Origin of the sequence: Streptomyces sp. NBC_01571 (genome assembly GCF_026339875.1) — a bacterium.
Taxonomy (GTDB): Bacteria; Actinomycetota; Actinomycetes; order Streptomycetales; family Streptomycetaceae; genus Streptomyces.
The window spans coordinates 1368468-1599153 of record NZ_JAPEPZ010000001.1; the positions used below are offsets into that span (position 1 = coordinate 1368468).

Sequence of the window (230686 nt, forward strand, 5' to 3'; positions counted from 1 at the left end):
ACCCGGTGGTCCGCCGGGGCCTGCAGGAGGAGTTGCTGCGCATTCAGGGCGAACTGGGCAAGGCCATCGTGTTCGTCACCCACGACATGGACGAGGCCATCACCGTCGGCGACCGGGTGGCCGTACTGCGCACCGGGGGCAAACTCGCCCAGTTCGCCGCCCCCGACGAGCTGTTGTCGGCGCCCGCCGACGCGTTCGTGGAGGAGTTCCTCGGCGGCGACCGGGGCATCCGCGGTCTGTCGTTCCTGTCCACACGCGACCTCGCCCTCGACCGTTCCCGGGTCTTCCCGGTCGGCACCGACTGGCAGCAGCTCGCCGGGCAACAGACCGCTCGGACACCGGTCCTGGTCACCGACGCCGACGGAAGGCCTCTGGGCTGGGCCGACTTGACGGAATGGGCGGGTGAGGTGCAGGACCTGGAGCCGTACGGGCAGGGCTTCGAGGTGGGGCGGGACTCGCTGCGGGTCGCGCTGGACCGCGCGGTGCTGTCGCCCACGGGTCAGGCGGTCGGCGTGGACGCGTCCGGACGGGTGCTGGGTCTCGCCGGCCAGGAGACGGTCGCCGCGGCGATCCGCGCGGCCCGGCAGCGGCGCGCAGCGGACGCCCCCCAGGAGACCGCCCCCGCGAAGGTCGTTCGATGAACGGCTTCTTCGACATCCCGAGCGACCTCCAGAGCAGCTACGCCGGCCTGATCGGCGGGCACATGCTGGAGGCGCTGGTCCCCGTGCTCGTCGGTCTCCTGCTGGCGTTGCCGATCGGACTGCTCTGCGTCCGCTTCGGCTGGATCTATCCGCCGGTGCTGTGGACCACCACGGTGCTGTACGCGATCCCGTCGATCGCCTTCTTCGTGGTGCTCATCGACTACACGGGACTGAGCCGGACCACCGTCATGATCCCGCTGTGTCTGTACAGCCTCGTGGTGATCGTCCCGGCGGTCGTCGACGGCGTCCGCTCGGTCCCCGAGGAGACGAACGCGGCCGCGGCCGCGATGGGCATCGGCACCGTGCGCCGCTACCTCCAGGTCCAACTGCCCATCGCCGTACCGGCGATCATGGCCGGACTGCGGGTGGCGACCGCCTCCAGCATCAGTCTGGTCAGCGTCGGGTCGCTGATCGGCAACCAGGGGGCGCTCGGCAACCTGCTGACCACCGCGATGCTCTACCACCGCCCGCTGCTCGCCGTGAACTCGGTGGTCACCACCGCCGTCCTCGCGGTGCTGGTCGACGCCCTGCTCGTGCTGCTCCAGCGGGTCCTCACCCCCTGGCAGCCGCCCTCGTCCCGCAGGGCCGGGCGCGGTACGTCCACCACGATCCCGGGCCCCACCCGCACACCGGAGAGCGTCTCGTGAACGTACTGAACTTCATGCAGTCCTTCTTCACCGACGGGTCCCACTGGCACGGCTACGACGGCATCCCGCAGCGCGTGTGGGAGCACGTCCAGTACACGGCCGGGGCGCTCGCCATCGCCGCGGCCGTCGGTCTGCCGATCGGCCTGGCCACCGGGCACACCGGCCGCGGCGGCAACGCGCTCGCCTTCGTGTCGGCGGGCGCACGCGCGCTGCCCACCTTCGGACTGCTGGTGCTGATGTTCGTCTGGCTGGGCCTCGGCATCGTGCCCGTGATGATCCCGCTCGTGGTGCTGGCGATCCCGCCGATCCTCATCACCACCTACGAGGCGATCCGCACCGTGGACCCGTCCCCCGTCGACGCGGCCCGGGGCATGGGCATGGCGGAGCGGAAGATCCTGTTCCAGGTCGAGGTCCCCGCGGCGCTTCCGCTGATCCTCAGCGGTCTGCGCTCGGCGGCGATCCAGATCGTGTCGACGGCGACGATCGCGGCCTATGTGAGTCTGGGCGGGGTCGGCCGCTACATCCTGGACGGCCTCTACCAGCGCAACTACGAGAAGGTGGCGGGCGGTGCGGCGCTCACCGCGGTACTGGCGCTGCTCGTGCTCGTGCTGTTCTGGGCCATCACCCGGGTGGCGGTTTCCCCCGGGGTGCGCAGGCGCCGTACGGCCTGACGCGAAGCGGCGAGAACAGGAGGAAGGGGGGACGGGCCCGGCCCGTCCCCCCTTCTCGTGCTGTCACTCCCGGACCGTCACTTCTCCGCGGTGGCCAGGGCGTGTTCGAGGACGACGAGGAGCGCGTCCCGCACCGATCCGCGCTCGCGGGCGTCGAACACGGTGAGCGGCACGTGCTCGCCGACGTCGAGCGCCCACCGTACGTCGTTCAGGTCGTGTTCGACCTTGCCGTCGAAGGCGTTGACCGCCACCGCGAAGGGGATCTCGCGGTGCTCGAAGTAGTCGACGGCCGCGTAGCAGTCGTCGAGCCGGCGGGTGTCGACGATGACGAGGCCGCCGAGGGCGCCCTCGACCAGGTCGTCCCACATGAACCCGAAGCGTTCCTGGCCGGGCGTGCCGAACAGGTAGAGCTTCAGGGTCGGATCCAGCGTGACGCACCCGAAGTCCATGGCGACGGTGGTCGTCATCTTCTCCGGGGTGTGGGAGAGGTCGTCGATGCCCGCGGCGACCGAGGTGATGGACGCCTCGGTGGTGAGCGGCTCTATTTCGGAGATGGCGCCCACCGTGGTGGTCTTGCCGACGCCGAAGCCGCCCGCGATGACCATCTTGACCGGCATCGGGGGCCGGGACGCCTCGGTGTCAGCGCTCACGGATCGCGCCCCTGGAGTCGGGGATAGCTCGGAGACCATCGATAACCCTTCGCAATACGGTGGCGTCGCGGGCGGATTCGGCCTGCGGTGCGTACAAGGCCAGTTGACCGTCGGCGCGCAGATCGTCGGCGAGCACCCTGATCACATTCAAATGCATCCGCAGCTTCGCCGCGATCTCCGCCAGTGACTGCGGCTGGCGGCAGACCGTGATGATGTCGCGGTGCTGGTCGAAGACGAAGGCCTCCAGCGTGGCCAGACCTAGTTCGGTCGCGACGACCTGCGTCTCGATCGGGATCGGCGGCACCAGGCTGTCACCTCCGGCGATCCGTCCCGCGGTCAGCAGGAATGGCCGGACGACCGACGCGGGGGGTTCCACACCCCACGCGCCGTCGTCGGCGGCTGTTGGCTCGCCGGCCGTCATCACGTCCTCACCCTTCACCTCGCGGGTCGTCGCGGCCTTCGCGACGCCCCCGCCGACCGTCAACGGGTCGGCGCGATCCCCACGGTGTTCTTGAGCTCCATGACCAGCTGCGGACTCAGGGCGGCGCCGGCGCGGTTGGCGAAGAGGGTCATCTCGTACGCGATGTTCCCGAGCTTCGCCTCCTTCGACGCGACCACGCCGAGCACCGCGCCCGCGCCCAGCGCGGACACCAGGACGTGGCCTTCCTCCAGGTCGATGATGACCTTGTTGAGCCCGCCGAGGCCGTAGTTGCCCGACGCGCCCATGGCAAGGCTGGTGATCCCGGAGACGATGGCCGCGAGCCGCTCCGAGTCCGCCTTGCCGCGCAGTTGGGACACCGCGATCAGCAGACCGTCGGAGGACACGCCGATCACGTCGACGACCCCGGCCGTCTCGGTGGCGAATCGATTGAGCAGCCAATTGAAGTCGGCAGCGGCGGTCTTCACGTCCGTCGCCGGTTCCACGGCCGCGGACTCCGGTCCACCTGTCCACATGGTCACTTGCTCATGCCTTCCGGGAATGAGGGTCTGTTGTTCTCTGGTCTGTGTTCCGTCGAGGTGTCGGGCCGTCCCCCTGAACGGGCCGGCCCGCCGCCGCCTCGGTACCCGGCCGCGCTCTCACGCTCGGCCCGCAGGACGGCTTCCTCGAACTCGTCGATCTCGGAGCGCGCCGCTTCCGCTTCGGCGGTCTGCCAGGCGGGCGGGCGCGGATTGGGGTTGGTGACGGCCTGCCTGGGCAGCCGGGTCGAGGCGGTGGTGGCCTGCAGGGTCGCACCGCGCACGCGGCGCCGCAGCGGACTGGCGCCGCCCTCGGCCGGCCGCGCGGGGGCACTGCCGGACGCCGCCGGGGCCGGGCCCGAGCCGCGTCCCCGGTTCCCGCCACGGAGCGGCTGTCCGAGGTCACCGTCCGTGGCGCGGGGCGACTGGCCGAGGCCGTCGCCCGCGGTACGGGGTGGCAGTCCGAGGCCGCCGACGGCACCGGTGCCACGATGCCGTACCGGACCTGCGGCAGCGCTGCCCGGTGTGCCGTGTCCCGCTGCCTCGCGGGCTGCGGGTCCCGGCCGGGTCGGTGCCTCGGGGGCCGTGGCGGCGCCCGGCCGGGGCCGGGCCGTGCCGGGGCCGCCGTAGCCCATGCCGCCCTCGGACGACGGTTCCTGGCGGCCCGCGTGGCCGGGGGACTCCGCGGCGCGGCTGCGGGCGGGAATCCTGCGGGGCAGGTCCGCGGGGCCCGGCTCGGGATCGACGGCGGCGGGGCGCGGTTCGGCGAGGCCCGAACGGCGGGGCGGTGGCAGGATGTGCGGGGCCCTGGTCGCGGCTCCGGTGGGGTCGGCGAGCAGCAGGTGGGACGCGGGCACCGCGACGGTGGCCGTGACGCCGCCGCCCGGGGTGCGGGTGAGGACGACCTCGATGCCCCAGCGCCGGGAGAGTCCGCCGACCACGAAGAGGCCGAGGACCTCGGTCGGGGCCAGGTCCAGCCGTTCACGGCGGATCAGGCGCGCGTTCTCCTCCTCCAGCCGTTCGGCGCTCATCCCGAGCCCGTGGTCGATGATCTCGATCAGGGCGCCGCCGCCGGAGCCGTGCCGCGGTCTCAGGACCACCTCGACACTGCTGGACGCCGGGGAGAACGTCACGGCGTTCTCCAGGAGTTCGGCGAGCATCAGCGTCAGGTCGCCGACGATGTCGGGAGCGACGGTGACATCGCCCTCGGCGTGCGGGGTGACGCGCTGATAGCCCTCGATCTGGCCGAGCGCGGCGCGCACGATGTTGCTGAGCCGCATGGGACCGGAGTTGAGGCCCGTCTCACGGATGCCGGCGAGCAGCATCAGGCTGTCGGCGTTGCGCTGGAGACGTACGGCGATGTGGTCGATGCGGTAGAGCCGGTCCAGTACCTCGGGATCGGTCTCACCGCGCTCCACGGAGTCGATCAGCGCGAGTTGCCGTGCCGTCAGGTTGCTGACGCGGTGGCCGACGTTGCCGAACATCTCGGCGATGTTGCGGCGGCTGACCACCTGGCGCTCCAGCAGGGCACTCGCGGTGACCTGCACCTGGTTGAAGGCTTCGGCGAGTTCGCCGATCTCGTCGCGGACCGGCACGGGAACGGCCTCGAGTCGCGGCGGCCCCGCGTCGTCGGCGTCGTCGTCGGCGACCCGGGCGAGTTCGGTCTCGGCGGCGGCGGCCACGTGCTGGGCCGCCTGGGTGAGACTGCGCACGGTCCGCACCACGGAGCGGCGCACCAGCACCGAGAACAGGATCCAGGCCGCGAAGGCGGCCAGGTTCGCGGCCACCAGCCAGAACACCTGCCACCAGGCGTCGTTGGACGCCGACTGGGTCTCGGCGGCGATCTCGTTGATGAGCGACTCGGTGATCTTCAGCCGGTTCTGGGCCTGGCGCTCATAGGTCGGGTCGGCGGTCAGCGCGGCCTGGAGCGCGGCGCGCAACTGCGCCGGACTCCCGGCGACCAGACCGCTGGGGTCGACCTGGAGCGCCGCGTAGTGCTGGGCGATGACGCTCTGGTAGGCGCTGTGCTCGATCGAGGCGAGTTCGGCGCCCTGTTCCTGGCTCGCGAACCGGGTGAAGCGCTCGGCCTGGTAGGTGTACTGCTCGTAGTCCCCGACGGCTCCCGTGTACTCGATGAGCGCGTTGGCGTCGCGGGTGCGGGCCGCGAAGACGCTGGTCTCGAAGGACGCGTGGGCGGTGTCGGCACGCAGCAGCGCGTCGAGCAGATTGCCGGCGGACTCCGAGGACTCACCGCCCGACTGGCCCAGCCCGAGGCCGTTGATGAGGCCTTCGATCACCGATCCGTAGGCCGGGTCGATGTTGTCGGCGGGGATCGGGCCCTGCTCGATGGTCTTACGGAGGCTGTCGAGGCCCTCCAGCTCCTTGAGCGCCTGGGCCTCGGCCTCGGGCAGCCGTTCGCCGTAGGTGGCCCGCACGGTCTCGGCCTGGGCGGTGACCTTCTGCTGCGCCTGGAGGAAGGCGGAGGTGTCGGCCGCTTTGTCGCCGGGGCGGGCGGCCTCGTGGCGCAGGGACACCAGGAGTGCCTGCCGGTGCTCGGTCTGCACGCCGTCGATGAGTTTGGTGACCTGCGCGCTGTCCCGTACGAGACGGGCCGTCGCGGCCGCGGAACGGGCCGAGTCGATCTCGGAGTAGACGATGTACGCGATCATCGCGGAAACGACGGCCAACGGGACAATGACCAGGACGTTGAGTTTCCGCCGGAAAGGCCAACGGTCCAGGAGGGAGGGTGTCCGGCCTATTCGGGGAGCCGTGGTCTGCGGCCCCCGGGCGGCTTTCCTGTGCGCGGGCACCAAACCTCCTTGACTTCATTCCCAATTGGAAGCCCGCAGCCCGGGCTGCGTGGACGGGTCGTGTCAGCGCGCTCGGGCCGAGCAAGTGGAACCATGTCCCCCGACTCGGCCAACATTAGCGGTTGCCGCAAGAGTACGGCCATGATCAACCAAAAAGTGACACGGCGATACGTCCGATTCGCCGACCTTTCGAGCGAGTTGCGCACACGCGGTGAAGCCGCCTGGTCTCCATCGGTGATCTATTCGTGTCTTGACGGTGCGTTACTGCGCTCGATTGGATCGACTACACGCCACGCCTTCCGACCGTCGACCCCCATGCACAAGTCTGGATGACCAACGTGACCCACGCCAGAAGCACCCGAACGACCGCAACGTATGCTGTGTCCCTGCTGGTTGTGGCCGCGGCCGCCCTCACGGGCTGCGGTTCCTCCGACGACAACTCCGACGGCAAGGACCCGCTGAAGGGTGACACCGCCAAGGGCGGCACGGTCGTGGTCGGTTCCAACAACTTCCCCGAGAGCATCCTGATCGCCGACATCTACGGCGAGGCCCTGAAGGCCAAGGGCATCAAGGTCAGTTACAAGCTCAACATCGGAAGCCGTGAGACGACCTACGGTCTGATCAAGAACGGCACGATCACCGTTCTGCCCGAGTACAACGGCGCCCTGCTGGCCTACCTGAACGCCAAGGCGGCCCCGACGACGGTCGAGGACACCTCGAAGGCCATCACCGCCGGTCTCGACGCGAAGCTGACCCTGCTGGAGCCCTCCGAGGCCCAGGACAAGGACGCGGTCGCGGTGAACGAGGCCACGGCCAAGAAGTACAGCCTCACCGAGAAGTCGACCATCGCCGACCTCGCCGACGCGGCGAAGGACATGGTCATCGGCGGTTCCCCGGAGTTCCAGACCCGCAAGCAGGGACTGGTCGGCCTGAAGTCCGAATACGGCCTCAATTTCAAGTCGTTCAAGGCCCTGGACGCGGGTGGCCCGCTGACCGTCGCGGCTCTGAAGGGCAACAACATCCAGGCCGCGGATATTTTCTCGACCGACCCCGGAATCAGCAAGAACAAGTTCGTCGTTCTCCAGGACCCGAAGAATCTCTTCGGTTTTGAGAACGTCACTCCGCTCGCCTACAAGAGCGGTCTCACCTCCGAGGGAGTTTCCGCCCTCAACGCCGTGTCCGCGAAGCTCGACACGGACGCCCTGGTCGACCTCAACGCCCAGGTGCAGAACGACAACAAGGACCCGCTGGACGTGGCCAAGACGTGGCTGTCGTCCGCCGGACTGTCCTGACGGACGCGCGCCGGCCGGAGCGGAGGTCCGCTCCGGCCCGCTGTCCGTCGCCTCGGGGGTGGGGGCGCCCGGGGCCGTGTGGTTGAGGAGAACGTCCGTCATGCTCGAGCACACCGCCGAAACGTCCCCCGGTGGCCCGCGCACCGCTCGTCCACGCGTGGCCGCCCCGCCCGCCGTGCCCGGCGAGGTGGCGCTGATGGGCCATGGTCTCGACGCGCGCGCGGTCGCCCGGATCGCCGGCGGAGCCTCGCCCGCCACCCTGCGTCCGGCGGCACTGGAGGGGATGGAGCGTTCGCACCTGGCCGGCCAGGCACTCGCGGCGGAGGGCACCCGGGCCTACGGACGCACCACCGGTGTCGGAGCGCACCGCGGCGTCACCGTCGAGGAACACGACGGCGACGGCCATGACCTGCGACTGCTGCTCAGCCACGCGGGTGGCATCGGGGAGCGGCTGCCGGTCCGACAGGTGCGCGCGATGATGGCGGTCCGGGCCAACCAACTGCTCGCCGGAGGCTCGGGGTTGCGCCCCGCGATCGCCATGGCCGTGCTGGACGCCCTGCGGGCGGGTGTGCATCCACCGGTCAGCGAGTACGGGGCGGTGGGCACCGGGGATCTGACGGCGCTGGCCGAACTCGGACTGGCGCTGTTCGGACACGGCCCGTGGGAACACGACCGGGCGGACGGCGGGGAGCCGCTCCCCGAGCCGCTGCGGATCGAACGCGGCGACGTCCTCGCCTTGTTGAGCAGCAACGCCCTCACCCTCGGGCAGTCGGCGCTCGCCTGCCACGACCTCGACGCGCTGTTGCGCGCGGCCCACGTGGTGGCGGCCCTGTCCCTGTGCGCGATCAACGCGTCGCTTGAGGCGTACGCGCCCGAGGTCCACCTGGCGCACCCGCATCCGCCCACGCAGCGCGCCGCCGCGCGCGTACGACGGCTGCTCGGCGCGTCGCAGGCGCCGTGGCCGCCGTCCCCGCGCGTTCAGGATCCCTTCGGATTCCGCTGCTTCCCGCAGGCGCACGGCCCGGCGACGGAGGCGTGGAGCACCCTGGACGAGGTGCTCACCGTCGACCTCAACTCCGCCGTGGAGAACCCACTGGTCGGCTGGGACGGGGCCGGTGTCAGTCCGGTCGCGCGCCACCACGGCGGTTTCTTCGCCACCCCGCTCACACTGGCGCTCGACGGGGTGTGCCTCGCCGTCCTGGGCACGGCCAGGCTCTCCGCCGCCCGGCTCTCCGGGCTGGGCCGACCCGAACTGACCGGGCTGCGTTCCTACTTGGCCGACGGGGCGTCGGCGGGGTCGGGGATGATGATCCTCGAGTACAGCGCGGCGGCAGCGGTCGCCGAGGTCCAGGCGTGTGCCGCACCGGCCGCTCTCGGCCATGTGGTGCTGTCACAGGGGACGGAGGAGGCGGCGAGCTTCGCCACTCAGGCGGCCCGCAAGACACTCCGGCTCACCGACGCGTACCGGCTGGTCCTGGGCTGCGAACTGGTGGCCGCGGTACGGGCCTTGCGCCAGCGCGGTACGGTCCCCGACCCACTGACCCCCGCGGGGCGCGCCTACGCACGGGCCGCCGCGGTGCTGAACCCGGCGATGGAGGACCGCTCCCTGACGAGCGACGTGGCGAGCGCCGCGGCGCTGCTCACGGAGTTCGCGGCGGCGGTGGGGCACACCGCCGACACGCCGTCTTCTACGTTGCTGTAGAGGTTTCCGGGGCAGCGTGATCGCCCGTCCTGCCCGTCACCTCTCCCCGGCGGCCGGGGAACGGGGAACAGGGAGCGCCTCGGTACGTTCGCGCTCTGCCGATACCGGCCGGTGCCGAACCCATGGCGGGGGCGACGGCCCCGACTGCCCTTCCGGACGGCGTGGACGTCGTACCGTCGACCGGTCGCCCCACCGCAGTCACCGCAGTCACCGCAGTCACCGCAGTCACCGAGGAGAACGTTCCATGAACGCGTTGCCCGCCGTCGTCGGCCGGGACGAATTCGATGCGCTGATCGTCAGGACGGACTATCACGACGACGTGTCCTGGCGGGCCGTGACGGCCGCCCTGGCGGAGCCCCGGGGCGGCGGGGGTGACGGGCAGTACGCGGCGGGACTCCATATCGTGGACGACCCGGCCTGGGCGGAGGCCGGCGTCGACGACGTGGTCGCCGCGGTCCGCGCGGACGAGAACCTGTCGGTCGTCTTCCTCGCCGACGGGACCACCATGCGTGCCGCGCACCACGCGCTGCTGGCGGTCACCACGCTGACGCGGGAGGAGTGCGAGGACGACGAGGACCACCGGCGGCTCACCGAGTTCGGGCGCTCCTTCCGTACCGTCCCCGCGGGGATTCACGACATCCACGCGAACCTGAGCATCGGCAATCTCGGTTTCGAGGAGTACGCCGCGATGGCGCATGACGAACCCGAGGGGATCTACCGGGCCTCCTGAACGACCACCGGTCCACGGAGTCCAGCAGGTGTCCACCAGGGATCCGTCGGCTACGGCCGGTCGGTCACGAACCCGTCGAGCGCGGCGGTGAGTTCCGTCGGCTTCTCCACGGGCAGCTCGTGGCCGGCGTCCAGGATCCGCACGACGGCGTCCGGGTAGGCCTTCGCCATCCGGAGCATCTGTCCGACGGGCAGTTGGATGTCGTAGTAGCCGTGGACCAGGAGGGTCGGGGTGCGGATCTCGCCGAGCCGGTCGAGGACGTCGAAGGACCGCATGGCGCCGTACAGCGTCATGACCACCTCGCGCGGGGTGCACGCCGAGGTCCGCACGTACTCCCGGATCTCCTCGCGCGGATAGCCCGGGGCGAAGGCGCGCTGGATGTTGGTGGCGACGAACAGCTTGAACGGCACCAGCGTCGACGCGGCCATGAGCAGGCCCCGCCCCCGGCTGTAGGTCATCCTGCTGATCGAGCTGACCAGGACCATGCGTTCGACCCGCTCGGGGTGGGCGAGGGCGATGGTCTGGGAGATCATCCCGCCCATGGAGTGACCGACCAGGACGCAGCGCTCGATCTTCAGGTGGTCGAGGACGGCGAGGACGTCCGTCGCCAGCTCCGCGATCGTACGCACCCCCGCCCCGCCGCTCTCGCCGTGCCCGCGCAGGTCCAGCCGGACCACCCGCCGCTTCTCGGCGAAATGCGCCACCTGGTGGTCCCAGCGGTGCCGGTTGGCCGTCCAGCCGTGCAGGAACACCAGGGGGACGCCGCCACCGTCGCGGGGGCCCTCGTCGTCGTACGTCAGCGCGGCGCCGTCGACATCGAGCTGCGGCATGGGGCCTCCTGGGTGCGATCCGGTTACTGACGGGTACGGTATCCGGCCGCACGGGCCGCCGTCACCGTCGTTCGCCGAGGAATTCGAGGATGTGCCCGAACACGTCGAGGGCGGCGCCCCGGCCCAGGAACGTGTCGAGGTGACCGTAGCCGGGGATCTCGGTGTACGAGACGTCCAGCTGCGGCTGCCGGTGTGTCAGTACCTCGTGGCAGAGCCGCTGCGAGTCGAGCCACAGTCCGTTCTCGCTGCCCGCGAGCAGCAGTACCGGAGTGTCGATGCGGGCCGCCGCGTCCAGCGCGTTGGGCGGCAGCGTCCGGTAGCGGTGATCGGTGTCGTGCCAGCGGACGACGGTGCGGGCCAGTTCGATGCGGCGCAGGTGGGGCAGGATCCACAGGGGCGCGGGCCCGAGGAGTTCGGCGAGCCGGTCGTGGGTGGCGTCGGACAGGTTCTCGTGCACGAAGAGCGAGGCACCCGAGCCCCAGGCCGAGTTGTGGAGGATCTGGCAGGTCGGGTCCGGGCAGGCCGACCCGCGTGACGCGAGGGCGAACAGGGGCGTGTACTTCGACCGCAGGCCCACCTTGCGGAAGTCGACCGGGATGTGGTCGATCCGGTTGCGCAGCAGTTCACCCGCCACCGTCATGCGCAGCGAGGTGCGTCCCGCGAGCTTCGGCGTCAGGAACACACCCTGGGAGACCACGCCCGCGAGCCCGGGCACCAGTCCCGCCGTCATGCTCAGCGACAGGGTGAGGGAGCCGACGCAGTGGGCGACCACGAACAGGGGCCGGTCGCCGACGCGTTCACGGACGCGGGAGACGGCCTCGGGGATGTCGTACAGGGCGACGTCGTCGTACGTGTACCGCCGGCCGGTCTCGTTGTAGGGGAAGCGGCGGCTGCCCCGCCAGTCGAGCAGCCAGGGCTCGTAGCCGTCGTCGAGCAGGGCGTCGACGAGGTTGCGGGTCTCGGGGAGCAGGAACATGTCGGCGGACGCGGTGTGCCCGTGCAGGAGCAGCACGGCGGGCCGGTCCTGCTCGCCGCTGTCGACGCGGGTGAGCGCGAGGCGTACGCCGTCCCGGGTCGTGAAGGGGATCTCCTCGACCCGCGTCGGGTCGAGGCGGTGGCGGAGGGGGTGCGGGGCCGTGGCAGTCCGGACCTTTCGGAGCGGCTGCCGGGTGCGGGAGGCGGCGGTTCTGAGGATCATCGGCGGTGCTCCGAGGGGGTCGGGGTGCGGCGCAGGTCGAGGAGGTCCGCGGCGGCCCGGGCGAAGGGGCCGAGCAGTCCGCGGCCCATCTCCAGGCCGAACCATGCGAGCCAGGTCAGCTTGGCGGCCCGCTGTTCCCGGGCGGTCAGGCGCGGATCGACCTTGATGCCGTCGATCTGGTCGCGTACGTAGCTGTCCGCGGGCACGACCAACTCCCCTGTGAGGGCGGCCGGTTCTCCCTCGCGGCCGATCTCGACGCGCAGCGCGCGGGTCTGGCGCCACACGTCACGGCGGGCGCGGGCGTGCTTGTGGCCCTCCAGCCACCAGCGGCCGCCGTCGGCGTCCCGCAACAGCAGTCGGTAGCGCAGGAGTCGATGGTGCTGTCCGTGCTGCCGCGGAATGCCCTCCTCGGGGCGGATCCAGAGGTCCCCGTGTGCCACGACCAGCGGTTCGGGATGCACGGCGGGGCACACGAGCTCGCCACCGGCGTCCACCCTCCGCTCCCGCGCCAGTTGGTACATGCTCGCGATGGAGAGGGTCAGCGCCATCGAGCAGGGGGTTTCGGCGGCGGTGCCGACGGGCCCCACGAAGCCCTCGGTCGTCTCGGAGAACCACAGATAGGGCTGGTCGTCCTTGTGCGGGAGCCTGGCCAGGCCGTCCTGGGCGAGACGCTCGAAGGTCCTCAGCTGCGCCTGGGAGTCGTAGCGGGCCGGGGGCCGAAGCCCGAGCGCCTCGACGAGCGCGGCGGTGCGTTCACCGGTGGCCGCCGGCCCCTTCAGCGTGGCCTCGCACAGCCTGAGGGCGGTGGGACTGCGCAACACGCGGGTCAGGAAGTCCAGTTCGGGCACGGGGTCGGCCTCAAGGCGGCCCAGGACGTCGGCGCGCCACTCGTCCCAGTCCTGTACGCGTACGTGCATGCCGCCGAACGCCATGTCCCGTACGACATCGTCGAGGGTGTTGGGCAGGCCGGTCAGGTTGTAGTCGTGGCCCCAGGCGTCCGGTTCGCAGACGACGGCGGCCGCGACCCGGCTCACCCAGTCCACCGGGGCCGAGTTCAGGTACCTGAAGGCGGGTACGGTGCGGAAGCGGGCGAAGGCCGAGACGAGCCCGCTGCTGAGGTCCTGCGGGTTGTAGGCACCGGTCTTCGTGTGACCGCCGATGCCTCCGGGGCGCAACGCGGTGACGACCAGACCGTGGTCGCGTGCCCTGCGCAGCGCGACCTCGGCGGCCCACTTCGTCTGGTCGTAGCCCGCCACGAGACGGTCGACATGGGCGAGTCGGTCGTCCTCTCCCATGGAGGCGATGCCGACCTCGTTGAAGACCGCGATCGAGGAGATGTGGTGCAGCGGCTTCGGCGCCCCGGTCGCCGCGAGTTCGGCCAGGGTCAGCGCGCCGAGGACGTTGCTCTGCCGCAGCGACCGGTAGCCGCGCAGGAAGTCCACGGCCGCCGCCACCCCGACCACGCTGTCCAGTTCGTGGGCGAGCGTGTTCCAGACGTCGTCCGACAGGCCCAGGCGCGGGCGCCGGATGTCGCCGGGGAGCACCGTCACCCGGCGGCGGATCTCCGACGACCAGGGCAGCCGGTGGGTCTTCAGCGCGGCGCCGAGGCGGGCCGAGGCCGCCTCGTCGTCGGCGGCGCGGACGAGGCAGTACACGTGGGCGTCGCTGTGCCTGAGCAGGTCTAGGAGCAGATGGCCGCCGAGGAAGCCGGTGGCGCCGGTGAGCAGGATCCGGCGAGGCGGCACCGGCTCGGGCGAGCCCGTCCAGGGCAGACGGTCGGCGAGCGAGAGGTCGGCCAGGATCTGGTCCAGGTCTTCGGGTCGGGCCGAGGAGTACGGGGACGACGGGGAGGAGGGTGAGGACGGGGTGTCGCCGGCGGCCGTCCAGGAGTCGGTCCTCGTCCCCGGCGGTGGGGTGCGGGGTGCCGTCCCGGGAGGTGCGGTGCGGGGTGCCGTCCCGGGCGAGGGAGTACGGGGTGGCGTCCCGGGCGGAGACGTGCGCGGTATCGGTTCCGGCGGGGCCGAACTCCCCGCGGGCGTGGGGGTTTCCGAGGTGTCCGGCACGGCGGGGGCCGCCGCGGCGCCGACCGTGGCCAGCCAGCGCCGGGCGAGGCTGCGCGGCCGGGCGTCGGCGAACACCTCGTCGAGGTCCATCTCCACGCCCAGTGCGTCCTCCAGCGCCGCGACGAGTTCCACGGCACCGACGGAGGTGCCGCCGGCGTCGAAGAAGTCGGTGTCGGGCGACAGCCGTCCTTCGGGTACGAAGGGGCCGGCCGCCTCGGCGATCGCGGAGGCCAGGCCGTCCACGTCGGGTGCCGCGGGGGTGGGCACGGCGTCGCCCGGGCTGTCGGCACCACATCCGGTGCCGTCACCGTCACCCGCACCCGCACCCGCACCCGCACCCACACCCACACTCGTACTCGTACTCGTACTCGCACCGGCGTCGAACGGCGGCACTCCCGCGCCGGTATCCGCGTCCACGTCCGCACGACGCGAAACGGCACGCGCACCTGATGCCCCACCCGGTTGCGGACCGGTCGTGGTCGCTTCGGACGCCGACGTCAGCCCGGCCCTGGACAGCAGGGCCTCCACGCTCAGCCCCCCGTCACCGCGCTCGATCGCCTCACCCGCCGCCCGCCGACCGGCGTACGACGACGTGTCCTCGTTCACTTCACGCATGAGAGCCCTTCACCCTGTGCACTGTCCTTTCCCGCACCGCTGTCACCGACCGGGCCACGCGCCGTGGCCGTCCCGCTCACCGTCGCCGCCAGGAGCGGAAGGCCCGCAGCTGCTCGGGCGTGACCACGCTCTCCAGGCGCGCGTCGTCCGGGTCGCCGCCGCCGAGCGCGGCCAGCAGACGCCGGGCCGGCAGGTTGCGCGCGGTGCGCTCCGCCGTCAGGCGGACCTTCGCGCAGCCCAGCTGGTCGGCACGGTCGGCCAGCCACCGCAGCATCCGTTCCTCGACGCCGCGGCCGAGCGCACGGCAGCTCATCGCCCAGGCGAGGACGTCGAGTCGGCCGCCTTCCGCGCGCAGGGCGAACAGTCCGATCTGCCCGTAGTCGCCGAACCGGTCGCGTGCCGCGGCCGTCCACACCTCGCCGTGTTCCCGCCACCGCGCCAGATCGCCGCCGTCGGCCGACCGGGGGTGCAGCACGAACTGATTGGTCCGGCGCACGAGTTGTCCGGCCCGCTCTTCGTCGCCCTCGGAGAGGGCCCGGATGTCGACCTGAAGTTCCAGCCGGGCGAGGAACTCCTCGAATCCGGCCTGTTCGCGGGCCGCGTCCCGTTCCCTTTCCTGCGCGTAGAACCGTGCCCGCAGACCGTCCTCGACCGTCGCCGCCACCGGGACCGCCGGCCACAACCGGCCGAGGAAGTGGCCGAGTTCGGCCGCCGGTGGGCAGGTCAGTGACAGCACCTGCGGCAGCGCCGACCGCATGGCCGCGATCTCGACCGGGTTGTCGTCCAGGTAGAGGAAGCTGTCGAGTCCCAGGCCGAGCGCGCGCGCCGCCCGGGAGAGACGGTCCGGCTTAGGCCCCCAGGTGGCGGAGAACGCGCTGAAGTGCTCGGGCTTCAACAGGCTGTCCGGGCGGTCCAGGACGGCTCGTACCGTGTCCTCGTCGTTGTTGCTGACCAGTGCCAGCAGCACACCCGCGGCCCGCCAGTCCAGCAGCCTGCGCGCGAGAAGGGCGCGATGACCGGTCAGGTCCACCGCGTCCGGGCCGATCTCCCCGGCCACTCCGCCCCACAGGGTCTGGTCGCCGTCCACCGCGATCACCTTCGGCGTGGGTCGCCGCACCGCTCGTACGACGTCGGCCACCCGCAGGGCCACCGCCGCCTGGAAGTGCGGTGTGAAGGGGAGGTGGGCCAGCCGATCGGTTCGTTCGTCGAAGCGTTCCGCGACGGCGTGGTGGCGTGTCCAGTCGTCCGGGCGGAGCACCGCGATGCCGGGGGAGCCGGTGAGTTCGGCGGCGAGGTCGTCCTCCCACCGCGTGAAACGGCCCTCCTCGCGCGCGGTGGGCAGGAAGCCCACGATCAGCGGCTTGCGGGTGCGCTCGGACACGGCCTTCAGTGCCGCCGGGTACGCGGTGCGCAGCTCGTCGAGCACCTCGTCGGTGACCGGGCCGAACCGTTCCAGGTCCACCGCCCGCAGCAGCACCACACCCGCCGCCGACGCGGGGTCGGCGAAGACGCCCGACGGGTCGCGCAGGGCGGCGAGCACCTGGTGGTACGGGGCTTCGGCGATCGTCGTGCCCGCGTCCCGCACCCGGTCGGGTGCTCCGTCCCGTGCCTCGTCCGGTGTCCCCTCCTCGCCCGTCGCCTCCTCGACCGCCGCCGCGCACAGCTGGGGCAGATGGCCCAGCGCGAACGTGGCGGCGAGAGCGAGCGAGCGGCGCGGGCCGGTGGCGGGCTCGCCCGCGACCGGGACACCCGTCACCGCACCGCCGTTCCCCGCCGCCGCACGGACCGTCTTTGCCGCCGCACGACCCGTGTGCGCCACCGCACCGATCGGCTCCGCACCGATCGTCTCCACCGCCGCACGGACCGCCGTCGTCGGGTCCTCGGCCGCGTCCGCGAGCAGCCGCAGGAACTGCCCCGCCAGGTCGGTCGAGGTCGCCGCGTCCAAAATGTCGAGGTTGTGGTCGAGGCGGACGCGGCCCGCGTCCGGGGTCATGGTGATCATGAGGTCGAGGTCGGAGTAGCCCGTGCCGGCGGGGAGCACCTCCAGCCGTTCGAAGCGGCCGGCGGAGGAACGTACGTAGTTGAAGTACACCTCCACCAGGGGCGCGTTCGCCCGGTGCAGCCCCTGTCCGGCGAGGGTCGGCAACACGTCCGAGAACATGGCGCCCTTGGCGAGGACCCGGTCGAGGCGCGCGTCCGTGCGGCGCAACACGTCCTCGATCCGCTCCCCCGGCCCGGCCTGTGCCGGGAACGGGACGGGCACCCCGAAGAAGCCCACCGCGTCGTACGCGTCGGCGTGGATCCGGGTGTCGACGGGCACGGCGAGCACGAAGCGCTCCCGTTCCCGCGCCCTGGCCAGCAGCACGGTCAGGGTGCCCAGGCAGAAGCTGGCGGGTGTGACGGCGAGCCGGCTCGCGGCCGCCGTCACCCGTTCCATGAGCCCGTCGGGTATCTCCACGGTCACGCTCCCGGCCTGGTACGAACGGGTCTCCGGGCGGGGCCGGGCGAGGGTCAGGTCGAGGCGGGCGGCGCCGTGGAAGGCCTCGCGCCACTCGGCCGTGTCCGCTCCCGCGTCCGCGCCCGCACCGGGGGTGACGTCGGTGCGCTGGGCCTCGATCAGGAGGTCGAGATCGCGATTGGTGACGGAGTCGCCGAGCGACGTGCCGGACAGTTCGGCGTCGATCTCCCCCGCGACGAGCAGCAGCGACTGCAGATCGCTCACCGCGTGGTGCGCGCCGAACACGAGGAGCCGGTCGCCCTCACCCGCGTCCAGCAACTCGAAGCGCCAGAGCGGCGCGTCCGCCAGGTCGAAGGGTGGCTCCAGCAGTCGGCGCAGCCGGTCGGCGGGGTCGAGTCCGGCGTCGCCGCTCACCTCAGTCCAGCGCAGGAGTGGTGAGGTCAACTTCCTTTCCACGCACATCTGCCGGCCCTGTCCGCCGCCACCCGGCATCCCCGTGCGCAGGGCGGCGTGCCGTCCGGCGAGGCGGGTGAGAATGTCCGAAAGCGCCTCGCGGGTGGTCGGTGCGGTGAGCCGCAGGGCCAGGCCGATGGCATGCGCCGCGTCGGGCATGTCCGGCCGGGCGCTGCGCAGCAGCCGTACCATGTCGCGGGTCGCGGGCCGCAGTTCGCTCTCGGGTACCCCGGTCGCCCCGGGTGCGCGCTCGGGCCGCCGTTCCCCTTCCCGTGCCCCGGAGCCTTCCTCGGGCAGCACCTCGCCCAGTGCTCGTGCCAGGCCCCGGATGTCGGAGGCCGAGAACACGGCGGCGGCGGGGAGTTCGGCGCGCAGCTCGCGTGCGAAGGCGTTGCGCAGCCGGACGAGCATCAGGGAGTCCAGGCCCAGTTCCTTCAGGGGCGTGACCGCGGACACGTCGACCGCACCGCCGGAGACCTGGCCGACCTTGGCCCGTACGTACGCTTCGAGCCATGCCTCCCGGTCGCGGTCCGTGGTCGCCGCGAACACCCGGGTGACGAGGCCGTCCGTGTCCGCCGAGGCCGCCGTGGCGGTGATCAGGTCGCCCAGGATCGGGCGGGTGCGAACCACGTCCGGGTCGAGCGCCAGCGTCTCCCGGTCCAGGGCGAGAGGCGCGAGTTGGCGGCGGGATGTGGTGAGTACCCGCTCGAACAGGTCGCCGCCCTCCTGCGGGGAGAAGGCGGCGAGACCCGACCGGCCGGTCTCCGCGGCCCGGGTCCCGGACCCGGCGACCATGCCGACTCCCGCCCAGGCGCCCCAGTCCAGACTCAGCGCCCTGCGGTCGGTACGGGACAGGTGGTGCGCCCAGGCGTCGAGGAAGGCGTTCGCCGCCGCGTACGCGCTCTGCCCGGCCGAGCCGAGCAGGCCGGCCGCCGAGGCGAAGAGCACGAACTGCTTCGCCTCCGGGACGAGTTCGGTGAGCAGGGCGGTGCCCAGGACCTTGGGCGCGAGCACGCTCAGGACGCGGTCGTCGGTCAGGGTGGCCACCGTGGCGTCGTCGAGGACGCCGGCCGCGTGGACGACCCCGGCGATCGGTCCGGCCGCCTGCCGTACGGCGTCCAGGGCGGCCGTCAGGCCGTCACGGTCGGCCACGTCCGCGCGGGCGGTGCACACGGTGACACCGCGGGCTTCGAGCCCCGTGATCCAGGTCGCCGTCTCCGCGTCGGGCTCGCCGCGGCTCATCAGGGCCAGCCGGCGGGCACCCAGGCGGACCAGCCGCTCGGCGACCACCCGGCCGAGGCCGCCGAGGCCGCCCGTGATCAGGTACACGCCGTCCGCGGTGATCCCCTCGTGGCCGCCGTCGTCGGGGCGGGTGCGGGCCAGTCTCGGTACCAGGCGGCCCGACTCCCGCAGCGCGACGAGCCGTTCGTCGTCCGCGTGCCGCAGCTGCGTCCACAGGGCGTCACCGCCGTCCGTGGCCGGAAGGTCGATCAGCGTGGTCGACAGTTCCGGGTGTTCCTGGGCCACCGCGAGGCCGAAGCCCCAGGCGAGTGCCTGCTGGGGGTGCGTCACCTGCGTGCTGTCGCCCGCGGCCTGGCTGCCCCGCACGACCACGAACAGGCGCGGGGCGCGGCCCTGCGGGTGGTCGGCGAGCGCCCGCACCAGGTGCAGGGTGCTGAGGCAGCACCGTCGCGCGGCCTCCTCGGCCGTGGCGACGTCCTCGATCGGGGGTGCGTCGAGCGCGGACAACTGCACCACCCGTTCGGGCGGTCCGTCCGCGAAGGCCTCGTCGAGCAGCCGGGCCACCTGCCCCGGGTCTGCCGGATCGAGGACGTAACGGCCGGGGCCCTCGGTGTCGAACGCCTCGCCGGGGCGGGCGATCACGTGCGGGGTCGAGGCGGCGGCCAGGCGCTCCGTGAGCGCGGCACCCACTCCGGTCCCGTCGGCGAGGACGAGCCAACTGCCCCTGCCGGTGGGCTCCTGTGCGTCGGGGCGCGGCTGCCAGCGGGTCTCGAAGAGCGCACCGTCCGCGCGTGTGAGCGCGGCCAGTGCGAACCCCGTCGCCTCCAGGACCAGTTGGTCGTCCTCGTCCCAGAGCCGCAGGTCCAGCAGCGCGGAGTCGCCCTCCACGGAACGCAGTCGGCAGGTCGCCCACGCGGGAGTGCCGCGACGGCCGGTGAAGCGCACCCGACCGGCACCGGCGGGCACGAACGCCCGGCCCTCGGGGGCGTTCGCGGGCAGCGCCGCCGTGTGGAAGGCGGCGTCGAGCACCGCGGGGTGCACGAGATGACCGGCGGCAGGACGCCGGGCGAGCCGGCCCACCGCTTCGGAGTCCGTGCGGTGTCCCTGTTCCAGGCCCCGGAAGGCGGGGCCGTACTCGATGCCGAGGGCGGTCAGCCTCGCGTAGACGGCCGACAGGTCGGCTTCCTCCCCGCACCGTTCGCGCAGCACGGCAGGCTCCTCGTCCGCGTCGGGCGCGGATTCGGCGGCGCCGGTCAGGACGCGTCCGGTGACATGCCGCTCCCACCGGGCCGGCCGCTCACCGGCGGGAGCCGAGGAGATGGTGAAGTCCCGCGAGCCGTTCTCGGCGGGCTGGAGGACCAGTTGCACCCGTACGGGCCGTTCCGCGTCGAGCGCCAGGGGCCGCACGAACCGCACGTCGGCGAGTCGCACCTCACCGCCGTCCCCCGCTTCACCACCGGCCGGTACCGAGGCGGCCTCCAGGGCCAGTTCGAGGAAGGAGGCGCCGGGCAGCCAGACCTCGCCGCCGACCCGGTGGTCGCGGAGGTAGGCGAAGCGGCTGTCGCGCAGGTCGATCTCGTTCTGGAAGAGGTGCCGGTCGGGTGTGTCGCTGGCCTCGACGTGCGTGCCGAGAAGCGGTGGGCCACCGGTCGTCGCGGCGACCGGGGCGGGTGCGAGCCAGTGGCGTTCGCGGGCGAAGGCGTACGTGGGGAGGTCGACCCGGCGGCCGCGCGGGAACAGTGCCGCCCAGTCGGGCGTGTATCCAGCCTCGTACAACTCCCCGAGCCCGCGCAGCAGTACGTCCTGACCGTCGCGCTGGCGGCTCAGCGAGCCGACGGCCACCGCGTCGATCCCGGCCTCGGCCGCCACCGCCTCGACCGACGCGGTGAGCGTCGGGTGCGGGCTCAGCTCGACGAAATGGCGGTAGCCGTCGTCGAGCATCCGCCGGATCGTGTCGGCGAATCGGACCGGGCGGCCGAGGTTCGCGTACCAGTGGTCGGCGTCCAGCCGGTCACCGGGCACGGGCGCGGCCAGCACCGTCGAGTAGAGCGGGGTCGGTGCGCGGGTGCCCCTGATGCCGGTGAGCCGGTCGAGCAGGTCCTCGCGGACCGGGTCCATCAGGGGGGTGTGGGAGGCGAACGGGGTCGACAGCCGTCGTACGGGGATGCCCCGCGCGTCGAGCTGCCTGCGCAGCCCGTCCAGCGCGTCGGTGTCGCCGGACACGGCCGTGGAGTGCGCGCTGTTGACGGCCGCGACGAACAGCCGGCCCCGGTGGGGCCCGAGCAGGTCCTCGACCTCCGCGGGCGGGAGTTCCAGGGACAGCATGCCGCCCTGTCCGACCAGCGGGACGACCGCGCCGGCGCGCCCGGCGACCACGGCCGCGGCGTCGTCCAGGGTGAGGGCGCCCGCGGTGTACGCGGCGGCGATCTCGCCGAGGCTGTGCCCGACCACGGCGTCCGGCCGCACGCCGAGCGCCCGCCATGCGGCGGCAAGGGCCGCGTTCAGCGCGAACAGCACCGGCTGCAGGAACTCCGTCCGCTCGAGCGGGGCGAACTCCTCCGGGGCTCGCAGCACGTTGAGGACCGACCAGCCGACGTGACGGTGCACCGCTTCGTCGATCCGGGACAGCTCCTCGTGGAAGGCCTCCGACTCGTCCGTCAACTCCGTTCCCATGCCCGCCCATTGGCCGCCGTGCCCGGCGAAGACGAAGGCCACCTTGCCCGTGCGCCCCTCATGGGACCGGCCCGGCGGTGTCCGTCCGCTCGCCAGCGCGTCGAGCCGGGCGCGCAGTTCGTCGCGGTCGCCCGCCACGATCCCCGCCCGCCGTTCGAAGTGGCCGCGGTGTCGCGCCAGGGTGTGGGCCACGTCCGGCAGAGCGACGTCCGGTGCGAGGTACCGGGACAGCCGCGCGGCCTGACCGCGCACGGCGGCCTCGCTGCGCCCGGACAGCACGAACAGTCGCTTGCCGGTGCCGGCTTCGGCCGGGGGCCGCTCCTCGGCCCGCGGGGCCTCTTCCACGACCAGGTGCGCGTTGGTTCCGCTGATCCCGAAGGCGCTCACACCGGCCCGCCGTACGCGTTCCCTCGTGGACGGCCAGGGAGTCGTCTCCCGCAGCAGTCGCAACCCGCTGCCGTCCCAGTCGACGTGGCGACTTGGTGTGTCGGCGTGCAGGGTGCGCGGCAGCGAGTGGTGGCGCAGGGACTGGACGACCTTGATCAGCCCGAGCACACCCGAAGCGGCCTGCGCGTGTCCGATGTTGGACTTGAGCGAGCCGAGATGCAGGGGGCGGTCCTGCGGGCGCGAGGCGCCGAAGACCTCGGCCAGGGCGTTCGCCTCGATCGGGTCGCCGAGCGTCGTCCCGGTCCCGTGCGCCTCGACGTGGTCGATGTCTGCGGGTTGCAGCCCGGACAGCTCCAGCGCCCGCCGGACCACCTGCTCCTGGGCCGGGCCGTTGGGCGCGGACAGTCCCTGGCTGCGGCCGTCCTGGTTGACCGCGGTACCGCGCAGCACGGCGAGCACCTCGTCGCCGTCGCGGCGCGCGTCGCCGAGCCGCTTCAGTACGACCATGCCCGCGCCCTCGGCCCAGACGGCTCCGTCGGCGTCGTCGGAGAAGGAGCGGCAGCGGCCGGTCGGGGAAAGCCCCCGCAGACGGCTGAACTCGACGAACGTTCCCGGTGTCACCATGAGGGTCACCCCGCCGGCGAGCGCGAGGTCGCACTCGCCCGACCGCAGTGCCTGTGCCGCCAGGTGCAGCGCCACGAGCGACGAGGAGCAGGCCGTGTCCACGGTCAGCGCCGGTCCGTTCAGACCCAGCGTGTACGCGAGCCGTCCAGAGGCCACGCTCAGCGCCGACCCGGTGCCGACGTACCCGTCCAGTTGATCGAGCCGGGAGCCCGCGAGGTAGTCGCTGCCGAACATGCCGACGTACACACCGGTGGGGCTGCCCGCCAGGTCGGAGGGGACGATGCCGGCACGCTCCAGCGCCTCCCACGCCGTCTCCAGCAGCACGCGCTGCTGCGGGTCCATGGCCGCCGCCTCCTTCGGGGTGATGCCGAAGAAGCCCGCGTCGAAGCGGTCCAGGTCGTCGAGGAATCCGCCCTCCCGGGCGTACGACTTGCCCAGGGCTTCCGGGTCGGGGTCGTACAGCGACCGCACGTCCCAGCGTGCCCGGGGGAACGGGCCGACCGCGTCGCGGCCCTCGGCGACGAGGTGCCACAGACCCTCGGGGTCGCGCACGCCGCCGGGCATACGGCACGCCATGCCCACCAGGGCCAGCGGCTCGTCCGCGGCGGGCGTGGTGTCGCGGGCGTGCCGCGGACCGGGCGCGCTCCGCGGGGCCCCGGGGGCGCCCGCGGCGAGTGCGGTGGCCAGCAGGTGCGCGGTGAGCCGGCCCGCGGTGGGGTGGTCGAAGAGCAGGGTGGCGGGGAGCCTGGCTCCGATACGGGTGCCGATGCGGTTGCGCAGCTCCACCGCCGTCACCGAGTCCATGCCGAGCTCGCGCAACGGCCGGTCGGGCCCGATGGATTCGGCCGAGCGCAGGCCGAGTGCCCTGGCGGCCTCCTCGCGGACCAGCGCCAGGACGCGTGCGGCGCGCTCGGCCTCCGGCAGCCGGGCCAGCCGGGCCGCCAGACCTTCGCCGCCGTCCCGGTCGCCGCGCGGCGAGGGCAGCAACGAGCTCCACAGTGCCGTGCCCGCAGCCGCCGTGTTCTCGCGCAGCCGGGGCAGGTCCAGGGACCAGGCGACCAGGTGCGGTGTGCCCCGGAGCAGGGCGAGCTCGACGAGTTCTCGGCCCTGGTCCGGGGTGAGGGCGCGGTGGCCGACACGGGCCATGCGGTCCAGGTCGGCGTGTTCGGCGGCGAGGCCCTCGCCCGCCCAGGCACCGAAGGAGACCGAGACGCCGGGCAGGCCCAGGGCGGCCCGGTGGTGGGCGAGTTGGTCGAGGAAGACGTTGGCCGCGGCGTAGTTGGCCTGGCCGGCGGTGCCGACGACGCCGGCGGCCGAGGAGACCAGCAGGAACAGGTCGAGGGGCATGTCGGCGGTGAGCCGGTGCAGTTGGGCGGCGCCGTCGACCTTGGGACGCAGCACCTTCGCGAGGCGTTCGGGCGTCAGGTCGGCGATCACCCCGTCGGCCAGGACTCCGGCGCAGTGGACGACACCGCGCAGTGGCAACTCCGCTGTCACCTGGGCGAGTACGCCGGTCAGGGCTTCGGCGTCCGCGACGTCGCACGCGGCGATCTCCACCTCGGCACCGAGCGCGGTCAGTTCGGCGGTGGCCTCGTCGGCGCGTGGATCGTCCGGGCCCCGACGGGACGTCAGAATCAGTCGTGGGACCCCGTGTTCGGCGAGAAGTCGGGCGATGTGGCGGCCGACCGCTCCGAGACCGCCGGTGATCAGCACCGTGCCGTCCGTGGGCACCGGGTCGGGACGCCCGACCAGGTCGAGGACGACGGGCGCGCCGGACGCGGTCCGCCGCCGAAGCGTCTCGCGCGCGCCGGTGACGGACAGGGTCCGGGGGCGGACGGGCCGTGTCGGCCCGGTGAGGGCGGCGTGCAGCGCCTCGGCCGGTTGTCCCGCGCCGCGTGCGCCACCGGCCGCGAGGGCCAGGGCTGCCGCGGTGGTGAACGGCACGTCGTCCGGGAGCGCCGCGAGCATCCGTGCGTCGGCGACCGCCTCGGAGCCGGGTGGCGTCTCGGCGAGGGCGCAGACCCGCAGACCGGGAGCGAGGTCCCCGGTCCCGGCGCCGGCCTCGGTCAGCACACCGGCGCACGCGGTACGGGGCCGCGCGCTGCCCGGTTCGGGGACCGCGACGGCGTGCACCTGGATCCTGACCTGGCCGGGTGCGAGGGCGTGGGGCGCGACCGCGCGCAGGGCAGGGTCCGTCGGGGGTCCGGTCAGTTCGTACTGGTCCCCGGCCGGGATCCGCAAGGTGTCCGTCGGGCGGGCGCGCACGAGCCGCGGAACGAGCAAGGCGCCCGCCCGGAGGGCGAGTTCGGGCTCGTCGGGGTGCGCGAGGGCAGCCGGGAGGACGTCGCCGGAGGGGCCGGAGCCGTCGAGGTCGAGCAGGGTCAGTCCGAGGTGCGGGTGTTCGGTCCGGGCACTGCGGGCCATGCCCCACAGCACGGACTGGGCCAGCCCGGGCACGGTGTCTCCGGCACCGGTCGCGATCGCGCCGCGGGTCACCCACACGGTCCGGGCGGGCAGCCGGTCCTCCGCGAGCGACGAGAGGTCACGCAGTTCGGCCAGCGCGTCGGCGGCCAACTCCTGTGCGGTGGCGGCCGGTTCCGCGTCGGCCGCCGGACGCGGCCAGAACCGTACGAGGATGTCGGCGTCCGTCTCCCGCACCTGGTGCCCCGCCGCCTCCAGACCGCGTACGGCGGCCCGGACGTCCGGGTCCGAGCGGTCGCCGTGGACGGCCCACACGGCGGCCGGGGTTCCGGCGGGTTCCTCGGGGGCGGCCGTCCATGCCACTTCGTACAGGTGACGGCCGTTCTCCGAGGCGCCGTTCAGGTCCGCCGGGTCGGCGGCCCGCAGCCGTACGTCCTCCAGTCGGCCCGCCGGAAGGCCGTCCGCGTCCCACAGTGTCACGTCGAGGGTGAGGTCCGTCCCGGAGCCGCCCGACCTCCGGACCAGCGCCGTGAGGTCGTCGGTGCCGCCGGGCGGCAGGACGCAGCGGCCCACCGCGACCGGCAGCAGGACCCGGCCGTCGGACGCGCCGCCCGTGTCCAGCGCGGCGGCCACGTGCAGCGCCGCGTCCAGCAGCGCCGGGTGGACGGGATAGGAGTCGGTACTCCCCCGGGCCACGGTGGGCAGGGAGAGCCGGGCCAGCAGCTCGCCGTCGACGGTGGTCGGGACCGCCGAACGAACGCCCTGGAACGCCGGGCCGTAGCCCAGACCGAGGGCGCTCAGCCGCTCGTACGTCCGCGTGCTCCAGACGGACTCGGCGGCCTCCGGCCACACCGGCGTCCGGGCGGGCGGCGCCGGGACGGGGCCGGCCGCCGAAGCGGTCGCGTGCAGGGTCCACTCCGGGTCCTGCCGGCCGCGCGGGCGGCTGTGCACGGTGATCTCCGGGGCGGAGCCGGCGGTGACCACCTCGACGGACACCTCGACCGTGCCGGACTCCGGCAGGACGAGGGGCGCGAGCAGGAGCAGGTCGGTCACGTCGCCGGGAGCGTCCGGGCGGGCCACGGCGAGGGCGGCGCGGCACAGCTCCATCAGGGTGGTGCCCGACACCACGGGCCGTCCGAACACGGTGTGGTCGGGCAGCCAGTCGGCGGTGGCCGGGGACCACTCGTTGCGGAAGGTCCAGCGGGTCTCGTCCGCGGACTGCAGCTGGATGCCGAGCAGCGGGTGCGCGGCGCGGTCGAGGAGTCCGGGGGCCGCGGCCGTGGGCTCGGGCTCGATCCAGTAGGACTGTGTGTCCCAGGCGTACGTGGGAAGTTCGACCGTCTCCGTGTCGGGCACCAGCCGGTGCCAGTCGACAGGCCGTCCGTGGACGTGGAGTTCGGCGGCGGCCCGGTCCAGACAGGCGGCTCCGTCCTCGTCACGGCGCAGCGATCCGACGGCGACGAGGTCCTCGTGGCCGGAGTCCTCGGCGTCCGTGCGCAGGGCGGTGAGGAGGGAGGGGTGGGGGCTGAGTTCGACGAAACAGCGGTAGCCGTCGGCCACCATGCGCTCCACGGTGGGCGCGAAGCGGACGGGTTCGCGCAGGTTCGTGTACCAGTAGTCGGCTTCGAGTTCCTCCGTGACCGGTTCGCCGGTGACCGTGGAGTACCAGGCGACGGGGGTCGGGCAGACGGTGACGCCCTCGAGTTCGCCGAGGATCGTCGTGCGGAGCGGCTCGACGCCGGCGCTGTGGGAGGCGTAGTCGACGTCGAGGCGGCGGACGAACACCTGCTGCCGGTCGAGGTCGGTGAGCAGGGCTTCGAGCGGTTCCGCGTCTCCGGCGATCACCGTCGAGCGGCCGCTGTTCACGGCGGCGACGCAGACCCGGCCGCCGAGCCCGGCGAGGTGTGCCTCGACCTCGGTGTGCGGCAGGGCGACGACGGCCATGGTGCCGGTGCCGGACAGCGCGGTCAGGGCCTGGCTGCGCAGGGCGACCACCGCCGCCGCGTCGTTGAGGCTGAGCCCGCCGGCCGCACAGGCCGCGGCGACCTCGCCCTGACTGTGCCCGATCACCGCGTCCGGTCGTACGCCAAGGTCCCGCCACACCGCGGCCAGGGAGACCATCACGGCGAACAGGACCGGCTGGACGACGTCCACCCGGTCCAGGGGCGGAGCGCCCTCGTCGCCGCGCAGGACGGCCGCCACCGACCAGACGGTGAACGGGCGCAGGGCCGCGTCGCACCGGTCGAGTTCGTCCGCGAACACCGAGGAGGTGTCGAGCAGTCCGCGGGCCATGCCGGACCACTGGGCGCCCTGGCCGGGGAAGACGAACGCCAGCTTCCCCGGCGGACACGTCTGCCCGGGACCGACGAGGAGCTCGGGGTCGGACTGTCCCGCGGCGAGTGCGCGCAAGGCCGCGAGCAGTTCGTCGCGGTTGCCCGCCCGGACGACGGCGCGGTGTTCGAAGTGCGTGCGGTGGTGGGCCAGGGTCGCGGCCACGGCGGGCAGCGCCGCGCCCGGCCGTGCGGCGAGCGCGTCGAGCAGGCGGGCGGCCTGTCCCCGGAGGGCCGGCAGGGTGCGGGCGGACAGGGGGAAGAGCGCTGCGGCCCGTCCCGTGCCGGGCGCTTCGGTTTCCTGTCGCCGGGCGGGCGTGGCCGGTGCGGTCGCGGGCGGTCGCGCCGCGTCCCGCGGCGCCTCCTCCAGGATCACGTGCGCGTTGGTTCCGCTGATGCCGAACGCGCTCACTCCGGCCCGCCGCACCCGGTCGGCGCGCCGCGGCCACGCGCTGGCGGCGCTGTGCACACGCAGGCCGCCGCCGGTCCAGTCGACGTGCTCGGTCGGGGTCTCGGCGTGCAGGGAGGCGGGGATCAGTTCGTGACCGAGGGACAGGACGGTCTTGATGACGCCGCCGATGCCCGCCGCGGCCTGGGTGTGACCGATGTTGGACTTCAGGGAGCCGACACCGAGCGGCCGCCCCGCCGGGCGTCCCGGTCCGAACACCGAGGCCAGCGCCCGCCCTTCGATGGGGTCGCCGAGCCGCGTACCGGTGCCGTGCGCCTCGACGTGGTCCAGGTCCTCCGGCCGGAGTCCTGCGTCGTCGAGCGCCGCGCGCAACACCCGTTCCTGTGCGAGGCCGTTGGGAGCGCTCAGGCCCTGGCTCCGGCCGTCCTGGTTGACCGCCGAGCCCTTGACGACCGCGAGGATCCGGTCGCCGTCCCGGCGGGCGTCCGCCAGCCGCTTGAGCAGCACCAGACCACAGCCCTCGGCCCACACCACCCCGTCAGCTCCGGCGGAGAACGGGCTGCACCGTCCGGTCGGCGACAGTCCGCGCAGTCTGCTGAACTCGACGTGCCCGCGCGGCGTCACGAGGAGCGAGGCGCCACCCGCCAGCGCGAGGTCGCACTCACCGCTCGCCAGCGCTCGCGCCGCCAGGTGCAGGGCGACCAGGGAGGAGGAGCAGGCGGTGTCGACGGTCACGGCCGGACCCTGGAGACCGAGGGTGTACGCGATACGCCCGGACGCCACGCTGGACGCCGAACCGGTGCCTACGTGCCCGTCGAGCTGCTCCAGCCGGGCCGAGGCGAGGTATCCGCTGTCGTACAGGCCGATGTAGACGCCCGTGGAGCTGCCGTTCAGTGTCTCCGGGACGATCCCGGCGCGTTCGATCGCCTCCCAGCCGGTCCGCAGCAGAAGCCGCTGCTGCGGGTCCATGGCCGCGGCCTCGCGGGCCGAGATCCCGAAGAAGGGCGCGTCGAAGCGGTCGATGCCGGTCAGGAAGCCGCCGCGCAGGGTGTACGCCTTGCCGGCGGCCTCCGGGTCGGGGTCCAGGAGCGCACGGGTGTCCCAACGGCCCGCGGGCACCTCGCCGACGGCGTCCTCGCCCTCGGCCAGCAGCCGCCAGAGGGCCTCGGGATCGTCGGCGCCCCCGGGGAACCGGCAGGCCATTGAGATGATCGCGATGTCGCCGTCCGCCCGTACGGGTGCGCCGGCCTGCGCCGAAGCCGGGGCCGGATCGGCCGTCGGGGCGGGTCCTTCGCCGAGGACCGTCTCGGCGATCGCCGCGATGGTGGGGTGGTTGAAGACGAGGGAGGGCTCCAGGGGGCGGCCGAGCCGCTCCGCCAGCTCCGCCGCCAACGTCACCAACTGCCGCGAGCCCAGACCGAATTCAGCGATCGGGCGCTCCGGGGCGACGGCCGACGGGGCGAGGCCGGCCGCCTCGGCGACGGCCGACGTCAGCCAGGCCCGTACGTCCTCGGAGGTCGTCTCGGGCGTCTCGGGGGACTGCTTCGGGAACTCGTTCGCAGGCATCTGGGCACGTGTCCTCGTGAACTGGGGCTCAGGTGGATGCCGTACGGCCGCCACGGCGGAGCGCACGGGGTACTGCCGATGCCGCCGACGTACGGCAGACGGCAGACGGCAGACGGCAGACGGCAGACGGCAGACGGCGAACTCGGCCGGTTCTTGGCGGGTTTCGGGGCGTACGGGTGAGGCACGGCGCCAGGTACGGTCGGCCCCTGCGTCCGGCCGGTGCACGCCTCGATGCGTGCACCGGGCACGACGGAGCGACCCGGCGCACGTCACATGCCGACCAGGGACCCACCGACGGCGCGTGCGCTGCCGGGCGGGCGCCGTCATCCAGGGACGGGGGCGCCGACCGGGGAGAGAGTGCCGTCGAGGTATGCCGTCCGGGTGGCGTGACGCTGGATCTTCCCGCTGGACGTCTTCGGAATGGTGCCGGGGTGGACCAGCACCACATCGCGCACCGGCAGGCCGTGGGCCTCGCCGATCGCGCTGCGGATCAGATCGACGATCTTCTCGGACTCACCCAGCGCCTCCGGGACCGTCTCCGCGACGACGACGGGCTGCTCGCCGTCCTCCTCCCCGCCGTCCACGGAGAAGGCGGCGGTGCAGCCGGGCCGCAGCGCCCAGTGGGACATCTCGGCGGACAGTTCCAGGTCCTGGGGGTAGTGGTTGCGGCCGTCGATGACCAGCAGGTCCTTGATGCGTCCGGTGACGAAGAGCTCGCCTTCGCGCAGGAAACCGAGGTCACCGGTGCGCAGGAAGTGACCCTCGCGGTCCTTCAGGGTGGCCCGGAACGTCTGCCGGGTGGCCAGGGCGTTGCGCCAGTAGCCCTTGGCCACGCTCGCGCCGGCGACCCAGATCTCACCGACCTCGCCCTCGGGCAGTTCCTCCTGCCGTTCGGGGTCGGCGATGACCACGGTGGTGCCGGGGCCGGGCCGGCCGGAACCGACCGCCGCCGCGTCCGCCGCGCGGGTGTGCGGTCCGGTTTCCGTGGACTCGGCCAGGGTGGGCGGGGCTTGTACCGAGCCGCCGGTGACGATCAGCGTGGCCTCCGCCAGGCCGTAGCACGGGTACAGGGCCTCCCGCCGGAAGCCCGCGGCGGCGAAGGTCTCGGTGAACCGGCGCAGGGTGGCGGCCCGCACGGGTTCCGCGCCGTTGAAGGCGACCCGCCACCGGCTCAGGTCGAGCCGGTCGAGGAGTTCGGGCGTCGCGTGCTTCAGGCACAGCTCGTAGGCGAAGTTGGGGCCGCCGCTGGTGTGCGCGCGGTAGTGGCTGACGGCGTTCAGCCAGCGCTCGGGGCGGTGCAGGAAGTGCAGCGGCGAGAAGAACGTGGCGGTCACACCGAGGTGCACCGCGTTCAGGACCGGGCCGATGAGTCCCATGTCGTGGTAGACGGGAAGCCAGCTGACGAAGAGTTCGTGGCCGTACTCCTCGATCACCTCGGGGGTGTGGCCCATCCGCTCCGTGATGACCCGCTCGTTGTCCAGTAGGTTCCCGTGGGTCACCATCACCCCGCGCGGGGCGGAGGTGGATCCGGAGGTGTACTGGAGGAAGGCGACGGAGTCGGCGGTGAGATCGGGTTCGCGCCAGGAGCCGGCCGCCTCGTCGGGGATGTCCTCGGTCGCGACGCAGGTGATCCCGGCCAGTTCCGGCAGGTGCTCCGCCATGCCGGCCAAGGCGGCCATCACGTCACGGCCGCCCAGGATCACCTTGACGTCCGCGTCGGCGATCAGGCGCTTCGTCCGGAGCAGGGCACGGTGGTTCTGCGACCGTCCCTGCGGAGGCACGCCCGGCACGGCGACGACTCCGGCCGAAAGACAGCCCAGATAACCGGACATGAACTCGAGTCCGGGTGGATAGAGCAGCATCGCGCGGGAACCGGCGAGTCCGCGTTCCTGCAGCCAGGCGGCGACGGCCCGGGAGCGCTCGGCCAGCCGTCCGTAGGAGATGTCCTGGATCTCTCCGTCGCAGTCACCCGTGACGAGATACCGGTAGGCGGTCCGGTCAGGTTGTCGGGAGGCGTGCGCGGTCAGTAAATCGACCAGGGAACGAGCCATATGAGGTGTCTCACCTGTTCGGATGAGTGAGCGAGAAAACTGGAGTTCGAAGGCCGCGTCACAGATACGCGCAGATGCCGTGTCCGCCTGGCCCCCTTGCCAGAGCGTCCGTTTCGACCAACCCGCCCGAGGAGCAACGGAACTGCTTCCGCCCGCTCCCCGCGACCCCCGTTCGACTTGCTACCAACGAGTAGGACGATAGCAAGACTTGATGCTCCGACCGGTGTAACCCCGGGTACAAATCGTGGAATTGCGCAGTCCGTCCACCGAACGCCGTTCCCGGACGCCTGAATTGGCTGGTGCGCGGCGGGAACGAAGTGAATATGTGTGTCGCGTCACCCACTTCGAACAATGTCCCGCTCATCGACAGCGCGGGAATGCGGCCGCTCCGCCACCCGCACACCGCCCGGCCCGTCGTCACGCCCGCGGCCGCACGCTCCGTTCCCGGGACAAGCCCGCGGCCGCACGCTCCGTTTCCGGGACAAGCCCGCGGCCGCACGCTCAGTTTCCGGACAAGAGTGAGGCGGACCGCGCGATGCGCGGTCCGCCGAATACCCTCGCCGTCGTGGAATTACTGGCTGACGTTGATGGCCTGGCCGGCCCCCGAGTCCGCCACCGACCACGAGGAGTGGTCGTTGAGCGCTGCCGACTCGTTGTGCGCGGAGATGTTGGCGACGTGCTTGGTGACGTTCACCGTCTTGCCGATGCTGAACTTCAGCCGCCCGAGAGCCTCACGGCCCGGCAGCAGCTCCGCCGACTCGGCGTCCAGTTCACGAGGATCCATCATGATCAATTCCCCCTAAGGAATCGGTGCACTGTGCTCGTCGGACGCGGCCAGGTTCCCCCCGGGCCGTGCCCAACTCCGTCGGACGAACTGTCCAACGAGATTGGACACTAGGGGGCGGGGCGCCCGCATCGCAAGGGATTCAGGGGAGGCGGCAGGGACTGAATGGAAGTTCGAATAAGCCACCTCGCCCGCCACCCCGACCCTCCACCGCCCCACTCCCCCTCCCCGCAATTACCCCGCGAACGACCTTGCCGCAGCTCGAGCACCCGCTTACCGTGACTTTGTGCCGAAAATAAACAAAACCCGAACGCGCAACGTCGCGCCGGACAACGGCAAGGACCTCACCCGCCTCCGGATCGCCCTCACCGCCTTCTTCGCCCTCGACGGGTTCGTCTTCGCCGGGTGGGTCGTCCGCATCCCCGCCATCAAGGAGCAGACCGGTACCTCGGCGAGCACGCTCGGGCTCGCGCTGCTCGGGGTCTCGGCCGGCGCGGTGATCACCATGACGCTCACCGGAAGGCTGTGCCGGCGGTTCGGCAACCACCCGGTGACCGTCGTCTGTGCCGTCATCCTCTCGCTGAGCGTGGCACTGCCGCCGCTCACGCACTCCGCGGCGGCCCTGGGCGCCGTGCTCCTGGTGTTCGGCTCCGCCTACGGCGGAATCAACGTCGCGTTCAACAGTGCAGCCGTCGACCTGGTCGCCGCGCTGCGACGGCCGATCATGCCCAGCTTCCACGCGGCGTTCAGTCTGGGCGGCATGATCGGCGCGGGCCTCGGCGGACTGGTCGCGGGATCGCTGTCCCCCACCCGCCATCTGCTGGGGCTGACCTTCGTCGGCCTGCTGGTCACCGCCGTCGCGGGACGCGTCCTGATGCGCGAGGAGGCTCCGGCGGCACCCGGCCGTCAGCACTACGGCGATGCACCGGGCACACCGGGCCGTCCACGCCACGGAGATGCCCCCAGCGCACCGGGCCGCCCGCACCACGGAGATGTCCCCAGCGCACAGGACCGTCAGGACCACGGCGATGCTCCCGGCGCACAGGACCGGCCGCGCCCCGCCAAGGAGGCGGAACCCCGCCGCACGGACTCCCGTACCCGGGTGCTGGTCCTCGTCTTCGGCGTGATCGCCCTGTGCACGGCGTACGGCGAGGGAGCCCTGGCCGACTGGGGCGCACTGCACCTCGAACAGGACCTCGATGCACATCCCGGCGTCGCGGCCGCCGGCTACTCCTGCTTCGCGCTCACCATGACGATCGGACGGCTCAGCGGGACGGCGCTGCTGGAGCGGCTCGGTCGGACCCGCATCCTGGTGGTGGGCGGTGCGACGGCCGCGGCCGGCATGCTGCTCGGGTCGCTCGCCCCCTCCGCGTGGGCCGCGCTCCTCGGCTTCGCCGTCACGGGGCTCGGCCTCGCCAACATCTTCCCCGTGGCCATCGAACGCGCCGGCGCCCTGGCCGGACCCGGCGGAGTCGCCGCCGCGTCCACCCTCGGTTACGGCGGCATGCTCCTCGGGCCGCCGGCCATCGGGTTCATGGCCGACTGGTTCTCCCTGCCCACGGCGCTCACCAGCGTCGCCGCCCTGGCCGCCGTGGCCGCCGCCATCGGCTTCACGACCCGACGGGTCGCGGTGGCCTGATGCCGACCGGCGTGCTGCCGGAAGACACCGGCCGCCGCCCGGCGAACGCCACCGCCCGAGAGCGGGGGACCGCGTCACACGGTGGTGCCCGGTCGCGCGGTGGCAGGGTGGGTCGGCGTCCCACGAGAGCCGGGTGGGAGATGTCGCGAACGACGCCCTGGACGCCGAGGCGGGCGGCGTCGGTGTCGGTGTCGAGGGCGGTGCCATCGTCGCCGGACAGGGCGGCGCCGGTCACGCCGGCGTTCTCCTCCAGCCGCTCACGGTGCCAGATGCCGGGCATCTGGCATCGGCATCGGCATCGGCACGATCCGCGGGTGCCGGGCCGGCAGACAGGCGAGCGCCCCCGCCCCGGCGCGGCCTCGGCTCGGGCCGATTCGCCGGCGAGGTCCACGAGTGCCTGGTTCACGCCGCGGCGCTCCTCGGTGAACCGCGGGACGGCAGCGCGCGGTTCGTCCGGCAGACTCACCGCATGGACGTTCCGGAATTCGTGGAGGCCCTCGACGCGGAGGGCCGTTCGCTGGCGGCGGCGGCCGAGGAGGCGGGACCTGGCGCCGAGGTCGTGACCTGCCCGGGCTGGCAGGTGCGGGATCTCGTACGGCACACGGGCATGGTGCACCGCTGGGCGACGGCGTTCGTCACCGAGGGCCACACCGCGTACCTACGGGGCGGCGGGCTGCCCGCGCTCGACGGTGCCGAACTCCTGGCCTGGTTCCGCGACGGTCACCGCCGGCTCGTCGACAGCCTCGCCCGTGCCCCGCGGGATGTGGAGTGCTGGAGCTTTCTGCCCGCGCCCTCACCACTCGCCTTCTGGGCTCGTCGACAGACGCACGAGACGACCGTGCACCGCGTCGACGCGCAGTCCGCGCTCGGCGGGACGCCGGGTACGGTCGCCCCGGACCTCGCGGTGGACGGGATCGACGAGTTGCTGCGCGGCTTCCACGGACGGGCGCGGAGCAAGGTGCGCGCACAAACGCCCTGTGTGCTGCGCGTGCGGGCGACGGACGCCGACGCGGTGTGGACCCTGCGGCTGTCACCCGAACCGCCCGTGAGCGAGCGGCACCCGGCTCAGGGTGCGCCACAGGACGTCGGCGCCGACGCCGACTGCGAGGTGTCCGGTCCCGCCGCGCGGCTCTACCTGGCGCTGTGGAACCGGCTGCCGTTTCCGACGGTGACCGGCGACGGCTCACTCACCACGCTGTGGCGGGAGACGTCCGCCGTCACGTGGCGCTGAAGCGGGCAGTCTGGTCGCGGACGCTGTGGTCGCGGATGCCGTGGTCGGGGGCGCTGTGGTCGGGGTCGGTCGGATCGCCCGCCAGCATCCGCGCGAGCACCGCGCGTTGCAGCGGCAGCACCTCACCGTGCAGGTCGAGCCCCTTGGGCGTGAGGGACACCCGTACACCCCGCCGGTCCTCCTGACACATACCGCGCGCCACGAGCCCGTCCTTCTCCAGTCGGGCCACCAGACGGGACAGCGCGCTCTGGCTCAGATGCACGCGGTCGGAGATCTCCTGGACACGGTACGAGCCGGCGCCGTCCGCCCCGGCGTCCCCGGCCAGCACGTCGAGCACCTCGAAGTCGCTTGCGCCCAGCCCATGTCGGTGCAGCACACGGTCGACCTCGCACAGGGTGCGCGCATGCACCGCGAGGATGTCGCGCCACTGGTCCACGAGCACCTGCTCGGCCTTCTCCGCCGCCATGGGCGCACCGTAGCAAAGAATCCATTTCGTTGCATCGGAATTAAATGCATTTGCATTGGATGCATGTGCATGTACTCTCTCCGTCATGACCTCCCCGCTCACCACTCCCGTGTCCATGGGACGCTGGACCCCCCGACTGTGGGGCACCCTGCTGGTGCTCTGCGCCGCGATGTTCCTGGACGCGCTGGACGTGTCGATGGTCGGCGTCGCGCTGCCCTCCATCGGTTCCGAACTCGATCTCTCCACCTCGACGCTGCAATGGATCGTCAGCGGCTACATCCTGGGATACGGCGGACTGCTCCTGCTGGGCGGCCGCACCGCCGACCTGCTGGGCCGCCGTCAGGTCTTCCTGGTGGCCCTGGGAGTCTTCGCGCTCGCCTCACTGCTCGGCGGACTCGTCGACTCGGGCCCGCTGCTGATCGCCAGCCGCTTCATCAAGGGCCTGAGCGCGGCGTTCACCGCGCCGGCGGGCCTGTCGATCATCACCACGACCTTCCCCGAGGGCCCGCTGCGCAACCGCGCCCTGTCGATCTACACCACCTGTGCGGCCACCGGCTTCTCGATGGGTCTCGTCCTGTCCGGCCTGCTCACCGAGGCCAGCTGGCGCCTGACCATGCTGCTGCCGGCGCCCATCGCGCTCCTCGCGCTCCTCGTCGGCATGAAGCTCCTGCCGCGCAGTGAACGGGAGAAGGACCACAACGGCTACGACATCCCGGGCGCAGTTCTCGGCACGGCGTCGATGCTGCTGCTCGTGTTCACCGTCGTCCAGGCCCCGCAAGCCGGCTGGGCCTCGGCCCGAACGCTGCTGTCCTTCCTCGCGGTCGCCGTCCTGCTCACGGTCTTCGTCCGGGTCGAGCGCCGCTCACCCGGGCCCCTGATCCGGCTCGGGGTGCTGCGCTCCGGCAGCCAGATCCGGGCCCAGCTCGGCGCGATGGCGTTCTTCGGCTCGTACGTCGGGTTCCAGTTCCTGGTCACGCTCTACATGCAGTCGCTGCTCGGGTGGTCGGCGCTGCACACCGCGCTCGCCTTCCTGCCCGCCGGCGCGCTGGTCGCACTCTCCTCGACCAAGGTCGGCTCCGTGGTGGACCGTTTCGGTACCCCGCGACTGATCGCCGTGGGCTTCGCGCTGATGGTCGTCGGTTACGCGCTGTTCCTGCGCGTCAGCCTCGACCCGGTGTACGCGGCGGTGATCCTGCCGACGATGCTGCTGATCGGCGCGGCCTGCGCGCTGGTCTTCCCGTCGCTCAACATCCAGGCCACCAACGGCGTCGACGACCACGAACAGGGCATGGTCTCGGGCCTGCTCAACACCTCGGTCCAGGTGGGCGGCGCCATCTTCCTGGCGGTCGTGACGGCTGTCGTGACCGCGAACTCCTCCGAGGGTTCCTCCCCGCAGGCCGTCCTCGACAGCTACCGGGCCGGCCTGCTCGTGGTCACGGGCATCGCCGTGGCCGGGCTGCTGATCACCCTGCCGGGCCTGCGGACGCGACGCCCCCGGGGGTCCGTCGTGGTCGCCAGGTCCGTACAGGAGACGTCGCAGGAGCGGGTACCCGTCTGCGACTGACCCGGTCGCCCGGTCGCCCGGCCACCGGCCAGTGGTCCCCGGGGCCGCCGGGCCGCCGGGCCACCGGGCCACCGGGCCACCGGGCCGCCGGGCCGCCGGGCCGCCGGGCCGCCGGGCCCCCGGGCACATCGTCGCCCCGGCCCCACCGGCCCACGCGGTCCCACGGACCGCTCCGATCCGTCCCGTTTCGTTCCCAACTCGACGCGCCCGGCCGGGCATTCCTTGCCCGCCGGGCGCGGCGCACGGACACTTGCCGGATGAGACCGACACGTACGCAGGACCAGCGGGACGCGATCACCGTGGAGATCGGGTACGCGTTGTTCAGCGCGGCGTTCGCGGCGGCGCTCGCCCTGGGGGCGGTGTCCGGCCCCGCGCTGCTGTTCCATCTCCCCTTCGCCGTCGAGAAGATCCTGATCACTTCGGGGATAATGCTGGCCGTCGCGCTCTTCGCCGTACGTGTGGTCACGGTGCTGATCCGCTTCGGCCGCGCGGCCGGCGCTCAGCCCAGCCACCCCGGCCGGACCAACCCCGACTCGTAGGCCATCACGACCAGTTGGGCCCGGTCGCGGGCTCCGAGCTTCACCATGGTCCGGCTGACATGGGTCTTGGCGGTGAGCGGGCTGACGACAAGTCGCCTCGCGATCTCGTCGTTGGACAGACCGATACCGACCAGCGCCATCACCTCCCGCTCCCGCTCCGTGAGTTGGACGAGGAGACCAGCCGCCGCCGGCTCCTTCGACCGGGCCGCGAACTCGGAGATGAGGCGCCGCGTCACCCCCGGCGACAACAGCGCGTCGCCCTCGACCACCGCCCGTACCGCGCGCAGGAGTTCGTCCGGCTCGGTGTCCTTGACGAGAAAACCGGAGGCACCGGAGCGGATCGCCTCGAAGACGTACTCGTCCAGCTCGAAGGTGGTGAGCATGACCACCTTGACGTCCTTCAGGTCCGGGTCGTCGGTGATGCGACGGGTCGCGGCCAGCCCGTCCAGCACCGGCATGCGGATGTCCATCAGAACGACGTCGGGCCGCAGTGCGCGTACCTCGCGCAGCGCCTCGTCGCCGTCGGCCGCCTCACCGGCCACCTCCAGGTCCGCCTGTGCGTCGAGCAGCGCCTTGAAGCCTGCCCTGACCAGTGACTGGTCGTCGGCGAGCAGTACGCGGATCACCGGTCCTCCTTGACCTGAAGGGGAAGTACGGCCACTACCCGGAATCCGCCGTCGTCGCGCGGGCCCGCCTCGATCGTGCCACCGAGGGCGGCGGCCCGCTCCCGCATGCCGGCCAGCCCGTGCCCGCTGCCGCCCGCGTCGGCGCCGGTCCCGGGCCCGTCGTCGTCGATGCGCAGCCGCAGCGTGTCCCCCGACGACTCGACCCGCACACGCGCGTGCCGCGATCCCGAGTGCCGTACGACATTGGTGAGGGCCTCCTGGACGATCCGGAACGCGGCGAGGTCGACGCCCGGCGGAAGCTTCGGGGGCGTGTCCCGGACCTCGACGGTCAGGCCCGCGGCCGCCGCCTGTTCGACGAGCTCGGGAAGCCGGTCGAGTCCGGGCGCCGGAGCCCGCGGCGCGTCACCGGGCGCGCGCAGGGTGGCGAGTACCTGCCGGACCTCGCCGAGCGCCTCCTTGCTCGCCTCCTTGATGGTGGTGAGCGCCGAACGCGCCTGTTCCGGGTCGGAGTCGAGGAGCGCGAGGCCGACGCCCGCCTGGACGTTGATCACCGAGATGCTGTGCGCCAGGACGTCGTGCAGTTCGCGGGCGATCCGCAGCCGCTCCTCGTCGGCGCGCCGTGCTGCGGCCTGCGCACGCTCGGCGCGGTCGCGGGCCCACTGCTCACGGCGGACGCGGACCAGTTCCGAGACGGCCACGATCGCCACGCCCCAGGTGGCGACGCCGATCTCCCGGGTCCAGGAGACAGCCCGGTCCCCCGTCGGCGGCAGCCAGTGATAGAGCCAGTGCGCCATGAGCAGATGGCCGAGCCAGAGCAGGCCGATGGCCGCCCAGGCGGCTCGGCGGTGTCCCGCCACGACCGCGCCGAAGCAGCCGACGGCGGCCGTGACGAAGACGGGCCCGTACGGGTATCCGGCGCCCAGGTAGACCAGGGTCACCGCCGCCGTGCCGAAGGCGACGAGCACCGGACGACGCTGCCGCCACAGCAGCAGACCGCACCCCACGAGCAACAGCGCACGGGCGAAGTGGTCGAGCGCCCCGCGATCTCCCTCCTGGGCGTGCGCGGCGAACTGCGAGCCGACGAGCACGAGGACGGTCAGCAGCAGGGTGGAACGCCAGGGCAGGCGGCCGGCGCGCCCCTCGGCGTTCCCCGGATCCCCACCGGTCCACCCCGGCGGCCCGGTCCACCCCGAGGGCCCGTGCCGCCACCACGGCGGTCCACCGCCCCACGCCGGGGACCTGGTGGTTCGCTGCTCTTCCATGACGGCCACGCTAGACGCCACGGTCCGCCGACGGCGTCAGCCGGACGAGGTGATCACACGTACTCCCCACGGAGTACCGCCGCCGGCCGCACCGACCGCGTCCAGCCCGAGATCTTCAACCGGGAGACCCTCACGCTGGAGGACTACCGGAAGGCGTGGGCGCCGGACCTGGACCACCGACTGACCCGAGCGGGGCACTTCACGGCCGACGCACCACCGGGCCGCACCCCACGCCACCGCCCCGCCACCACCGGGATCCCCCCGCAGCTCCGGTCCGTCCCCCCTGCGGGTTCTCCCTCAGGAGCCGGCCCGGCCGCCGTCTCCGCCCGCTGCCCCCGCGGGCTCCGGGTACACCAGTCCCACGCCGTGGGCGAGCTGGTCCGCCGCGTGCCGGAAGAACTCCTCCCGGTCCTCGACGACCCTGTTGAACTGGCCGAAGACCTCGAAGCCGATCAGGCCGTAGAGCTGCGCCCAGGCGGCCACGAGTGCCACGACGGTCTCGGGCGGGAGGTCGGGGGCGAGGTCGGCGGCCAACCGCCGTGCCTCCGTTCGCAGACCGGCGGGCAGCGGGGTGCGGGCCACGCCCCTGCCCCGGTGGGCGTCGCGGACGATCCCGATCAGGAGCAGCCCCACACGGGAGGCGGCCGGGACGGTGGTCTGCGGCGCGGTGTATCCGGGCACGGGCGAACCGTAGATGAGCGCGTACTCGTGCGGGTGTTCCAACGCCCAGCGCCGCGCGGCCACGCAGACCGCGATCCAGCGCTCGCGCGGGCCGCCTGCCGCCGCCTCGGCATGCGCCGCCTCCGCGCTCTCGCCGAGCGAGTCGTAGGCATCGATGATGAGCGCGGTCAACAGGTCGTCACGGCTGGGGAAATAGCGGTAGAGCGCGGAGGAGGCCATACCGAGCTCACGGGCGACGGCGCGCAACGAGAGCTTGGCGGCCCCCTCCGCGGCGAGCTGTCTGCGTGCCTCTTCCTTGATGGCCGCGGTGACCTCGATCCTGGCTCGGGCGCGTACTCCTCGTGCGGTCGTCATGGGAGGCAGTCTGCCACGTTTCCAGAGCACTGCACACAAACGAGAGCACCGCTCTTGCTTTGGATCACTGATCTCGTGCAGACTGCTCTCAAGCGAGAGCAGTGCTCACAAAAGCGAGCGGCGCTCTCTCATTCGATAGGGGTCATCATGTCCACGCATGTCCAGAAGCCCGGCTGGTTCACGGTCAACGTCTTCAACCGGGCCGTGGCCTGGATGACCCGTCGCGGCCTCAGTGTCTGGGGGTCCCGGGTCCTGGCCGTCCGCGGCCGCAAGAGCGGCGAGTGGCGTACCACTCCGGTCAACCTGCTCACCGTGGACGGGCAGCACTACCTGGTCGCGGCGCGTGGCCACGTCCAGTGGACGCACAACATGCGGGCCGCGGGCGGTGGCGAGCTGCGCCTCGGCAAGCAGGTCGACGTCTTCACGGCGACCGAGGTCACCGACGACGACAAGGTCCCGCTGCTGCGCGCGTACCTCAAGCGCTGGAAGGCCGAGGTCGGAGTCTTCTTCAAGGGGGTCGGTCCCGACTCCTCCGACGAGGAGCTGCGCCGCATCGCCCCCGACCACCCCGTCTTCCGAGTCGTGGTCGAGAACTGACCGCTGCTGCCCGGGAATCGGCCGGCCTCCGCATCGCCCGCGGAGGGGTCGGCGCGAAACCCCGGCCACCGAAACCCCGGCCACCGAGGGACCGGCGGCTGACCGGTCCACGCCTCCCAGGCGTCCGACGGCAGGGTGTCCGGCCCGACATGTCCGGCCCGAGGCGTCCGGCCCGAGGTGTCAGGCCCGAGGTGTCAGGCCCGAGGTGCCAGGCCCGAGGTGTCCGGATCACCGACCCGGCTCATCCGGACCACAACCTGACACACCTGGGTCACCGACCTGCCCCTCCGGACCACCGACCCGAGTACTGGGACCACCGGCCCCACGCGCCCCGACCATCGCCCCGGCACACCCGGGCCACCGGCCCCACGCGCCCGGCCCGACCGGCCGACGCCCGCGGATCATCGATCCGACGCCCGCCGTCCTTCACGAGACCGCCGCGCGGGAGCCCTCCGCGCCCGGATCAAGCGGACCGCGACGTGCCTGGACCGCCGGGGCGGCTCACTTGTCGAGTGCGGTGAGGGCACGCCCGGCCAGCGGGTGCGAGCGCACGAGTTCACCCAGTGTGGTGGAGCCGCGCGTGATCCGGGCGAACGCGTTCCAGGCGGGCCGGAAGCCGGTCAGGACCGCGTGCAGCGTGCCCGGCCGCCGCTCGAACGCCGTGAGCATGCGCTTGCCGACGCTCATCTCGACCCCGAGCCCGGCCTTGATGGCGAAGGCGTAGTTGAGCGCCTGGCGGCGGGCGTCCACCGCGTCGTGCGCCTCGGCGATCCGTACCGCCCACTCCCCCGCCAGCCGGCCGGAGCGCAGCGCGAAGGAGATGCCCTCGCGCGTCCACGGTTCCAGGAGTCCCGCGGCGTCCCCGCACACCAGCACCCGCCCGCGCGACAGCGGCGAGTCGTCGGCACGGCAGCGCGTCAGGTGACCCGAGGAGATGCACGGCTCGAAGCCGGCGAGCCCGAGCCGGGCGATGAAGTCCTCCAAGTACCGCTTGGTGGCGGCGCCTTCACCGCGGGCGGAGATCACGCCGACGGTGAGGGTGTCTCCCTTGGGGAACACCCAGCCGTAACTGCCCGGCATGGGACCCCAGTCGATCAGGACCCGACCCTGCCAGTCCTCGGCGACGGTCTCCGGCACCGGGATCTCCGACTCAAGGCCGAGGTCGACCTGGGCGACCTTCACCCCGACGTGCGCCCCTATGCGGCTGGCGCTGCCGTCGGCCCCGACCACCGCCCGCGCCAGCACCGTCTCGCCGCCCTGCAGCACGACGGCGACGGTGCGCCGGTCGGGCACGGCCGATCCGTGCTGCTCGACCCGGGCCACCGTGACGCCCGTACGCAGTTCGGCGCCCGCCTTCTGCGCGTGCTCGACCAGCTGCTGGTCGAACTCGGGCCGGTTGATCAGCCCGAACAGCATCTGCTTGGAGCGCCGGGTGCGGGTGAACTTGCCGTCCAGCGAGAACGTGACCGCGTGCACACGGTCTCTCAGCGGCAGCTCGAAGCCGGGTGGCAGCGCGTCGCGCGAGGGGCCGATGATTCCGCCGCCGCACGTTTTGTAGCGCGGCAGCTCCGCCTTCTCCAGCAACAGGACACTGCGTCCCGCGACCGCTGCCGCATAGGCGGCGGAGGCGCCCGCTGGCCCCGCGCCGACCACGACGACGTCCCACACCATCTGTCCGTCGTCCGCCGAAGAGTTCTCGCTGCTCACGATGGTCTACTGCTCCCAGTCCAGCCGTCTGCCGCACCTGTCTCCCGCATCCTACGGCGGGCGTCGCCGCAGGCCACTGTGGGAGGATCGGCAGCGTATGCGCCCTGCACACCAGTGCGCGCGTGCGCACCACCCGGTCACCCGTACACAGAAGTACAACGTCGCACCCACAAGGAGCGTGCCCATGTCGTCGAATCCGGTCGCCGAGACCGTCGCCTCGCTGATGCCCGCGGCAAAGGCGGAGCTCACCGAACTGGTGGCCTTCAAATCGGTGGCGGACTTCGGCCAGTATCCGCGCGTCGAGAGCGAGGGCGCGGCGAACTGGATCGCCGACGCCCTGCGTGCCGAGGGCTTCCAGGACGTGGCGCTCCTCGACACCCCGGACGGGACGCAGTCGGTGTACGGCTTCCTGCCCGGCCCCGAGGGCGCGCGGACGGTCCTGCTGTACGCGCACTACGACGTGCAGCCGCCGCTGGACGAGGCGGCCTGGACCACTCCGCCGTTCGAGCTGACGGAACGGGACGGCCGTTGGTACGGGCGCGGGACCGCCGACTGCAAGGGCGGCCTGGTCATGCATCTCCTCGCGCTGCGCGCCCTGAAGGCGAACGGCGGCGTTCCGGTGAGCGTCAAGGTCATCGTCGAGGGTTCGGAGGAACAGGGCACGGGCGGTCTCGAGCGGTACGCCGAGGAGCACCCGGACCTGCTGACCGCGGACACCATCGTCATCGGTGACGTCGGCAACTTCCGGCTCGGTCTGCCCACGGTCACCTCGACGCTGCGTGGAATGACCCTCGTACGTGTCCGGATCGACACCCTGGAAGGCAACCTGCACTCGGGACAGTTCGGCGGCGCGGCACCGGACGCGCTCGGCGCGCTGATCCGGGTTCTGGACTCGCTGCGCGCGAAGGACGGTTCGACGACGGTCGACGGACTGACCGGTGACGCGCGGTGGGAGGGGCTGCAGTACGACGAGGAGGCGTTCCGCCAGGACGCCAAGGTGCTCGACGGGGTCGAGCTGATCGGCTCCGGTTCGGTCGCCGACCGCATCTGGGCCCGCCCGGCCGTCACGGTCCTCGGCATCGACTGCCCGCCCGTCGTCGGCGCCACTCCGTCCGTGCAGGCGGGCGCGCGTGCGCTGGTCAGCCTCCGGGTGCCGCCGGGCACGGACGCGGTCGAGGCGGCCAAGCTGCTGCAGGCCCACCTGGAGGCGCACACGCCGTGGGGCGCCCGGGTGAGCACCGAGCAGATCGGGCAGGGCCAGCCCTTCCGTGCCGACACCTCCAGCCCCGCGTACACGGCGATGGCGGAGGCGATGGCGGTCGCGTACCCGGGTGAGGAGATGCAGTCGGCGGGCCAGGGCGGCTCCATCCCGCTGTGCAACACCCTGGCCTCGCTCTACCCGCGGGCGGAGATCCTCCTCATCGGGCTGAGCGAGCCGGAGGCACAGATCCACGCGGTGAACGAGAGTGTCTCGCCTGACGAGTTGGAGCGTCTGTCGGTCGCGGAGGCGCTGTTCCTGCAGAAGTACGCGGCGAGCTGAGTACTCCCAGGAGGGGGCCGCGCCTCACGACGAGGCGCGGCCTTCCGCCACACGCCGGGCGAAGTCACGGCGCCGTGCGCGAGGCGCGGCGTCGCGGGCATGTCCGCCGCACGCGGCGGCGGGAGCCCGCGCCTTGAACCGATCCACCGTCAACACGCTCACCGCGCACCGGACTCGGGTGGCTCAGCCGACCGGGACTCCGGCCTCCAGGTAGAGCGCGGCGCCGCGCTCCCGCGCCCGCAGCGCCCACCGCAGTCGCTCGTAGCGCACCGGTGGCAACAGGTCGGCCGCCTCCTGTTCGGTGACGAAGCGCCAGGCACGCAACTCCGGTCCCGGCAGCAGCAGTCGGCGGGCTTCGTCGGAGCCGAGCAGGCCGCCGTCGTAGAGGAGGCGCAGACCGCCGTACCCGGGCGGCGCGGGCGGTTCCCAGTCGACGACGAGCAGGCCGGGTACGTCGTCGAGTTGTATGCCGGTCTCCTCGGCGACCTCGCGCATGCCCGCACGGGCGGGGGCCTCGCCGGACTCGACGACGCCGCCGGGAAACTCCCAGCCGGCCTTGTACGTCGGGTCGACGAGCAGTACCCGGTCCTGCTCGTCGAAGAGGAGTACGCCCGCGGCGAGGGTCTCGGAGGTGGGTTCGGGGGTCTGCACGATGTCACAGGCGGGCACGCCACCGGTGCGGACCGCCTCGGCGATGCGCAGTGCGGTGTCGTACGGGGTCAGGGCGCTGGTGTCGACGAGGTGGGCGTCGGTGGTGAGCCAGGAGGCGAGCGCCGTGCGGTAGGGCTCGATGTGGTCGTAGCACCACTGGCGCATCCGTATCTCGCCGTCCGGCAGGTCCTCGGGTATCTCCCGGTCCGCGATGCGCTCGCGCAGGATCGTTTCCGCCGGAGCGAGGAGGACATGGCGCACCTCGATCCGGCGCGAGGCCAGGCCGCCGAAGATCTCGTCGCGGTACTCCTGACGCAGTAGGGTCATGGGGACCACGAGGACACCGCCGAGCTCCCCGAGCATGGCGGCCGCGGTGTCGACCACCAGGCGCCGCCAGATCGGCAGATCCTGGAAGTCGCCGACCTCGGCGAGGTGTTTGGGCGGCAGCAGTTTCGTGAGTCCGCCACCGATGACCTCGGGGTCGAAGAGCGTGCTGTTCGGGATCAGGTCGATCAGTTCCCGTGCGGTGACCGTCTTCCCCGCACCGAACGCACCGTTGATCCAGACGATCACGGTTCCCCCTCTTCTGTTGGCCCCCTGTGGCTTGCCCGCTCCACCCTGCCACGGAAACCAGCCCCTGATGAGGGAGCCGAACGGCGCGTCGCCGACACCCCGCCGCGGGGGCACCGGCGCCGCGCGCGGGCTGCTCGGCTCAGCCGTTCCGGTCCGGCGTGGAGTCGTCCGTGGCCAGGCTGTCGCTGCTGAGTGTGTGGTCGACGGAGCTGAGCGTGTCGTCGACGTGCAGGTCACCGAGGGCGCTGCTGTCGAGGGCGTGGGACGGGGTGATCGCCGCGACGACGAACCCGGTGGCGAGGGAGGCGATGGCCAGCATGCTGCGCTTCTTCATGCCCGGTTCAACTCCGAAACCGGCGGCGGGTCACGGCCCGGTGACGACAAGTCACGGCTCGGTCACGCAAAATCCGCTCGCACGTTCCGGACACATTCACGCTACTAGCGTCATCCCACTCGAAACACCCCAGGGGGGACGACATGACCAATCCGTACAACGCGGGCCCCACCGGTGGGCCGCCGCCCGCCGACGTCCGCATCGCACCGGGCTGGGCGCGCAAACTACGTCGTGCCCGCGCTCGCCGTGTCCCTTCTCGTCGGGGTCGGTATCGGCAACAGCGGTGGGGGCTCCACCGAGCCGGCCGCGGCCCGGACCCGGCCGACACCCACCGTCACCGCCACCGCCACGGAGACCGCGACCGAGACGGTCACCGCGGCACCCTCCGCCACCGTGACGGTACGGGCGACGAGGACCGTACGCGCGACGGTCACCGCACGGCCGGCCGCCGCGGGCGGCGGCAGCGACGACAGCGGCGGAAGTGGTGGCAGCGGCGGCGGAAGCGCCGTGTACTACGAGAACTGCACCGCCGCGCGTGCGGCGGGTGCCGCTCCCGTGCACGTCGGGGACCCCGGCTACGGCCGCCATCTCGACCGTGACGGCGACGGGGTGGGCTGCGAGTGAGGAGCCACGGCCACGCGTGACACCCGGAACCACCCGTCCGTCACGGGTCGATGACGTTCGGCCCGGCAACCCACCGTGTGCCGTTTCGATGCTGTTCAGTGTATTCCGTCTGCACCAGCACCACTTGGGGGAATACGTGCGCACCCGGATCATCAGTGCCATTCTGCTCACGGTCGGCGTCGGCGGTTTCGTCGCCTGTCAGCCGACGGACGACGGCAAGGCCACGGGCACCTCGACTCCGACCGCCGCGGCCTCGACGCCGAAGGACGGCAAACCGACAGCGGCCGAACGGAAGACAGTGCCCGACTTCGTCGGCATGGGCCTGCAGTCCGCTCAGGACAAGGCACAGAAGCAGGGCTTCCGCTCGCTGAAGTCGCACGACTCGCTCGGCCGGGACCGCCACCAGATCCTCGACCGGGACTGGAAGGTCTGCACACAGAACCTGAGGGCCGGCACGACGGCCGGCACCGACACGACACTGGACTTCGGCGCGGTGAAGGTCGCCGAGACCTGCCCGGCGAAGGATGTGCCGGCCCCGTCCACGGCGGGCGGGAAGATTCCGGACTTCACGGGGAAGTCGGTGAAGGCGGCGCGGGCGGCGCTCGACTCGGGCACGTCGTTCACGGTCAAGGACGCGTCCGGCTCGCACCGTTGGATCCTGGTCGAGAGCAACTGGAAGGTGTGCACCCAGTCTCCGGCCGCCGGCGCCGCACTCCGAGGCCAACCCGTGGAGCTCACAGCGGTCAAGTTCGACGAGCCCTGCTAGCGCTGTGATTGCACAGGTTCACCGGGGCGGCGGTCGTAGCGGTTGGACGGGTGCTGGCATCCGATCCGACTGCTGGAGGCGCGGTGGCCGAGCCTGTCCGTGTGCACAGACTGACCGACCAGGAGGGGCGGAGGCTGCAGCAGATCGTGCGCCGGGGCAGCACGAGTTCGGTTCGCTACCGGCGGCGACGATGCTGCTGCCGGCCTCGGCGGGCGGGAACCGGGTGCCGGTGATCACCCAGCTGGTGCAGTCCAACGCGGACACGGTCCGGGATGTGCTCCACGCGTTCAATGACCCGGACCCTGCACGCCTGCCTCGGCTGGCGCAACGTCAGCGCCCGCCACCGCGACGCCCTGGCCGCCGAACGCAAGGAACGCGCCCGCATCCGCGGCGAGAAGGCATTCGCTGGGGATACCGACCCGCTCGCGGCATGATCAGGCAACAGGGCGAACGTTCCAGGTCACAGCACCACCTCCGCGGCGGTCTGTCCGGGCTACTTGACCAGCCGGAAGGCGGGATGCCCAGCCCAGGCCCGCAGGAACTCCACCGTTCCCGGCGCCATCCAGTCGTCGTCCGCGATCCCCAACACCCCCGGAAGGCCGGCGACGACCGAGGCCTGTCCGTCCTGCAGCTCGCGGTCAGAGCACTGGCGAACACGTCGAGCACAGCGCAGCGCGGTGCCGTGCCTTGCCGTGCGTACCGTGCCGTGCCTCCCGTGCCCAGCAGTTGAGCGCAGGGCAGCGCGGGACAACCGCGCACGCACCACAGTTGAACGTGTTCAAATTCTCTGTCACGATACTTCTCGTCACCCGGAGGGTGCCGGACGAGAGGACCACGGTCATGACGAGCTCGCTTCTCACGCCCCGAGGCCGTACCCGCACCGGCACGACCGGCGGCGGAACGGCGGCGGGGAGCACGGCCCCGACACGGATCCTCGACTGGCGGCATCCTCAGGTCACCTCGTTGCTCCGGCGCATCGGTACGCAGGCGGCCCCGGTGGGCGCCTCAGGTGTTGCCCACCGGAGGGAGGCCCTGCGTCAGGCCCACCGACGGATCGTCGCGGACGTGCGGCCCGTGTACTCGGTGCAGGACGAGCGGCCCGTGTCGGAGGTGCTTCGCCGCGGCCGCGGATCGTGCAGCCAGCGGCTGGCCGTGCTCGAGGCCGTCGCGCGGGCGTCCGGGGTGGCCACGCGCGTGCGCGGCCTGCTGGTGGACGGGACGTTCTGGTATCCGCGCTTTCCGCGGTTGCACCGGATCGTCCCCGACCAGGTACTGCTCGCGTGGCCGGAATTCCACCTCGAGGGCCTGCCGTCGGCCGACCACCCCACCGCGCCCTGGTTGGCGGCCTCGGAACTCTTCGGCGGCCTGGACGAGTTGAGCGCAGGACACGGCGGCGGCTTCACCAACGCCGGCGCGGAGACGCTCTTCGAGGCGTTGTCCAGGACGGCGGTCGACTGGGACGGCGCGACGGCCTGCCCCGCCACCGGCCCCGCCTGCGACCTCTCGGCCTATGTCCTGGCGGATCTCGGTCACTTCGACTCGCGCGACGAACTCTTCGCCCGGCACGGCCAGACCCTCTGCCCGATGGCGCGGGTCCTGGCCGAGCCCGTCCTGGGCCGCCGCCCGGCAGGCGTCTAGGGCGTGTTGCGAAAGTCCCGTCGTCCGTCCGGAGGGCGGGCCTCGCGGCGTCTGGTGCGTGCTCTCGGCGTGCCGGGCGGAAGCCCGCGTACTGGACGTACCCGGGTTTTCGCCCGGTGCGGCGAGAGGGCGTGCCAGGCGCCGCGAGGCAGGCGGGACTTTCGCAACACGACCTAGCGGGCGACCGGGAGGCGCCATCGCCCCGGGTCGACCCTCGGCCGGCATCGGGACGCTGCGAAGACAGCCCAGACGTCTCCCCAGCCCCTGCCAGGACTGGCTCAACGGCCAACCCACAGCGCCTATTAGGCAGAAAGGGGCCCCCGCTAGCGGTAGTTTGTTGACGGCGGTTCAGGGCCGTAATAGGCCGGTAGCAGAGGAACGTCGCCTCGCTGCTCGGGGAGCTTGTGATGACCCGTCGTGTTCCGTGTCCACCCGCTCCGGGCCCGCTGGAAGCCTACGCCGCACGCTTCGATGACCTGTTCTCCACACTGGCACAGCGCCGTGGGTTCCGCGAGTACCTCGTGGGGCTGCTGTTGCCACGAGACCGCAACAAGACGCTGACCTGCCTGGCCGGCACCGAGCCCATCGCAGGTGCCCAGCATGCTTCGGTACAGCGGCTCCAATTTTTCCTCTCCGAGTCGACGTGGGACCAGGAGCAGGTCAACGCCCGCAGGGTGGCACTGCTGCTGGCGGGCTCCGTGACCACGCCGCACTCGGGCGGCGTGCTGGTGATCGACGATTCAGGCGACCGCAAGGACGGAAAGGCGACCGCGCACATCGGCCGGCAGTGGCTGGGCCGGCTGGGCAAGACCGACAACGGCATCGTCACCGTGACCACCTGCTGGGCAGACGAAAACCTCTGCTACCCCCTGCACGCCGTGCCCTACACCCCCGCCCATCACTTCCCCAAAGGCAGGAGCGACCCCAGTTTCCGTACGAAGCTGCAGATCGCCGCCGAACTGGCCCGCACAGCCAAGGCCACCGGAATAGCCTTCCGAGCGGTGGCTGCCGACTGCGCCTACGGCGACCAGGACAGTTTCCGCAGCCAACTCGCCGCGGCCGGACTGCCGTTCGTCATGGCCCTCAAACCAAGCCACGGCACCTGGGCCTACGGAAAAGACGCCTACACCCCCGCCGATGCCGCCCGCGCCCTGACCTGGACAGACCCCCTGCACCCAGGCGACTGGACTGCTGTCGAGCGGACCTTCCGCGACGGGCACACCGAAACCTGGTGGGCAGCAGACGCCCGTCTCGGCTGGTGGGGCCCCGACGGAAACGTCCGCCTGGTCGTGGCCACCACCAACCCGGCCACCCTGCCCGCACAGTCCACCTGGTACCTGGCCACCGACCTGCCCCGCCCCGGCGGCCCCCGAGAGGCCGACAGCCCCGAACCCGCCGCCGACCTGCACGAAGTCGTCCGGATCTACGGCATCCGACACTGGATCGAGCAGAGCTCCAAACAAGTCAAGGACGAACTCGGCTGGGCGGACTTCCAGGTCCGCTCCGACACTGCGATCCGGCGCCACCAGACCCTCGTGAACTGCGCATTCAGCTTCTGCTGGAACACCTGGTTCGCCCCACCCACGCCCCCTGCAACCGACCAGCCACCCCAACTTGACCAACTGTCAGACCCGTTAGAGAGGGGGAGAACCCGGGCCCCAGCAGCCCCAGCCGGCCTCCTGGCCCCAGGCACTCCGGGCCGTCCGTGGCTGGCTGACGCCCTGGGCCACGCTGCAACGCTACTGGCGGGCATGGTCGAGGAGGCCCCCGCCCCCAGCACTCCAGGAACTGATCGACACCGTCGGCAGCGGCAGACCCATTGATCTCTACTGCCCGGTTTAACAAACCACCGCTAGCGCTCTGACCGCATTGGTTCGCCGGGTTGGTGGTCGGGGCGGTTGAATGTGCGGTGACGTCCGATCGGAGTGCTGGGGGTGCGGTGGCTGAGCCTGTCGCGTGCGCGGGTTGACTGACCAGGAGGGGCAGAAGCTGCAGCAGATCGTGCGCCGGGGCAGCACCAGTTCGGTGCGCTTCCGACGCGCGATGATGCTGCTGGCGTCTGCCGGCGGGAACCGGGTCCCGGTGATCGCCCAACTGGTGCAGGCCGACGAGGACACCGTCCGGGATGTGATCCACCGGTTCAATGAGATCGGCCTGGCCTGCCTGGACCCTCGATGGGCGGGAGGCCGTCCCCGCCTTCTCAGTACTAACGACGAGTTCACCATCGCGAACTCCGACCACCGCAACCACACCGTGCAGACCCGGGCCCTGCAGTCCCATCTGCGTTGGCGCAATATGAATGCCCGTCACCCCGACGTGCTGGCAGCCCAGCGCCGCGAGCGGGCCCGTATCCGAAGCGAGAAGGGCATCGGCTGGGGAGGCCGCCCACTCGCCGAAGCGGCCTGACCCACCGAGAAGAGAGCCTCCGATGGCAGTAGAGATCATCTACGAGACTCATTCCACCACCACCGACAACCAGGCGGGCATCGCTACCGGCTGGCTCCCGGGCCGGCTCTCGGAACTGGGCCGTCGCCAGGCCGGGGAACTAGGCGAGCGCCGACGCGGCGACGCGCTCGCGGCCGTGTTCACCTCCGACCTTCATCGCGCCGTGGAAACCGCCCGGATCGCGTTCCCCGGCGGCAAGCCCGCGATCCATCAGGACATCCGACTACGCGAGTGCAACTACGGCGACCTCAACGGAACATCCGCCATCCTCATCGCCGCCCAACGGGCCCGCCGGATCGACGAGCCCTTCCCAGGCGGACAGAGCTACCGCCAGGTCCTGGCGGCCACCGACGCATTCCTCCATGACCTGGCCACAGACTGGGACGGCTGCCGGATCCTGCTGATCGCCCACTCGGCCAACCGATGGGCTCTGGACTGTCTGCTCACCGGAGCATCACTGGATGACCTGCTCGAAGCCCCACCTGCGTGGCGCCCGGGCTGGCGCTACACGCTTCCCGCCTACTGGCCTGCCCCAACCCGGTGAACCTTGTGAGTCACGGCACTAGCGGCCTTCGGTCGGCGGGCGGGTCTGCGTGTCAGCGAAGGGCGACGTCGCGTCGGGTTCAAGTCACCCTGCGCCGATGGAGTTTCACCAGGACCTCCGATGTCCCGGCGCGCCTTCGCATACGGCCATGCCCTCCGGGCGACGGCTGCGCCACGCACCCCCTCCGAGCGCCAACCAACACAACCGAACGCGAGGTTCGGATCCCCTCCCCACACTGTGGCGCCGTCAAGGGTTCTGACGGGATATCGGACAGTTCTCGCCCTCCTCTTCCAACAGACTCAGACACGTCCTACCGTAAACGCGCACGCTTGTCGCGGACATGCAGACATCTCGTCTTTCGCGAGCTCGGAGGAACGTAACGATGCGTCACCTTCACACCCGCACAACCCGCAGCAGATTGGTCGGAGCGCTCGTCGCAGGACTGTTGTGTACGACCGGTCTCGCCACACCGGCCCTGGCCTCCCCCGGCCTGGCCCCGGCCCCGGTCGACGGTCTCGCTCTCACCCCGCCGATGGGCTTCAACAACTGGAACTCCACGCACTGCCGCGAGGAGTTCAACGAGAGCATGGTCAAGGGGATCGCCGACCTCTTCGTCGAGAAGGGCCTCAAGGAGGCCGGGTACCAGTACGTCAACCTGGACGACTGCTGGGCCCTGCCCTCCCGGGACGCGGACGGCAAGCTGGTCGCGGATCCGGCCCGGTTCCCCGACGGGATCAAGGCGGTCGCCGACTACGTGCACGCCAAGGGGCTCAAGCTCGGCGTCTACACCAGCGCCGGCACGAAGACGTGCGACAGCGCGGGCTTCCCAGGCGCCCTGGGCCACGAGTACAGCGACGCCCGGCAGTTCGCGGACTGGGGCGTCGACTACCTCAAGTACGACAACTGCAACAACCAGGGCGTGGACGCCAAGCTGCGGTACACGACCATGCGGGACGCGCTGCGGGCCGCCTCCCGGGAAACCGGGCGCCCCATCGTCTACAGCATCTGCGAGTGGGGGGAGAACAAGCCCTGGGAATGGGCGTCGGACGTCGGACAGCTGTGGCGCACGACCGGGGACATCAGCGACAACTGGGGCTCGATGCTGTCGATCCTCAAGCAGAACCTGCCCCTTGCCCCGTACGCCGGTCCCGGGCACTGGAACGACCCGGACATGCTGGAGGTCGGCAACGGCGGGATGACCGACACCGAGTACCGCTCGCACTTCTCTCTGTGGTCGGTCATGGCCGCACCGCTGCTCATCGGCTCCGACCTGCGCAAGGCGACCCCCGCCACCTTCGACATCCTCGCCAACAAGGACGTCGTGGCGGTCGACCAGGACCCGCTCGGCAAACAGGGCACCGTGCTCTCCTCCGAGGGCGGACGCTGGGTGATCGCCAAGGAGATGAAGGACGGCAGCCGGGCGGTGGCGCTCTTCAACGAGACCGGCAGCGCACAGCGCATCGCCACCACGGCGGCGGCCGTGGGACTGCCGGCCGCTCCCGCCTACACCCTGCGCGACCTGTGGCAGCACCGGACCTACAACACCGCGGGCGGCATCTCCGCGACCGTCCCCGCGCACGGCACGGTGCTCCTGCGCGTCTCGGCCGGACACGGCTGGGCCGAGCAGCCGCCCGCCGTCGAACTCGGTCTGGGCGGGGCCCCGTTGGTGGAAGCGGGGAGCCCGGCGACCCTGACGACGACGGTCACGGACCTCGGCCGCACGACGGCGCGCCAGGTCGCCGTGACGCTCGGCGGGCCCGCGGACTGGACGATCAGGGCGGCGTCACCAACCACCGCGCCGACGGTGCCGACCGGCCGTTCGCTGCGCACGAAGTGGCGGCTCACCGTGCCCGAGGGCACCGCCACCGGATCGTACGACCTGACGCTGCGGGCGACGTACCGCTCGCCGCGCGGCGTGCGCGTCGAGACCGTGCTGCCCGTGACGGCCTCCGTGGTCGTGCCTCCCCCCTCCGGCGTCTCCTCCCTCGGCGACCTGCCATGGATGTCGGCGGCCAACGGGTACGGCCCCGTCGAGCGCAACACCAGCAACGGCGAGAGCGCCGCGGACGACGGTCATCCGATCACCGTCGGCGGTGTCGTCCATGCCAAGGGTCTCGGTGTGCACGCCGCGAGCGCCGTCGAGTACTACACCGGCAAGAAGTGCGAGACCGTCACCGCGGACGTCGGAGTCGACGACGAGAAGGGCGACAAGGGCACCGTCGCCTTCGAGATCTGGGCGGACGGCACCGAGGTCGCCTCGACCGGGGTGCTCACCAACACCATGCCCGCGCGGCCGCTCTCGGCCGACGTGAGCGGCGCCCAGGTGGTCCGCCTGGTCGTCACCGACGGCGGCGACGGGATCGACTCGGACCACGCCGACTGGGCCGACGCGCAGCTGACCTGCTGAGCGGCCCGATGACCCGCTGAGCGGCCCGACCGCGACGACCGGAAGGCCGGTCGGCCACCGGGTCGGCCGAGTGGGTGGGCGGCTCTCCCGGAAGGGTGAGCCGCCCACCGGCCTCTCGACCGCGTGAACGACGTGACCGACCGGCACACCGAACCGGCCGGCACACCGGACCGGCCGACACACCGAACCGACCGGCACACCGAACCGACCGACAAACCGAACCGACCGACACACGGATCCGACAGGCTGACCGGGCCCAAGGGCCGACCGGAGAACCGCGTCACCGACTGCCGCGGCGACCGGACCCCGACCGGTCATCCCGACCGGTCACCCCGTTCCACGCACCCGGCCCGCGGCTCTCAGCCGCCGACCCGCGCGGCCGTCTCGTTCGGCTGCTTGCGGAGCGCGGCCGCCGCCGCGCCGACCAGACCGGCGTCCGTGCCCATCAGCGCGGGCGCCACGGTCAGCCGCCGCACGAAGGACAGCGTCGCGTAGTCGCCCAGCGCCTTGCGCAGCGGATCGAGGAGCACGTCGCCCGCCTTGCCGACACCGCCCCCGATGACGGCGATGTCGATCTCGACCAGGGTCGCGGTGGCCGCGATGCCCGCCGCGAGCGCCCTGGCCGCCCGCTCGAAGGAGGCCACCGCCACCGGATCGCCCGCGCGGGCGGCGTGGGCCACCGCGGCGGCCGAGGTGTCGCCGTCGGGTCCGGGCCGCCAGCCGCCCTCCAGGGCGCGCCGAGCGATGTTCGGACCGCTCGCGATGCGCTCCACGCAGCCACGGGAGCCGCACGGGCAGAGGTCGCCGTCGAGGTCCACGCTGATGTGCCCGATGTGGCCCGCGTTGCCGGTGGGGCCCGCGTGCAGCTGTCCGTTCAGGACGAGGCCGCCACCGACTCCCGTCGACACCACCATGCACAGCGCGTTGTCGTGACCGCGGGCGGCGCCCTGCCAGTGCTCGGCCGCGGTGATGGCGACGCCGTCGCCGATCAGCTCGACGGGCAGACCCCCCGTGGCCTTGCGGACCCGCTCGACCAGCGGGTAGCCACGCCAGCCCGGCACGTTCACGGGGCTCACGGTGCCCGCCGAGGCGTCCACCGGGCCCGCGCTGCCGATGCCGACGGCCGCGGCCCTGCTCCACAGCGGGGAGAGAGTGAGCTCACCGACCACGGCCTCCACGGCCCCCATGACGGTGTCGCCGTCCTCCTGCGCGGGCGTCGCGCGCTGCGCGCGCAGCACGATCCCGCCGCGGCCGTCCACGAGCGCTCCGGCGATCTTGGTGCCGCCGATGTCGAGCGCGGCCACGAGGTCGGTGTGCATCAGTGTCAGTTCTCCTGGTGAACCTTGCGAAACAGGGCGGACCGGTCTCGCGATGGGGAGCGCAGGCCGGAGAATGCGGTGAACAGTGTCTCCCGCATCTGACAACGTTGTCCAGGCTCTATGCTCGACGCCACATCCTCATACATCCCCATGGACCGTCGCATCACCGGGGACGACAGGAACGACCGCATCCCCGTGGACGACAGGACAGGACAGCACATCGTGGCAGAGACCGCCCGCCGATCCGAGAACCGTTACGGCAACCGCCCGACCATGAAGGACGTGGCGGCGCGTGCCGGCGTGGGTCTCAAGACGGTCTCACGCGTGGTCAACGGCGAGCCGGGCGTGACCCCGGACACCGAGCGCCGGGTCCAGGAGGCCATCGACGCGCTGGGTTTCCGGCGCAACGACAGCGCGCGGGTGCTCCGCAAGGGCCGCACCGCGAGCATCGGCCTCGTCCTGGAGGACCTCGCGGACCCGTTCTACGGCCCGCTCAGCCGCGCGGTGGAGGAGGTGGCCCGTGCCCACGGGGCGCTGCTCATCAACGGCTCCAGCGCCGAGGACCCGGAGCGTGAGCAGGAGCTGGTCCTCGCCCTGTGCGCGCGCCGGGTGGACGGCCTGGTCGTCATTCCCGCCGGTGACGACCACCGCTACCTCGAACCCGAGATCAAGGCGGGCGTGGCCACCGTGTTCGTGGACCGCCCGGCGGGACAGATCGACGCCGACGTGGTCCTCTCGGACAGTTTCGGCGGGGCCCGGGACGGCGTGACCCATCTGATCGACCACGGTCACCGCCGGATCGGCTTCATCGGTGACATGCCCCGCATCCACACCGCCGCCGAGCGGCTGCGCGGCTATCGCGCGGCCATGGAGGACGCGGGCATAGCGGTCGAGCCCGCCTGGATGTCCCTGGGCGTCACGGACCCCGAGCGGGTTCGTGACGCGGCGGAGGAGATGCTCTCGGGCGACTCCCCGGTCACCGCGATCTTCGCGGGCAACAACCGTGTGACGGTCACCGTGGTCCGGGTCCTCGCCGAGCACGGACGTCCCGTCGCCCTGGTCGGTTTCGACGACATCGAGCTCGCGGACCTCCTCCAGCCGGGTGTCACAGTCGTCGCCCAGGACGCCGCCGCCCTCGGCCGCACCGCCGCCGACCGCCTGTTCCGCCAGCTCGACGGCACCCTCCTCACCCCGGAACGCATCGAGCTGCCGACCCGTCTGATCACCCGCGGCTCGGGTGAACTGCCGCCCTCGGCCTGAGCCGTGGCCGTCCGCACCCGCGCGTCCTCCGAGCGCCCGGTCCCGCCGCGACACCTCTCGCGCACCCGCCGGGTCACCCGGGTGCGTGGCCCGAAGGCACCGACTCCCCGATGGTGAGCGGCTGTTGCCACTGACGCGCCGGATGTACGAGCGTCACGTGCCGATCCTCGCGGCCGGTTCCCACACCGGCCCCGCCCGACTCCGGTTCAGGACGGCCCGGTACGGGGTGGGCGGCACGGTCACCCTGTGCGGGCACGCGTCGGGAACACCACGGCCGGCGTCTCGGGCCGGGTGAGCCGGAGTGGGCACGTGTCCGTGTCGCTCGTCCACCCGCCGGGCGTGCTGCGTGAGTGGTGCCTTGCCGCCGCCCGTCCGCCGGGAAGCGCGGGGCACGCCGAGCCGTCGTGCGGGACACCGCGGCGGCCCACGTAGGCGGTCGGCTGTTCGCCGAGGAGGGGCTCACCACGGCGTCCGGACCGGCGAGGTACACGTCGACAGGCCGGGGCTGCCCTCCGTGTCCTCCGGAGGGCGCCCCGTCGGCGGTTCCCCCCCCCCGTTGCCCGCGTTCCCCGCGCGGCCCGAGCCGGCGTAGCCCGCGGAACGCTCTACTTCGCCGAGGCGGTCAGGTCTCCGCGCCTCGGCGCGGCGAAACCCTCCAGGTCCGCCCGCGTCAGACCCGCCAGCCGGGCCACCTCCGCGATGTTCAGGGCGCCGCAGTCCAGACCGCGCAGAAGGTAACCGCTGAGCGCCTTGGCGGTGGCGGGTTCGTCCATGACGTCGCCGTCGGTGCGGTTGGCGTAGCGGGCCAGGCGCCCGGCGGCCTGCTCGAAGCCCTCGCGGTAGAAGGCGAACACGGCCGCGTAGCGGGTCGGGATGTGGCCCGGGTGCATGTCCCAGCCCTGGTAGTAGGCGCGGGCCAGGGCGCGGCGGGTGAGGCCGTAGTGCAGTCGCCAGGCGTCGTGCACCTTCTCCGTCGGGCCGACCGGCAGCACGTTCGTGGAGCCGTCCGAGACACGTACGCCGGTGCCGGCGGCGGCGACCTGCATAATCGCCTTGGCGTGGTCGGCGGCCGGGTGGTCACTGGCCTGGTGGGCGGCGCTGACGCCGAGGCAGGCGCTGTAGTCGAAGGTGCCGTAGTGCAGACCCGTGGCGCGGCCCTCGGCGGCCTGGATCATCCGGGCGACGGTCGCGGTGCCGTCGGTCGCCAGGATCGACTGGCTGGTCTCGATCTGGATCTCGAAGCCGATCCGCCCGGGGGTGAGACCGCGCGCCTTCTCGAACTCCTCCAGCAGCCGCACCATCGCGGTGACCTGCTCCGCGTACGTCACCTTGGGGAGGGTGAGGACCAGCCCGTCGGGCAGGCCGCCCGCGTCCATCAGACCGGTGAGGAAGACGTCGAGCGTACGGATCCCCCGACGCCGGACCGATGCCTCCATGCACTTCATGCGGATACCCATGTACGGAGCCGCCGTACCGTCGGTGTACGCCTGTGCGATCAGCCGGGCCGCGCGCGCCGCCGCCTCGTCCTCCTCGGCGTCCGGACGCCGGCCGTAGCCGTCCTCGAAGTCGACGCGCAGGTCCTCGATGGGCTCCCGCTCCAGCTTGGCCCGTACCCGGTCGTACACGGGCCCGGCGAGGTCGTCCGCGAGGCCGAGGACCGCGGCGAAGGAGGCGGCGTCGGGGGCGTGCTCGTCGAGGGCCGCGAGTGCCCGGTCGCCCCAGGAGCGGACGGTCTCGGCGGTGAACGCGTCCGCGGGGACGTACACGGTGTGGACGGGCTGCCGGGTGCCGGGGTCTCCGGGGTAGCGGCGCTCCAGTTCGGCGTCGACCGGGGCGAGGGAGGCGCTGATCTCCTCGCTGACGGCGCCCGCGAGGCTCGTCGCCACGTTCTCCTGCTGGCCCTTGCCCATCCCGCACCCTCCTGTTTTCCGCTTCACGGAATCAACAATCCGTAGAGCGAAGTTATCCGTGGCGCTTCCCGGTGGTCAACACCTGTCCGCACCCTGGTCCGTCGCCTTCTCTCCTGCCCCGTGCCTTCTTTCGCGCACCGCCCCGCACCCCTCATGCTGGCCGTGCGGGGAGGGGATCACATGTCGAACATCCGCCGGGTGACCCGGCGACTGGGCCTGCGGACCGCGGTGGCCGCCGCGCTGACCGTGCCCCTGCTCGGGTCGGCGTCCGCGTCCGCCGGCCGCGGCGACGGTGGCGGTGGCCGGCGACTGGACGTCATGACGTTCAACCTGCGCTTCGCGAGCACCGCCGAGCCGCACAGCTGGGCCGCGCGCCGTCCGGTGATGCGCGAGCTGCTGCGCCGGGCGGCTCCGGACGTCATCGGCACCCAGGAGGGCCTCTTCCCGCAGTTGCGCGACATCGCGTCCGACCTCGGACGGCGTTACGACTGGATCGGCACCGGCCGCGCGGGAGGCAGCCGTGACGAGTTCGCGGCGGTCTTCTACGACACCGAACGCCTCGCCCCGGCCGCGTACGACCACTTCTGGCTCTCCGACACACCCGAAGTGATCGCCTCGAACACCTGGGGCGGTTCCCACATCCGCATGGTCACCTGGGTCCGCTTCCGTGATCTGCACGCCGACGGGCGGGAGTTCTACGTCCTCAACACCCATCTGGACAGCGGGAGCCAGTACGCACGCGTGCGTGCCGCCGCGCTGATCGGGCAGCGGATCGCCGGTCTCGACCGCGCCCTGCCGCTCGTGGTGACCGGCGACTTCAACAGCGCCGCTCACAGGAACCCGGTCTACGGCGCGATGCTGGACGCCGGTCTCGTCGACACCTGGGACACCGCGGCCGAGCGCGGCGCCCCGTACGCCACCTTCCACGGCTACGGACCACTGCGGCCAGACGGCGACCGCATCGACTGGATCCTCGCCACGCCCGGCGTGCGCGCGGACCGGACGGAGGTCGACACCTTCTCCCTGAACGGGCGGTACCCGAGCGACCACCTGCCCGTGCGGGCGACACTGCGCCTGGGATGAACCGAGGCCCCCGTGACCGCGCGGGCGGTCACGGGGGCCTCGTACGGCCGGACTCGATCAGCCCTTGCGGGTCTTGATCTCGTCGGTGAGCTGGGGGACGACTTCGAAGAGGTCGCCGACGACGCCGTAGTCGACGAGGTCGAAGATCGGGGCTTCGGCGTCCTTGTTGATCGCGACGATCGTCTTCGACGTCTGCATGCCGGCGCGGTGCTGGATGGCCCCGGAGATACCGGAGGCGATGTACAGCTGCGGGGAGACGGACTTGCCGGTCTGGCCGACCTGGTTGGAGTGCGGGTACCAGCCGGCGTCCACCGCCGCGCGCGAGGCGCCCACGGCCGCGCCGAGGGAGTCGGCGAGGTTCTCGATGACCGAGAAGTTCTCGGCGCCGTTGACCCCACGGCCGCCGGAGACCACGATCGCGGCCTCGGTCAGCTCGGGACGGCCCGTCGCCTCACGCGGCGTACGCGCGGTGACCTTGGTACCGGTGGCCTTCTCAGAGAACGACACCGTGAGGGCCTCGACCGCGCCGGCGGCCGGGGCGGCCTCCACAGCGGCGCTGTTGGGCTTGACCGTGATCACCGGGGTGCCCCTGGAGACACGGGACTTGGTGGTGAAGGAGGCGGCGAACGCGGACTGCGTGGCGACCGGACCCCCGTCACCGGCCTCCAGATCGACCGCGTCGGTGATGATGCCCGAGCCGACACGGACGGCGAGGCGGGCCGCGATCTCCTTGCCCTCGGCGGAGGACGGAACGAGGACGGCGGCCGGGGACACGGCCTCGTACGCGGCCTGCAGCGCGTCCACCTTCGGCACGACCAGGTAGTCGGCGTACTCGGCGGCATCATGCGTGAGGACCTTCACCGCGCCGTGCTCGGCGAGCACCGCGGCGGTGTTCTCGGCACCGGAGCCGAGGGCGACGGCGACGGGCTCGCCGATACGGCGGGCCAGCGTCAGCAGTTCCAGAGTGGGCTTGCGGACGGCGCCGTCCACGTGGTCGACGTAGACGAGAACTTCAGCCATGGGACTTCTTCTCTCCTGCTAACAAAGATGAGGGACGGTCGGCGTGTCGGGGTTCAGCGGGCCTCGAACGGGCCTCAGATGAACTTCTGGCCCGCGAGGAACTCGGCGAGCTGCTTGCCGCCCTCGCCCTCGTCCTTGACGATCGTGCCGGCGGTACGCGCCGGGCGCTCGGTGGCGGAGTCCACCTTCGTCCAGGAACCCCCGAGACCGACCTCGTCCGCCTCGATCTCCAGGTCCTCCAGATCCCAGGACTCCACCGGCTTCTTCTTCGCGGCCATGATGCCCTTGAACGACGGGTAACGCGCCTCACCCGACTGGTCGGTCACCGACACCACCGCCGGCAGCGACGCCTCCAGCTGCTCGGAAGCGGCGTCACCGTCACGGCGGCCCCTGACCACCGCGTCCTCGACGGACACCTCGGACAGCAGCGTGACCTGCGGGACACCCAGACGCTCCGCGAGCAGCGCCGGCACGACACCGGCGGTGCCGTCGGTGGACGCCATACCGGAGATGACCAGGTCGTAACCGGCCTTCTCGATCGCCTTCGCCAGCACCAGCGACGTACCGATGACATCCGTGCCGTGCAGACCGTCGTCCTCGACATGGATCGCCTTGTCCGCGCCCATCGACAACGCCTTGCGCAGCGCGTCCTTCGCGTCCTCGGGACCCACGGTCAGCACGGTGACCTCCGCGTCGTCCGCCTCGCCGGCGATCTGCAGCGCCTGCTCCACCGCGTACTCGTCGAGCTCCGAGAGCAGACCGTCCACATCGTCACGGTCGACGGTCAGGTCATCGGCGAAGTGCCGGTCGCCAGTGGCGTCGGGCACATACTTCACAGTGACAACGATCCTCAAGCTCACGCCGGCTCTCCTACTGCATCGTCATTTCTGGGCTGCCTTCTTTCAGGCAGCATAGGCGCCTGAAGCGGCCGATCCCGGTCGGGGCGGCCCGCGCTCCGAACGAAATATTACTCGCCAGTACATCCAGTTCCTGCCCACTGAGCAAGCGCTTTGCACTGTGACCTTGGCAACGCTGTGTAACCGACGAGTAGGTTCGAAAAGGGGCCGGGTCAGTCGCGCAGACCGTTGAACCTGCCCTGGTGGTACAGGAGCGGGCGCCCGGCGCCCGAGGGGTCACCGAGGACGACCTCGGCCAGCACGATGCGGTGGTCCCCGGCCGGTACCCGAGCGACGATCCGGCACACGAGCCAGGCCAGCACGTCGTCGAGGACGGGAACGCGTTCGGGCCCCGCGCGCCACCGGGTGGGCGCGCCGAAGCGGTCCGCGCCGCTCCTGGCGAAGGTGGCGGCCAACTCCCGCTGGTGCTCGCCGAGTATGTGCACACCGACGTGGTCGGACTCGGAGATCGCGGGCCAGCTCGACGCGCCGGAGCCGACGCCGAAGGAGATGATCGGCGGTTCCGCCGAGACCGACGTGAGCGAGGTGGCGGTGAAACCGACCGGGCCCCCGCCGCCCTGGGCCGTGATCACGGCGACACCGGCGGCGTGCCGCCGGAAGACGGAGCGCAGCAGTTCGGGCGAGGCGAGCTGATAGGTGCCGAGACCGGGCGTGGCCGTCATGGAGTTGTCCTCACTGCGAGAGGTGTCGTGGGGGTCCCCCGCTCGGACGGCGCCGAGGGCGGGAGAGGGTCCGCGGGTGCTCAACAGACCGGACAGCACGCACTGGCGGTGCGGGCCAGGTCCACGTGGACACGCTCGAAGAGAAGGAGTTCCGGGGGCATACGGTCAGGCTGACGATAGGTGGCCCGTGCAGTCAAGTGCGGTCGGGCCTTTGGGAGCTGTCTCACCGTCGCCTCACGGGTGGACGGAGTCGGTCCGGGCCGGCCGGGTCCCGGCGATCCGCCGGGTCACACGGCCTCACCGAGCGCCGCGATCACATCCGCCTTGCGCGGCTGGCCGGTCGCGCGGCGCACGATCCGTCCTTCGGCGTCCAGCACGAGCACGGTCGGCGTCTTGAGGATGTCCAGTTCGCGGACGAGGTCGAGGTGGTCCTCGGCGTCGATCTCGACATGGGACACGCCGGGCACCAGTCCGGCGACCTCGGCGAGCACCCTCCGGGTGGCCCGGCAGGGGGCACAGAAGGCGCTGGAGAACTGGACGAGCGTGGCCCGTTCGCCGAGCCCCTCCCCCAACTCCGCCGCGCCGAGACGCTTTCCGCCGTCGCGTCCGCGCACTCTCACCCTCCCGCTCCGCCGCCGGTGCAGCAGTCCGTATCCGCTCGCCGCGGCGAGCACCAAGAGGCACACCACAAGTCCGCTCATCATGTGCACAAGCATTCATGAGACCGCAAAGATTCCCGGGGCCGCGGATCGCCCCGGCTGCGGAATGCTTGCTTCATGGACATCGATGTGAGGGGGCCGCGGCTCGGCGCGGCCGTGACGGCCGTCGTCCTGGCGGTCGTGCTGATCACCGGCAGCGCCTGGCTACTGGCCTGGCAGACACTGGCGTTCGCGCTGGGCGCGGCGGGAGGCGTGGCGCGCTCGCCGTACGGCATGCTGTTCAAGACCGCCGTACGTCCCCGGATCGGGCCGCCGACGGAGTTCGAGGCGCCGGAGCCACCGCGGTTCGCCCAGGCGGTCGGGCTGGCGTTCGCGGCGGTGGGGCTGATCGGTTACACGGTGGGGCCCGACTGGCTGGGGCTCGCGGCGACCGGTTGCGCGCTGGCGGCCGCGTTTCTGAATGCGGCGTTCGGGTACTGCCTGGGGTGCGAGATGTACCTGCTCGTACGCCGGGTTTCCGTACGCGTGCAGTAAAGGCGAGTTAAAAGACCGAGGTGGATCACGGGGACGACGTGACGAGGATCTCGCCGCCGCGTGGCACCAGGACTGGCCACTCGTCCGTTCTTCGGGCACGATCTGCGCAATGCCGTAAACCTACGGCTGCGTAACTTTCCCGCCGGGGGGACCCCTTCCCAGGCAGAGAGAAGGGTCCACCCCGTCCATGGCAGAGCTTGTCTACCGTCCCGTCGTCGGTCTCGCCCACACGTTGTTCAGGGCCTGGGACCTCAAGATCGACTGCAAGGGATCGGAGAACATTCCGCGCTCGGGCGGCGCCGTGCTGGTCAGCAATCACATCAGCTACCTGGACTTCATCTTCGACGGCCTGGCCGCCCTGCCGCAGAAGCGCCTGGTGCGTTTCATGGCGAAGGAGTCGGTGTTCCGGCACCGGATCTCCGGTCCGCTGATGCGGGGCATGAAGCACATCCCGGTGGACCGGAAGCAGGGGGAGACGGCCTATCAGCACGCGCTGGACTCGCTGCGCTCGGGCGAGATCGTCGGCGTCTTCCCCGAGGCGACCATCTCGCAGTCCTTCACACTGAAGAGCTTCAAGTCCGGTGCCGCGCGCATGGCTCAGGAGGCCGGCGTCCCGCTGATCCCGATGTCCCTGTGGGGCACCCAGCGCCTGTGGACCAAGGGCCACCCGCGCAACTTCAGGCGCAGCCACACCCCGATCACGATCCGGGTGGGCGAGCCGGTGGAGGCTCCGCAGGACCAGTACGCGGGCGCCATCACCCGGCGACTGCGCGAGCGTGTCCAGGAGCTCCTGGAGGCTGCGCAGCGCGCCTATCCCGTCCGCCCCAAGGGACCGGACGACACCTGGTGGATGCCCGCGCACCTCGGCGGCACGGCTCCGACCCCCGAAGAGGTCAAGGCGGCCGAGGCGCACTGAATCGTCACTCCGGGGCGTGCACCGTGACGCGTGCCCCGGGGCTGAACTTCTCCAGCAGGTCGGCGAGTTCGGCGGCCGCCGCCTCGACCCCGGCCACCGGCATCGGCGCGAGGCCTTCCAACAGGAAGATCGCGGAGGTGGACTCCTCCGTGAGACGGGTACGCGGCCCCTGGCGCCAGTTCCAGCGCCGGCAGGTCACACCGACCCCGTCGCACCACACCACTTCGCCCGCGTCCGGGCGCTCGACGGTCCCGGTGCCGCCCGCGACGGTCACGAACTCCTCGTCGCCCGTGGCCCGTACGAGCCGCATCCCGCCGCTGACGTGCTCGATGTCCTCACCGCCGACCGGGATCAGGTGGGCGACGCTGATCGCGTTGTAGAGGTCGACCAGCAGATTGATCCGGGGCAGTCCGGCGTCCGACAGGGCACGTCTGGCCAGTGCCTCCGCGGAGTTGCGGGTGCGCGAGGGCTTGGACCCGAAGGCCGTGTAGACCTCCCGCCAGGCCACCATGTGCGGGTCCTCGTGCGGGGCGCGGCCGCCCAGTCGCCCGGCCAGCCGGCGGGCAGCGTCGTCGAGCAGCGCCGAAGTCCCCTCGGTGCTCGGCCCGTTGGCGAGTCCGTACGCCTCGACGGCGACGTGGGTGAAGCCGGGCGCCAGGGCGCGCACCTCGTCGGACACGGTGAGCGTGAGAGTCATGATCCGCGGTGCCTGCCTTGCCTCAGAGTGCGGTGGGGAGCGTCTTCCAGAGATACGGCCGGTCGGGGGCGGCCCTGAGGGCGCTCAGCACGACCGGATGCGGTTCAGCGTACAGGACTGGGTAGTCCAGCTCATTGAACTCCGGGTCGGGCGTGAAGGCGAGCCGTTCGCCGTCCAGGGAGAACTGTGCGTCCACTCCCGGCTTGTTGCCGCGGGGGTCCTGCCGGTGCCAGGCCCCGTGGAACCGGACGGCCACCAGCCCGTGCACCTCGTCGAACTTCTGGTAGCAGAACGCCGTCGGGATGTCCTCGGCGCGCAACAGCGCGGCCAGGGCGTGCGCCTTCGCGTAGCAGATGCCGGTGCGCCGCTCCAGGACGTCGGAGGCGCGCCAGGTGACCCGCGGATCACCGGTGTCGTGCGAGTGCGGGATGGTGTCGCGCACGAATTCGAAGGCCGCACGCGCATAGGCATACGAGTCCACGGCCTCCATCGCGAGCCGGGCAGCCGTCTCCCGTACGAGGGGATGGCGGTGGTCGATCACCTCGTCGTCGGCCAGATAGGCGGAGAGGTCGGGGTTTTCCTGGATGAGCTCCATACCCGCAGAGCATAGGAATACGGCCGACCGCGAGTCAATGACTTTCCGGTCGACCGTATATCTATGCAATTCCTCACGAGAGGAGCACGATGCGCTCTAGTGGTGGGCCATCTCTTCCTTGAGCGCGGCCAGGAACCCGTCGACGTCGTCCTCGGTCGTGTCGAAGGAGCACATCCAGCGGACGTCGCCCGCGGCCTCGTCCCAGAAGTAGAAGCGGTACCGCTTCTGCAGCCGCTCGCTCACGTCGTGCGGGAGGCGGGCGAAGACCGCGTTGGCCTGGACCGGGTGGAGGATCTCCACGCCGTGCACCGAGCGCACGCCCTCGGCCAGTCGCTGGGCCATCCCGTTGGAGTGGCGGGCGTTGCGCAGCCACAGGTCCTTGGCGAGCAGCGCCTCCAACTGCACGGAGACGAAACGCATCTTGGAGGCCAGCTGCATGGAGAGCTTGCGCAGGTGCTTCATCTGCCGGACGGCGTCCTGGTTGAGGACGACGACCGCCTCCCCGTACAGCGCGCCGTTCTTCGTCCCGCCCAGGCTCAGGATGTCGACGCCGACCGCGTTGGTGAACGTCCGCATCGGGACGTCGAGGGAGGCGGCCGCGTTGGCTATCCGGGACCCGTCCAGGTGCACCTTCATGCCGTGCGCGTGGGCGTGGTCGCAGATCTCACGGATCTCGTCGGGCGTGTAGAGCGTGCCCAGCTCGGTGCTCTGGGTGATCGAGACGACCTGCGGCATGGCGCGGTGCTCGTCGTCCCAGCCGTACGCCTGCCGGTCGATCAGGTCGGGGGTGAGCTTGCCGTCGGGCGTGGGAACGGTGAGCAGCTTGAGGCCGCCCATGCGCTCGGGCGCACCGCCCTCGTCGACGTTGATGTGCGCGCTCTCGGCGCAGATCACCGCGCCCCAGCGGTCGGTGACCGCCTGGAGCGCGACCACGTTGGCTCCGGTGCCGTTGAAGACCGGAAAGGCCTCCGCGGTGGCACCGAAGTGGCTGCGGATGATCCTCTGGAGGTTCGCCGTGTAGTCGTCCTCGCCGTACGCGACCTGGTGTCCGCCGTTGGCCAGCGCCACCGCGGCGAGCACCTCGGGATGGGCGCCCGCGTAGTTGTCGCTGGCGAAGCCGCGGACGGCCGGGTCGTGGTGACGCCGGGCGTCGGTCTTCGGAGGGTTCACGGCTTCTCGGTCAGCCACAGACGTTTTCCGTTCACTTCACCGGCGGGCAGGTCCCAGACGCCTGCGATGGACTCGGCCAGCGCGTCGACGTCCGTGAAGCCCGCGAACTTCGCGTTCGGGCGCTCGGCGCGCATCGCGTCGTGCACCAGTGCCTTGACGACCAGGATGGCAGCCGCGGAGGTGGGACCCTCCTCGCCCCCCGCCTTACGGAAGAAGTCGGCCATGGCCAGCGTCCACGCCTCGGCTGCGGCCTTGCCCGCGGCGTAGGCGGCGTTGCCCGCGGTCGGCTTGCTCGCGGCCGCGGCGCTGATCAGGACGTACCGGCCGCGGTCGCTGCGCTGCAGCGCCTCGTGGAAGGCGAGGGAGGTGTGCTGCACGGTGCGGACGAGCAGCAGCTCCAGGAAGTCCCAGTCGTCGAGACTCGTCTTGGTGAAGGTCTCGCTGCCGCGCCAGCCGCCGACGAGGTGGACCAGACCGTCGACACGGCCGAAGTCCTTCTCGACGCGGGTGGCCCACTCGTGCGTCGACTGCAGGTCGAGCAGGTCGACGGTGTCCCCGACGACGGTGGCGCCGCCGTGCCCGTAGCGGGCCGCGTCCACGGCCTCCGCGAGCCGCTCGGGGTCGTTGTCCGAGCCGACGACGGTCGCGCCCGCGTCGGCGAGCCGGGCCAGCGTCGCGCGTCCGGCGGGTCCACCCGCGCCGGCCACCGCGATCACCGCACCGCTGAGAGCTCCGTTCGCCATCTTCTTCGCCTCCTGAGCGTCCTCGGCGCGGGCGCTCACGCGGCGGCCCGCTCGGCGCCGGCCGCGGTGATGCCCTTGGTGGAGGCGATCACGTTCTTCAGCTTCTTGGAGAGCGCCTCATAGAACATGCTCAGCGGAAACTCGTCCGGAAGCACGTCGTCCACGAGCTTACGCGGGGGCAGGCTCAGATCCAGGGCGTCCGGGCCCTTGGCCCAGCGCGATCCCGGGTGCGGGGCGAGGTAGGCGGAGACCAGCTCGTACGCCTTGAACCAGTGGACGAGCTTGGGGCGGTCGATGCCGGCCCGGTACAGGTCCTCGATCTCGGCGCACAGCTGGTTGGTGACCTGCGGGGCGCGCTGCCAGTCGATGTGCAGCTTGTTGTCGGTCCAGCGGACGACATCGTGCTTGTGCAGGTAGGCGAAGAGCAGCTGGCCGCCGAGGCCGTCGTAGTTGCGGACACGGTCACCGGTGACCGGGAAGCGGAACATCCGGTCGAAGAGCACCGCGTACTGCACGTCACGGCCGTGCTGGTGGTCCTCGGCCTCCAGTTTCACGGCCTCCTTGAAGGCGGTGAGGTCGCAGCGCAGCTCTTCGAGGCCGTACATCCAGAACGGCTGCCGCTGCTTGATCATGAACGGGTCGAAGGGCAGGTCGCCATGGCTGTGGGTGCGGTCGTGGACCATGTCCCACAGCACGAAGGCCTGCTCGCAGCGCTCCTGGTCGTCCACCATCGCGGCGATGTCCTCGGGCAGCTGGAGGCCCAGGACGTCCACGGCGGCCTCGGTGACGGCGCGGAAGCGGGCGGCCTCGCGGTCGCAGAAGATGCCGCCCCAGCTGAAGCGCGCCGGTGCCTCGCGCACGGCGATGGTCTCCGGGAAGAGGACGGCCGAGTTGGTGTCGTAGCCCGCCGTGAAGTCCTCGAAGGTGATCCCGCAGAACAGCGGGTTGTCGTAGCGGGTGCGCTCCAGCTCGGCCAGCCAGTCCGGCCAGACCATGCGCAGCACGACCGCCTCGAAATTGCGGTCCGGGTTGCCGTTCTGCGTGTACATCGGGAAGACCACCAGGTGCTGGAGGCCGTCCTCACGGTTCGCGGCGGGCTGGAAGGCGAGCAGCGAGTCCAGGAAGTCGGGAACCTGGAAGCCCCCGTCGGCCCAGCCGCGGAGATCCTTCACGAGCGCCTCGTGGTAGGCCGCGTCGTGCGGCAGCAGCGGGGCGAGCCGCTCGACGGCGTCTATCGCCCGGCGTACGGCGAGATCGACGTCGGCGGCATCCGGGGCGCCCTCCGCCTCGAAGTCGATCGAGCCGTCCTTGGACTGCCATGGCCGGATCTCCTCCACGGCATCCTTGAGCACGGGCCAAGCCGGGTGCTCCACCACCCTGCCCACGGGAGGAACCTGCTCCTCCATACCCACCTGCACAAGAATTTCCGTCATGTCTCATCCTCCACGGGAGAACCTCGCGTATGCACACCGTATGTAAATGAGGTTCCTTCTCGCAAGGGGAGTCTCGATAGATTATCCTGCGCTACCCCCACCTTCACCGCTCTTTTTCCTGCCATACACCGCGTGGGCAACCACTTCCGCCAAGCGGTGTCGAGCGTTCCGGGCATCCGCGCGACGCCGCGGCGGAGGGCGGCGCCACCTCGCGGGCCGGAGGATTGGAGGGTCTTCGAAGTTAGGCGGGGTGGGTGAGCCTTCGTCCTCCGGGGTTCTCACGGAGGGTAAGCGTGGGGGTGGTCGGCTCGTGGGTGCAGGGCGTCCGTGGTCATCGGCGATCATGACTGTTCTCCGGCAGTTTGATCACCAGAAACCACGGGCTTGGACAACGATACGGCGGTGCTGCTCGACTTGGACGGCCTTGCCGTCGAGAGCGTTGAGCGGCTGATGGACGGCACCCGGCGGGTGCATCTGACCACAGCGGACGAAGCCGCCCGGGCCTGTCCCTCCTGCGGCGTGTTCGCGTCACATGTGAAGGGCCTCGTGTACACCCGTCCACGTGATCTTCCTTACGGAGAACGGGGATTGGAGTTCGTGTGGTGCAAGCGGCGTTGGTATTGCCGGGAGTCCGGATGCGAGCGGAAGTCGTTCACCGAGCAGGTTCGGCAGATACCGGCCGGGGCCCGGATCACCGGCCGGCTGCGCCGGGCTGCCGCCCTGCGGGTGCGGGATGCTGCTTCCACCGTGGTCCAGGCCGCCCGTGACCTGCACGTGTCCTGGCCGACGGTGATGGACGCCTTCCGCGCGGCCGCCCGCGAGGTCACCGAGGCGCCGCTGCCGGAAGTGGAGGTGCTGGGCGTCGACGAGACCCGGCGCGGACGGCCGCGCTGGGAACAGGATGCGGACACCGGCAAGTGGCACCTGGTGCGCGAGAGGTGGCACACCGGGTTCGTCGACGCGCTCGGGGCCGGTGGCCTGCTCGGGCAGGTCGAGGGCCGTGCCGCCGCCGACGTCCTGGCCTGGCTGTCCACCACCCCTTTGGAGTGGAGAAAGAACATCCGCTACGTCGCCATCGACATGTCAGCCACCTACCGGGCCGCGATCCGCACCGGCCTGCCCGATGCCATCGTGGTCGTTGACCACTTCCACATCGTCCAGCTCGCGAACAAGATGCTCTCTGCTGTACGGCGTCGCACCACCGCCGAGATCCGGGGCCGGCGTGGACGCGCCACCGACCCGGAATGGAAGGCCCGTCGACGGCTGCTGCGCAACCGTGAGGACCTCACCGACCAGCAGTTCGCCACGATGTGGAACGCGCTGCTGGACGAGGGGCCGATCGGGCAGACGCTGCTGACCGCCTGGATCGCCAAGGAGAGCCTGCGCACCCTCCTCGCCCTGGCCCGAACCGGCGCCGACCGCGAAGAAGTAGGCCACGCCCGATGGAAGTTCCTCACCTGGTGCGCGGACTCAGACATCCCCGAAGCCTGCACCCTCGCCACCACCGTCGACCGCTGGTGGCCCGAGATCGCCGGGTTCATCGACACCGGCCACAGCAACGCCAAGAGCGAAGGCATCAACCGCGTCATCAAGCTCGTCGCCCGCAACGCATTCGGCTTCCGCAATGCCGACAGCCAGCGCCTACGCACACGCTGCGTCACCACCCGCCGAGCCCGCGGACACCTCAACCCCGCCTAACTTCGAAGACCCGGATTGGATGCGTCAATCCGCACGGGACTCGCCCACCCCCGGGTGATCCGAACCGGCCGGACAAGGCGTCCCCCGCCCGGCCGGGACACGCCCTGCCTGGCGTACGAGCGGGTACATCGCGGGGCCGGGCCACTAGGCTGCGGCCTTGCCGCGTGGGCGCCGCCGGGACCACGCGTGCGCAGAGCCGCCGTCGACGGAAGCGAGTCGCATCTTGAACTTCCTCACCATCGGTCATCGCGGAGTGATGGGTGTCGAGCCCGAGAACACCCTCCGTTCCTTCATCGCCGCCCAGAACGCGGGCCTCGACCTGATCGAACTCGATCTGCATCTGAGCAAGGACGGCGCGCTCGTCGTCATGCACGACGCGGACGTGGACCGTACGACCGACGGTTCGGGGCCGATCTCCGAAATGACGCTCGCGGAGCTGCGGGCCCTGGACGCCGGGTGCGGTGAGCGCGTACCCGTCTTCGAAGAGGTCCTGGACGCCGTCAGGGCACCGTTGCAGGCCGAGATCAAGGACACGGCCGCGGCGCGGGCGCTGGCCGACGTGATGCACCGGCGCGATCTCGTGGGGCGCGTCGAGGTGTCGTCGTTCCACGACGAGGCGATCGCCGAGGTCACCCGGCTCGTGCCGGGCGTCCGCACCGCGCTCATCGCGAGCCGCTACGGCGTCGACGTCGTGGACCGCGCCGTGGAGGCCGGTGCCGCGACCGTCTGTCTGAACATCCGCCGACTGACCCTGGAGGTCGTCGAGCACGCCCGCAAGTCCGGTCTGAGGATCATCGGGTGGGTGGTGAACACCCAGGACCAGCTGCGGCTGGTGCGCGCGCTGGAGCTGGACGGCGCGACCACCGACTACCCCCAGATCAAACGCACCGGCCGTTTCACGGCGTGACGCCCGCGCCGACGGCCGGACCAGCGCACACGACGCCCGCGCACTCGACGCGTGCGCTCGCGCCCACGGCCTCGCCGGCCGTCAGGCCAGCGGCTTGACCAGCAGCTCGAATCGCAGGTCGTCGCGCTGCGGGACACCGAAGCGCTCGTCGCCGTACGGGAACGGGGTCATCCGTCCCGTACGGCGGTAGCCGCGCCGCTCGTACCAGGCGATGAGGTCGTCGCGTACGGAGATCACCGTCATGTGCATCTCCGCGACCGCCCAGGTCTCGCGCGCGTACCGCTCCGCCTCGGCGAGGATCACCTTGCCGAGACCGCCGCCCTGGAGTGCCGGGCTGACCGCGAACATGCCGAAGTAGGCGTGGTCGCCGCGGTGCTCCAACTGACAGCAGGCGACGACGGCACCGTCCCGCTCGACGGTCAGCAGCCGGCTGTCGGGCGCCTTGATGACGGCGAGCACGCCCTCCGGGTCGGTCCGCTGCCCCTCGAGGATGTCCGCCTCCGTGGTCCAGCCGGCCCGGCTGGAGTCACCGCGGTACGCCGACTCGATCAGCGCGACGAGAACGTCCACGTCCGCGTCGGTGGCGTCGCGGAAGATCGGGCCGTGGGAGGGGGCGGTGTTCATGGAGCGAGTCCTCGAATCTCTGGATCTCTGGCGCGGCTCGGGCCCCGCCGAGCGTAACGCCCCGGCCGAGCGCCGTTCCATGATCCCCGTCGGCGGACGAGGCCGGCCACGGCAGCTCGCCGCGTCGCCGGATCGCCCCGACAGGTCCCGCACGAGGACGGCCCTCGGACCCTCCGCCGTGCGACGCACCGCGGCCGACGCCGCGCGCTGATCCACCGGGGATCACGGCACAGCCTCTAGGCTCCGGGGCCATGGTGCATGTACTGAGCAGCCGGACCCTTCTGCGCCCTGCCGACCCGGAGCGCTCGCGCGCCTTCTACGGCGGGCAACTGGGCCTCGCCGTCCACCGGGAGTTCGGCACGGGGCCGGAGCGCGGCACGGTCTACTTCCTCGGCGGCGGTTTCCTGGAGGTCTCCGGCCGCAGTGAGGTGCCGCCCTCGCCCGCCCTCAGGCTGTGGCTCCAGGTGGCCGACGCGGCCGCGGCGCACGAGGAGCTGACCGCCGCCGGCGTCGAGGTCCTGCGCCCGCCGGTGAAGGAACCCTGGGGGCTGATCGAGATGTGGATCGCGGATCCGGACGGCACCGAGATCGTGCTGGTGGAGATCCCGGCGGATCATCCCCTGCGCCACCGGCCCGGGATCTGAGAGCACCCGGCGGACGGAGAACGGATCATCGGTGCCGCCGCCGTCCGGTCGAGGAGCGGCGGCGCGGGCGGACCCCGCGCCCGCGGAGCACGGCCCGCCGGCACCGACGCCGATCACGCCGGGCGGAGTTGCGGCCGCCCCGCGAGTGCGCTCAGCCGCGCGCGGCCCCCAGACGCCCCTCCAGCTGGCCGAGCAACTCCCCCAGCAGAGAGGCGAGTTCACGCTGACGGACGGGGTCGATGCCGGACAGGGCCGTAGTCTCGTAGGCGAGCTGCTGGGGCAGGACGCCGTCGACGAGCTCGCGTCCCTCGTCGGTGAGCCGGACGTGCGCGACCCGGCGGTCACGGGTGTCGCCCCGGCGTTCGACCAGGCCGCGCTCGGTCAGCTGCTTGAGGCGCTTGGTGACGGCCGCGCCGGAGGAGAACGTCTCGCGGGCGATCTCACTGGGGGTCAGCTCGTGTCCGGTACGGCGCAGCGTCCCGAGGACGTCGAACTCGGGACGGGTCAGCCCGGCCCGGCGCAGCGGGGCGTCCTCGGCCTGCTGGAGGAGCGCCGCCGAGCGGTTGATCCGGCCGATGATCTCCATCGGTCCGGTGTCGATGTCGGGATGCACCGCCCGCCATTGCTGCACGACCGCGGCCATCGTGTCGCCGGGCACCGCCGCCCGTCCGGCGCCGGTGTCCCCGCCCGCCGCCCGCCCGTTCGCTGCCGTCATGCCTGTGCGCCCTCCACGGAGTGCAGTCCCTGCCGTCGTACCGTCGCGGCGAGCGTACGGTGTCCGGACCGTTCCACCCGCATCACCCGCTCCTCCGGCAGGGCGCGTTGCCACCATTCGCCGGCCGCGGCGTCCGCGGTGGCACGCAGTTCGACGACGGCGCCGGCCAGGTCGCGGCGGGCGGACTCCAGGGCTCCGGGTGCGGGACCACCGGAGTCGAGGAGCCGCACGGCGCGGGCGTCGGCGCGCTCGACCGCGTCGAGGGCGTCCTCGACGCGGTCGCCGGCCCGCCGGTTGGTGACGGCGACCGCCGCGGCGAAGCCGACCAGCGCGCCCACCAGGGTGTCCACGACCCGGTCGGTCATCAGCTCGCCGGGCCGCTGGAAGTGGGCGAACTCGGTGATGAGCAGGGCCATGGGCGTGACACAGACACTGCCGAGCCAGTAGTTGCGGCCGATCAGCGCCTCGGCTGCGAAGTTGAGGGCGAGACAGCACAGCACGAGGGCCGTCTGACCGAGGTGGGCGAGCGGGGCGAGAGCCGCGAAGACGAGTACGCCGACGAGGTTGCCGACCACACGCTGCACACCCCGGCTCCAGGTCAGGGTGACATTGGTCTGGTAGAGCGAGGCGGCGGTGACGAGGGCCCAGTAGGGACGGCCGACGCCGAGGGCGAGCGACGCGTACCCGGCCAGCGCGCAGCCGAGCGCGACACGCAGCGCGATCGGGGCGAGTGGCCCGAGCCGTCGCAGCAACGGCTCCTCCCCCAAGGCGAGTTCGGCCTCCACGCCCAGGAGCTCACCGGCGGCCTCCCCGAGGTCGTCCGGGTGCGGTACGGGGCCGGTGCCGCGCAGGTCGCGAGCCCAGCCGCGCAGCCGCTCGGGCTCCGTGTCGGCGGGCGCGGCGATCGCGACCTCGGCCCGTACGACGAGCCGTTCGAGGGCGCGCCGGGGCGCGGAGCGGGCGCCGGTGGAGAGCAGCGACTGCCACGCCCCGTGCACGGCGGCGGCCGCGGCGGCGCGGGCCCGGGCGGATCCGGCACCGGCGGCGCGCGTCCCGGCGTACGCCGCGGCGGCGTTGAGCGCGTGCGCGGTGGCCCGGCGCTCCGGTCCGTGCGGGCGGAGGAGTCCTGGGGCCATGCCGACGATCCAGGCCCAGACGCCCGCCGCGGCGCCGAGCGCGAGATGGCCGGGGACCTGGCCGAGCGTCTGCGGCACGAAGAGGGACGCGGAGCTGATGAAGCAGAGGACCACATGGCCGGGCGGTCCGACCCGGGTGGCGTCGCACAGCACCTTCTGCACGGCGGCCAGCAGGGCGCCGACCGTGACCAGCAGGACGGGGCTCGTGGTGAGGGAGGCCGCGGTCAGGGCTACGGCGAGTCCGGTGAGCATGCCCAGCACCACCAGGGCGAGGGTACGGGCGCGGGCGGCGTACGGGCGGTTGTGGGCGTAGAGCGCGCAGAGCGACCCGGCCATGGTGTACATCGCCAGGTCCAGCCGGCCGAGCGCCAGGAGAGCCAGGTTCGGCGGCGCCACCGAGACGACCACGCTCAGGGCGGGCTTGAACCAGATGTCGGAGGGCCGGCCGAGGCGGAGCACCCCGGCCAGCGGGAGGCGACGCGCGCCCGAAGGGGGGCGGGGGCGGCGCACGCGGGGTGTCCGGGGGGTCGCGGTGCTCATACGAAGAAGAGTAGCAGATGCTTTACGAGTAAAACACTCGTGCAGCATGTCGGCGCCGCGACACCTGCCCCTCCCCGCTGCGGCGCTCCCCGTACGCTCCCCCCGAATGCACCCTTGCGCCCGGCCGTCGCCGGCTTGCGCACCGCCGCGCGCGGGCATGCCCGGTCCGACGTCCGACAGCGTCGAGCGGGGGAGGTACACGGTGCACGGACCGGCTTCGCCCGGCTGGCTGCTCGTCGCGCTGTGCGCGGCGACCGGGGCCTACTGTCTGCTGCGGATGCGCAGCGCGGTCGAGGAACAGCGCCGCACGGCGGGCGGTGAGGCGGTCATGGGGTTCGGCATGGCGGCGATGGCCGTGCCCGCGGCCGTCGCCGCTCCCCCGCACTGGGCCTGGCTCGGGTACGTCGGGGTGTTCGGTGCGGCCGCCCTGCGCGCGCTGTGGGCGGCCCGCAGCGGCCGGCATCACTTGCACCATCTGGTCGGGGCCTGCGCGATGGTCTACATGGCGGGCGTGATGGCCGCCTCCCCCGGACACCACCACGCGCACGGCGGTTCCGGGGTGCCGCTGGTGACCGGGGCGCTCCTTCTCTACTTCACCGGGTACGTGCTGCTCTCCGGGTTCCGGCTGCTGCCGGTCGCCGCCGTGGCCGCGGGCACCGGGAGCGCCGGGACGACGCTGCCCGGACCCGCCCGGCGCCCCGGCTGGGGCGATCGTCCCGAGCTGTCGCGGGCGTGCCGGCTGTCGATGGGGATCGCGATGCTCGCCATGCTGGTCACGCTCTGACACGTGCGCGCGCCGCACTGGTGGGACCGCTCCCGCCTCGCCCCACGAAACCGTGGTGTACGTCACTTTGCCGTCGCGGCCCGTATCCCCGGGCGACACTCCGCTCATAGGCTTCAGCCATGATGGTCCCCGCGGCACTGTTGCTGCTCGGCGCCCTGGCGGCCGTGGTCGCTCCACGGCTGCTCGCCCGGGCGGACTGGCCGGAGCGCGAACCTGTGGTCGCCCTGTGGGTGTGGCAGTGCGTGGTGGCGGCCGTTCTGCTGTGCTGCGCGCTGTCCATGACGCTGAGTGCGGCCGCCGCGTGGATGGCGGTGCGCGGCCATGTGTTCGCTCCCGCGCCCCACTCGGTCGTGAACGCCTACGCGTTGGGCACCGGGGACACCTGGGCCGCGACGACCGCGGTGGCACTCGCGTGCGGCGGCGCCTGGACCGCGGCCATGCTGGTCCGTGAGGTGCTGGGCGCACGGTCGCGCCATCGCCACAGCCGAGCCGAACTTCGCCTGCGCGCACCGCTGTTGCCCGGCGAAGAGCCCGGCAGCGATCGACTGGTGGTACTGGAGGGCGAGCGTCCGGACGCCTGGTTCCTGCCCGGCCCCGCACCCCGACTCGTCATCACCACGGCCGCGTTGCGCCGTCTCAAGGGCCGCCGCCTGGATGCCGTACTCGCCCATGAGCAGGGGCACGCGCGGGCCCGGCACGACTGGCTGCTGCACTGCTCGGCCGCCCTCGCCGTCGGCTTCCCTCGGGTCCCGGTCTTCGCCGCGTTCCGCGACGAGATGCACCGGCTGGTCGAACTGGCCGCGGACGACGTGGCGTCCCGCCGTTTCGGCCGTCTCACCATCGCCCTCGCGCTGGTGGAACTCAACGAGGACCGGGGCGTGTTCGGCCCCTGCCCGACCCCGCAGGCCCATCTCCCGGCGCGGGTGCGCCGCCTCCTCACCCCCCAGGTCCGGCTGACGCCGTCGCGGCGGCTGCGCCTGACCGCGGCGGCCACCCTGGTGCCGGTCGTTCCGCTGCTGGTGACGTTCGTACCGGCGCTACGGGCACTCGGCTGAGGCGTGCCCAGCGGCCCCCGCGCCCGCACCGCTCCGAACCGCTCGGAACGAGCCCCCGCCGACCGACCACCGGCTCACCGCTCACCGCGTACGGCTCGGGGTGCGCCGACTCCTCGGACGTCCGAGGCGGCCGAGGCGGCCGAGGCGGCGACGCGCCCGCGGTCGCGCGGGCGGTCGCCCGTCACGGGGCCGGTGCGGCTCGGTGCGCCCTTGACCCGTGCGGGCCGCGCCACGAAGGATCGCCCTCATGACGATCAAGTGCGTGCTCTTCGACTTCTCCGGAACCCTGTTCCGCGTCGAGTCCACCGGGTCCTGGCTGCGTGCCGTGCTGGCGGAGGCCGAAGTCGCCCTTCCCGAGGAGGAGTTGACGCGGAAGGCGGCCGATCTGGAGGCCATCGGCGCGCTCGCCGGCGGCGCCGCTCCCGCACGGGCGCTGCCGACGGAACTGGCCGAGGTGTGGCGGCGGCGCGACGAGAGCGCCGCGTCCCACCGGGCCGCGTACACCGGCGCGTCCCGGCAGGTGCCACTGCCCGATCCCGCGCTGCACGAGGCGCTTTACGACCGCCACATGAGGCCCGCAGCCTGGCGCCCCTATCCCGACGCGGCGGAGGTGCTCGCCGCGCTGCGCGGGCGCGGGGTCGCGGTGGGCGTGGTCAGCAACATCGGCTGGGACCTGCGGCCCGTCTTCCGCGAGCACGGCCTCGACCCGTACGTCGGCGCCTACGCCCTGTCGTACGAGCACGGCATCCAGAAACCGGACGCCCGGCTGTTCGCGTCCGCCTGCGAGGCGCTGGGGGTGGCGCCCGAGGACACGCTGATGGTCGGGGACGACCGCCGTGCCGACGGAGGCGCCGCGGCGCTGGGCTGCGCGGTGCACTTCGTGGACCACCTGCCGGTGGCCGCCCGGCCCGACGGGCTGCGGCCGGTCCTGGACCTGCTCGACTGACCGCCGGCCCGGCCCCCGCCTCTCAGCTCTGGTAGCCCTCGACCTGCGAGGACGGCCGTACGTGGGCCTCGTCCGGGTTCTCCCCGAACTCGGTCTTCGCACGCCGCTGACGCAGCAGGTCCCAGCACTGGTCGAGCTCGCGCTCCAACTGCCCGAGCCGCTGATGTTCGGTGTCGGAGTCGATCTGCCCTGACGACAGGGCGTCGCGGAGCTGTCGCTCGTCGTCCACCATCGCCGTGATCTTCGCCAGGATCTGCTCTTGGTTCATGTCCGTAAGCCTCCTCGGGACTCGTGCCCACTGTAAGGAGATCCTCCCCCGCACCGCACGTCCGCCTGAGACGTTCCCCCGCGACGCCCCAGGCGGACGGCAGCCCGAAGCCGACCCCTGACGGGGTCGTGACCCGGACGGCCTGAGTATAGTTGGCTGGCAGCCAGTCAACACAGGAGTTACAGGATGTCCCCGCGCAGCCCGTCGGTCAATGAAGAGCTGCGGCGGCGTTCCCGGGAGCGACTTCTTCAGGCCGCGCTGGAGCTGGTGAGCGAGCGCGGGTACGACGCGGCGACGCTCGGGGACATAGCGGATCGCGCGGGATCCGCACGCGGGCTGGTGTCGTACTACTTCCCCGGAAAGCGTCAGCTCGTGCAGTCCGCGGTGCACCGGCTGATGCACCGCACGCTGGAAGAGGGGCTGGAGCGCGAGCCGCGCACCACGGACGGCCGGGAACGGATGGCGCGGGCCATCGACGCGGTCCTCGGCCTGGCCCGGGACAGACCGGTCCTCATGCGGCAGCACATGGCCGGGATCCTGCAGGACGAGGGGTTCGTGCAGTGCCCCGAACAGCAGCGGCTGGCGCAGCTCCTGCGGGAGACCGTCGCCGGCCACGGCTCGCCGGACGCGGCCACCGACTACCCGATGCTGCGCGCGCTGCTCATGGGCGCGGTGTACGCGGCTCTGGTGCCGGGTGCCCCGATGCCGGTGCCGACGCTGCGGGCGGAGCTGTTCGAGCGCTACCACCTCGACTGGGAGATGGGGGTCCCGCCGGACACCGAGGTGCCCGGCGGGACGAACGGGGCGGACCTGTCACGGTTCTTCGCGACCGGCCGCCTGCCGGACGATCAGTCGAAGTAGTCCGGCTGGGTCTGGACGTTGAGCTCGCGCAGGTGGACCCGCTTGGCCGGGTCGGTGCGCCGGTCGCTGAGCTTCAGGACGTCGAAGCCCTTGGCGATGTCGTTCGAGTAGATGTAGCCGTTGTAGTAGTACGCCGACCAGGAGCCGCCGACCTGGAGCGTGTCGGTGCTCAGCGGGCCGCGCTCGAAGTAGGCGATCTCCTTCGGGTGGACGGAGTCGGTGAAGTCCCAGACGGAGACGCCGCCCTGGTACCAGGCCTGGACCATCAGGTCCTTGCCCTTGACCGGGATCAGCGAGCCGTTGTGGGCCACGCAGTTCTCGGTGTCCGCCTGGTGGCGGGGGATCTTGTAGTAGCTCCGGAAGACCAGCTTGCGCCGGTCGCCCTTGCCGACGATGTCGTAGATGCCGTCGGCACCGCGGTTCGGACCGATGGCCGCGTTGCAGGTGGCCGCGCCGCCGCCGCCCAGCTCATCGGTGAACACGACCTTGTCGGCCTTCTGGTTGAAGGTCGCCGAGTGCCAGAACGCGAAGTTGACGTTGTCCTCGACCTGGTCGATGACCTTGGGGTGTTCGGGGTCCTTGATGGAGAACAGGATGCCGTCGCCCATGCAGGCGCCCGCCGCGAGGTCCTTGGAGGGCAGCACGGTGATGTCGTGGCAGCCGGTGGTCTTGGAGACGCCCGGGTTGGTGGGCGAGCCCGGGTTGCCGCCGCCGTCGGATCCCTCACCCGGGAAGAGCACCGGGAAGTTCACCACCGCGGCCTTCTCCGGCGCGTTGCGCGGCACCTTGATGACCGAGATGCCGTCGTGCGGGGGCTGGCAGTCGGGGAACGTGGCGCTCGGCGAGTACGAGGACACGTAGATGTAGACGTTCTTGCGCTCCGGCACCAGCGAGTGGGTGTGCGAGCCACACGCGGTCTCGACGGCGGCGACGTACTTCGGGTTCGCCTTGTCGGTTATGTCGAAGACCTTCATGCCCTCCCACGAGGACTTCTCGGTCGCGGGCTGCGTGGTGCTGTTGCAGGAGTCGTCGCTGCGCGAGGAGTCGGTGGACAGGAAGAGCAGGTTTCCGGAGACGGAGATGTCGTTCTGCGATCCCGGGCACAGCACCTGGGAGACCGTCCTCGGGGCCTTCGGGTTGCTGATGTCGAGGATGCGGAAGCCGTCGTAGTTGCCGGCGAACGCGTACTTGCCCTGGAAGGCGAGATCCGAATTGATCCCGGGCAGGGCGTCCTTGGGGATGTTGGTGAGGTGCTGGACGTTGTCGGAGTGGACGATCTCGTCCTGTCCGGGTATCTCGCCGCTCGCCACCGCCGCCTTCACCTCGGCCGCGTCGCTCCGGGAGACCTTCTCCCGTACGGCGGGGCCGTCCCCGGGGTCGGGGGTCGCGGCCGCCGGGCCGGCCGTGAGCAGTGCGGCCAGGAGCCCGGCCGCGACGGCGGCAACTCCCAGGCGTCTGTGCCGCGTTCGGGGGTCGTTCAACAGGGTCACTGCGTCCTCCCTTGTAGCCGTTCGCAGAGGAACGGTTCACGGACCCCAGAAGTATCGTCCGTCCCATGCGCTGATCAACAGATGGCAACGTACTCGTAATGAGAGTTTTTGATCAGACACGTTCGGAAGCGTGCTAGGACGGTCATGAACACCCGTGAGGTGTAAGCCGATCCGCGTGTCCCAGGAGGTCGCCGTGCTGTTCCGCCGTTCACCCCGTGCTTCCCTGGTCACGGCTTCGCTGGTGGTCGCCGTACTCGCGCTCGGGGCCTGCGACGGCTCGGACGCTCCGGCCAAGTCCGGTAAGGCGGGCGGGCCTTCGGTGATCGCGCCCGGTAAACCCGGCGAGGCGGCCGAAACGCTCTCCGCCGACGATGCCGCGAAGCAGCGCACCGAGGACGACTCCCCCAACTCGGCGGACTTCGCCTACGCCCGGATGATGATCGAACACCACACCCAGGCACTGGAGATGACCCGGCTCGCCCCGCGGCAGGCCGAGTCCGGCCGGGTGAAGGCACTCGCGGCACGCATCGCGGCCTCCCAGGGACCCGAGATCAGCACGATGAAGGGCTGGCTAGACGCGCACGACGGGGACGGGCACGCCACGGAGCACCGGCACGAGGCGATGCCCGGCATGGCGACCGAGGCCCAGCTCAAGGCGTTGCGCGTGGCCCGGGGCAAGGTCTTCGACCGGCTCTTCCTTAAGCTGATGATCACGCACCACGACGGGGCGATCTCGATGGCCACGGACGTGAAGGCCCAGGGCAACAACATCCAGATCGAGGAGATGGCCGACGACGTGATCGCCCAGCAGACCAGCGAGATCGGCAGGATGCGCGCGATGTCGTGACGGTCTCCGGCCTTCGGAGGTGCCCCCGGCGGCCTGTTCAGCGACGCACATGACGGGGGGTCAGGAACCCCTCGTCGCGCGCCCCGGCGATCAGCCGCAGTGACCTGCGCCGGCTGTGACCGGTGGCGCACATGACCGCCAGGACCGGATCCGCCCCGTCCTGCTGCGCGGCCCGGTACTCCTCGGCGACCAGCCGCCGCCCCTCGACTCCACCCGGCCACGCGGGGCGGGCACGGCCGGACAGCGGCTCCGCGGCGGCGGCCTGCGGCGCGGCACCACCGCCGCACGCCTCGACGAGGGGCTCCTCGATCCAGTCCGCGAGCGCCGTGAGGTCGTCCAGGGACAGCGGCGGCTGGGCCCGGACGTCCTCGATGGAGACGCCCTCACCGGCCGTCACCGCGAGCACGTCGACCCGGGCGCCGTCCGCGAAGTCGATCCGGACGGAGAACCACCGCGTGACGCTCTCGTGCTCCCGCACCTCCCACGCGGGCCACACGGACACCGAGCCCTCCGGCCGATCACGATCAGAAAGACTGAGAAAGGATGCTTCCAGCACCCGCAGAACGTAACCGCGTGATCACACTCCATACGAACGGACACGCACATGTGTGCCGCGCGCCGCACCCTGTCAGCGGGCCATGAGTGGTGCGATGCTGGAGCCATCAGCGATCTCCTCGGGATGTCCGGGTTTCGGGTTGGGAGTTCCGCCGTGCTGCATGTCGCCGTTGTCGGCTCGGGGCCCAGCGGGGTCTACACCGCACAGAGCCTCGTACAGAGCGGTCTGCCCGACATCCGGGTGGACGTCCTCGACCGGCTGCCGTGCCCGTACGGCCTGGTCCGCTACGGCGTGGCCCCCGACCACGAGAAGATCAAGTCGCTCCAGAACAATCTGCGCGCCGTCCTGGAGGACGAGCGGGTGCGGTTCCTCGGCGGTGTCCAGGTGGGCCCCGGCGGCGTGCCGGCCGCGCGACTGCACGAGCTGTACCACGCGGTGGTGTACTGCGTGGGAGCCGCCACCGACCGGCACCTCTCAGTCCCCGGCGAGGAGCTGTCCGGCAGCTGGTCGGCGACCGAGTTCGTGTCCTGGTACAGCGCGCACCCGGACTCCGTGGCCGACGGAGCCGCCGGATTCGTGGACGGCACCCGCTCGGCCGTGGTCATCGGCGTCGGCAATGTCGCGGTCGACGTGACCCGGATCCTGGCGCGCGGCGCGGCCGAGCTGAGCCCCACCGACATGCCGCAGGCGGCGCTCACCGCGCTGGCCGCCAGCAGGGTGACGGAGATCAGCATGGTCGGGCGGCGCGGTCCGTCGCAGGCCCGCTTCACCACCAAGGAACTGCGCGAGCTGGGCGGGCTGCCGGACACCGACGTCGTGGTGGACCCCGAGGAGCTGGCGCTCGATCCGCAGTATGTCGACCCGTCGGCGCTGCCGGCCGCCCAGCGCCGCAACGTGGAGGTGCTGCGCGGGTGGGCCGCCACCCCGGCGCGGGGCCTTCCGCGCCGGATCCGGCTCCGTTTCTTCCTGCGCCCCGTCGCGCTGCTCCCCCGCGTCGGCGAGCCGGACGGCGCCGGCGGCCGGGTGGGCGCGGTGCGCTTCGAACGGACGGTGCCCGACGGGCAGGGCGGGGTGACGGGCACGGGTCGCCACGAGGACATCGCGGCGGAGCTGGTGCTGCGCTCGGTGGGCTATCGCGGGGTTCCGCTCGAAGGGCTGCCGTTCGACGCGGAGCACGGCACGGTGCCGCATCTCGCGGGGCGGGTGCTGCGGGACGGCGCCGTCGCTCCCGGCGAGTACGTGGCGGGCTGGATCAAGCGCGGCCCGACGGGCGTCATCGGCACCAACCGGCCGTGCGCGAAGGAGACGGTGACCTCGCTGCTGGAGGACGCGCCCGATCTCGTACGGCGCGAGGTGTCCGACGACCCGCTCGCGGCACTGCGGGCGGACGGCCTCGCGCCGGTCGAATGGGCCGGCTGGGAGGCGATCGAGCGGGCGGAGGCGGAGCTCGGGGCCTCCCTCGGGCGGCGTGTCGTGAAGCTGCCCGACTGGGCGTCGCTGATGACGGCGGCGGCGCGGACGACGACCTCCTGAGGGCTGTCGGCATCCTCCGTCCGCCCCTGCCGCGGGTCCGGCGGAGTCGCTCGGGGTAGTTCCGTGGGCATGACACACACCGGCAACAGACCGGAAATCAACAAACTGTTCAAGCCCCCTACGGTCTCGTGCTGTTCGGAGGTTCCCCACACCGTCCGGCCGCCCCGATCCGCCGCCGTCCCTGGAGTGCCCATGGCAGCAACCGCACCCGTGCATCCCGTCGACGAGGTCCCGCCGGTACGCAGTCTGGCCGCCTTCGGGCTTCAGCACGTGCTCGCGATGTACGCGGGAGCCGTGGCCGTTCCGCTGATCGTGGGCGGCGCGATGAAGCTCTCGCCGGCCGATCTGGCGTATCTGATCACCGCCGACCTGCTGGTCTGCGGCATCGCGACCCTCATCCAGTGCGTGGGTTTCTGGCGCTTCGGCGTCCGTCTGCCGATCATGCAGGGCTGCACCTTCGCGGCGGTCTCACCGATGGTGCTCATCGGAACCACCGGCGGCGGACTGCCCGCGATCTACGGCTCGGTGATCGTCGCGGGCCTCGCGATCATGCTGCTGGCGCCGGTCTTCGGCAGGCTGCTGCGCTTCTTCCCGCCGCTCGTCACGGGCACCGTCATCCTGATCATCGGGGTCTCCCTGCTGCCGGTCGCGGGCAACTGGGCCGCCGGCGGTGTGGGCGCCAAGGACTTCGGCGAGCCGAAGAACCTCGCGCTCGCGGGCTTCGTCCTGGCCGTCGTCGTGGGGGTGCAGCGGTTCGCGCCGCCCTTCCTGAGCCGGATCGCGGTGCTGATCGGCATCGCGGTGGGCCTCGCCGTGGCGGTGCCCTTCGGGTCCACGAACTTCGGTGGCGTCGATGACGCCGACTGGCTGGGGATCAGCACTCCCTTCCACTTCGGCGCGCCCGCCTTCCACGCCTCCGCGATCGTCTCGATGCTGGTGGTGGCGCTGGTGACGATGACGGAGACGACGGGCGACCTCATCGCGGTGGGCGAGATGACCGATCGCGGGGTCGAGCCGCGCACGCTGGCCGACGGGCTGCGCGCCGACGGGCTCTCCACGGTCCTCGGCGGCGTCTTCAACACCTTTCCGTACACGGCGTTCGCGCAGAACGTGGGTCTGGTCGGCATGACCCGGGTACGCAGCCGCTGGGTGGTCGCCGCCGCGGGCGGCATCCTCGTGCTGCTCGGCCTGCTGCCCAAGCTGGGTGCGGTGGTCGCGGCGGTACCCGCGCCGGTGCTGGGCGGCGCGGGTCTGGTGATGTTCGGGACGGTCGCCGCGAGCGGGCTGCGCACCCTGGCCGAGGTGGACTTCAGGGGCAACGACAACCTCACCGTCGTGGCCGTCTCGGTCGCCGTGGGCGTCCTGCCCGTCGGGGTGCCGACGGTCTACGAGAAGTTCCCCGACTGGTTCCAGACGGTGATGAACAGCGGGATCAGCGCGGGTTGCCTGACGGCGATCGTCCTGAACCTGCTCTTCAACCATCTGCCGGGCAGGCCGGGTGCGCAGGACGGCGCCGCCGCTCCGGAGGCACCCCCGGTCAGCGCGTAGACAGCGCTCCCGGGGCACCCGCGGTCACCGCCCGGGCAGAAGGGACCTCAGCGGTCGGCCCGCTCCGACTCCTGGCGGGCCGCCGCGGCGAGGATGCAGCCGATGAGTCCCGGGAACAGCGTGTCGAGGTCGTCCGCGCGCAGCCCGTTCATCTTGGCCGTGCCGCGGTAGACCTGCCGGATCACCCCGCTCTCACGGAGCACCCGGAAGTGGTGCGTGGTGGTGGACTTGGTGACCGGCAGGTCGAAGTGCGAACAGGACAGCTCGTCGCCGTCGGCGGCGAGCTCCCGCACGATCCGCAGCCGCATCGGATCGGACAGCGCGTGCAGCACGCCCTCCAGGCGGATCTCCGCACACGCGGGGTGCGCGAGATCCCGGCTGCTGCCGGCGGGGGCGGCGGTCGTCACGGCGGCTCCAGTCCTCGGGGCGGGCCCTCGTCCGGCGTCGTCTCCGGCCGGCTGGGCTCCACCGGTTCCCATTGTACGAGACCTGTCGTAGTTTGACACTTCCCGTACTACGATGTTTATCGTAATAGCCGCAGCCCGGTCCCGCGACGAATGGAGTCCTCCGTGAGCGCGCTCTTCGAGCCCATCACCCTGCGCGGCCTGACCATCCCCAACCGGGTGTGGATGCCCCCGATGTGCCAGTACTCGGCCGCGCCGGAAGGACCTGCGACGGGCGCTCCGAACGACTGGCACTTCGCGCACTACGCCGCCCGCGCCACCGGCGGCACGGGCCTGATCGTCGTCGAGGCCACCGCCGTCTCCCCCGAGGGCCGGATCAGCCCGTACGACCTCGGCATCTGGAACGACACCCAGGTGGAGGCGTTCCGTCGCATCACGGGCTTCCTGCGCGGCCAGGGCACCGTGCCCGGGATCCAGCTCGCGCACGCCGGGCGCAAGGCGTCGACCGACCGCCCCTGGACGGGCGGCGCACCGGTCGGCGAGGACGCGTACGGATGGCAGCCGCTGGCCCCGAGCGCGCTGGCCTTCGACGAGCGCCATCCGGTACCGGCCGAACTCACCGTGGACCGGATACGGGAGATCGTCGGCCAGTTCGCGGACGCGGCCCGGCGCGCCCTGGACGCCGGATTCGAGATCGTGGAGATCCACGGCGCCCACGGCTACCTCGTCAACGAGTTCCTCTCCCCGCACTCCAACCGGCGCACCGACGAGTACGGCGGCTCCTACGAGAACCGCATCCGCTTCGCCCTCGAAGTCGTCGACGCCGTCCGCGAGGTCTGGCCCGAGGACAAGCCGCTCTTCTTCCGCGTCTCCGCCACCGACTGGCTGGACGAGGGCGGCTGGAGCGCCGACGACACCGTCCGCCTGGCCGCCCGGCTCCGGGAGCACGGCGTGGACCTGCTGGACGTCTCGACGGGCGGCAACGCCTCGGGCGTACACATCCCGGTCGGGCCCGGTTACCAGGTCCCCTTCGCCGCACGGGTGAAGGCGGAGACCGGGCTGCCCGTCGCCGCCGTCGGCCTGATCACCGACGCCGAGCAGGCCGAGAAGATCATCGCCAACGACGAGGCCGACGCGGTGCTGCTGGGCCGCGAACTGCTGCGCAACCCGTCGTTCGCCCGCCTCGCGGGACGTGAGCTCGGCTCGGACGTGCACGTACCCGAGCAGTACCACCGCTCCGTCTAGATCGTGCGCGTGTCCGGCCCTCCACGGGGTGAGCGGCCTCCCGGTCCGGTCAGTTCCCCAGCAGCCGGCGCAGCCACCGCAGGCGGGCCGCCTTGGTGTCCTGGGACAGGGCGGCGCGCGGCGCCAGCTGGTCGTACCCGTGGAAGCCGCCCGGCCAGACGTGCAGTTCGGCACGGCCGCCCGCCTGCCACATCCGCGTCGCGTACGCGACGGCCTCGTCGCGGAAGGTCTCGGCCGAACCGACGTCGATGAAGGCCGGGGGCAGTCCGGTGAGGTCCTCGGCGCGCGCCGGGGCGGCGTAGGGGGAGACGTCCGGGCCGCCGCGCGCGTCGCCGAGCAGCGCCGTCCAACCGGTGTCGTTCGCCGTGCGGTCCCACATGCCCACCCCGGCCATCTGGTGGCTGGACGGGGTGTCGTTGCGGTCGTCGAGCATCGGGCAGAGCAGTACCTGCCCCAGCAGCGCCGGGCCGCCGCGGTCCCGGGCGAGCAGGGCGAGGGCCGCGGTCAGGCCACCACCGGCACTGCCGCCGGCGACGATGATCCGGCCCGCGTCGAAACCCAGTTCCGTGGCGTGCCCGGCCGTCCACACCAGTCCCGCGTAGCAGTCCTCGACGGGCGCCGGGTGCGGGTTCTCGGGAGCGAGGCGGTACTCCACGGACACCACCGCCGTGCCCAGTTCCCGCGCCCAGTCGAGCATCTCCACGACCCCGGTGCGGCGGTCGCCGACCACCATCCCGCCACCGTGCGTGTGGTAGATGACCGGCACCGGAGCATCGGTCCCCGTGGGCCGGCAGACGAGCAGCGAGACGTCCGGGGCGCCCTGCGGCCCGGGAACCGTGCGGTCCTCGACCTCGAAGGCACCGTCCCCGGTCAGGTCCGACTCCGCTTCCTCGAACGCCGCCATGCTCTCGCGCAGGGCCGGGATCATCTCGGGGTGCAGGGCGGGCGGCATCTCGTCGGCGACGACTTCGAGGGCGGCGGCGAGTTCCGGGTCGAACGGCGGGGGCGGCCCCACCCGGAAGCGCTCGTTCCCGGCGGAGGGTGCGGAAGGTACGGCGGTCATCGGCTCTCCCTGCGTCACGGTCACGCCCCTGTGACCACTGTCGTCATGGTGCTCCCGGCCGGCGGTACGACGGGAGCGACATACGGCGGGGAACTCCCGCCGCACGGTGGGGCTGCTCCACGGACACGGCGGCGGTGCCCGCGCCTCCGGGCGTTCGTGGTTCGCGGTGCCGGAGAACAGTGATGCGCGACCCACCGGGGTGGCACGAGATCCAGGTCACCCCGGCCCCTGTCACACATCGCCCCGCCACCCCGGTCATAGGTGTGTACCCACAACCGTCGTCGATCGTCAGGAGATCACCGTGGAATCGCGTCTCAACTACTTCGGCCACCCCCTCGCCGGCAAGGTGCTGAAGCACATCAACACGGCCGGCAAGGCGGTTTCGGACACGACGCTGCCGCTCACGGTCCAGGAACTCGTGAAGATCCGCGCGAGCCAGATCAACGGCTGTGGCTTCTGCACCGACATGCACACCAAGGACGCCGCCGCGGCGGGTGAGACCGCGCAGCGGCTCCACCTGGTCGCGGCCTGGCGTGAGGCCACGGTCTTCACCGACGCCGAACGCGCCGCACTGGAACTGGCCGAGCAGGGCACCCGCATCGCCGACGCCGCCGGCGGTGTGACCGACGAGGCGTGGGCCGCCGCGGCCAAGCACTACGACGAGGAACAGCTCGTCGCCCTGATCTCCCTCATCGCCATCATCAACGCCTACAACCGCATCAACGTCATCAACCAGCAGCCCGCCGGGAGCTACCAGCCCGGCCAGTTCGGCTGATCGACGCCCGCACGCCGGGCACGACCGGTCCGTCTCCACGTCGCCCCGACCCACGACGAGGAGACGGACCACCGGCGTTGAGCGGTTGCCCGGCCGGGGGGTCTTCACCACGACGACAACGTCCGGTGCGCGAACCGGTCTTCTCACTCGACGGCACACGCGCCCGCGGACGCCTGCTTCTCTGTCCCACGCACATCGAAAAGGGGAAACCCATGCCCAGCTCAGCCACCCCCCGCTTCACCGACCGAGTCGCCATCGTCACGGGGGCGGGGTCGGGCATCGGCCGCGCCACCGCGATCGCCCTCGCCGAGTCGGGGGCACACGTCCTCGGTGTGGGACGCCGGAAGGACGCCCTGGAGGAGACGGCTCGCGCCCACTCCCGCATCGCGGTCCTGCCGCTCGACATCCGCGAGGAGAACGCCGCGGACACGGTGGTCGCCACCGCGGTGGAGCGATGGGGCCGGATCGACGTGCTGGTGAACAACGCCGGCGCCACGGCCGTGATGCCTCTCGCGGAGAGCGACCGGTCGGTCATCACCAGCCTGTTCGACCTCAACGTGACAGCGCCGAGCATGCTCGCCCACGCCGCCCTGCCCCACCTGCGCGACTCCTCGGGTTCCATCGTCAACGTCTCCAGCACCTACGGGCACCGCCCCCTGGCCGGCGGAGCCCACTACGCCGCCACCAAGAGCGCCCTGGAGCAACTGACGAGGAGCTGGGCCCTCGAGCTCGCGTCCGACGGGGTACGGGTCAACGCGATCGCCCCCGGACCCACCAGGACGGACGTCCTGGTCGCGGCGGGCCTCTCCCAGGACACCATCGACGAGCTGCGCGCCCACGAACGCGACCGCATCCCGACCGGCCGTCTCGGCGACGCGGAGGACGTCGCGGACTGGATCCTGCGCGTCGCCGATCCCCTGAGCACGCACCTGACCGGTCAAGTGCTCACCATCGACGGGGGACTTGAGCTCGTCTGACCGGCGGCGCGACCACCACGGGCGGCACACCGCCTCCTGGCCCGGCGAAGTCCGCCCGGCCCGTCTCCCCGGCTCGTCTCCCCGGCTCGTCTCCCCGGCTCGTCTCCCCGGCCCGGCGCGGGCCGGACCCCGCCCGGTCCGTCGCCCGTGACCGGAGCGGGGCCGCGCCGATCACCCGGCACCGGACCACCGGGCGAGCTGCGCGGTCCGACGCCGGGCCCGAGGGGCGGGAGGGTGACCGGACTCAGCGGGTCTGGTCGGTCGGCCGGATCAGGATCTCGTTGACGGCGACGTGCTCCGGCTGGGAGAGCGCGTACAGAACGGCAGCGGCGATGTCCTCCGCCTGGAGCGTCCGCATGGACTCGGCCATGTTCTTCGCCATGGTCCGTATGGCCGGGTCGGTGATGTGCGTGGCCACGAAGCCGGGCTCCACGACGACGACCCGCACGCCCTGCTCGGTGACCTCCTGGCGCAACGCCTCGGAGAAGGCGGTGATGCCGAACTTGGTGGCCGAGTACACCCCGCTCGCGGCCGATGAAGCCCGCCCCGACGTCGAGGAGATCTGCACCACCGCCCCCTTGCTGCGGAGCAGGTGCGGCAGGGCGGAGTGGACGGCGTACATCGATCCGAGCAGGTTGGTCTCCACCATGCGCGTCCACTCCGTGGTGTCCGCGCCCAGGATCTGCCCGCTGAGCATCACGCCCGCGTTGTTCACCAGCACGTCGAGGGCTCCGAAGCGCTCGACGGTCGCCTCGACCGCGTCGCGCACCGACTGCGGGTCGGTGACGTCGAGTTCGAGGGCCAGCATCTCGCCGGGGGCGTCCGCCGCGAGGAACCGCACCCGGTCGGCCCGCCGGGCGCCCGCCGCGACCCGGGCTCCCGCCTTCGACAGGGCGATCGCGATGGCCCGTCCGATGCCCGATGACGCACCGGTGACGAGGACGACTCTGCCTTCCAGGGTGTTGCTCACAGGGTTCTCCAAGAAGTTCGTGGTTCGCAGTACCGGACCCGCCGAGGACCCTCAGGCCGGCCGGGAAGAGGCGGCCCAGAAGATGACCGCCCGGTCATGTTTGAACCGTAGCAGCTAAAATGACCCTGCGGTCATGTTGGTGGTAGTCTTCTCGTCGTGAGGAGGCACACATGACCGGGACGACGGCCGCCACCGGCCAGCGGGCGGACATGGTGCGCAATCGACGCCTGCTGCTGGAGGCCGCGACGGCGGCGTTCGCGGAGCGCGGGGTCGAGGTGTCGATCGGCGAGATCGCCCAACGCGCCGGCCTCGCCAAGGGCACCGTGTTCCGGCACTTCGCCTCCAAGGAGGAACTGCTCGCGGCGATCACGCTCCAGATGCTCGACCAGCTCATCCGCGCGGCGAAGCGGCTGCTGGCAGCCGACGACGCGGCAGCGGCGCTACGGGAATTCATGACCGACGGGGTCGAACTGCTCGCCGCCGACCGCGCGTTCTGCGAAGTGATCGGACGTCCCTCGCTCCAGCATTCCGGCGTGCGGGACACGATCGGCGATCTCTGCGAGGCGGCCGAGGCACTCACCGCCCGGGCGCGCGAGCAGGGCGCCGTCCGCGGCGACGTCACGGGAACGGACGTGGTGCTGCTCCTCGGCGGCATCCACCAGACCGCGGCGCCCCTGCTGGCCACGCAGCCACAGGCGTGGCGCCGCTACCTCGAACTGGCTCTCGACGGCCTGCGGGCCACCGACGCCGGCCCCCTGCCACAGCCACCGCCCGGACGCCCGCGCCTCACCTGACCCGCGGCGCCCGGTCCTGATCCGGAGCCGGGAACGTGTCACATACACCGGTGGTGTCCGGTCTCTCCTGTGGGACGTAGCGCAACCAACGTGGGAAAGGGATGGTCGGCATGTCGTACCCGAAGCAGGTGTACATGGGAGATGACGGCGAGATCAACGCGGACTTCCGATCGGCGAAGACTCCACCGAACGTCGGCACGGCCGGCGGTGACGCCATCCACTACCTGGCGACCACGGCCACCACGCACGGCGAATTCGGACTGTACCGAGTCGAGATGCGCCCGCACGCGGGTGGACCCAGGACCCACTTCCACAAGACCATCTCGGAGTCCTTCTTCATCCTCAACGGCACGGTTCGTCTCTTCGACGGCGCGCGGTGGACCGACGCCCGGCAGGGCGACTTCCTCCATGTGCCGCAGGGCGGACTGCACGCGTTCCGCAACGACTCCGACTCACCGGCCGACATGCTCCTGCTCTTCACCCCGGGAGCACCGCGCGAGGAGTACTTCGAGAAACTCTCGCAGCTCGCGGACGCCACGGACGAGGAGCGCGCCGAGTTCCTCGTCGAGCACGACTCGTACTTCGTGGAACAGCCGTAGGAGCCGTCCCCGGCCCTCGCCGCCCCGCCGCGGATCAGCCCCCGGGGCGCGGTGCGCGCAGGTGAGCCCGCCGCGCCAGTTCCTCCTCGTCGACCAGCGTGAGCATCGGCATGCCCGGCGCGCAGAGCATGGTCACGACGAAACGGCACGGCGCGTCCGTGCGGGCGTTTCCGTCCTGGTAATGGATGACGTCTCCGCCCGGCTCCCAGAACGTCTCGCCGGCCTTGACGACCCGCTCCGGTTCGCCTTCGAGCTCGAAGCGCACCTCGCCCTCGATCGCGTAGCCGAAGGCCGGTCCCGAGTGGCGGTGCGGAGGGGTACCGGGGTCACCGGGCGGCCACTGGACGAGGATCGTCATCCCCGAGGCGCCCTCGGGGATGTGGGGCGGTTCGACGTCCTGCAGGACCGTCACCGCCGTCTTCCACGCCTCGGAACGCGGGCTGTCCGGCGTCTCGCCCGACGAGTCGTTGTTCGACACTCCGACCCCCTCCGTGCTGGTCCGCGGTGACGGTGACCGTCGCTGATCAAGCGTGCACGGGTCCGATGGGGAGCACAACACGAGGCGTAGGCGGCAGGGCAGGACGCGTGGCTCCACCACGCGCCCCGCGGTGCCGGCCGGTAAAATGGGGGACCCGAACCTGAAGGAGATCCATGTCCGCCGGGGATGACGCAGACTCCCTCGACCGGGCGACGAGGGATTTCGTCGCGGCCCGTCCCCAGCTCTTCGGGATCGCGTACCGCGTGCTCGGCAGCGCCGTGGAGGCCGAGGACATCGTGCAGGAGGCCTGGCTGCGGTGGCAGAGCACCGACCGCACCGACATCCGCGAGCCGGCGGCCTTCCTGGCCACGGTCACCGCCCGCCTGGCCATCAACCTCGCGCAGTCCGCCAGGGTACGGCGTGAGACGTACATCGGGCCCTGGCTGCCGGAACCGGTAGACACCAGCCTCGACCCCCAACTGGGCGCGGAACGGGCCGAGGCACTCGACCTGGCCGTCCTCTTCCTCCTGGAGAAACTGAACCCGGTGGAACGGGCCGCCTACGTCCTGCGGGAAGCCTTCGCCTACCCGTACGGACAGATCGCCGACATCCTCGAGACCAGCGAGGCCAACACGCGACAACTGGTCAGCCGCGCCCGCAAACACCTCTCCGCGGAACGCAAGGAGCCCGTCAGTCCCGACGCCCACCGCAGGCTGCTGGAGGTCTTCCTCGTCGCGGCACAGACCGGCAGCCTCTCGGCGCTCGAGGAAGTACTCAGCGCCGACGTGGTCAGCTACGCCGACGGCGGAGGCATCCGCGGGGCCTCCAAGATCCCGGTCGTCGGCCGCCCCCACGTCAGCAAATACCTCGTCGCCTTCGCCCCGCGGTTCTGGCCCGGGACGGACATCCGCTGGGTCGAGAGCAACGGCAGCCCGGCCGTCCTCGTCTCCTCCCACGGAAACCCCGTCGTCCTGCTCTCCGTGGACGCCTCGGAACACGGCATCGAACGCATCATGTGGGTCATGAACCCCGACAAACTCGGCCCCTACGCGGCTTCGTTGAGCGCCTGAAGACGTTCTGTCACAAGCCTCCCCACGGGTGTCACAAGCGGGGTGGGCTCTCGGTCAACCCACTGGCGGAGACCTGGGGCTTGCCCATGACACAAAGGCGCGGGACACATGGCACTTGGCGCATCCGGCTCGTCGGGCTCCGCCCGGGGCCGGACCTCTCGCACGGGCCCTCGGCACGAGGTGACCCCGGCGTGCACCCGCCCTCCCGCGACGGTGCCGACTCCACGTCCGGCGGCGTACGACGACGTCCACGGAGCCATGCGGTGACCGACGGATTCCGGTTGCCCCCGCCGTCCGCCGCCGAGGAGTTCGACGGGGAGTCCTTCGCTCCCCTCTACACCACGACGGTGACCGCGAGTGGGGGGACAGCCCGTCACGGACGGGTCTCGGGAAGGGCCCGCTCGGCCGACGGGGTGCTGGACCTCGATCTCCGCATGCCCGCCGAGCTGGGAGGAGACGGCCGGGGAACGAACCCCGAGCAGTTGTTCGCCGCAGCCTTCGCCGTCTGCTTCCACGGCGCGCTCAGCCTGGTGGCACGCCACGCGGCGATCGACCCCGCCGCGATCTCCGTGGAGGCGACCGTCGCCCTCGGGCGGGACCCGGGGGACATCGGCTACCTGCTCCACGTCGACCTCGTGGTGAGGTGGCCCGGCGTCGACCCCGAGGCGGCCGCTCCGCTGCTCGCGAAGGCCGATTCCCTGTGTCCCTACACGAAGATGGCCTGGCGGGGGACGCCGACATCCATCACCTTCTCGTCATAGCCGGGACATCGGCCGCCTGTTCGGCACCACCGCCGGCCCCGGGTTCCTCATACGATGCGCGTCGCGTGTGGTGACCGTCTGCGCGCGACCCGCTGCAGGGCCCGGACGAATGAAGGTGTCACAAACTCCGGGACGGCCTGGTCGTAGTGATGACACCCCAGGCGATCGGAGCAAACCGTGGTCATCACCGAACGACGTCTCTCCACCATGGTGCTGGTGATCGGCACCGGAGGAGCCGGACTGCGAGCGGCCATCGAACTGGCCGAGGCCGGCGTCGACGTCCTCGCGGTCGGCAAGCGTCCGAAGGAGGACGCCCACACGGCACTCGCGGCCGGAGGGATCAACGCGGCGCTGTCCACGATGGATCCCGAGGACAGCTGGCAGCAGCACGCGGCGGACACCCTCAAGGAGAGCTATCTTCTCGCCGATCCTCGGACGACCCGGATCGTCACCCAGGGCGCCGCCCGGGGAATCGACGATCTGGAACGCTACGGCATGGCCTTCGCCAGGGAAGAGGACGGCCGGATCAGCCAACGCTTCTTCGGCGCCCACAAGTTCCGGCGGACCGCCTTCGCCGGCGACTACACCGGCCTGGAGATCCAGCGCACCCTCATCAGACGCGCCGACCAGCTCGGCATCCCCGTACTCGACGGCGTGTACATCACCCGGCTCCTGGTCCACGACGGCGCCGTCTTCGGCGCCTACGGCTTCGACCTCACCGACGGAACGCGCTACCTGATCCACGCCGACGCCGTCATTCTCGCCGCGGGCGGTCACACCCGCATCTGGCGTCGTACGTCGTCACGGCGCGACGAGAACACGGGCGACTCCTTCCGTCTGGCGGTGGAGGCAGGGGCCCGTCTGCGCGACCCCGAGCTGGTCCAGTTCCACCCGTCCGGGATCATCGAACCGGAGAACGCGGCCGGCACCCTGGTCAGCGAGGCCGCTCGGGGCGAGGGCGGAATACTGCGCAACGCGCTCGGAGAGCGGTTCATGTCCCGCTACGACCCCGTCCGTATGGAGCTGTCCACCCGCGACCGTGTCGCCCTGGCCTCCTACACGGAGATCAAGGAAGGGCGAGGGACACCCAGCGGAGGGGTGTGGCTCGACGTCTCCCATCTGCCCCGGCAGACGATCATGACGCGGCTCCCCCGCGTCTACCAGACCCTGCTGGATCTGCAGATGCTGGACATCACCCGTGAGCCGATCGAGATCGCGCCCACGGCGCACTACTCGATGGGCGGGGTGTGGGTGCGCCCCGAGGACCACAGCACCGACGTCCGCGGCCTGTACGCCATCGGCGAGGCGTCGAGCGGGCTGCACGGCGCCAACCGCCTGGGCGGCAACAGTCTCATCGAGCTGCTGGTCTTCGGCCGCATCACGGGGCAGGCGGCCGCCGCCTACTCGCGATCGCTCACCGCGCACACGCGGTCGGCGACTGCCACCGCGCACGCCCGCGCGGAGATCGACGACCTCCTCGCCGCCGACGGGCCGGAGAACGTCCGCGCCCTGCAGCGTGCCGTCCGCAACACCATGACCGAGCACGCGGGAGTCGTACGCGACGAAGAAGGCCTGCGGGCCGGGCTGGCGGAGCTCGCGGCGATCGAGGAGAGGATGGAGAAGGTCGGCGTCCACCCGGACATTGCCGGCTACCAGGACCTCGCGCACGCCTTCGACCTCATGTCCGCCGCCCTGGCGGCCCGTGCCACCCTCGAGGCGGCACTGGAGCGTCGCGAGACACGCGGCTGTCACAACCGCAGTGACTATCCCGACCTCGATCCCGCTCTGCAGGTCAATCTCGTGTGGTCGCCGACGACCGGCATCACCCACGAGAGCATTCCGGCCATCCCTGAAGAGATCTCCTCTCTGATGGAGGAGGTCTCGACCGAGGGAAAGCTCGCCGAATGACAGGTGAGGGCCTGGCCGGGGCACGGGAGGGCGCGTCGGTGGTGATCGACGTGTCCGTGTCCGACTCCCCCTTGGGCGCCCCCTTCGAGGAGACCACACTCGTGCCCGGGTCCGACGCGGAGAACGCCGGGACGCGCTTCGTCGAACGGCCCCCGCACCAGCGGTGATTCCAGTGGGCCCCTGTCGACAAGACAGGGGCCCCGCCCTTGCCGCGGCAGCCTCACCCCACGCAGGCACGGACCCTGTCTGAGCCCTCCTTTTCCGAATCGCCCCCCTACGAGATCCCCGCGCGGAAGAATCGGCACGACATGTTCCACCCCAAGGAAGCCACCGTTTTCCGTCCCGCTCCCCACGAGGAGCCGACCGGCGTCTACCTCATCGACCCGGTCCGCAGTGCGATCGGCTTCTCCGCCCGACGCGCCATGATCGCCGACGTACGCGGGCACTTCACCGCGTTCGAGGGGCTCCTCAAGCTCGACGGAGCCCGTCCCACCCGCTCCGAGGCCTACCTCAGTGTCCAGACGGGCAGCGTGGACACGGGGTCCCGGGAGCGCGACGCACACGTCACCGGACCGGAGTTCCTGGACGCCGAGACGTTTCCTCTCATGAGCTTCCGTTCCACCGGAGTCCTCGACGCCGGTGACGATCGGCTCCGGCTGGCGGGGTGCCTCCGGATCAAGGACGGCGAGCTCCCTGTCCATCTCGACCTCGAGTTCCGTGCGCCGAGCCGGGACGCGTACGGACGCGACCGAGTCGGCTGCGAAGGTACGGTCACCCCGCGGCGCTCCGCCCCTGGCCCCGACGGCAATCCCGCTCCGGGACCAGGGGGACTCCTGATCAGCGACAGGGTGCGGCTGATCCTCGACCTCTCCGCCGTACGGACACGGCCGTGTCAGCCTCTGTGATCACCGGTGAGCGCCTTGTACTCCTGCGCCGTCGGCTTGGTGATCTGCGCGCCCTCGCCGTAGAAACGCCGGCTGAGCCGGGCGCGCAGTCGCTGGGCCGGGCGCGATCCGGCAGCAGGCTCTTCCCCGTCGCCCGTTCCGCCGGGACCGATCGGCCGGTACTGCTCGTGCTGGGTGAGGACGTGCAGTCGTTCTTGGCTGAGCGGCTCGTGCACCTCGACGAACTCACCGTGCGGCAGACGCCTGATCGTGCCGGTCTCGCGTCCGTGCAGGACTTCGTCGCGGTCCGCGCGCTGGAGACCCAGCGCCCACCGTCGTGCTACGGCGTAGGCGGCGGGGGGCACGACGAACAGGGCGATGCGCACCGCCCACGTCACTGATTCGACCCCGACGTGCAGGCGAACGGCGATGATGTCGTTCGCGGCTCCGACGAGGGCCACCAGATAGAAGCTGATCCATGCCACGCCGAGGCCCGCTCGCACCGGGCGGTTGCGCGGCCTGTCGAGGACGTGCTGGTCACGATCGTCGCCCGTCACCCATGCCTCGAGGAACGGGTACGCGCCCATGGCGACGAAGAGTCCGGCTCCCACCAGCAGCGGGACCAGGTTGTCGAGAGCCAGTGTGTGGCCCCAGAAGTCGACTTCCCAGCCCGGCATGACGCGCAGGAGCCCGTCGGCCACACCCATGTACCAGTCGGGTTGGGACCCCGCCGAGACCTGGTCGGCGCGATGGGGGCCGTACTGCCAGACGGGGTTGATCTGCGCGAAGGCGGCGACGAGGAGTATGCCGCCGGCGACCAGGAAGAAGAATCCCGCGGACTTCACGGCACGCACCTTGAACGGAAGGCCCACGACGTTCCGGTTGTCGCGCCCCGCACCCGGATACTGGGTGTGCCTGTGGCGGAGGGCCAGGACCACATGCGCGACGACCAGCCCCACCATGAGGGCAGGGATGATCAGCACGTGAAGGGTGTTGAAACGCGCGACCAGGTCGTCGCCCGGGAACTCACCCCCGAAAAGGAACATCGAGAGATACGTTCCGACGATGGGCACGGAGAGAATGGTTCCGTTCACGACCGCGAGGCCGGTCCCGGACAGCAGATCGTCCGGAAGGTCGTACCCTGTCAGGCCCGCGAACATTCCCAGGACCAACAGCAGGAAACCGAAAACCCAGTTGAGCTCACGAGGCTTTCGGAACGCTCCGGTGAAGAACACCCGCAACATGTGGACCAGCATCGCGGCGACGAAGACCAGCGCCGCCCAGTGGTGGACCTGTCGGATGAGCAGGCCACCGCGTACGTCGAAGGAGATGTGCAGGGTCGAGTCGAACGCGTCCGACACCGTCTGCCCGCGCAGCGGGGCGTAACTGCCCTGATACGTCACCTCCTTCATCGACGGATGGAAGTACAGCGTGAGATACACGCCTGTGACGACGATGACGAGAAAGCTGTAGAGGCATATCTCGCCGAGCAGGAACGACCAGTGGTCCGGGAACGCTCTTCGCGCTCTCTCCCTGAGCCGACCGTGCACACCCAGGCGCCCGGAGGCCCAGTCGGCGATCCTTTCTCCTGCGGGACCTCGCCGCGCGGGCTTTTCCCGGCTCCCGTCGCTCATGCCTCTACCACCGTTCACACATCGTTCAGGAGAATCGCGTTCGCCCCGGCGCGCTTCCCGTCTCCCAGGCAGCCGAGGACCTCGGCGAAGAGGGTCGGAGAATCCGGCGCGACCGGGTGCGAGAACGGGTCTCGTCACCGCACTTCCGGGATCGGCGGACACCCGGCCCGCTCCCACCCGTATGACCGGGCGAGAAGCGTGGATGTGACACGCACGGAGGCTCATGTCACAAGATCCGGGCCTGCCCGGTCAGAAGGTTGAGCCGAGAAATGAGAAATGGCGTGTCATTCACCAGGACTCCGCTGCCGGCCACCGAAATCACCGTCCGGGCACAGGCGTGTACGTGCCGGCCCCGAACCATCGGGCCGGAGATACCGCTCAAGGCCTCCGGAACCGCGAGGAGAAATTCTGTGCGGCCGTGTGACACGGCCGTCCGTGAGGGAGAATGCCGTATGGATCGTGTCGCTGCGGTGCCGCTCGCGGAGTTGCTGGACGAGCGTCGGTATCTGCTGGACGTGGCCTGCTGGATGCTGGGCAGCGCCGGTGCGGCGGAGGGCGTGGTCGACGAGACGTACCGCCGGTGGTACGGGCTCCCGGACGCGACGCGTGGCCGTATCGAGGTGCCCCGGTCCTGGCTGGCGAAGACCGCGGGCGGTATCTGTCTCGGCCGGCTCACCGGTCCCGGCCCGGTGGACGACACCGCCGGCACCGCCGGAACGGCGGACCGCCACCAGAATGCCGAACGCCCCGCCGCCACGCTGGTCGTCGACCGGGCACGTCATGGCGTTCGCGTGCCACGCCCGCACCCCGTCTCGGCGTACCAGCACGATGTCCTCGCCCGAGCCGTCCGCGAGGCCTGTGCGGCGCAGGACGGCGAACGGCTCGCCTCGCTCCTCGCCCCGGACGCCACGGCGCTCTTCGACGGCGGCGGCAAGGTCCGGGCCCTGGCCGGCCCCGTACACGGCTGCCGGCAGGTCGCCGCCAGCCTGTTGACGCTCCTGGCCCTCCGGCCGCGCACCACGCTGACCGCCCACTCGGTCAACGGCCGCACCGGTCTCGTGGCCCGCTACGACCACCAGGTCGCCGCCGTCATCAGCCTCGCCGTCGCCGATCGGCGCATCACGCGGATCTCGATCGTCCTCAACCCCGACAAACTCCGCCTCTGGAACCACCCGCCGATCGTCCGCGGCGCACCGGAGCGTCCGTCGCCGCGGAGTGACGGCCGGCTCTGATCACCTGCCGTCCCGCCGGGTCTCAGGCCGACGCTCCGACGACCAGCACGACGCTGACCACGACCATCACCGCGGTGATGAGAGCCATCGCGGCCAGCGTTCCCCGGAGCCATCGCCCGAAGCGCACGTGGTGCTGCTTCTCCACCACGCTGATGCTGTCGGCGATGTGCTCGGTCACCATTCGAGCGACGTGTCTCTGCTCCTCGACGTACCACTCCTCGATATCGATCCTCTGCTGCCGGGTCAGGCCGGGCACACGTGCGGTGAAATCCGCCGCGCGTCGGTGGGCCGCTCCCAGGTGGGACTCCCGGTACAGGAAGTTCTCGATGTCGGTCAGGCCGCGTGCGGCCTCCTCACTCGCGTCCAAGGTGCCCTCCAGAGGGGTAGGCGCATCCCTGCCACCCGGCACCGGCCGAATGCTCCGGCCCGCGCGTGTGGCCCCGTCCCCCGTCGCTCACCCGGCTCCCCCGCCGGAGCGTCGCGGCTCGCCGCTCGCGAGGAACGCGTCCCGCGGATGCTGGACGGAGGCCAGGGAGACGAGATCGCGGCCGAACAGCGCGGCGGTGAGCCAGACGGCGAGCACGCGGACCTTCCGCTCCCAGGTGGGAACGGCCAGGACGTGATAGCCGCGGTGCATCAGCCAGGCGGGAAGACCCTTGATGACGATGCCCTTGTACTGGAAGACGCCCCGTCCAAGACCCAGTGTCGCCACCACTCCCAGGCTGCTGTGACGGTAGTCCCGGATCCTGCCTCCGTGCAGGTCGGCCGCGATGTTCTTCGCGAGGCGCCTGCCCTGCCGCACGGCGTGCTGGGCGTTCGGTACCGTGTGCGCCCCCGGTACCGGAGAGGCCAGGTCCGGAACGGCCGCGTCGTCTCCGGCCGCCCACACGTCCGGCACGGGCTCGTCGGCCGTACCCACGCGAAGGTCGGGGCGGACGATGACCAGACCCCGCTCGTCGACCGGCAGATCCGTGTGGTTGTGCACGACCGGGTTGGAGGCGTTGCCGGCGGTCCAGACGATCAGCGCCGAATCGAACTCCTCCCCGCTGGACAGCACGACGTGCCCGTCCTCGGCGGAGACCAGCTGGGTGTTCAGATGGACGTGCGCGCCCCGGCGTTCCAGATCGCGAACGACCCAGGCGCCGGGCTTGTCACCCACCTCGGGCAGGATGCGCCCCCGGGCCTCGACCAGGTGGAAGGAGAGGTCCTCGAAGCTCAGTTCCGGATACGACGCGAGCATCGCGGTCGCCAGCGACAGCAGCTCGCCGAAGCCCTCGACCCCGGAGAATCCGCCACCCACGAACGTGACGGTGAGCAGTTTCCGCCGCTCGGCCCCGGGCGGCGTCGACGCCGCCTGGTCGAACGCGGTCATCAGCCGGTCGCGAATCGCGACGGCCTCCTCGACGTGCTTCAGGCCGATCGCCTGCTGCGCCAGGCCCGGTATGGGGAAGGTGCGGGTCACGGCGCCGGCGGTGACCACGAGGGTGTCGTAGCGGAGTTCGTGGTCGTTTCCGTCGGCGGACCGCACGGTGACCGCCCGGTCCGCGTGGCTTATCCCGGTCACGCTCCCCGCGATCAGCCGGGTGCCGCGCAGATGCCTCCGCAAGGACACGGCGGCGTGCCGCGCCTCGACCGAGCCGGCCGTCACCTCCGGAAGGAACGGCTGGTACGTCATATAGGGACGCGGGTCGACGACCGTCACCCGAGCCTCGCCCGTACGCAGCGCCTTCTCGAGGCCCCACGCGGTGTAGAAGCCCGCGTAGCCGCCACCGACGATCACAATCTCGCGCATGATTCCCTCTGTCCGTTGTTCGACACCGGAATAGACCGGGTGGGGCCGGGTGGTGTGACAGACACGGCAGCGGAAACGAGGCAAGGGGTACGTCGTGGTCCGGGGCCCATGGGCCCCGTCGGACGCAAACCCTACATACTGTAGGGTTTGCGTCCTCATGAGTTCGTCATGAGCCTCTTACGTCTCGGGGGATCCCTGTGAAGGAACGTGACGCCGATCGGACGGCGCCGGGCGACGGCACCTTCGAGCGGGTCCTGGACCGGGCGCTGCACTCCCCCGAGATCATGGCAGCGATGGAGCACTCCGGCGCCGCGGACACGCGCGAGCGCCTGCGCGACGAGGCACTGAAGGCGCGCGCCGCCCTCTCCCGGACCGCCGCCGCCGAGTACGGCCGCTACCTCGGACTGCGGGCCCCCGCCGGGGGCCTCGCACACCCGGGCGGACATGACGGCCCCTCAGATGCCGTCGTGTGCACGGAGGAGAGCTCCGTCTCCGTGTCCGCGTTGCTTCTGCCCAGCCTCGGTGTCGTCGCGGCCGGCGTCTACGTGCTGAGCGGGTTCGACCTGCGCGCCCTGGACGTACGCCCGCATCTGAACGACGGCCTGATCATGGTGGTCGTGATCCTGGCCGCCGTGACGGCGGGGGCGGCGCTGGGTGATCTGGTCTGGTCGCTGGCGACCCGCCGCCGTCCTGCCCCGGAAGAGCGTGAGCCCGGCGGCGCCGAGCTGAGACAGGCCCATCTGGACTGGCAACTGGCCCTTCTGGAGCGGAGCTTGATCCCGTTCCTGCTCGGGCGCCTGGACGGGCCGGAGCCGGTTCAGCCCGCAGGGAAGGAACGGCCGAACCGGTCCGAGCGGTCCTTCACACCGGGCAGCGCGAAGAAGTAGCCGCCCCGGTCCCGCCGAGGCGGTAGCCCGGCGGCTCGCGACCCGCCCCCGGATTCACACCACTCCCTTACCCCGTGACACCGCGCGGACCAGGCACCCTTGCCGTACGAGGCCCGCCGGCAGCCGCTCGTCGAGATCTCCGGCGTCCGTCCTCACCGTGGACACAACTCACCTTTCCTTACAGGATGTAGGGTTTCCCCGCTCTGCGGTTCCCAGGAACCGCACAGGTTCACCGGCCCGTCCCCACGGCTTTCTTCCACCCCCTCTCCCCAAGGTGATGCTGCACCGTGTCTGCACAACAGCCTGCGCTCGTCCCCGAACAACGGAACTCGACGTCGCGGCGGACCGCTCCCGCCGAAGGGTCCGCCGGCGGCGCAGGGCCACGACTGCGGCTACGGGCCGCCGCGGCCACCGTCTGGTACCTGCGGCTGCTCGCGCTGCTCAACCTCGTGGCAGTCGTCTCGCTGCCGTTCCGCGAGGAGGTGCACGAGCACAACGCGGGTCAGTTCTTCACCCCGTACCTGGCCACCGCCGGGTTGATCTCGGCGGCCCTGGCACTGTTCCTGGCCCTGGTGATGAGGCGCCGCAAGCGGGCGGCGTGGATCTTCAACATGCTGCTGGCCGGGCCGCTCTTCGGGCTGTACGTGCTGGCCCTGACCCAGGCCCCGTACCGACGCCACGGTTTCAACTGGTTCTCGACCCTGTTCACCGGACTGTTCGTGCTCGCGCTGCTGCTGGGACGCTCGGAGTTCCGGGCCGTCGGGGACCGCTCGAACCCCCGGCTGGCACTCGCCGTCGGCGCCGGCGGCGTCCTCGTGAGCGGGACCCTCGGAATCCTGCTGGTGAGCGCCACCAACAAGGTGTCCGGGGCGCCGCTGAGCGACCGGATCGCCTACACCCTGCTGCGCGGAGTCAGCGTCGGCCCGCTCGCCGACCGCCTCGACTCCGTCGTCGCGCCCCGTTGGGTGGACGTCCTCATCAACGCCCTGATCGCCGCCACCTTCCTGCTCGTTCTCTACGCGTGCTTCCGCGCCCCCCGCGGCAGTGAACTCCTCGGCGAGGACGACGAGAAGCGACTGCGCGCGCTCCTGGCCAAACACGGCGAGCGGGATTCGCTGGGCTACTTCTCGCTGCGCCGCGACAAGGCCGTCATGTGGTCGCCGAGCGGCAAGGCGGCGATCGCCTACCGCGTGGTCGGTGGCGTGACCCTGGCCTCGGGCGACCCGATCGGTGACCCGGAGGCGTGGCCCGGCGCGATCGAGGAGTGGCTGCGCGAGGCGCGCCGGCACGCGTGGACACCGGCCGTGATGGGCGCCGGCGAGGAGGCCGGCACCATCTACGCCCGGCACGGCCTCGACGCGCTCGAACTCGGCGACGAAGCCATCGTGGAGCGGGCGGACTTCACCCTCGAAGGACGTGCGATGCGCGGAGTGCGCCAGGCGCACAACCGGATCCGCCGGGCCGGGTACACCGTCCGAATCCGCCGCCACGCCGACATTCCCGAGGCCGAGATGGCCACTCTGATCGACAAGGCGGACCACTGGCGGGACGGCGAGACCGAACGCGGCTTCTCCATGGCGCTGGGACGGCTCGGCGACCCGGACGACGGCCGCTGCGTCATGCTGGAGTGCCACGACAGCCGTGCCGAGCCGCGGGCGGTACTGAGCTTCGTGCCCTGGGGAGAGAAGGGGCTGTCGCTCGACCTGATGCGCCGTGACCGGAACTCCGAGAACGGGCTGATGGAGTTCATGGTCATCGAACTTCTGCTGCGCGCACAGGAGTTCGGGGTACAGCGGCTGTCGCTGAACTTCGCCATGTTCCGATCGGTCTTCGACCGGGGTTCCCGGCTCGGCGCCGGGCCCGTGCTCCGGCTCTGGTGCACCGTGCTGACCTTCCTCTCCCGCTGGTGGCAGCTCGAGTCGCTCTACCGGGCCAACGCCAAGTACCGGCCGGTGTGGGAGCCCCGCTACCTGCTGTTCGAGAAGAGCAGCGACCTGCCCCGCATCGGTATCGCCACGGCCCGCGCGGAAGGCTTCCTCAACCGGCCCGCGCTGCCGGCCCTCGGCCGTCGCGGACGCCCGCGGACACCGGAGGGAACGACCCGACCGCCCCACGGCGGTGCGCCGTCGAGCTCGACGGCGAGTTCGCCTTCAGGTTCGCCTTCCGGTTCATCGTCCGCCGGGTGACGCGATGTGCCCGGCCGGCACAGGACCGCCTCTCGGCTCCGGTGCCTGCCGGGCACCCGTCCCCCCGCCATTCCCCGGTCACCAGGCGTTCACGTCCCCCGGCGACGATGCGGCCGATCACCCGAGCCCGCTCCGGAGGAATCGACCACCCCATGAAACGCGTCGCGGCCGCCCCCGCCCTGGTCCTCGCGCTCTCCGCCCTCCTGACCTCCGCCCTCCCGGCAGGAGCGACGGCAGGACCGGCCGGCTCCTACGGGACGAAGACCCCGTACGCCCCGCAGCAGGACGCCCGTTCGTATCAGCGGGCACCGAAGGGGTTCGTCCCGGTGTTCACGGAGAACGTGTCCCGGCACGGCTCCCGCGCGGCGACGAGCGGTGAGGACGCGGAGTTGATCCTCCAGCTGTGGGACAGGGCCGCGGACGAGGGTGAACTCACGCGTGCCGGCGCGGAGTTCGGTCCCCAGGTACGGTCACTGACCGCCGCGATGGAGAAGGTCGGGTACGGCAGTCTCAGTGGCCGGGGGCAACGGGAGATCCAGGGCGCCGCGGTCCGCATGGAGCGGCGGCTGCCCGGGCTGTTCGCGCGGATCGCCCGGGACGGCGAACCGATCGACGTCGTCAGTTCGGGCCAGGGCCGCGCCGTCGACAGCGGCCGGCTCTTCGCCTCCGCGCTCGCCGACGCCGACCCCGCCCTCGGCCCCCTCATCGGCCCCGCGCGGGCCGACGCCGACCTCCTCTATTTCCACAAGTCCGCGGGGGGCGCCGCCTATCGCGACTACATAGCCAACGACCAGCGACTGGCGACCACGCTCAAGAACATCACCGAGCAGCCCGCCACCCGTCGCGCGGCCCGCGGCATCCTGGAGAAGATCTTCACCCCGGCCTTCGTCCGGCGGATCTCGGCGGGCGAGTTCTCCTCGATCGGCTCCGAAGTGGACGCGGCACAGGCGGTCTACAACCTGTACAGCATCGCCCCGGCCATGAGCGACGAGGGCGACTGGCACCTGGAGCGCTACCTCGCCCCGCGCGACGCCGCCTGGTTCGCCTATCTCAGCGACACCGAGGACTTCTACGAGAAGGGGCCCGGCTTCGCGGACAGCGACATCACGTACAAGATGGCGGACGTCCTGCTCGACGACTTCTTCAAGAAGGTCGAGGCCAGACGCGCGGGGACCAGCGACCTGGGCGCGGAGCTGCGCTTCACCCACGCGGAGGAGATCATCCCGCTCGCCGCGCTGATGCGGCTGCCGGGCAGCACCGAGCCGGTGACGGAGAGCCGCCCCTACACCTACGCGGACAACTCCTGGCGGGGCGGCTCGGTGGCCCCGATGGCCGCGAACATCCAGTGGGACGTGTTCCGCAAGGGGAACTCCTATCTGGTGCGGATGCTCTACAACGAGAAGGAGACCGCGTTCAAGCGTGGCTGTGAGCCCGTGCGGAAGGGCAGCTCGTTCTACGACCTGGACGAACTGGAGCGCTGCTTCGGCCGCGAGGTGTCGTGAACGCCACCTCCGACCGGGTGACCTGGGAACTTCTCCGCCCACACCGTCAGTTCTGACGAGACCGGCCCGGCGCGCGAGCGTCGGGCCGGTTCGGAACGACGAGTGCGATCAGTGAAGGAGCCACAGCGGCATGGTGTTCAAGAGGCTGCTCGGGGCGATGGGCGCAGGCGGCCCCTCGGTGGACACGGTTCTCGACGGCGGCGCGGTGGCGCCCGGCGGAATCCTGTCGGGACAGGTCCATCTCCGAGGCGGCGACGCGGACGTGGCGATCGAGCACATCGGGCTCGATCTGATCGCCCGGGTCGAGGCGGAGCACGAGGACGGGGAGAGCGAAGGCGCCGTCGTCTTCGAGCGGTTCACCGTCGGCGGCGGTTTCCGCCTCGCCGGGGAGGAGCGGCGCAGCATCCCGTTCAGTGTGCCGCTGCCGTGGGAGACGCCGGTCAGTGAGTTGTACGGGCAGCCGCTGGGCATCGTGCTCGGGGTGCGGACCGAACTCGCCGTGGCCGGCGCGAGGGACAAGGGAGACCTCGATCCGCTCACCGTGCGGCCGCTGCCGGTCCAGGAAGCGGTTCTGGAGGCTCTGGGCCAGTTGGGATTCGGCTTCCGGTCGGCCGACCTCGAGTACGGCCACATCGGGGGCACGGGGCAGCGGTTGCCCTTCTACCAGGAGATCGAGCTGACCCCGGCGCCGCAGTACGCGCACGCGGTGAACGAGATCGAGCTGACCTTCCTCGCCACCCCCGCAGGCATGGAGGTCGTGCTGGAGGCCGACAAGCGCGGCGGCCTGTTCGAGTCGGGGCACGACGCCCTCACCCGTTTCACGGTGAGCCATCAGGACGCGCACACGCTCGACTGGAACAGCGAAGTCGACGGCTGGATGAGGGAGTTGGTCGAGCACCGGGCCTCGTACGGCTCGCACGCCTCGTACGGCCACGAAGATCCGTACGCCGCCGGGAGCGCGTACGGGCACGCGCCGGGCCATGGCGGCCACGAGGGCCGTCACTCCGGTCCCGGCGTGGGGACCGCGATCGCGGCCGGTGCGGCGGGACTCGCGGTGGGTGTGGTCGGCGGGCTGGTCGCGGCCGAAGTCGTCGATGAGGTGGGCGACTTCTTCGAGGGCGACGATGACGAGGAGGGCGAGGAGGACTGAGTCCCGCGCGGTGTCCGTACCGGGCGGCCCTGTGCGCCGACCCGGTGGGGACACCGGGAGCGTCAGTGCGCGGTGCCCGGGACGTCGGCCGTCGTGCGCGGGGCGGCCTGCCCGGCGGTGTTCCGGAGGGCGTCCCCGGTCGTGCCCGGGTGGGTGCCCGCCTCGGTGGTGGCCGCGGGATTCCCGTCCTTCATCGCCTTGGCCTCGCTCTTGAGGATGCGCATGGACTTGCCGAGCGCGCGGGCGGTGTCCGGCAGCTTCTTCGAACCGAACAGCACGACGAGCACGATCGCCACGATCAGCAGGTGCCAGGGTTCCAGGCCGTTGCGGAGCATCGTGCGCCCGCCCTTCCTCGCATCGGTCGAGGGAGCGTCCCGTGGTCCGCCGCCCCCAAGAAGATTGCCACTTTGCGCAACTGTACAACCGGTGACCGATGACCGGGTCAGGACCGGCGGGCTCTGCGGGCTCTGCGGGCTCTGCGAACAGGATGAACTCGATGTCCTGGACGGGCTCGGCACGCTCGACTGGCTCGGCACGCTGGACGTGCTGGGGAAAGTCGCGTCGCCTTCAGGCGCCGAAGCCGCGCAGCCGCCGACCCGCCGCCTGGGCGGGCAGCCCGGACCGGTCGGCCCGGTCCGTCAGTTGTCCGACCATGAGGCGTACGACGGTCACCACGTCCGGGTCGTCGACGAAGTAGACCTGTCGCCGGCCCTCGCGCCGGGACCGTACGAGGCCGGCGAGCTTCAGCTTGGTGAGGTGCTGGCTCACCGCGGGCAGCGCACCGCCGACCCGCTCGGAGAGTCCGGTCACGTCGCTCTCGCCCTGCGCCAGCGCCCACACGATGTGCAGCCGTGCCGACGACGCGAGCAGCCCGAAGGCGGCGGCCGCCTCCGCCAGCACCTCGGCGGACGGATCGTCGAAGCCGCCGACCTCCGTCGCCACCGTGTTCCCTCCCCCTCGCCGCGATCGTCCCGCGCGAACCGCCCCGGCCGCCATGTGAACCGTCCCAGTCTAGGGAGCCCCGCCGGCCGAGGGGACGGGACGCGGCCCGACCGGGCCGGCTCGGACGGAAACGGGCTCCTGGCGGCCGGACGCCGACTGTCAGTGCCGTGGTGCACACTCGCGCTCAGTTGCCGAATGTCCCGGAGGGCACCGTGTTCACGGGGATCGACGAGGTCGCCTGGGCCTCGATGAAGCATGCCTACGGAAGCGCGGAGGAAGTACCGCGCCTGCTGCGGGGACTGGCTTCGCCCAGCCCCCAGGAGCGTGAGAGGGCGCTCGACGGCATGTACGGAGCCGTGCACCACCAGGGCGACGTGTACGACTCGACACTCGCGTGCATCCCGTTCCTCTTCGCGCTCGTCGCTCGGGCGGAACTCCCCGACCGGAGCGGCGTCGTGGAGCTGCTCGTCAGCATCGGGGGAGGAGCGACCGCCGACGAACAGCCGCTCGAGGACGCGGATCCCGTCGGGGAGCGACCGGCCGAAGGGGCGGATCCCGCCGACGACAACCACGCGATGGCCCGGACCGCGGTAGGGGCGGGTGCCGCGGTCTTCGCCCAGCTGGTCGGGGACCGGGACCCGGAGGTGCGCCGGGCGGCGGCGCCGGCGCTGACGCGCTTCCTCGACGAACCGGAGCGGGTGCTCGGGCTGTTGGCGGAGCGACTCGACGAGGAACAGGAGGACCGAGTCCGCCCGGCCCTCGCCGAGGCCCTCGGTCTCTTCGCGCGCCTGCGTCCCTCGGTCGGCGCCGCGGCGGTGGACCGTCTGGTCGCGCTCTGTTCCGCACCGCACGACCCGGGGCTGCGGCTCGCCGCGCTCGGCCAACTCGCCGGCTGCGCCCCCGATCGCCTGCCCATCGACCTCGTGTCCACCGTCGTCGCGCTCCTCAGGGCCAGATCCCGGTGGCCCCGGGTCGAGGACCTGCCCGAGCGGCCCGACACGGACACACTCATCGGTCGGCTGCGACGCCTGCGCCCGGCCGACGAGGAGGGCTCTCAGCTCCTGCGGACGCTGCACACCGCGCTCGGTGGGCGGACGGCCGACCGGATCGCCCTGCTCAACGGGCAGTTGACCTGTGACGCGGCCACCGACCGGTGCAACGCCGTGTGGATGTCGGCGGGGCTGTTCTGCGAATGGCGCGGATCGTACGAGGAACCGGTCGCCTTGATCGGCGAGCAACTCCTGCTGGGGGACGGGCGGTTGCGTGACGCGGCCGTCTCGGTCCTGGGGGATCTCTTCACCCTGGCCCGACCGGCCGCCGACCACCTCGCCGAGCTGGTGGCCACCGGTCCCGAGCACTCGACACGCCGGTGGGAGCGCGGGGCACCGACGCTGGGCGGAGCGCTCAAGGCGCTGGCCAGGGCCGGGGACCGGCGAGCGGTACCCGCGCTCGCCGAAGTACTGGGCGGACCGGTCGTACCGTACGACGCCGGATACACCATCAAGTACCTGGGCGCGGCGGCGGAACCGCTCGGCCCGCTGCTGCGCGCACGGCTCGGCGAGGTGCCCCTCGACTCGCCCGACGCGTACGACCACGCCTCGCCGCTGCTGTCCGCCCTGGGCGGGCTGCGGCACACCGACGCGCTGCCGGAGGTGCTGCGGCTGCTGCGCGGCATGACGGCCGAACTACGCGGCCGGGAACGGCTGGTGAAGGCGGCCACGCAGACCCTGGGCGCGTTCGGACCTGCGGCGCGGGAGGCACTGCCGGTCCTGCGCGAGCTGCTGGACGGCGAGTACGCGGTGGCGGCGGCGTCCGCGCTCTGGTCGGTGGAGGGGGACGCCGGGGCCGTACTGCCGGTGCTTCGGCGGGAGTTGACGCGAGGGAAGCACGCCCGCGCGAGCGCCGAAGCACTGGGGCGGTTGGGTCCCGCGGCGGGCGCCGCGGTGCCCGACCTGCGCCGCATGGCAGCGTCGGAGGACGTCTGGAAACAGGCGGCGGCCGCGGGGGCCCTGTGGGACGTCGCCGGGGAGCCGGATCCGGTCCTCACGGCGCTCCGTTCGGCCTGGGGACGGAACGTGCACACGCGTGGCACGCTGGCCGCGTGTCTGGGCCGAATGGGTCCGGCGGGTACACCCGCCCACGCTCTGCTCCGTACGGAACTCGCCGCACCGCGACGGCACCAGGCGCGGTCCGCCGGGCACGGCAGCCACGACATCGTCGAGGACGAACAACTGCTGCGCCTCTGCCGGACCGCCCTGGAGAGCGCCCGGCCGGGGCCGCGGCAGGCGACGTTCGCCCCGCCGCGAGGCCCGGCACGCACCCTCGCCGCACCGGAAGGGAGTGACGAGCCGTGCTGAGTGGCGCGTCGAGGACATCGTCCTCAGCCGGTCTTCCGTCCCCACAGTGGCCCGATCCGCTGCCACTCCTCGTCCCACTGCTCCATACGGCGCCGCTCCATGTGTCCGCGCACGAGCCGCCCGCCCATGAACGGCACGCCCGCGGCGCTCACCCCCATCAGGATCCCTACCAGCGAGGCGCGCAGCCGGGACTCGGAAGGTGAGGCGGGCTTGATAACGAGCCGGCCGTCGTCGTCCGTCCACACGGTGACCGGGGTGCCCGCGTGACTGCCGACGGAGACCCGCGCCCGGCCGGCACGCGGTGAGCCGTCCGCCGCGGTCCAGCGGACCTTCGCCCACACCATGTCGGCGCCGGTCGCCGACGCGGTCGTCTTCGGTACGTCGTCGGCGAGCAGCGCGAGGACGGAGTGCCGCTCGGCGCGCTGTCGGGCGAGGCCGTGCTCCACGGACTGCGTCGCCAGCAGGCCGGCGAGCACCCCGCCGACCACGGTGAGCGCTCCGGCGACGAGCACGATCCAGGCCTCCAGGGCGTCGCTGCGCCGCCGCAACGGGTTGCGCCGCCATCTCCACAGCCACCCGTTCGGAACCTTCGGACCACGGAATGCCGCCATCAACGGCGTCCTCCTCACGACCGCACGGACATGTCACGTCGCCCTCCCATACGGGCCCGGTCCCTCCGATGCTCACGAGGAGCCCGGGGACGCGTCCGTTCCGGCACTCCCTTCGCTCTCCGCCCGATGCCCTCCGCCCCGCCCTCCGCGGACGGACCGTCGGCGGACATCGTCAACGGGCCCCACCGACCGGCACGTGCTGCCGTTCAGTCCCGTGAGGTCGCCGGGGTGTGCTCGGTGATGGTGCAGTCGCGCCGACATCGGAGCTGACATCGGAGCTGACAGCGAAGAGGCAGAGCCCCTGTCGCGCGGCAGGGGCCGACCTCGTGACAGGTACCCGCGCGACGGGTACCCGTGCGACATGCGCGTCCATCTGTGCGGCCCGGTGGGTCTCCGCGAGGGCCGCGGCCTACGGCAGCTGCCAGTCCACCGGTTGGGCGTCCTGCCGCAGCAGCAGGTCGTTGGCCCGGCTGAACGGCCGCGAGCCGAAGAAGCCCCGGTCCGCCGACATCGGAGACGGGTGCGCGGACTCGATCGCCGGAAGATCCCCCAGCAACGGGCGCAGATTACGCGCGTCACGCCCCCACAGGATCGACACCAGTGGTTTGCCGCGAGCGGCCAACGCCCGGATGGCCTGCTCCGTGACCTCCTCCCACCCCTTGCCCCGGTGCGCGGCGGGCTTGCGCGGGGCCGTCGTCAGTGCCCTGTTGAGCAGCAGCACGCCCTGCCGCGTCCACGGCGTCAGATCGCCGTTCGACGGCCTGGGCAGCCCGAGGTCGGAGTGCATCTCCCGGAAGATGTTCTCCAGACTGCCCGGCAGCGAACGCACCTCGGGCGAGACCGCGAAACTCAGCCCGACCGCCATACCCGGTGTGGGGTAGGGATCCTGACCCACGATCAGGACCCGCACGTCGTCGAAGGGCTGCTGGAAGGCCCTCAGGACGTTCGCGCCGGACGGCAGGTAGGTCCGGCCCGCCGCTATCTCGGCCCGAAGGAAGTCACCCATGGCCGCGATGCGTTCGGCCGCAGGCTCGAGGGCCTTCGCCCAGCCTGCTTCAACAAGTTCGTACAGAGGTCGTGGTGCCACGGTGCGTCACTCTACTGGCACACACGGACGCCCCGCATACGCACCGAAGCCCGCCGGACCAGCGCAGTTGACACTCGCCCCGGCCTCCACGGTCCCGCACAGCGCGGGCATGTCCGGCATTACTGATCAATTCTGATCCACGCGTAACTCATCCGACAAAACCGGACGGATACCGCTCACCTGCACCCTCCCCGAACAGGGGAGCCCAAGAAACCAGTAACATGCGGCGCCATGAGCTCCCCCACTGGGCCCGCGTCCGGCCTGCCAGTACGAATGCCGCGACCCCGCCAGCCCGGGCGGCACCGCCGTCCGGAGCCCCTGGCGGCTCCCGAGGGCGCGCCCGCGCTCGTCCTCGCGGTGCCGGGCACCTCCAGCGCGGCCACGCGCAGCCTCGCCGAGGAGGTCGTGAGCATCGCGCGCTCCGAGCTGCCCGGCCTCGACGCCCGCATCGGGTATCTCGACGGGGACGACTCCGAGTTCCCCACGCTGCAGTCCGTGCTCGCGCGCGCCGCCGAGGAGCGCACCGCCCGCTTCGAGCAGGCCCGTGCCGCCGGTGCCGACGTGTCCGAGCCCGACGGCCCCGTCGCCGTCGTGGTGCCGCTGCTCGCCGGTCCTGACAACGCGCTGCTGCGCCGCATCCGCCAGGCCGTCATGGACAGCCGTGTCGCGGCCGACCTGACCGATTCCCTCGGTCCCCACCCGCTGCTCGCCGAGGCGCTGCACGTACGCCTGTCCGAGGCGGGTCTGGCGCGCGCCGACCGCGCCCGGCTGTTCACCGTGGCCACGGCCGCCGACGGCATCATCCTCGCCTCCGTGGGCGGCGAGGAGGCCGTGCAGGCGGCCGGTATCACCGGCATGCTGCTCGCCGCGCGCCTCGCCGTGCCGGTGATGGCGGCGGCACTCGACGAGGAGGGCGCGATCGCGGCCACCGCCGAGCAGCTGCGCGGTTCCGGTTCCCAGCAGCTGGCGCTCGCCCCGTACCTGATCGGCCCGGAGATCGACGCCGGCCTGCTGGACGAGGCCGCCAAGGAGGCGGGCTGCTCCGCCGCCGAGGCGCTCGGCCCGTACCCGGCGATCGGCAAGCTCGCGCTGGCCAAGTACACGGCGGCGCTGGGCATCGCTCCGCAGCAGCCGCAGGGCGCGCCGGTCCGCTGACCGGCCCCGCACCCCCTCTCGCACTCCGAAGGGCCCGCTCCTGATCCCAGGAACGGGCCCTTCCGCCTCTGCCCTCTGCCCTCTGCCCTCTGCCCTCTGCTTTCTGCCCTCACAGGCTGCCGCGGGTCCTCGCGCCCGGCCGCACGGCCGGTGGCGCACTCAGCCGAAGACCACGCAGGACGCCGCCGGAACCGGCATCGATCCGCTCCGCCGCGGCACCCCCGTGTCCGGGGCGACGGCGAACCAGGTCACGTCCCCCGAGCGCTCGTTGGCGACGTAGAGGAAGCGTCCGGAGGGGCCGACGGCCAGCGCCCGTGGCCAGGCGCCTCCACAGGGCACCGTGGCGACCAGCCGCAGGCCCTCACCCGTCGCGTCGGGCGTCAGGACGGAGACGACGTCCTGGCCCCGCGTGGCGGTCCACACGAAGCGGCCGTCGGGCGACACCACGATGCCCGAGGGGTACGCGTCGCCGTCCGGGACACCCGAGAGCACCGACGTCTCGCCGACGGGCCGCAGCGAGCCCTCCAGGGCGTTCCAGCGGCACACGGTGACGGTGGGCGCGAGCTCATTGAGCACGTACGCGTGTTCGCCCCGGGGATGAAAGGCGAGGTGGCGGGGTCCGGAGCCGGGGCGCAGCGCGATCTCGCGGTGCAGCGCGAGCCTGCCGCCCTCCAGCGTGCACACCCGCACCGAGTCCGTACCGAGGTCGACGCTCACCGCCCAGCGCCCGCTCGGGTCGGACTGCACCTGATGGGCGTGCGGGTTCTTCTGGCGCCGGGTGTGCGGCCCGGAACCGGTGTGCTGGAGCACGCTCGTGGCGGCGCGGGCCAGCGTGCCGTCGGCGCGGACGGGCACGGCGGTGACGCTTCCGGAGCCGTAGTTGGCGGTGAGGACGTGTCCGGCGAAGACACTGAGATGTGTGGGACCGCTGCCGCCGACCGGCACCGGGGGCCCGGCCGGCTCCGGCTTGTCGCCGCCCACACGGTACGCGGCCACCGCGCCGTCGGCCGTCTCGCTGACCGCGTAGAGCATGTCGCGGGCGGGTGACAGCGCGAGGTACGAGGGGTCGGCCACCCCGCCCACCGTGCTCAGGAGGGTCAGCGCACCGCTGTCGCGGTCCACGGCGGCGGTGAGGACTCCTGGGCCCCCCGCCGCCGTGAACGAGCCGATGAACGCCCGCTGTTCCCGCCTGCCACCGTCTGCCACTGCCGACCCCTCTCGGTCCCCGCGTTGCTCGGGGCCGACGGTAGCAGCCATCGGTCTGCGGTCTAGACCAGGACCTCCCCACTGCCGCCGCGCGCCCGTTCGTGCGCCTCGGGGTGGTGCACGTAAGCGGGTCGCTGGTCCAGCGTTTCGTAGGTGCGGTGGAAGACGGGTGTGGCGCTGCCGGAGATGGGCGGCACGATCCACGACCAGTCGGCGCCGACGCGGCGGCCCTTGCGCTCCTCGCGGCCGAGATGGGTGAGGAAGTGCCGGGACTCGGTGTGGTGGTCGGTGACGGTGACGCCCGCGCGGTCGAACGAGTACAGGACCGAACGGTTGAGTTCGACGAGCGTCCGGTCCTTCCACAGGGAGCGGTCGGTACGGGTGTCGAGGCCGAGGCGCTCGGCGAGGAACGGGAGGAGGTCGTAGCGGTCGGCGTCGGCGAGGTTGCGGGCGCCGATCTCGGTGCCCATGTACCAGCCGTTGAAGGGGGCCGTCGGGTAGCAGATGCCGCCGATCTCCAGGCACATGTTGGCCAGCGCGGGCACGGCGTGCCAGCGCAGTCCGAGCGAACGCCACCAGGTGTACTCGGGATGGTCCAGCCTCACTTCGAGCACCGCGTCGTCCGGCAGCGTGAACCAGCGGGGCCCCTCACCGGCGCCCTGCACCACCAGGGGCAGGACGTCGAAGGGGGTGCCCGGGCCGCCGGGCCAGCCCAGCCGCCGGGCGAGCGCGGTGAGGCCGACGTTGCGCGGATCGCCGGTCACGCTCCCGTCGGGGCGCGCGTAACCGGCGTACCGGATGAGCTGTTCGTTCCAGATCCGCGGGCCGGGGCGGCCCGGCTCGTCCGGCGCGAAGACCGTGATGAGCGCTCGGATGCGGCCGTCACGGGTGGCCTCCCGCAGGTGGTCCGCGGAGGCGTCGGCGACCTCCCGTGCCGTCCGCACCTCCCTGCGGTCGCGGACCCGCAGCGAGTGCCAGTACAGGCGCCCGATGCACCGGTTGGCGTTGCGCCAGGCGACACGCGCGCCGAAGACCAGTTCCTCGGTGGTGTGACGGTATGTGCCCGTCTCCGTTATCTCCGCCCGTGCGGCGGCGATGCGCCGGGACGGGTCGCCGAGACGCTGCTCGGTGTGATGGAGGGTGAGGAACTCGGCGGCGGCGCGGAGCAGCTCGTACGCCCTCCGCCGCGGACTCCTGAGGGCCGGTTCCGTCCCACCGGGTGTCCCGGGGCCGGTCCACGGCACGGCGTCGGGCACGTCGGGGCCGGTCCAGGACACGGTCCGGTCCGGGCGGGGTGCCTGCACGGGGCAGGACCGCGCCTCGGCCGCCGGCCCTCCGTCCGGCAGCCGGCCCTGGAGGTCCGGCACCGGCACCGGCAGCGGGCCATGGGCCGGGGCCGGTGCCGGGACCTGAAGCGTGACAGCCGGGTCCGGGCGGGTACGAGGCTCCGTGCCGGCACGCGCGCGCGGCGGACGGGACTCCGCAGGTTCCGTCCGGTGACCGCCCGCCTGTTGTTCCCGGGGGCCGGTCAGCAGGTGATCCCGGTGGCCGCCGGAGCGCTGCTCCGGGCAGCCGTCCGAGGGCTGGTCCCGGGGGGCGTCCCCGTACTGGCCCCCCGGCTGGTCCCCGCGGCCGTCCCGGCGCCGGTCCTGGCGCTCGTCGGGACGCTGGTCCCGGCGGTCGTCGGGGAGCCGGCCCCGGTGGTCGTCGGAGTCGTCGTCGGGCTCGTCGTCGTCCCGCAGGGGTCCGACCATGAGCCGGTCGAGCCATCCACCCGGCCCGCCGGGCCACGGCGCGCTCCCCTCGTCCGCGAAGCGCTCACCGTGTCCGGTTCCGCGCGACATGTTCCGCATGGCGCCACCCCCAGCGGCTCAGTCCGCGGGCCGCTCCCGCACGGTCCCGCGGCTTCCGTGCGTCTGATAGCCGCGGGGTTACCCCGCCCACGCGGTGATCCACCATCCACGTGGCCCATACATCCGTCACACCCACGGAGCGGATTGCCCCTGGCCCATGCCGGACGCACACGCCGGCCGTCAGACACGCATGAGCCGGGAGCCGCGCAGCGGCGCGGCCAGCGCGACCAGTGCCCGTTCCAGGCCGTGCAGGTGGGCGAGTGCCTGCTCGGCGCCGGGGTGCCGGCCCGGCACCCCCGCGTGGGCCGTCAGGGCGCCCTCCGGCACCGCTCCGACCAGGGACTCCACCGCTGCTTCCACGCGTCGGCAGGCGGCCGTCAGCCGGGCGTCGTGGGAGGCATCGGGGTCCCCGGCGACGGCCACGAGACCGTGGGCCTCCCGGGCGCAGTCGTCCAGGAGCGCGAGCACCTGACGGGCTCGCGCCTTGCGCGCCCGCAACGGGTTGAGGGGATGCACCAGGGGCGCGAGCGCCATCCGTACGCGCCCCAGAAGTGCTTCGAGCTCCCCCGCACGGGGTGCGGGGTCCGCGGCCTCGTCCCCCGCGAGCCGTGCGGCCGCCGCCGCGGTGCAGCCGTGCACCGCGTGCAGGGCCCGCTCGACCCAGCGGTCGGTGACCGCGTGCGTGGTGAGGGGCAGGACCAGTACGACGGCGAGCGCCGCGCCGAGCGCGCCGACGCCGGTCTCCGCGAGCCGCAGCACGATCAGACCGGGGTCCAGCACACCGAGCAGACCGTAGAGCGACTCGGCCATCAGCGTCACCGCGAGCATCATCCAGGTGTACGAGACGGCTGCCGTGTAGAAGATCCCGAAGACGCAGACCGCGACGAGAACGGCGCTGGGGACCGGCGCGCCGTGCAGGGGCACCGCTATGACGAGGCCCAGGGCCATGCCGAGCACCGTGCCGAGAACCCGGCGGAAGCCACGCACCAGTGTCTCGCCGCGCGAGGCGGTGTTCACGAAGATCCACCAGGTGGCGCCCACGGCCCAGTACCAGCGGTCCTCGGACAGCCACTGGCCCACCACCAGCGCGAAGGCGCCGCCCACCGTCGCCTGGAGCGCCTGGCGGGTGGTCGGCCTGTCCCAGCCCCTTCCGTGCGGTGCGGGGGGCGTCGCGCCGGGCGGCAGCCGCCCCTCGAAGCACCACAGGGCGAAGCGCACCAGCGAGGACGCCAGCAGCGAGAGCAGCACCGCGGCGTACAGCCCGGGCACCTGGCGGGGGACGGCGTGCAGGAACTGCGTCATGAAGAAGGTCATGAACGCGAACACACCCAGGGAATGACCCCGCGGCCCCCAGCGCCGCGCGTACACGCCGGCGCCGACGACCGCCAGGAAGGCCAGGTCCCTCGCGACCGGCTGGTCGTGCAGCCGGGCGGCGAGGGCCAGGACGGGCAAGCCCACGGCGGGGAGCAGGGCCGTGGTGACGGCCTGCCCCCGGACGGTCGCGTCGGTCACCGTGAAGAGGGCGAGCAGCGCGGCGAGGCCGCCGGCCACGGCGCCCACGAGTCCCCGGCCTGCGAGGCCGCACAGGGCCACCGCCAGACCGATGCCGAGGACGGCCCGGGAGGCGTTGCGCAGCCGCAGCCGCCCCGGATCCGGCGCCATGAACACCCTCTTGAGCACTGCCCCGCCCTCTCACCACCGCCCGGCCGAACCGGCATGAAAAAGGCGCCGCGGGAGTCCGCAGCGCCGTCGATGGGGACATCACACCATCCGCGGCCCACCTGGCTCAACAGAGGTCGCTCCCGGTGCGCCATTGGCTCATCTCGGCTGGCTCGGGCTGTGCCATGAATGAGCCAACGGACCACTCATGGGGACCGCCGGTCCGGAACACCCGCCGCTCCGGTGGTCCGCTCCCGGTGGACGACGCGTCACTCGACGGGCAGGTCCGGTCGGACGAGGGTGCCCGACCTGCCGTGGACGATCTCGTAGGCCGCGTCCAGGGCGCCGATCGCGGCCGGTCCGCCGGTGCGCTCGACGAAGCGCGCGGCGGCCTCGGCCTTGGGCCCCATGGATCCGTCGGTGAAGCCGCCCCGGCGCAGCTCGGCGGGTGTGACGCCGAGGAGCGGCCGCTGCCCGGGGGTGCGGTACCCGGTGTAGACGCAGGGCACGTCGGTGAGGATGAGCAGGAAGTCGGCCTCCAGGTCCTCGGCGAGCAGCGCCGCGGTGAGGTCCTTGTCGACGACGGCCTCCACGCCGGTCAGCGCGCCGGTGTCGCGGTCGGCGGTGACGGGGACGCCTCCGCCGCCGGCGCAGATGACGAGGGTGCCGCCCGTCAGCAGCTCATGGACGGTGTCGGTCTCCCACACCCGCTCGGGCTCCGGGGAGGGCACGACGCGTCGCCGGCCCGTGCCCTCCGCGGCGAAGCGCCAGCCGCACCCGGCGGCGAGAGACGACGCCACGTCCCGTGGGTACACCTGGCCGACGCGCTTCGTTGGGTGGTCGAAGGCCGGGTCGTCGGCGCGCACGAGAGTGTGGGTGACCAGGGCTACGATCCGACGACCGGGCAGGGCGTCGTGCAGGCTGCGGGCCAGCAGGGAGCCGATCAGTCCCTGGGTCTGGGCACCGAGGAGGTCCAGCGGGCAGGGGGCGCTCAGGGCCGAGTCGGCCGCGCTCTCGCCGGCGAGCAGGCCGAGCTGCGGCCCGTTGCCGTGCGTGATGACGATCTCGTGCTCGTGGGCGAGGGCGGCGATGGCGGTGGTGACCCGGTCGACGTTGGCTTCCTGAACGGCCGCGTCGGGGCGTTCACCCCGGTGCAGCAGGGCGTTGCCGCCGAGCGCCACGACGATGCGCATGGGTCGGTCCTTCTCGGGGTCGGTCCTTCTCGGGGGAGCCGGGTTCTCGAGGGAGCAGGGTTCGCGGACGGGCGGGGACGTTCTCCGGGGGCGCGCAGTTCTCAGAGGGAGAGGTCGACTCCGTACGCCGTGCGTCCGGCGACCAGTTCACGGCCGGTCACCAGTTCGGGTTCGATGCGGATGAAGACGTCGCGGGGCGAGGTGACCCAGGAGCGGGGGCCGGTGCGGGACAGCCTGCCGTGCTCGGCGGGGTCGGTGACCACCGTCGCGCGGCCGGTGACGACGACGCTCCAGCCGGAGTGCGCGCGGGCGTCGACCTCGTCCGCCTCGAAGGCCACGACCACGCCGTCGACCGAACGGGCCAGGTCCGAGTCCGCCGCCGTCCGCAGCAGTACGGCGGAGTCGGCGTCCAGACAGAAGTTCAGCGGCAGCACCGCGGGCAGGGCGTGACGCGTGTGCACGATACGGCCGACCGGCGCCCGGACCAGCAGGACGAGACACTCCTGCCGGTCGAGTTCACGGAAACCGTCGTCGGGATACATCACCGGTCGACTTTGATCCGGCGTCCGGAGATCTCGGCGGTGTCGATGGACAGCCACGTCAGGCCCTCGCCGCCCGCCCAGGGAGCACTGTACGAGAGCTCCTCCAGCCGTCGTACGGCGGCCGGGTCCGTCACGGCGCGGGCCCGACCGCGTACGAGCACGCTCCAGCCCTGGCTCAGCGCCTCGTCGAGGTGGTCGACCTCGAAGGCGACCCGGGCTCCGTCGGCAGCGGCCGGTGTCGAGCCCGGTGCCGTCCTGCAGACCACCGCGCCGTCCACGACGCTGTAGTTCAACGGACCGATGTACGGACCGCTGGGCGTGTCCATGGCCAGCCTTCCGACACCGTGCGTCGACAGCCGCGCCCGGCACTCGTCGGTGTCGAGCACCAGCAGTTCGGGGTGGCGGGCGGCCCGGCCGACGCCGGGCGGCAGGTCGGCGTCACCGCCGCGCAGGGCCGCCACGCTGGTCTCCAGGACGTCGGCGAGCCGAATGAGCACACCGACGCCCGGGGTGGCCGTGGGCTGTTCCTCGATGTACCGGATGTAGCCGGGAGCCGTGCCCGCCCGGTCGGCCGTCTCCTCCCTGGTCAGGCCCAGTTCCTCACGTCGTTGGGCGATACGGCGCCCGATGTCGCCCTGTGCGCGGTCCACCGCCGGGTCCACCGTGTTCGGCGGGATCTGTCGGGACATGGCCCTCACTTCTTCCTGTCGGGAGGCCCGGGTCCTCGTCCTGCGGGGCCCTTGGTCGTCGTCCTGCGGGATTCCCCGGTCGTCGTCCTGTCCGAGGGCGCGATCCTCGCGGCCGGCCGGGCGGGGCACTCGTACGAAGCGGCCTGGTACGTCCAGCGTGACCGCGGTGGACGCGGTCCGCTTGGGCCGGTCGGGCCCTTCGCCGGACCGGACGGGGCAGGACGGCCCGCGGTACGGGGTGCGCGGACGGACCGTGGTGGCCGTCCCGGCAGATGCCATGCGGCCCGGTCCTCGGGGCCGGGTGGCCCCTGGCCCCATTCGCCGGACGGGGAGAGTGTGGATGCGGCAGGGCCCCGCGTCAGGAAGAGACAGGGACATGAACGCCTCCCCCACATTCACCAGGCTGCGGGTACTGCCCGTCGAACACCGCGAGCGCCTGCTGCGTCTCGCCCGCGAGGTGTCGTTCCCGCAGGCAACCCGTCTGTTCGAGGAGGGCAGGCGCGCCGACCGGTTCTGGATCATCCGGACCGGCACGATCACGCTCGACCTGCGTGTACCGGGCCGGCGCGCGGCCGTCATCGAGACTCTCGGGCACAACGAACTCATCGGCTGGTCCTGGCTGTTCGGGCCCCACATCTGGCACCTCGGCGCCGAGACGACGAGCCCTGTGCGCGCGTTCGAGTTCGACGCCGAGCAAGCGCGGGTCATGTGCCAGGACGACCCGGTGCTGGGAATGGCGGTGGCCGAGTGGGTGGGGGACACCGTCGCCCGACGGCTGCGGTCGGCACGGACACGGCTGCTGGACCTGTACGCGCCCTACGGCAGCGGCCCGCTCGGCTGACGCCGGTGCCCTTCGTCGGCCGCACCGCCCGGGTTGGACCGGCCGGCCCTGGTGCACCCGGGCCCGGAAGGCGATGATCGTCGTCATAGCGCTCGTGATCCTGGTCGTGGGTCCACCCGGGAACGGTCCGCGGTCCGTCGGAGAACGGCAGTCCGCCAGGGAACAAGCGAACTAGGGGTCTTCATGGCCGAGGCGCGTGCCTTCACGGAACAGAACCCGATCCGGGTCTTTCTGCTGGACGACCACGAGGTCGTACGCCGTGGCCTGACCGATCTCCTGGACGCCGAGCCGGACATCTCGGTGGTCGGCGACGCGGGCAGCGTCGAACAGGCACTGGTGCGCGGCCCGGCGCTGCGTCCGCACGTCGCCGTGCTCGACGTCCGCCTGCCGGACGGCGACGGGATCAGCGTCTGCCGCGAGCTGCGCAGCCAGATGCCGGAACTGGCCTGCCTGATGCTGACGTCCTTCGACGACGAGGAAGCCCTCCTCGACGCGATCATGGCGGGAGCCTCGGGATACGTACTCAAACAGATCAAGGGCTCCGACCTGGTCTCGGCAGTCCGCACCGTGGCTTCGGGCCAGTCGATGCTGGATCCGACCACGACGGCCCGGCTGATGCGGTCACTGCGCGCCGACCCCGCCGGGGAACCTGCCCTCGCTCCCGAACTCGCCGGCCTCTCACCCCGCGAGCGGGACATCCTCGCACTCATCGGGGACGGGCTCACCAACCGGGAGATCGGCAAGAAGCTGTACCTGTCCGAGAAGACGGTGAAGAACCACATCTCCCGGCTGCTGGCCAAACTCGGTGTCCAGCGCCGAGTCCAGGCAGCGGTCCTGGCCAGCCACCTGGAGAACCCCGACACCGCCGACCGCAAGAGTCGCTGACCCCGGGGAGTGCCGGCGGTGCGGGGCACACCGGCACCACCCTTCACGGACGGCCACCGGCCCCCGGACACCACCCTTCACGGACGCCCGCCGACCTCCGCCCGCCGGACACCACCCGGACCACCCGTCTCTCAGACGCCCTCCGGTCCCCCGGCCGTCCGCGAGTCGGTCGGGGCCGGGGCCGGGGCCTCGGCCGGGGCCACCGGCACCCGCCACACCAGCCGCGTACCGCCGCCCTCCGGCCTCTCGCCGAGTGTCAGCGCTCCGCCCAGGGCGACGGCACGTTCCTCCAGGTTCCGCAGCCCGCTGCGCGCGGCCCCCGGGGGCACCCCGCAGCCGTCGTCGGTCACCGTCAGCGTCAACTCGCCCTCGCCGCACCGGAGCCGGACGTCCACGGCCCGTGCCCCGGAGTGCCGGGCCGCGTTGCTCAGTGCCTCGCCGAGCACCGCGACGGCGTGGTCGGCGATCTCGCCGGGGACATCGGTCTCCACGAGCCCCTCGATCCGCAGCGCGGGCGAGAACCCGAACGAGGTGGCCGAGGCCGTCACCGCCTGCGAGACCCGGCCGCGCAGACCGCTGTCCTCCCTGGTACCCGCGCCGTGCGCGCGCAGACCGAAGATCGTGGACCGAATGATCTTGATGGTGTCGTCCAGGTCGTCGACGGTCCGCGTCAGTCGCTCCATGCCCTCGGGATGCTCCATGAAGCGCTGCGCGCTCTGCAGGGTCATGCCCGCCGCGAAGAGCCGCTGGATGGCGAGGTCGTGGAGGTCGCGGGCGATGCGGTCGCGGTCCTGGAGCAGCGCGATCTGTTCCGCGTCCCGGCGCCGTTCGGCCAGTTCCAGGGCGAGGGCGGCCTGGTCGGCGAACCCGAGCAGCGGTCCGGTGTCCGCGTCACCGAACGGTACGCCGCCCGGCTCCCGCCCCAGCAGCAGCACTCCGCGCGCCTTTCCGCTGATCCCCAGCGGCACCGCCACCACGGGGCCGAGCCCGGCCCAGGGGGCCGCGCCCGCGCCCGGCCGGGTGTCGTTCGCGATGTCGGCGCTGACCACCGGCTCGGCGGTGGCCAGCGCGGCTCCCACGAGGCCGTCCCCGGAGGACATCACCAGGCCGCTGCGCTCGCGCGCCCCGAGGCCGACCGCCAGTGCCGGGCGCAGGGCCTCCTCGCCCGGCACCCGCTCCGCGATCATCCCCATGTCCGCGCAGACGATCTTCCGCGCCTCGTCGATGATCAGCTCCAGCACCTCCTCGCCGGGCGCGCCGGTCAGGAGCATGCTGGTGACCTTTCCGCTGGCCCGCTGCCAGCGTTCCCGCAGGCGCGTCTCCTCGTACAGCCGCGCGTTCTCGATGGCCACCCCGGCCGCGACCGCCAGCGTCGACAGGACCGACTCGTCCTCGGCGTCGAACTGCGTACCGCTGCGCTTCTCGGTGAGATACAAGTTCCCGAACACATCGTCGCGCACCCTGATCGGAACCCCGAGAAAGGAGTGCATCGGCGGGTGGTGGGCCGGGAAGCCGTACGACTCCGGGTGCTCCGAGAGTTCCGGCAGCCTCAAGGGCACCGGGCGCCGGATCAGCTCGCCGAGAAGCCCGTGTCCGCTGGGCAGCGCCCCGATCCGCGCGCGCCGCTCCTCGTCGATCCCGACGGTCAGGAACTCGGACAGCTTCCGGTCCCCGCCGATCACGCCGAGCGCCCCGTACTCGGCGTCCACGAGCACCACCGCGGCCTCCACGATGCTGCGCAGCACCTGCGGCAGGTCCAGCTCCCGCCCGACCGAGAGGACGGCCTCCAGCAAGCTGTGCAGACGGTCCCTGGTACCACGCACCGCGTCGATACGCACCTGGAGCTCGCCCAGCAGCTCGTCGAGCCGAAGTCCGGGCAGATGCTGCCCGGACCCCTGGCTCTCGTCCCCGCTCATCGCTTCCTCCGACCGACAGGGCAGACAGGGCAGCTCGGACAAGCTCTCGTGTCTTCACCGTACTGTCCGGGGGCCCCGGTCTCATCACCGGGACGGCGACGAGACCCCCCGGACCGGACTCGCGCCGCAACCGCCCGTCGCCCCGTCGGTGTCGAGGAGGACGGCCGCCGTACCCCGTGGCGCTCGGGGTACGGCGGTGCCGCTCGGCCCGGTACTCACCGGGCGTCGGGCGCCTGCCCGTGGTGTGCGGTCACGACGGTGAACTCCTTCACGCACGACACGCACGGGGCGCACGGGGCGCACGGGGCGCCGGTCGTCAGCCGGTCCAGGTCCAGTCGGCGACCTCGGGCAGGTCGGTGCCGTGTTCCCGGATCCAGGCATGGTGGCGGGTGCGGACGTCGGCCATCCGCTGGCGCACGGAGGCGGCGCGGACACCGAGGCCGGGGACCCGGTCGATGACGTCCATGACGAGCCGGTAGCGGTCCAGGTCGTTACGGACGACCATGTCGAACGGCGTCGTCGTGGTACCCATCTCCTTGTAGCCGCGGACGTGCAGGTGGGGGTGGCCGGTACGGCGGTAGGCGAGGCGGTGGATGAGCCACGGGTAGCCGTGGTAAGCGAAGATCACCGGCTTGTCGGTGGTGAACAGTCCGTCGTACTCCAGGTCGCTCATCCCGTGCGGATGGTCCTCGCGGGGCATCAGCCGGGTCATGTCGACGACGTTCACGACACGCACGGCGAGACCGGGCAGCAGCCGGCGCAGCAACTGGGCCGCGGCCAGGACCTCCAGGGTGGGAACGTCACCCGCGCAGGCCAGGACGACATCCGGTTCGCCACCGTTCTCCGTGCCCGCCCACTCCCAGACTCCGGCACCGCGGGCGCAATGGGCGCGGGCCTCGTCCATGGACAGCCAGTCGAAGCAGGGCTGCTTGCCCGCGACGACGACATTGACGTAGTCACGGCTGCGCAGCACGTGATCGGCCACCGACAGCAGGGTGTTGGCGTCCGGCGGCAGATAGACCCGCACGACCTCCGGGCTCTTACTGAGGACGTGGTCGACGAAACCGGGGTCCTGGTGGGAGAAGCCGTTGTGGTCCTGGCGCCAGACGTGCGAGGTCAGCAGGTAGTTCAGGGAGGCGATCGGAGCACGCCACGACAACTCCCGTGACGTCCTGAGCCACTTGATGTGCTGGTTGACCATCGAGTCGACGATGTGGACGAAGGCCTCGTAGCAGGAGAACAGGCCGTGCCGGCCGGTGAGGAGATAGCCCTCCAGCCAGCCCTGGCAGGTGTGTTCGGACAGGATCTCCATGACCCGGCCGTGCCGGTCCAGGTGTTCGTCCACCTGGAGTGTCTGGGCCTGCCAGGCCTTGCCGCTCGCGGCGTAGACGGCCTCCAGCCGGTTGGAGGCCGTCTCGTCGGGGCCCACCAGCCGGAAGTCCCGGCGGTGCGCGGTGTCCTTCATCACCTGTTCGAGAAGGTCGCCGAGGACACGGGTGGGCTCGTGCAGGGTCGTGCCCGGCTTGTCGACGGGCACGGCGAAGTCGTCGAGCGGCGCGATGGGCAGCTCCCGTACGAGCAGACCGCCGTTGGCGTGCGGGGTGGCGCCCAGCCGGCGCGCCCCCTCCGGCACACAGGTGAGGACCTCGGCGACCGGCCGGCCCTCGGCGTCGAAGAGCTCCTCGGGGCGGTAGGAGCGCAACCAGGACTCCAACTGACGCAGATGGGCGGGGTTTTCCCGGACGCCGGCGAGCGGGACCTGGTGAGCGCGCCACGTTCCCGCGACGGGCAGGCCGTCGACCTCCGCGGGTCCGGTCCACCCCTTCGGCGTGCGCAGCACGATCATGGGCCAGTGCACGCGCTCGCTCACGCCGTCCTCGCGGGCGGTGCGCTGCATCAGCGCGATGCGGTCCAGGGCCCGGTCGAAGGCGTCGGCCATGGCCCGGTGCACCTGGTGCGGGTCGTCACTGGTGACGTGGATGGGGTCGTGGCCGTAGCCGCGCAGCAGCTCGTCGAGTTCGGGCTCGGGGATGCGGGCCAGCACGGTCGGGTTGGCGATCTTGTAGCCGTTGAGGTGCAGGATCGGCAGGACGGCCCCGTCGTTGACCGGGTCGAGGAACTTGTTGGAGTGCCAGGACGCGGCCAGCGGTCCGGTCTCCGCCTCGCCGTCCCCGATGACGCAGGCGACCAGCAGGTCCGGGTTGTCGAAGGCGGCGCCGTAGGCGTGCGCGAGGGAGTAGCCGAGCTCGCCGCCCTCGTGGATCGAGCCCGGTGTCTCGGGGGCGACATGGCTGGGCACGCCACCGGGGAAGGAGAACTGCCGGAACAGCCGCTCCATGCCGGCCGCGTCCCGTGACACGTCCGGGTAGGTCTCGCTGTAGGAGCCCTCCAGCCAGGAGTTGGCGAGCACCGCGGGCCCCCCGTGGCCGGGCCCCCAGACGCACAGCGCGTCCAGACCGCGGGCCCTGATCACCCGGTTGAGGTGGGTGTGGACGAGGTTGAGTCCGGGCGAGGTGCCCCAGTGACCCAGCAGCCGCGGCTTGATGTGGGCCGGGGTCAGGGGCTCGGTCAGCAGCGGGTTGGCCAGCAGGTAGATCTGGCCCACGGCAAGGTAGTTGGCGGCCCGCCAGTGGGCGTCCAGGGTGCGCAGTTCCTCGTCGCTCAGTACGGTGGCGTCCTGTTGTTCCACCTTGGACGGTTGGACCTTGGGCATGGTGACTCCGAAGTCATCGGGGCAAGTCAGCGGGCGGAGGAGGTGGCATGGCCGGCAAGGGGACGGCGTCGTTGCCGGAAGCGGTGTACGAGCGGGAGCTGCTGCGGCTCCAGACGGAACTGGTGAAGCTGCAGGAGTGGGTGCGGGCCGAGGGCGCCCGGCTCGTGGTGATCTTCGAAGGGCGTGACGCGGCGGGCAAGGGCCGCACGATCAAAAGGGTCTCGGAGCACCTCAACCCGCGGGTCGCGCGGACCGTGGCGCTGCCCAGGCCGACCGAGCGCGAGCGCACCCAGTGGTATTTCCAGCGGTACGTCGAGCATCTGCCGGCCGCCGGGGAGATCGTTCTGTTCGACCGGAGCTGGTACAACCGGGCCGGTGTCGAGCACGTCATGGGTTTCTGCACCCAGGAGGAGTACCAACTCTTCCTGCGTCAATGCCCGCTCTTCGAGCGCATGCTCGTGGAGGAGGGGATCGTGCTGCGCAAGTACTGGTTCTCGGTGAGCGACGCGGTGCAGCAGGACCGGTTCCGGCGCCGGCTGAAGGATCCGACGCGGCGCTGGAAGCTCTCCCCGATGGACCTGGAGTCGATCACCCGCTGGGAGGCGTACTCCCGGGCGAAGGACGAGATGCTGGTGCACACCGACATCTCGGAGGCGCCCTGGTTCGTGGTCGAGAGCGACAGCAAGCGCCGCGCCCGGCTGAACATGATCGCCCATCTGCTCGGCTCGGTGCCCTACTACGAGGTGCCCCCGCTGGTGCTGGAACTCCCGCCCAGGCCGCCGTCGACCGGGTACGAGCGCCCGCCACGCGATCTTCAGACGTACGTCCCCGACCATGCGGCGAGCCTCTGAGCCGGTCACGGTGTCTCCGCCCGGCCGGGGACGACGGCGACCGGGCAGTCGGACCGGTGCAGGACGGCGCGCGCGATCCGGCCGACCGGCAGCCCGACGTGTCCGCGGTGCCGCTCGGCGCCGACGACCAGCAGGTCCGCCTCGGCCGCGGCGGCCAGCAGCACGCCGCGGGCGGGCCCCTCGGCGGGCCGCAGGCGGAGGTCCACCGACGGATGGTCAGCCGCGGGTCCGGCGAGTGCCGACTCCAGGATCTCCACCGCCTGCCGCTCGTGCAGTCGGGCGGGTTCCCCCTCGACGGGCGGCTGGTCCGTCGGCTCCCGGCCGGGCCACCGCCAGGCCCGTACCGCGTCCAGGGCGGCCCCGCGGGCCTGTGCCTCCTGGAGGGCGAAGCGCGCGGGTGCGGAGTTGTGCGGGCCGTCGCCGACCCCGAGGACGATCCGGCGGTGCTTCCCGGCCGCGGCCCGGCTCTCCTGGCCGCCGCGCAGCACGATCACCGGGCAGTCGGCACGGGCGGCCACCGCGAGGCTCACCGAGCCGAGCAGCAGTTCGACGAGCCCGTTGCGCCCGCGCGAGCCGATGACCAGCGCGCAGGCACCGTGCCCCTCGTGCAGCAGGACGCTCACCGGGTCGTCGGGCAGGACGTCGGCGGACACCGCCAGGCCGGGCCGCCGGTCACGGACACGCCGCGTGGCCGCGTCGACGACGTCCTCGACGAGTACCTGCTCCGAGGGCCGGTCCGCTCCCCCGGCGGCGGAGACTCCTTCGTAGCGTTCCCACAGTGAGGCGTTCACCAGCCGCAGCGGGGCCCCGCGCAGCGCCGCCTCGTCCGCCGCCCAGTCCACGGCGCGCAGGCTGGGTGCGGAGCCGTCGACGCCCACGACGAGGGGAAGCTCCAAGATCCTCACCTTCCCGTGCCGGGATCGAGGACGATCCCGGTCCTGTCCCGACCGCGCGGCCTCTCGTCGATGGGCTGGTCCACTGCCGCGAGCGGACGGGTCCCGTGGACGGATACGGTCGGACCCGGCGCGTGCGGCCGAAGGACCGCGAAATCCTGCCGCGTCCCGAGGTCGGAACCCGTCACCGGGACGCCGGCGCGGATCGTGCCGTGGACCGGGGCCCGGACCGTGCCGTCGATCAGGGCCCGGATCGCGCCGTACGCCGGCACGGCCACCCTCACGAGTTTCCCGCCGGGCCGCAACCCGGGCCGGGACACGGCGAAGGCGGCTTTGTCCACCATGGTGGTGATTCCCTCCTCACGCGGGATCACCCCGCCGCACGGCCCCCGTTCGCACCGCCCGCGTGCCCTGCCCGACCGAGGCACGGTCGTCCGCCGCCGGGCCCTCGCCCGCCGCGGAGCCGGACGGGTGACACGCCGGACAGGGACCTGCCCGGGGCCGGCCGAGAGAACGGGGCGCCTCGTGACGACCGGAAGACACCCGAACACTCGTACGATTAATGGCTTCATGTTCCGGTCCCCTCGGGGGGTCGGTCGCGCGGGACGACAGCGACGGGGGCGTCCGGTGAGAGGAGCGGGGTCCGGCTCCCGGACGCGGACCGGCCTCGACGACGGCCGCCCGAGCCTGCCTCGCGGCCCGCCCACGCGGCGGCGGCCCGGTGTCCGGGCGAGCCGGCGGGACCCACGGTGACACTGCGGAGCATGGTCCCCCTCTCCCGGGCCGGGCGGACGATGTGTTTCCAGCCTCCGGTCCCGGAAGGCCACGGTGCAGGGGCCGCAGGTCCCCGGCGGGGGCCGAACGGCCCTATGGGCCCGTCGCCCCGCGCCCGGGGGCGGCGACCTGTGGTGCCCGCCCCCTCATGCGTCCACGCTGGAAGGGGCACCCTCGACCCGGCGCACCTCGCCGGTGAGCGACCGGACGGTCCTCGTACCGGTACGTACGCCCCTACGGCAGCGGAGGCCGGCCATGGACGACGTTCCCCTCCCCTATCAGGTGACCCAGGCGCGCGACGAGACGGCCGACACGGTCACCCTCACCCTCGCGCCGACCGGCGCCGGGCTGCTCGCGCCGTTCACGCCCGGCCGCTACGCCCTGGTGCACGCCCTCGGGGTGGGCGCGATCCCGGTACCGGCGTCCCGCATCGACCGCCACGAACTCGCCCTGACGATACGGTCGCTGGAGGCGGTCTCGGCCGCGCTGTGCGCCCTCCGGCCGGGCGGCCGGGTCGGTCTGCGCGGCCCGTTCGGCACCGGCTGGGAACTCGACAGGGCCGCCGGGCAGGACCTGCTGGTCGTCGCGGACGGACTCGGCCCGGCGCCACTGCGCCCGCTCGTCCTCGACGCGCTCGCCGCACCGCAGTCGTACGGACACCTGAACGTCCTGGTCGGCGCCCGCACCCCGGACGACATCCTCTACGCCCAGCAGACACACGCCTGGTCGGCGGCGCACGGCCCCCCGCACTGCGCGGTCACCGTCGACCGCCCCGGCCCCGCCTGGGAAGGTCCCGTCGGCGCCGTCACGGCTCTCCTGGACGGGGCCCGGTTCGAGCCCCGGAACACCGCGGCCTACGTCTGCGGTCCCGCGGGGAAGATCCGGGCGGCCGCCCATGCCCTGCTCCGGCGCGGCCTGCCCGCGGAGCGGATCCGGGTAGCCCTCGACGGATTCCCCGACGGCGACACCGGTCACCGCCACGGTGCCCGGCCAGGGGATGTCCTGCTGTCCCGGGACGACGGCCCGGTGGTCGGCTGGGACCAGGTCGAGTCCCCGTCCTCCGCCGCGGGACCCGACGCCTGACCCGGGGCCCTTCGTGACTCCGCGGCCGGCCTGCCGCCCGGCCGCGGCCCACCGGCTCGGCAGTCGGGTGCCACGGGCCCACGGCCTCACCTGTCAGGCCCGGTCCGGCGCGGAAGGGGCCGTCGGTACAGTCGGTGAAGATCACCTCAGGCGGCAGGAAGGCCGGCGCACCATGGCCGTGGACGAGCTCGACACCCGGATCCTGCGGCTCCTCCTGGAGCAGCCGCGTACCAGCGTGCGTGAGTACGCCCGCACGCTCGGCGTCGCCCGCGGCACGCTGCAGGCCCGCCTGGACCGGCTGGAACGGGACGGCGTGATCACCGGCACGGGACCCTCGCTGTCCCCCGCGGCGCTCGGCCACCCCGTGCTGGCCTTCGTGCACATCGAGGTCACGCAGGGCCATCTCGACGAAGTGGGCGACGCGCTCGCCGCCGTACCGGAGATCATCGAGGCGTTCTCGATCACGGGCGGCGGCGATCTGCTCACCCGGGTGGTGGCGCGCGACAACGCCCACCTGGAGGACGTGATCCAATCGCTCATCAGCATGCCCGGCGTCGTACGGACCCGCACCGAGGTGGCGCTGCGCGAACGTGTCCCGCACCGGGTGCTGCCACTGGTGGAATCGATCGGCCGGATGGCGAACGGCTGACGGGGGCGGCGACGGGGTGATCGCGACGCGGGGAACACCTCACCCCTCACCGGCCGGGCCTTGGCATCCTGGACCCCATGAGCGCTCTCGGTCGCACCTCGGTCATCTTCGATCTCGACGGAACTCTCGTGGACAGCGAGCCGAACTACTTCGAAGCCGGGCGGCAGACACTCGCCGAACAGGGCATCACCGACTTCACCTGGGCCGACCACGAACAGTACGTCGGCATCAGCACCCGGGAGACGCTCGCCCTCTGGAAGGAGCGCTACGGTCTGCGGGCTCCGCTGGAGGTCCTGCTCGCCGACAAGAACCGCCGCTATCTGGAGCTGGCCCGTGCCTCCACGCATGTCTATCCGGAGATGCGGAAGTTCGTCCGGCTGCTGGCCGACGAGGGCGTCCCGATGGCCGTGGCCTCGGGCTCCTCGGCCGCCGCCATCGAGGTGATCCTCACGGGGACCGGCCTGGCGGCCCGACTGACGACCGCCGTCTCGGCCGACGAGGTGGCGCACGGCAAGCCCGCCCCCGACGTCTTCCTGGAGGCGGCTGCCCGCCTGGGAGCCGCGCCGGCGGACTGTGTGGTCCTGGAGGACGCCGCCCCGGGGGCCGCGGCCGCGCATGCGGCCGGGATGCGCTGCCTCGCGATCCCGTACGTCACCGCGCAGGCCGACGACCCGGCGTTCGGCACGGCCGGGCTGCTGCTGCGCGGGGGCCAGGCCGAGTTCACGGCGCGGGCCGCGTACGACTGGCTCGCACGCTCGGCCGCGTCCTGCCGCACCTCCGGCACGCCCTGAGCCCGCCGGTACCCTTCCAGAACCGCGCGAACCCGCACCCGGCCGGCCGCCACCGGTCAGGCGGCCTCCCGCGTCCCCGTCGCACCGCCGCCCGGGCCGCCACCCCCGTCGCGGTGGATCGGCGTCCGCGAGCCGGTCAGCGGAGCGCCGGTGCCGCCCTCACGGGCCGCGACGATCTCCGCCGCGATGGACAGCGCGGTCTCCTCCGGAGTACGGGCCCCGAGGTCGAGCCCGATCGGGGACCTCAGACGGGACAGCTCCCGCTCGCCGAGCCCGGCCTCGCGCAGCCGCCGCTCACGGTCCTCGTGGGTGCGGCGCGACCCCATGGCCCCGACGAAGGCCGCCGGCATCCGCAGGGCCGCCTCCAGCAGCGGTATGTCGAACTTGGCGTCGTGGGTGAGCACGCACAGGACCGTCCGCTCGTCGGTCCCGGTACGCCGGAGATAGCGGTGCGGCCAGTCGACGACGATGTCGTCCGCCTCGGGAAAACGGACCCGGGTGGCGAAGACGGGACGGGCATCGCACACGGTCACGTGGTAACCGAGGAACTTGCCGACCCGGACCAGCGCCGTGGCGAAGTCGACGGCGCCGAAGACGATCAGACGCGGTGGCGGCACACTGGACTCCACGAACAGCGTCACGCCTCCCGGGCACCGCGAACCGTCCTCGGAGACCTCGACCGTGCCGGTACGCCCCGCCGTCAGCATGCCGCGGGCCTCCCCCGCCGCCGTGCCGTCCAGCGCCGGGGAACCGCTGAGACCTCCCTCGACCGGTGGCCCGTACATCTCGTCGGGGCGGACGAGCAGCGCCCTGCCCAGCAGCTCGGCCGGTCCCCGGGCCACCCGGGCGACGGCGGCCGGCTCACCGCGGGCCGCGGCCGCCAGCGCCGCCTCGAACACCTTCCGGTCCGGTGCGTCCGCGCGCACCGGCGTGACCAGGACATCGACGACACCGCCGCAGGTCAGCCCCACCGCGAAGGCGTCCGCGTCGCTGTATCCGAACCGTTCGAGCACCGTCCGGCCGTCCTGGAGCGCCTGGACGCACAGGTCGTACACGGCCCCTTCGACGCATCCCCCGGAGACCGAGCCGACGGCCGTGCCGTGGCCGTCCACGGCGAGGGCGGCGCCCGGACCGCGCGGCGCGCTGCCGCCGACGCGCACGACGGTGGCGACGGCGAAGTCCCGGCCCTCCTCGGCCCAGCGGTGCAGCTCGTCGGCCAGGTCAAGCACCCGGATCCCCTTCCGCCGCGGTCCCCGCGAGCAGCACCCGGTCGGGTCGGATCGGCAGGTTCCGGTGGCGTACGCCGGTCGCGTGCCAGACCGCGTTGGCGATCGCCGCCGCGGCTCCGACGACCCCGATCTCACCGATGCCCTTGATGCCGACCGGGTCGTCCGGGTCCGGGTCGTCCACCCAGTCCGCTTCGATCTGCGGCACGTCGGCGTGCGCGGCGAAGTGGTAACCGGCCAGGTCCGCGCCGACATGGCCGCCCGTGGCCCGGTCCCGGACCGCCTCCTCGTGCAGCGCCATGGACAGGCCCCAGACCATTCCGCCGACGAACTGCCCGCGCGCCGTCAGCGGGTTGACGATGCGGCCCGCGGCGAAGATGCCGAGCATCCGCCGCACCCGCACCTCCCCCGTGGTGACGTCCACGGCGACCTCGGCGAACTGCGCCCCGAAGGTGTGCCGTTCCATCGGCGGCAGCGCGCCGACGGCCTGGGAGGTGTCCGAGCGCGCCGTGATCCCCTCCGGCGGGATGCCACCGCCGAGGACCAGCCGCTCGCGCAGCTCGGCCGCTGCGACCCGGATCGCCCAGGCCCAGGAACGGGTGCCCATCGAACCGCCGGCGATCATCGCCGGGCCGAAGTCGCTGTCCGCGATCCGCATCCGGATGCGCTCCGGCTCCGTCTCCAGTGCGTCCGCGGCGACCAGGGTGAGCGCGGTCCGCGCCCCGGTCCCGATGTCCGAGGCGGTGATCCGTACGGTGAAGGTGCCGTCGGGCTCCGCTGTCACGGCCGCCGTGGACGGGGCGGACAGCATGGGGAAGGTGGCCGCGGCCGTGCCGGTGCCGAGCAGCAGACGCCCTTCGCGGCGAACTCCGGGGTGCGGGTCACGGCCCGCCCAGCCGAACCTGCGGGCCCCTTCCTCGAAGCAGCCGGCCAGATTGCGGCTGCTGAAGGGCAACCCGGAGACGGGGCCCACGTCCGGCTCGTTGCGAAGACGCAGCTCGATCGGGTCGAGGCCGCACTTCTCGGCGAGTTCGTCGATCGCGGACTCCAGCGCGAAGGAACCCGGCGCCTCCCCCGGGGCCCGCATCCAGCTCGGCGTCGGCACGTCGAGCCGTACGACGCGGCTGGCGGAGTGGTGCGCGTCGGAGCCGTACATCGCCCGCCCGAACTCGGCGCTGCGCTCGACGAACTCGTGGACGGTCGAGGTGAGACTCTCGGCCCGGTGCTCGACCGCGCGCAGCCGTCCGTCCGCGTCGGCGCCGAGCCTGACCCGCTGCGCCGTGGGACTGCGATAACCGACGAGGGAGAACATCTGACGCCGGGTCATGACGACCCTGACCGGGCGGTGCAGCACGGTCGCGGCCATCGCGGCGGCGACGGAGTGGGGTCGGGTCCCCTTGGAGCCGAAGCCGCCTCCCACGTGCTCGGACCGCACCCGGACCGACTCGGGGTCGAGCGAGAACAGCTTCGCCAGTTCGTCCGCCACGAACCTGCTGCCCTGGTTGGAGTCGATCACCTCGAGCCGGCCGCCGTCCCAGCGGGCGACCGCCGCATGCGGCTCCATGGGGCTGTGGTGCTCCTCCGGGGTGCTGTACTCGGCGTCCACGACGACGGCGGACGCGGCGAGTTCGGCCTCCAGGTCGCCCTTCGTCGCGGCGGGGGCGCTCTCCGGCGTGTACACACCGGGAAGTCCGGCGGCGAACACGACGTCGTGCGGCTCCTCGTCGTACTCGACGACGAGCGCCTCGGCGGCCTCCCTCGCCTGCTCGGGTGTCTCGGCGACGACGAGGGCCACCGGCCAGCCGGCGTACGGGACCCGGTCCCGCTGGAAGATCTGGGCGATCGGGTCGGGCACGCCGAAGGCGTTCGTGTAATCGCCGTTGAGGCGCGGGGCGTTCACGTGGTCCAGGACGGCGAGGACACCCGGCATCGCGAGGACGGGCGCGGACCGCACGGCGCGGACACGGCCCCGGGCCACCGTGGACAGCACCAGCCAGCCGTGGGCGAGTTCGGGATAGGGCACCTCGCCTGCGTAGCGAGCCGCTCCGGTCACCTTGGCCACGCCCTCCACACGGGTGCGCGCGGTGCCGACGGCCACGACCGCCGGGGTCGTGGTGGTCGTGGTGGTCGTGGTGGTCGTGGTCATCGGGCGGCCTCCTCGGTGAGCTCGGTCAGCGTCGCCACGACGAGATTGCGCATCAGGGGCACCTTGTATCCGTTGTGGGGCAGCGGTTCGGCCGACGCCAGTTCGGCGTCCGCGGCGGCGGCGAAGGCCTCGGCGTCCGCCGGTCCCCCCAGCAGCGCCCGCTCGGCCTCCCGGGCACGCCACGGCCGGGACGCCACCGCCCCGAAGGCGAGGCGCACTTCGCGCACCACCCCGTCGCGGACGTCGAGCGCGGCGGCGATCGAGCCGATCGCGAAGGCGTACGAAGCGCGCTCGCGCACCTTGCGGTAGCGGGAGCGGGCGGCGACCGGGGCGGCGGGCACGGTGACGCCGGTGATCAGCGCGCCGGACGGCAGGGCGGTCTCCCGGTGCGGAGTGTCACCCACCGGCAGATAGAACTCCGCGAGCGGCAACTCACCCGGTCCGTCGAGCGTTTCGTACGTGACGGCGGCGTCGAAGGCGGTGAGGGCCACCGCCATGTCGGAGGGGTGCGTGGCGACGCAGTGCGCGGAGGCGCCGAGGACGGCGTGGTTGTGGTGCTCGCCCTCGATGGCGGGACAACCACTGCCGGGAACACGCTTGTTGCAGGGTTTCGCCAGGTCGGTGAAGTAGCCGCAGCGGGTGCGCTGGAGCAGGTTCCCGCCGACCGTGGCCATGTTGCGCAGCTGCCCCGAGGCACCGGCCAGGACGGCCTGCGCCAACGCCGGGTATCGGCCCCGCACTTCGGGGTGTGCGGCGAGGTCGCTGTTGGTGACGGTCGCACCGATGCGCAGCCCCTCACCCTGGGTGAACCCGATCCGGTCCAGGGGGAGTTCACGCACGTCGACCAGGCGCGCGGGCCGCTCCACCCCGCTCTTCATCAGGTCGACGAGGTTGGTGCCGCCGCCGAGACACCGCGCCTCGGGGTCGGCGCCCAGCAGGGCGACCGCGCCGGCCACGTCGAAGACGCGCTCATAGCCGAACTCCTTCATGCCACAGCCTCCTTGGCATCCACTCCGGTGGTGCCGGACTCTTCGTCCGCTTCCGTCTCCATGGCATCGGATTCCGCGGCACCGGATTCCGTGACGTCGGATTCGATGAGGTCCGACCGCGCGGCACGGACTTCCCCGGCCCGGACCGCCCCGTCCTCTGCCGCCCGGGCGACGGCTTGCACGATCGACACGTATGCGCCGCAGCGGCACAGGTTGCCGCTCATCCGCTCGCGTATCTCCTCGGCGGTGAGCGGCGGGACGCCCGCTTCGGGCCGTACGTCGGCGGTCACGGCGCTCGGCCAGCCCGCCGCGTGCTCCTCGATCACGCCGAGGGCCGAGCAGATCTGGCCCGGTGTGCAGTAGCCGCACTGATAACCGTCGAGGTCGAGGAAGGCCTGCTGCACCGGGTGCAGTCGTTCCCCGTCCGCCACGCCTTCGATGGTGGTGATGTCGCGGCCCTCCGCGGCCACGGCGAGTTGCAGACAGGAGACGGCGCGGCGCCCGTCGAGCAGCACCGTGCAGGCGCCGCACTGACCCTGATCACAGCCCTTCTTGGTACCCGTGAGATCGAGATGCTCGCGCAGCGCGTCGAGCAGGGTGGTGCGGTGGTCGACGGGCAGCGTGTACTTCTCGCCATTGATGTTCAGGGTGATGGCGCTGGACGTCGATGGGGCCATGAGCAGCCTTCTTTCGCCGAGTCGCGGGTCGCGGGGGAAGGAGTGGCGCTGAGCGTTGGGGGCGGATGGGACCGAGGGCCGCCGTACAGGGTGCGGAGCCACGCCGGCTTCGAGGGGCGCCAACAGTCCACGTTGGCCGGATCTCGCGCTATGGTGAACCGAAGTGGACAGCTGTCCACTAACCCTGAACTTAGCGGACAGCTGTCCACTTAGCAAGGCCGGGCTCCGCCGCGAGTGCCGTGCCTTCCGGAAGGGGGACGAGTGCAGCAGAAGAAGGACGCCCCGCTGCGTTCGGACGCGCAGCGCAACCGCGAGCGCATCCTCGAAGTGGCCCTGGCGGAACTGACCCACTCCTCGGACACCCCGCTCAGCGCGATCGCCAAGAAGGCGGGCGTGGGACAGGGCACGTTCTACCGGAACTTCCCCAACCGCGAGGCGCTGGTCCTGGAGGTCTACCGCTACGAGGTGCAGCAGCTCGCCGACACCGCGGCCCAGCTGCTGGAGACCCGCGCTCCCGACCAGGCCCTGCGGGAGTGGATGGACCGGCTGGCGCAGTACGCCATGGCCAAGGCAGGCCTGGCCGAGGCGTTGCGCGCGTCCACCGTGACCCGGGGCACCCTGACCAGGCTGGGGCACGGCGCGGTCTCCTCGGCCGTCTCCCTCCTTCTCGACGCCAACGAGCGGGCGGGCACCATCCGCCCGGGGGTGACCCCCGACGACTTCGTCCTCGCGATCGCCGGCCTCTGGCAGATGGACGCGCACGGAGACTGGCAGCCGCGCGCCGCACGTCTGCTGGACCTGGTGATGGACGGTCTGCGGGTGGGCGCGCCGGGTCCGCGCCCCCCGGCGTCCGGCACGGCCTCCGCCGACGCGGGGTGAGCCGCGCGAGGGACTCGCATGCACCGGACTCGGACGCGGTGGACCCGGACGCGCCGGGTGAGGCGCTTCACCGAGTTCGGACGCGCCGGGGTGACACGCGCGACGAGCTCAGCCGTGCCGGAAGGAGACGCGCGCCGCGCGCCCGCCGATGCCGGTACCGGACACGCCGACCCCGGGCGGCGCACCGTCTGGTGCACCACATCACGTCATGCACCACATGACGTCATGCACCATGTGGCGCACACCTGACGTCACGCGCGCGGCACCGGGATCACGCCACCGGCGCAGCAGCCGGGCGGGGGCGACGGCCGGCGAGCTCACCAGCTCGGGGACGCGGTAGCCGTCGACCGCGTCCCCGAGGTGGTCGAAGAGACGCTCACCTCGCCCGAGGAGCCGGGGAACGACGGCCAGGTGCGGTTCGTCGACGAGCCAGGCGCGCACATACTGCTGGACGGTGGCCGATCCCCCGCCGAGGCGCACGTCCCGGCCCGCAGCCGCCTCGAGGGCCGCTCCAGGACCGTGGTGACGGGTTCGTCGGTGAAGTGGAGGGTGGTTCCGCCCTCCATCGTCAGCGACGGCTGCGGACGCGGCCGACGACCGTGGGAGGTGCGGTCACGCGGCGTGCCCTACGCTCCACTGGCGTCGAGCATGTCCTCGCGCTCGACGAGCTTCACCCGCTCGCGGCCCTGCGGTTCACCGAGCGCCTTCTCCGCGGCGTCCAGCCGGTACCAGCCCTCCCACGTGGTGAAGCGGACGTCGCGCTCCTTCAGGAACGCGTCCACGGCCTCCGGCTCGGGTGCGACGGGCGTGTGCAGACGGCCGCTCGCGTGGTCGTCGAGCAGACTGGCGACGGTCTCGTTGGCGTCGCCCTTGGTGTGACCGATCAGGCCCACCGGCCCACGCCGGATCCAGCCGGTGACGTACGTCGACCGGAGGTGCTCGCCGGTCTCCTCGATCACCCGGCCCGCCGCGTCGGGGACGGTGCCGGACTCGACGTCCCAGGGCAGCTTGGGGAGCTTGTCGGAAAGGTAGCCCACGGCGCGGTAGACGGCCGTGACGTCCCAGTCCTTGAAAGTGCCGGTGCCCTTGACGTTGCCGGTGCCGTCGAGGACCGTGCGCTCGGTGCGCAGGCCGGTGACCTCGCCGTCCTCGCCGAGGATCTCGGTCGGCGACTCGAAGAAGTGCAGGAACAGCTTGTGCGGCCGGTCGCCGACGTCGCGGATGGCCCAGTTCTCCAGGGTCTTGGCGACCATGTCGGCCTGCTTGTTGCCGCGCCGGGTGGCGATCGAGCCGTCGTCGTAGTCGATGTCCTCGGGGTCGACGATGACCTCTATGTTCGGGGAGTGGTCCAGCTCCCGCAGCTCCATGGGGCTGAACTTGGCCTGCGCCGGGCCGCGGCGGCCGAAGACGTGGACCTCCAGCGCCTTGTTGGCCTTGAGCCCCTCGTGGACGTTCGGCGGGATCTCGGTCGGCAGCAGCTCGTCGGCGGTCTTGGCCAGGATGCGCGCCACGTCGAGCGCGACGTTGCCGACGCCGAGGACGGCGACCTTCTCCGCTTCGAGGGGCCAGGTCCGCGGCACGTCGGGGTGCCCGTCGTACCAGGAGACGAAGTCCGCCGCGCCGTACGAGCCGTCGAGACCGATGCCGGGTATGTCCAGGGCCCGGTCCGCCGTCGCGCCCGTGGAGAAGACCACCGCGTCGTAGAAGGCACGCAGATCGTCCAGGTTGATGTCCCCCGGGTAGTCGACATTGCCGAAGAGACGTATCTGCGGCTTGTCGAGCACCTGGTGCAGGGCCGTGATGATGCCCTTGATCCGCGGGTGGTCCGGGGCGACGCCGTAGCGGATCAGGCCGAAGGGGGCCGGCATCCGCTCGAAGAGGTCGATGGACACACCGGGCTCGACGGCCACTGCGGACTTCAGCAGCGCGTCGGCGGCGTAGATGCCGGCGGGACCGGCTCCGACAATGGCTACCCGCAGGGGGCGAGGCATGATCAGATTCCCTTCGAAGGGGGCAGGGGTGACTCGCGGGGAAGCCTAAGCTAAGGCATGCCTTAGTCAGTACTCGGGTTGGATCTATGACCACATAAGGGCGACTTATGACCCCTTGTATCTGGGAACATCCCTAGAGCCGGGGCAGCCCCCTCGGGACTCCCCCACGGGATGCGGGGCCGGGTGCCGGGGAGCAGGCGCTCCTGGTCCGGGGGAAAATGGGGAGGTGAGCGTCCGGCGCGTGTCAGTGGACCGCCTCGTGGAGCAGCCGTCAGGCCGCGGACTGGTGGCGGTCCCTGTCGTGCTGATCGTAGTGATCACCGTGGTGGACATCCAATCACCGGCCGACGTCCATCTCGGCCCGCTCCTGGTCATCGCGCCCGCGCTGACCGCCTCGCTGGCAGGACCACGGATGACCGCCCTGGTCGGCGTGCTGGCCGTGACGGCCCAGGTGGTCATAGCAGTGCTGCACGGCGGCCTGGGCACGGCCAACCACGTCGCGCAGATCATCGCCCTGTCGGTGCTCTCCGCCCTGGTGGTTTTCGTATGCCACGTACGGGAGCGGAGAGCCCGTGAGCTGAGCCGGTCACGTTCGGTGGCCGAGACGGCGCAGCGTGTTCTGCTGCGGCCACCGCCCCGCCGGATCGGGCCACTGCGGGTGGCCTGGCTGTATCTGGCCGCCGAGGACGAGGCCCGCATCGGGGGCGACCTCTTCGCCGTGGCCCGCTCCGCCCACGCGTCCACCCGGCTGGTCATCGGGGACGTACGCGGCAAGGGCATGTCCTCGATCGGCGAGGCCTCGGTGGCGCTCGGCGCGTTCCGGGAGGGCGCCCAGCGGTACGCCACGCTGCCCGAACTGACGGCGGCGCTGGAGGCGAGCGTGTGCCGGGACCTCGACGAGGTGGCCGACACCGAGCACGACCCCGGCGAGCACTTCATCACCGCGCTCGTCCTCGACATCCCCGACCACGGCACCCAGGTCGAGATGATCAACTGCGGCCATCCCCCGCCCCTGCTGCTGCACGGCCACGGGATCGAGATCCTGCACGCCAAGCACCCGGTGCCACCCCTCGGTCTGTGCGAAACGCCCGCCGCCCGGCACCGCACCGACCCGTTCGCCTTCGAGGTGGGCGACATCCTGCTGCTCTACACGGACGGCGTCATCGAGGCCCGGTCACCGACGGGCGCCTTCTACCCGCTCGCCGAGCGGGTCGCCACGTTCCGGGGTGCCGGACCCGACGCCCTGCTGCGTCACATCCACGACGACCTCCTCTCCCACGTCGGCGACCGGCCCTCCGACGACGCCGCCCTTCTCATCGTCGAACGCGTCGCCTCCGAGCATCCGCACCGACCGCATCTCACGACCCACCCCGTCGACGGCCGCCATCGGATCCGTCCCGGTGATTCGCCGCCCACCCCTGGGACGCTGCCCTGATCCGGCCGCAGACGATGCCCCTTGGCACGGACCCGAGGCGGCCGATGGGGTCGGTGCCCGTCCCGTGGGTACCGCGCGCCGGCCGGAGGCCCCGTGGCAGCCGCGACGGTGCCGGCGCCCGTCCCGCCGGCCGTACCGCCCGCCGGGTCCCGCGGTACGAGACGCCCCACGGTCCGGCGTCCCGCCGCGGCCACCCCGGTCCTGGACCCGGGAACACCGCCGGACCGCCCCGTGCCACGCCCCTCGCCACGACCGGTGCCGACAGGCGGAGACCGGCCGGTAGGAACGCGGGGAGGGGGCAGCCGTGGCCGGTCCCGGACTCCGCCAAGGGCTCCGCCCGGACCCCTGCGGGGCTCCGCCCCGGCACCCCGCCATGGGGCTGCCGCCCCGTGGACCCCCGCATCGCCCGTCCAGCCCGTCCGCAAACGCCGGACGGGCTGGACGGGCGGGCTCGCGCCAGAGGGTTCCGGCCGACGCCCGCCCGGGTCACTCCCGGGCCATGTCCGACTCCGCCCGGCTCGCCGTCGAATCGGCGTCGTCTACCAGTTTCCGCAGGTGACCGAGGTCCGTGGAGGACGAGGAGGCGGGCGCCGGCTGCCCGGCGTCCTCGCCGTGACCGCAGCCGGCCAGCAGCAGGACGGCCACGGCGGCCAGCCCGGCCGGTGCGACGCGGCGCGCGCCCCTCATTTCGCGCTCCCGTTGCCGTTGGCGCCGCACCACTTCTCGACCTGGGACAGGTCCTTCTGGCGTGCCTCCAGGGTGGGGATCAGCGAGCGCCGGAAGGTGAGCCGGTCGTTGAGGTAGTTCTCGATCTCCTTGTGTCCCGCCGACCTGGCATTGGCCACGCGCTGTTCGAGCCGGGCGACGGAACCGCGCCGGGACGCGTCCGCGTGCAGCCGGTCGAGGATCCGGTCGATCCGCTGGTCGACCTTCGGCGCGCGCCGGCACAGCGCCGCGGCGCCGTCGCCGGTGGGCGTGCCGGACGGGGCGGGAGACGCGGTGTCCGCCGCGGCGACGCCCGCGGCGCCGAGCAGCGTACCCACGGCGACCAACGAGACCACGGTCTTCCTGGTGCTTGGCATGACGAACTCCTCCGTGTTCACGGGCGGTTGCCCGCTCACCGCGGAAACTAGGAGTCGTCCTTGTGGAATTCTTGTGGGCGGTGGGCGGCCGCGATCATCCAGTTGCGCCGGAGCGGCAGCGTGTTCCCCTCGTCCGCCGCGCCGTTGGCGAGCGGCAGCGTGACCTCGATCCGGGTACCGGGTCCCGCCGGCCGGTCCAGAATCCGGATGCGGCCCCGGTGCAGGGCGATCTGCTGGGCGACCAGGGTGAGTCCGAGGCCGGAGCCCGGGCTGTCGGGCCGGCGCCTGAAGCGTTCGAAGACCTGCGCGCGCAGTTCGGGCGGGATGCCGGGGCCCTGGTCGTCGACGACCAGGAATACGTCGGTGCCGCTGGCGCGCAGGCTCACCTCCACCTGCGCGGGACGCCCGCCCACGTGCCCATGCCCGTCCCCGTCCCCGCGCCCGTGCACCAAGGCGTTGACGAGGAGGTTGTCCACCACGCTCCGCAGGCCCGGTTCCCAGCCGTGCACCCGCAGGCCCGGCGCGCAGCGGCCGGACAGCCGTGCGCGCGGATGGCGGCGCCGCTGTTCCTCCGTGCTCGCCTCGACGACGTCGGCCAGGTCCACCGGACCGAACGCGTCGGCCTCGACGAGGTCCCCGCGGCCGAGGTCGCGCAGCATGACCAGGAGGCCCAGCAGCCGGGCGTGCTCGCGGCGCAGGTCGTGCAGCACCTCGTCGCGGTCGGCTCCGGCGAGTTCGGGATGCCCGGCGAGGATCTCCAGGTTGGTCTGCATGCTCATCAGCGGAGTGCGCAATTCGTGCGAGGCGGCGGAGGCGAAGGAGCGGGCGGTGGCCAGTGCCTCGGCCGTTCTGGCGGCCTGTTCGTCGTAGCGGGCCAGGACGGTCCCCAGCGTGTGCGCGAGATCGTCGACCTCGGCGATACGCGTCGGGGTGTGGTCCAGGCGGGCCGGGCTGGAACGCGGGTCCAGGCCGCTCGCGCGGCGTTGCAGACGGCGCAGCGGCCGGCTCGCCCGGGCTGCGACACCCCAGGCGAGCAGTCCGGACAGCGGTGCGGCGAGCAGTGCGACGGACACCGCGCGCCGCCGGACCAGCCGCAGTTGGGTGTCGGCGGCGGTGTCCGAGGCGAACAGCCACAGGGTGCCGCGCGCTCCGGGCCGGCCGCCGGTCACCCGGGTCGACAGGATCCGCCAGCTGTGACCGTCGGCCCGGAGCGTGACCGGGACCGGCGCGCTCGCGGGCAGCGGTGCTCCGGCGTCCGGCTGCGGGCCGCCGGTGAAGGTCTCGTCCGGACCGATCAGCCGGATGCCGACGTCCAGGGCCGAGGTGAACAGCCTTCGCTGCCGCGCCTGTTCCACCGCGGCCGACCGGTCGGCGGCGCTCGCGCGCAGCAGTCCCCGGGCGTCCTTGGCCACGGTCGCCGCGCGCTCGCGCAGATGGGCGTCCTGCTGGTCGTGCAGGTCCGCCGCGACCAGCCGCAGCAGCAGCCAGCCGGTGGCCAGGACCAGTACGGGCACGGTGGCGCCGACGGCCAGTGCGATCCGTGTGGACAGCCTCACCGCTGCTCCCCCGCCCGGTCGTCCCGCAGGACGAAGCCCACGCCCCGTACGGTGTGGATGATCCGCGCGCGGTCCGAGGTCTCCAGTTTGCGGCGCAGGTAGCTGACGAAGGTGTCCACCGCGTCGGTGCGCACGTCGAAGTCGTATCCCCATACCCGGTCGAGGAGTTGGTCCCGGCTGAGTACGAGGCCGGCGTTGCGCGCGAGGACGTGCAGGAGCTCGAACTCGCGCCGGGTCAGGTCGACCGGCCGTCCGTCGAGGCTCACCCTGCGGGCGGCGGGGTCCATCAGCAGGCCGCCGACCCGTACGGTGTCGGTGTCGGTGTCGCGCGGCGGTCTGCGGCGCAGCAGTGCCTCCAGGCGCAGCACGAGCTCCTGCAACGCGAAGGGTTTGACCAGATAGTCGTCGCCGCCGGCCTGGAGACCCGCGATGCGGTCGGCGGTCTCGTCGAGCGCGGAGAGCATCAGCACGGGTACGTCGTTGTTGTCGCCCCGCAGTGTCCTGCACACCTCGATGCCGTTGAGGTCCGGCATCGAGATGTCCAGCACGATCACGTCCGGTGGTCTCGTCCGGGCCACGGCCAGCGCCGGGAGGCCGCCGTCGGCCAGGTCCACGGTGAATCCGCCGAGCCGCAGTCCGCGCTCCAGCGAGCGGCGTATCGCCGCGTCGTCGTCGACGACCAGGACCCGGCCCCGGTCTGCGCTCATCGCCACTGTCCCTCCGCGCCGCTGTCCCTCCACGCCACGGACCCGGCCGTGTCGCCCGGATCCGCCGCCGCCCATCGTGCATCAGTCGCGGCGTTCCCGTTCCCGAGGGGTACCGACGGCTCCTCCCCGGCCGCCGTCCGGCCGGCTCGCCCGTATCCCCTTCCCGGGTGATGGCCCGCTCCCGCACCGGGTCCTTGATCGCTCCGCGCGCCGACTGTGGTGGAGTGGGCCGCACCGGCCCGGGCACCGTTGATCCGTGCTTCCGCGCACCGGCCCATTCGTGCGTCGGTGCGACCGTGCACCCCTGGAGGAGCCATGACCGAGGAGACGAGCGGCGCGGCCCGTGGCGGACAACGATGGGCTGCCAGAGCCGCGCTGGTCGCGGCCGTACTGGCGGTGCTGCTGCCGCTGGCCAAGGGCGGCCTGAGCGGCGTACTGCTGCTCGCGATCGCGCTCGTCGGCGTGGTCGTCACGGCGGCCGCGGCCTGGTGGACGCTGACCCGGCGCGGCCTGCTGCGCTGGGTGGCGGCGCTGCTGGCGGTGACCGCACCCGCCGCCGTCGTCACCCTGTTCGCGGTCTCCCTGCTGTGGGCGGTCCCGGTGTCCCTGCTGCTGTGGGCCGTGGCCGTCTGGAGCGGACGGTACGCGCTGCGCGGCGACCGTCCCCGCTCCCGGCCTGCCAGGGAACGCAGGACGGCGCCCCCGCGCCGCCCCTTCCTCATCATGAACCCGCGGTCCGGGGGTGGGAAGGTGGCGAGGTTCGGCCTGGTGGAGAAAGCCGAACGGCTCGGCGCGCGGGTCGTCCTCCTCGACCCCGACGAACAGCAGGACGTCACCGCGCTGGCGCGCGCGGCCGTCGCCGACGGTGCCGATCTGCTGGGCGTCGCGGGCGGCGACGGGACCCAGGCGCTCGTCGCGGCCGTCGCCGCCGAACACGGTCTGCCGTTCCTGGTCGTCTGCGCGGGTACCCGCAACCACTTCGCGATGGATCTCGGCCTCGACCGCGACGACCCCGCACGCTGCCTCGACGCGCTCACCAACGGCGTCGAGCTCCGGGTGGACCTCGGCTTCGCCGGAGGCCATCCGTTCGTCAACAACGCCTCCTTCGGCGCCTACGCGGCGGTCGTGCAGAGCCCGGCGTACCGCGACGACAAGGTCGGCACCATCCTGGAGCTGCTGCCCGAGCTGCTCACCCGCCGACGGGGTCCGCGGCTGACCGCCCGCACCGAAAGCGCGACCCTCGACGCCCCGCAGGCCGTGCTGGTGAGCAACAACCCCTACCGCACGAACGATCCGGCCGGGATCGGCCGCCGCGAGCGGCTCGACTCCGGGCTGCTCGGCGTTCTCGGGATCAAGGTCGACAGCGCGGCCGAGGCCGCGGCCCTGGTGCTGGACCGCACCGCGGAGGGACTCGCGGTCCTCACCACCCGCGAGGTGGTCGTCGACGCGGACCAACCGGAGATCGAGGCCGGTGTCGACGGCGAGGCCATGATGCTGTCCGCCCCGGTCCACTGCCGCGTCGACCCGGGCGCGCTGCGCGTCCGGGTCCCCCGGAGACGTCCCGGTGTGCCCGAGCCCCAACCGACGCTGAACTGGCGCCGGTTGGGGGAACTCGCGACGACCGCGGGCCGGACGCCCGCCACCCGTCGGGCCGTTCACGGCGAGGAGACGGCCCGGCGCCCCTGAATCCGGCGCCGCTGAATCCGGGCCCCTGAATACCGCCTCCCCCGCGCATCCGGGGGGGCCGGGCTCCCCGGTCGCACGCCCGCTTGCCGGGCAAGCCGAAAATCCGGAAGGCCGGACAGCCGGCTCCGCGAGCGACCTCGGACCTCCCAGACAACCCCTTCTCCGTGCCGGTGAGCACTCCCGTCCGGTATGCGCCGAGAAGCCGGTGACGCGGAGTGCGGACAGGGTGCTGACCCGGTGCGGACCGGGCCCGGTGCGAGGACCCGGTCGAAGGCCGTGGTCCGCCCGGACCACAGCCTTCGTCATCGCTCCGGATGCCCGGGAAGCGGGCGGAGCGGCCGGCGCGCGCCCCCGCCCCGCCCCGCCCCGCCCCGTCCTACCGGTGTCAGGGGGTGCAGTTCAGAGTGCCGGAGCGCAGCGCGTGGCCCCCGTCGTTGGAGTCGTCGGACCACATGACCGGCTTGTGGCCGCCGACGCAGGCGGACTGGGGGGCGATGGCGAAGCCCTCGTTGTTGTAGTCGGCCATGCCGGTGGGGCGGTCGTAGGTGTGGGTGACGGCGAACGTGCCCTGGGCGTTGATGTCGAGGGTCGAGGTCCGGCCCTGGCAGGTGTCGTCGCAGGCCGCCCACAGGTGCCCGGTGGCGGGCTCGAACTCCAGGTCCATCACGCCGGGAAAGCCGCTGATGATGGTGGCGACGCGGGTGAATCCGCCGCCGGACTGGTTGAGGGCGTAGGCGTAGACGGTGCCGTTGTCCTCGACGCCGGCGAAGAAGAGACCGCTTCCGTGGCCCGGGTACCCGGCCGGGTCGTAGGCGGCGCCGGTGTGCTCGTCGCGGAATCCGTGCGCGGTCAGGAAGGTGTCCGGGATCCACGAGATGCCCTCGGGGCCGGCGTTGGCCGGGAGGGAGGGCAGGTCGGAGGTCAGGTTCCACTCCGCGGTCGCGTTCAGCGACGAGGCGGTGGAGGAGGCGTCGAAGCGCAGGATCTTCGGCAGGCTGGTGGAGCTCTTGCTGTTGTCGCGCTCGGTGACGACGAACATGCCGTCAGGGGTGACGACCACGCCCTCGGCGTCGGGGTCGCCGCTGCCGCCGGCGTAGTGCAGAGCCTTACCGGATCCCCAGCCGCCGGCCGGGTCGGGGCTCCATGTCGCGCCGTTGGGCACGAGCCTGTACAGCTTGCCGGGACCGTTGTTCACCGCCCAGAGCACGCCCTCGAACTCGAACGACAGCCCGCTGAGGTTCTCCCCGAACACGTTCGAACCGTCCGCGACGGTGACCGCCGCGCCGCCCGGCCACGTGGTGTCACCCCCGCCGCCGCTGGTGCCGCAGGCGTTCGCCGCGCCCTTGGTCGGCGCGGTCGTGGTCGTGAACGCGCCGGTGCCGTCCGCGCACCGCCCGTACGTGGTACTGGCGTGGTCGGTCCAGGTGTAGGAGTCCATCAGGGTGGAACCGTCCGTCTGGAACAGCCGCGCGGAGTCCGAACTGCCCAGCCCGTACGACGACTCGACGTCCAGCGCCAGGAACGCACCCGGAGCGATCGACGTCTTCTTGCCGATCTTGTAGGAGTGGGAGTTGTCGTTGTCCTTGACGATCCATCCGGACACGTCGACCGCGGCGGACCCGGTGTTGACGAGTTCGACCCAGTCGCCGGGGCTGCCGCCGCTCGACTCGACCTCGTTGATCCGTACCGTGGACGGGTCCTGCGCCGAGGCCGGCGCACCCGACAGGCCGAGGGCGAGGAAGGTCAGGGCCGCGGCGGTGATGGGGGCTTGTCTACGCCAGTGCGTACGCAAGGTGGCCGGTCCTCTTTTCAGGGGGTCGGGCAGACAAGGAGCGCGCTCACGCTCCCGGCGAAGCTTCGGGCACACCGACGACCAGGGTCTGAACACGCCGCGAACAGTGCGGGTAGACGCCGAACGGACTTGATCAACCGGTACCCCTGCCGCCCGGCCGCGCCAAGGCGGCTCCCTTGGCGCCGAGTTGGGTACCTGCGTCGGCGCAGGAGCCTCCACACGCGTGCCGTCGCCTACGCCAGGCTCGAGCGGACGGCGAACGACCTGCGTAGGAACCGTGCACTCCGCGGATGAGGGCCCGGGACACCCGCCGCTGGTCACTTTCCGCGTTCAACTGGCGTGTCTCCAGGACCGCACAAAGCGGGCCAGCCACGGCTGGCAGAAGCGGCTACCACTCCTCGCTAGCTCCTCCGCGACGATGGCTTCCCGCAACTCTCCCCACTGGAGCCGCACATGGCACACGCGGTCGAGGCGACGGCCAAGGCGGGCACGGTCGGGAACCTCACCGCGAAGATCGTCGGCGGCAGCTCCTTCAAGGTGGAGGGGAGCGCGTCCGACGACATGTCGGTGGTCACCAACAGGACGGCGACATGCGCGACCGTCTCGGGCAAGTAGCCGTCCGCGTGGGCCCGTTCGGCGCCCCCGTACGTGCGCCGTCCGAGGGGGCGTCCGAGGCGGGGCCCGACGCCCGCGCCAGGTCGGCACGGGCGTCGCGCAGGTCGTCCCGGGCCAGCCGCTTCGGCGGCCCCCTTCAGGCCGCCGGACGGCAGCCGTGCGCGAGTCCTCCCGGCCCCTTACGCGGGCCGCGCGGCACTGTGGATGGCGGCCTGTCCGGCGTAGAAGATCGACTCTTCGCGTATGTACGCCCCCGGGCTCGGCGCGTGGATCATCATGCTGTTGCCGACGTAGAGGCCGACATGGCTGACGTCGCCGTAGAAGAAGATCAGGTCGCCGACGCGGAGGTCGGTGAGCGGGATCGCCGTGGTGGCCGTCGCCTGGTGGCGCGCGGTACGCGGGAGTGCGACCCCGGCCATCATCCACGCGGCCCGGGTGAGGCCCGCGCAGTCGTAGGAACCCGGCCCGGCCGCGCCCCAGACGCACGGCCTGCCGATCTGCGCACGGGCGAAGGCCAGCGCCTTGGCTGCCTTCATGTCGTACCCCGATCCGGACGTGTCGCCGCCGGCCATGACCGTGCCCGCGGTGGTGGGCGCCGCCGAGGTGACGGGCGCGGCCGGGACGAAGGACGCGTCGGGAGCGACGGACGGGGCGAACGGCGCCGACACGACCGACGGGGCAGGGGCAACGGTCATGGCCGGGCCGTAGGCCGTCTCCGAGGCGACGGGCACCTCCGGAGCGAAGAGCGGGTCCGGGGCTCGGAACGGCTCCGGGACCTGGAGCTGGTCGGGGGCGTAGACCATGTCCTGGGCGTAGGACAGCTCCGGAGCGTAGGGCGTACCCGGGGCGAACGCCGTGTCCGAGGTGAACGTCATACCCGCGGCCGACGCGGCGTCCGAGGCGAACGCCGTGTCCGACGCGAACGTCATACCCACGGCCGACGCGGCGTCCGAGGCGAACGCCGTGTCCGACGCGAACGTCATACCCACGGCCGACGCAGCATCCGAGCCGAACGCCGTGCCCGACGCGAACGTCATACCCACGGCCGACGCAGCATCCGAGCCGAACGCCGTGCCGGGGGCGAACGTCATGTCCGAGGTGAGGGGCATGCCCGTACCGAGGGACGCGTCCGTACCGGCGGGTGCGCCCATGCCCGCATGTGCGGCCGTGTCCACGGGTGCGCCCATGGCCAGGCCGGCCGACTGCCGACGCCGCCACTGCTCCTCGGCCTCGCGGCGGGTCTGTTCCTCCGGGGCGGCCCAGACCTCCGGAGCCGGCCGCGCCTCGATCGCCGCGATCGGGGCGCTCCGCTGCTGGACGACGTGACGGGACAGCAGTTCCCGGGCGAGTGCGAGCTTGCGCCGGTTCTGCTCCTTGCGGTTCTTCAACGAGGAGTGGCCGGACTCCGCGGCCGGCGCGGGCAGGGCCATGACGGCCTCCTGTCGCGCCCCGGTCCCGGCCGGCAGCGCCGCGACGGCCCTCCCGGAGGACAGCTCCGGCACAGGCCCGGCCGCCGGTCCGGCGGTCAACTCGGCCACGGGGCCCGCTCCCGGTCCGGCGGTCAGCTCCGGCACGGGGCGCCCCGCGGTCTCCAGGGCGCGAGCGGAGGGTCCGCCCTCCAGGCGCTTCACGGGAGGCGTGGGACGCGCTTCGGCCGCGCGTTTCGGCATTCTGTCGGCCGGCAGCCTCGCCGGCACGGTCGGGCCCAACTGGGCACGTCCCACGTCGAACCAGGGCCGGGAGACGTCGTCGAGGGCGGCGTCGGTCCCCCTGCGCCCGTTGTCCCGGGCCGGGTTGACGCGCTTACGCGAACCGGAGGTCATCGCGCGGGTCGCGTTGTAGTTCCCGGTGGCTGTCTCGGCCCGGTCGTAGAGGGAGCTGATGCGCTGCTGGACCTCTTCGCGGCTCGGACCGTCGTCTCCGCCGAGCGACGCGGAGTTGGGGCTCTGCGAGAGGTCCGCCGAGGAGCGGGCCACCGTCGCGGGTGCGGAGCGGGGCATGCCGGGGAGGCTGCTGCCTCCAGGGCCCGGGGTGCGTTCCGGCGCCATGGCAGACGTACTCCTTCCGTGCTCCGCCTACCGAGTTAGCTGTCGGGTTCGGGCGGACGGATCCGGAAGGTATGCCCTACGGCCTCTGCCCGGTCGGGCAGTTGGGCCGATTCACCCCAGGGTTCGGTTGGGTCCCCGGCTCCGGTGGCCAGGAGGCCGCACCGGATTAGGCGGAGGCCAAGCGACCCGGCGAGGTTCGCCGGAGGAAGTCGTGTGGCCTGTCGCCAACTTAGCCAACTTGTGTGCCTCACGTGAAGATTGAAGTGCGAAGTGTCCGATATGTATTTGTGACCTTCGTCGTACTCCCGATCTCGGGTGAGTCCGCTCACCGCGGCGCCCGTGTCAGCGCAGTTGCGCCCGTGGCTCCTCGGCGCGATACGCCGGATCCGACGGGTCCGCCAGGGCCGGTGACTCCGCCACGGCCGGCGCTTCCGCCACGGACGCTGGGACCGGGGGCTCGAACTGGTCCGATCCGCCGGTCGGTCGATCGGCCGCTCGGCGCGACTGGAGCAGGACCGTCAGGGCCCGCACGGGTCTTCGCCAGCTCCCGTGCAGCAGTCCCAGGACGATCGCGGCGGCCACGGCGATCAGGTGCTCCCGACCTGCCAGATTGGGTTTGACGATCGACTCCCACACCATCGAGCCACCGGTGAGCGCGAACACCACGGGCGCCCGTCGGACGACCGCGAGATAGGTGAACAGGCCCACCACCGCGGCGGACGGGCCGGTGTCCAGCACCTGCCCGATCTCGGGGGGCAGCCCAAGGCCCCACCAGCCCGGGCCCATCGCGATCATCACGCGGACGGTGAGGGTGCCCGCCAGCGTGGTGACGTACGCGATGGCCAGGGTCCGCGCCCGGCCGAGGGCGAGTTCGGCGAGGGCGAACGCGAGGAACAGCTGAGTGATGCCCGCCCACACCGGAAGGTCGAGGGCGGGCACGTACAGCGACACGGGAGTACGCAGCAGAGCCAGCGGCAGGGGCAGGGACGCCTTGACACCGCCGGTCAGCCGCACCACCGTGGCGCCGGCCGGGTGCTGGGCGATCGCGTGGAAGAAGATGACCCCGAAGGCGGCCACGAAGGCCAGCACGAGTCCGGACAGTCCGCGGCGCAGGAGTTGCCGGAACGGTTCGACGACCATGCCGTGCCACTCGCCGCGCAGGGTGCGTCCGACGAACGACACGATCCGGTACAGCGTGCCGCCCGGTCGCCCGCGCGCGTCGTCACCCGCGGCGGACGGCGGTGGGCCGTCGCCGGGTCCCGCCGTCCGTCCATGACCGTTGCCGACATCGCCGCGACGCTCTTCCACCGCCCTAAGCAATGCCCTCTCCCCCCACCACCCGCAGGACGTCTCCCCGTATAGAGGGACGAGATCTTCATTAGGTTGACTCCGGCCGCGCCCTCTCCCTGTCGCGGGCCCGGCCCCCACGGCCCGTGCGCCTCAGGGCGAGCGACGCGGGCCGCCCGTCGGTCTGCCCAGGTAGGTCAAGGGGCCCGGTTCCGGTACGGGGATCTCGTGGAAGCCGAGACGGTCGTAGAAGGCGCGGGCGGACGTGTTGGCGGTGACCATGCCGAGGTGGACGGCCGGGACACCGCGATCGGCGAGCGCGTCGAGGAAGGTGTCCATCAGCGCCCGGCCATGGCCCCTGCGCTGCCAGTCGGGGAGCAGGTCGATGTGCAGATGCGCGGGATAGGCGACGAGTTCGGGCAGGATCATGCGTTCCGGGCGGTGCAGCAGGTCGATCATCGTGTCGCCCGGCGTGCGCGGTGGCGTCGTGCTCCGGGGGTACCGCTCGGCGACACCCGGTATCCAGATGTCGCGGAGGTCGCCGACGAACCGCTCGGTGTCGGCGGTGCCGAGGACGTAGCCGACCGCCCGGCCGGTCCCGTCGTCGAGCACGAAGGCCAGCTCCGGTTCGAGGTGACAGTAGGGGTACGCGAACAGGGTCGGCATCAGCTCCTGGTCGGGATGGAGGGCCCGTGAGTCCCCTCCGTCATGAGCCGTCATCACGCACACGTGCGCCACCGCTGCCCGGTCTTCGGCCTGATACGGGCGGATCGTCGGCTGGTGAGTCATGAGCCGTATCCTCCCTGTATGGGAGCGCTCCCGCCAGCGCCTGGACGGCTCCGACCGCCCCGCCCGTCCGACCCGTCCCTTCCGTCCCCCCGTCCGCCCGTCCGGCCCGCTCGAACCGCCCGGCTCCCGGCTCCCGGCTCCCGGCTCCCGGCTCCCGGCTCCCGGCTCCCGGCTCCCGGCTCCCGGCTCCCGGCTCCCGGCTCCCGGCTCCCGGCTCCCGGCTCCCGGCCAGGGTCCCTGCCCGCGGGGCATCGCCCCGCGCGGCCGACCGCGGTCACCCGCCGCGCAGCGTCTCCCACTGTGCCGCGGCGCTGTCCAGCAGCATTTCCAGGGCCGTGGGATAGGCGCTGTCGACCATGCGGGTCGCCAGGAGGGGCGCCGCCTCCGCGATCCGGGGATGGGTGGCGCGCGGCAGCCGGGCGTACGTCGAACGCCACATGTCCTCGTCGGCGCTGCGGCTCTCGCGTGGCAGCGCCAGCGAGGCTGCGTCGAGCGCGGCGAAGGCCAGCGTCTGGTCGATGAAGGCCTGGTAGATCCGTACGGTGTCCGGCAGCGGGAACCCCGCCGTGCGCAGGACGTCGAGGATGGCCTCGTCGGCCGCCAGTTCGTGGGCCCGGCCGGTGACCCGGTTCGCGGTCAGCAGGGCCGCCTGCGGATGCCCGACGTACACGGCGTGGATACGCAGCCCGAGGCCGCGCAGATCGGGCCGCCACTCCCCCGTGGGCCGCCAGCCGTCCAGGGCCTGCCCGATCAGGGCGTCGCCGATCGCGAGGGTCAGGTCGTCCATACCGCGGAAGTACCGGTACAGGGTGCTGGGATCCGCGTCCAGGGCCAGGCCGAGACGGCGGGCGGTGAGACCCGCGCTGCCGTGCTCCCGAAGCATCCGCAGGGCGGTCTCGACGATGAGCCGCTCGGACAGCACGGTCCCGCCCCTGGTGGGACGACGCCGTCGCCGCTTCTCCTCGGGCACCACCGCTTTCGGCACCGCCGCCTCCTCGCTCCTTATGCCAACGCCATTGACCTTATCCGAGCGCCCGGCGTTGGATCTCCCGCCAGGGGCGCCGCGTCTCCGGTCCGCGCGGGCACGTCCCTTCTCCGCAGAGAGGAAGTCCGTGTCATGCGTGTTCTGCTTGTGGGAGCCGGCGGTGTGGGCACCGCCATCACCCGGATCGCGGCCCGTCGCCCGTTCTTCGACGCGATGGTCGTGGCCGACTACGACCTGAGCCGCGCCGAGGCCGCGGTCGCCGCCCTCCCGGACGCCGCGGGCCGCTTCCGTGCCGAGCGCGTCGACGCCTCCGACCAGGGCGCGGTGACCGCGCTGCTGAGCCGGCACGGGTGCGACGTCCTGCTCAACGCCACCGATCCCCGGTTCGTGATGCCCCTCTTCCAGGCGGCGCGCGCGGCCGGCGCCACCTACCTCGACATGGCGATGTCCCTGTCGCGCCCGCATCCCGAGAGGCCGTACGACGAGTGCGGGGTCATGCTCGGCGACGCGCAGTTCGCGCAGGCCGCCGAGTGGGAGAAGGCGGGCGCGCTGGCCCTCGTCGGCATGGGCGTGGAGCCGGGGCTCTCCGATGTCTTCGCGCGGTACGCGGCCGACGAACTCTTCGACGAGATCGAGGAGATCGGCATCCGTGACGGCGCGAACCTCACCGTCGACGGCTACGACTTCGCCCCGTCCTTCAGCATCTGGACCACCATCGAGGAGTGCCTCAACCCGCCGGTCGTCTACGAGGCGCACCGCGGCTGGTTCACCACCGCGCCGTTCAGCGAGCCGGAGGTCTTCGACTTCCCCGAGGGCATCGGCCCGGTGGAGTGCGTGAACGTGGAGCACGAGGAGGTGCTGCTCGTCCCCCGCTGGATCGACGCACGGCGCGTGACCTTCAAGTACGGCCTGGGCGAGGAGTTCATCCAGACCCTCAGGACGCTGCACCTGCTGGGCCTCGACCGCACGGATCCGGTGACCGTGCCGAGTGCCGCGGGCCCGGTGGACGTGTCGCCCCGGGACGTCGTGGCCGCCTGTCTGCCGGACCCGGCGACGCTCGGCGAGCGCATGCACGGCAAGACCTGCGCGGGCACCTGGGTGCGCGGCACCAAGAACGGCGCGCCGCGCGAGGTCTACCTCTACCACGTGGTCGACAACCAGTGGTCGATGGCCGAGTACGGCTCTCAGGCGGTGGTGTGGCAGACGGCCGTCAACCCGGTCGTCGCCCTCGAACTCCTGGCCACGGGTGTGTGGACCGGCTCGGGAGTCCTCGGCCCGGAGGCGTTCCCCGCCCGTCCCTTCCTCGACCTGCTCACCGCCTACGGCTCGCCGTGGGGTATGCGGGAGCAGTGACCGCCCCCGGCCGCCCGCCTCGCGGCCCCCGCGGTCCCGGAGTCCCTCGGTCCCGGAGCCGGCCGGGTGACGGCACGGCTCCGGGACCCGGTGATCGCCCTCGCGGTGTCCACGGAGTCCGGGGAGGTCCGGTGGTCCGGCAGGGTCCGGCGGTTTCTAGGCGATCACCATCAGGAGATCGCCCGCCTCGACCTGCTGCACGGAGTTGATGGCCAGACGGCCCACCGTGCCGGCGACCGGGGCGGTGATGGCGGCCTCCATCTTCATCGCCTCGATCGTCGCGATGGTCGCGCCCGCCTCGACGGCGTCCCCGGCCGCGACCGACACCGTCACCACTCCGGCGAACGGCGCGGCGACGTGCTTCGGGTCGGACTTGTCGGCCTTCTCCGCCGCCGGCAGGTCGGAGGCCACCGAGCGGTCACGCACCTGGATCGGCCGGAGCTGGCCGTTGAGCGTGGCCATCACGGTACGCATGCCGCGCTCGTCCGCTTCGCCGATCGCCTCCAGGACGATGAGGAGCCGCACCCCGGGGTCGAGGTCCACCTCGTGCTCCTCCCCCGGCCGCAGACCGTAGAAGAAGTCCTTGCTCGGCAGGACACCGGTGTCGCCGTAGGCGTCGCGGTGCGCCTCGAACTCCTTCGCCGGCCCCGGGAACAGCAGCCGGTTGAGGGTGGCCCGCCGGTCCTTCTCCAGTCCGTCGCGGTCCTCGGCGGACAGTTCGACGACCGGCCTGGGCGCGGCGCGGCCCTTGAGCGCCTTGCTGCGGAACGGCTCGGGCCAGCCGCCGGGCGGGTCGCCCAACTCGCCCCGCAGGAACCCGATCACGGAGTCCGGGATGTCGTAGGCGCCGGGGTCGGCGGCGAACCGCTCGTGCGGGACGCCTGCGCCGACGAGGTGCAGGGCGAGATCACCGACCACCTTGGACGACGGCGTGACCTTGACCAGGCGGCCGAGCATCCGGTCGGCGGCGGCGTACATCGCCTCGATGTCCTCGAAGCGGTCGCCGAGGCCCAGTTCCCGTGCCTGGACACGCAGGTTGGACAGCTGACCGCCGGGGATCTCGTGGTCGTAGACGCGTCCGGTGGGCGAGGCAAGGCCGGCCTCGAACGGTGCGTAGATCCTGCGGACGATCTCCCAGTACGGTTCGAGGTCGCCGACCGCCCGCAGGCTCAGTCCGGTCGGCCGCTCCGAGTGGTCGGTGGCCGCGACGATCGCGGACAGCGACGGCTGCGAGGTGGTGCCCGCCATGGAGGCCACCGCTCCGTCCACGGCGTCGGCGCCCGCGTCGATCGCGGCGAGGTAGGTGGCCAGCTGGCCACCGGCCGTGTCGTGGGTGTGAAGGTGGACGGGCAGGTCGAACTCCCTGCGCAGCGCGGTCACCAGCTTCGCGGCGGCGGGTGCCCGGAGCAGACCGGCCATGTCCTTGATCGCCAGGACGTGTGCGCCGGCGTCGACGATCTGCTCGGCGAGCCGGAGGTAGTAGTCGAGGGTGTAGAGCTTCTCGGCCGGGTCGGACAGGTCCGAGGTGTAGCACAGGGCGACCTCGGCGACGGCCGAGCCGGTCTCGCGCACGGCGTCGATCGCGGGCCGCATCTGTCCGACGTCGTTGAGCGCGTCGAAGATGCGGAAGATGTCGATGCCGGTCCGGGTCGCCTCCTCGACGAAGGCGGTGGTGACCTCGGTGGGGTAGGGGGTGTAGCCGACGGTGTTGCGGCCGCGCAGCAGCATCTGCAGGCAGAGGTTGGGCACCGCCTCGCGCAGTTGGGCGAGACGGTCCCACGGGTCCTCGGACAGGAAGCGCAGGGCGACGTCGTAGGTGGCGCCGCCCCAGCACTCCAGCGACAGCAGCTGCGGCAGCGTCTGGGCCACGGTGGGCGCGACGGCCAGCAGGTCCTTCGTCCGCACCCGGGTGGCCAGCAGTGACTGGTGGGCGTCCCGGAAGGTGGTGTCGGTGACGGCCACCGAGGTCGACGCCCGCAGCCACCGCGCGAAGCCCTCCGGCCCGAGCTCGGTCAGCCGCTGCTTCGACCCGGCGGGCGGTGCGCCGGTGGGGATGTCCGGCAGTTTGGTCGTGGGGTCGATCAGGTGCGGGCGCTCGCCGTGCGGCTTGTTGACCGTGACGTCGGCGAGGTAGGTGAGCATGCGGGTGCCGCGGTCGGCGGAGTGGCGCGCGGTCAGGAGATGGGGGCGTTCCTCGATGAAGGAGGTGGTGACCCGGCCCTCCTGGAAGTCCGGGTCGTCGAGCACCGCCTGCAGGAACGGGATGTTCGTGGCCACACCGCGGATGCGGAACTCGGCCACCGCACGCCGTGCACGCCGCACCGCGGTGGCGAAGTCGCGTCCCCGGCAGGTCAGTTTCACCAGCATGGAGTCGAAGTGGGCGCTGATCTCCGAGCCGACGAAGGCGGTGCCGCCGTCCAGCCGGATTCCGGAACCGCCCGGTGAGCGGTACGCGCTGATGGTGCCGGTGTCGGGCCGGAACCCGTTGGCCGGGTCCTCGCTGGTGATCCGGCACTGCAGTGCGGCGCCCCGCAGCTGGATCCGGTCCTGCGCGAGGCCGAGGTCGGCCAGGGTCTCGCCGGAGGCGATGCGCAGTTGCGCCTGGACCAGGTCGACGTCGGTGACCTCCTCGGTCACCGTGTGCTCGACCTGGATGCGCGGGTTCATCTCGATGAAGACGTGGTTGCCGTCCCGGTCGAGAAGGAACTCGACGGTGCCGGCGTTGCGGTAGCCGATGCTCTGCGCGAAGGCGACCGCGTCGGCGCAGATGCGGTCCCGGAGCGCGGGGTCGAGGTTGGGTGCCGGGGCCAGTTCGACGACCTTCTGATGGCGCCGCTGCACCGAGCAGTCCCGCTCGAAGAGGTGGATGACGTTACCGTCGCCGTCCGCGAGGATCTGCACCTCGATGTGGCGGGGGTCGACGACGGCCTTCTCCAGGAACACCGTCGCGTCGCCGAAGGCGGACTCGGCCTCGCGGGACGCCGCCTCGATCGCCTCACGCAGGTGCGCCGGTTCGTCCACGCGCCGCATGCCGCGTCCGCCGCCACCGGCGACCGCCTTGACGAACAGCGGGAAGCCGACGTCCCGCGCGGCGGCCGTCAGCTCGTCCATGTCGGTCGACGGCTGCGACGATCCCAGGACCGGGACGCCCGCCGCGCGGGCCGCGGCGACCGCGCGCGCCTTGTTCCCGGTCAGCTCCAGTACGTCGGCGCTGGGGCCGATGAACGTGATCCCGGCCTCTTCGCAGGCCTGGGCCAGCTCCGGATTCTCGGACAGGAATCCGTACCCGGGGTAGACGGCGTCCGCCCCCGCCCTGCGCGCCGCCCCCACGATCTCCTCGACCGACAGATAGGCACGCACCGGGTGCCCTCTCCGGCCGATCTCGTAGGCCTCGTCGGCCTTGAGACGATGCAGCGAGCCGCGGTCCTCGTAGGGGAACACCGCCGCCGTTCCCGCGCCCAGTTCATAGGCGGCGCGGAACGCGCGGACGGCGATCTCACCACGGTTCGCGACAAGTACCTTCCGGAACATGCACAGTCCCTTCCTGACGTTCGCGACGGGCGCGCCCGACGGGCGCCCTCGTGACTGTTGCCCTGTCTACACCCGCTCAAGAACAGCCTGGGCCGAATCACCACCGGCCGGTAGCTCTTCCGCGGCATCGTGAGGATCATCATCGTGCGACCGGCCGGGTCCCGGCCCGGCGCTGCCGGTCGTCTGCTGCGGTCTTCCCGGGAGGCGCACGATCAGCCCAGAAAGCTCAACCGCACCTGGCGTCGGGGGTTGGAGACGTTCGTGTCCACCAGGCACACCGACTGCCAGGTCCCCAGTTCCAGTCGGCCGCCGAGCACCGGCAGAGTCGCGTGGGGCGGGACGAAGGCGGGAAGCACATGGTCGCGGCCGTGACCGGGGCTGCCGTGGCGGTGCTGCCAGCGGTCGTCGGAGGGAAGCAGGGTGTGCAGGGCGGCGAGCAGGTCGTCGTCGCTCCCGGCACCGGTCTCGATGACCGCGATCCCGGCCGTGGCGTGCGGCACGAAGACGTTCAGCAGGCCGTCGCGCCCGGCCGCCGCCTCCCGCAGGAAGGCCTCGCAGTCACGGGTGAGGTCGACGACCGTCTCCGTGGCACCGGTGGTGATGTTCAGGACTCGGGTGGTGAAGGCATCGGACATACCCCGATTCTCACCCGCGCGCCGGGCCGCGCCTACGACCGGTCGGCCGGCCCGTGGTACGAGAGGTCCATTCCGCGAGACACCATTGACCGGGCAACGACGACCTGACTACTTTCTGGCCCATGTTGCGTTCAGCCCTGCTCACCACGCGCGGTCACATCGACCTGCTGCGGGTGGCCTCCGCCGCGTGTCGCCGCGGCTGCTGACGCCCTTTCACCCCTCGCCCGTACGGCTTTCTCCCCTCCCGGCGCGCCCGCGCTCCGCCCCACCCGCACGTCCCGAGCCGGTACCTGGTTCCTGACGCGGCGGAGCTCCGGCGTCCCCCTCTCCGGCCGCTCTCCTCCCCGTGGAGCATCCATGACCATCAGCCATGCCCCGCCCGGCCCTTCCGAGTCCGGTATTCCTGGAATATCCGCAACGGCCGAGCACACCGCGCGGCCACAGGCGTCGCCCGAGCTCGTCCCGATCGTCCCGAGTTCCACGCGCCGTGCCCGCGTCCCCCGCTGGCTGCGCCGCACCTCCGGCCCGCTTCTGCTCCTCGCGCTCTGGCAACTCCTCAGCGGCACGGGCGTACTGGCCTCCGGCATCCTCGCCCCGCCGGGCACCATCGCGCGGGTCGGCACCGATCTGATCGCCGACGGCTCGTTGACGAACGCGATGGGCGTCTCCTTGCAACGCGTGGCCGTCGGGCTCCTGTTGGGGACGGTCATCGGCACCGGCCTAGCCCTCGTGTCCGGCCTCTTCCGCATCGGCGAGGACCTGGTGGACGCGAGCGTGCAGATGCTGCGGACCGTGCCCTTCGTCGGACTCATCCCGCTGTTCATCATCTGGTTCGGGATCGGCGAGGCCCCGAAGATCGCCATCATCACGCTGGGCGTCTCCTTCCCGCTCTATCTGAACGTGTACGCCGGTATCCGCGGCGTCGACTCGCAGCTGATCGAGGCCGGGGAATCGCTCGGGCTCTCCCGCTGGGGGCTCGTCCGGCACGTCGTGCTGCCGGGCGCGCTGCCCGGGGCCATGACCGGGCTTCGCTACTCCCTCGGCATCGCCTGGCTCGCGCTGGTCTTCGCCGAACAGATCAACGCGGACGCCGGGATCGGCTTTCTCATGGTGCAGGCCCGCGACTTCCTGCGGACCGACGTGATCGTGGTCTGCCTGATCGTCTACGCCTTCCTCGGCCTGCTCGCCGACTTCATCGTCCGCTCCCTCGAAAGGCTGCTGCTGCAATGGCGACCGACGTTCACGGGCCGGTGACCGCGGAGAACGCCGCGGCGGCGGCACACGTACCCGCGGAGACACGGACGCCCGCCCCGGCCCCCGAAACGCAGGCACCGCTCCCGGCCGTACGTGTCCAGGGGCTGACCCGCGCCTTCGACGGCCGCGCCGTCATCGACGGCCTCCATCTCGACGTCCGGCCGGGTGAGTTCGTGGCGCTGCTCGGTCGCAGCGGCTGCGGCAAGTCCACGCTGCTGCGCATCCTCGCGGGACTCGACCGCGACATCGAGGGCTCCGTCCTCGTCCCGCGCCGCAAGGCCGTCGCGTTCCAGGCGCCGCGGCTGATGCCCTGGAAGAGGGTGTGGCGCAACGTCCTGCTCGGACTGCCCGGCAAGCCCGAACGCTCCGTCGCCGAGGACGCGTTGACCGAGGTCGGCCTCTCCGACCGCTCCGACGCGTGGCCCAGGACGCTCTCCGGAGGCGAGGCTCAACGCGCTTCACTGGCCCGGGCGTTGGTGCGCGAGCCCGATCTGCTGCTGCTCGACGAGCCGTTCGGCGCACTCGACGCCCTCACCAGGATCACGGCGCAGCGACTGGTCGGCGAGCTGTGGCGGCGGCGCGGCTGCGCGGTCCTGCTGGTGACGCACGACGTGGAGGAGGCGGTGCTCCTCGCCGACCGTGTCCTGGTCATGGACGAGGGCGCGATCGCGTACGAGACCCAGGTCGAGCTGGACCGCCCGCGCGACATCGCCGATCCCCGTTTCGCCGCTCTGCGTGCCGGGCTCCTGGAGCGCCTGGGCGTCGACAGCACGTCCTGAACGCCCCACACCCCCGAACCCCCTCCGCCCCCTCCGACCGCGCGACGCCCACGCCCCCTACACACACCCGGACCGACCGAACGGAAATCGCCATGCGACGACGCCTCGCCCCCGCCGCCCTCCTGCCCCTGGCTCTGCTGCTCACGGCCTGCGGCGGCACCTCGGCCGCCGACACCACCGCCGGCGCCGGAACCGACGGCAAGGGCTCCCTCACCCTCAACGTCGGTGACCAGAAGGGCGGTTCGGAGGCGGTGCTGCGGGCCGCCGGGGAGCTGAAGAACCTCCACTACAGGATCAAGTGGTCGACGTTCACCTCCGGCCCGCCCCTTCTGGAGGCCGTCAACGCCAAGGCCGTCGACATCGGCGGCGTCGGCAACACCCCGCCCGTCTTCGCGGCCGGCGCCGACTCGAAGATCTCGGTGGTGGCCGCCTGGCGCGGCACGTCCAAGGGCGAGGCCGTCCTCGTACCGAAGAACTCGTCACTGAAGCGCCCCGAGGAGCTGAAGGGCAGGTCCATAGCCGTGGCGCAGGGTTCGTCCGCGCACTATCAGCTGATCGCCTCGCTCAGGAAGGCCGGTCTGAAACTGAGCGACGTGAAGGTCAAGTACCTCCAGCCCGCCGACGCGCTGGCCGCGTTCACCGGCGGCAAGGTGGACGCGTGGGCGGTGTGGGACCCGTACACCTCGCAGGTGGTCGAGGCGGGGCAGGGCCGGATCCTGACGGACGGCGACGGGGTGGTCAACGGGCTCAACTTCCAGGTGGCCGCGCCCGGTGCGCTCAGGGACGGCCGGAAGGCGGCGGCCGTCAAGGACTACCTGGGGCGGCTGCGGCGCGCCCAGGACTGGGTCTACGACCACCCGGACGCCTGGGCGAAGGTGTGGGCGAAGGACACCGGGCTGCCGTACGGGGTGGCGCTCGCCTCGGTGAAGCGGACCAACGCCAGCCGCGTCGCGGTCGCCGTGGACAAGCCGCTCATCGCCTCCGAGCAGCGGATCGCGGACACCTTCACCGGCCTCGGGCTCATCCCGCGCAAGGTCGACTTCTCGTCGTTCGTCGACACGCGCTTCAACGGCGGCCTGCCGGCGTCCACCACCACGCCCCGTGTCTACAAGGAGTCCTGACATGACCGTCCATCTCCACTGGTTCCTGCCGACCGGCGGCGACGGCCGCACCCTGGTGGACCGGCACGCGTACGCGGCCAACGCCATCGGCCGCGCGCGGCAGGCCGACGGGGTCCGGGCCCCCGACATCGAGTACCTGGCCCAGATCGCCAAGGCCGCGGAGCAGTTGGGTTTCGAGGCCGTCCTCACCCCCACAGGCACGTGGTGCGAGGACGCCTGGCTGACAACGGTGGCACTGGCCCAGCACACCGAGCGGCTGAAGTTCCTGGTGGCGTTCCGGCCCGGTGTCGTGTCGCCGACCCTGGCGGCGCAGATGGCGGCGACCTACCAGCGGATCACGCGGGGCCGGCTGCTCCTCAATGTCGTCACCGGTGGCGACTCGGCCGAGCAGCGGCGCTTCGGTGATCACCTCGGCCACGATCAACGGTACGCGCGTACGGACGAGTTCCTGTCCGTGGTGCGCGGAGTGTGGAGCGGGCAGCCGTACGACTTCGACGGGAGCCACTACCGGATCGAGGGTGGACTGACGGCGCTGCCGCCCGACCCGCTGCCGGAGATCTTCTTCGGCGGTTCGTCGGCCGCCGCGGGGCCGGTCGCGGCCCGGCACGCGGACGTCTATCTCACCTGGGGGGAGCCTCCGGCCCAGGTTCGGGAGAAGATCGACTGGATTCGCTCGCTGGCCGCGCGCGAGGGGCGTACGGTCCGCTTCGGTATCCGGCTGCACTCCGTCTCGCGCGACTCTTCGGCCGCGGCCTGGTCGACCGCGAACCGGTTGCTCGACGACCTCGACGCGGACACCGTCGCGGCCGCGCAGTCCGCGCTCGGGCGCAGTGAGTCGGTGGGTCAGCAGCGCATGCTGGCGCTGCACGGCGGTTCCCGCGACGAGCTGGAGATCTCCCCGAATCTGTGGGCGGGTGTGGGTCTCGTACGCGGCGGCGCGGGCACCGCTCTCGTCGGCAGCCACGCCGAGGTCGCCGACCGGATCGAGGAGTACCACGCGCTGGGCATCGAGCACTTCGTGCTCTCCGGGTACCCGCACCTGGAGGAGGCGTACTGGTTCGGGGAGGGCGTGATCCCGGTTCTGGCCGCCCGGGGACTGCTGCCTCGGACCCCGGAGTCGCTGCCGCGTACGGCGGCCGGGGGCGGTGCGCCGCTGCTGGTCGCGGGCGGCCGCTGAGGGGCTCCCGTCGGGTGGATCACACCTGGTCCACCCGGGGGAAGATCTCCGGCTCCGGCCGAGTTGGTAGAAGCGTGAACAACACTGGGACGCAGGCGCGCGCGGTCGATGTCGTGGTCGTAGGCGCCGGTCAGGCCGGACTGTCCAGCGCCTATCACCTGCGGCGCACCGGTCTCGAGCCGGAGCGCGACTTCGTGGTGCTGGACCACGCGCCGCGTCCCGGCGGCGCGTGGCAGTTCCGGTGGCCGTCGCTGACCTACGGCAAGGTGCACGGAATGCACTCGCTGCCCGGCATGGAGCTGGAGGGCGCGGACCCGGCCCGTCCGTCCTCCGAGGTCATCGCCGAGTACTTCGACACCTATGAGCGCACCTTCGATCTGCGGGTGCGGCGGCCCGTGGAGGTGACGGCCGTCCGGGAGGGCGCCGAGGGGCGACTGCTCGTCGAGACCTCCGACGGCACGTGGTCGGCGCGGGCGCTGATCAACGCGACCGGCACCTGGGACCGGCCGTTCTGGCCACGCTATCCGGGACAGGAGACCTTCCGTGGACGGCAGTTGCACACGGCGCAGTACCCCGGGCCCCAGGAGTTCGCCGGGCAGCGGGTGGTCGTCGTGGGCGGTGGCGCGTCCGGCACCCAGCACCTGATGGAGATCGCTCCGTACGCGGCCGCGACCACGTGGGTGACACGGAAGCCGCCGGTCTTCCGCGAGGGGCCGTTCACCGAGGACTTCGGCCGGGCGGCCGTCGCGCTCGTCGAGGAACGGGTACGGGAGGGGCTGCCCCCCAAGAGCGTCGTCTCGGTGACGGGGCTGCCACTGAACGACGCGATCCGCCAGGCCCTCTCCGACGGGGTGCTGGACCGGCAGCCGATGTTCGACCGGATCACTGCGGACGGCGTGGAGTGGGCCGACGGACACCGTGTGACCGCCGACGTCATCCTGTGGGCGACCGGGTTCCGCGCCGCCATCGACCATCTCGCGCCGCTGCGGCTGCGCGAGCCGGGCGGCGGTATCCGTGTCGAGGGCACCCGTGCGGTGGCCGATCCGCGGATCCAGCTGGTCGGCTACGGACCGTCGGCCAGCACCATCGGCGCCAACCGGGCCGGGCGCGCGGCGGTGCGGGACATCAGGCGGCTGCTGGCCGGAGTGCCCGCCGGCGCATGACGTCCCGCACGGCCGGCGTTCAGCTGGACGAGGCCGAGGCCCCGCTCGCCCGGTTGTTCCGGTTGAACTCGGCGACGTTCCTCTGATGCTCCTCGTAACTGGCCGTGAAGCGGGTGTCGCCCGGCTTGACGGTGACGAAGTACAGCCAGTCGCCCGGAGTCGGGTTGATCGCGGCGCGCATCGCGTCCTCGCCGGGGTTGGCGATCGGTGTGGGCGGCAGACCCATGCGCTCGTAGGAGTTGTAGGGGCTGTTGACCTTCGTGTCGCTCGTGGTCGTGTTCAGCGTGGACCGGTTCAGCGCGTAGTTGAGCGTGGAGTCCATCTGCAGCGGCATGCCCTGCTGAAGCCGGTTGAAGATCACCCGGGCCACCTTGGCCATGTCGGCCTTGGTGGCGGCCTCCGCCTGGACGATGCTCGCGATGGTGACCACCTGATAGACGTCCATCGCGTTGCGCTGGGCTCCCGCGGTGATCGGGCTGCCGCGGAATCTCTTGTCGGCCGTGTCGACCATGAAGCGCAGCAGCGACTCGGGCGTCGCTTCCTCGTCGACCGGGTACGTCGCCGGGAACAGGTACCCCTCGGGGTTGCCCGCCGCGACGACGGGCAGCTTCAGATGAGCCTTGGCCAGGGACTTCTTGGTGGCGCCCGACGGCAGGGCGAGCGCCTTGTCGACGGCCCGGTAGACCTGGCCCGAGCGCCAGCCCTCCGGGATCACGAGGGACGCGCGGGGCGCCTTCTCGCCTCCGACGATCAGCAGCGGCACCGCCACGGCGGTGACCGCCACGACGGCTCCGGTCGCGACGAGGGCTACCCGGCCCCGGCGCGTCAGTCGAATCGTGCTCCGTGGCGGAGTGTTCATCTGCATGCGGGCACGGTAACCCGCTAATGGTCACAAACCCGACATATCGTCATCTTGTCGGCGCCAGTTGGGCGTCCCGGCGGACGAGGGCCGCATAGCGTCCGTCCCGCTCCAACAGCTCCTCGTGCGTGCCGCGTTCGACCGCGTGGCCGGAATCCAGGACCACGATCTGGTCCGCGCCCCGGATGGTGGACAGCCGGTGCGCGATGGTGAGCGTGGTCCGGTTGGCCGACAGCGCGTCGATCGCCTCCTGGACGGCGCGCTCCGTGCGGGTGTCCAGGGCGCTGGTCGCCTCGTCGAGGATGAGGACCGGCGGGTCGCGCAGGATGGTGCGCGCGATGGCCAGGCGCTGCTTCTCCCCGCCGGAGAAGCGGTGTCCGCGCTCGCCCACGACCGTGTCGTACCCGTCGGGCAACGACGCGATGTGGTCGTGGATCTGGGCAGCCCGCGCCGCCGCCCGCAGTTCCTCGTCGGTGGCGTCCGGCCTGGCGAAGCGCAGGTTGTCCGCGACGGAGGCGTGGAAGAGGTACGTCTCCTGGGACACGACGCCGATTCCCCGCGCGAGCGTGTCGAAGTCGAGGTCGCGCACGTCGATCCCGTCGAGCGTGACGCGGCCGCCCGTGACGTCGTACAGCCTGGGCACCAGATAGCTGAGCGTGGACTTGCCGGAACCGGTCGGGCCGACGACGGCGAGGCTGCCGCCGGCGGGCACCGTGATGTCGATGCCGTCGAGGATCGGGCCGCTCTTGTCGTCGTAGCGGAACTCGACGTCCTCGAAGCGGATCTCACCCTTGACCTGGTCGAGGTGGACCGGGCGCTCCGGCTCGGTGATGTCGATGGGCAGGTCCAGGTACTCGAAGATGCGCTGGAAGAGCGCGAGCGAGGTCTGGATCTGCACACCGGTGGACAGCAGGCTCACCGTCGGGCGGAACAGGCCCTGTTGCAGCGAGACGAAGGCGACGAGCGTACCCAGCGAGACGGACGGCCCGCCGAACTGGATGGCCATGCCCGCGGCCCAGTAGATGACGGCGGGCATGGCGGCCATCACGATGCCGATGACGGACATCCGCCAGCGCCCCGCCATGTTCGACTTCACCTCGAGGTCGACCAGGCTGTCCGACTCCGCCTCGAAGGCCTTGGTGAGCGAGTCGCCGCGGCCCATCGTGCGGCCGAGCAGGATGCCGCTGACGGACAGCGACTCGGTGACGGTGGCGGCCATCGCGGCCATCTGCTTCTGCCGCTCGGTGGCGATCTTCTTGCGTTCGTTGCCCACACGCCGGCTGATCCACACGAAGACCGGCAGCAGGAGCAGCGAGACGACGGTGAGCCGCCAGTCGAGGACGATCATCGCGACGATCGTGGCGACGACGCTCGTGAGGTTCGAGACCAGCGAGGTGGCGGTGGAGGTCACGGTCGCCTGCATGCCGCCGATGTCGTTGGCGATGCGGGACTGGACCTCTCCCGTGCGGGTGCGGGTGAAGAAGGCGAGCGACATGCGCTGCAGCCGGCCGTAGACGGCGGTGCGCAGGTCGTGCATGACGCGCTGGCCGACCGTCGTGGAGATGAGGGTCTGCAGTACGCCGAAGATGCTGGTGACGACCGCGCTGAGGATCATGCCGAGCGCGAGCAGGCTCAGCAGACCGGTACGGCCCTGGGGGATGGCGACGTCCAGGGTCTCCTTCAGCAGGAAGGGCGTCGCGACGGTGACGAGGGACGAGGCGCCGACCAGCAGGCCGACGATCGCGAGGCGGCCGCGGTAGGGCCGGAAGAGCTTCAGGATGCGGCGCACCTGCCGCGGCTGTTCACTCTCGGCGGGTGACGGGGTCCAGGTGGATTGCTCGGGGCGCATGGGCTCCTACGGAAGGTGAGGGAACGATTACGGAGACGTGAGGAAAGATGCCTCACGGAGCCTAGCTCATTGTTACCTACACTCACAATGAACGGCATCCTGTTATTGTTCCCGTATGACCACCCCCGACGCCGACGGCCTCCTCGCCGAGCAGTTGCTGCGGCTCACCCGCCGCGTGCACCGCATCCAGAAGCGTCATCTGGAGCAGCGCGGGCTGGGCATCACTCCGGCCCAGTCCCGGCTGCTGCGCACGCTCGCGCATTACGGCTCACCGCCGCGGATGGCCGATCTCGCCGAGCGGCTGGAGGTGGTCCCGCGGGCCGTGACCACGCTGGTCGACGGCCTGGAGGCGAGCGGAAAGGTGCGCCGGGTCCCCGATCCCAGCAATCGGCGGGTGATCCGGATCGAGGTCACGGACCAGGGGCGCGCGGCGCTGCAGGAGTTGCGGGGCGCACGCCGGTCGGCCGCGGAGGAGATCCTGGCTCCGCTGTCGGACGAGCAGCGCGAGGTGCTCGGCGGGCTGCTGGACACGCTGGTGGACGGGATGCCCCGGCTGGAACGGCGCTGCTGAGGCGCTCGGCGCGCGATGGACTCTGCGGGGGCCGCTGAGGACGCTCGGCGCACGCGATGCAGTCGGCAGGAGCTGCTGGGGGCGTTAAGCGCACCCGATGCACTCGGCGGGGGCCGCTGGGGCCGCTCGGCGCCCCCGATAAGCTCGGCGCGCCGACGGGCCCCGCGGTCCCGCTCGTGATGCGGGAGCGGGTACGCGCGGTTCCCTCGGACTTGTCGGGACATCCCTTCGGCCTCAGCTGGCCCGGGAGACTTCAGCAGTACCGGTGATCCACCGTCAGCACCCCCTGCTCGGTGCCGAGAACGCGGTCATGGCAACCGTCGGACCCGCGCAGGGAGTAGCGCTCGCGCGTCGTCCCGACCGCGTGCCGCTGGTCGCGCGGCGCGTCGGATGTGTACGTCGCGTCGCCGTCATAGGTGTCGTCGAGCCGTGACCACGCGGTCCGCCGCCCGCCGCGCACCTCGTCCACCGCCGCCCGGTCACCGAGCCGCAGAACGGTCCGCAGCCGGGCGTCCGGTCCGAGCGTCGTCGTGCCGTCCATCGTGTACGTCCGGTGGGTGCGTGTCGCCCTGGCCGGCCCGCGCCCGTCGACGGTGACCGTCTGGTCGTCGCTCCAGGTTGCCTTCAGTCCGTCCGTGTCCTCGCCGTCGGTCCACCGGTGCACGGAGGTGTTCGCGAGCACGCGACGGACGGTGGTCGTCACCCGGCCGTGCGAGGTGTCGACGTAGCCGGAGACCGTGAGCCGGTGGCCACCCACCGTGTCGAGGCGCTCCGGCGAACCGGGCGTGTACGAGGAGGTGTTGGCGAGGGTGTCCGCCCTGACCTCGGTGAGCGCGCCGCTCACGTGGGCGCGCCGCGCGTCCTGCCAGACGAGGACGTTGACGGGGGCGCTCCAGCCGCTCTGCCCCTCGGGAACACCCACGACGGACACGTCGACGTGGTGCGGACGGCCGTCGTCGAGAAGCCCGGCGAAGGGCGAGAGGTCGTATTCGATGGGCTTGACGTCGAAGGCGCGCGGTCCCGGGATCACGTACCAGAGGAAGGGGTTGGACCAGCCGCCGGTCCACACGTTCGGGAACGGCTCCGCGATGCCGGCGAGTCGGCCGTCGACCTTGATCTGCACCTCACGGTACGGACCGCCCGCCGCCTTGCAGGAGTACGGGGCCGCGTCGGGCACCGTCAGATACCAGAACTCCTCACAGCCACCGCCGGACCCGGTCGCGTACACCTCGGCGACGATGCGCTCGCTGTTGCGCGGGGTGGTGAGGGTGCCGTTCTGGAGGGTGAGGACGCGGTCGGGGGTCGCGGCCGGCCGCGCGGCCCTCCCCTGCGCGTAGAAGGTCAGCGTGACCTTCACGTCGAGGACGCCGGTGTACGTGTCGTCGACGACGTTCCCGATGAGCATCTCGACGTCGCCGCGGCGCCGGAACGTGTCGCTGTAGCGCGTCACGTCCTTCTCGACCGACCACTCGATGCCGTCGGGCGAGGGCTCGGGAGTGGACGTGCGGAAGATCTCCACGCCACCGACGTGCAGATAGCCCAGCCGGTCGTACTGGCGGCCCTTGACCTTCCCGTCGAGTCGCAGGACGACCTTGCTCCAGTGGTCGCCGCAGCCGCCGGGCGGTGCGTACGTCCCCCGGTACGGCGTGAAGTCACTGAACTGTGCCTCGGCGAGCGTCACTTCGCAGGACTTGGTGGCCGGCCTGGACACCGCCGGGGCGGCGGTCAGCGGGTCGTGCCAGTCGGTGCCGAACTCCGCGGGGGCGGTGACCGGGGCGTGGGAACTGGTGACGGGGGCGCCGGGGGCAGTGACGGTGGCGTGGAGTGCGGCGCTCGGTAAGGGGGCCGCTGAAACCGGGCCCGTCGCGAGGCAGGTGCTCGCCGCGAGAAGCACTCCGGCGAGCATGGACATGACGATCCGTCTTCTCATGTGCGGTGTTCTACGGGGAGTCGGGACACCCCGCAATGGGCCTCACGGCCGCCGGTCGCGGCGCACAGGTGGCGACCAGGGTGCCTACGCCGCCAGATCCGCCCTGTCCCCCATCACCACGACGGGGTGCCGACGCGGGTCGAGCGTGCGCAGCAGACGCTCCATGGCCGGCTTGGGCAGGCTCACGCAGGCCGACGTACCACTGCCGTGGTCCAGGTGCAGCCAGATGCCGCCGCCCTTCGACCGGCCCTGGGGACGGCTCGGGTCGTCGGGCGGGGTGCCCGGGCGGCGGTTGTAGTTGATGGCGATGACATAGTCGAAGTCGTGCCAGTAGGACTTGGGCCAGCCGCGGGGGGCCTGGTACGACGGCGATCGGTCGTACGGGAGATGGGCGCCCGGGTCGTGGAGCACTCCGCCGGCGTCGGTGAGGGTGAACACCCCGACGGGGCTGCGCTTGTCGTCCTCGTGGTGGTCGGTGGTCCAGCCCTTCACCCCGTTGTGCGCCTTCCCCATGCGCTGTGTGTCCCACGTGGATCCGGACTTCGTGTAGAGAACGACCGTCGCGTCGGCGGAGTTCCTGCCCGCGCCGTAGACGGCCACGACCTGACGGGCGTTGGGCGGGATGCGCGCCCGCAAGCGGTCACCGACCTCCGGGATCCGCGTGCCGTCGACACTGCCCGCGGGGGCCCGTTCGGCCTTCCCGCCCGCTTCGCCCCGCTCCGTCGCCGCATTGCCCCCTCCGGCCGGGCCACCGCATGCCGAAAGGACCATCGCGAGGACCCCGCATGCCGCCGCGGCGAGTCCCGTACGCATCGCACCCTCGTTTCGCATGCGTTCCATCGTCGCACCACTTATCGGACGAACAGCCCTTTCCCTCCGTCCCTTTGGACACATGACGGCCTTCCGGACCCGCACCCGGCGGCCCGGAACGCGGTCGCGACCGCGGGCGCGACCGGGGGCGTCGCCCCGCTCGGGGGCGGATCGCGACGGGACGCGTCGGACGGGCCGAAACGTTGTCCCAACGGAAAAAACCGCTTGCTTCGGACTGCTCCCTGCCGCGAACCTTTCACGGTTTGCTGCCGGCCTCGGAGACCGGCCTGGTCGCCGAAACGTTGCGGCTTCCCCTCACCCCCGAACCCACCCCTTACACGAGCCACTGGGACGTCATGCAGATTCAAGACCTTCCCTATCCAGACCCGGGTGTGCCGGACGCCCGCTCCGGCCCCCGATTCCTGCGGTGGCTCGGCCGGAACCAGCTGGGCGGGCAGTTCAAGGCCCTGGCCTGGGGACTGCTGCACTTCGCCGCCGTCGCCGGGCTTCCGTTCTGTGTGGGCCTGTCCGTGCAGGCCGTCGTCGACGGATCCGGCACGCGGCTCGCTCTGGCCGGCGGGCTGATGGGGCTGTGCGGTGCGGGCATCGCGCTGGGCGAAACCATGCTGCACCGGGCCGCGGTCACCAACTGGATCACCGCCGCCGCACGCGTCCAGCAGTTGCTGGCGCACAAGACCGCCCAGCTCGGCTCGGCGCTGACACAGCGCGTCGCGGCCGGCGAGGTCGTCGCCGTCTCCACCGGCGACGTCGAGAAGATCGGCTGGTTCGTGGAGGCCCTGTCGCGGTTCGCGGCGGCCGCGCTGACCGTCGTCCTCGTCTGCGTCGGCCTGGTCGTCTACCAGCCGGCACTCGGCGTGATCGTCGCCGTGGGCGTGCCCGTCCTGGCGCTCGCCGTGCTGCCGCTGCTGCCGCGCGCCACCCGGCGCGCCGACTTCCAGCGCGAGAAGGCCGGACGCGCCACCGAGCTGGCCTCGGACACCGTCGCGGGTCTGCGCGTGCTGCGCGGCATCGGCGGCGAGGAACTGTTCCTCGACCGCTACCGCCGCGCGTCCCAGGAGGTCCGCCGGGCAGCCGTGCGCAGTGCCCGCATGTGGTCGCTGATCTCGGCCGTCCAGGTGCTGCTGCCCGGCCTGCTCATGATCGCCGTCATCTGGCACGGCGTGCACCTGGCCCGCGACGGCCGGATCACGGTCGGCGAACTGGTCACCGTGTACAGCACGGTCATGCTGCTCACCTATCCGCTGCGGCACTTCGAGGAGATCGCCATGGCGTACTCCTTCTCCCGTCCGTCCGCCAAGCGCGCCGCCCGGGTGCTGTCCCTCGAGCGCGCCACGGACAGCGGCGGGTCACGCGCGGCCGAGGTGCCTGGCGGCGATCTGTACGACCCCGTCACCGGGCTTCTCGCGCCCGCGGGACGGCTCACCGCCGTGGTCTGCGGTGACCCGGACGCGGCGGGCGTGCTCGCAGAGCGCCTGGGGGGCCACCCTTCCACGGAGGGCACCTCCGTGCTTCTGGGAGGCGTACCGCTCGACGACCTGCCCCTCGGCTCCGCGCGTACCGCCGTCCTCGTCCAGGACAAGGACCCGGTGCTGCTGTCCGGCTCGCTGCGCGAGCTGCTCGACGTGCCGTCCTCGGGTGAGGTGAGCGCGGCCGACGCGCTGGCCGCCGCGCAATGCGGCGACGTCCTGGACGCGCTGACGCAGGGCTCGGTCGACGCCGAGGACCCGATGGACGCCCGCATCACCGAGCGCGGACGCTCCCTGTCGGGCGGCCAGCGCCAGCGTCTGGCCCTGGCCCGGTCGCTGGTCACCGACCCCGGCGTGCTGGTCCTGGACGAGCCGACCTCGGCCGTCGACTCGCACACCGAGGCACGGATCGCCGACGGCGTCCGCGCCCTGCGCGCCGGACGCACGACGGTCGTCTTCACCTCCTCACCACTGCTCCTGGACCACGCGGACCGGGTCGTACTCGTCCACGAGGGCGAGGTCGCGGCCGTAGGAGTACACCGCGAGCTGGTGCTCGGCGAACCGCGGTACCGGGCGGTGGTCACCCGGGAGACGGACGAGGAAGCCGCCACCGACGGTGGAGGCGCGGGCGTCGGCACCGTCGACCCCCCGGACGGGCTCGACAAGATCGACAAGCTCGACGAGCTCGGCAGGACCAGCAAGATCGACGAACTGGAAGAAATCGAGGAAACCGCATGATCGGCCTGGCGCCACCGGCGTACGACCCGGCGGCCCCGACGACGGCGAACACCCTGCCCGTCGGCGCCGCCTCGACCGTACGCGCCTACGTCACCGAACTCTTCCAACGGCACCGCCGGGCCTTTCTGCTGCTCGTCACCGTCAACACGGTGGCCGTGGTCGCCTCGATGGCCGGGCCCTATCTGCTGGGCGCGGTCGTCGAGCGGGTCTCGGACCATGCCCGGGATCTCCACCTGGAACGCACCGCCGCGCTGTTCCTGGCCGCGCTCGTCATCCAGGCCGTCTTCGTGCGCGAGGTGCGGCTGCGCGGCGCCATGCTCGGCGAACGCATGCTCGCCGACCTGCGCGAGGACTTCCTCATCCGGTCGGTCGGGCTGCCGCCGGGCGTGCTGGAACGGGCCGGCACGGGCGACCTGCTGTCCCGCATCACCACCGACATCGACCGCCTCGCCAACGCGATGCGCGAAGCCGTGCCCCAGCTCGCCATCGGCGTGGTGTGGGTCGTGCTGCTGCTCGGAGGGCTGGCCGTCACCGCACCGCCCCTCGCCCCCGCGGTCCTGGTCGCCGTCCCTCTGCTGGTCGTCGGCTGCCGCTGGTACTTCAAGCGTGCCCCCGCCGCCTACCGCTCGGAGGCCGCCGGCTACGCCGCCGTGGCCGCCGCCCTCGCCGAGACCGTGGACGCCGGACGCACCGTCGAGGCGCACCGCCTGGGCGAGCGCCGCATCGACCTGTCCGAGCGCCGCATCAAGGAGTGGACGGCCTGGGAGCGCTACACCCTGTGGCTGCGGTCGGTCCTCTTTCCTGTCGTCAACCTCACCCATGTCACGGTCCTCTGCTCGGTCCTCATGATCGGCGGGGTCTTCGTCCTGCGGGGCTGGATCGATGTGGGTCAGCTGACGACGGGCGCGCTCATCGCGCAGATGCTGGTCGACCCGGTGGGCCTGATCCTGCGCTGGTACGACGAGCTGCAGGTCGCCCAGGTCTCGCTCGCGCGGCTGGTCGGCGTCCGGGACATCGAGCCGGCGGCCGGTGATCCCGAGGTGATGCCGGACGGGCGCGACGTGCACGCGGATGAGGTGCGGTTCGGTTACCGCGCCGGCGTGGACGTGCTGCGCAAGGTCTCCCTGGAGGTCGCGCCGGGCACCAGGCTCGCGCTGGTCGGCCCGTCCGGTGCGGGCAAGTCCACCCTGGGAAGGCTGCTCGCCGGGATCTACGCCCCCAGGGACGGCCGCATCACGCTCGGCGGCGCCGAACTCTCGCGGATGCCCGCGGAGGCGGTCCGTACCCACGTGGCCCTGGTCAACCAGGAGCACCACGTCTTCGTGGGCTCCCTGCGCGACAACCTGCTGCTCGCCCGGACGGGAGCGGCCGACGCCGAGCTGTGGGCGGCCCTGGGCGCGGTCGACGCCGACGGCTGGGCCGGGGCTCTGGGCGACGGTCTGGACACCGAGGTCGGTTCGGGCGGACTGGCGCTCACTCCGGCGCAGGCCCAGCAGATCGCGCTGGCCCGGCTGGTCCTCGCCGATCCGCACACGCTGGTGCTGGACGAGGCGACCTCGCTCCTCGACCCGCGGGCGGCCCGTCATCTGGAACGCTCGCTGGCGCGCGTCCTCGACGGACGTACCGTCGTCGCCATCGCGCACCGGCTGCACACCGCCCACGACGCGGATGTCATCGCCGTCGTGGAGAACGGCCGGATCAGTGAGCTGGGCAGTCACGACGACCTGGTCGCTGCGGACGGCGCCTACGCGGCCCTGTGGAGGTCCTGGCACGGATGACGTGGTCCTGACCGAGCGACGCGGCCCGGACGCGCGGGCCGCGCCGGTGCGGTCAGGGGGGCATGCGTGGACAGCGGTGGAGCGGCCGGCGCCATTCCGGCGGGGCCGCCGCACCGGTGTCCGCGGCCTCGCTCCGTGGACGGGTAGGTCCCGCGGCGGAGCCTGTGGCGTTGCGCGGTGCCGAACCGGAGTGGAAGGCTGGATGTCGGCACCGATTCGGGGAGCGTCCGGGAGCCACCCGGTTCGCGCGGGGCGGGGCCGGTGTCCAGTGGCCGTGCCCGCCGTCGAGGGTGGTGGGACCGGGCTCACCCGCATCACCTGGAGGTACCCGTGGAGAGCGCCGACGGATGGGGAGACGACGTCTACCAGCCCGACGGATCCGAGGTGCAGGACGACGCGGGGCTGCTCGACGTCGAGGACACCCTGGACGCCGACGGTGTGGGTGACCCACTCGACCGGGGCTGGTCCCCGCCGGAGCGGCCGTGGGCGGTGGAGCACTCCGGCGTGACCGCCTCCGAGCGCAGGCACGGCGAGACCCTGGACCAGCGCCTCGCGGAAGAGCTGCCCGATGTCGTGGAGCCCGACGGGGACGGCATCGGCGACTACCCGGACGGGGACGGCGAGCCCCTGGACAACGAGGTGGGCGCCGCCCGCTCCGGCCGTCTCGTCGCCCCTGCCGAAGGAGCGCACGAGGACGAGGAGAGCGGGCTGATCGCCACCGACGTCGGCATCGACGGCGCCGCGGCCTCGGCCGAGGAAGCCGCGATGCACATCGTCGACGAGGACACCATGTCCGGCTGACCGGGCCTTCCCCGGCCTGCCCTTCCCACGCAAGGAGCACCCATGCAGCAGGAGAAGCAGCCCGACTACCACTCTGTCGTCTTCCGGGACCGGGCCGCCGGATTCGCCTTCCTCACCCGTTCCACGGCGACGAGCGAGCGGACCATCGAGTGGGACGACGGCGAGACCTACCCGGTCGTCGATGTCGAGATCTCCTCGGAGAGCCACCCGTTCTACACCGGCAAGGCCCGGACGGTGGACACCGAGGGCCGCATCGCGCAGTTCGAGAAGCGCTACGGAAGCTCCGAACAGGGCGGGGAGAAGAAGGACACGGCGTGAGGCCCTGAGACCGTCGCCGCCGGGCGCGGGAGCGTCACGTCCACCGGGCGCGGGAGCGCCGTCGTCGCCGGACGCGGCGCTCCCCCGGTCTTCGGTCAGATGAAGTTGAGCGCCGCCGCGCAGCCCACCCCGCCCAGCAGCATGAACACCGGCGTCAGCACCTTGAGCTCGACCCAGCTGCCGGCCCGGAAACGCATCACCTTGGGCGGCCCGATCGGGTACCAGCGCTTGCGGCCGAGCGGGATCGGCCACAGGATCGGGCAGCCGGACACCGTCAGCGCGTCCCCGATGTCGTGCACCAGCGCACCCAGGACGATCGGCAGGCCGAGCCACAGGTACTCCTGGCCGGGCGCGGTGAACAGCCAGTCCGAGCCGTTGCCCGGCTTGTCCAGGATCCCGGCGAGGATCCAGGCGCTGGTCGCGGCCAGCAGCCAGACCAGGACGTCGCTGCTGGACCCGCGCGCGGCCCGCCACAGCAGCCCCTCGATCGCGAGCACCATGTGCACGAACAGGATCGCCAGGACCGCCCAGCGCCCACCGGTGATCGCCATCACCGAGGATCCCGCGCCGATCACCACCGCCCACAGCCAGGTGTGCGTCAGCGTGCGATGGCCACCGGAGCGCCGCGGGTCGCCGGCCTTGCGTGTCGACTTGTAGACCGCGTACGAGAGCTTGTCGACGATCTCGCACACCCCACGTGAGATCGGTCCGAAGGCCCGCGAGATGGTCGCCGCCTTGTGGTCCAGGTCGGGGGCGAGCGCGGCCCCCGCGCAGATCAGAGCCCCGACGAGGAGGACCGGCCAGGGCATGGTGTGACCGGTGGCGGCGGCCGCCGCCCCGACACCGAGCCAGGCCGCGGCCCCCGACAGTGAGTGTGCTGGTCCCATCATGGCCGTTCCCCGCCCCATTCCGCTTGTGCCGCTGTCCAGTTACCCGCGTACGGTGACGCTTCGCCGGCGCCACAGCGTAACGTTCGTGATCTTCGGCCTGACATCCGATTCCCCCATCGAGCGGGTCGACAGGCAAGATGGGGGCGTGACCCTTATCGATCAGCTGCCGCAGACCGCAGATCCCGACGCCCTCTACGAAGCCTTCGAGTCGTGGGCCGGGGAACGTGGTCTCACGCTCTATCCCCACCAGGAGGAGGCGCTGATCGAGGTGGTCTCGGGGGCGAACGTGATCGTCTCGACCCCCACCGGCTCGGGGAAGAGCATGATCGCCGCGGGTGCGCACTTCGCCGCGCTCGCCCGGGACGAGGTCACTTTCTACACGGCACCGATCAAGGCGCTCGTGTCGGAGAAGTTCTTCGAGCTGTGCAAGATGTTCGGCACCGAGAACGTGGGCATGCTCACCGGCGACGCCTCCGTCAACGCCGACGCGCCCGTCATCTGCTGTACCGCCGAGGTGCTGGCGTCCATCGCGCTGCGGGACGGCAAGCACGCCGATGTCGGCCAGGTCGTGATGGACGAGTTCCACTTCTACGCGGAGGGCGACCGCGGCTGGGCGTGGCAGATCCCGATCCTGGAACTGCCCCAGGCACAGTTCATCCTGATGTCGGCGACGCTCGGCGACGTCTCGATGTTCGAGAAGGACCTCACCCGGCGCACCGGCCGCCCCACGTCGGTGGTCCGCTCGGCGACCCGGCCCGTGCCTCTCTCCTACGAGTACGTGCTGACTCCGCTGACGGAGACGCTCACCGAACTGCTCGCGACCAAGCAGGCCCCGGTCTACATCGTCCACTTCACCCAGGCGCAGGCCGTGGAGCGGGCGCAGGCACTGATGAGCATCAACATGTGCACCCGGGAGGAGAAGGACCAGATCGCCGAGCTGATCGGCAACTTCCGGTTCACCACCAAGTTCGGCCAGAACCTCTCCCGCTACGTACGCCACGGAATCGGCGTCCATCACGCCGGCATGCTCCCCAAGTACCGTCGGCTGGTCGAGAAGCTGGCCCAGGCCGGCCTGCTGAAGGTCATCTGCGGCACGGACACCCTGGGCGTCGGCGTCAACGTCCCCATCCGCACCGTGCTGTTCACCGCGCTGACGAAGTACGACGGCAATCGCGTGCGCACGCTGCGCGCCCGTGAGTTCCACCAGATCGCGGGGCGCGCGGGGCGGGCGGGCTTCGACACGGCGGGATTCGTCGTCGCGCAGGCGCCCGAGCACGTGATCGAGAACGAGAAGGCCCTCGCCAAGGCCGGCGACGACCCGAAGAAGCGTCGCAAGGTGGTGCGCAAGAAGGCTCCCGAGGGCTTCGTCGGCTGGACGGACAACACCTTCGAAAAGCTCATCTCCTCCGAACCCGAGCCGCTCACCTCCCGCTTCCGGGTGACCCACACGATGCTTCTGTCGGTCATCGCCCGGCCCGGGAACGCCTTCGAGGCGATGCGGCATCTGCTGGAGGACAACCACGAGCCGCGCAAGCAGCAGCTGCGGCACATCCGGCGGGCGATCGCGATCTACCGCTCGCTCCTCGACGGCGGCATCGTCGAGAAGCTGGACACCCCGGACGCCGAGGGCCGCATCGTGCGTCTCACCGTCGACCTGCAGCAGGACTTCGCGCTCAACCAGCCGCTGTCGACGTTCGCGCTCGCCGCGTTCGACCTCCTGGACCCCGAGTCCCCGTCCTACGCCCTGGACATGGTGTCCGTCGTGGAATCCACCCTGGACGACCCGCGGCAGATCCTCGCGGCCCAGCAGAACAAGGCGCGGGGCGAGGCCGTGGCCGCGATGAAGGCGGACGGCGTCGAGTACGAGGAGCGCATGGAGCGGCTCCAGGACGTGTCGTACCCCAAGCCGATGGAGGAGTTGCTCTTCCACGCCTACAACACCTACCGTAAGAGCCACCCGTGGGTCGGCGACCATCCGCTGTCGCCGAAGTCCGTGATCCGTGACATGTACGAACGCGCCATGTCCTTCACCGAGTTCGTCTCCTTCTACGAGCTCGCCCGCACCGAGGGCATTGTGCTGCGCTACCTGGCCAGTGCCTACAAAGCCCTGGAACACACCGTCCCGGACGACCTCAAGTCCGAGGACCTGGAGGATCTGATCGCCTGGCTGGGCGAGTTGGTGCGCCAGGTCGACTCCAGCCTGCTGGACGAGTGGGAGCAGCTCGCCAACCCGGAGGAGATGACGGCCGAGGAGGCCCAGGAGAAGGCCGACCAGGTCAAACCGGTCACGGCGAACGCCCGCGCCTTCCGTGTCCTCGTCCGCAACGCGATGTTCCGCCGTGTCGAACTCGCCGCCCTCGACCACGTCGACGAGCTGGGCGCCATGGACGCCGACTCCGGCTGGGACGCCGATGCCTGGGGTGAGGCGATGGACAAGTACTGGGACGAGTACGAGGACCTGGGCACCGGCCCGGACGCCCGCGGCCCCAAGCTGCTGTCCATCGTGGAGGAGCCGCAGAACAGCCTGTGGCGCGTCCGTCAGACCTTCGCCGACCCGAACGGCGACCACGACTGGGGCATCAGCGCGGAGGTCGACCTCACGGCGTCCGACGCGGAGGGCCGCGCCGTCGTCAAGGTCACCGACGTCGGCCAGTTGTGAGCACAGGAGAATCCGACACATGACAAACCCAGCCGAGAGACTCGTCGACCTGCTCGACCTGGAGAAGATAGAGGTCAACATCTTCCGCGGCCGCAGCCCGGACGAGTCGCTGCAGCGTGTCTTCGGCGGCCAGGTGGCCGGCCAGGCGCTGGTCGCCGCCGGGCGTACCACGGAGGGCGACCGCCCGGTGCACTCGCTGCACGCGTACTTCCTGCGTCCGGGCAGGCCGGGCGTGCCGATCGTGTACCAGGTCGAACGGGTCCGGGACGGGCGCTCTTTCACCACGCGGCGTGTCACCGCCGTGCAGCAGGGACGCACGATCTTCAATCTGACCGCCTCCTTTCACAAGCCTGAGGAAGGGACTTTCGAGCACCAACTGCCGCCGGCTCGCGAAGTCCCCGACCCCGAGTCGCTGCCGACGCTGCCGCAGGAGATCACCAAGCATCTGGGCACGCTTCCGGAGGCGTTGGAACGCATGGCGCGTCGCCAGCCGTTCGACATCCGGTACGTGGACCGGCTGCGCTGGACGCCGAACGAGATCAAGGACGCGGAGCCGCGCAGCGCTGTGTGGATGCGGGCCGTGGGACCGCTGGGCGACGACCCGCTCGTGCACACGTGCGCCCTCACGTACGCGAGTGACATGACGCTCCTGGACGCCGTCCGCATCCCGGTGGAGCCTCTGTGGGGGCCGCGTGGCTTCGACATGGCCTCCCTCGACCACGCCATGTGGTTCCATCGGCCGTTCCGGGCGGACGAGTGGTTCCTGTACGACCAGGAGTCGCCCATCGCGACCGGCGGGCGAGGGCTGGCCCGCGGACGCATCTACGACATCGAGGGGCGCCTGCTCGTCTCCGTCGTCCAGGAAGGTCTGTTCCGAGCGCTGTAGAGACGCGCCGATGACGATCCGTCAGATTGCCAGGTCGTCAGGTGCTTCTGCGGCGCAACCAGCCGAGCAGCCCGCCCGGCCGCCCGCGTTCCTCGGACGCGGGCGGATCTTCGGGAGTGGCTGTCCGCGGCCACGAAGCCACCGCCGGAGACGTGACCGGCGCGGCGCCGACCGGTGCTGCTCCGGCTGCCCCGGCACCGACCGGCGCCCGGGCAGCCGGAGCGAAGGACGCCGCAGCTGGAACAGCCGGCCGAGAGGCCACCGAGGGTGAAGGGGCCGGGGACGATCCGGCCGGTTCCGGGACGACGCCGGGCTGAGCCCTCGGCGTCGGACGCGGTGCGGGGTGCGTCTCTCGGGCTTCGGCGACGGCCTGCCCCAGGTCGGCGCGGAGCCAGCTGATCTCGTCGGGGTCCTCGGCCGTCATGATGCGGGAGACGAGGTGCGCGGCGGGCGAGTCCGGTGCACTGTGGGAGGGGCGTTCGGGGCGGAAGCGGTTCAGGCAGGCGCGCTCGTACGGATCCCTGACGACCTCCGCCACCTGGGCGGGGTCGAGCAGGGAGGCCACGACCGCTGCCCTCGCCCAGGGGCCCTCGGCCTGGCGCAGCAGGAATCCCATGTACCGCCCCCGCCAGTTACGGGGCCGGAGGTCCAGGCCGCCCTCCAGCTGGTCGCGGAGTCCCTCGGGCGTACGGCCCCTGAGCAGCGGAGCGTTCTGCCTGTCGGCCGGGAACCGGCGCAGTTCCTCGGCCAGGTACAGCCAGACCACGGCCCTGTAGCGGTTCAGGTAGAACTTGACCGGCACCACGAGACCCAAGCGTGCGAGGCGTGTGAACCTGGCGGTGGAAATGCCCAGGAGGGCGGCCCCCTCGGTCGTACCGACAGCCTTGACCCGCTCTCGCAGCGCCTCGGGAAATTCCTCTTGGGAACGCACGCGGTCGATCTCCGCACGGGCGACCCGGCGTCCCCCTCCCCCTCCCCCTTCGTCGGGAACGGTGCGCACGTATCCGAGGTGCACCGCCAGGTCGAACTCGCCGCGCCTGAGCTCCAGCTCGCGGGCGGCGCGGGCGAGCGACCAACTGGCGGACTGCGTGACGGTGTTACCGGACATGACGGTCTCCCCCGTGGAGTACGGTGCTCGCGCCGGTGTGCGCTTGCCTCGAGAAAAACCGTAGCCGGTCCGGACGATCTCGTGGCGCGCCTGTGGATAACTCCGCCGCGAACACGTCTCCGCAGGTCAGGAGTCCAGCGAGGGGGATCGCTCCGGCTGGCGCGTGTCCACTCGCAGGTGTTCGCCGACACGGTTCACCAGCAGCGTCATCTCGTAGGCGACCTGGCCGATGTCGGCCTCGGCGGCACTGAGAACGCACAGGCAACTGCCGTCTCCCGCCGCGGTGACGAAGAGCACCGCTTCGTCGAACTCGATCATCGTCTGACGCACCTGGCCCGCGCCGAAGTGACGGCCGGAGCCCTTGGCCAGACTGTGCAGACCCGACGAGACCGCCGCCAGGTGTTCGGCGTCCTCGCGTCGAAGTCCCGTACTCGCCCCCGTCACCAGCCCGTCGTTGGAGAGCACCAACGCGTGCCGGACGTGTTCGACGCGCGCGGTCAGATCGTCCAGCAGCCAGCCGAGTCGCGTGTTCTGCTCCATGTCCGTCTCCCCGTGTCGTGTCTCCCCCTGACCGGAGGATTCGACCAGCCAGCCTTCCCCACGGCCGCCCTCCGGGCAAGGAGGATGGGGGCATGGCACAGAAGATGACCGACGAGCAATGGCGGGCCTTCGTCTCGCACGGCACCCGCACCGGAAAACTGTCGACCGTCCGGGCGGACGGGAGTCCGCACGTGGCGCCGATCTGGTTCCTGCTGGACGGTGACGACCTGATCTTCAACACCTCGAAGGAGACCGTGAAGGGACGGAACCTGGCCCGTGACGGCCGCGTCGCCCTCTGTGTGGACGACGACCGGCCGCCGTTCGACTTCGTGGTGCTGGAAGGCCGCGCCGAACTGTCCGAGGACCCTGACGAGTTGCGCCGCTGGGCCGCCCGAATCGGTGGCCGCTACATGGGTGCGGAGCGGGCGGAGGAGTTCGGGAAACGCAACGGAGTCCCGGGCGAACTCCTCGTACGCGTGCCGATCGACAAGATCCTGGCCTACTCCGCGGTGGCGGAGTAGGCCAGGCGGCACAGCCGTGTACGGCAGGCCGACGCGGATCCCGTCGTTCGGATCAGGCTGACTGTGAGATGCGACGTCCTGTGGCCGACCGCCTCCGCGAACGTCCGCCTGTTCCGAACGACACTCCATGGATCCCCTCGTCCGTGGGCCTCCGGCGACTCGGCTTCTCAGCCGACGGAGTCGAGCAGCCGGGCGGTGTGCACCCGCCCGGCGTACTCCACCAGTCGGATCAGCACCTCCTTGCCGGAGTCCCGGTCACGGGCGTCACAGAGCACCACCGGCGTGCCCCGGTCGAGGTCGAGGGCGCGGGACACGTCCTGGGCTCCGTAGGCCCGGGCGCCCGCGAAGCAGTTGACGGCCACCACGAACGGGATGTGCCGGTGCTCGAAGTAGTCCACCGCCGGGAAGCAGTCCTCGAGCCGCCGGGTGTCCGCGAGGACGACGGCTCCGAGCGCGCCCAGCGACAGTTCGTCCCACAGGAACCAGAAGCGGTCCTGGCCCGGGGTGCCGAAGAGGTAGAGGGAGAGACCGGACCGGATGGTGATGCGGCCGAAGTCCATGGCGACGGTCGTCGTGGCCTTGCGGTCCACACCCTCGGTGTCGTCCACCGACTGGCCTGCCTCGCTCAGCAGTTCCTCGGTGCGCAACGGGCGGATCTCGCTGACCGCGCCCACCAGGGTGGTCTTCCCCACGCCGAACCCACCGGCGACCAGTATCTTCAATGCCAGCGCGGACGACTCGGCGGCCGAGGCGTCGGAGTTCTCGGAGACCATCGATCACTTCCCTCGGGAGTGCCGACAAAGGTCGGCATGGCCCGTCCGCACCCGGTGGGGTGGGACGCAGGTGCATGGCGGGCGCTTCGGTGCATTCGGTACAGGTCTGCGGGTGCGCGAAGTCAGCATCATGGCAACTGCGCCTTCCCCGCGCGGGAACGGACCGCTAATGGACCGTTGCGACCGTCTCGCGGCTGTTCGGCGTCCGGACGTGGGCAAAAGCGGGTACTGGCCGGGCCGACATCGTTCATCTAGAGCGCCCTCAACCCTTCGATCACCTCGTGGAGGATCCGCTCGTCGGGCAGCTGTGCGGGCGGCACCGGGCGGCTGACCGTGACGCGGCCGCGTTCCAGCAGGTCGCCCAGCAGCACTCTGACCACGCCTACCGGCAGGTCGGTGTCCGCGGCGAGCTCGGCCACGGACTGGGTCTCGACACGGCACAGGTCGATGAGGTGGCGGTGTTCCGGCCCGAGAAGCGAGTCGTCGTCGGCCCCGGGCGCGGCCGTTTCGAGGGTGACCAGAGCGATCAGGTCGAAGCGCACCCCGGTGGGGCCGGGTTGGGTGCGTCCGCCCGTCATCGCGTACGGGCGGACGAGGGGTCCCGCCTCGTTGTCGTACCACTGGCTGCCCACCACGCCCTCGCTCATCCGTATCGGCCCTCCTCGGCCGATCCGGCGGCGGGCGGTTGCGCGGCGGCGCGCGGAGGTGCGTGGAGGTGCTCGCCGACGCGCTTGACCAGCCGTGCCATCTCGTAGGCCACCAGCCCGATGTCGGCCGTCGCGGCGGTGAGGACGGACAGGCACGACCCGTCGCCCGCTGCCGCCACGAGCAGGAAGCCGTCGTCCATCTCGACCAGCGTCTGGCGTACGCCCCCGGCACCGAAATGACGGCCCGCGCCTTTCGCCAGACTGTGGAAGCCGGAGGCGACAGCGGCCAGGTGTTCGGCGTCCGCGCGGCCAAGGCCGGTGGAGGCTCCCACCGCCAGCCCGTCGTTCGACAGCACCACCGCGTGCCGTACTTCGGCCACACGAAGCACCAGGTCGTCCAGCAGCCAGTCGAGCTCGCCGGATCTCTGGGCAGCCCGCAGGCTCGGGTCCTGAATCACGCGGGGTCTCCTTCGCCGCTGTCGCCACCCGCGTCGGGGGCTGAGGTGCCGCCGGGACCGGATGTCCGGCCGCTGCCGCGCGCCCAGCCGTCGCGGTAGGCCGTCATACGGTCCCGTACGAGTTCGGGGGTGCGGGTGTCTTCGCTCCGGGGACCGGGCGCATGGGCCGGCTCCTCAGGGCGCTCTTCGCGCAGTTGGGGTGCAAGGCTGGCCTGCCGTACGCGCCTGGGGAGGCCGTCGTCACCGTCGGAGGCTTCCGGAGTGCGGTGCAGCCGCAAGGTGGTGACTCCAGGTGGCGGTGTTTCGGGTGTGGTGTCCACGGGGGCTTCGACGGCGGCCTGTACGGGAGCCACGAGGACGGGCCGCTCGGCGGGCGCCTGGACGACCTCCCTTTCGGGGGCGGCCGACACGCGCGCGTACTCGCGTTCCGCGGGCTCTTCGGTGTCCGCCCCGCGAGGGGATCGTTCCGCCGAACCTGGGTGCAGCAGCGCCGTGGGAAGCAGGACGACCGCGGTGGTGCCTCCGTAGGGCGAGGTCCGCAGGTGCACCTTGATGTCGTGCCGGGCGGCGAGCCTGCTGACCACGAAGAGACCGAGACGGTCGCTGTCGGACAGGTCGAGCGTCTCGGTCTCCTCGATGCGTCGATTGGCCTCGTCGAGTGTCTCCTTGCCCATCCCCAGCCCCCGGTCCTCGACCTCCAGGGCGTAGCCGTTGCCGACCGGCTCACCGGTGATACGGACATGGGTGTGCGGCGGTGAGAACTGCGCGGCGTTCTCGACGACTTCCGCAAGGAGATGCGTGAGGTCCGCGACAGCGGCGCCGATGACGGACGTCTCCGGGAACTGCCGTACGTCCACGCGCGCGTAGTCCTCGATCTCGGACACGGCCGCGCGGACCACGTTCGTCAGTGAGACCGGCATGCGCCAGGCCCGGCCGGGTGCCGCGCCCGAGAGGATGATGAGGTTCTCCGCGTGGCGCCGCATACGGGTGGTGAGGTGGTCGAGCCTGAAGAGGTCGCCCAGTTCGTCCGGATCCTCGGACCGGCGCTCCATGCTGTCCAGCAGGCTCAGTTGGCGATGCACGAGGACTTGGCTGCGGCGGGCGAGATTGACGAAGATTCCGGAGATTCCGCTCGCGAGTTCCGCGCGTTCGACCGCGGCGTGCAGGGCGGCCCGGTGGACGGTGTTCAGGGCCTCCGCGACCTGGCCGGTCTCGTCGTCGGAGGGCGGCCCCGACGGGGCCTCGGCCCGGACGTCGATCTCCTCCCCCGCGCGCAGTTTGCGCATGGCGTCGGGGAGTTTGCGCCGGGCGATCTCGAGGGCGCTGTTGCGCAGGGCCACCAGTTCGACGACCAGGCCGCGGCCGATGCGTACGGAGATGACGAGTGACGCGGCGACGGCGGTGAGACCGAACACGACGGCGGCGCCGGCGGGCGTTCGAAGACCGCGGCTCAGCGGGTAGGCCCGGCCCTCGACACCTCGGCCCGCGTCGGCCTCGATCGTGCGCATGGCGTCACGCACGCGCGCGTGAGCCGCGTTCCAGTCGCCTTCCGGCGCGGCGTCCACGGCGGTGGCGCCCGGCCGGGACGCGAGCGCCCTGTCCTCGACGGCGCCCACGTCGGCGTACGCACTACCGCCCATGAGGTCGCGCCAGGACGCCTGTTCGGCCCCCCGCAGATCCGCGACGGACGCGTCGGTCAGCGCACGGCGGGTGGCCACGGCTCCGGTGAACAGCCGCAGTCGTTCGCCGTCCAGGGTGCCCGCGAGCCGCGCGCCGGACAGCACCGTGTCCTCCTGCGCGAGCGCCTCCCCCGCCCTCGAGAACTCGAGGAGCACGCGCGCCTCGGATCCCGGACCCGGGTCCTCGACGCTGGTGAGTGAGCCGGTCACCGCGAAGGCCGCCGAAATGGCCTCGGTGTACTGCCCGTAGGTCTCGTCCCAGCCGGTACGGCGCTCCCGTACGGCGCTGCGCAGCGTTCGCAGGTCCTCCGCTGCGGTGACGAAGGAGTCGAGGCGCCCTGCCACCCCGGCAGGCAGGTCGGCGCCGTCGGCGACGGTGTTGCGGTCGCCGAGCCGCAGTTTCGCCACCGCGTGGTCGGTGCGTTCCGCGAGCGCCCTGAGGTCGCTCTGCCGCTCGGAGTCCGGATCGGTCGCGTAGCGGACGGACGCCGCCCGCTCGGCCTGCAACGCGGTGACGGCGTCGTCGATCGGAACACGGATCATGGAGTCCACGCGTTGCAGCTGTCGCAGTCGCGCGACGTCCTGAGCCGTGGCCACCGTGGCATACGCCCACAGCGCGAACAGCGAGACGACCGGCACCATCAACAGACAGATGATCTTCGCCCGCACGGTGCGGGGGCGCGGACTCCAACGACCGGCGGGACGTGGGATCGCCTCGGGACGCGGGTTCGCCCCGGGTCCCATCCCGCCGGCGTTCTCGTCGCGGCCGCCGTGCTCCTCGGCGGGCGGGCCGGCATGGGCACGACGGCCGCGCGCCGGAGCCTGGGACGGCGGCTCGGCGCCGGGTGCGGGGGTTGTACGGGGTGTACGCATGGCCTCCTCACTCAATGATTCGGGGGCATTCCGGGCGGTCGGCTCGGTACCGGGACCGTGGTCAGCGCGCGGCGCTCTCGACCGGCCGCTGGGCCGCCGCGGATGCCTCGCGCTCGTGGGCCGTGGGTGACAGCGCGACGAACGCCGAGGTCAGGAAGAGGTAGGACCCGAGGCCGACGGCGAGGGGGAAGACGAACTGCATCACCGTGGCCCCGGGAAGAGCCTGACCGGAAGGGCTGACGCGGACGCTGACCGCCAGCATTCCGGTGTAGTGCATGCTGCTCACGGCGCCGCCCATGACGAGTGAGGCCCCGACGACCGCGACAGGCGATTTGATGTTGAGCCCCGCCCACAGGGCCGCGGTCGCCGCGACCACGGCGATCGCCACGGAGAGTCCGACGAGCAACGGGTCGTAGCGCACGGAGCCGTGCAGCCGCAGCGCGGCCATCCCGAGGTAGTGCATGCTCGCGACCCCGAGCCCTGTGGTGAGTCCGCCCAGGGCGAGCGAACGCCCCCGGTCGCGGCCGTATCCGACGGCGAAGACACCCGCGCCCACGACGACCAGGGCGACGAGCAGACTCAGGATGGTCAGCGGGACGTCGTAACGGATCTCGGTGCCGCCGACGCTGAACCCGAGCATCGCCACGAAGTGCATCGTCCAGATGCCGGTGGCGATGGCCGAGGCCGCGGCGAGGAGCCAGTTGCGGCGCGAACGCCCGGTGGCGCCGAGCGCGCGGACCGTGCAGCGCAGCCCGAGAGCGGCGCCGGTACAGGCCATCGCGTACGACAGAACGGGGGTCAGCCAGCCGAAGGCGGCGTGGTCCAGGTGTCCCATGGCCCACGGACGTTAGCCCGGGTAGGGGCGCACGAAGAGGGCGCATTTCGAAAAGTGTTGCAATCTGACGCAGAGAGGCAGGCGAGCGATCGTGTCACGCTCGAACGTGTGCGCAGTGTCGTCCTTCGTGTCGGTGCGGGATCATGCGGAACATGAGCGAGAACCACACACACGTCCGGGAATTCTTCACGGCGCGCGCCGCCGACTGGGACGTCAGGTTTCCCGACGACGGGCCCGCGTACGCGGCGGCGGCGGCCGAACTCGGTCTGCGCGAGGGCGACCGGGTACTCGACGCGGGCTGCGGCACCGGGCGCGCCCTGCCGCCGCTGCGAGCGGCCGTGGGACCGTCCGGAGTGGTCATCGGAGCCGATCTGACCCCGGCGATGCTGGCAGCCGCCGTACGGGCCGGGCGGGACCGCGACGGGCAGCTGCTGCTCGCCGACGTCGCCGCGCTGCCGCTGCGCACCGGATCGCTCGACGCCGTGTTCGGCGCGGGCCTCGTCGCCCACCTCCCGCACCCGGAGGCGAATCTGCGGGAGTTGGCGCGGGTGGTGCGTCCCGGCGGCACGCTGGCGCTGTTCCATCCGATCGGCCGGGCGGCGCTCGCGGCCCGCCAGGGTCGCCGGATCACGCCGGACGATCTGCGCGCGGAGGCGAATCTGCGGCCTCTGCTGGCAGGTTCCGGATGGGACATGACGTCGTACGCCGACGAGGACGCCCGCTTCCTGGCGCTCGCCGTACACCGGAGCTGAGACCTCAGGCCGTTGCGGCGACCTCGGCCGCAAGGGCGTCGGGGTTGTCGAACATGATGTTGTGTCCCGCTCCGGGTACGGTCACCACGCGCACACCGGCGGCCTCCAGGCCTTTCCTGTCGTCCAGTTCGCCGCTCAGTTCCCCCTGGAGGTAGACACGGGCCACCGTCGACGTCTCCAGGAGACGGCGCATCGTGGGCGTGGTGCCGCGCGCGAGTCCGGTCGCGGTCCGGTGGAGGGCGAGCGGGTCGGCGAGTCGCATGGTGGCGGCCCAGGTGGGGCCGATCTTGTCGAGCACGCGCGCGTGGCCGCCGTTTTCGACGTACTCCCGCTCCGAGTACGAGGTGATGCCGCTGCCGCCCACCACGTCCGGAGGGTACGGGTCGAGATTCGCTTCCACGAGGACGAGCCTGGACACCAAGTCGGGCCGGCGGTCCGCGAGCACGATGGCCACGGCGCCGCCCATGCTGTGGGCGACGAGCTCCGCCGCCGTGACACGGGCCTCGTCCAGAGCGGCGGCCAGCGCGTCGGCGTGATCCTCCAGGGTGTAACCGAAGTCCACGGGCCGGTCACTGATGCCATGACCCGGCAGGTCCACGAACAGGGAGCGACGCCCTGCCAGTTCGGGCCGCGCGGCGATGTGGGCGTTGTAGACCGTCGAGGCCGATCCCAGGCCGTGCACATACACCCGGGCCGGACCCGCGCCTGCGGCCTCCGTCCAGCGGATCCGACTTCCTTTGCCGTCGAACTCTGCCTGCTTCATCGCTTCTCCTCCTGGAGCCGCTTCGTCGTTCCTGACATCCCGAAGAGGATACCTCGACACGGATGTATTGCGGTGGCGATGCATCAAGTTCTCTCGACAGCGACGGAGCGGGGCGTGGCGGAACGGAGGCGCTGACGGCCGACGCGCAGCGCCCGTGCGACACAATGCGAGACATGCTGGAACTGGCCATCCTCGGATTTCTGTACGACTCCCCCTTGCACGGCTACGAACTCCGCAAGCGCCTCACCGCGCTGACCGGGCACGTGAAACCCGTCGCCGAGAGCACGCTGTATCCCGCGATCAAGCGGCTGGAGAAGGCGGGCATGCTGGCGCGGACGACGGAGCCGGGCGCCGTGGCCGCCCCTCGCCATGTCCTGACCCTCACCGAGGAGGGCAAAGACACACTGCGCCGCCGACTCGCGGAACCCGCGCGCAGCGACATCACCGACGAGAACCGCTGGTTCACGGTGCTCGCCTTCCTGAGGCACCTCGACGACCCCGCGGCGCAGGCCTCGGTGTTGCGCCGCAGGCTCACTTTCCTGGAAGAGCCGGCCAGCTTCTTCTACGAAGGCGACCGGCCCCTGCGCGCCGAGGAGCTGGACGACCCCTTCAGGCGCGGCATCCTCACCATCGCGCGGGCCACGAGCGTGGCCGAACTGTCCTGGCTGCGGGCCACGATCGGCTCACTCGACGCGAGTGACGGGTGAGGCGGGGCAGCCGCGCACGCCTGGCACCGGACACGTGCCCAGCTCGGCTACGCGGTAGCCGTTCGGGTAACCCTTGATCTCCCGGTTGTGTCGTGCGTGGTGCGGGGCCCTGCGGGGCGGCAGCAGCCGGACCAGACGGCCGCGCGCCCGTACGGCACGGCGGACCAGCGCGCGGGTGGCAGCACCCGGCGGCTCGTACCGGAACGCCCGCAGCAGCGGCTCGTCGAGCAGGGCGAGCGTCGAGGCGCGCAGCAGGGGCGCCAGGGGGCGCGGGTACCAGGAGGCCATCAGGCCGAGGGTCGCGTCGGAGACGCGACGCGCGCCCTCGTCCCACCCGAAATGGGCCTCTTCGTAGGCGTCGAGGCACGCCTCGAACTCCTCGTACGTCTCCGGGATGCCCTTGATGCCCATGTGCCGTCCCAGAGTGCGGTAGTGGACGACGGACGCGACGATCTCGTGCCGTGACATCCTGCGCCACCCGTAGGCGTCGATCCACCGTTTGGGCACGACCACGAAGGTGCAGAGCACGTACCGCATGTCCGCGTTGCCGATGTCGTAGCTGCGGTGCATCTGGTTGATGCGCCGGATCGCGGTACGCCCCTCCTCGGAGTCGAAGCCGTGCTCGACGACGGTGTCCAGAAGCAGCGCGGTGTCGTCGTACCGCTTCTGCGTGCGGTCGGTGAGCTCCGCCGTCTCGGCGAGCAGGCGGCCGATGCCGGGGATGGCGTACGTGCGGTAGAGGGCCAGTTCCAGGGCGCGGGTGAAGTCCCAGGGGAATTCGTAGACGGAGCTGAGCCGGTAGATCTCCGACGCCTCTTCACGCGGGTCCATCCGCCGAATCCGCTCGAGTCGCTCGTAGCGCTTCACCGAGCCGCCCCCCTTCTGCCGCCGAGGCTTCAACTCTACGTTGAGTAGCAGCAGATGAACGGTCAGCGATGACGAGCCCGCAGGGGAAGGCGGTCCGATGTCCGGCATGTTCGCCAGATTCCGCATGTTGTGGGGCCCCAGGGCGGCCGAGGGGGCAGGAGAGCGGCGGCCCGCCAAGCAGCGCCCCGAGAAGCGTGCGCACAACCTGTTCGAGGCCGCCGCGGCCTATGTGTCGGCGTGCGCGGAGGACGACCAGGAGCGGATCGACGAGGCCGCTACCTGGGTGTCGCCCGAGGCCTTGTCGTTCGGGGTGAACGAACTGGCCTGTCGCGCGGTCATCGCCCTGGCGCGCGAGCGTGACGAGTCACCCCGTACCGTGGCGCGGACGCTGCTCGGTCTGCCGACAGGCTGACGGCCAGGGCCGCGACGGTCGTTTCGCCCCTGTCCAGCCGGATAACTGCAGGTCCGCGTGGGCTTCGGGCCCGTGACAAGCACCTTCCGGTCGCACTAGGGTGCGCCGACGAACGTTGCGATGGGGAGGTTGGGATGGCCGGGACGGATGATGACACCGCCGCCACCGGGGACGACGACGCGCTGTACGTGCTGACGGCGGTGCTGTTGACGCCCTCGAAGTTCCCCAGCGTGCTGGGGGACGACTACCCGGAGGCCTGCGCGGCGCTCGACCTGGCGCCGCTGGCCGACGGGTACGGAATCGTGCTCGGTCAGGACGGCGACGGCGCGCGGTGGACGGTCGTCATCGACGATGTCTCGTTGGTCGCCGTCGCGATCGCGTCCTGGGACTGCGGCATGGAGCACGAACTGTCCCCCGACGAGCGGACGGTCGTCTGCGCGCTGCCGGGTTGGCCCCTCGCGGTCGCTGTCGCGGCGCCGGGGGTTCCCGCCCCGCACGACCCGGCTCCCGAGCTCACGGAGCGGGCGCCGCTCAGTCCTCCGGACACCACCGACTGGGGACCTGCGCAACGGCGGCTCGGCGCCGACGAGATCGCCCTGCAGTGGTCGACGTGGCGGGAGCAGATCGACGACGACGAGTTCGTCACGGCGGAGAGCAAGGCTCAGGCCGGGAGCAAAGCTCAGGCGGAGGCCAAGGCTCAGGACGAGAACACGCCTCAGGACGAGTCCGCTGGCAACGGCAGGGGCCGCAGCGATATCCGCCGGGTGCTCGCGGAGGCGCGGTCCTACGTGGACACGCCGCCGCCACTCGGCCGGGTCCGCTCTTCGTTCGCCACCGGCGACGCCCGGACCCTGCGGGCGGACGGCCCGGGCTGGTCGATGGTCGCGCGGACCGACGACATCGCGTTCGTCCTCCTGGACGACGAACCCGGTGAGGTCCTGCCCGTCGGACGCGGCCCCGAACTGCCCGGCCTTCTGGAAGCCCTCGACAAGATGGCCGTTCGCCCCAGCTGAGCCACAGCGCCGCGCGACCACCGCGGACGGTGCGTGCCGCCGCCCGCGGTCCGTACGCCCGTCAGTCCCGCGCGCGGCGATGTATCCGTGGCCTCCCCCTACGCCGGGAGGGGCCACGGCGCGCCGGCAGCGCTCAGCGTCCGAGCTCCTTGCGGGTGATGCGGCGCAGCCGGCGCCGCTGCGAGGGGTCCAGCGTCAGGTACGCGGCCGCCGGAACCCCCACCACGATCAGGAAGGCGGCCCACCAGGGCAGCCAGATCAGCAGGATGAGGCCGACCGCCACACCCCCTGCGGCGATCTTCGCGTTCTTCGACATGTGTCGCCTCCTTCGCGGCTACTGCCGCTCTCTGTCCTGAAAACGGGTCCGCGCCGTCCTCGGTTCCAGCGCGCGACCCTGAGACATCCCTGAGGCGCTCCCCTACTCACCCCTGAGTCCTTCCGAACGCGCCCCCGATTTTCCTTCCGCGACTACTCGGCCCTGAGCGGCTCACCGACCTCGTACATGTGGCGCAGGGCCTGCCGGTAGGAGTCGACGAGCCCGGTCTCCGCATAGGGGATACCCAATTCCCGACAGTGTGCCCGTACCAGCGGCTGGACGCGCCTCAGGTGGGGCCGGGGCATGCTCGGGAACAAGTGGTGCTCGATCTGGTAATTGAGGCCGCCGAAAAACCAGTCGGTCAGGACGGCGCCGCGAATGTTGCGCGAGGTCAGCACCTGGCGCTGCAGATGGCCCCAGCGTTCACCGTCCGGGTCGGGCATCTCCATGCCCTTGTGGTTCGGCGCGAAGGCCATGCCCAGGTGCAGGCCGAACAGCGCCTGGTGCAGCGCGGCGAAGGCCAGCGCCTTGCCGAGGGACATGGAGGTGAGCAGCAGCGTCGCGTACGCCACGACGTGCGTGATCAGCAGCAGGGCCTCCACCGCCCGCTCGCGCGGCGTCTGCCTCCGCAGGTCCCGGAAGCCGTGGACCTTCAGGGCGACACCCTCCAGAAGGGTGAGCGGGAAGAAGAGCCAGGCCTGGTTGCGGGTGAGCCAACGCCGGAAACCGGCCCGTTCCTTGGCCTGCTCACCGGTGAAGACCAGGACGTCGGCGACGACATCGGGGTCCTTGTCGATGTGGTTGGGGTTGGCGTGGTGCCGGTTGTGCTTGTCGTTCCACCAGCCGTAGCTCATCCCCAGGAGCAGGTTGCCGTGGATCAGACCGATCACGCGGCCGGTCGTCCTGTCGGCGGTGATCTGTGAGTGGCCCGCGTCGTGGCCTATGAAGGCCGTCCGTGCCGAGAACACGGCGAGGGGCGCCGCAAGGAGCGTCGTCCACCAGGTGTTGCCGAGCAGGATGACGCCGGTCACGATCGCGGCCAGGAAGAGTGCGTTCACGGTGATCGTGAGCGCGTACCAGCCGCGGCGCCGTTCCAGGAGACCCTGATTCCTGACGACGCGCAGGAGAGGTGCGAACCCGCTTCCTGGTGACTGCCCGACGTCTACCGCTGGAGGGTGTTCCGCGACGGCTGCGACGGTGTCGGGCATGGTGGGTCTCCGGTTCTCTCAGGCATGGGCTGACCTGATGAAACGTACGAATCGGAGCCCGTCGGCAGCCATGGCACCATCACCCGGATACGTACGGGGGCTGCCCCCGCACGCACAGGGGGGTTACCTGCACCCCCGATGCGGGGTGTGCCGTTTCAGTGCGGCGGCGTGCCTGCCCGTGCTGGGGAAGTGCTGTAGCCTCGGCCACCCCGACCCAAGTAGTCAAATTTGAGGAATGCGTCTCGCCGTGCAGAGAATTCCTGCGGCCACGCCCGCCGAGATCTCCGAACTGGCCCACTGCTGTGCTGTGTTCATGCCCGCCGAACCCGCCCGCACCGGGAGCGTCGCCTTCTGGCGGCCCGAGGGTGACACTCCTCCGGCGGTGGCGTCGGGCACCGCGCGGGACCTGACCGTCGTCCTGCCCGGCGACGAGGGTGTCGAGCTGGTGACCGTGGCCGCCGTCGAACTCCCCGTCCGGGCCGCGCTGCCGGTCCTCACGCGCGCGCGTGCCGCCGAGCGGGCGCACCGGGCCACCGCGTTCTGGGGAGCCGCCTCCGTGCTCGCTCTCCAGTTCGCCGCCCGAGGGCTGCTGCTGCCGGGCCTGACCGGCGACGGCCACGACGCGTGGCGCGCGGGCCCGCTGTGCGCCGACGACCTGGAACGGATGCGCGAGCTCGCCGCCGCGATGCCGCCCGAGGCGCACGCCGTGCCGGTGGGTGACGTCGAGCCACCGCGGCTGCCCGGTCCGGAGCGGTTGCTGCGCGACTTCCTCGACGCGGTGGCCGACGCGCTGCCCCGCTCCCCCGCCGCGTCGCTCGCCGCAGGCGGTCCGGCCTTCGCCGCACGGGAACCGCAGCACGTGCCACAGCAGCGCGCCTGGGCGGCCGACGTGGCCGCGGGACACGACGCGGGCGTGCGCGTCTCGCTGCGCGTCGAGATCCCGGGCCTGGCGTCGGTCGAGGTGAATGAGACGCGGGTGCCGTTCCGCGGGGTGCTGCAGGTGCACAGCGTGAGCGATCCCGGTGTCGTCGCGGACGCCTCCGCGGTCTGGGCCGGCGCGCCGGGTTTCGGCCCGCGCGCTCGGATGGACGTCCTGCTCGCCCTGCGCCGCGCGGCCCACGCCTGGGCCCCGCTCACGCCACTGCTCTCGGCTACGGTTCCGGATGCCGTGGAACTCGCGGACGAAGAGGTGACCGAACTCCTCGGCGAGGGCGCCCGTCTGCTGGCGTTCGCCGGCGTCGACGTGCACTGGCCCAAGGAGCCGGCTCGCAAGCTGACCACCCGCGCGGTAGTCGGTCCGCCCGACGAGGGGCGGGGGCCGGAGAAGGGCTCGTCGGACACACCGTCCCTTCTGTCCGCGGACGCGCTGCTCACCTTCAACTGGCGGTTCGCGCTGGGCGATCAGCAGCTCACCCGGCAGGAGTTGGACCTGCTCGCCGAGGCGAACCGTCCCATGGTGCGGCTGCGCGGCCAGTGGGTCCTCGTGGACCCTCATGAGGTGCGCCGCGCCCAGGCACGGCAGGACCTCAAGGTCACACCCATCGACGCGCTGAGCGCCGCTCTGACGGGCTCGACGGAGGTCGACGGCCACCGGGTCGACGTACTGCCCTCGGGGTGGCTGGCGGCGCTGCGGGAGCGGCTGGCGGACCCGGAGTCGCAGGAGCCGGTCGGCCCGCCTGTCGCGCTCAGCGCGACACTGCGGGACTACCAGCTGCGCGGTCTCGACTGGCTCGCCCGGATGACCTCCATGGGACTGGGCGGCTGTCTGGCCGACGACATGGGCCTGGGCAAGACGATCACTCTGATCGCACTGCATCTGCACCGGCAGACCGACCAGTCGACCGCGGGCCCCACGCTCGTGGTCTGCCCGGCCTCCTTGATGGGCAACTGGCAGCGCGAGATCGAGAGGTTCGCACCGGGTACGCCGGTACGCCGCTTCCACGGCTCGCGGCGCAGCCTGGAAGGCCTGCGGGGCGGGGAGTTCGTGCTCACCACGTACGGCACGATGCGGCTCGACGCCGCGCGGCTCGGAGAGGTGCCCTGGGGCATGGTCGTCGCCGACGAGGCCCAGCACGTGAAGAACCCCTACTCGGCGACGGCCCGGGCCCTGCGCACCATCGGCGCACGCGCGCGCGTGGCGCTGACCGGCACCCCGGTGGAGAACAGCCTCTCGGAGCTGTGGGCGATCCTGGACTGGACGACTCCGGGTCTGCTCGGGAGTCTCGGCTCCTTCCGGACGCGGTACGCGCAGGCCGTCGAGGGCGGTCAGGATCCGGCGGCTTCCGAGCGGCTCGCCCGGCTGGTCCGGCCATTCCTGCTGCGACGCCGCAAGTCGGATCCCGGTATCGCACCCGAGCTGCCGCCCAAGACCGAGACCGACCATGCCGTCTCCCTCACGGCCGAGCAGACGGGTCTGTACGAGGCAGTGGTGCGCGAGACACTCGCGGAGATCTCGGGCGCGGACAGCATGGCGCGGAGGGGCTTGATCGTGAAGCTGCTCACCGGGCTGAAGCAGATCTGCAACCACCCCGCGCAGTACCTCAAGGAGGACCTGCCGAGGATCCCCGGCAGGTCCGGGAAACTGGAGCTGCTGGACGAACTGCTCGACACCATCCTCTCCGAGGACGCGAGCGTTCTGGTCTTCACCCAGTACGTGCGGATGGCACGCCTCGTCGAGCGCCACCTAGCGACACGTGGTGTACCGACCCAGTTCTTGCACGGAGGGACACCCGTCAACGAGCGCGAGGCGATGGTGCAGCGCTTCCAGGAGGGCGAGGTCCCCGTCTTCCTCTTGTCGTTGAAGGCCGCGGGCACCGGCCTGAACCTGACGCGGGCCGAGCACGTCGTGCACTACGACCGCTGGTGGAACCCGGCGGTGGAGGCACAGGCCACCGACCGCGCGTACCGCATCGGCCAGGGCCGGCCCGTGCAGGTGCACCGGCTGATCGCCGAGGGAACCATCGAGGACCGCATCGCCGAAATGCTGCGGCGCAAGCAGCGGTTGGCCGACGCGGTCCTGGGTGCCGGGGAGGCGGCACTCACGGAACTGACCGACTCCGAACTGGCGGAACTGGTGAAGCTGCGCGGGGGCACACGATGACAGACGGTGACAAGGAACGCACGTTCGCGGCGCTCCCTCCCCTGCGCGGGCGGGGCTTCGCGCACACGTGGTGGGGTCGCGCCTGGGTGAAGGCACTGGAGGACGCCGCGCTGGACTCCGAACAGCTCAAGGCTGGCCGCAGACGCGCGCGCGCGGGCGCGGTGGGTTCCGTGTCGGTGCGTCCGGGACGCATCACGGCCGTCGTCCGGGATCGCGACCACACCGCGCATCGGGCCGACGTACTGGTTCAGGAACTGGCCGACGAGCGGTGGGAGCGCTTCCTGGACATGGCCGTCGAACGGGCCGGACACGTCGCGGCGCTCCTCGACCGTGAGATGCCGCCGCATCTGGTCGAGGAGGCGGCGGACGCGGGCGTCGAACTGCTCCCGGGGATCGGTGACCTGGAGGCCGACTGCGACTGCGGGGCCTGGGACCACTGCGGGCACACCTCGGCGCTCTGTTATCAGATGGCGCGCCTGCTGGACCACGACCCGTTCACCCTGCTGCTGCTGCGCGGGCGCACCGAACGGACACTGCTCGACGAACTCCACCGGCACGGCAGCGCCGCCGGCGCCGCGAACGCACGGAGTCGGCATGTCCAGGCAGCGCCCGAATCCCCTCGACATGGCGTGGCGGCCGCCGAGGCATACGCCGAAGGTGACATCCTGCCTCCCCTGCCCGCCCTTCCCGTACTGCCCGAGAGGCCCGGACGGCCGCCTTCCCTGGGCACCGGGACCGCGCCCGCGCCCGGCGTCGACCCGCCCGCCCTGGAGTTCCTGGTCATGGCGACGGCGGCCGAGGCGTACCGGCTGCTGGCCCTGGCGGTCGGACCGGGCCATGGATCGCAGCCACCGGAGGGGCAGTTGACAGTCGAGCAGGACGCGGTCCGTCTCGCGGCGGCCCGCGCGGACGCGTCGATAGCCGAGCGGCTGGCCCATGGCTCGGGGCGGGACCGCCAGGAACTCGCGCTCGCCGTGCGCGCCTGGCAGTTCGGCGGTGCGGTGGCACTGTCCGTACTCGAGGACGAGTGGACCGTGGGGCCGGAGGCACACGCACGCGCGCGTGCCGCGCTGGCGTCCGCCTGGGACGAGGACGAGCGGCCGTCGCTGATCGCCTCGCGCAACCGCTGGACCGTGGTCGGCGCACCGGTCCAGCTGCGCCTTGGGCAGGACGGCCGGTGGTGGCCGTATCGCAAGGAGCGTGGCCGTTGGACTCCTGCGGGACAGGCGGTCGGGGATCCGGCCACGGCTCTCGCGACGGCAGTGGGGGATCCGCGCGGTGTCCCGATCGACGAATGACGCCGCGGGCTCACTCCTCGAGGTCGGGCGTGGGCGCGACCGCGTACCGGATCCAGCCTCAGGTCGGTTTTCGTACGGCACGCGTGCGTGAGGCGCGAACGGCGGCCACGCATGCGTGCCGGTCACGTCAAAGGCGCGGTGAGTCCGTGCGTGCCGTCGCCGATGTCCGCGGCCAGGCTGCAGGCCACCTTGTCGATACCTGTCCGGTAGGTGCCGGAGTCCGGGTACTGAACGAGGGTGCCGCGGACGGTGCCCGTGGGCTGTTGTGCCGCCTTGTGTTTCAGGGGTGCTTCGCAGAGGGCCGAGGCGGCCTTCTTGAGGGCGGTGTCCGTGGAGTAGGTGCCGTTGAGCTCGCCCACCTTGACGACCTCCGCGTCGTGCGGTGCGCCGCACGGGCGCTTGGCTGCCTGCCCGGGCCGGGTCGCGCTGGTGTCGAAGCAGTCGCCTGTTCCCAGCATGTAGTACGGCACTTCGTCGTCGGCCAGATTCGGGACGAGGGACCCGAGACCGCTCGGCAGATCGCTGAGCAGGCCGCTCGGCAGTTCCGACGGCAGCTCCGAGGGCAATCCTGAAGGCAGTTCGCTGGGCAGCGCGCTGGGCAGCTCGGACGGGATGCCCAGCGAGGGCGAGGGAGAGCTCTTCGTGCCGCCACTGCTCTCGGTGGGCCCCTTCTTGTCGGGCTTGTCGCTGCCACCGCCGGCCCACAGGATCACGGCGACGACGGCTCCGAGGGCCACGACCGCGACGAGCACCAGGAGCAGAGGGCTGCGTCGCCGCCCTCCACGATGTCCTTCAGGACCACCGGGCGGCGCGGGAGGCGGTGGCGGGGGGTACCGGCCACCGCCACCGTCCTGTGACGGGGGGCCGTGACCTCCCGAAGGAGAGCCATGGCCATCGGACGAGGGCACGTAGCCTTCGGGCGGCGGACCAAAGCCACCACCTCCTCGAGGTGGTGTGTTTCCCGGCGGTCGAGGGGGCTGGGGCGGTAAGGGCGGCGTGGCCATACCGTCCAGAGTCAGCTCGAACCGGTCACAAGGCGACCCCCGCGCGGAAGTTGATACGGACTCATGCCATGGACCGCACGATTCCGGAGAATTCCGGCGGAGATCCGCGCCGGGAGGCGCGGGCCCGCAACAACAGGAAGCGGGCCTCACGCCTCACCGGGGCGTCGATCAGCCCCGTGCGCCGAGCAGGTGATCCATGGCGAGCTGGTCGAGCCGCTCGAAGGCCATGCCGCGCGCGGCGGCCGCCTCCACGTCGAACTCCTCGAAGGCCGCACGGTCGGCGAGCAGCGCCTGCAGACCGTCCGCCGCGGTGGGCTGCGTCAGTTCGTCCAGGCGTGAGGCGCGCAGCGCCTCCTGGACCTCGGGGTCGGCGCGGAAGGCGGCCGAACGCTCCCGCAGGATGAGGTAGTTGCGCATGCAGCCCGCGGCGGAGGCCCACACCCCGTCGAGATCCTCGGTGCGCGGCGGCTTGAAGTCGAAGTGCTTGGGTCCCGCGTATCCGGCGCTCTCCAGGAGGTCGACCAGCCAGAACGCGGAGCGCAGGTCACCGGCCCCGAAGCGCAGGTCCTGGTCGTACTTGATGCCGGTCTGGCCGTTGAGGTCGATGTGGAAGAGCTTGCCCGCCCACAGTGCCTGCGCGATGCCGTGCGGGAAGTTGAGCCCGGCCATCTGCTCGTGGCCGACCTCGGGGTTCACGCCGTACATCTCCGGGCGTTCCAGGCGCTCGATGAACGCGAGCGCGTGACCGACGGTGGGCAGCAGGATGTCACCGCGGGGCTCGTTCGGCTTGGGTTCGATCGCGAACTTCAGGTCGTAACCCTGGGCGATCACGTACTCGCCGAGGAGGTCGAAGGCCTCCTTCATGCGGTCGAGGGCGACGCGTACGTCCTTGGCGGCGCCGGACTCGGCACCCTCACGGCCGCCCCAGGCGACGTACGTCTGGGCGCCCAGCTCGACCGCGAGGTCGATGTTGCGGATCGTCTTGCGCAGCGCGTAGCGGCGCACGTCCCGGTCGTTCGCGGTGAACGCGCCGTCCTTGAAGACGGGGTGCGTGAAGAGGTTGGTGGTGGCCATCGGCACCCGCATGCCGGTCGCGTCCAGGGCCTGGCGGAACCGCTTGATGTGCGACTCGCGCTCGCTGTCCGAGGACCCGAAGGGGATGAGGTCGTCGTCGTGGAAGGTCACACCGTAGGCACCCAGCTCGGCCAGACGCTGCACCGACTCGACCGGGTCGAGGGCGCGCCGGGTGGCGTCGCCGAACGGGTCCCTTCCCTGCCAGCCGACGGTCCACAGGCCGAAGGTGAACCTGTCCTCGGGGGTGGGCTGGTAGTTCATGCCGCGGCTCCTTGCTAGCTCCGACTATTTCGTCATGGCGGTTAACAAATTAGTATGCGAAGGCGTCCCTGGGAAGAGACGAAGTGCGAAACCTGGGCCGCGCCGGTCCAAAAGCCCACCATCAGGACAGATCCCGCGGAGCCGCGGAAGAGGGAGAACCCGATGTCAGCAGCCGAGGGTCCGCTCGTCGTCGGGGTGGACACATCCACCCAGTCCACCAAGGCCCTGGTCGTCGACGCATCCACCGGACGGGTGGTGGCGAGCGGGCAGGCGCCGCACACGGTCTCCACCGGAGCGGGCCGCGAGAGCGATCCGCGGCAGTGGTGGGACGCGCTCCGCGAGGCGCTCCACCAGTGCGGCGACGCGGCCCACGAGGCCGCGGCGGTCTCGATCGGCGGTCAGCAGCACGGGCTCGTCACCCTGGACGCCCAGGGCGATCCGGTACGCCCGGCGCTGCTGTGGAACGACGTGCGCTCGGCGCCCCAGGCCCGCCGGCTGATCGACGAGCTGGGCGGCCCGAAAGCCTGGGCCGAGCGCACCGGCACCGTGCCCGGCCCCTCCATCACGGTCACGAAGTGGGCCTGGCTGGCCGAGAACGAGCCGGACGCCGTCCGCGCCACCGCCGCCGTACGGCTGCCGCACGACTACCTCACCGAACGCCTGACCGGAGAGGCCACGACCGACCGTGGCGACGCCTCCGGTACGGGCTGGTGGGCGTCCGGGTCCGAGGCGTACGACGAGGAGGTCCTCGCGCACATCGGCCTCGACCCCGCCCTGCTCCCCCGCGTCGTCCGACCGGGAGAGGTGGCGGGAACCGTGCACGCCCGCGACGAGCTGCCCTTCTCCAGGGGCACGCTGGTCGCCGCCGGCACCGGCGACAACGCGGCCGCCGCGCTCGGCCTCGGGCTGCGCCCCGGTACCGCGGTGCTGAGTCTCGGCACCTCGGGCACGGTGTACGCCGTCTCGACGCGGCGCCCCGCCGATCCGACCGGCACCGTCGCGGGCTTCGCCGACGCGCGCGGCGACTGGCTTCCGCTGGCCTGCACCCTGAACTGCACCCTCGCCGTCGACCGTGTCGCGGCCCTGCTGGGACTCGACCGCGAGGCCGTGGAACCCGGCGCGGGTGTCACCCTGCTCCCCTACCTGGACGGCGAGCGCACCCCCGACCTGCCGCACGCCTCGGGGCTGCTGCACGGGCTGCGGCACGACACGACGGGGGGGCAGCTCCTCCAGGCGGCGTACGACGGCGCGGTCCACTCGCTCCTCGGCGCCCTCGACCTGGTGCTCGACGCGGACGCCGACCGTTCCGCGCCGCTGCTTCTCATCGGCGGCGGCGCCCGGGGCACGGCCTGGCAGCAGACCGTACGCCGGCTGTCGGGACGCCCGGTCCAGGTACCCGAGGCCAGGGAACTGGTCGCGCTGGGCGCCGCCGCGCAGGCCGCGGGTCTGCTGACCGGCGAGGACCCGGCCGCGGTCGCCCGGCGCTGGGGCACGGCCCACGGCCCGGTGCTCGATGCCGTGGAACGGGACGAGGAGACACTCGCGAGGATCGCCGGGGTACTCTCCGACGCGGCCCCGCTGCTGGAACGGGAGTCGAACAGGAACTGACCGCGCACAGAACAGGACAGCCCCACGGGGACCGGCCGGACGAGGACTGACGGAGGCATGACCGCACCGCTGCACGAGGCCCACCCGACCGGTTCCGGCCGCCGGCTGCCCGACACCCAGCAGGGCATGCGCCGTCGCAACCTCTCCCGGGTCATGCACACCGTCAGAGCCGAGGGGCCGCTGTCGCGTGCCGCCGTCGCCTCGCGGATCGGCCTGACCCGGGCGGCCGTCTCCACGCTGGTCGACGAGCTGATCCGTTCCGGGCTCCTCGAAGAGCTCGGTCCCGAGCGTCCCGGCCGGGTGGGGCGCCCCGGCTCGGCACTCGCGGTCAGCGGGCACGGGCCCGCGGGGATCGGCGCGGAGGTGGGTGTTGATCATCTGGCGGCGTGCGCGGTCGATCTGCGCGGAGACGTCCGGGCCCGTGCGGTGCGGCACGGCACGAACCGCGGTCGGCCCCCCGGGCCCGTGATCAGGGAACTGACCGCGCTGGTCCGTCAGGTCATCGCCGAGGCCGAGCGCGAGGGACTGTGGCCCGCGGGCCTCGCCGTCGCCGTGCCCGGCCTGGTGGCACGTGACGCCCGGACCGTGGTCCGCGCCCCCAACCTCGACTGGCACGACACCGACCTCGGTGCGCTGCTCCCCCCCGAACTGCCACTGACCGTGGACAACGAGGCCAACTTCGGGGGCCTCGCCGAACTCTGGCTCGGCGAGGCGACCGCCCGCGACTTCCTGCACGTGTCGGCGGAGATCGGCATCGGCGCGGCGGTGCTCGTGGACGGGCACCTGCTGCGCGGGACACGGGGGTTCGCGGGCGAGCTGGGCCATGTGCCGGTGCGTCCGGACGGGCCGGAGTGTGCGTGCGGCGGACGCGGATGCCTGGAGCAGTACGCGGGTGAGGAGGCCGTCCTGCGCGCCGCCGGTCTGGAACCGGGCGGCGACCGCGTCGGGGTACTGGCCGAGCGCGCCGCCCGAGGTGACGAAGAAGTACGACGCGCCCTGCACGACGCCGGAACCGCGCTCGGCATCGCGCTGACCGGAGCGGTCAACCTGCTCGACCCGGAGACCGTCGTGCTGGGCGGAGCACTGTCCGGCCTCGCACCGTGGCTGCTGCCGTCGCTGGAGGACGAGTTGGCGCGGCGCACGGCGGGTCCCGCCTGTGCCGTGGCCGTCTCGCGGTTGGGTCCGCAAGGCCCCCTGCTGGGGGCCGCCCATTCGGTCGTTCGGGCCGTGCTCGACGATCCGTCGTCGGTCGCGAGGCGGTCGTAGCGCACGGTCGTAGCCGTCACGGCGCGCGACGCGAGGCTCCCGTTCCCCCTTCGGATGGCCGGATTGTCCACACCCCAGCACTTGTCCACCGACTCACGCCTCGCTCTTCCAGCCCAACCGGCCAGCGCCGTAACGTGATTCACGCGAGGCGCAGCCACCGGGCCGACGGCTCGGTGTCCAGGCGGATCGGGGGATCACATGTCGGGGGAATCGGTTCCGGGACTGCGGCGCGACGCCATCGGGCTGCGCGAGGTCCTGTTCCAGAGTGTCACGGCCATGGCGCCGGCCGCCGCGGTCGCCGCGTCCATTCCGTCGGGCGCCGCGTTCGCGGGCGGCAGTCTGCCGCTGTCCGTACTCGTCGCCCTCGTCGCGTGCCTGTTCACCGCGTCGTGTGTGGCCGAGCTCGCGCGGCAACTGCCCTCCGCGGGCTCGGTGTCCACCTACGCGGCGCAAGGGCTGCACCCGGCCGTGGGCTTTCTGGTCGGCTGGGGCTACGTGTTCGTCGAAGCCCTGGTGCCCCCGCTGCTGCTTCTGCAGCTCGGGTTCACCACGGCGGGCACGCTGCACCAGGAATGGTCCTCCTACCCCGAGGACCTGTGGTGGCCGTGGTCGCTCGCCGGCGCCGGGATCATCGCGGTGGCGGGCTACTTCGGAGTGCGTGCCTCGGCCCGCTTCGGCACCGTCCTCGGCGTCTTCGAGGTACTGGTCTTCGTCGTCTTCGCCCTATGGCTGATCGTCAAGGCGGGCGGTGACAACACTCTGTCCGTCTTCGGGACCTCGCACACCGCCAAGGGGTACGAAGGCATCAGTGGCGTGTTCGCGGGATCGGTGTACACCGTGCTGGCCTTCGCGGGGTTCGAGGCGGCGGCCCCGCTCGCCGAGGAGACGAAGGACCCACGCCGGACGATGCACCGTGCGGTCCTCGGTGCGGCACTGGCGATCGGCCTTGTCTACGTCCTCACCACCTACGCCATGACCGTGTACGTCGGCCCGGACCGCTTCGCGGGTTTCTCAGCCTCCGGAGCCGCATCCTGGGAGGGCGTGGCCCGCGCCTCGTTCGGGCTGTTCTGGGTGCTCGTGTTCCTGGCCGTGGTCAACTCCACCATCGCAAACGCCAACGCCTGCGCGACCGTCTCCACCCGGACGGCCTTCGCCCTCGGCCGGATCAAGGTCTTCCCGGAGCTGTTCGCACGCTTGCACACTCGGCACCGCTCCCCCGTCGCCGGGGTCGCCGTACAGTGCGCCGTGGCGATCGCGGCCATGCTCGGGCTCGGTTTCGCCTACGACCCGGTGACGGCGTTCCTGCTGCTCGCGACGGTGATCGTCACAGTCGTGATCGGTGTGTACATCGTGGTGAACCTCGCCTGTGCGGGCTACTTCCTGCGCCGTGCGCGCGAGTTGTTCCATCCGGTACGCCATCTGCTGTTCCCGCTGCTGGGCATCGTGGCCTTCGTCCCCGCCCTGTTGACCGCCGCGGGCCTGCCCGTCTTCGACTTCGTCTCCGAGCTCACCGCGCCCGTGTCGTACGCGGGGCCGGTCGTCGGGGTCTGGATGGCGGCCGGGGTCGTGGTACTGATCGTCGTCTCGCACCGCCACCCCGGGCGAATAGCCGAGACCGCCCGTGTCCACCTCGACGAGACCTCGTCCCCCGATCCTCGGCAGAGCGGAGCAGCACAGCCATGAGCGACCCTCGCATCCTGACCGTACGGCCCGAACCCGGTGACTACGCGTGGACGTTCGGCGGGGCGCCGCCCGTGGCGCGCATCGCGCCGGGCACGATCCTCGATCTGTATACGGAGGACTGCTTCGCCGGACGGGTGCGCTCCGAGAAGGACCTGGTGTCCGAGGTGTGCGAGTTCCCGTTCCTCAATCCGCAGACCGGCCCCTTCCACGTGGAGGGCGCGGAGCCGGGCGACACCGTCGCGGTGCACTTCGTGTCGATCGAGCCGGCCCGCGACTGGGCGGCCTCGACTACGGTCCCGCTGTTCGGCGCGCTCACGTCCACGCACACCACGGCGACGCTTCAGCCGCCGCTGCCGGAGACGGTGTGGATCTGGCAGCTCGACCGGGAGCGGCGCACCGCCCTGTTCCGTGCGCGGGACAGCGACATCCGGATCGAGCTGCCCATGGATCCGATGCACGGCACCGTCGGAGTGGCGCCGGCGAATCTGGAGGTGCGCTCGGCGCTGGTGCCGGACGCCCACGGCGGGAACATGGACACGCCGGAGATGCGGGCCGGCGTCACCTGTTTCCTCGGCGTGAACGTCGAGGGGGCCCTGTTGAGCCTCGGTGACGGGCACGCGCGGCAGGGCGAGGGCGAGACGTGTGGCGTGGCGGTCGAGTGCGCGATGAACACGGTGGTGATCGTCGAGCTGCTCAAGGGAGTCGCCACCCCCTGGCCGCGCATCGAGTCCGACACACAGATCATCTCGACCGGCTCGGCCCGCCCGCTGGAGGACGCGTTCCGCATTTCCCAACTCGACCTGGTGCAGTGGCTGGTGCGTGACTACGGGTTCAGCGACCAGGACGCGTACCAGTTCGCGACACAGGCGGTCGAGTCGCCGCTCGCCAACGTCTGCGACACCAACTACACCTGCGTCGCGAAGCTGCGCAAGGAATGGTTGCCCGCGCGCGAGACGCATCGTGGTCTGCACGCACAGCTGCGCGGGACCGCCGCGTCGCTGCGCCTCTGAACGACGGGGCGCCGACGCCCCTTTGCTTCTCCATCCCCTACACGACGGTTCCCCGCTCGCCTGATCCGGCTGTCGCCGCACCGTCACAGAGCTTGTCCGGACCCTCGCTGGACGTGACGATGGTCCCAGCCGCATCGCCATTCCGGGAGGCCGAATGACCGATCCATGGGTTGCCCTGGAACCGGGTGCCGATCCCGTCGAACGAGTGCGCACCCTGCGCCGGGCGCACGAGGCGTTCACCGAGGCGGGCACGGTGCCACGTCCGGTGCGTTCCGTGGTGGCCGAGTCGTGGCGGCGCTCGGCGCGGGCGGGTGTCGTACCCGACGGCACCGCGACGGTGGAGCTGACGGACGGTGATCTGGGTTCCTATCGGGCGGAGCATCCGCTGGCCGCGGTGATGCCGCTCTTCCGCGAACTCATGGGGACGTTCGCGGCGGACGGCAAGCATCTTCTCGCCGTGTGCGACGAGCAGGGCAGGCTGCTGTGGGTCGAAGGCCATCCGGCGACGCGGCGTCAGGCGGGAGAGATGAACTTCGTACCGGGCGCCCGATGGTCGGAGACGGCGGTCGGTACGAACGCGCCGGGGACCGCGGTCGCTGTCGACAGTCCGGTACAGGTCTTCGCGGCCGAGCACTTCATACGGCGCGTCCAGCCATGGACGTGTGCGGCGGCTCCGGTGCACGACCCACGCACCGGCCGGGTGCTCGGCGCGATCGACATCACCGGCGGGGACGGACTCGCGCATCCGCACAGTCTCGGTTTCGTGCAGGCGGTGGCACGGGCGGCGGAGTCCCAGCTGGCGCTGCTCGCTCCACCGAAAACGGCGGCGGACACGGTCGAGTTGACCGCCCTGGGCCGCGACGAGGCGCAACTGGTCACGGGAGGGCGCAAAGTCGGGCTCAGTCGCAGACACAGCGAGATCCTGGTGTTGCTCTCCAGGCACCCGGAAGGCCTGACGGGCGACGAGTTGCTGTGCGCCCTGTACGAGGACGAGTCGGTGACGCCGGTGACGCTGCGCGCCGAGCTGACCCGCCTGCGCCGTCTGCTGGACTCCGGCCTGCTGGCCTCGCGCCCCTACCGGCTCACGGCGCCGGTCGAGTCGGACGTCGCGGTCGTGGAGCGTCGGCTCGGCTCCGGCGCGATCACGGGGGCCATGACGGCGTACGCCGGTCCGCTGCTCCCGGGTTCGGTGGCTCCGGCAGTCGTGCGCCTGCGGCGCCGGCTCGCGGACGGACTGCGTACGGCGCTCATCGCGCGCCGGGACCCCGACCTGCTGGCTGACTGGGCACGCGCCCCGTGGGGAGAGGACGACCTCGACGTCTGGCGGGCGCTGGCCGCCGTACGCCCGACGGCCGCGGTACGGGCGCGGCTCGACGAGGTGGAGTCCGAACAAGCCGCACCCGCCGGGTGGTTGCCCCCGAAACCCGGCAGACGAGGCCACGTGCACATGTCCGCAACGTCGTCGCAACGTCCGCGTTTCTAGCCTCAGTGCGAGAGCTGCCCAACGGCGGGCAGCGCTTCTCCGGGAGGCAGACCAGCATGACCCGTTACGCGGCGCCCGGCACCGAGGGCGCGATCGTCTCCTACCAGTCGCGTTACGACCACTTCATCGGCGGCGAGTACGTGCCGCCGGCTCGCGGGCAGTACTTCGAGAACCCGAGTCCGGTGAACGGGCAGCCGTTCACGGAGGTGGCGCGGGGTACCGCCGAGGATGTGGAGCGCGCCCTGGACGCCGCGCACGCGGCGGCGCCCGGCTGGGGCCGGACCTCCGTCGCCGCGCGCGGCGACATCCTGCTCAAGATCGCCGACCGGATGGAAGCGAACCTGGAGAAGCTGGCGGTCGCCGAGAGCTGGGAGAACGGCAAGCCGGTCCGCGAGACCCTGGCCGCCGACATCCCGCTCGCCATCGACCACTTCCGGTACTTCGCGGGGGCGATCCGCGCCCAGGAGGGCTCGCTCGGCGAGGTCGACGACGACACCGTCGCGTACCACTTCCACGAGCCGCTCGGTGTCGTAGCGCAGATCATCCCGTGGAACTTCCCCATCCTGATGGCGGTCTGGAAGCTCGCGCCGGCCCTGGCGGCGGGCAACGCGGTCGTCATCAAGCCCGCCGAACAGACCCCGGCGTCCATCCACTACTGGATGAGTCTGATCGCGGATCTGCTGCCGCCGGGCGTCGTCAACATCGTCAACGGCTTCGGCGTGGAGGCGGGCAAGCCGCTCGCCTCCAGTCCGCGGGTGGCGAAGGTGGCGTTCACCGGCGAGACCACGACCGGGCGGCTGATCATGCAGTACGCCTCCGAGAACATCAAGCCGGTCACGTTGGAGCTGGGCGGCAAGTCGCCGAACATCTTCTTCGACGACGTCTGGTCCCAGAACGACGACTTCCGGGACAAGGCGCTCGAGGGCTTCACGATGTTCGCGCTCAACCAGGGCGAGGTGTGCACCTGCCCGTCGCGTGCGCTCGTCCAGCGCGGGAACTACGGCGAGTTCATGGAGGCGGCGGTCGCCCGCACCGAGCTGATCAAGCCGGGGCACCCGCTCGACACCGACACGATGATCGGCGCGCAGGCGTCCAACGACCAGCTGGAGAAGATCCTCTCCTACCTGGACATCGGCCGGCAGGAGGGCGCCACGATCCGCACCGGTGGCGAACGCATCGAGTACGACGGTGAGTTGAAGGGCGGCTACTACGTCCAGCCGACCATCTTCGAAGGCGACAACCGTATGCGGATCTTCCAGGAGGAGATCTTCGGCCCTGTCGTCTCGGTCACGTCGTTCGACGACTTCGACGACGCCATCAAGATCGCCAACGACACCCTGTACGGCCTCGGAGCCGGCGTGTGGACGCGCGACATCAACACCGCCTATCGCGCGGGCCGCGCGATCCAGGCGGGCCGGGTCTGGACGAACTGCTACCACGCCTACCCCGCGCACGCGGCGTTCGGCGGCTACAAGCAGTCCGGCATCGGCCGGGAGACGCACAAGATGATGCTGGAGCACTACCAGCAGACCAAGAATCTGCTGGTGAGCTACTCGCCGAAGAAGCTGGGCTTCTTCTAGACGCAGAAAAAGGGCGCCTGACCAGGGCAGATGCCCGGCAGGCGCCCTTCTCGGCGCACATCTAAGCAGCGAGTCGAAACACGCCCTTACTCCCGATATCTCCCACCCGTATCCCAGCTCTGACCAGCAGTTCCGGGGCATTTCCGGGCCAAGGTCCCGCTAAGGCGCTCTCCGCATCGTCATCGTCCGTCGCCTCCTCCCACCGCCGCATGGAGTCTTCGATCAGGGCGTTGGCGCGGTTCCGCGCATCAGCCAGGAACTTGGCGTAGTAGCGGAAGAGGACCTGGATGCTCTGCCCAGCCCGGCGCGCACACTCTGCGGGGTCGACGCCGGAGGCCAACCAGAACGAGATGCCGGCATGGCGCAGGTCGTAGGGACGCTTCGTTCGCTTCACGGTCTTCACGGCAGCAGCCGTTCTCCACGATCGCCGGTTAGCCAACCCGGCGATCGTGACGACCATCCAGGCGCACAGCTCACCGCCGGCCGGGCAGCGGTGCGGGATGACAAGTCCTGTGCCCTGGTAGCCGCCGTCTGCGATGGTGGTCGTTTTGCCTATGGCCGTCGGCGGCACCGGACTCGGTCCACGCCTTGCAGTCATTGCGGTTGCCAGGCGGTGGGCGACCCACGGCAACGACCAGGCGGGTATCAGCGTCGACGACAATCTGGTGGTTAGTCGATTAACGATAGTTCTTGGACTGTGCGGCGACGGAGCGGTCCCGGCTGGGCACCAGCGTGCCATCCACGATCAGTACGGTGTCCGAGTGAAACTGGCTGCGACACTTGAGCGCAAGCAGCGGGCCAATGTGGTGCACCATGCGGCCGGCAGCCGACTTGGACACACCGAAGAGTGAAGCTCCGCCATCTTGAAGTGGCTGGTCAGCGGGGTGGCGCGACCTCGTTTCGGGGGCTTCGTACTGGTCGTGGGTGGCAGTCTGCGTTGTCGATCGTCCGGCGAGGTGGTTTCGCCGATGAGTTCACCGTCCTCGAACGGTCTACCCAGCGACACGACCGTTCTCAACAGGAGTGCCATGTCCACCATCCAGCCCGTGATCCTGACTGCCGACCAGGACGTTCTGCTCGGCTTTTATACGACATTGTTCGGCGCTGAGGAAATCTTCCGAGTACCGGAGGAAGGCGCCGCCTTCTACCTCGGCCTGCGCATCGGCGACACCGACCTCGGGCTGGTGGCCAAGGCGGACCCGGGGACCGTGGCGGCGTCGCGGATCCTGCTCAGCATCGGTGTCGACGACGTCGACGAGACGCTCGCCCGGGTGGAGGCGCTCGGCGGCTCGGTCAGCGGAGGGCCCAACGACATGCCGTGGGGACAGCGCGTCGCCCACATTAAGGACCCCGACGGCAACCCGGTGAACCTCACTCAGCCGATCCCGGCCCGGTGACGCGGTTCGAGGGGCATGTGCTGATCGTGGGCTACCAGCGGTAGAGATCAATTGCCGGTAGTGGCCTCGATTCCCAAGCCGATGGTGCGGGCACCTCACAGATGTCCCCCGGAGCTGCCGCCGCGCTGTCCTGGACCAGGGCGTGAAGTCATGGGGTGGCGTATGACCGACGACCACTAGCAGACCGCCGGGAGTAACGGCCCCCGCCAGGCGGGGCACCTCGACCATCCCGCCGGCGGGGAGTGCAGGTAATGGCTGGTGACCAGGTCGTACGAGTGGTCACCCCGGCCACCGCGCGGCCACCGCCCTGCGACGCTGGGCCTGTCAGTTGTCCGGGTCGTCGCGATGTGCGCAGGAGTCCACCGCGCGCAGTGTTCGCACGTCATCGAGGTGGACGGTGACCTCGCCGGTCCGCGCCCGCAACCGTAGCCCGCCGTCTGTGATGCCTCGCGAAGTGCCGCAGAACGTGCCGTCGGGGGTGACCACCTCCAGAGCGGGGACGGAGCGGTCGGGACCGTACCAGGAGATGGCCACCGCCACGGTGAGGGCCACCGCACAAAGCACCGTGAGCACCACCCCGGTGGTCAGCGACCTGGCCGCGCGCAGCGTCTCCACATGGTCGAGGGCTTCCTCGCCCCAGGCGAGGCGCCCGGGCGGCGTCTGCTGCACGGCGGTGGCGGCCGGTCTGCCGTGCGCGGCACGCAGCAGCAGGAAGGCGCCGGCCGCGCCGGTGGCAAGGGCGGCCAGCAGCGAGCAACCGACGAGGACGTCGTAGGGAGCGGCCAGTCCGCGGATGTCGCTACGTCCCTTGACCAGGCCGAAGCCGACCATGCCGACGAGCAGCGCGGCCAGTCCGGTGCGCCAGGCCGCGGCCGCCTCCCGCACCCGGGTCAGCTCCCGCTGTACCAATGCCCGCCGATGGCGGGCCGCGGCGCGGTCGGCCGGCGCGGCGGCCGGTCCGGCGGAGGCGTCCCAGCTCATCAGTCGTTCCGCCGCAGCAGCAGAACCCAGTAAGCGCCGCAGCCCTCGTCGTCCTCCGGGCAGTCGGGGTGCTCGACGGCGCAGAGACACGCGACCTGAACGGTGTACGTGTCCCCGGGCCGGGCCGGCCGGAGTCCTCGGAAGCCGCTGAGCGGGTGGACGAACTGGAAGGGGTGCCGACAGCGCGGGCAGACCCCACTCAGCACCACCTCGTGCCGTCCGCCCTCCACCCGCAGCCCGGTGAGGTGGTCTGCGGCGTACGAAGGGCGGGTTATCTCCTGGAAAGCATGCGGGGGTTGGGGCATCAGGGACCTCCTCCGGGCGAGGTGCGCACGCGTCGGGCACCTCCGGGCAGATGATGTCAGGCCGCGACGGCCGGTACGGGGCGTCGACGCCCTTCTCACCGGCGTCGACATCCGTGCCCACCTCGGGCGTGTCCGGCAATGCGCAGCTCAGCGCCGGTTCGGTCCAAAGCCGGTCGCATTCTGGTCGTACGGCGCAAAGACCTCCCCCGCGCGGGTGAGGCGCAGCATCATGGGCCCTGGTCGCGCGGCAGGGGGCCGCACGGTCGCCCGTCGGCCGGTACCGCTCGGGGGACGGTATCGGCCGACGGGTGTCTGAACTGACCCTGTGCAGGCGGGAGTCGAGAGTGAACGACGGGCTGGGGACGGCCGCGGACGAGGAGCGGCCGGGCCGGGCCGACGGCGCGCCGGCGACAACCCCGGAGGGCGCGACGTCGGTGGAGGCGGCGGCCTCAGATGAGGCGGCCTCGGCGGGAGTGACGTTCGCGAAGCGGGCGGTGGTGCCGCTCGGGCCCGGCCGGGCCGAGCGGCAGGCGCTGATCGACGGCATCACCGCCGCGTGCGTCGAGTCGAGCGCAGGGGCGGAGGCGCGGTTGGGTGCCCTGCTCGCGGCACGATGGGCGGACCTGCAGGATCCCGCCGACCGGGCCAGAGCCCTGGAGCTGCTCCGCTCGGCACGGGTGCGCCCCGGGCTGGGAGCCGAGGACCGGCGGGCCAGCGCCCGCGACCTCGCGGTGCTGCTGCTGGCGCCGCTGGTGAAGGCCGCGCCCGAGGCGAGCGGCGCTGCGAAGCTGCCGCCGGGGCTGGCGCGCTATCTTCCGTTCGGCCTCGCGGCGGCCGTACCGGGTTCGGGCGGTCTGGCCGTGCTGCCCGAAATCCTGGAATTGGGAAAGGAGTTCGCGGGAGATGACCAGCCCGTGCCGCCCCACATCGAGGCGATCGCGGCCATGGTTCCGCTGCTGCAGGCCGCCGAGAGCGGGGACCCCCGCGCGCTGGCCGAGGTCCTGGCCGCCCTGCCCTCTCTACTGCCCCGCGAGGACCGTCCGGGGGAACCGGGCGGCCCGGGTGCGTCAGGCCTGCCGGGCGTTCCGGGGGGACTGGCCGGACTGGCCGTGGCGTTGCCGTACATCATGAAGGCGTACGACCTGCCGTCGAGCACCGTGGGCCCGGCTCCGGCGGACGCTCCCCGGCCGGTCCCACCCACCGGATGGCGAGGGGCGGAGAGTGCTGACACGGCGGACATCGAAGAGCTGGCCCGCTCGCTGAACGCGCCGACCATTCTCACCGAGATCATCAGCCCCGGCTTCGTCACCCTCGACGACCTGCGCGCGCTCACCGAGCGCACTCTGGCCGACGCGGTCGCCGGCGACGGCTCGGCGCGGGCCATCGCCGCGCTCAGCCATCTGGCCCTGGGGATGCGTACCGGTGAACAGGGCTGTTTCGAGCGGGCGTTGGCGCTACTCGCCGAAGTCCGCGACTCCTCCGGTCCGGTCGATCAGGAGACCGAGTGGCTGCTCGAGGCCACCGTGCCCGCCGTGCTACTCGGCTCTCATCTGACTGGTCACAGCCTCCAGGACGGGCAGGCGGCGCAGGAGTTGATCGAGGCGTCCCTGGCACCCGGCGGAACGCTCGCCGCGAACGCGGTCCCCGAGCGGCCCGGCGCCACCGGCTTGCTCTACATGCACCGGTGCATGCGAGCCCAGTTCGCCATCGACCGCGCCCAGCGCGACCACGACGTTGGCGCCTTGGACGAGATCCGGGACGAACTGCTGAGTCTGGCGGAGCGGGAGACCGCCGAGGCCAGTGAGTGGCGCGGTCTGCCCCGCATCCTGCTGTGTGTCGTGGAGCTCGTCCGGGCCCAGCTCACCGCCGACCTCACCACGCTGCGCAGAGCGGTCGACCAGCACGCGGCGGCCCTGGCGGACAGCGGCAACCTCCCCTTCGTACAGCCGCTGCTCACCACGATGGAGGCACCGCTGCTGGCCCTCGCCACCCACCTCGAACCGGACCCCGGGCGGGTCCGGCGCTCTCTGGCCTCGGCGCGGGCCGCCCTTCAGGCGCCTGCCTCCGTGTCCGGGCAGCGGCCGCGCAACCGGCTCGCCATCGCGCTCGCCCTGCGGACCCTGCACGTCCGTGCGCCCGACCCAGCGCTCCTCGACGAGACCATCGCCGAACTGAATTCCGCCGTCTCGGAGTTGGACGAGCAGGGCGGTGACCAGGCACGCGGAGACGCCGCCGACCTGGTGGTGCCCCTGCACCAACAGCTGGCCATCGCTCTGGCCGAGCGGGCCGGCCGGGCCGACCCGGCGCACGACGCCGTCGCGCACGACGGGCTGTCCCGAGCGCTCGACCACGCCCGGCGGGCCCTGCGTGCCTCGGCGGACGACGTACTCCTCCAGCTCGGCGCCGAGCACGGGCTGCGCGCCGCCCGCGCGGCCGGTGACCTCGGAGTCCAGGCGGCGGGCTGGGCGATCCGGCTCGACCGGCCCGAATCCGCCGTCGCCTGCCTGGAGGCCGGTCGCGCCCTGGTGCTGCACGCCGCCGCGGCCGGGACCACGGTGGCCGACCGGCTGGAGACCCTGGGCGCCTACGACACGGCACGGGCCTGGCGGCAGGCCACCGCCGCCACGGGTGCCTCCGGACCCGCCGCCCTCGACGACGTCCTCCACCCGGACGCCACCGGGACGCCCCGCCTGCCCAGCGCGCTGCGCCGGGAGGCGCTGGAGCTGGTGCGCTCGGCACCGGGCAGCACAACGGTCTCCTCGCCGCCCCCACCGCAGGTTCTCGGCGCCACCGTCGCCCGCTGCCGCGCCGACGCCCTCGTCCACCTGGTGCCGGGCACCGACGGCGCACCGGGCGCCGCCCTTCTCGTACGGCCGGGACACGCCGTGCGCGCGGTGCCGCTGCCCGGACTGTCCGCCGAGAGCCGCGGCCCACTGGACGCCTTTCTCCTGGCGGGGGCCACACTGCGGCGCGGCCGGGGTCCGGACACGCACGTTCCCGGCGCGGTCCCGCCGGTTCGCAGACCGGAGCACAGGTGGCAGCAGGCCCTGGACCGGCTCTGCACTTGGGCCGGCGAGTCGGTCGTCGCACCGGTGCTGGACGCGCTGGACGTCTGGGAGCGCGCGCTGACCGAGAGCGGGCTGCGGCCGGCCGGCACCGGACCGGTCCCCGACCCGGTCCGGCTGGTGATCGTCCCCTGTGGCGATCTGGGCGTCGTACCGTGGCAGGCGGCCCTGCTGCCGCTGCCAGACGGCGACGCGCGGGACGCGGTGCCCGGTGGGCTCCCGGCCACCGCCCGCTTGTGCGAACTCGCCGTGGTGACCTACGCCGCCTCAGGCGCGGAACTCGTCCATGGCACCCGGCGGTCCCGGCTGCCCCTCGGCCAAGGCCAGGCCCTGGTTTCGGCCCCCGGTTTCCTGCTCCACGCCGAGGACGAGATCGAGGCGCTGCGCACCGCCTACTACGGGGGCGCCCGTGTCTTGGCGGAGGACGACACTGGCGGCGGGCCCGACGTACCGACGCCCGACGCGGTGCTGGAGGTGCTGGGCGCTCGGTCACCCGGGACGGGCGGCAGCCGGGCCGGCCTGGTCCATCTGGCCTGCCACGGGGCGGCCGGCGCCGACCCCACACGCTCCGCGCTGCACTTGTGGTATCCCGAGGATCAGCCGGCCGGGAACGGCCACCTCACGGTGACCACGCTGCTGGACACCCCCTCGGCGGGCGGCCGTCGCGGACCGCTCGTGGTGCTCAGCGCCTGCGAGACCGACCTGAGCAATGCCGACCACGACGAGGCCCTCACCCTCACCACCGCACTGGTACACCGACTGGCCACGGACGTCATCGGGTCCCGCTGGGCGGTGTCCGACCTGATCACCCCGGCCCTGATGATTGTGTTGCACCACCATCTCGCGGAAGGTCTGGCCCCGCCCGACGCGCTGCGCGCCACCCAGCGCCACGCCCTCACCCCTGCCGATCGCCGTCGGGCCGTTCCGGGTCTGGCCACGCTGGAGCCGTTCCTCGCGGAACAGGAACTGGGCGCCGTTCAGGACTGGGCCGCCTTCATCCACCAGGGCAACCCCGCCCCCGAGCCGCCCCGGAGGGAACCTGCCCCATGACGCCCGACCAGTTGATCGCCCTGCTGCACCGCCACTGGGCGCAGACCCTCGCCGCGCTGGACGCGGAGGAACGCACACAACTGCTCCGCCGGGTCGGCGAACTCGGCGACGCGGTGGGCCGCGGCCCCACCCGGCGCGCGGCCCGGGAAGTGGGCCGGATGCTGAGCCGGCTGCCCGCGCAGCACCCCGTCGGCGCGGCGCTGCACGACGTGGTCCGCTACGCCGGCCAGGACGCCGGTCGCGATCTCGTCGTCGACCGGGACCGGCTGTCCGATCTGCTCGCGTTCCTGTCCGGTCCGCCGCCGACGGCCGAGGAGATCCTGGACGCCACCCGACAACAGCTGCTGGATACTCCGGCCCGAGGCTCCAGGACCGCGCTGACGGCTGTGACCGGTGCCGGGGCAGAGGACCTGATCCGGCTGCACCACCCCGAACTCGGCGACAGGTACCCGGAGTTCCAGTTCCTGCCCGGCACGGACGAGTTGCGTCCGGTGGTGGGCGAGGTGAACCGGCTACTGCTCGCCGGGCAGGATCCCTGGGGGGCCGCGGACTGGTGGCTGGGCGGCAACGAGTGGCTGGACGGTGTTCCGGCCGACCTCCTGGGCGACGTGCCGGACGAGCTGATCCTGGCCGCCGCCCGCGCCCTGGTGGAGGACGACTGATGGCCGGCCACGTCCCGCCCGCCGGGGCCCGGATGGAACCGCTGGTCAGGACGATGCCCGCAGGCACCGAGCTGTACCGCTGCCATCGCACCGGGCGTCCGGCCGAGTCGTTCAACCCCAGTCGCCAGCACGCCTATTTCGACGGCGACCGCTTCGGCGCCACCGAACAGGACCCGTTCGCCTATCTCTACGCCGCCCTCGACCCCGTCACCGCGCTCAGCGAAGTGCTGCTGCGGTCGGTACGGTTCGACGGACCGGGCGCCCAGCGCCGTATCCCCTGGGCGCAGGCCAGCCGGTACAGCCTCTCCGTGCTGCGCACCACCGCGGACATCGACCTCGTCGACCTGCGGTCGGCGGAGGGACTTGCCTCGGTGTGGACCGACTCCTGGCTGGTCGACGCGGAGCGCGAGGACTACCCGAAGACCCGCTACTGGGTACGGCTGATCAGGGAACAGGCTCCGTTCGTACAGGGCCTGTTGTGGCAGTCCAAGCGCCATCGACCGCGGGAGGCGCTGCAGCTGTTCGGGGACCGCTGCGGTGCCGTGCCGCTGGAGCCGGTGGACGGCCGTACGGTGTGCCTGCGGACGGAGGACGGGGCGGCCGAGGCCCGCCGGCTGCTGGGCCCGGTGCGCGCCACGATCTCCCGGCGGGTTTCCGAGGACGGGAGTTGAGTCGGGAGGCCCGTTCTCAGTCCGGTGCGCGCTCGCCGGTCGCGCACAGGGAGACGGTCGCCTCGGAGTGGAGTCCCAGGACGAGGCGGTCGCCGTCGGCCAGCAGCCGGGGGACGGCGGGCAGCAGGTAGTCGCCGTTGACCCGGGTGCCGTGGGTGGTGCCGTCCTGGTACTCGGTCACCCACAGGGTGCCGTCCGCGCGCAGGGCGATCTCGGCGTGGCGACGGGACACCGAGCGCTCGTCGGTGAACCCGCGGGCCGTGAACGGGGCCCAGTCCGGGTCCCGTCCGAGAGCGCGCACCTCCCCGGGACGCAGCCGGAGCTGGACCGGTCCGCCGGAGAACCGCAGCACGGCGCTGACGCCAGCCTCCCCGACAGGGCCGGGGTCCGCGTCGGGTACCGGGGCGGAACAGGCGGGGCATCGCTCAGCGCGGGCCGGCACCTTGCGTCCGCACCCCGGACACCGCACCAGCCGCGGCGGGCTCTCGGCCTGCCGGGACCGGCCCGCCGCGGGCTCCGCCGTCCTGCCGTCGTCCGCCGCGGGGGCCTCGTCCGGCCGCCGGGGCACCAGGTCGTCAGGCGGGTCCTCGTCCGCCGCAGCGGCGGGCGCGGTGGCCGGAGCGGGGCGGACGGGGGTGAGACGGTCCCAGGGCCCGTCGTCCTCGGGAACGTCGCCCTCGGGAGCCCCCTGGGGTGTTTGGTCGGCGTCCGAGCCGGGCCGGGGCCCCGGGTCCGGCGCGGGCGGGACGGGGGCGGTACGGGGTGTTCCCGGGCGGAGAGGGGCGAGGCTGTCCCACGGCTCGTCGTCGTCCAGGTCCGTCACGGCCGGTCTCCGTGGCGGGTGATCCGTACGTCCACCGAGCCGTCGTCCGGGTCCTCCGTCACCTCGTCCACCCGGATCGTGCCACGCAGTGAGTCCGGCCGGATCTCGAAGATCGCACGGGCCAATGGGTTGATCAGATGAGTCTCCAAGGCCATGCCGATGCCCCGGCCTCCGGCGTACGGGTCCCGCAGGCAGTAGGTGCCGAGCTGCTTGCGGGCGGCCGAGGCGATCTCCAGCCTGATGCCCTGGCTCTCCCAGAGCGCGGCGGCGATGTTGCCGATGGACAGGTCGAGGACCTCCTCCGCGGCATCGCCGGTGATGAAGCCGAACACCACCACATTGCCGCCGAACCGGTTCATCAGCTCCGGGCGCCCCACCTCCGCCTCGAAGTGGAGCCGGATATTGCGCTTGACCCGCCGTACCAGTTCGCTGTGCTCGTCGGTCGGGTGCACGTCCCACACCCGCTGCTTGGTCTCCCGGTCGGTGTGCTGCACGCCCAGGTTGGAAGTGAAGATGAGCACGCACTCGCTGAAGTAGGTGGTGACACCCTGCCCGTCGGTGAGCCGGCCGTCCTCCAGGAGCTGGAGGAACTTGTCCAGCACACCCTGGTGCGCCTTCTCGATCTCGTCGAAGAGGATGACCCGGAACGGGTCGGCGCGCACCGCGCGGGTCAGCTCGCCGCCGGCCTCGAAGCCCACGTATCCGGGCGGGGCGCCCACCAGCCGGTCCGCGGCGTGCGCCGAGGAGAACTCGCTCATGTCGAACCGGAGGTAGGCGTCCTCGCTGTCGAAGAGCAGCTGGGCGACCGTCTTGGCCATCTCGGTCTTGCCCGTTCCGGTCGGTCCGGCGAAGAACAGCAAGCCGCGCGGCCGGTGCCCGGCGGACGTCGCCTGCGCGCCGGACAGTCCGAGCGCGGCGCGTTTGAGGATGTCGAGCGTCATCACGACCGCCGTCTCCTGGCCCCGGACCCGCCCGGTGAGGTATTCGCGCCCCACCGCGATCCGTTCGCGGATGTCCGCGGAGCGCCAGGGGTCCTTCTCCACGCCCAGCCGGTAGATGCGGACCGCGTCCGGCATCGCGTCGAACGGCATGTCCCGCGACAGAGCCAGACTGTGGCTCTGTCGCATCGCGTCCAGGGACAGCCCGGCCGCGGCCTTGGCGAAGGCGGTGACCGGGTCCAGCCGAGGCCGCCCGCTCGGCCCGGGCTCCGCCGTGCCACCGACCCCGCCGTCCCGGCGGGTGGAGGCGGGGGCCGCCGGACCGGGGTGGCGTGCGGACAGCAGCGCGGCCATGCGCCGTCGTTCGCCGGCGTCCGGGCTGGGGACGGCGACCGCGCGGATGCGCTCGGAACCGCTCACCAGCCAGTGCGGCAGATCACGGTCGCTGTCGGCGAGCCAGATGATCGGGTTGAACATCTCCGTACGCCCCGCCGTCTCACGCGGCGGGAGATGCGCGGCGGGCGCCAACAGCGCCGCCTCTTCGGCGAGTTGCACACAGGCCAGGAAGAAGTCCCGCTCGGCGTCGCTGAGCCGCGTCACATCGGCGGTCAGCCGTGACGAGTAGTCGATCAGCAGGGCGAGCCGCAGCGGGTCGGCGTCCCGGCCGTCCCCCCGCCGCGCGGTCCTGCGGTCCTGGAAGCCGGTGACGATCTCCCGCAACAGCGGTTCCGTCTCCAGCAGTTGTGGCGTGCGATTGCCGCCGCTCTGCCCGGTGCGCGGACTGCGCAGGGCGTCGTTGAGGAGATCGAGCACGGCCTGCTGGTCCGGGCCGACCAGGGTGACGAAGCCGGTGATCTGGTCGTAGCGCAGCAGGGCGCCGTAGCCGAGCAGACGCAGCCGGTCCCAGAGCACCTCGGGCAGGTCGCGGTCGGTCTCGGTCAACTCGCCGTTGCGGCGGCGAAGGGCCAGGTATCGGTCGTGGATATTGCCGTGCAGCACGAACTGACTGTGCACGGGAAGCGTGCCGGTGATCTCGTCGACGAAGGGGGGTACCGGTCGCCGCGGGACCGCGGCGACGTGCGCGGAACGGCCGTCCTTGACGAGACGGTCGCCCGCTGATCCGTTGGTGGTCGAACTCACGAGGTGTTCCTCTCTGGGTGGTTCGGTGGGTACGGCCAGGCGAGGCCCGCGCCGCGGTGCGGAGCCGACGGCCGCCGTCGTACGTGGTCCCGCTTCGGGCTTCCGGCTTCACGCTGAACGGACGGTGGCCGTCATCCGGCGTCACGCCGAACCGACGGCGACCGGCTTCCGGTGCCACGCGGAGCCGACGGCGAAGGCCTCCCGGTGTCCGGGGTTCGTGGTGGGCCGGTCGCGGCGGTCAGGGCTGGTCGTCGCGTTCGTCGAGCCGCCGGTGCCGTGGGCCGTCATCCGGGCGCCGCCGGTCGTCCCGGTCGCGTCGGCCGGGTTGCTCGGTCCCGGCCCCTTCGTGGGTTCCGTCGGAGGGCGTGCCCTGGGTGACGGTGTTTGAGTCGAACCGGAAGTCGCAGTCGAGGCCGATCCGGCTGACCGCGTCCTCCAGGTCCGCCGCCCACCGCTTGGCCTCGGCGCAGCGCTCCGCGTCAAGGGGCGAGGGCGGTCCGGCACGTCGGGTGGCGAGGTCGATGGCGTCGGCCCGGACGGTGATCTCGATCCAGTGGTCCCGTCCCCAGCCGGGCGGGGTGTACCGGGTGCTCCGGACGCCGGGCTCGCCGTCGGTCTCCTGAACATCCCCTCCCCCGGCCTGGTTCCACTCGGACAGTTCGGCGCCCAGGGCGCTGAGCAGCCGGGTGGTGTGCAGGCGCAGATAGTGCTGTTCGAGGGGTTCAAGTCGGCCCTCCACGGCCGCGCGGGCCCGGTCCCGGTCGGCTGCGCCGAGCGGGCGGCCCTCCTCGACAGCCGTGCGCAGCATGGCAACGACGTCCGGGTCGGGCCGGACGGGCTCCACGTCGGACGGGACGTCCGTGGTGAGGAAGTCCAGTTGGGCGGCTGCCTCGATCAGCGCGTCGGCGCGCAGCCGGACGCGACGGCCCGTCTCGTCGGCGAACAGGTGTGCCTCCTCCAGGTGTTCCGTGGCGCCGACGCCGTCCCCGGAGCGGGCGCTGACCAGCGCGTAGTGCAGCGCGGTGACAACCGGTTCGGTGTCCTCGGCGGTCGCGCCGGCGGGCAGTGCGGCCAGCAAGGCGGCGGAGACGGTGGCCACCTCGTCCTCGTCGGCTCCCCGGTCGGGTGTCATGGCGGCCGGGGCGGCCTCGGTGTATGGGACCGACGGAGCGGGTCGGAGGACGGCCCGCCGCCGGTCGGCCAGGACGCGCTGCCACGCCGCGTCCCGGGGGTCGGCCGCGTCGGCGACCGCCGCCGCGCACTCCCACGCGGCCAGCTCGGTCTCGGCCCTCTCGACGGCCCTTTCCAACTCGGCCACCACCTCCCGAGTGAAATCCAGCCGGCAGGCCACCGGCTGGACCGGCGGCGGCAGCGGGGACGCGGGTGGCAGGGGCGAGCCGGGCGGGTTACCGCGGGCCGCGCGGGCGAGGCGCGCGGCGAGCAGGGTACGCCGGGCGTTGACGCGGGTGGCGGCGAACGCGGCGCTCTCCCACTGCCGGGAGGCGTCCCGGGACGCCTCTTGCCGGCGCAGCAGGCAGCGCTGGTCCTCGGCCGCGCGGACGGCGGCGTGCGCCAGAAGTCCGGTCGCCGCCATGGCTGCCCGACCGGCCAGCAGCGCCCCGCTCATCGCGCCGAGCGCGACGGCAGCCGGGTGCAGCAGTTCGTGCAGCACATGGGCCACGCCGTGCGCGAGATGGTCGACGGCGCCAGAGACGTCGGCGAGGGAGGCGTGCGGCACCTGCCCGGCGACATGGCCCACCGAGGTCCCCGACACCTGGTGAGTGGCGTCGACAGCGGAAGAGTGCGGGATCTGCTGGGTCACGTCGGTAACGGACGGGTTCGAGAACCGGCTGCCCAGGTCGGTGGTGGAGAGAGGCGGCGGGCTGTCGAACCCGTAAGTCGGCCAGACGTCCGTAAGGGTGGTGTATCCCTCGGCACTGCTCACGCGGTCCTCCTTCCGGATACGGCGGCGGGGGCCCGGGTGCCCCGGTCGGCGGCCCGCAGGGCGCGCTGGCGGCGCACCTCGCGGTCCCAGGCGTGGTGGCGGCGTACCGTCCACACGGCGAGCGCCGCCACGGTGCCCACCGGCCAGAGCCACGGCGCCCACAGCAGGACATAGGGCAGCACGACCAGGAACAGCACCGCCATCAGCACCCCGGCGGCCAGCCGTGCCCAGCGACCGCTGAGGACGAACCGGGCCGGCCGCTCCGCGGTTCCGATGACGAGTCCGGCCAGCGAGTGGGAGGGATGGTAGCCGGGCGGTCCGATACGGACGGCGATCCAGAGTTCCAGGGCGTGGACGGCGAGCGCCCCGGGCATGGCCAGCAGCCAGCCGATCAGGACGGCGGACTGCGGCGCCCGTCCCGCCGCGTCAGAGAGGCCGATGAGGAACCCCCAGGGGGCACACACCAGTACGGCGCCGAGCACCGCCCAGCCGAGGTTGGGCAGCATGTCCAGGCGGCGCATCTCCCTGCCCAGCCCGTCGCTGTCGGCGGCCAGGGCGGCGGCGGCCTGCTGCTGACGGCGTTCCTCCAGCCGCGCGTAGCCGCGCCCGGCGTCGTCCTGGGCCAGGCGGAGGAGCAGCAGGGCGGCTGCCGGGCGCAGCGGTTCATCGACCTCGTCGAGCAGCCGTTCGAACCAGGGCACCGAGACGGCGAGCCGGCGCGCGGCGCGGTGGGCCTGCTGGGTCCAGCCGCCGGCTGTCTGCGGGAGCCTGGCCAGGAGCAGCAGCCGGGCGTCGACGGCGGTGTCCCGGTTGAGTGCCGAGCGGACCGCCCGGCGGCGCAACCGGGGTTGGCGCATGGCGAGTTCGTCGGTCTGCGCGTCCCAGGCGTCGCGCAGTCGGCGCCACTGGGTCTCGGTGGCGGCCAACTGTTCGCCGCCTGGCCGCACGGCGAGGGCGGTCAGCAGTCCCGGGTGTGCGAGCGCGACGACCAGGTCCGCGGCGTCGCGGTCTCCGGCGGCGGCCTGCCGTACCAGCTCGGGCAGTTGGTGCCCTTCCAGGCCGATCCCGTGCCAGGTGACCGGCAGGTGCGGGCCGAGGCGGTTGAGCAGCCGGGCGAGCCCGACGGGGCCGGGGGCCCGGTCCAGCAGGGCGCGCACATCGGCCGGGTCGTCGCCTTCGGCCGCCGAATCCGCATTCCTGGTGGTCGCAGCGAGCGTGAACTGCTCGGCCCAGTCGGCCAGTTCGGTCCGGCGGGCAGTGGAGGAGAGCAGGCGGGCGGCGCTCGGGTGACAGCGATCGAGCGCCTCGGCCAGTTCCTCGCGATCGCTGTACTCCTGGCCCATGAAGGCGAAGGGTCGTATGCGCGGGGCCGGTCGGGCGGCCGGTGCGTGCGCGGCCGTGGAGCCCCGGGTGACCGGCACGGGGTCCTCCCGCTCGGGGGCGAGCCACTGGCCGACCTGGTCCGCGCCCCAGCGGTGGCGCAGGGACCGGGTGAGCAGGCCCTCGCACAAGGCGCGCAGCCGGGGGTCGCGGATTCCGCCGAGGTCGACGTCCTCGGTGCTGACGCGGCGCAGTACCAGGCCGCGTTCTCGCAGCCGTATCGGGTGGGCGCCCAGGGCGAGTTCGGCGATCACCATGCCGAGGGACCACCAGTCGACGCCGGGGGCGACGGTCTGGACGGCTGCTGCGGCCTCCGGCGCCACATAGAGCGGTTTGCCGACCCAGTGGCGTGGCCGGCCCTGGTCCGACGGCGCGGCGGCGCCGATGTCGACCAGGACGACCCGGGGCTCTCCGCCGGGGCCCTCCCGGACGACGATGTTGTCCGGCGCAACATCGCGGTGTACCAGGCCCTGCCCGTGCAGGGCGGTCAGCGCGCGGTGGAGCTGGGCGACGACCTCACCCACGCGCTCGGCCGGCAGCGGGGCGCCAGTCCGTTCCTGGTGGCGTTCGCGGTATCCGGCGAGCGTGGACTCGCCCTCCGACGGACAGACCTCCCACACCATGCCGGGCGCCCGGCCGTGGTCGAGGACCTGGGTGAGGTGTGGGTCGAGCGGATCGCTCAGCACGCGGTGGACTCGCGGATCCGGGGCGAAGAAGTGGTGGTAGCCCTTCCATACCAGCGGGACGCCGGACGCCCGGAGCCGTGGTTCACGCTCCATCACCCGCAAGACCACGGCCTGGGCAGGACGCGGCTCGCCGGTGCGGCCGGCGCCGAGTTCGGCCAGTCGCTCGAAGCGCGCGCGCAGCCCCGCGGGCAGGTCGTGCAGGGCCTCTCTCGCCTCACGGCCGCGCGCCGGGTCGGGTTCGACGTCCGGGAACCGGTCGGTCGGCGGCACGGCGTTCTCGCCGGGACCGCCCGGCCCCGGCATGTTTCCGTCCCCGCCCGGTACGCCGTCACGTGGTGTTTCGGTCGTCATGCAATTCCCCCCGCCGAACGAATACCACGCGGGAGAACCCATCCGGTCACCACTGTAGAACCTTTATCAATTCTCAATCTTTCAGTGGATAGATAAATGCAAGGCGGGTGATCAAAAACGAATGAATCTCGTCGATAATCGAAAGAGAAGCGGCAATTTGTTCGCCCGCGCGGTCCTCGGCCGTCTCCGGCATGCCGATCGCGTGAAAACACTCCACGTCCCGCCGGACACGGCCCTATCGTGCAGGTATGGGACTGGCACACCGCCCCGCGGCGCCCTTCGGACTTCCCCCGCACCACCAACTGGTGGCCGAACTGCGCGCGTTGCGCAAAGCCGGCCTGCCCCGGGTACGGCAGGTGCCACACCCCGGACTGGACGCGGCGGCGACCGCCGCCGGTCTGCCCATCGGCCCTGGCGAACCCGCCGCCGGGATCGAGCGCCTGCTTCGGGCGGCCGTCCGCAGGCTCGACGGTCCGACTCGGGCCCCCGCGGATCCTGCTGACACCCAGCCGGTCGGCGAACTCGCCCGCGCGGCGGCCCACTCGTTCGGCCTCCTGGGTCCCGGCTCCGAGGTGGCGGGCGAGCGCCGCAAGGCGGCGGCGGCCGTCTTTGGGGTCACCACGGAGAGCTTCCGGCACCGCCAGGAGCGCCAGGTCATGGACCGGCTGGCCGACGCCCTCCTCGACCTGGCCGGCGCGGACACGGCGGCGTCCCCCGACGGCCGCACCGGCCGGGACGGCCCGCCCCGGGCCCGGCCGGCCAGGATGACCGGCCCGCCGGTGCACTACGGCGCGGCCCCCTCCGCCGGCCCGTCCGCGCACCCGCCCATCCAGGTGCACCTCAGCCCCATCGAACTCCTGCGGGGCATAGACGTCCTGATCTCCTCCGAGAACACGTATCTGGCGATGTCGAAGATCTTCAGCAACACCGTCTCCGGCGCGCTGCGCCGCGCGGCGGCTGTGCGGGACGAGACCAGCGCGGTGGTGGACGACCCGCTCGCCCGCGAACTGGGCGAATGGCTGGCGCGGCACGGGCGCGGGGGCCTCCAGGTGCCTCCCGGCACGGTGGTTTCCACCGGACCCGGGGCGCTGGCGCGGCGCGGGGTCCGCCGGGTGCTGCACGCGGCGGTCGTCGTCCCCCGCAGGGACGGCGACGGCTATGAGACCAACGAACGGACGGTGGCCGACGCCGTGGCCGCGGCCTTCCGCGTGGCCGCAGCCGAACGGGACGCGCACGAACCTCCATTGACGTCCCTGTGCTTCCCGGTACTGGGCGCCGGACGCGGCGGGCTGGCTCCCGAACGGGCCGCCCGCTGGCTGCGCTGGGCGGTCGAGGAGGAGTTGGGCTCCGATCCGCGCTGGACGGTCCACCTGGTCACCCGCACCCCCGTGCTGGTCCCCCTGCTGCGGGGCGAGGAGCAGCGGGACTGACGAGTCATCAGGGACGCCAACTCGGTGACGAAATCGGCAGACCATGCTGCGCCCCCTCCCTCTTCCAGCGGGCCAGTTCGCCGGGGCGTGGGATGCCGTACCAGCGTGTCGGCCAAGTGCCGTCGGGTGCCCGGCGGCCCACCACGACCTGGAGCCCCTCGTGTCGTTCCCGCTCGCGGGTGAGGTGGGGGCCGTACCGCAGCCGCCCCAACTCCGTCCGTGGGTGAATGCGTTGGTTGGCCGAGCCTCGCCAGACCAGGTACGTCGGCTCGGCGATCCGGAACCGGCCGGTGACCACGGCGTCGGCCGGAGCGAGCGCAGCCCGCCGCTCATCGGTGAGTTCGTCCTCCTCGTACCCGGTGTAGACGAGCAGATCGGGCGCGCCGCCGTCGGGCGCGGGGCGTACCCAGGGCTCCCGGCGCAGCACGTCGGCACCCCGTAGCAGCGCGCCGAGCGGTGCGGGCTGCTCGCATGGTTCACCCCCGCTCACGGTGAGCCCCTCCGCCCCGTGCCACAGGGCCCGTTCCCACAGCTCGAGCAGCTCGGCCACCGGGACGCGGGTACCGCCAGCCGGGTCCCAGGTGTGCCGTGACATGCACCCTGGGCAAGCCAGCGGGCACCCCTGCGTCCAGACGCCGAGGCGTACGCCGGGCCCCAGGGCCAGCAGCGGCAGATGGACGCCGCTGACATCCAGCCGTTCCGCCATGTCCACGTGTTCCCTCCCATGTACGCGGGGGGAAAAGTATTCGCCCAAGGCCGCGCCGGGGCAATGCCGATACGGTTCCGTACCGTACCGGAAGCGCACCGAATCCGGACTCCGGGGGGGACCGTTTTCCGCCCCCATACGGGTACGGCTTTTTCGCTTCTCGCGCATGTACTTCATCACATTTTCCGCTACGCTCATTCGCCCTGGCTTCCTGAATTCACGTCACCGACCTGTCGACGTACGGAAAGCCGATCTTTCTGCGCCCTGGGGAGGGCACATCCACACAGGGGGACCACCAATGAGCACCAGCCGCGGCTCCACACGCACCCTGCGCGCCTACGGACTCGACCTGCGCAGCGCGCTGGGCAGTCGTCGGCGCGGACGGATCGACGCGAGCCGGCTGCGGGTGACGGTCACCGAACTGTCCCCCGACTCGGCGGAGCTGATCACGCCGTACGTCCAAGAGGTCCGACTCATCGCCGAACTCGCCGCCAACGACCTGCGCGGACGCCTGCTACGCGACCGGCGTGCCCTGGTGGCGGGCATCCACTCCGGCGCCGTCGCAGTGGTCACCCAGTACGAGGTGCGCCGTAGCCCGTCCCCCGCGCTGCTGGACCGGTGGGGCCGCTCGGTCGCCGAATGGCGCACGGCCGCCGCCCACTGCCGTACCCGCGCCGAGACCGTCACCGGCTGCGCCAACCTGCGCCTGGCTCACTACTGGGACGCCGTGTGGCAGCGGCAGTCCGGTCGCGACCGCAGCGCCCGGATGCGCCCCCCGGCCTGGCTGCCGGGCGCGGTCACCCTCGACGCCGGCTGGCAGGACCCCGACGCCTGGCTCGCGGCGGCCCCCGGCGCCGACTCCGCGCTGACCGCTGCGCTGCGCGTCCTCGACACAGGACACACCTCGGGCCCCGGCCGCGCCGCGGCCTGACGCCCCCGGCCACCCCCACTCATACCGGGCGGCGCTCCACGGGCGCCACACCACGCCCCGCCCCGGCGTCCGGCCCGACCCACCTCACCCCCGCCGTGAAAGCGAGTCACATGAAGCCATTCCATCCTGCGCGCGTGTCCCGGGCCACCCGGCCTTCCGGCGGGTACCGCGCTCCGGTCCGTTCCCGGGTCGCCCTGCTGGCCGCGCTGGCCCTGGGCCTCACCGGCTGCTCGGGCATGCCGTGGTCCGGCGGCGACAAGAGCGCGCGATCGGTGCCCTGCGGGGTGGTCGTCGACGGCTCCGGCTCCGGCACCAGCGACACCACCGGCGTCGACGTCAAGAAGAAGCTCCAGCAGACGCTCGTCCCGTTTCTGGAGGACCGCCACTGCTCGTCGCTCGCCTACGCGCCCGTGACGGTATCGTCCTGGACCTCGTCCTGCCGCCACTCGCCCGTCGACCTGAACCCCAAACCGGCCTCGGACACCTCGGACCCCGATGTGCTGCGCCAGCGGGCCCGGATCACGGCGATCAATGCGGCCGCCGAGATGCTCGACTGCGCCCGGGGCCAGAACGGTTCGGACGTCCTCGGTGCCCTCGCCCGCATCGCCCAGACCCTGCGCGAGAGCCAGGGCACCGCGGCGGACGGCGCCGCCGTCCTCGCGGTCAGCGACTTCGAACAGGCCGATCCGGAGTTCCGTATCTCCAAGGAGTCCGTGACAACCGCCACCGAGCGCACCAAGGCCGTGAAGAAGCTGCTGAACGGCCGCAAGCTCCCCGCCCTGCGCGGCATGGACCTCTACACGGTCGGCTACGGCAAGAGCCCGACCCGCAAGCCCTCCACCTATGAGGGCTTCGACCAGTTCTGGACCGACATCCTCACGACCCGGGCGAAGGCGCATGTCCACCACGACTACGAGTAGTGACCCCGAAGAGCCCGCACCCCGGCGCTCGACCATCGACCACGTACTGCGCCGCGAGGACGGCTCACGGCGCCGGCCCTTCTCAGCCTTCGGCCGCCAACCTCGCACCGGCACCGACCGGCGGCGGATGCCCCTGGTCCTCAGCGACCGCGCCCAGCGGCAGCTTGTCGACCGGGCCCGCCGACAGGGCGCCGAGGACGGTGACGGCCGTGGGCTCGATGTCGTCGTCCTCTCCAGCGGCGTCCTGCCTCCCTACGCCGCCGAACTCGCCGCCCGCCGCGACCTGGTGCGCGACCTGATGGAGGAGGAGGCCGCCGACGACGAGACCCGCGCCGCCCGCGAGGACGCGGACGCCCGCAACCGGATCGTCCGGGAGGAGGCCGGGGTCGCTCTCGCCCAGACCCGGCTGGTGGAGGCGGAGCACGACGTCCGGCGCGCCCGCGAGCAGCTCGACCTGCTCGCCCATCGCTCGATGCGCTGGCAGCGGCTGCGCGACGCGGTGCGCGAACGTTTCGAGCGGTCCCGCTTCGGCGCCCCGGCACACCCCGACACCACCGGGATCAAGGGCGGCCCCGGCGCCGGACCGCCCCTCGACCACGACTCCGACGACGATGACGACGAACTCTACGACCGGTCGTTCCGTCCACTGGCGGCCGATCCCGACCCGGCGGCGCCCGCCGCGGGCACCGTCCCGGCGTCCGTCGAGGGCTGGGAGGGACTGCGCGCGCGGGCCGCGATGCCCGAACGGCTGGTCCTGCTCCTGCTCGCCCTGGTCTTCGCGGTCGAAGTGCCCATCTACTGGGTGGCGTTCCGGCCCTTCCACGGCGTGGGCTCGTCCGGCTCGGGCCTCCTCAACACGACGCTGGCGCTCTCGGTGGCCATGCTCATGCTGGCAGTGCCGCATCTGGCCGGCCGCGCGCTGCGCGAACGCGGTGCGACGGGAGCCAGCCGCCCGGCCGCCCCCGCCGCCCTGCTCTTCCTCTGCGTCTGGGCGGCCTGCACGGTCGCCCTGGGCGTCCTGCGCGCCCGGACCGTCCTGGCCAAGGAGCCGGTGGAGCAGGCCACCGGCGCCGCCGCCGGATTCGACGGCCTGTCCACCGACGTCCCCAGCCTCGCGGACCGACTCGACCTCCAGCCCCAGACCGTCTACTGGATGTTCATCGCGCTCCTGCTGCTGTCCGGCGGCATCGGCTTCCTGGCCGGGCTGCTGCGCGAGCACCCGTACGTCGACAGCTTTCGCTCCGCCCTGGAGCGCCGCGCCCAGCGGGGCGGCGAACTCGCCGCCGCCCACGCCCGATTGGCGGCCGTGCGGGCATGGGTGGACTCGTCCGGCGACCGGGCGGACCAGCGCAGGCGGGCCGTGGACGCCCGGCTGCGGGCCGCGGACGAGCTGTACGAGGTGGCGGCGGAGGCCCACCGGCACGGTCTCACCTCGGCGGCGGCAGATCCGGCGATCACCGAGGC

Annotated in this window: 195 protein-coding genes, 4 pseudogenes and 1 riboswitch (2 of these 200 only partly in view); of the genes and pseudogenes, 97 read left to right on the plus strand and 102 right to left on the minus strand. The window is 72.0% G+C overall.

Annotated features, from left to right (window positions below; genetic code table 11):
• The 3 genes in view from OHB41_RS06230 to OHB41_RS06240 are tightly spaced (each overlapping or abutting the next) and all read left to right on the plus strand, a layout consistent with a single transcriptional unit that may run on beyond the window.
• On the plus strand, positions 1-641 hold the 3' portion of the coding sequence (locus tag OHB41_RS06230; protein WP_266696939.1) for an ABC transporter ATP-binding protein. 499 nt of this gene lie to the left of the window's left edge; only the last 641 of its 1140 coding nucleotides appear in the window; its start codon lies beyond the left edge, outside the window; its stop codon occupies positions 639-641.
• A complete protein-coding gene (locus OHB41_RS06235; RefSeq protein ID WP_266696940.1) occupies positions 638-1348 on the plus strand; it encodes an ABC transporter permease in 711 nt (236 codons plus the stop codon). The genes OHB41_RS06230 and OHB41_RS06235 overlap by 4 nt, the downstream gene beginning before the upstream one ends.
• The gene (locus OHB41_RS06240; protein ID WP_266696941.1) at positions 1345-2019 is read left to right on the plus strand and encodes an ABC transporter permease; all 675 of its coding nucleotides are present in this window, start codon (positions 1345-1347) and stop codon (positions 2017-2019) included. The genes OHB41_RS06235 and OHB41_RS06240 overlap by 4 nt, the downstream gene beginning before the upstream one ends.
• A gap of 77 nt (positions 2020-2096) precedes the next feature.
• On the opposite strand, the gene OHB41_RS06245 is transcribed toward OHB41_RS06240, so the two are convergent.
• Genes OHB41_RS06245 through OHB41_RS06260 form a run of 4 tightly spaced genes read right to left on the minus strand, consistent with a single transcriptional unit; the run spans position 2097 to position 6313 of the window.
• Entirely contained in the window at positions 2097-2708 is a 612-nt protein-coding gene (locus tag OHB41_RS06245; protein ID WP_401801796.1) for a GTP-binding protein, read from the minus strand.
• Positions 2659-3090 carry a DUF742 domain-containing protein gene (locus OHB41_RS06250; protein ID WP_266705695.1) on the minus strand — a complete coding sequence of 144 codons (432 nt, stop codon included), beginning with the start codon at positions 3088-3090 and terminating at the stop codon, positions 2659-2661. The genes OHB41_RS06245 and OHB41_RS06250 overlap by 50 nt, the downstream gene beginning before the upstream one ends.
• 59 nt (positions 3091-3149) lie before the next feature.
• The gene (locus OHB41_RS06255; RefSeq protein ID WP_148012874.1) at positions 3150-3623 is read right to left on the minus strand and encodes a roadblock/LC7 domain-containing protein; all 474 of its coding nucleotides are present in this window, start codon (positions 3621-3623) and stop codon (positions 3150-3152) included.
• Between the two features lie 2 nt (positions 3624-3625).
• The gene (locus OHB41_RS06260) at positions 3626-6313 is read right to left on the minus strand and encodes an ATP-binding protein (protein WP_266696942.1); all 2688 of its coding nucleotides are present in this window, start codon (positions 6311-6313) and stop codon (positions 3626-3628) included.
• 452 nt (positions 6314-6765) lie between these two features.
• On the opposite strand from OHB41_RS06260, the gene OHB41_RS06265 reads away from it, so the two are divergent.
• The 3 genes from OHB41_RS06265 (at position 6766) to OHB41_RS06275 (ending at position 10160) form a co-directional block, all read left to right on the plus strand.
• Positions 6766-7728: an ABC transporter substrate-binding protein gene (locus tag OHB41_RS06265; protein ID WP_266696943.1), complete on the plus strand. Its 963-nt coding sequence runs from the start codon at positions 6766-6768 to the stop codon at positions 7726-7728.
• 100 nt (positions 7729-7828) lie between these two features.
• Complete coding sequence (locus tag OHB41_RS06270; protein ID WP_266696944.1) at positions 7829-9430, plus strand: aromatic amino acid ammonia-lyase; 1602 nt, start codon at positions 7829-7831, stop codon at positions 9428-9430.
• A 244-nt stretch (positions 9431-9674) separates the two neighbouring features.
• Positions 9675-10160, plus strand: coding sequence for a DUF6924 domain-containing protein (locus tag OHB41_RS06275; protein ID WP_266696945.1), 486 nt, complete (start codon positions 9675-9677; stop codon positions 10158-10160).
• Positions 10161-10210: 50 nt separating this feature from the next.
• Here the strand turns inward: OHB41_RS06275 and OHB41_RS06280 are convergent, their stop codons facing one another.
• The 6 genes from OHB41_RS06280 to OHB41_RS06305 all read right to left on the minus strand — a co-directional run bounded on the left by OHB41_RS06280 (position 10211) and on the right by OHB41_RS06305 (position 32267).
• Entirely contained in the window at positions 10211-10990 is a 780-nt protein-coding gene (locus OHB41_RS06280; protein ID WP_266696946.1) for an alpha/beta fold hydrolase, read from the minus strand.
• Between the two features lie 61 nt (positions 10991-11051).
• Entirely contained in the window at positions 11052-12188 is a 1137-nt protein-coding gene (locus tag OHB41_RS06285; protein WP_266696947.1) for an alpha/beta hydrolase, read from the minus strand.
• Positions 12185-14866: a thioester reductase domain-containing protein gene (locus OHB41_RS06290; protein ID WP_266696948.1), complete on the minus strand. Its 2682-nt coding sequence runs from the start codon at positions 14864-14866 to the stop codon at positions 12185-12187. Before OHB41_RS06290 ends, OHB41_RS06285 begins: the two co-directional genes overlap by 4 nt.
• Before the next feature lie 76 nt (positions 14867-14942).
• Complete coding sequence (locus tag OHB41_RS06295) at positions 14943-29429, minus strand: type I polyketide synthase (protein WP_266696949.1); 14487 nt, start codon at positions 29427-29429, stop codon at positions 14943-14945.
• Positions 29430-29752: 323 nt separating this feature from the next.
• Positions 29753-31480: a fatty acyl-AMP ligase gene (locus tag OHB41_RS06300; RefSeq protein WP_266696950.1), complete on the minus strand. Its 1728-nt coding sequence runs from the start codon at positions 31478-31480 to the stop codon at positions 29753-29755.
• A 571-nt stretch (positions 31481-32051) separates the two neighbouring features.
• Positions 32052-32267, minus strand: coding sequence for a hypothetical protein (locus tag OHB41_RS06305; protein WP_194280770.1), 216 nt, complete (start codon positions 32265-32267; stop codon positions 32052-32054).
• 283 nt (positions 32268-32550) lie between these two features.
• Between OHB41_RS06305 and OHB41_RS06310 the strand changes: the two genes are divergently transcribed.
• Complete coding sequence (locus tag OHB41_RS06310; RefSeq protein ID WP_266696951.1) at positions 32551-33903, plus strand: MFS transporter; 1353 nt, start codon at positions 32551-32553, stop codon at positions 33901-33903.
• Here OHB41_RS06310 and OHB41_RS06315 read toward each other — a convergent pair.
• Complete coding sequence (locus OHB41_RS06315) at positions 33875-34183, minus strand: hypothetical protein (protein ID WP_266696952.1); 309 nt, start codon at positions 34181-34183, stop codon at positions 33875-33877. The two genes, OHB41_RS06310 and OHB41_RS06315, sit on opposite strands and share 29 nt — an antisense overlap.
• 189 nt (positions 34184-34372) lie before the next feature.
• Here OHB41_RS06315 and OHB41_RS06320 point away from each other — a divergent pair, with 189 nt between their 5' ends.
• A complete protein-coding gene (locus OHB41_RS06320) occupies positions 34373-35134 on the plus strand; it encodes a maleylpyruvate isomerase family mycothiol-dependent enzyme (protein ID WP_266696953.1) in 762 nt (253 codons plus the stop codon).
• Here the strand turns inward: OHB41_RS06320 and OHB41_RS06325 are convergent.
• On the minus strand, positions 35121-35600 hold the full coding sequence (locus OHB41_RS06325; RefSeq protein WP_266696954.1) for a MarR family winged helix-turn-helix transcriptional regulator: 480 nt from the start codon (positions 35598-35600) through the stop codon (positions 35121-35123). The genes OHB41_RS06320 and OHB41_RS06325 overlap by 14 nt on opposite strands.
• 85 nt (positions 35601-35685) lie before the next feature.
• Between OHB41_RS06325 and OHB41_RS06330 the strand changes: the two genes are divergently transcribed.
• Complete coding sequence (locus OHB41_RS06330) at positions 35686-37164, plus strand: MFS transporter (RefSeq protein ID WP_266696955.1); 1479 nt, start codon at positions 35686-35688, stop codon at positions 37162-37164.
• A 257-nt stretch (positions 37165-37421) separates the two neighbouring features.
• Positions 37422-37703: a DUF6332 family protein gene (locus tag OHB41_RS06335; protein WP_266696956.1), complete on the plus strand. Its 282-nt coding sequence runs from the start codon at positions 37422-37424 to the stop codon at positions 37701-37703.
• On the opposite strand, the gene OHB41_RS06340 is transcribed toward OHB41_RS06335, so the two are convergent.
• From OHB41_RS06340 to OHB41_RS06350, 3 genes are all read right to left on the minus strand, one after another.
• Positions 37664-38329: a response regulator transcription factor gene (locus tag OHB41_RS06340; protein ID WP_266696957.1), complete on the minus strand. Its 666-nt coding sequence runs from the start codon at positions 38327-38329 to the stop codon at positions 37664-37666. The two genes, OHB41_RS06335 and OHB41_RS06340, sit on opposite strands and share 40 nt — an antisense overlap.
• A complete protein-coding gene (locus OHB41_RS06345) occupies positions 38326-39591 on the minus strand; it encodes a sensor histidine kinase (RefSeq protein WP_266696958.1) in 1266 nt (421 codons plus the stop codon). Before OHB41_RS06345 ends, OHB41_RS06340 begins: the two co-directional genes overlap by 4 nt.
• Before the next feature lie 297 nt (positions 39592-39888).
• Entirely contained in the window at positions 39889-40626 is a 738-nt protein-coding gene (locus OHB41_RS06350; RefSeq protein WP_266696959.1) for a TetR/AcrR family transcriptional regulator, read from the minus strand.
• A gap of 147 nt (positions 40627-40773) precedes the next feature.
• Here OHB41_RS06350 and OHB41_RS06355 point away from each other — a divergent pair, with 147 nt between their 5' ends.
• A complete protein-coding gene (locus OHB41_RS06355) occupies positions 40774-41223 on the plus strand; it encodes a nitroreductase family deazaflavin-dependent oxidoreductase (protein ID WP_266696960.1) in 450 nt (149 codons plus the stop codon).
• Between the two features lie 501 nt (positions 41224-41724).
• Here OHB41_RS06355 and OHB41_RS06360 read toward each other — a convergent pair.
• Positions 41725-42930 (minus strand): geranylgeranyl reductase family protein, encoded by a 1206-nt coding sequence (locus OHB41_RS06360; RefSeq protein ID WP_266696961.1) that lies wholly within the window; start codon positions 42928-42930, stop codon positions 41725-41727.
• A gap of 184 nt (positions 42931-43114) precedes the next feature.
• Between OHB41_RS06360 and OHB41_RS06365 the strand changes: the two genes are divergently transcribed.
• Positions 43115-44470 (plus strand): dipeptidase, encoded by a 1356-nt coding sequence (locus OHB41_RS06365; protein ID WP_266696962.1) that lies wholly within the window; start codon positions 43115-43117, stop codon positions 44468-44470.
• 183 nt (positions 44471-44653) lie between these two features.
• Here the strand turns inward: OHB41_RS06365 and OHB41_RS06370 are convergent, their stop codons facing one another.
• Both OHB41_RS06370 and OHB41_RS06375 read right to left on the minus strand, forming a co-directional pair.
• On the minus strand, positions 44654-45694 hold the full coding sequence (locus OHB41_RS06370) for an NUDIX hydrolase (protein WP_266696963.1): 1041 nt from the start codon (positions 45692-45694) through the stop codon (positions 44654-44656).
• Positions 45695-45833: 139 nt separating this feature from the next.
• Positions 45834-46028 (minus strand): hypothetical protein, encoded by a 195-nt coding sequence (locus OHB41_RS06375; protein ID WP_266696964.1) that lies wholly within the window; start codon positions 46026-46028, stop codon positions 45834-45836.
• 231 nt (positions 46029-46259) lie between these two features.
• Between OHB41_RS06375 and OHB41_RS06380 the strand changes: the two genes are divergently transcribed.
• From OHB41_RS06380 to OHB41_RS06395, 4 genes and pseudogenes are all read left to right on the plus strand, one after another.
• A complete protein-coding gene (locus OHB41_RS06380) occupies positions 46260-46652 on the plus strand; it encodes an excalibur calcium-binding domain-containing protein (RefSeq protein WP_323138357.1) in 393 nt (130 codons plus the stop codon).
• 88 nt (positions 46653-46740) lie between these two features.
• Entirely contained in the window at positions 46741-47418 is a 678-nt protein-coding gene (locus OHB41_RS06385; RefSeq protein ID WP_266696965.1) for a Stk1 family PASTA domain-containing Ser/Thr kinase, read from the plus strand.
• A gap of 83 nt (positions 47419-47501) precedes the next feature.
• Positions 47502-47713 (plus strand): annotated as a pseudogene (locus tag OHB41_RS06390) (IS630 family transposase); the annotation flags it as partial.
• A complete protein-coding gene (locus OHB41_RS06395) occupies positions 47709-47852 on the plus strand; it encodes an integrase (protein WP_266706562.1) in 144 nt (47 codons plus the stop codon). The pseudogene OHB41_RS06390 and the gene OHB41_RS06395, both read left to right, overlap by 5 nt.
• A 59-nt stretch (positions 47853-47911) precedes the next feature.
• On the opposite strand, the gene OHB41_RS52275 is transcribed toward OHB41_RS06395, so the two are convergent.
• Positions 47912-48184 (minus strand): DUF6368 family protein, encoded by a 273-nt coding sequence (locus OHB41_RS52275; RefSeq protein ID WP_353962904.1) that lies wholly within the window; start codon positions 48182-48184, stop codon positions 47912-47914.
• A 74-nt stretch (positions 48185-48258) separates the two neighbouring features.
• On the opposite strand from OHB41_RS52275, the gene OHB41_RS06400 reads away from it, so the two are divergent.
• From OHB41_RS06400 to OHB41_RS06420, 5 genes and pseudogenes are all read left to right on the plus strand, one after another.
• Complete coding sequence (locus OHB41_RS06400; protein ID WP_266696966.1) at positions 48259-49056, plus strand: transglutaminase domain-containing protein; 798 nt, start codon at positions 48259-48261, stop codon at positions 49054-49056.
• A gap of 407 nt (positions 49057-49463) precedes the next feature.
• Entirely contained in the window at positions 49464-50879 is a 1416-nt protein-coding gene (locus OHB41_RS06405; RefSeq protein WP_266696967.1) for an IS701 family transposase, read from the plus strand.
• A 133-nt stretch (positions 50880-51012) separates the two neighbouring features.
• Positions 51013-51277 (plus strand): annotated as a pseudogene (locus OHB41_RS52560) (helix-turn-helix domain-containing protein); the annotation flags it as partial.
• A 207-nt stretch (positions 51278-51484) separates the two neighbouring features.
• A complete protein-coding gene (locus tag OHB41_RS06415) occupies positions 51485-52045 on the plus strand; it encodes a histidine phosphatase family protein (RefSeq protein WP_266696969.1) in 561 nt (186 codons plus the stop codon).
• A gap of 382 nt (positions 52046-52427) precedes the next feature.
• On the plus strand, positions 52428-54452 hold the full coding sequence (locus tag OHB41_RS06420; protein ID WP_266696970.1) for an NPCBM/NEW2 domain-containing protein: 2025 nt from the start codon (positions 52428-52430) through the stop codon (positions 54450-54452).
• Positions 54453-54811: 359 nt separating this feature from the next.
• Here OHB41_RS06420 and OHB41_RS06425 read toward each other — a convergent pair whose 3' ends face one another.
• Complete coding sequence (locus OHB41_RS06425) at positions 54812-55771, minus strand: ROK family protein (RefSeq protein WP_266696971.1); 960 nt, start codon at positions 55769-55771, stop codon at positions 54812-54814.
• Positions 55772-55921: 150 nt separating this feature from the next.
• On the opposite strand from OHB41_RS06425, the gene OHB41_RS06430 reads away from it, so the two are divergent.
• Positions 55922-57031: a LacI family DNA-binding transcriptional regulator gene (locus OHB41_RS06430; RefSeq protein ID WP_266696972.1), complete on the plus strand. Its 1110-nt coding sequence runs from the start codon at positions 55922-55924 to the stop codon at positions 57029-57031.
• Positions 57032-57636: 605 nt separating this feature from the next.
• Here the strand turns inward: OHB41_RS06430 and OHB41_RS06435 are convergent.
• Positions 57637-58941, minus strand: a complete 1305-nt coding sequence (locus tag OHB41_RS06435; protein ID WP_266696973.1) for a DUF6986 family protein — start codon at positions 58939-58941, stop codon at positions 57637-57639.
• Between the two features lie 180 nt (positions 58942-59121).
• Here OHB41_RS06435 and OHB41_RS06440 point away from each other — a divergent pair, with 180 nt between their 5' ends.
• Positions 59122-60024, plus strand: coding sequence for an endonuclease/exonuclease/phosphatase family protein (locus OHB41_RS06440; RefSeq protein WP_266696974.1), 903 nt, complete (start codon positions 59122-59124; stop codon positions 60022-60024).
• Between the two features lie 57 nt (positions 60025-60081).
• On the opposite strand, the gene OHB41_RS06445 is transcribed toward OHB41_RS06440, so the two are convergent.
• From OHB41_RS06445 to OHB41_RS06460, 5 genes are all read right to left on the minus strand, one after another.
• Positions 60082-61044, minus strand: a complete 963-nt coding sequence (locus OHB41_RS06445; RefSeq protein ID WP_266696975.1) for an electron transfer flavoprotein subunit alpha/FixB family protein — start codon at positions 61042-61044, stop codon at positions 60082-60084.
• Positions 61045-61118: 74 nt separating this feature from the next.
• Positions 61119-61904: an electron transfer flavoprotein subunit beta/FixA family protein gene (locus tag OHB41_RS06450; RefSeq protein ID WP_266696976.1), complete on the minus strand. Its 786-nt coding sequence runs from the start codon at positions 61902-61904 to the stop codon at positions 61119-61121.
• Positions 61905-62113: 209 nt separating this feature from the next.
• Entirely contained in the window at positions 62114-62623 is a 510-nt protein-coding gene (locus tag OHB41_RS06455; RefSeq protein WP_266696977.1) for a flavin reductase family protein, read from the minus strand.
• A gap of 80 nt (positions 62624-62703) precedes the next feature.
• Positions 62704-62784 (minus strand): putative leader peptide, encoded by an 81-nt coding sequence (locus tag OHB41_RS52280; protein ID WP_351724552.1) that lies wholly within the window; start codon positions 62782-62784, stop codon positions 62704-62706.
• A gap of 126 nt (positions 62785-62910) precedes the next feature.
• Positions 62911-63324 carry a TlpA family protein disulfide reductase gene (locus OHB41_RS06460; RefSeq protein WP_266705700.1) on the minus strand — a complete coding sequence of 138 codons (414 nt, stop codon included), beginning with the start codon at positions 63322-63324 and terminating at the stop codon, positions 62911-62913.
• A gap of 75 nt (positions 63325-63399) precedes the next feature.
• On the opposite strand from OHB41_RS06460, the gene OHB41_RS06465 reads away from it, so the two are divergent.
• Positions 63400-63816 (plus strand): DUF4395 domain-containing protein, encoded by a 417-nt coding sequence (locus tag OHB41_RS06465; protein WP_266696978.1) that lies wholly within the window; start codon positions 63400-63402, stop codon positions 63814-63816.
• A 187-nt stretch (positions 63817-64003) separates the two neighbouring features.
• Entirely contained in the window at positions 64004-64732 is a 729-nt protein-coding gene (locus tag OHB41_RS06470) for a lysophospholipid acyltransferase family protein (RefSeq protein WP_266696979.1), read from the plus strand.
• Between the two features lie 4 nt (positions 64733-64736).
• Here the strand turns inward: OHB41_RS06470 and OHB41_RS06475 are convergent, their stop codons facing one another.
• The 5 genes from OHB41_RS06475 to OHB41_RS06495 form a co-directional block, all read right to left on the minus strand.
• The gene (locus OHB41_RS06475) at positions 64737-65429 is read right to left on the minus strand and encodes a B3/B4 domain-containing protein (protein ID WP_266696980.1); all 693 of its coding nucleotides are present in this window, start codon (positions 65427-65429) and stop codon (positions 64737-64739) included.
• Between the two features lie 22 nt (positions 65430-65451).
• Entirely contained in the window at positions 65452-66024 is a 573-nt protein-coding gene (locus tag OHB41_RS06480) for a transglutaminase domain-containing protein (RefSeq protein ID WP_266696981.1), read from the minus strand.
• Positions 66025-66120: 96 nt separating this feature from the next.
• Positions 66121-67194 (minus strand): threonine aldolase family protein, encoded by a 1074-nt coding sequence (locus tag OHB41_RS06485; protein WP_266696982.1) that lies wholly within the window; start codon positions 67192-67194, stop codon positions 66121-66123.
• Positions 67191-67937, minus strand: a complete 747-nt coding sequence (locus OHB41_RS06490) for an SDR family NAD(P)-dependent oxidoreductase (RefSeq protein ID WP_266696983.1) — start codon at positions 67935-67937, stop codon at positions 67191-67193. The genes OHB41_RS06485 and OHB41_RS06490 overlap by 4 nt, the downstream gene beginning before the upstream one ends.
• 35 nt (positions 67938-67972) lie before the next feature.
• Positions 67973-69370, minus strand: coding sequence for a DUF6421 family protein (locus tag OHB41_RS06495; RefSeq protein WP_266696984.1), 1398 nt, complete (start codon positions 69368-69370; stop codon positions 67973-67975).
• Positions 69371-69754: 384 nt separating this feature from the next.
• Here OHB41_RS06495 and OHB41_RS06500 point away from each other — a divergent pair, with 384 nt between their 5' ends.
• Together OHB41_RS06500 and OHB41_RS06505 are read left to right on the plus strand one after the other, a co-directional pair.
• Positions 69755-71068: an ISL3 family transposase gene (locus OHB41_RS06500; RefSeq protein WP_266696430.1), complete on the plus strand. Its 1314-nt coding sequence runs from the start codon at positions 69755-69757 to the stop codon at positions 71066-71068.
• 223 nt (positions 71069-71291) lie between these two features.
• Positions 71292-71975 carry a glycerophosphodiester phosphodiesterase gene (locus OHB41_RS06505; protein ID WP_266696985.1) on the plus strand — a complete coding sequence of 228 codons (684 nt, stop codon included), beginning with the start codon at positions 71292-71294 and terminating at the stop codon, positions 71973-71975.
• A gap of 81 nt (positions 71976-72056) precedes the next feature.
• Here OHB41_RS06505 and OHB41_RS06510 read toward each other — a convergent pair whose 3' ends face one another.
• Positions 72057-72599, minus strand: a complete 543-nt coding sequence (locus OHB41_RS06510) for a GNAT family N-acetyltransferase (RefSeq protein ID WP_266696986.1) — start codon at positions 72597-72599, stop codon at positions 72057-72059.
• 251 nt (positions 72600-72850) lie between these two features.
• Between OHB41_RS06510 and OHB41_RS06515 the strand changes: the two genes are divergently transcribed.
• Entirely contained in the window at positions 72851-73243 is a 393-nt protein-coding gene (locus OHB41_RS06515; RefSeq protein WP_266696987.1) for a VOC family protein, read from the plus strand.
• Between the two features lie 151 nt (positions 73244-73394).
• On the opposite strand, the gene OHB41_RS06520 is transcribed toward OHB41_RS06515, so the two are convergent.
• Together OHB41_RS06520 and OHB41_RS06525 are read right to left on the minus strand one after the other, a co-directional pair.
• The gene (locus OHB41_RS06520; protein WP_266696988.1) at positions 73395-73958 is read right to left on the minus strand and encodes a MarR family winged helix-turn-helix transcriptional regulator; all 564 of its coding nucleotides are present in this window, start codon (positions 73956-73958) and stop codon (positions 73395-73397) included.
• A complete protein-coding gene (locus tag OHB41_RS06525) occupies positions 73955-75634 on the minus strand; it encodes an FUSC family protein (protein ID WP_266696989.1) in 1680 nt (559 codons plus the stop codon). The genes OHB41_RS06520 and OHB41_RS06525 overlap by 4 nt, the downstream gene beginning before the upstream one ends.
• 202 nt (positions 75635-75836) lie before the next feature.
• Here OHB41_RS06525 and OHB41_RS06530 point away from each other — a divergent pair, with 202 nt between their 5' ends.
• From OHB41_RS06530 to OHB41_RS06540, 3 genes are all read left to right on the plus strand, one after another.
• A complete protein-coding gene (locus tag OHB41_RS06530; RefSeq protein WP_266696990.1) occupies positions 75837-76418 on the plus strand; it encodes a DUF5134 domain-containing protein in 582 nt (193 codons plus the stop codon).
• Positions 76419-76537: 119 nt separating this feature from the next.
• A complete protein-coding gene (locus OHB41_RS06535) occupies positions 76538-77473 on the plus strand; it encodes a M56 family metallopeptidase (RefSeq protein WP_266696991.1) in 936 nt (311 codons plus the stop codon).
• A gap of 253 nt (positions 77474-77726) precedes the next feature.
• Positions 77727-78419 (plus strand): HAD family hydrolase, encoded by a 693-nt coding sequence (locus OHB41_RS06540; RefSeq protein WP_266705702.1) that lies wholly within the window; start codon positions 77727-77729, stop codon positions 78417-78419.
• A gap of 22 nt (positions 78420-78441) precedes the next feature.
• Here the strand turns inward: OHB41_RS06540 and OHB41_RS06545 are convergent, their stop codons facing one another.
• Positions 78442-78687, minus strand: coding sequence for a DUF2630 family protein (locus OHB41_RS06545; RefSeq protein ID WP_168526749.1), 246 nt, complete (start codon positions 78685-78687; stop codon positions 78442-78444).
• A 186-nt stretch (positions 78688-78873) separates the two neighbouring features.
• On the opposite strand from OHB41_RS06545, the gene OHB41_RS06550 reads away from it, so the two are divergent.
• Positions 78874-79548, plus strand: coding sequence for a TetR/AcrR family transcriptional regulator (locus OHB41_RS06550; protein WP_266696992.1), 675 nt, complete (start codon positions 78874-78876; stop codon positions 79546-79548).
• Here the strand turns inward: OHB41_RS06550 and OHB41_RS06555 are convergent.
• Positions 79536-81038, minus strand: coding sequence for an LVIVD repeat-containing protein (locus OHB41_RS06555; RefSeq protein WP_266696993.1), 1503 nt, complete (start codon positions 81036-81038; stop codon positions 79536-79538). The two genes, OHB41_RS06550 and OHB41_RS06555, sit on opposite strands and share 13 nt — an antisense overlap.
• 193 nt (positions 81039-81231) lie before the next feature.
• Between OHB41_RS06555 and OHB41_RS06560 the strand changes: the two genes are divergently transcribed.
• Positions 81232-81885 carry a DUF305 domain-containing protein gene (locus OHB41_RS06560; RefSeq protein ID WP_266705704.1) on the plus strand — a complete coding sequence of 218 codons (654 nt, stop codon included), beginning with the start codon at positions 81232-81234 and terminating at the stop codon, positions 81883-81885.
• Between the two features lie 37 nt (positions 81886-81922).
• Here the strand turns inward: OHB41_RS06560 and OHB41_RS06565 are convergent, their stop codons facing one another.
• On the minus strand, positions 81923-82387 hold the full coding sequence (locus OHB41_RS06565; protein ID WP_266696994.1) for a DUF6214 family protein: 465 nt from the start codon (positions 82385-82387) through the stop codon (positions 81923-81925).
• 207 nt (positions 82388-82594) lie between these two features.
• On the opposite strand from OHB41_RS06565, the gene OHB41_RS06570 reads away from it, so the two are divergent.
• Both OHB41_RS06570 and OHB41_RS06575 read left to right on the plus strand, forming a co-directional pair.
• Complete coding sequence (locus tag OHB41_RS06570) at positions 82595-83974, plus strand: FAD-dependent oxidoreductase (RefSeq protein ID WP_266696995.1); 1380 nt, start codon at positions 82595-82597, stop codon at positions 83972-83974.
• Between the two features lie 192 nt (positions 83975-84166).
• Entirely contained in the window at positions 84167-85522 is a 1356-nt protein-coding gene (locus OHB41_RS06575; RefSeq protein ID WP_266696996.1) for a nucleobase:cation symporter-2 family protein, read from the plus strand.
• A gap of 47 nt (positions 85523-85569) precedes the next feature.
• Here the strand turns inward: OHB41_RS06575 and OHB41_RS06580 are convergent, their stop codons facing one another.
• Positions 85570-85929 (minus strand): ArsR/SmtB family transcription factor, encoded by a 360-nt coding sequence (locus OHB41_RS06580; RefSeq protein ID WP_266696997.1) that lies wholly within the window; start codon positions 85927-85929, stop codon positions 85570-85572.
• A gap of 162 nt (positions 85930-86091) precedes the next feature.
• Here OHB41_RS06580 and OHB41_RS06585 point away from each other — a divergent pair, with 162 nt between their 5' ends.
• A complete protein-coding gene (locus tag OHB41_RS06585) occupies positions 86092-87171 on the plus strand; it encodes an NADH:flavin oxidoreductase/NADH oxidase (protein WP_266696998.1) in 1080 nt (359 codons plus the stop codon).
• 49 nt (positions 87172-87220) lie between these two features.
• On the opposite strand, the gene OHB41_RS06590 is transcribed toward OHB41_RS06585, so the two are convergent.
• Positions 87221-88234, minus strand: coding sequence for an alpha/beta hydrolase (locus tag OHB41_RS06590; RefSeq protein WP_266696999.1), 1014 nt, complete (start codon positions 88232-88234; stop codon positions 87221-87223).
• A 301-nt stretch (positions 88235-88535) separates the two neighbouring features.
• On the opposite strand from OHB41_RS06590, the gene OHB41_RS06595 reads away from it, so the two are divergent.
• The gene (locus tag OHB41_RS06595) at positions 88536-89009 is read left to right on the plus strand and encodes a carboxymuconolactone decarboxylase family protein (RefSeq protein ID WP_266697000.1); all 474 of its coding nucleotides are present in this window, start codon (positions 88536-88538) and stop codon (positions 89007-89009) included.
• Between the two features lie 212 nt (positions 89010-89221).
• Positions 89222-89986: an SDR family NAD(P)-dependent oxidoreductase gene (locus tag OHB41_RS06600; protein WP_266697001.1), complete on the plus strand. Its 765-nt coding sequence runs from the start codon at positions 89222-89224 to the stop codon at positions 89984-89986.
• A gap of 244 nt (positions 89987-90230) precedes the next feature.
• Here the strand turns inward: OHB41_RS06600 and OHB41_RS06605 are convergent, their stop codons facing one another.
• Complete coding sequence (locus OHB41_RS06605; protein ID WP_266697002.1) at positions 90231-90956, minus strand: SDR family NAD(P)-dependent oxidoreductase; 726 nt, start codon at positions 90954-90956, stop codon at positions 90231-90233.
• Between the two features lie 170 nt (positions 90957-91126).
• Between OHB41_RS06605 and OHB41_RS06610 the strand changes: the two genes are divergently transcribed.
• Entirely contained in the window at positions 91127-91750 is a 624-nt protein-coding gene (locus tag OHB41_RS06610; protein ID WP_266697003.1) for a TetR/AcrR family transcriptional regulator, read from the plus strand.
• A gap of 110 nt (positions 91751-91860) precedes the next feature.
• Complete coding sequence (locus OHB41_RS06615; RefSeq protein WP_266697004.1) at positions 91861-92349, plus strand: cupin domain-containing protein; 489 nt, start codon at positions 91861-91863, stop codon at positions 92347-92349.
• 34 nt (positions 92350-92383) lie between these two features.
• Here OHB41_RS06615 and OHB41_RS06620 read toward each other — a convergent pair whose 3' ends face one another.
• Entirely contained in the window at positions 92384-92761 is a 378-nt protein-coding gene (locus OHB41_RS06620) for a cupin domain-containing protein (RefSeq protein WP_266705706.1), read from the minus strand.
• A gap of 239 nt (positions 92762-93000) precedes the next feature.
• On the opposite strand from OHB41_RS06620, the gene OHB41_RS06625 reads away from it, so the two are divergent.
• The 5 genes from OHB41_RS06625 (at position 93001) to OHB41_RS06645 (ending at position 97471) form a co-directional block, all read left to right on the plus strand.
• On the plus strand, positions 93001-93897 hold the full coding sequence (locus OHB41_RS06625; protein ID WP_266697005.1) for an RNA polymerase sigma-70 factor: 897 nt from the start codon (positions 93001-93003) through the stop codon (positions 93895-93897).
• A gap of 263 nt (positions 93898-94160) precedes the next feature.
• Positions 94161-94658 (plus strand): Ohr family peroxiredoxin, encoded by a 498-nt coding sequence (locus OHB41_RS06630; RefSeq protein WP_266697006.1) that lies wholly within the window; start codon positions 94161-94163, stop codon positions 94656-94658.
• 207 nt (positions 94659-94865) lie between these two features.
• Positions 94866-96566: an L-aspartate oxidase gene (locus OHB41_RS06635; RefSeq protein ID WP_266705708.1), complete on the plus strand. Its 1701-nt coding sequence runs from the start codon at positions 94866-94868 to the stop codon at positions 96564-96566.
• Entirely contained in the window at positions 96563-96733 is a 171-nt protein-coding gene (locus OHB41_RS06640) for a hypothetical protein (protein WP_266697007.1), read from the plus strand. Before OHB41_RS06635 ends, OHB41_RS06640 begins: the two co-directional genes overlap by 4 nt.
• A gap of 141 nt (positions 96734-96874) precedes the next feature.
• Positions 96875-97471 carry a YceI family protein gene (locus OHB41_RS06645; protein ID WP_266697008.1) on the plus strand — a complete coding sequence of 199 codons (597 nt, stop codon included), beginning with the start codon at positions 96875-96877 and terminating at the stop codon, positions 97469-97471.
• On the opposite strand, the gene qcrB is transcribed toward OHB41_RS06645, so the two are convergent.
• Positions 97459-99084, minus strand: a complete 1626-nt coding sequence (gene qcrB, locus OHB41_RS06650) for a cytochrome bc1 complex cytochrome b subunit (RefSeq protein WP_266697009.1) — start codon at positions 99082-99084, stop codon at positions 97459-97461. The two genes, OHB41_RS06645 and qcrB, sit on opposite strands and share 13 nt — an antisense overlap.
• Before the next feature lie 452 nt (positions 99085-99536).
• On the opposite strand from qcrB, the gene OHB41_RS06655 reads away from it, so the two are divergent.
• Complete coding sequence (locus OHB41_RS06655) at positions 99537-100316, plus strand: sigma-70 family RNA polymerase sigma factor family protein (RefSeq protein ID WP_266697010.1); 780 nt, start codon at positions 99537-99539, stop codon at positions 100314-100316.
• A 22-nt stretch (positions 100317-100338) separates the two neighbouring features.
• On the opposite strand, the gene OHB41_RS06660 is transcribed toward OHB41_RS06655, so the two are convergent.
• Together OHB41_RS06660 and OHB41_RS06665 are read right to left on the minus strand one after the other, a co-directional pair.
• Complete coding sequence (locus tag OHB41_RS06660) at positions 100339-100683, minus strand: hypothetical protein (protein WP_266697011.1); 345 nt, start codon at positions 100681-100683, stop codon at positions 100339-100341.
• A gap of 87 nt (positions 100684-100770) precedes the next feature.
• Entirely contained in the window at positions 100771-102108 is a 1338-nt protein-coding gene (locus OHB41_RS06665) for an NAD(P)/FAD-dependent oxidoreductase (protein ID WP_266697012.1), read from the minus strand.
• A 197-nt stretch (positions 102109-102305) separates the two neighbouring features.
• Between OHB41_RS06665 and OHB41_RS06670 the strand changes: the two genes are divergently transcribed.
• The 4 genes from OHB41_RS06670 (at position 102306) to OHB41_RS06685 (ending at position 107833) form a co-directional block, all read left to right on the plus strand.
• The gene (locus tag OHB41_RS06670) at positions 102306-102995 is read left to right on the plus strand and encodes a hypothetical protein (RefSeq protein ID WP_266697013.1); all 690 of its coding nucleotides are present in this window, start codon (positions 102306-102308) and stop codon (positions 102993-102995) included.
• Positions 102996-103282: 287 nt separating this feature from the next.
• Positions 103283-105181 (plus strand): phosphatidylglycerol lysyltransferase domain-containing protein, encoded by a 1899-nt coding sequence (locus tag OHB41_RS06675; protein WP_266697014.1) that lies wholly within the window; start codon positions 103283-103285, stop codon positions 105179-105181.
• Positions 105182-105333: 152 nt separating this feature from the next.
• Positions 105334-106683, plus strand: a complete 1350-nt coding sequence (locus tag OHB41_RS06680) for a histidine-type phosphatase (RefSeq protein ID WP_266697015.1) — start codon at positions 105334-105336, stop codon at positions 106681-106683.
• 130 nt (positions 106684-106813) lie between these two features.
• On the plus strand, positions 106814-107833 hold the full coding sequence (locus OHB41_RS06685; RefSeq protein ID WP_266697016.1) for a sporulation protein: 1020 nt from the start codon (positions 106814-106816) through the stop codon (positions 107831-107833).
• Positions 107834-107895: 62 nt separating this feature from the next.
• Here the strand turns inward: OHB41_RS06685 and tatA are convergent, their stop codons facing one another.
• Together tatA and OHB41_RS06695 are read right to left on the minus strand one after the other, a co-directional pair.
• A complete protein-coding gene (gene tatA, locus OHB41_RS06690) occupies positions 107896-108168 on the minus strand; it encodes a Sec-independent protein translocase subunit TatA (protein ID WP_266697017.1) in 273 nt (90 codons plus the stop codon).
• A gap of 232 nt (positions 108169-108400) precedes the next feature.
• A complete protein-coding gene (locus OHB41_RS06695) occupies positions 108401-108775 on the minus strand; it encodes an ArsR/SmtB family transcription factor (RefSeq protein WP_266697018.1) in 375 nt (124 codons plus the stop codon).
• Positions 108776-108987: 212 nt separating this feature from the next.
• Here OHB41_RS06695 and OHB41_RS06700 point away from each other — a divergent pair, with 212 nt between their 5' ends.
• Positions 108988-111132, plus strand: a complete 2145-nt coding sequence (locus OHB41_RS06700) for a HEAT repeat domain-containing protein (protein WP_266705710.1) — start codon at positions 108988-108990, stop codon at positions 111130-111132.
• 23 nt (positions 111133-111155) lie between these two features.
• Here the strand turns inward: OHB41_RS06700 and OHB41_RS06705 are convergent, their stop codons facing one another.
• Positions 111156-111743, minus strand: coding sequence for an Rv1733c family protein (locus OHB41_RS06705; RefSeq protein WP_266697019.1), 588 nt, complete (start codon positions 111741-111743; stop codon positions 111156-111158).
• A 409-nt stretch (positions 111744-112152) separates the two neighbouring features.
• Positions 112153-112830, minus strand: coding sequence for a uracil-DNA glycosylase (locus OHB41_RS06710; protein ID WP_266697020.1), 678 nt, complete (start codon positions 112828-112830; stop codon positions 112153-112155).
• Positions 112831-113061: 231 nt separating this feature from the next.
• Between OHB41_RS06710 and OHB41_RS06715 the strand changes: the two genes are divergently transcribed.
• Positions 113062-113985 (plus strand): sirohydrochlorin chelatase, encoded by a 924-nt coding sequence (locus OHB41_RS06715; protein WP_266697021.1) that lies wholly within the window; start codon positions 113062-113064, stop codon positions 113983-113985.
• 159 nt (positions 113986-114144) lie between these two features.
• On the opposite strand, the gene OHB41_RS06720 is transcribed toward OHB41_RS06715, so the two are convergent.
• The 6 genes from OHB41_RS06720 to OHB41_RS06745 form a co-directional block, all read right to left on the minus strand.
• Entirely contained in the window at positions 114145-115191 is a 1047-nt protein-coding gene (locus OHB41_RS06720; protein ID WP_266697022.1) for a lactonase family protein, read from the minus strand.
• Positions 115192-115253: 62 nt separating this feature from the next.
• A complete protein-coding gene (locus OHB41_RS06725; protein ID WP_266705712.1) occupies positions 115254-116360 on the minus strand; it encodes a nitric oxide synthase oxygenase in 1107 nt (368 codons plus the stop codon).
• A gap of 864 nt (positions 116361-117224) precedes the next feature.
• Entirely contained in the window at positions 117225-118724 is a 1500-nt protein-coding gene (locus OHB41_RS06730; RefSeq protein ID WP_266697023.1) for an FUSC family protein, read from the minus strand.
• 248 nt (positions 118725-118972) lie between these two features.
• Positions 118973-119896, minus strand: coding sequence for a carbamate kinase (locus tag OHB41_RS06735; RefSeq protein ID WP_266697024.1), 924 nt, complete (start codon positions 119894-119896; stop codon positions 118973-118975).
• A gap of 101 nt (positions 119897-119997) precedes the next feature.
• Positions 119998-120438 carry a pyridoxamine 5'-phosphate oxidase family protein gene (locus OHB41_RS06740; protein ID WP_266705714.1) on the minus strand — a complete coding sequence of 147 codons (441 nt, stop codon included), beginning with the start codon at positions 120436-120438 and terminating at the stop codon, positions 119998-120000.
• Positions 120438-121127 carry a helix-turn-helix domain-containing protein gene (locus tag OHB41_RS06745; RefSeq protein ID WP_266697025.1) on the minus strand — a complete coding sequence of 230 codons (690 nt, stop codon included), beginning with the start codon at positions 121125-121127 and terminating at the stop codon, positions 120438-120440. Before OHB41_RS06745 ends, OHB41_RS06740 begins: the two co-directional genes overlap by 1 nt.
• A 376-nt stretch (positions 121128-121503) precedes the next feature.
• On the opposite strand from OHB41_RS06745, the gene OHB41_RS06750 reads away from it, so the two are divergent.
• Entirely contained in the window at positions 121504-121968 is a 465-nt protein-coding gene (locus OHB41_RS06750) for a Crp/Fnr family transcriptional regulator (RefSeq protein ID WP_266697026.1), read from the plus strand.
• A 183-nt stretch (positions 121969-122151) separates the two neighbouring features.
• On the plus strand, positions 122152-122853 hold the full coding sequence (locus OHB41_RS06755; protein ID WP_266696886.1) for a response regulator: 702 nt from the start codon (positions 122152-122154) through the stop codon (positions 122851-122853).
• A 131-nt stretch (positions 122854-122984) separates the two neighbouring features.
• Here the strand turns inward: OHB41_RS06755 and OHB41_RS06760 are convergent, their stop codons facing one another.
• Both OHB41_RS06760 and OHB41_RS06765 read right to left on the minus strand, forming a co-directional pair.
• Positions 122985-124769 (minus strand): sensor histidine kinase, encoded by a 1785-nt coding sequence (locus tag OHB41_RS06760; RefSeq protein WP_266697027.1) that lies wholly within the window; start codon positions 124767-124769, stop codon positions 122985-122987.
• Positions 124770-125085: 316 nt separating this feature from the next.
• The gene (locus OHB41_RS06765; RefSeq protein WP_266697028.1) at positions 125086-127482 is read right to left on the minus strand and encodes a phosphoketolase family protein; all 2397 of its coding nucleotides are present in this window, start codon (positions 127480-127482) and stop codon (positions 125086-125088) included.
• Positions 127483-127529: 47 nt separating this feature from the next.
• Between OHB41_RS06765 and ppk2 the strand changes: the two genes are divergently transcribed.
• Positions 127530-128333 (plus strand): polyphosphate kinase 2, encoded by an 804-nt coding sequence (gene ppk2 / locus OHB41_RS06770; protein WP_266697029.1) that lies wholly within the window; start codon positions 127530-127532, stop codon positions 128331-128333.
• A 5-nt stretch (positions 128334-128338) separates the two neighbouring features.
• Here the strand turns inward: ppk2 and OHB41_RS06775 are convergent, their stop codons facing one another.
• Positions 128339-129229 (minus strand): universal stress protein, encoded by an 891-nt coding sequence (locus OHB41_RS06775; RefSeq protein WP_266697030.1) that lies wholly within the window; start codon positions 129227-129229, stop codon positions 128339-128341.
• A gap of 5 nt (positions 129230-129234) precedes the next feature.
• Positions 129235-129570 carry a zinc-dependent alcohol dehydrogenase family protein gene (locus OHB41_RS06780; RefSeq protein WP_266697031.1) on the minus strand — a complete coding sequence of 112 codons (336 nt, stop codon included), beginning with the start codon at positions 129568-129570 and terminating at the stop codon, positions 129235-129237.
• 685 nt (positions 129571-130255) lie between these two features.
• On the opposite strand from OHB41_RS06780, the gene OHB41_RS06785 reads away from it, so the two are divergent.
• The 3 genes from OHB41_RS06785 (at position 130256) to OHB41_RS06795 (ending at position 132523) form a co-directional block, all read left to right on the plus strand.
• Positions 130256-131083, plus strand: coding sequence for a ferredoxin reductase domain-containing protein (locus OHB41_RS06785; protein WP_266697032.1), 828 nt, complete (start codon positions 130256-130258; stop codon positions 131081-131083).
• Between the two features lie 172 nt (positions 131084-131255).
• On the plus strand, positions 131256-131732 hold the full coding sequence (locus OHB41_RS06790) for an Lrp/AsnC family transcriptional regulator (protein ID WP_266697033.1): 477 nt from the start codon (positions 131256-131258) through the stop codon (positions 131730-131732).
• A 77-nt stretch (positions 131733-131809) separates the two neighbouring features.
• Positions 131810-132523, plus strand: coding sequence for an HAD family hydrolase (locus tag OHB41_RS06795; protein ID WP_266697034.1), 714 nt, complete (start codon positions 131810-131812; stop codon positions 132521-132523).
• 56 nt (positions 132524-132579) lie between these two features.
• Here the strand turns inward: OHB41_RS06795 and OHB41_RS06800 are convergent, their stop codons facing one another.
• Genes OHB41_RS06800 through OHB41_RS06815 form a run of 4 tightly spaced genes read right to left on the minus strand, consistent with a single transcriptional unit; the run spans position 132580 to position 137561 of the window.
• Positions 132580-133752, minus strand: a complete 1173-nt coding sequence (locus tag OHB41_RS06800) for an XdhC family protein (protein WP_266697035.1) — start codon at positions 133750-133752, stop codon at positions 132580-132582.
• Positions 133745-135895 carry a xanthine dehydrogenase family protein molybdopterin-binding subunit gene (locus OHB41_RS06805; RefSeq protein ID WP_266697036.1) on the minus strand — a complete coding sequence of 717 codons (2151 nt, stop codon included), beginning with the start codon at positions 135893-135895 and terminating at the stop codon, positions 133745-133747. The genes OHB41_RS06800 and OHB41_RS06805 overlap by 8 nt, the downstream gene beginning before the upstream one ends.
• Positions 135892-136884, minus strand: a complete 993-nt coding sequence (locus tag OHB41_RS06810) for an FAD binding domain-containing protein (RefSeq protein ID WP_266697037.1) — start codon at positions 136882-136884, stop codon at positions 135892-135894. Before OHB41_RS06810 ends, OHB41_RS06805 begins: the two co-directional genes overlap by 4 nt.
• Complete coding sequence (locus OHB41_RS06815) at positions 136881-137561, minus strand: (2Fe-2S)-binding protein (RefSeq protein WP_266697038.1); 681 nt, start codon at positions 137559-137561, stop codon at positions 136881-136883. The genes OHB41_RS06810 and OHB41_RS06815 overlap by 4 nt, the downstream gene beginning before the upstream one ends.
• 261 nt (positions 137562-137822) lie before the next feature.
• Here OHB41_RS06815 and OHB41_RS06820 point away from each other — a divergent pair, with 261 nt between their 5' ends.
• Positions 137823-138440: a TetR/AcrR family transcriptional regulator gene (locus OHB41_RS06820; protein WP_266697039.1), complete on the plus strand. Its 618-nt coding sequence runs from the start codon at positions 137823-137825 to the stop codon at positions 138438-138440.
• Between the two features lie 201 nt (positions 138441-138641).
• Here OHB41_RS06820 and OHB41_RS06825 read toward each other — a convergent pair whose 3' ends face one another.
• Positions 138642-138920, minus strand: a complete 279-nt coding sequence (locus OHB41_RS06825) for a dihydrofolate reductase family protein (protein ID WP_266697040.1) — start codon at positions 138918-138920, stop codon at positions 138642-138644.
• A gap of 146 nt (positions 138921-139066) precedes the next feature.
• A complete protein-coding gene (locus OHB41_RS06830) occupies positions 139067-140431 on the minus strand; it encodes an FAD-dependent oxidoreductase (RefSeq protein WP_266697041.1) in 1365 nt (454 codons plus the stop codon).
• A 241-nt stretch (positions 140432-140672) separates the two neighbouring features.
• Here OHB41_RS06830 and OHB41_RS06835 point away from each other — a divergent pair, with 241 nt between their 5' ends.
• Positions 140673-141866: a PP2C family protein-serine/threonine phosphatase gene (locus OHB41_RS06835; protein WP_266697042.1), complete on the plus strand. Its 1194-nt coding sequence runs from the start codon at positions 140673-140675 to the stop codon at positions 141864-141866.
• A 486-nt stretch (positions 141867-142352) separates the two neighbouring features.
• Here the strand turns inward: OHB41_RS06835 and OHB41_RS06840 are convergent, their stop codons facing one another.
• The 4 genes from OHB41_RS06840 to OHB41_RS06855 are packed head-to-tail and all read right to left on the minus strand — an operon-like array spanning position 142353 to position 145211.
• Positions 142353-142553 carry a hypothetical protein gene (locus OHB41_RS06840; protein ID WP_266697043.1) on the minus strand — a complete coding sequence of 67 codons (201 nt, stop codon included), beginning with the start codon at positions 142551-142553 and terminating at the stop codon, positions 142353-142355.
• A complete protein-coding gene (locus OHB41_RS06845; protein WP_266697044.1) occupies positions 142550-142948 on the minus strand; it encodes a hypothetical protein in 399 nt (132 codons plus the stop codon). The genes OHB41_RS06840 and OHB41_RS06845 overlap by 4 nt, the downstream gene beginning before the upstream one ends.
• Before the next feature lie 47 nt (positions 142949-142995).
• Positions 142996-144504 (minus strand): sensor histidine kinase, encoded by a 1509-nt coding sequence (locus tag OHB41_RS06850; RefSeq protein WP_266697045.1) that lies wholly within the window; start codon positions 144502-144504, stop codon positions 142996-142998.
• Entirely contained in the window at positions 144501-145211 is a 711-nt protein-coding gene (locus tag OHB41_RS06855) for a response regulator transcription factor (protein ID WP_266697046.1), read from the minus strand. Before OHB41_RS06855 ends, OHB41_RS06850 begins: the two co-directional genes overlap by 4 nt.
• Before the next feature lie 315 nt (positions 145212-145526).
• Here OHB41_RS06855 and OHB41_RS06860 point away from each other — a divergent pair, with 315 nt between their 5' ends.
• Positions 145527-146897, plus strand: coding sequence for a diacylglycerol/lipid kinase family protein (locus OHB41_RS06860; protein ID WP_266697047.1), 1371 nt, complete (start codon positions 145527-145529; stop codon positions 146895-146897).
• A 385-nt stretch (positions 146898-147282) separates the two neighbouring features.
• Here the strand turns inward: OHB41_RS06860 and OHB41_RS06865 are convergent, their stop codons facing one another.
• The gene (locus OHB41_RS06865; RefSeq protein WP_266697048.1) at positions 147283-148689 is read right to left on the minus strand and encodes a lamin tail domain-containing protein; all 1407 of its coding nucleotides are present in this window, start codon (positions 148687-148689) and stop codon (positions 147283-147285) included.
• Positions 148690-149142: 453 nt separating this feature from the next.
• Here OHB41_RS06865 and OHB41_RS06870 point away from each other — a divergent pair, with 453 nt between their 5' ends.
• Positions 149143-149304 carry a hypothetical protein gene (locus tag OHB41_RS06870; protein ID WP_266697049.1) on the plus strand — a complete coding sequence of 54 codons (162 nt, stop codon included), beginning with the start codon at positions 149143-149145 and terminating at the stop codon, positions 149302-149304.
• 179 nt (positions 149305-149483) lie between these two features.
• On the opposite strand, the gene OHB41_RS52565 is transcribed toward OHB41_RS06870, so the two are convergent.
• The 4 genes from OHB41_RS52565 to OHB41_RS06890 form a co-directional block, all read right to left on the minus strand.
• Positions 149484-151304 carry a C40 family peptidase gene (locus OHB41_RS52565; RefSeq protein WP_526024894.1) on the minus strand — a complete coding sequence of 607 codons (1821 nt, stop codon included), beginning with the start codon at positions 151302-151304 and terminating at the stop codon, positions 149484-149486.
• Between the two features lie 56 nt (positions 151305-151360).
• Positions 151361-151535: riboswitch (cyclic di-AMP (ydaO/yuaA leader) on the minus strand.
• A gap of 159 nt (positions 151536-151694) precedes the next feature.
• The gene (locus tag OHB41_RS06880; protein ID WP_526024895.1) at positions 151695-152660 is read right to left on the minus strand and encodes a hypothetical protein; all 966 of its coding nucleotides are present in this window, start codon (positions 152658-152660) and stop codon (positions 151695-151697) included.
• Between the two features lie 132 nt (positions 152661-152792).
• Positions 152793-153428, minus strand: coding sequence for a GNAT family N-acetyltransferase (locus tag OHB41_RS06885; RefSeq protein ID WP_266697050.1), 636 nt, complete (start codon positions 153426-153428; stop codon positions 152793-152795).
• A 274-nt stretch (positions 153429-153702) separates the two neighbouring features.
• Positions 153703-154413, minus strand: coding sequence for a TetR/AcrR family transcriptional regulator (locus OHB41_RS06890; RefSeq protein WP_266697051.1), 711 nt, complete (start codon positions 154411-154413; stop codon positions 153703-153705).
• Positions 154414-154545: 132 nt separating this feature from the next.
• On the opposite strand from OHB41_RS06890, the gene OHB41_RS06895 reads away from it, so the two are divergent.
• Positions 154546-155766, plus strand: a complete 1221-nt coding sequence (locus OHB41_RS06895) for a saccharopine dehydrogenase family protein (protein WP_266697052.1) — start codon at positions 154546-154548, stop codon at positions 155764-155766.
• A gap of 156 nt (positions 155767-155922) precedes the next feature.
• Here the strand turns inward: OHB41_RS06895 and OHB41_RS06900 are convergent, their stop codons facing one another.
• Together OHB41_RS06900 and OHB41_RS06905 are read right to left on the minus strand one after the other, a co-directional pair.
• Entirely contained in the window at positions 155923-159297 is a 3375-nt protein-coding gene (locus tag OHB41_RS06900; RefSeq protein ID WP_266697053.1) for a pyruvate carboxylase, read from the minus strand.
• A gap of 212 nt (positions 159298-159509) precedes the next feature.
• Entirely contained in the window at positions 159510-159932 is a 423-nt protein-coding gene (locus OHB41_RS06905; RefSeq protein WP_266697054.1) for a YjbQ family protein, read from the minus strand.
• 122 nt (positions 159933-160054) lie between these two features.
• On the opposite strand from OHB41_RS06905, the gene OHB41_RS52285 reads away from it, so the two are divergent.
• The 6 genes from OHB41_RS52285 (at position 160055) to OHB41_RS06930 (ending at position 165426) form a co-directional block, all read left to right on the plus strand.
• Complete coding sequence (locus OHB41_RS52285) at positions 160055-160138, plus strand: putative leader peptide (RefSeq protein ID WP_349817350.1); 84 nt, start codon at positions 160055-160057, stop codon at positions 160136-160138.
• Between the two features lie 151 nt (positions 160139-160289).
• Positions 160290-161186: an ABC transporter permease gene (locus OHB41_RS06910; RefSeq protein WP_266697055.1), complete on the plus strand. Its 897-nt coding sequence runs from the start codon at positions 160290-160292 to the stop codon at positions 161184-161186.
• The gene (locus tag OHB41_RS06915) at positions 161159-161965 is read left to right on the plus strand and encodes an ABC transporter ATP-binding protein (RefSeq protein ID WP_266697056.1); all 807 of its coding nucleotides are present in this window, start codon (positions 161159-161161) and stop codon (positions 161963-161965) included. The genes OHB41_RS06910 and OHB41_RS06915 overlap by 28 nt, the downstream gene beginning before the upstream one ends.
• A 92-nt stretch (positions 161966-162057) precedes the next feature.
• Positions 162058-163086, plus strand: coding sequence for an ABC transporter substrate-binding protein (locus OHB41_RS06920; RefSeq protein WP_266697057.1), 1029 nt, complete (start codon positions 162058-162060; stop codon positions 163084-163086).
• Position 163087: 1 nt separating this feature from the next.
• Positions 163088-164263, plus strand: a complete 1176-nt coding sequence (locus OHB41_RS06925) for an LLM class flavin-dependent oxidoreductase (RefSeq protein WP_266697058.1) — start codon at positions 163088-163090, stop codon at positions 164261-164263.
• 74 nt (positions 164264-164337) lie between these two features.
• Positions 164338-165426 carry an NAD(P)-binding domain-containing protein gene (locus OHB41_RS06930; protein ID WP_266697059.1) on the plus strand — a complete coding sequence of 363 codons (1089 nt, stop codon included), beginning with the start codon at positions 164338-164340 and terminating at the stop codon, positions 165424-165426.
• Positions 165427-165445: 19 nt separating this feature from the next.
• Here the strand turns inward: OHB41_RS06930 and mltG are convergent, their stop codons facing one another.
• Together mltG and OHB41_RS06940 are read right to left on the minus strand one after the other, a co-directional pair.
• Positions 165446-166291, minus strand: a complete 846-nt coding sequence (gene mltG / locus OHB41_RS06935; protein ID WP_266697060.1) for an endolytic transglycosylase MltG — start codon at positions 166289-166291, stop codon at positions 165446-165448.
• A gap of 43 nt (positions 166292-166334) precedes the next feature.
• Positions 166335-168134: an ABC transporter ATP-binding protein gene (locus OHB41_RS06940; protein WP_266697061.1), complete on the minus strand. Its 1800-nt coding sequence runs from the start codon at positions 168132-168134 to the stop codon at positions 166335-166337.
• A 115-nt stretch (positions 168135-168249) separates the two neighbouring features.
• On the opposite strand from OHB41_RS06940, the gene OHB41_RS06945 reads away from it, so the two are divergent.
• Complete coding sequence (locus OHB41_RS06945) at positions 168250-168705, plus strand: MarR family winged helix-turn-helix transcriptional regulator (RefSeq protein WP_266697062.1); 456 nt, start codon at positions 168250-168252, stop codon at positions 168703-168705.
• 253 nt (positions 168706-168958) lie between these two features.
• On the opposite strand, the gene OHB41_RS06950 is transcribed toward OHB41_RS06945, so the two are convergent.
• Positions 168959-170599, minus strand: a complete 1641-nt coding sequence (locus tag OHB41_RS06950) for a peptide-N4-asparagine amidase (protein WP_526025034.1) — start codon at positions 170597-170599, stop codon at positions 168959-168961.
• 120 nt (positions 170600-170719) lie between these two features.
• Positions 170720-171466: a L,D-transpeptidase family protein gene (locus tag OHB41_RS06955; RefSeq protein ID WP_266697064.1), complete on the minus strand. Its 747-nt coding sequence runs from the start codon at positions 171464-171466 to the stop codon at positions 170720-170722.
• A gap of 335 nt (positions 171467-171801) precedes the next feature.
• Between OHB41_RS06955 and OHB41_RS06960 the strand changes: the two genes are divergently transcribed.
• The 4 genes from OHB41_RS06960 to OHB41_RS06975 all read left to right on the plus strand — a co-directional run bounded on the left by OHB41_RS06960 (position 171802) and on the right by OHB41_RS06975 (position 176567).
• A complete protein-coding gene (locus OHB41_RS06960; RefSeq protein ID WP_266705718.1) occupies positions 171802-173670 on the plus strand; it encodes an ABC transporter transmembrane domain-containing protein in 1869 nt (622 codons plus the stop codon).
• A complete protein-coding gene (locus OHB41_RS06965; protein WP_266697065.1) occupies positions 173667-175448 on the plus strand; it encodes an ABC transporter ATP-binding protein in 1782 nt (593 codons plus the stop codon). The genes OHB41_RS06960 and OHB41_RS06965 overlap by 4 nt, the downstream gene beginning before the upstream one ends.
• Positions 175449-175778: 330 nt before the next feature.
• Positions 175779-176249 (plus strand): DUF5709 domain-containing protein, encoded by a 471-nt coding sequence (locus OHB41_RS06970; protein WP_266697066.1) that lies wholly within the window; start codon positions 175779-175781, stop codon positions 176247-176249.
• 42 nt (positions 176250-176291) lie between these two features.
• On the plus strand, positions 176292-176567 hold the full coding sequence (locus OHB41_RS06975) for a type B 50S ribosomal protein L31 (protein WP_266697067.1): 276 nt from the start codon (positions 176292-176294) through the stop codon (positions 176565-176567).
• A gap of 95 nt (positions 176568-176662) precedes the next feature.
• Here the strand turns inward: OHB41_RS06975 and OHB41_RS06980 are convergent, their stop codons facing one another.
• Entirely contained in the window at positions 176663-177457 is a 795-nt protein-coding gene (locus OHB41_RS06980; RefSeq protein ID WP_266697068.1) for a metal-dependent hydrolase, read from the minus strand.
• A 145-nt stretch (positions 177458-177602) separates the two neighbouring features.
• On the opposite strand from OHB41_RS06980, the gene OHB41_RS06985 reads away from it, so the two are divergent.
• A complete protein-coding gene (locus tag OHB41_RS06985; RefSeq protein WP_266697069.1) occupies positions 177603-180116 on the plus strand; it encodes a DEAD/DEAH box helicase in 2514 nt (837 codons plus the stop codon).
• 19 nt (positions 180117-180135) lie between these two features.
• Positions 180136-181002, plus strand: a complete 867-nt coding sequence (locus OHB41_RS06990; protein ID WP_266697070.1) for an acyl-CoA thioesterase — start codon at positions 180136-180138, stop codon at positions 181000-181002.
• A gap of 37 nt (positions 181003-181039) precedes the next feature.
• Here OHB41_RS06990 and OHB41_RS06995 read toward each other — a convergent pair whose 3' ends face one another.
• Positions 181040-182110, minus strand: a complete 1071-nt coding sequence (locus OHB41_RS06995) for a DUF6397 family protein (protein ID WP_266697071.1) — start codon at positions 182108-182110, stop codon at positions 181040-181042.
• Between the two features lie 126 nt (positions 182111-182236).
• On the minus strand, positions 182237-182650 hold the full coding sequence (locus OHB41_RS07000) for a roadblock/LC7 domain-containing protein (RefSeq protein WP_266697072.1): 414 nt from the start codon (positions 182648-182650) through the stop codon (positions 182237-182239).
• Positions 182651-182742: 92 nt separating this feature from the next.
• On the opposite strand from OHB41_RS07000, the gene OHB41_RS07005 reads away from it, so the two are divergent.
• A complete protein-coding gene (locus OHB41_RS07005) occupies positions 182743-183171 on the plus strand; it encodes a PPOX class F420-dependent oxidoreductase (protein ID WP_266697073.1) in 429 nt (142 codons plus the stop codon).
• 167 nt (positions 183172-183338) lie between these two features.
• Here OHB41_RS07005 and OHB41_RS07010 read toward each other — a convergent pair whose 3' ends face one another.
• The 5 genes from OHB41_RS07010 to OHB41_RS07030 all read right to left on the minus strand — a co-directional run bounded on the left by OHB41_RS07010 (position 183339) and on the right by OHB41_RS07030 (position 188436).
• Positions 183339-183944, minus strand: a complete 606-nt coding sequence (locus OHB41_RS07010) for a GTP-binding protein (RefSeq protein WP_153292055.1) — start codon at positions 183942-183944, stop codon at positions 183339-183341.
• A 251-nt stretch (positions 183945-184195) separates the two neighbouring features.
• Entirely contained in the window at positions 184196-184591 is a 396-nt protein-coding gene (locus OHB41_RS07015; RefSeq protein ID WP_266697074.1) for a DUF742 domain-containing protein, read from the minus strand.
• Entirely contained in the window at positions 184588-185049 is a 462-nt protein-coding gene (locus OHB41_RS07020) for a roadblock/LC7 domain-containing protein (protein WP_266697075.1), read from the minus strand. Before OHB41_RS07020 ends, OHB41_RS07015 begins: the two co-directional genes overlap by 4 nt.
• Positions 185046-187601 carry a sensor histidine kinase gene (locus OHB41_RS07025; RefSeq protein WP_266697076.1) on the minus strand — a complete coding sequence of 852 codons (2556 nt, stop codon included), beginning with the start codon at positions 187599-187601 and terminating at the stop codon, positions 185046-185048. The genes OHB41_RS07020 and OHB41_RS07025 overlap by 4 nt, the downstream gene beginning before the upstream one ends.
• Positions 187602-187662: 61 nt before the next feature.
• Positions 187663-188436 (minus strand): MHYT domain-containing protein, encoded by a 774-nt coding sequence (locus OHB41_RS07030; protein WP_266697077.1) that lies wholly within the window; start codon positions 188434-188436, stop codon positions 187663-187665.
• Between the two features lie 152 nt (positions 188437-188588).
• On the opposite strand from OHB41_RS07030, the gene OHB41_RS07035 reads away from it, so the two are divergent.
• Positions 188589-189188 (plus strand): class I SAM-dependent methyltransferase, encoded by a 600-nt coding sequence (locus OHB41_RS07035; protein ID WP_266697078.1) that lies wholly within the window; start codon positions 188589-188591, stop codon positions 189186-189188.
• A 4-nt stretch (positions 189189-189192) separates the two neighbouring features.
• Here OHB41_RS07035 and OHB41_RS07040 read toward each other — a convergent pair whose 3' ends face one another.
• Positions 189193-189951, minus strand: a complete 759-nt coding sequence (locus OHB41_RS07040; protein WP_266697079.1) for an alpha/beta fold hydrolase — start codon at positions 189949-189951, stop codon at positions 189193-189195.
• 173 nt (positions 189952-190124) lie between these two features.
• Between OHB41_RS07040 and OHB41_RS07045 the strand changes: the two genes are divergently transcribed.
• Positions 190125-190658, plus strand: a complete 534-nt coding sequence (locus OHB41_RS07045) for a PadR family transcriptional regulator (RefSeq protein ID WP_266697080.1) — start codon at positions 190125-190127, stop codon at positions 190656-190658.
• Here OHB41_RS07045 and OHB41_RS07050 read toward each other — a convergent pair.
• Complete coding sequence (locus tag OHB41_RS07050; RefSeq protein WP_266697081.1) at positions 190635-191525, minus strand: oxygenase MpaB family protein; 891 nt, start codon at positions 191523-191525, stop codon at positions 190635-190637. The two genes, OHB41_RS07045 and OHB41_RS07050, sit on opposite strands and share 24 nt — an antisense overlap.
• Before the next feature lie 106 nt (positions 191526-191631).
• On the opposite strand from OHB41_RS07050, the gene OHB41_RS07055 reads away from it, so the two are divergent.
• Entirely contained in the window at positions 191632-191937 is a 306-nt protein-coding gene (locus OHB41_RS07055) for a hypothetical protein (RefSeq protein ID WP_266697082.1), read from the plus strand.
• A gap of 134 nt (positions 191938-192071) precedes the next feature.
• Positions 192072-192950: a hypothetical protein gene (locus tag OHB41_RS07060; RefSeq protein ID WP_266697083.1), complete on the plus strand. Its 879-nt coding sequence runs from the start codon at positions 192072-192074 to the stop codon at positions 192948-192950.
• Between the two features lie 133 nt (positions 192951-193083).
• Here OHB41_RS07060 and OHB41_RS07065 read toward each other — a convergent pair whose 3' ends face one another.
• Both OHB41_RS07065 and OHB41_RS07070 read right to left on the minus strand, forming a co-directional pair.
• A complete protein-coding gene (locus OHB41_RS07065) occupies positions 193084-193266 on the minus strand; it encodes a tail-anchor membrane protein (protein WP_148008078.1) in 183 nt (60 codons plus the stop codon).
• Between the two features lie 152 nt (positions 193267-193418).
• On the minus strand, positions 193419-194474 hold the full coding sequence (locus tag OHB41_RS07070; protein ID WP_266697084.1) for a fatty acid desaturase family protein: 1056 nt from the start codon (positions 194472-194474) through the stop codon (positions 193419-193421).
• A 235-nt stretch (positions 194475-194709) separates the two neighbouring features.
• On the opposite strand from OHB41_RS07070, the gene OHB41_RS07075 reads away from it, so the two are divergent.
• Both OHB41_RS07075 and OHB41_RS07080 read left to right on the plus strand, forming a co-directional pair.
• Entirely contained in the window at positions 194710-197574 is a 2865-nt protein-coding gene (locus tag OHB41_RS07075; RefSeq protein WP_526024896.1) for an SCO1167/SCO6262 family helicase, read from the plus strand.
• Positions 197571-198872, plus strand: a complete 1302-nt coding sequence (locus tag OHB41_RS07080; RefSeq protein WP_266697086.1) for an SWIM zinc finger family protein — start codon at positions 197571-197573, stop codon at positions 198870-198872. Before OHB41_RS07075 ends, OHB41_RS07080 begins: the two co-directional genes overlap by 4 nt.
• A 122-nt stretch (positions 198873-198994) precedes the next feature.
• Here OHB41_RS07080 and OHB41_RS07085 read toward each other — a convergent pair whose 3' ends face one another.
• Positions 198995-199624 carry a hypothetical protein gene (locus tag OHB41_RS07085; RefSeq protein WP_266697087.1) on the minus strand — a complete coding sequence of 210 codons (630 nt, stop codon included), beginning with the start codon at positions 199622-199624 and terminating at the stop codon, positions 198995-198997.
• 420 nt (positions 199625-200044) lie between these two features.
• A complete protein-coding gene (gene xylA, locus OHB41_RS07090; RefSeq protein ID WP_266697088.1) occupies positions 200045-201211 on the minus strand; it encodes a xylose isomerase in 1167 nt (388 codons plus the stop codon).
• A 162-nt stretch (positions 201212-201373) separates the two neighbouring features.
• Here xylA and xylB point away from each other — a divergent pair, with 162 nt between their 5' ends.
• The 6 genes from xylB to exaC all read left to right on the plus strand — a co-directional run bounded on the left by xylB (position 201374) and on the right by exaC (position 209841).
• Positions 201374-202819: a xylulokinase gene (xylB, locus tag OHB41_RS07095; protein WP_266697089.1), complete on the plus strand. Its 1446-nt coding sequence runs from the start codon at positions 201374-201376 to the stop codon at positions 202817-202819.
• 57 nt (positions 202820-202876) lie between these two features.
• A complete protein-coding gene (locus tag OHB41_RS07100) occupies positions 202877-204085 on the plus strand; it encodes an ROK family transcriptional regulator (protein ID WP_266697090.1) in 1209 nt (402 codons plus the stop codon).
• Positions 204086-204283: 198 nt separating this feature from the next.
• Complete coding sequence (locus OHB41_RS07105; RefSeq protein ID WP_266697091.1) at positions 204284-205768, plus strand: APC family permease; 1485 nt, start codon at positions 204284-204286, stop codon at positions 205766-205768.
• Entirely contained in the window at positions 205765-206778 is a 1014-nt protein-coding gene (locus OHB41_RS07110) for an acetamidase/formamidase family protein (protein WP_266697092.1), read from the plus strand. Before OHB41_RS07105 ends, OHB41_RS07110 begins: the two co-directional genes overlap by 4 nt.
• Before the next feature lie 154 nt (positions 206779-206932).
• Positions 206933-208261: a GAF domain-containing protein gene (locus tag OHB41_RS07115; protein WP_266697093.1), complete on the plus strand. Its 1329-nt coding sequence runs from the start codon at positions 206933-206935 to the stop codon at positions 208259-208261.
• Between the two features lie 56 nt (positions 208262-208317).
• Positions 208318-209841 carry an acetaldehyde dehydrogenase ExaC gene (gene exaC, locus OHB41_RS07120; RefSeq protein WP_266697094.1) on the plus strand — a complete coding sequence of 508 codons (1524 nt, stop codon included), beginning with the start codon at positions 208318-208320 and terminating at the stop codon, positions 209839-209841.
• A gap of 193 nt (positions 209842-210034) precedes the next feature.
• Here the strand turns inward: exaC and OHB41_RS07125 are convergent.
• Together OHB41_RS07125 and OHB41_RS07130 are read right to left on the minus strand one after the other, a co-directional pair.
• Positions 210035-210223: pseudogene (locus OHB41_RS07125) on the minus strand (tyrosine-type recombinase/integrase); the annotation flags it as partial.
• A gap of 78 nt (positions 210224-210301) precedes the next feature.
• Positions 210302-210695 (minus strand): annotated as a pseudogene (locus OHB41_RS07130) (transposase); the annotation flags it as partial.
• Between the two features lie 174 nt (positions 210696-210869).
• Here OHB41_RS07130 and OHB41_RS07135 point away from each other — a divergent pair.
• Positions 210870-211238 (plus strand): VOC family protein, encoded by a 369-nt coding sequence (locus OHB41_RS07135; protein ID WP_266697095.1) that lies wholly within the window; start codon positions 210870-210872, stop codon positions 211236-211238.
• Positions 211239-211562: 324 nt separating this feature from the next.
• Here the strand turns inward: OHB41_RS07135 and OHB41_RS07140 are convergent, their stop codons facing one another.
• Both OHB41_RS07140 and OHB41_RS07145 read right to left on the minus strand, forming a co-directional pair.
• Positions 211563-212219, minus strand: a complete 657-nt coding sequence (locus OHB41_RS07140) for a hypothetical protein (RefSeq protein WP_266697096.1) — start codon at positions 212217-212219, stop codon at positions 211563-211565.
• Entirely contained in the window at positions 212219-212524 is a 306-nt protein-coding gene (locus OHB41_RS07145) for a hypothetical protein (protein WP_266697097.1), read from the minus strand. Before OHB41_RS07145 ends, OHB41_RS07140 begins: the two co-directional genes overlap by 1 nt.
• Positions 212525-212868: 344 nt before the next feature.
• On the opposite strand from OHB41_RS07145, the gene OHB41_RS07150 reads away from it, so the two are divergent.
• From OHB41_RS07150 to OHB41_RS07160, 3 genes are read left to right on the plus strand one after another with little or no spacing between them, the layout of a single operon-like run.
• A complete protein-coding gene (locus tag OHB41_RS07150; protein WP_266697098.1) occupies positions 212869-216639 on the plus strand; it encodes a CHAT domain-containing protein in 3771 nt (1256 codons plus the stop codon).
• Positions 216636-217301: a hypothetical protein gene (locus OHB41_RS07155; protein ID WP_266697099.1), complete on the plus strand. Its 666-nt coding sequence runs from the start codon at positions 216636-216638 to the stop codon at positions 217299-217301. Before OHB41_RS07150 ends, OHB41_RS07155 begins: the two co-directional genes overlap by 4 nt.
• Positions 217301-217972, plus strand: a complete 672-nt coding sequence (locus OHB41_RS07160) for an RES family NAD+ phosphorylase (protein WP_266697100.1) — start codon at positions 217301-217303, stop codon at positions 217970-217972. The genes OHB41_RS07155 and OHB41_RS07160 overlap by 1 nt, the downstream gene beginning before the upstream one ends.
• A gap of 16 nt (positions 217973-217988) precedes the next feature.
• Here the strand turns inward: OHB41_RS07160 and OHB41_RS07165 are convergent, their stop codons facing one another.
• From OHB41_RS07165 to OHB41_RS07180, 4 genes are all read right to left on the minus strand, one after another.
• A complete protein-coding gene (locus tag OHB41_RS07165) occupies positions 217989-218795 on the minus strand; it encodes a double zinc ribbon and FHA domain-containing protein (protein WP_266697101.1) in 807 nt (268 codons plus the stop codon).
• Positions 218792-220873 carry an AAA family ATPase gene (locus tag OHB41_RS07170; protein ID WP_266697102.1) on the minus strand — a complete coding sequence of 694 codons (2082 nt, stop codon included), beginning with the start codon at positions 220871-220873 and terminating at the stop codon, positions 218792-218794. Before OHB41_RS07170 ends, OHB41_RS07165 begins: the two co-directional genes overlap by 4 nt.
• A 238-nt stretch (positions 220874-221111) precedes the next feature.
• The gene (locus OHB41_RS07175) at positions 221112-222818 is read right to left on the minus strand and encodes a hypothetical protein (protein WP_266697103.1); all 1707 of its coding nucleotides are present in this window, start codon (positions 222816-222818) and stop codon (positions 221112-221114) included.
• Entirely contained in the window at positions 222815-225235 is a 2421-nt protein-coding gene (locus OHB41_RS07180; protein ID WP_266697104.1) for a protein kinase domain-containing protein, read from the minus strand. Before OHB41_RS07180 ends, OHB41_RS07175 begins: the two co-directional genes overlap by 4 nt.
• 248 nt (positions 225236-225483) lie before the next feature.
• On the opposite strand from OHB41_RS07180, the gene OHB41_RS07185 reads away from it, so the two are divergent.
• Entirely contained in the window at positions 225484-226665 is a 1182-nt protein-coding gene (locus OHB41_RS07185) for a macro domain-containing protein (protein WP_266697105.1), read from the plus strand.
• Positions 226666-226672: 7 nt separating this feature from the next.
• On the opposite strand, the gene OHB41_RS07190 is transcribed toward OHB41_RS07185, so the two are convergent.
• On the minus strand, positions 226673-227371 hold the full coding sequence (locus tag OHB41_RS07190) for a 4Fe-4S single cluster domain-containing protein (RefSeq protein ID WP_266697106.1): 699 nt from the start codon (positions 227369-227371) through the stop codon (positions 226673-226675).
• A 298-nt stretch (positions 227372-227669) separates the two neighbouring features.
• On the opposite strand from OHB41_RS07190, the gene OHB41_RS07195 reads away from it, so the two are divergent.
• The 3 genes from OHB41_RS07195 to OHB41_RS07205 all read left to right on the plus strand — a co-directional run.
• A complete protein-coding gene (locus OHB41_RS07195; protein WP_266697107.1) occupies positions 227670-228302 on the plus strand; it encodes a hypothetical protein in 633 nt (210 codons plus the stop codon).
• Between the two features lie 134 nt (positions 228303-228436).
• Positions 228437-229222, plus strand: a complete 786-nt coding sequence (locus OHB41_RS07200) for a hypothetical protein (RefSeq protein WP_266697108.1) — start codon at positions 228437-228439, stop codon at positions 229220-229222.
• Positions 229200-230686: the 5' portion of a hypothetical protein gene (locus OHB41_RS07205; RefSeq protein WP_266697109.1), read on the plus strand. 79 nt of this gene lie beyond the right edge of the window; 1487 of the gene's 1566 nt are visible here — the first part of the coding sequence; the start codon lies at positions 229200-229202; its stop codon lies off the right edge, out of view. Before OHB41_RS07200 ends, OHB41_RS07205 begins: the two co-directional genes overlap by 23 nt.

Excerpts from the sequence above, each read along its gene's own strand:
- OHB41_RS07100 (WP_266697090.1), top strand. The coding sequence starts at position 202,877 with ATGACCGCACCGCTGCACGAGGCCCACCCGACCGGTTCCGGCCGCCGG.
- OHB41_RS07035 (WP_266697078.1), top strand. The coding sequence starts at position 188,589 with ATGAGCGAGAACCACACACACGTCCGGGAATTCTTCACGGCGCGCGCC.
- OHB41_RS06920 (WP_266697057.1), top strand. The coding sequence starts at position 162,058 with ATGCGACGACGCCTCGCCCCCGCCGCCCTCCTGCCCCTGGCTCTGCTG.
- OHB41_RS06925 (WP_266697058.1), top strand. The coding sequence starts at position 163,088 with ATGACCGTCCATCTCCACTGGTTCCTGCCGACCGGCGGCGACGGCCGC.
- OHB41_RS06320 (WP_266696953.1), top strand. The coding sequence starts at position 34,373 with ATGGACGTTCCGGAATTCGTGGAGGCCCTCGACGCGGAGGGCCGTTCG.
- OHB41_RS06615 (WP_266697004.1), top strand. The coding sequence starts at position 91,861 with ATGTCGTACCCGAAGCAGGTGTACATGGGAGATGACGGCGAGATCAAC.
- OHB41_RS07000 (WP_266697072.1), bottom strand. The coding sequence starts at position 182,650 with ATGGAGCAGAACACGCGACTCGGCTGGCTGCTGGACGATCTGACCGCG.
- OHB41_RS06795 (WP_266697034.1), top strand. The coding sequence starts at position 131,810 with ATGAGCGCTCTCGGTCGCACCTCGGTCATCTTCGATCTCGACGGAACT.
- OHB41_RS06385 (WP_266696965.1), top strand. The coding sequence starts at position 46,741 with ATGCTGTTCAGTGTATTCCGTCTGCACCAGCACCACTTGGGGGAATAC.
- OHB41_RS07140 (WP_266697096.1), bottom strand. The coding sequence starts at position 212,219 with ATGAGCTGGGACGCCTCCGCCGGACCGGCCGCCGCGCCGGCCGACCGC.
- OHB41_RS06960 (WP_266705718.1), top strand. The coding sequence starts at position 171,802 with ATGCAGATTCAAGACCTTCCCTATCCAGACCCGGGTGTGCCGGACGCC.
- OHB41_RS06295 (WP_266696949.1), bottom strand. The coding sequence starts at position 29,429 with ATGCCTGCGAACGAGTTCCCGAAGCAGTCCCCCGAGACGCCCGAGACG.
- OHB41_RS07135 (WP_266697095.1), top strand. The coding sequence starts at position 210,870 with ATGTCCACCATCCAGCCCGTGATCCTGACTGCCGACCAGGACGTTCTG.
- OHB41_RS07045 (WP_266697080.1), top strand. The coding sequence starts at position 190,125 with ATGCTGGAACTGGCCATCCTCGGATTTCTGTACGACTCCCCCTTGCAC.
- OHB41_RS06430 (WP_266696972.1), top strand. The coding sequence starts at position 55,922 with ATGGACCGTCGCATCACCGGGGACGACAGGAACGACCGCATCCCCGTG.
- OHB41_RS06685 (WP_266697016.1), top strand. The coding sequence starts at position 106,814 with ATGGTGTTCAAGAGGCTGCTCGGGGCGATGGGCGCAGGCGGCCCCTCG.
- OHB41_RS06790 (WP_266697033.1), top strand. The coding sequence starts at position 131,256 with ATGGCCGTGGACGAGCTCGACACCCGGATCCTGCGGCTCCTCCTGGAG.
- OHB41_RS06705 (WP_266697019.1), bottom strand. The coding sequence starts at position 111,743 with ATGGCGGCATTCCGTGGTCCGAAGGTTCCGAACGGGTGGCTGTGGAGA.
- OHB41_RS06815 (WP_266697038.1), bottom strand. The coding sequence starts at position 137,561 with ATGGCCCCATCGACGTCCAGCGCCATCACCCTGAACATCAATGGCGAG.
- OHB41_RS06415 (WP_266696969.1), top strand. The coding sequence starts at position 51,485 with ATGGCAGTAGAGATCATCTACGAGACTCATTCCACCACCACCGACAAC.
- OHB41_RS06535 (WP_266696991.1), top strand. The coding sequence starts at position 76,538 with ATGATGGTCCCCGCGGCACTGTTGCTGCTCGGCGCCCTGGCGGCCGTG.
- OHB41_RS06810 (WP_266697037.1), bottom strand. The coding sequence starts at position 136,884 with ATGAAGGAGTTCGGCTATGAGCGCGTCTTCGACGTGGCCGGCGCGGTC.
- OHB41_RS06905 (WP_266697054.1), bottom strand. The coding sequence starts at position 159,932 with ATGTCCGATGCCTTCACCACCCGAGTCCTGAACATCACCACCGGTGCC.
- OHB41_RS06525 (WP_266696989.1), bottom strand. The coding sequence starts at position 75,634 with ATGAGCACCGCGACCCCCCGGACACCCCGCGTGCGCCGCCCCCGCCCC.
- OHB41_RS07180 (WP_266697104.1), bottom strand. The coding sequence starts at position 225,235 with ATGACGACCGAAACACCACGTGACGGCGTACCGGGCGGGGACGGAAAC.
- OHB41_RS07185 (WP_266697105.1), top strand. The coding sequence starts at position 225,484 with ATGGGACTGGCACACCGCCCCGCGGCGCCCTTCGGACTTCCCCCGCAC.
- OHB41_RS06945 (WP_266697062.1), top strand. The coding sequence starts at position 168,250 with ATGACCACCCCCGACGCCGACGGCCTCCTCGCCGAGCAGTTGCTGCGG.
- OHB41_RS06760 (WP_266697027.1), bottom strand. The coding sequence starts at position 124,769 with ATGAGCGGGGACGAGAGCCAGGGGTCCGGGCAGCATCTGCCCGGACTT.
- OHB41_RS06745 (WP_266697025.1), bottom strand. The coding sequence starts at position 121,127 with ATGTCCCGACAGATCCCGCCGAACACGGTGGACCCGGCGGTGGACCGC.
- OHB41_RS52565 (WP_526024894.1), bottom strand. The coding sequence starts at position 151,304 with ATGCCCCGCTCCGCACCCGCGACGGTGGCCCGCTCCTCGGCGGACCTC.
- OHB41_RS06645 (WP_266697008.1), top strand. The coding sequence starts at position 96,875 with ATGTTCCACCCCAAGGAAGCCACCGTTTTCCGTCCCGCTCCCCACGAG.
- OHB41_RS06840 (WP_266697043.1), bottom strand. The coding sequence starts at position 142,553 with ATGAGGGGCGCGCGCCGCGTCGCACCGGCCGGGCTGGCCGCCGTGGCC.
- OHB41_RS06515 (WP_266696987.1), top strand. The coding sequence starts at position 72,851 with ATGGTGCATGTACTGAGCAGCCGGACCCTTCTGCGCCCTGCCGACCCG.
- OHB41_RS06955 (WP_266697064.1), bottom strand. The coding sequence starts at position 171,466 with ATGCGAAACGAGGGTGCGATGCGTACGGGACTCGCCGCGGCGGCATGC.
- OHB41_RS06895 (WP_266697052.1), top strand. The coding sequence starts at position 154,546 with ATGCGTGTTCTGCTTGTGGGAGCCGGCGGTGTGGGCACCGCCATCACC.
- OHB41_RS06575 (WP_266696996.1), top strand. The coding sequence starts at position 84,167 with ATGGCAGCAACCGCACCCGTGCATCCCGTCGACGAGGTCCCGCCGGTA.
- OHB41_RS06325 (WP_266696954.1), bottom strand. The coding sequence starts at position 35,600 with ATGGCGGCGGAGAAGGCCGAGCAGGTGCTCGTGGACCAGTGGCGCGAC.
- OHB41_RS06915 (WP_266697056.1), top strand. The coding sequence starts at position 161,159 with ATGGCGACCGACGTTCACGGGCCGGTGACCGCGGAGAACGCCGCGGCG.
- OHB41_RS06545 (WP_168526749.1), bottom strand. The coding sequence starts at position 78,687 with ATGAACCAAGAGCAGATCCTGGCGAAGATCACGGCGATGGTGGACGAC.
- OHB41_RS07055 (WP_266697082.1), top strand. The coding sequence starts at position 191,632 with ATGTTCGCCAGATTCCGCATGTTGTGGGGCCCCAGGGCGGCCGAGGGG.
- OHB41_RS07060 (WP_266697083.1), top strand. The coding sequence starts at position 192,072 with ATGGCCGGGACGGATGATGACACCGCCGCCACCGGGGACGACGACGCG.
- tatA (WP_266697017.1), bottom strand. The coding sequence starts at position 108,168 with ATGCTCCGCAACGGCCTGGAACCCTGGCACCTGCTGATCGTGGCGATC.
- OHB41_RS06590 (WP_266696999.1), bottom strand. The coding sequence starts at position 88,234 with ATGACCGCCGTACCTTCCGCACCCTCCGCCGGGAACGAGCGCTTCCGG.
- OHB41_RS07155 (WP_266697099.1), top strand. The coding sequence starts at position 216,636 with ATGACGCCCGACCAGTTGATCGCCCTGCTGCACCGCCACTGGGCGCAG.
- OHB41_RS06350 (WP_266696959.1), bottom strand. The coding sequence starts at position 40,626 with ATGACGACCGCACGAGGAGTACGCGCCCGAGCCAGGATCGAGGTCACC.
- OHB41_RS07190 (WP_266697106.1), bottom strand. The coding sequence starts at position 227,371 with ATGGCGGAACGGCTGGATGTCAGCGGCGTCCATCTGCCGCTGCTGGCC.
- OHB41_RS06965 (WP_266697065.1), top strand. The coding sequence starts at position 173,667 with ATGATCGGCCTGGCGCCACCGGCGTACGACCCGGCGGCCCCGACGACG.
- OHB41_RS06600 (WP_266697001.1), top strand. The coding sequence starts at position 89,222 with ATGCCCAGCTCAGCCACCCCCCGCTTCACCGACCGAGTCGCCATCGTC.
- OHB41_RS06805 (WP_266697036.1), bottom strand. The coding sequence starts at position 135,895 with ATGACCACGACCACCACGACCACCACGACCACCACGACCCCGGCGGTC.
- OHB41_RS52280 (WP_351724552.1), bottom strand. The coding sequence starts at position 62,784 with ATGCCCCCGGAACTCCTTCTCTTCGAGCGTGTCCACGTGGACCTGGCC.
- OHB41_RS06275 (WP_266696945.1), top strand. The coding sequence starts at position 9,675 with ATGAACGCGTTGCCCGCCGTCGTCGGCCGGGACGAATTCGATGCGCTG.
- OHB41_RS06245 (WP_401801796.1), bottom strand. The coding sequence starts at position 2,708 with ATGGTCTCCGAGCTATCCCCGACTCCAGGGGCGCGATCCGTGAGCGCT.
- OHB41_RS06855 (WP_266697046.1), bottom strand. The coding sequence starts at position 145,211 with ATGAGCGCAGACCGGGGCCGGGTCCTGGTCGTCGACGACGACGCGGCG.
- OHB41_RS06755 (WP_266696886.1), top strand. The coding sequence starts at position 122,152 with ATGGCCGAGGCGCGTGCCTTCACGGAACAGAACCCGATCCGGGTCTTT.
- OHB41_RS06975 (WP_266697067.1), top strand. The coding sequence starts at position 176,292 with ATGCAGCAGGAGAAGCAGCCCGACTACCACTCTGTCGTCTTCCGGGAC.
- xylB (WP_266697089.1), top strand. The coding sequence starts at position 201,374 with ATGTCAGCAGCCGAGGGTCCGCTCGTCGTCGGGGTGGACACATCCACC.
- OHB41_RS06885 (WP_266697050.1), bottom strand. The coding sequence starts at position 153,428 with ATGACTCACCAGCCGACGATCCGCCCGTATCAGGCCGAAGACCGGGCA.
- OHB41_RS06990 (WP_266697070.1), top strand. The coding sequence starts at position 180,136 with ATGACAAACCCAGCCGAGAGACTCGTCGACCTGCTCGACCTGGAGAAG.
- xylA (WP_266697088.1), bottom strand. The coding sequence starts at position 201,211 with ATGAACTACCAGCCCACCCCCGAGGACAGGTTCACCTTCGGCCTGTGG.
- OHB41_RS06305 (WP_194280770.1), bottom strand. The coding sequence starts at position 32,267 with ATGATGGATCCTCGTGAACTGGACGCCGAGTCGGCGGAGCTGCTGCCG.
- OHB41_RS06355 (WP_266696960.1), top strand. The coding sequence starts at position 40,774 with ATGTCCACGCATGTCCAGAAGCCCGGCTGGTTCACGGTCAACGTCTTC.
- OHB41_RS06635 (WP_266705708.1), top strand. The coding sequence starts at position 94,866 with ATGGTGCTGGTGATCGGCACCGGAGGAGCCGGACTGCGAGCGGCCATC.
- OHB41_RS07195 (WP_266697107.1), top strand. The coding sequence starts at position 227,670 with ATGAGCACCAGCCGCGGCTCCACACGCACCCTGCGCGCCTACGGACTC.
- OHB41_RS06830 (WP_266697041.1), bottom strand. The coding sequence starts at position 140,431 with ATGCCTCGCCCCCTGCGGGTAGCCATTGTCGGAGCCGGTCCCGCCGGC.
- OHB41_RS07110 (WP_266697092.1), top strand. The coding sequence starts at position 205,765 with ATGAGCGACCCTCGCATCCTGACCGTACGGCCCGAACCCGGTGACTAC.
- OHB41_RS06470 (WP_266696979.1), top strand. The coding sequence starts at position 64,004 with ATGGCAGAGCTTGTCTACCGTCCCGTCGTCGGTCTCGCCCACACGTTG.
- OHB41_RS06365 (WP_266696962.1), top strand. The coding sequence starts at position 43,115 with ATGTCGTCGAATCCGGTCGCCGAGACCGTCGCCTCGCTGATGCCCGCG.
- OHB41_RS06345 (WP_266696958.1), bottom strand. The coding sequence starts at position 39,591 with ATGGAAGAGCAGCGAACCACCAGGTCCCCGGCGTGGGGCGGTGGACCG.
- OHB41_RS07075 (WP_526024896.1), top strand. The coding sequence starts at position 194,710 with ATGCGTCTCGCCGTGCAGAGAATTCCTGCGGCCACGCCCGCCGAGATC.
- OHB41_RS06680 (WP_266697015.1), top strand. The coding sequence starts at position 105,334 with ATGAAACGCGTCGCGGCCGCCCCCGCCCTGGTCCTCGCGCTCTCCGCC.
- OHB41_RS07025 (WP_266697076.1), bottom strand. The coding sequence starts at position 187,601 with ATGCGTACACCCCGTACAACCCCCGCACCCGGCGCCGAGCCGCCGTCC.
- OHB41_RS06300 (WP_266696950.1), bottom strand. The coding sequence starts at position 31,480 with ATGGCTCGTTCCCTGGTCGATTTACTGACCGCGCACGCCTCCCGACAA.
- OHB41_RS06455 (WP_266696977.1), bottom strand. The coding sequence starts at position 62,623 with ATGACGGCCACGCCCGGTCTCGGCACCTATCAGCTCGCCTCGCCCGAA.
- OHB41_RS06900 (WP_266697053.1), bottom strand. The coding sequence starts at position 159,297 with ATGTTCCGGAAGGTACTTGTCGCGAACCGTGGTGAGATCGCCGTCCGC.
- OHB41_RS06315 (WP_266696952.1), bottom strand. The coding sequence starts at position 34,183 with ATGCCCGGCATCTGGCACCGTGAGCGGCTGGAGGAGAACGCCGGCGTG.
- OHB41_RS06510 (WP_266696986.1), bottom strand. The coding sequence starts at position 72,599 with ATGAACACCGCCCCCTCCCACGGCCCGATCTTCCGCGACGCCACCGAC.
- OHB41_RS06490 (WP_266696983.1), bottom strand. The coding sequence starts at position 67,937 with ATGGCGAACGGAGCTCTCAGCGGTGCGGTGATCGCGGTGGCCGGCGCG.
- OHB41_RS06495 (WP_266696984.1), bottom strand. The coding sequence starts at position 69,370 with ATGACGGAAATTCTTGTGCAGGTGGGTATGGAGGAGCAGGTTCCTCCC.
- OHB41_RS07105 (WP_266697091.1), top strand. The coding sequence starts at position 204,284 with ATGTCGGGGGAATCGGTTCCGGGACTGCGGCGCGACGCCATCGGGCTG.
- OHB41_RS07040 (WP_266697079.1), bottom strand. The coding sequence starts at position 189,951 with ATGAAGCAGGCAGAGTTCGACGGCAAAGGAAGTCGGATCCGCTGGACG.
- OHB41_RS06330 (WP_266696955.1), top strand. The coding sequence starts at position 35,686 with ATGACCTCCCCGCTCACCACTCCCGTGTCCATGGGACGCTGGACCCCC.
- OHB41_RS07070 (WP_266697084.1), bottom strand. The coding sequence starts at position 194,474 with ATGCCCGACACCGTCGCAGCCGTCGCGGAACACCCTCCAGCGGTAGAC.
- OHB41_RS06460 (WP_266705700.1), bottom strand. The coding sequence starts at position 63,324 with ATGAGCGGACTTGTGGTGTGCCTCTTGGTGCTCGCCGCGGCGAGCGGA.
- ppk2 (WP_266697029.1), top strand. The coding sequence starts at position 127,530 with ATGGCCGGCAAGGGGACGGCGTCGTTGCCGGAAGCGGTGTACGAGCGG.
- OHB41_RS06780 (WP_266697031.1), bottom strand. The coding sequence starts at position 129,570 with ATGGTGGACAAAGCCGCCTTCGCCGTGTCCCGGCCCGGGTTGCGGCCC.
- OHB41_RS06520 (WP_266696988.1), bottom strand. The coding sequence starts at position 73,958 with ATGACGGCAGCGAACGGGCGGGCGGCGGGCGGGGACACCGGCGCCGGA.
- OHB41_RS06870 (WP_266697049.1), top strand. The coding sequence starts at position 149,143 with ATGGCACACGCGGTCGAGGCGACGGCCAAGGCGGGCACGGTCGGGAAC.
- OHB41_RS06420 (WP_266696970.1), top strand. The coding sequence starts at position 52,428 with ATGCGTCACCTTCACACCCGCACAACCCGCAGCAGATTGGTCGGAGCG.
- OHB41_RS06640 (WP_266697007.1), top strand. The coding sequence starts at position 96,563 with ATGACAGGTGAGGGCCTGGCCGGGGCACGGGAGGGCGCGTCGGTGGTG.
- OHB41_RS07030 (WP_266697077.1), bottom strand. The coding sequence starts at position 188,436 with ATGGGACACCTGGACCACGCCGCCTTCGGCTGGCTGACCCCCGTTCTG.
- OHB41_RS06765 (WP_266697028.1), bottom strand. The coding sequence starts at position 127,482 with ATGCCCAAGGTCCAACCGTCCAAGGTGGAACAACAGGACGCCACCGTA.
- OHB41_RS06375 (WP_266696964.1), bottom strand. The coding sequence starts at position 46,028 with ATGAAGAAGCGCAGCATGCTGGCCATCGCCTCCCTCGCCACCGGGTTC.
- qcrB (WP_266697009.1), bottom strand. The coding sequence starts at position 99,084 with ATGAGCGACGGGAGCCGGGAAAAGCCCGCGCGGCGAGGTCCCGCAGGA.
- OHB41_RS06265 (WP_266696943.1), top strand. The coding sequence starts at position 6,766 with ATGACCAACGTGACCCACGCCAGAAGCACCCGAACGACCGCAACGTAT.
- OHB41_RS06910 (WP_266697055.1), top strand. The coding sequence starts at position 160,290 with ATGACCATCAGCCATGCCCCGCCCGGCCCTTCCGAGTCCGGTATTCCT.
- OHB41_RS06735 (WP_266697024.1), bottom strand. The coding sequence starts at position 119,896 with ATGCGCATCGTCGTGGCGCTCGGCGGCAACGCCCTGCTGCACCGGGGT.
- OHB41_RS06860 (WP_266697047.1), top strand. The coding sequence starts at position 145,527 with ATGACCGAGGAGACGAGCGGCGCGGCCCGTGGCGGACAACGATGGGCT.
- OHB41_RS06550 (WP_266696992.1), top strand. The coding sequence starts at position 78,874 with ATGTCCCCGCGCAGCCCGTCGGTCAATGAAGAGCTGCGGCGGCGTTCC.
- OHB41_RS06750 (WP_266697026.1), top strand. The coding sequence starts at position 121,504 with ATGAACGCCTCCCCCACATTCACCAGGCTGCGGGTACTGCCCGTCGAA.
- OHB41_RS06740 (WP_266705714.1), bottom strand. The coding sequence starts at position 120,438 with ATGTATCCCGACGACGGTTTCCGTGAACTCGACCGGCAGGAGTGTCTC.
- OHB41_RS06395 (WP_266706562.1), top strand. The coding sequence starts at position 47,709 with ATGACCCGGACCCTGCACGCCTGCCTCGGCTGGCGCAACGTCAGCGCC.
- OHB41_RS06715 (WP_266697021.1), top strand. The coding sequence starts at position 113,062 with ATGAGCTCCCCCACTGGGCCCGCGTCCGGCCTGCCAGTACGAATGCCG.
- OHB41_RS06480 (WP_266696981.1), bottom strand. The coding sequence starts at position 66,024 with ATGGAGCTCATCCAGGAAAACCCCGACCTCTCCGCCTATCTGGCCGAC.
- OHB41_RS06785 (WP_266697032.1), top strand. The coding sequence starts at position 130,256 with ATGGACGACGTTCCCCTCCCCTATCAGGTGACCCAGGCGCGCGACGAG.
- OHB41_RS06465 (WP_266696978.1), top strand. The coding sequence starts at position 63,400 with ATGGACATCGATGTGAGGGGGCCGCGGCTCGGCGCGGCCGTGACGGCC.
- mltG (WP_266697060.1), bottom strand. The coding sequence starts at position 166,291 with ATGCAGATGAACACTCCGCCACGGAGCACGATTCGACTGACGCGCCGG.
- OHB41_RS07065 (WP_148008078.1), bottom strand. The coding sequence starts at position 193,266 with ATGTCGAAGAACGCGAAGATCGCCGCAGGGGGTGTGGCGGTCGGCCTC.
- OHB41_RS07015 (WP_266697074.1), bottom strand. The coding sequence starts at position 184,591 with ATGAGCGAGGGCGTGGTGGGCAGCCAGTGGTACGACAACGAGGCGGGA.
- OHB41_RS06425 (WP_266696971.1), bottom strand. The coding sequence starts at position 55,771 with ATGCACACCGACCTCGTGGCCGCGCTCGACATCGGCGGCACCAAGATC.
- OHB41_RS06335 (WP_266696956.1), top strand. The coding sequence starts at position 37,422 with ATGAGACCGACACGTACGCAGGACCAGCGGGACGCGATCACCGTGGAG.
- OHB41_RS06655 (WP_266697010.1), top strand. The coding sequence starts at position 99,537 with ATGGATCGTGTCGCTGCGGTGCCGCTCGCGGAGTTGCTGGACGAGCGT.
- OHB41_RS07160 (WP_266697100.1), top strand. The coding sequence starts at position 217,301 with ATGGCCGGCCACGTCCCGCCCGCCGGGGCCCGGATGGAACCGCTGGTC.
- OHB41_RS07115 (WP_266697093.1), top strand. The coding sequence starts at position 206,933 with ATGACCGATCCATGGGTTGCCCTGGAACCGGGTGCCGATCCCGTCGAA.
- OHB41_RS06475 (WP_266696980.1), bottom strand. The coding sequence starts at position 65,429 with ATGACTCTCACGCTCACCGTGTCCGACGAGGTGCGCGCCCTGGCGCCC.
- OHB41_RS06610 (WP_266697003.1), top strand. The coding sequence starts at position 91,127 with ATGACCGGGACGACGGCCGCCACCGGCCAGCGGGCGGACATGGTGCGC.
- OHB41_RS06270 (WP_266696944.1), top strand. The coding sequence starts at position 7,829 with ATGCTCGAGCACACCGCCGAAACGTCCCCCGGTGGCCCGCGCACCGCT.
- OHB41_RS07145 (WP_266697097.1), bottom strand. The coding sequence starts at position 212,524 with ATGCCCCAACCCCCGCATGCTTTCCAGGAGATAACCCGCCCTTCGTAC.
- exaC (WP_266697094.1), top strand. The coding sequence starts at position 208,318 with ATGACCCGTTACGCGGCGCCCGGCACCGAGGGCGCGATCGTCTCCTAC.
- OHB41_RS07005 (WP_266697073.1), top strand. The coding sequence starts at position 182,743 with ATGGCACAGAAGATGACCGACGAGCAATGGCGGGCCTTCGTCTCGCAC.
- OHB41_RS06625 (WP_266697005.1), top strand. The coding sequence starts at position 93,001 with ATGTCCGCCGGGGATGACGCAGACTCCCTCGACCGGGCGACGAGGGAT.
- OHB41_RS07010 (WP_153292055.1), bottom strand. The coding sequence starts at position 183,944 with ATGGTCTCCGAGAACTCCGACGCCTCGGCCGCCGAGTCGTCCGCGCTG.
- OHB41_RS06405 (WP_266696967.1), top strand. The coding sequence starts at position 49,464 with ATGACCCGTCGTGTTCCGTGTCCACCCGCTCCGGGCCCGCTGGAAGCC.
- OHB41_RS06845 (WP_266697044.1), bottom strand. The coding sequence starts at position 142,948 with ATGCCAAGCACCAGGAAGACCGTGGTCTCGTTGGTCGCCGTGGGTACG.
- OHB41_RS06665 (WP_266697012.1), bottom strand. The coding sequence starts at position 102,108 with ATGCGCGAGATTGTGATCGTCGGTGGCGGCTACGCGGGCTTCTACACC.
- OHB41_RS06235 (WP_266696940.1), top strand. The coding sequence starts at position 638 with ATGAACGGCTTCTTCGACATCCCGAGCGACCTCCAGAGCAGCTACGCC.
- OHB41_RS07080 (WP_266697086.1), top strand. The coding sequence starts at position 197,571 with ATGACAGACGGTGACAAGGAACGCACGTTCGCGGCGCTCCCTCCCCTG.
- OHB41_RS06995 (WP_266697071.1), bottom strand. The coding sequence starts at position 182,110 with ATGTCCGGTAACACCGTCACGCAGTCCGCCAGTTGGTCGCTCGCCCGC.
- OHB41_RS06400 (WP_266696966.1), top strand. The coding sequence starts at position 48,259 with ATGACGAGCTCGCTTCTCACGCCCCGAGGCCGTACCCGCACCGGCACG.
- OHB41_RS06250 (WP_266705695.1), bottom strand. The coding sequence starts at position 3,090 with ATGACGGCCGGCGAGCCAACAGCCGCCGACGACGGCGCGTGGGGTGTG.
- OHB41_RS06980 (WP_266697068.1), bottom strand. The coding sequence starts at position 177,457 with ATGATGGGACCAGCACACTCACTGTCGGGGGCCGCGGCCTGGCTCGGT.
- OHB41_RS06940 (WP_266697061.1), bottom strand. The coding sequence starts at position 168,134 with ATGCGCCCCGAGCAATCCACCTGGACCCCGTCACCCGCCGAGAGTGAA.
- OHB41_RS52285 (WP_349817350.1), top strand. The coding sequence starts at position 160,055 with ATGTTGCGTTCAGCCCTGCTCACCACGCGCGGTCACATCGACCTGCTG.
- OHB41_RS06290 (WP_266696948.1), bottom strand. The coding sequence starts at position 14,866 with ATGCGTGAAGTGAACGAGGACACGTCGTCGTACGCCGGTCGGCGGGCG.
- OHB41_RS06435 (WP_266696973.1), bottom strand. The coding sequence starts at position 58,941 with ATGGGCAAGGGCCAGCAGGAGAACGTGGCGACGAGCCTCGCGGGCGCC.
- OHB41_RS06255 (WP_148012874.1), bottom strand. The coding sequence starts at position 3,623 with ATGTGGACAGGTGGACCGGAGTCCGCGGCCGTGGAACCGGCGACGGAC.
- OHB41_RS06445 (WP_266696975.1), bottom strand. The coding sequence starts at position 61,044 with ATGGCTGAAGTTCTCGTCTACGTCGACCACGTGGACGGCGCCGTCCGC.
- OHB41_RS06285 (WP_266696947.1), bottom strand. The coding sequence starts at position 12,188 with ATGATCCTCAGAACCGCCGCCTCCCGCACCCGGCAGCCGCTCCGAAAG.
- OHB41_RS06440 (WP_266696974.1), top strand. The coding sequence starts at position 59,122 with ATGTCGAACATCCGCCGGGTGACCCGGCGACTGGGCCTGCGGACCGCG.
- OHB41_RS06280 (WP_266696946.1), bottom strand. The coding sequence starts at position 10,990 with ATGCCGCAGCTCGATGTCGACGGCGCCGCGCTGACGTACGACGACGAG.